Source organism: Aurantimonas manganoxydans SI85-9A1 (assembly GCF_000153465.1).
Taxonomy (GTDB): Bacteria; Pseudomonadota; Alphaproteobacteria; order Rhizobiales; family Rhizobiaceae; genus Aurantimonas; species Aurantimonas manganoxydans.
Window position 1 is genome coordinate 3645427 of the sequence record NZ_CH672387.1, and the last position, 226714, is coordinate 3872140.

The 226714-nt window shown below is 67.7% G+C and carries 216 protein-coding genes, 2 pseudogenes and 1 riboswitch (2 of these 219 running past the window's edge); of the genes and pseudogenes, 93 read left to right on the plus strand and 125 right to left on the minus strand.

What is annotated here, in order from left to right; genetic code table 11:
• Positions 1–125, minus strand: the beginning of a protein-coding gene (pcaQ, locus tag SI859A1_RS17145; protein ID WP_009210948.1) for a pca operon transcription factor PcaQ. 799 nt of this gene lie to the left of the window's left edge; the window shows 125 of its 924 coding nt (coding positions 1–125); its start codon is at positions 123–125; the stop codon falls past the left edge of the window.
• Between the two features lie 98 nt (positions 126–223).
• On the opposite strand from pcaQ, the gene pcaC reads away from it, so the two are divergent.
• The 6 genes from pcaC to pobA are packed head-to-tail and all read left to right on the plus strand — an operon-like array spanning position 224 to position 4805.
• Positions 224–631 (plus strand): 4-carboxymuconolactone decarboxylase, encoded by a 408-nt coding sequence (gene pcaC, locus SI859A1_RS17150; protein WP_009210949.1) that lies wholly within the window; start codon positions 224–226, stop codon positions 629–631.
• On the plus strand, positions 628–1350 hold the full coding sequence (gene pcaH, locus SI859A1_RS17155) for a protocatechuate 3,4-dioxygenase subunit beta (protein WP_009210950.1): 723 nt from the start codon (positions 628–630) through the stop codon (positions 1348–1350). The genes pcaC and pcaH overlap by 4 nt, the downstream gene beginning before the upstream one ends.
• Positions 1350–1976, plus strand: coding sequence for a protocatechuate 3,4-dioxygenase subunit alpha (pcaG, locus tag SI859A1_RS17160; protein ID WP_040325959.1), 627 nt, complete (start codon positions 1350–1352; stop codon positions 1974–1976). The genes pcaH and pcaG overlap by 1 nt, the downstream gene beginning before the upstream one ends.
• 17 nt (positions 1977–1993) lie before the next feature.
• A complete protein-coding gene (locus tag SI859A1_RS17165) occupies positions 1994–2851 on the plus strand; it encodes a CoA transferase subunit A (RefSeq protein WP_009210952.1) in 858 nt (285 codons plus the stop codon).
• Positions 2851–3627 carry a CoA-transferase subunit beta gene (locus SI859A1_RS17170; protein WP_009210953.1) on the plus strand — a complete coding sequence of 259 codons (777 nt, stop codon included), beginning with the start codon at positions 2851–2853 and terminating at the stop codon, positions 3625–3627. Before SI859A1_RS17165 ends, SI859A1_RS17170 begins: the two co-directional genes overlap by 1 nt.
• Entirely contained in the window at positions 3624–4805 is a 1182-nt protein-coding gene (gene pobA / locus SI859A1_RS17175; RefSeq protein WP_009210954.1) for a 4-hydroxybenzoate 3-monooxygenase, read from the plus strand. Before SI859A1_RS17170 ends, pobA begins: the two co-directional genes overlap by 4 nt.
• Before the next feature lie 15 nt (positions 4806–4820).
• Here the strand turns inward: pobA and trhO are convergent, their stop codons facing one another.
• On the minus strand, positions 4821–5708 hold the full coding sequence (gene trhO, locus SI859A1_RS17180) for an oxygen-dependent tRNA uridine(34) hydroxylase TrhO (RefSeq protein ID WP_009210955.1): 888 nt from the start codon (positions 5706–5708) through the stop codon (positions 4821–4823).
• 176 nt (positions 5709–5884) lie between these two features.
• Here trhO and SI859A1_RS17185 point away from each other — a divergent pair, with 176 nt between their 5' ends.
• From SI859A1_RS17185 to SI859A1_RS20485, 4 genes are all read left to right on the plus strand, one after another.
• Complete coding sequence (locus tag SI859A1_RS17185) at positions 5885–7267, plus strand: hypothetical protein (RefSeq protein ID WP_040325960.1); 1383 nt, start codon at positions 5885–5887, stop codon at positions 7265–7267.
• A 193-nt stretch (positions 7268–7460) separates the two neighbouring features.
• A complete protein-coding gene (locus SI859A1_RS17190; RefSeq protein ID WP_040325961.1) occupies positions 7461–8993 on the plus strand; it encodes a YifB family Mg chelatase-like AAA ATPase in 1533 nt (510 codons plus the stop codon).
• Between the two features lie 7 nt (positions 8994–9000).
• Positions 9001–9294, plus strand: a complete 294-nt coding sequence (locus SI859A1_RS20480; protein ID WP_050767573.1) for a class I SAM-dependent methyltransferase — start codon at positions 9001–9003, stop codon at positions 9292–9294.
• 9 nt (positions 9295–9303) lie between these two features.
• Entirely contained in the window at positions 9304–9603 is a 300-nt protein-coding gene (locus SI859A1_RS20485; protein WP_050767574.1) for a methyltransferase domain-containing protein, read from the plus strand.
• A gap of 327 nt (positions 9604–9930) precedes the next feature.
• Here the strand turns inward: SI859A1_RS20485 and pheT are convergent, their stop codons facing one another.
• The 5 genes from pheT to rpmI all read right to left on the minus strand — a co-directional run bounded on the left by pheT (position 9931) and on the right by rpmI (position 14864).
• A complete protein-coding gene (pheT, locus tag SI859A1_RS17200; protein WP_009210959.1) occupies positions 9931–12345 on the minus strand; it encodes a phenylalanine--tRNA ligase subunit beta in 2415 nt (804 codons plus the stop codon).
• Between the two features lie 120 nt (positions 12346–12465).
• Complete coding sequence (locus SI859A1_RS17205) at positions 12466–12879, minus strand: hypothetical protein (protein ID WP_040325962.1); 414 nt, start codon at positions 12877–12879, stop codon at positions 12466–12468.
• An 83-nt stretch (positions 12880–12962) separates the two neighbouring features.
• On the minus strand, positions 12963–14048 hold the full coding sequence (gene pheS, locus SI859A1_RS17210; protein WP_040325963.1) for a phenylalanine--tRNA ligase subunit alpha: 1086 nt from the start codon (positions 14046–14048) through the stop codon (positions 12963–12965).
• 157 nt (positions 14049–14205) lie between these two features.
• Complete coding sequence (rplT, locus tag SI859A1_RS17215; protein WP_009210961.1) at positions 14206–14625, minus strand: 50S ribosomal protein L20; 420 nt, start codon at positions 14623–14625, stop codon at positions 14206–14208.
• A gap of 38 nt (positions 14626–14663) precedes the next feature.
• Positions 14664–14864 carry a 50S ribosomal protein L35 gene (rpmI, locus tag SI859A1_RS17220; protein WP_009210962.1) on the minus strand — a complete coding sequence of 67 codons (201 nt, stop codon included), beginning with the start codon at positions 14862–14864 and terminating at the stop codon, positions 14664–14666.
• A gap of 263 nt (positions 14865–15127) precedes the next feature.
• Between rpmI and SI859A1_RS17225 the strand changes: the two genes are divergently transcribed.
• Positions 15128–16114 (plus strand): hypothetical protein, encoded by a 987-nt coding sequence (locus SI859A1_RS17225; protein ID WP_148233884.1) that lies wholly within the window; start codon positions 15128–15130, stop codon positions 16112–16114.
• A 111-nt stretch (positions 16115–16225) separates the two neighbouring features.
• On the opposite strand, the gene infC is transcribed toward SI859A1_RS17225, so the two are convergent.
• A complete protein-coding gene (gene infC, locus SI859A1_RS17230; protein ID WP_024349584.1) occupies positions 16226–16765 on the minus strand; it encodes a translation initiation factor IF-3 in 540 nt (179 codons plus the stop codon).
• Between the two features lie 238 nt (positions 16766–17003).
• Between infC and SI859A1_RS17235 the strand changes: the two genes are divergently transcribed.
• A complete protein-coding gene (locus SI859A1_RS17235; RefSeq protein ID WP_009210965.1) occupies positions 17004–17804 on the plus strand; it encodes an alpha/beta fold hydrolase in 801 nt (266 codons plus the stop codon).
• A gap of 349 nt (positions 17805–18153) precedes the next feature.
• Positions 18154–18720, plus strand: a complete 567-nt coding sequence (locus SI859A1_RS17240) for a transglutaminase-like cysteine peptidase (protein WP_244401055.1) — start codon at positions 18154–18156, stop codon at positions 18718–18720.
• A gap of 57 nt (positions 18721–18777) precedes the next feature.
• Here SI859A1_RS17240 and yacG read toward each other — a convergent pair whose 3' ends face one another.
• From yacG to SI859A1_RS21895, 9 genes are all read right to left on the minus strand, one after another.
• The gene (gene yacG / locus SI859A1_RS17245; RefSeq protein WP_040325965.1) at positions 18778–18981 is read right to left on the minus strand and encodes a DNA gyrase inhibitor YacG; all 204 of its coding nucleotides are present in this window, start codon (positions 18979–18981) and stop codon (positions 18778–18780) included.
• Entirely contained in the window at positions 18978–19628 is a 651-nt protein-coding gene (locus SI859A1_RS17250) for a Maf-like protein (protein ID WP_009210967.1), read from the minus strand. The genes yacG and SI859A1_RS17250 overlap by 4 nt, the downstream gene beginning before the upstream one ends.
• Positions 19629–19640: 12 nt before the next feature.
• Positions 19641–19859, minus strand: a complete 219-nt coding sequence (infA, locus tag SI859A1_RS17255; RefSeq protein WP_024349579.1) for a translation initiation factor IF-1 — start codon at positions 19857–19859, stop codon at positions 19641–19643.
• Between the two features lie 203 nt (positions 19860–20062).
• Entirely contained in the window at positions 20063–21355 is a 1293-nt protein-coding gene (murA, locus tag SI859A1_RS17260) for a UDP-N-acetylglucosamine 1-carboxyvinyltransferase (protein WP_009210968.1), read from the minus strand.
• Positions 21356–21456: 101 nt separating this feature from the next.
• Positions 21457–22854 (minus strand): dihydrolipoyl dehydrogenase, encoded by a 1398-nt coding sequence (lpdA, locus tag SI859A1_RS17265; protein WP_009210969.1) that lies wholly within the window; start codon positions 22852–22854, stop codon positions 21457–21459.
• On the minus strand, positions 22851–24242 hold the full coding sequence (locus SI859A1_RS17270) for a dihydrolipoamide acetyltransferase family protein (protein ID WP_009210970.1): 1392 nt from the start codon (positions 24240–24242) through the stop codon (positions 22851–22853). The genes lpdA and SI859A1_RS17270 overlap by 4 nt, the downstream gene beginning before the upstream one ends.
• A 2-nt stretch (positions 24243–24244) precedes the next feature.
• Positions 24245–25258, minus strand: coding sequence for an alpha-ketoacid dehydrogenase subunit beta (locus SI859A1_RS17275; RefSeq protein ID WP_009210971.1), 1014 nt, complete (start codon positions 25256–25258; stop codon positions 24245–24247).
• A 64-nt stretch (positions 25259–25322) separates the two neighbouring features.
• The gene (locus tag SI859A1_RS17280) at positions 25323–26555 is read right to left on the minus strand and encodes a 3-methyl-2-oxobutanoate dehydrogenase (2-methylpropanoyl-transferring) subunit alpha (RefSeq protein ID WP_009210972.1); all 1233 of its coding nucleotides are present in this window, start codon (positions 26553–26555) and stop codon (positions 25323–25325) included.
• A gap of 117 nt (positions 26556–26672) precedes the next feature.
• On the minus strand, positions 26673–26831 hold the full coding sequence (locus SI859A1_RS21895; RefSeq protein WP_192847173.1) for a hypothetical protein: 159 nt from the start codon (positions 26829–26831) through the stop codon (positions 26673–26675).
• Between the two features lie 215 nt (positions 26832–27046).
• On the opposite strand from SI859A1_RS21895, the gene SI859A1_RS17285 reads away from it, so the two are divergent.
• Positions 27047–28966: a methyl-accepting chemotaxis protein gene (locus SI859A1_RS17285; protein WP_009210974.1), complete on the plus strand. Its 1920-nt coding sequence runs from the start codon at positions 27047–27049 to the stop codon at positions 28964–28966.
• A 150-nt stretch (positions 28967–29116) separates the two neighbouring features.
• Here the strand turns inward: SI859A1_RS17285 and SI859A1_RS17290 are convergent, their stop codons facing one another.
• The 3 genes from SI859A1_RS17290 to betB form a co-directional block, all read right to left on the minus strand.
• Positions 29117–29845, minus strand: a complete 729-nt coding sequence (locus tag SI859A1_RS17290) for an anti-sigma factor (protein WP_040325966.1) — start codon at positions 29843–29845, stop codon at positions 29117–29119.
• Positions 29842–30369 (minus strand): sigma-70 family RNA polymerase sigma factor, encoded by a 528-nt coding sequence (locus SI859A1_RS17295; RefSeq protein ID WP_244401058.1) that lies wholly within the window; start codon positions 30367–30369, stop codon positions 29842–29844. The genes SI859A1_RS17290 and SI859A1_RS17295 overlap by 4 nt, the downstream gene beginning before the upstream one ends.
• Before the next feature lie 141 nt (positions 30370–30510).
• Positions 30511–31974 (minus strand): betaine-aldehyde dehydrogenase, encoded by a 1464-nt coding sequence (betB, locus tag SI859A1_RS17300; RefSeq protein WP_009210976.1) that lies wholly within the window; start codon positions 31972–31974, stop codon positions 30511–30513.
• A 284-nt stretch (positions 31975–32258) separates the two neighbouring features.
• On the opposite strand from betB, the gene SI859A1_RS17305 reads away from it, so the two are divergent.
• Complete coding sequence (locus SI859A1_RS17305) at positions 32259–32699, plus strand: glyoxalase superfamily protein (protein WP_420804756.1); 441 nt, start codon at positions 32259–32261, stop codon at positions 32697–32699.
• Positions 32700–32830: 131 nt separating this feature from the next.
• Positions 32831–33196: a DUF427 domain-containing protein gene (locus SI859A1_RS17310; RefSeq protein WP_009210978.1), complete on the plus strand. Its 366-nt coding sequence runs from the start codon at positions 32831–32833 to the stop codon at positions 33194–33196.
• Positions 33197–33244: 48 nt separating this feature from the next.
• Here SI859A1_RS17310 and SI859A1_RS17315 read toward each other — a convergent pair whose 3' ends face one another.
• On the minus strand, positions 33245–33532 hold the full coding sequence (locus SI859A1_RS17315; RefSeq protein ID WP_009210979.1) for an Rdx family protein: 288 nt from the start codon (positions 33530–33532) through the stop codon (positions 33245–33247).
• A gap of 100 nt (positions 33533–33632) precedes the next feature.
• Here SI859A1_RS17315 and SI859A1_RS17320 point away from each other — a divergent pair, with 100 nt between their 5' ends.
• From SI859A1_RS17320 to SI859A1_RS17345, 6 genes are all read left to right on the plus strand, one after another.
• Complete coding sequence (locus SI859A1_RS17320) at positions 33633–34451, plus strand: potassium channel family protein (RefSeq protein WP_009210980.1); 819 nt, start codon at positions 33633–33635, stop codon at positions 34449–34451.
• Between the two features lie 97 nt (positions 34452–34548).
• Positions 34549–34899 carry an ArsR/SmtB family transcription factor gene (locus SI859A1_RS17325; protein ID WP_009210981.1) on the plus strand — a complete coding sequence of 117 codons (351 nt, stop codon included), beginning with the start codon at positions 34549–34551 and terminating at the stop codon, positions 34897–34899.
• Positions 34896–35435, plus strand: a complete 540-nt coding sequence (locus SI859A1_RS17330; protein WP_009210982.1) for an arsenate reductase ArsC — start codon at positions 34896–34898, stop codon at positions 35433–35435. The genes SI859A1_RS17325 and SI859A1_RS17330 overlap by 4 nt, the downstream gene beginning before the upstream one ends.
• Positions 35432–35857: an arsenate reductase (glutaredoxin) gene (arsC, locus tag SI859A1_RS17335; protein WP_009210983.1), complete on the plus strand. Its 426-nt coding sequence runs from the start codon at positions 35432–35434 to the stop codon at positions 35855–35857. Before SI859A1_RS17330 ends, arsC begins: the two co-directional genes overlap by 4 nt.
• The gene (gene arsH, locus SI859A1_RS17340) at positions 35847–36578 is read left to right on the plus strand and encodes an arsenical resistance protein ArsH (RefSeq protein ID WP_009210984.1); all 732 of its coding nucleotides are present in this window, start codon (positions 35847–35849) and stop codon (positions 36576–36578) included. Before arsC ends, arsH begins: the two co-directional genes overlap by 11 nt.
• A 31-nt stretch (positions 36579–36609) precedes the next feature.
• On the plus strand, positions 36610–37917 hold the full coding sequence (locus tag SI859A1_RS17345) for an arsenic transporter (RefSeq protein WP_009210985.1): 1308 nt from the start codon (positions 36610–36612) through the stop codon (positions 37915–37917).
• Positions 37918–37923: 6 nt separating this feature from the next.
• On the opposite strand, the gene gndA is transcribed toward SI859A1_RS17345, so the two are convergent.
• The 6 genes from gndA to gyrB all read right to left on the minus strand — a co-directional run bounded on the left by gndA (position 37924) and on the right by gyrB (position 44771).
• Complete coding sequence (gene gndA, locus SI859A1_RS17350; protein ID WP_009210986.1) at positions 37924–39348, minus strand: NADP-dependent phosphogluconate dehydrogenase; 1425 nt, start codon at positions 39346–39348, stop codon at positions 37924–37926.
• Positions 39349–39436: 88 nt separating this feature from the next.
• On the minus strand, positions 39437–40198 hold the full coding sequence (locus SI859A1_RS17355; RefSeq protein ID WP_009210987.1) for an ABC transporter permease: 762 nt from the start codon (positions 40196–40198) through the stop codon (positions 39437–39439).
• Positions 40195–41121: an ABC transporter ATP-binding protein gene (locus tag SI859A1_RS17360; RefSeq protein ID WP_009210988.1), complete on the minus strand. Its 927-nt coding sequence runs from the start codon at positions 41119–41121 to the stop codon at positions 40195–40197. Before SI859A1_RS17360 ends, SI859A1_RS17355 begins: the two co-directional genes overlap by 4 nt.
• Before the next feature lie 262 nt (positions 41122–41383).
• Entirely contained in the window at positions 41384–41542 is a 159-nt protein-coding gene (locus SI859A1_RS21075) for a DUF3563 family protein (RefSeq protein WP_081451432.1), read from the minus strand.
• A 146-nt stretch (positions 41543–41688) separates the two neighbouring features.
• Complete coding sequence (locus SI859A1_RS17365; RefSeq protein WP_009210989.1) at positions 41689–42165, minus strand: GreA/GreB family elongation factor; 477 nt, start codon at positions 42163–42165, stop codon at positions 41689–41691.
• 170 nt (positions 42166–42335) lie between these two features.
• Positions 42336–44771, minus strand: coding sequence for a DNA topoisomerase (ATP-hydrolyzing) subunit B (gene gyrB, locus SI859A1_RS17370; protein WP_009210990.1), 2436 nt, complete (start codon positions 44769–44771; stop codon positions 42336–42338).
• A gap of 213 nt (positions 44772–44984) precedes the next feature.
• On the opposite strand from gyrB, the gene SI859A1_RS17375 reads away from it, so the two are divergent.
• The 5 genes from SI859A1_RS17375 to rpsU all read left to right on the plus strand — a co-directional run bounded on the left by SI859A1_RS17375 (position 44985) and on the right by rpsU (position 48357).
• The gene (locus tag SI859A1_RS17375; RefSeq protein ID WP_050767576.1) at positions 44985–45422 is read left to right on the plus strand and encodes an acyl-CoA thioesterase; all 438 of its coding nucleotides are present in this window, start codon (positions 44985–44987) and stop codon (positions 45420–45422) included.
• Between the two features lie 145 nt (positions 45423–45567).
• Entirely contained in the window at positions 45568–46989 is a 1422-nt protein-coding gene (locus SI859A1_RS17380) for a cytochrome P450 (protein WP_148233885.1), read from the plus strand.
• A gap of 375 nt (positions 46990–47364) precedes the next feature.
• The gene (locus SI859A1_RS17385; RefSeq protein ID WP_024349555.1) at positions 47365–47577 is read left to right on the plus strand and encodes a cold-shock protein; all 213 of its coding nucleotides are present in this window, start codon (positions 47365–47367) and stop codon (positions 47575–47577) included.
• Positions 47578–47675: 98 nt separating this feature from the next.
• A complete protein-coding gene (locus SI859A1_RS17390) occupies positions 47676–47924 on the plus strand; it encodes a hypothetical protein (RefSeq protein WP_024349554.1) in 249 nt (82 codons plus the stop codon).
• Positions 47925–48033: 109 nt separating this feature from the next.
• Positions 48034–48357, plus strand: a complete 324-nt coding sequence (gene rpsU, locus SI859A1_RS17395) for a 30S ribosomal protein S21 (protein ID WP_009210993.1) — start codon at positions 48034–48036, stop codon at positions 48355–48357.
• A gap of 76 nt (positions 48358–48433) precedes the next feature.
• On the opposite strand, the gene SI859A1_RS17400 is transcribed toward rpsU, so the two are convergent.
• Both SI859A1_RS17400 and cysK read right to left on the minus strand, forming a co-directional pair.
• Positions 48434–48988 (minus strand): DUF6653 family protein, encoded by a 555-nt coding sequence (locus tag SI859A1_RS17400; RefSeq protein ID WP_009210994.1) that lies wholly within the window; start codon positions 48986–48988, stop codon positions 48434–48436.
• Positions 48989–49027: 39 nt separating this feature from the next.
• Positions 49028–50029, minus strand: a complete 1002-nt coding sequence (cysK, locus tag SI859A1_RS17405) for a cysteine synthase A (protein ID WP_040325968.1) — start codon at positions 50027–50029, stop codon at positions 49028–49030.
• A 256-nt stretch (positions 50030–50285) separates the two neighbouring features.
• On the opposite strand from cysK, the gene SI859A1_RS20490 reads away from it, so the two are divergent.
• On the plus strand, positions 50286–51107 hold the full coding sequence (locus SI859A1_RS20490) for a GGDEF domain-containing protein (RefSeq protein WP_050767578.1): 822 nt from the start codon (positions 50286–50288) through the stop codon (positions 51105–51107).
• 16 nt (positions 51108–51123) lie between these two features.
• On the opposite strand, the gene dut is transcribed toward SI859A1_RS20490, so the two are convergent.
• From dut to ubiE, 4 genes are all read right to left on the minus strand, one after another.
• Positions 51124–51576: a dUTP diphosphatase gene (gene dut, locus SI859A1_RS17415; RefSeq protein ID WP_009210997.1), complete on the minus strand. Its 453-nt coding sequence runs from the start codon at positions 51574–51576 to the stop codon at positions 51124–51126.
• Positions 51573–52790 carry a bifunctional phosphopantothenoylcysteine decarboxylase/phosphopantothenate--cysteine ligase CoaBC gene (coaBC, locus tag SI859A1_RS17420; protein WP_040325969.1) on the minus strand — a complete coding sequence of 406 codons (1218 nt, stop codon included), beginning with the start codon at positions 52788–52790 and terminating at the stop codon, positions 51573–51575. Before coaBC ends, dut begins: the two co-directional genes overlap by 4 nt.
• Positions 52791–52932: 142 nt before the next feature.
• Positions 52933–54519 (minus strand): 2-polyprenylphenol 6-hydroxylase, encoded by a 1587-nt coding sequence (gene ubiB / locus SI859A1_RS17425; protein ID WP_009210999.1) that lies wholly within the window; start codon positions 54517–54519, stop codon positions 52933–52935.
• A 21-nt stretch (positions 54520–54540) separates the two neighbouring features.
• A complete protein-coding gene (ubiE, locus tag SI859A1_RS17430; protein WP_009211000.1) occupies positions 54541–55320 on the minus strand; it encodes a bifunctional demethylmenaquinone methyltransferase/2-methoxy-6-polyprenyl-1,4-benzoquinol methylase UbiE in 780 nt (259 codons plus the stop codon).
• Positions 55321–55464: 144 nt separating this feature from the next.
• Between ubiE and mutM the strand changes: the two genes are divergently transcribed.
• The 7 genes from mutM to moeB all read left to right on the plus strand — a co-directional run bounded on the left by mutM (position 55465) and on the right by moeB (position 62885).
• Positions 55465–56358: a bifunctional DNA-formamidopyrimidine glycosylase/DNA-(apurinic or apyrimidinic site) lyase gene (mutM, locus tag SI859A1_RS17435; RefSeq protein ID WP_009211001.1), complete on the plus strand. Its 894-nt coding sequence runs from the start codon at positions 55465–55467 to the stop codon at positions 56356–56358.
• 224 nt (positions 56359–56582) lie between these two features.
• Positions 56583–56852, plus strand: coding sequence for a 30S ribosomal protein S20 (gene rpsT / locus SI859A1_RS17440; protein ID WP_024349544.1), 270 nt, complete (start codon positions 56583–56585; stop codon positions 56850–56852).
• A gap of 712 nt (positions 56853–57564) precedes the next feature.
• Positions 57565–57999, plus strand: coding sequence for a rhodanese-like domain-containing protein (locus SI859A1_RS17445; RefSeq protein ID WP_009211003.1), 435 nt, complete (start codon positions 57565–57567; stop codon positions 57997–57999).
• A complete protein-coding gene (gene dnaA / locus SI859A1_RS17450) occupies positions 57999–59585 on the plus strand; it encodes a chromosomal replication initiator protein DnaA (protein WP_148234007.1) in 1587 nt (528 codons plus the stop codon). Before SI859A1_RS17445 ends, dnaA begins: the two co-directional genes overlap by 1 nt.
• Positions 59586–59761: 176 nt before the next feature.
• Positions 59762–60886 (plus strand): DNA polymerase III subunit beta, encoded by a 1125-nt coding sequence (gene dnaN, locus SI859A1_RS17455; RefSeq protein WP_009211005.1) that lies wholly within the window; start codon positions 59762–59764, stop codon positions 60884–60886.
• A gap of 14 nt (positions 60887–60900) precedes the next feature.
• The gene (gene recF, locus SI859A1_RS17460) at positions 60901–62124 is read left to right on the plus strand and encodes a DNA replication/repair protein RecF (protein WP_009211006.1); all 1224 of its coding nucleotides are present in this window, start codon (positions 60901–60903) and stop codon (positions 62122–62124) included.
• Positions 62121–62885, plus strand: a complete 765-nt coding sequence (gene moeB / locus SI859A1_RS17465) for a molybdopterin-synthase adenylyltransferase MoeB (RefSeq protein WP_009211007.1) — start codon at positions 62121–62123, stop codon at positions 62883–62885. The genes recF and moeB overlap by 4 nt, the downstream gene beginning before the upstream one ends.
• 21 nt (positions 62886–62906) lie before the next feature.
• Here moeB and SI859A1_RS17470 read toward each other — a convergent pair whose 3' ends face one another.
• From SI859A1_RS17470 to SI859A1_RS17485, 4 genes are all read right to left on the minus strand, one after another.
• Positions 62907–64301 carry a uracil-xanthine permease family protein gene (locus SI859A1_RS17470; RefSeq protein WP_009211008.1) on the minus strand — a complete coding sequence of 465 codons (1395 nt, stop codon included), beginning with the start codon at positions 64299–64301 and terminating at the stop codon, positions 62907–62909.
• A gap of 185 nt (positions 64302–64486) precedes the next feature.
• Entirely contained in the window at positions 64487–64657 is a 171-nt protein-coding gene (locus tag SI859A1_RS21080; protein ID WP_040325970.1) for a DUF1328 domain-containing protein, read from the minus strand.
• Between the two features lie 132 nt (positions 64658–64789).
• A complete protein-coding gene (locus SI859A1_RS17480) occupies positions 64790–66616 on the minus strand; it encodes an NAD(P)/FAD-dependent oxidoreductase (RefSeq protein ID WP_009211009.1) in 1827 nt (608 codons plus the stop codon).
• A gap of 197 nt (positions 66617–66813) precedes the next feature.
• Entirely contained in the window at positions 66814–67815 is a 1002-nt protein-coding gene (locus SI859A1_RS17485; RefSeq protein WP_009211010.1) for a 2-hydroxyacid dehydrogenase, read from the minus strand.
• A gap of 191 nt (positions 67816–68006) precedes the next feature.
• On the opposite strand from SI859A1_RS17485, the gene SI859A1_RS17490 reads away from it, so the two are divergent.
• Complete coding sequence (locus tag SI859A1_RS17490) at positions 68007–68552, plus strand: SH3 domain-containing protein (protein WP_009211011.1); 546 nt, start codon at positions 68007–68009, stop codon at positions 68550–68552.
• Positions 68553–68664: 112 nt separating this feature from the next.
• Here the strand turns inward: SI859A1_RS17490 and irrA are convergent, their stop codons facing one another.
• Together irrA and SI859A1_RS17500 are read right to left on the minus strand one after the other, a co-directional pair.
• Entirely contained in the window at positions 68665–69111 is a 447-nt protein-coding gene (gene irrA, locus SI859A1_RS17495; protein ID WP_009211012.1) for an iron response transcriptional regulator IrrA, read from the minus strand.
• A gap of 152 nt (positions 69112–69263) precedes the next feature.
• Positions 69264–69731, minus strand: coding sequence for a hypothetical protein (locus SI859A1_RS17500; protein WP_040325971.1), 468 nt, complete (start codon positions 69729–69731; stop codon positions 69264–69266).
• 252 nt (positions 69732–69983) lie between these two features.
• On the opposite strand from SI859A1_RS17500, the gene fabA reads away from it, so the two are divergent.
• Genes fabA through fabI form a run of 3 tightly spaced genes read left to right on the plus strand, consistent with a single transcriptional unit; the run spans position 69984 to position 72629 of the window.
• Positions 69984–70514, plus strand: a complete 531-nt coding sequence (fabA, locus tag SI859A1_RS17505; RefSeq protein WP_009211014.1) for a 3-hydroxyacyl-[acyl-carrier-protein] dehydratase FabA — start codon at positions 69984–69986, stop codon at positions 70512–70514.
• 37 nt (positions 70515–70551) lie between these two features.
• Complete coding sequence (gene fabB, locus SI859A1_RS17510; protein WP_009211015.1) at positions 70552–71769, plus strand: beta-ketoacyl-ACP synthase I; 1218 nt, start codon at positions 70552–70554, stop codon at positions 71767–71769.
• 14 nt (positions 71770–71783) lie between these two features.
• Positions 71784–72629 carry an enoyl-ACP reductase FabI gene (gene fabI / locus SI859A1_RS17515; protein ID WP_009211016.1) on the plus strand — a complete coding sequence of 282 codons (846 nt, stop codon included), beginning with the start codon at positions 71784–71786 and terminating at the stop codon, positions 72627–72629.
• A 29-nt stretch (positions 72630–72658) separates the two neighbouring features.
• On the opposite strand, the gene SI859A1_RS17520 is transcribed toward fabI, so the two are convergent.
• The 6 genes from SI859A1_RS17520 to SI859A1_RS17545 all read right to left on the minus strand — a co-directional run bounded on the left by SI859A1_RS17520 (position 72659) and on the right by SI859A1_RS17545 (position 77193).
• Positions 72659–73267: a thiamine phosphate synthase gene (locus SI859A1_RS17520; protein ID WP_040326712.1), complete on the minus strand. Its 609-nt coding sequence runs from the start codon at positions 73265–73267 to the stop codon at positions 72659–72661.
• A gap of 44 nt (positions 73268–73311) precedes the next feature.
• Positions 73312–74109: a thiazole synthase gene (locus tag SI859A1_RS17525; protein WP_040326713.1), complete on the minus strand. Its 798-nt coding sequence runs from the start codon at positions 74107–74109 to the stop codon at positions 73312–73314.
• Positions 74110–74153: 44 nt separating this feature from the next.
• Positions 74154–74351 (minus strand): sulfur carrier protein ThiS, encoded by a 198-nt coding sequence (thiS, locus tag SI859A1_RS17530; RefSeq protein ID WP_040325972.1) that lies wholly within the window; start codon positions 74349–74351, stop codon positions 74154–74156.
• Positions 74348–75325, minus strand: coding sequence for a glycine oxidase ThiO (thiO, locus tag SI859A1_RS17535; RefSeq protein WP_040326714.1), 978 nt, complete (start codon positions 75323–75325; stop codon positions 74348–74350). The genes thiS and thiO overlap by 4 nt, the downstream gene beginning before the upstream one ends.
• A gap of 150 nt (positions 75326–75475) precedes the next feature.
• Positions 75476–75601, minus strand: a riboswitch (TPP riboswitch).
• A 60-nt stretch (positions 75602–75661) separates the two neighbouring features.
• Positions 75662–76174 (minus strand): DUF2937 family protein, encoded by a 513-nt coding sequence (locus tag SI859A1_RS17540; protein WP_050767579.1) that lies wholly within the window; start codon positions 76172–76174, stop codon positions 75662–75664.
• Between the two features lie 125 nt (positions 76175–76299).
• On the minus strand, positions 76300–77193 hold the full coding sequence (locus SI859A1_RS17545) for a LysR substrate-binding domain-containing protein (protein WP_009211020.1): 894 nt from the start codon (positions 77191–77193) through the stop codon (positions 76300–76302).
• 106 nt (positions 77194–77299) lie between these two features.
• On the opposite strand from SI859A1_RS17545, the gene SI859A1_RS17550 reads away from it, so the two are divergent.
• Positions 77300–77590 carry a hypothetical protein gene (locus SI859A1_RS17550; protein ID WP_060567650.1) on the plus strand — a complete coding sequence of 97 codons (291 nt, stop codon included), beginning with the start codon at positions 77300–77302 and terminating at the stop codon, positions 77588–77590.
• 104 nt (positions 77591–77694) lie between these two features.
• Here SI859A1_RS17550 and pnp read toward each other — a convergent pair whose 3' ends face one another.
• Together pnp and rpsO are read right to left on the minus strand one after the other, a co-directional pair.
• Complete coding sequence (gene pnp / locus SI859A1_RS17555) at positions 77695–79827, minus strand: polyribonucleotide nucleotidyltransferase (protein WP_009211021.1); 2133 nt, start codon at positions 79825–79827, stop codon at positions 77695–77697.
• A 301-nt stretch (positions 79828–80128) separates the two neighbouring features.
• Positions 80129–80482 (minus strand): 30S ribosomal protein S15, encoded by a 354-nt coding sequence (gene rpsO, locus SI859A1_RS17560; RefSeq protein ID WP_276324913.1) that lies wholly within the window; start codon positions 80480–80482, stop codon positions 80129–80131.
• A gap of 212 nt (positions 80483–80694) precedes the next feature.
• Here rpsO and SI859A1_RS17565 point away from each other — a divergent pair, with 212 nt between their 5' ends.
• From SI859A1_RS17565 to SI859A1_RS17580, 5 genes are all read left to right on the plus strand, one after another.
• Entirely contained in the window at positions 80695–81813 is a 1119-nt protein-coding gene (locus tag SI859A1_RS17565; protein WP_009211023.1) for a GNAT family N-acetyltransferase, read from the plus strand.
• Positions 81814–82704 carry a hypothetical protein gene (locus SI859A1_RS17570; protein WP_009211024.1) on the plus strand — a complete coding sequence of 297 codons (891 nt, stop codon included), beginning with the start codon at positions 81814–81816 and terminating at the stop codon, positions 82702–82704.
• Between the two features lie 405 nt (positions 82705–83109).
• Positions 83110–83481 carry a hypothetical protein gene (locus SI859A1_RS17575; RefSeq protein WP_009211025.1) on the plus strand — a complete coding sequence of 124 codons (372 nt, stop codon included), beginning with the start codon at positions 83110–83112 and terminating at the stop codon, positions 83479–83481.
• 58 nt (positions 83482–83539) lie between these two features.
• On the plus strand, positions 83540–83869 hold the full coding sequence (locus SI859A1_RS21530) for a hypothetical protein (RefSeq protein ID WP_060567651.1): 330 nt from the start codon (positions 83540–83542) through the stop codon (positions 83867–83869).
• Between the two features lie 116 nt (positions 83870–83985).
• The gene (locus SI859A1_RS17580; protein WP_244401060.1) at positions 83986–84978 is read left to right on the plus strand and encodes an ImmA/IrrE family metallo-endopeptidase; all 993 of its coding nucleotides are present in this window, start codon (positions 83986–83988) and stop codon (positions 84976–84978) included.
• Here SI859A1_RS17580 and SI859A1_RS17585 read toward each other — a convergent pair.
• The 29 genes and pseudogenes from SI859A1_RS17585 to mutS form a co-directional block, all read right to left on the minus strand.
• On the minus strand, positions 84966–85847 hold the full coding sequence (locus SI859A1_RS17585) for an alpha-glutamyl/putrescinyl thymine pyrophosphorylase clade 3 protein (protein ID WP_244401062.1): 882 nt from the start codon (positions 85845–85847) through the stop codon (positions 84966–84968). The two genes, SI859A1_RS17580 and SI859A1_RS17585, sit on opposite strands and share 13 nt — an antisense overlap.
• 46 nt (positions 85848–85893) lie before the next feature.
• Positions 85894–86910, minus strand: coding sequence for a thymidylate synthase (locus tag SI859A1_RS17590; protein WP_009211028.1), 1017 nt, complete (start codon positions 86908–86910; stop codon positions 85894–85896).
• Between the two features lie 781 nt (positions 86911–87691).
• A complete protein-coding gene (locus SI859A1_RS17595) occupies positions 87692–88621 on the minus strand; it encodes an alpha/beta hydrolase (RefSeq protein ID WP_009211029.1) in 930 nt (309 codons plus the stop codon).
• Positions 88622–88623: 2 nt separating this feature from the next.
• The gene (corA, locus tag SI859A1_RS17600; protein ID WP_009211030.1) at positions 88624–89721 is read right to left on the minus strand and encodes a magnesium/cobalt transporter CorA; all 1098 of its coding nucleotides are present in this window, start codon (positions 89719–89721) and stop codon (positions 88624–88626) included.
• 108 nt (positions 89722–89829) lie between these two features.
• On the minus strand, positions 89830–90816 hold the full coding sequence (truB, locus tag SI859A1_RS17605) for a tRNA pseudouridine(55) synthase TruB (protein WP_009211031.1): 987 nt from the start codon (positions 90814–90816) through the stop codon (positions 89830–89832).
• Positions 90816–91229, minus strand: a complete 414-nt coding sequence (gene rbfA / locus SI859A1_RS17610; RefSeq protein WP_009211032.1) for a 30S ribosome-binding factor RbfA — start codon at positions 91227–91229, stop codon at positions 90816–90818. Before rbfA ends, truB begins: the two co-directional genes overlap by 1 nt.
• 132 nt (positions 91230–91361) lie before the next feature.
• Positions 91362–94454, minus strand: a complete 3093-nt coding sequence (gene infB / locus SI859A1_RS17615; RefSeq protein ID WP_040325974.1) for a translation initiation factor IF-2 — start codon at positions 94452–94454, stop codon at positions 91362–91364.
• Between the two features lie 129 nt (positions 94455–94583).
• Positions 94584–95216 (minus strand): annotated as a pseudogene (locus tag SI859A1_RS17620) (RNA-binding protein); the annotation flags it as partial.
• Between the two features lie 25 nt (positions 95217–95241).
• Positions 95242–96855 (minus strand): transcription termination factor NusA, encoded by a 1614-nt coding sequence (gene nusA / locus SI859A1_RS17625; RefSeq protein ID WP_009211035.1) that lies wholly within the window; start codon positions 96853–96855, stop codon positions 95242–95244.
• A 188-nt stretch (positions 96856–97043) separates the two neighbouring features.
• Complete coding sequence (gene rimP / locus SI859A1_RS17630) at positions 97044–97652, minus strand: ribosome maturation factor RimP (RefSeq protein ID WP_040325975.1); 609 nt, start codon at positions 97650–97652, stop codon at positions 97044–97046.
• A gap of 245 nt (positions 97653–97897) precedes the next feature.
• A complete protein-coding gene (trmB, locus tag SI859A1_RS17635) occupies positions 97898–98599 on the minus strand; it encodes a tRNA (guanine(46)-N(7))-methyltransferase TrmB (RefSeq protein WP_009211037.1) in 702 nt (233 codons plus the stop codon).
• A gap of 3 nt (positions 98600–98602) precedes the next feature.
• Positions 98603–99859 (minus strand): methionine adenosyltransferase, encoded by a 1257-nt coding sequence (gene metK / locus SI859A1_RS17640; RefSeq protein WP_009211038.1) that lies wholly within the window; start codon positions 99857–99859, stop codon positions 98603–98605.
• A gap of 184 nt (positions 99860–100043) precedes the next feature.
• A complete protein-coding gene (locus SI859A1_RS17645) occupies positions 100044–100463 on the minus strand; it encodes a helix-turn-helix domain-containing protein (protein WP_009211039.1) in 420 nt (139 codons plus the stop codon).
• Positions 100464–100612: 149 nt separating this feature from the next.
• A complete protein-coding gene (gene lnt / locus SI859A1_RS17650; protein WP_420804772.1) occupies positions 100613–102208 on the minus strand; it encodes an apolipoprotein N-acyltransferase in 1596 nt (531 codons plus the stop codon).
• A gap of 209 nt (positions 102209–102417) precedes the next feature.
• Positions 102418–103482: a hemolysin family protein gene (locus SI859A1_RS17655; RefSeq protein ID WP_081451435.1), complete on the minus strand. Its 1065-nt coding sequence runs from the start codon at positions 103480–103482 to the stop codon at positions 102418–102420.
• The gene (gene ybeY / locus SI859A1_RS17660) at positions 103454–104065 is read right to left on the minus strand and encodes an rRNA maturation RNase YbeY (protein WP_009211042.1); all 612 of its coding nucleotides are present in this window, start codon (positions 104063–104065) and stop codon (positions 103454–103456) included. The genes SI859A1_RS17655 and ybeY overlap by 29 nt, the downstream gene beginning before the upstream one ends.
• Complete coding sequence (locus tag SI859A1_RS17665; RefSeq protein ID WP_040325976.1) at positions 104065–105063, minus strand: PhoH family protein; 999 nt, start codon at positions 105061–105063, stop codon at positions 104065–104067. The genes ybeY and SI859A1_RS17665 overlap by 1 nt, the downstream gene beginning before the upstream one ends.
• Before the next feature lie 44 nt (positions 105064–105107).
• Positions 105108–106559 carry a tRNA (N6-isopentenyl adenosine(37)-C2)-methylthiotransferase MiaB gene (miaB, locus tag SI859A1_RS17670; RefSeq protein ID WP_009211044.1) on the minus strand — a complete coding sequence of 484 codons (1452 nt, stop codon included), beginning with the start codon at positions 106557–106559 and terminating at the stop codon, positions 105108–105110.
• 57 nt (positions 106560–106616) lie between these two features.
• Positions 106617–107489, minus strand: a complete 873-nt coding sequence (olsA, locus tag SI859A1_RS17675) for a lyso-ornithine lipid O-acyltransferase (RefSeq protein ID WP_040325977.1) — start codon at positions 107487–107489, stop codon at positions 106617–106619.
• Positions 107490–107546: 57 nt separating this feature from the next.
• Positions 107547–108071: a GNAT family N-acetyltransferase gene (locus SI859A1_RS17680; protein ID WP_009211046.1), complete on the minus strand. Its 525-nt coding sequence runs from the start codon at positions 108069–108071 to the stop codon at positions 107547–107549.
• A gap of 93 nt (positions 108072–108164) precedes the next feature.
• Positions 108165–108875, minus strand: coding sequence for a tRNA (adenosine(37)-N6)-threonylcarbamoyltransferase complex dimerization subunit type 1 TsaB (gene tsaB / locus SI859A1_RS17685; RefSeq protein ID WP_009211047.1), 711 nt, complete (start codon positions 108873–108875; stop codon positions 108165–108167).
• 30 nt (positions 108876–108905) lie between these two features.
• Positions 108906–109481: a NifU family protein gene (locus SI859A1_RS17690; RefSeq protein WP_009211048.1), complete on the minus strand. Its 576-nt coding sequence runs from the start codon at positions 109479–109481 to the stop codon at positions 108906–108908.
• A gap of 137 nt (positions 109482–109618) precedes the next feature.
• Positions 109619–110110: a universal stress protein gene (locus SI859A1_RS17695; RefSeq protein ID WP_024349499.1), complete on the minus strand. Its 492-nt coding sequence runs from the start codon at positions 110108–110110 to the stop codon at positions 109619–109621.
• An 84-nt stretch (positions 110111–110194) separates the two neighbouring features.
• Positions 110195–111262 carry a tryptophan--tRNA ligase gene (gene trpS / locus SI859A1_RS17700; protein WP_009211050.1) on the minus strand — a complete coding sequence of 356 codons (1068 nt, stop codon included), beginning with the start codon at positions 111260–111262 and terminating at the stop codon, positions 110195–110197.
• A gap of 89 nt (positions 111263–111351) precedes the next feature.
• Positions 111352–112977, minus strand: a complete 1626-nt coding sequence (murJ, locus tag SI859A1_RS17705; RefSeq protein WP_009211051.1) for a murein biosynthesis integral membrane protein MurJ — start codon at positions 112975–112977, stop codon at positions 111352–111354.
• Positions 112974–115832, minus strand: a complete 2859-nt coding sequence (locus tag SI859A1_RS17710; protein WP_050767582.1) for a [protein-PII] uridylyltransferase — start codon at positions 115830–115832, stop codon at positions 112974–112976. Before SI859A1_RS17710 ends, murJ begins: the two co-directional genes overlap by 4 nt.
• A gap of 187 nt (positions 115833–116019) precedes the next feature.
• The gene (locus tag SI859A1_RS17715) at positions 116020–116367 is read right to left on the minus strand and encodes a hypothetical protein (RefSeq protein ID WP_148233886.1); all 348 of its coding nucleotides are present in this window, start codon (positions 116365–116367) and stop codon (positions 116020–116022) included.
• Between the two features lie 229 nt (positions 116368–116596).
• Positions 116597–117016 (minus strand): hypothetical protein, encoded by a 420-nt coding sequence (locus SI859A1_RS17720; RefSeq protein ID WP_040325979.1) that lies wholly within the window; start codon positions 117014–117016, stop codon positions 116597–116599.
• Positions 117017–117310: 294 nt separating this feature from the next.
• Positions 117311–120010: a DNA mismatch repair protein MutS gene (mutS, locus tag SI859A1_RS17725; protein WP_040325980.1), complete on the minus strand. Its 2700-nt coding sequence runs from the start codon at positions 120008–120010 to the stop codon at positions 117311–117313.
• 166 nt (positions 120011–120176) lie between these two features.
• Here mutS and SI859A1_RS17730 point away from each other — a divergent pair, with 166 nt between their 5' ends.
• The gene (locus SI859A1_RS17730; RefSeq protein ID WP_009211055.1) at positions 120177–122456 is read left to right on the plus strand and encodes an NADP-dependent malic enzyme; all 2280 of its coding nucleotides are present in this window, start codon (positions 120177–120179) and stop codon (positions 122454–122456) included.
• A 283-nt stretch (positions 122457–122739) separates the two neighbouring features.
• On the plus strand, positions 122740–123021 hold the full coding sequence (locus SI859A1_RS17735) for a hypothetical protein (protein WP_040325981.1): 282 nt from the start codon (positions 122740–122742) through the stop codon (positions 123019–123021).
• A gap of 54 nt (positions 123022–123075) precedes the next feature.
• Here the strand turns inward: SI859A1_RS17735 and olsB are convergent, their stop codons facing one another.
• From olsB to SI859A1_RS17760, 5 genes are all read right to left on the minus strand, one after another.
• Positions 123076–124002 (minus strand): l-ornithine N(alpha)-acyltransferase, encoded by a 927-nt coding sequence (gene olsB, locus SI859A1_RS17740; protein WP_009211056.1) that lies wholly within the window; start codon positions 124000–124002, stop codon positions 123076–123078.
• Between the two features lie 217 nt (positions 124003–124219).
• A complete protein-coding gene (acuI, locus tag SI859A1_RS17745) occupies positions 124220–125212 on the minus strand; it encodes an acrylyl-CoA reductase (NADPH) (protein WP_040325982.1) in 993 nt (330 codons plus the stop codon).
• Positions 125213–125281: 69 nt separating this feature from the next.
• Entirely contained in the window at positions 125282–125788 is a 507-nt protein-coding gene (gene lspA / locus SI859A1_RS17750; protein WP_009211058.1) for a signal peptidase II, read from the minus strand.
• On the minus strand, positions 125785–126660 hold the full coding sequence (locus SI859A1_RS17755) for a TrmH family RNA methyltransferase (RefSeq protein ID WP_009211059.1): 876 nt from the start codon (positions 126658–126660) through the stop codon (positions 125785–125787). Before SI859A1_RS17755 ends, lspA begins: the two co-directional genes overlap by 4 nt.
• Positions 126653–127738 carry an RsmD family RNA methyltransferase gene (locus tag SI859A1_RS17760; protein WP_009211060.1) on the minus strand — a complete coding sequence of 362 codons (1086 nt, stop codon included), beginning with the start codon at positions 127736–127738 and terminating at the stop codon, positions 126653–126655. The genes SI859A1_RS17755 and SI859A1_RS17760 overlap by 8 nt, the downstream gene beginning before the upstream one ends.
• Before the next feature lie 162 nt (positions 127739–127900).
• Here SI859A1_RS17760 and SI859A1_RS17765 point away from each other — a divergent pair, with 162 nt between their 5' ends.
• Complete coding sequence (locus SI859A1_RS17765) at positions 127901–128377, plus strand: SRPBCC family protein (protein WP_009211061.1); 477 nt, start codon at positions 127901–127903, stop codon at positions 128375–128377.
• Positions 128378–128459: 82 nt separating this feature from the next.
• On the opposite strand, the gene SI859A1_RS17770 is transcribed toward SI859A1_RS17765, so the two are convergent.
• The 3 genes from SI859A1_RS17770 to sppA form a co-directional block, all read right to left on the minus strand.
• Positions 128460–128828: a lipopolysaccharide assembly protein LapA domain-containing protein gene (locus SI859A1_RS17770; RefSeq protein WP_050767583.1), complete on the minus strand. Its 369-nt coding sequence runs from the start codon at positions 128826–128828 to the stop codon at positions 128460–128462.
• A 262-nt stretch (positions 128829–129090) separates the two neighbouring features.
• Entirely contained in the window at positions 129091–129372 is a 282-nt protein-coding gene (locus SI859A1_RS17775; protein WP_009211062.1) for an integration host factor subunit beta, read from the minus strand.
• 97 nt (positions 129373–129469) lie between these two features.
• Positions 129470–130447: a signal peptide peptidase SppA gene (gene sppA, locus SI859A1_RS17780; RefSeq protein WP_009211063.1), complete on the minus strand. Its 978-nt coding sequence runs from the start codon at positions 130445–130447 to the stop codon at positions 129470–129472.
• Between the two features lie 238 nt (positions 130448–130685).
• On the opposite strand from sppA, the gene lptC reads away from it, so the two are divergent.
• The 6 genes from lptC to ptsN all read left to right on the plus strand — a co-directional run bounded on the left by lptC (position 130686) and on the right by ptsN (position 136059).
• On the plus strand, positions 130686–131468 hold the full coding sequence (gene lptC / locus SI859A1_RS17785) for an LPS export ABC transporter periplasmic protein LptC (RefSeq protein WP_009211064.1): 783 nt from the start codon (positions 130686–130688) through the stop codon (positions 131466–131468).
• A gap of 3 nt (positions 131469–131471) precedes the next feature.
• Complete coding sequence (locus SI859A1_RS17790) at positions 131472–132089, plus strand: LptA/OstA family protein (protein ID WP_009211065.1); 618 nt, start codon at positions 131472–131474, stop codon at positions 132087–132089.
• 29 nt (positions 132090–132118) lie between these two features.
• The gene (gene lptB, locus SI859A1_RS17795) at positions 132119–132937 is read left to right on the plus strand and encodes an LPS export ABC transporter ATP-binding protein (protein ID WP_009211066.1); all 819 of its coding nucleotides are present in this window, start codon (positions 132119–132121) and stop codon (positions 132935–132937) included.
• A gap of 260 nt (positions 132938–133197) precedes the next feature.
• Positions 133198–134709, plus strand: a complete 1512-nt coding sequence (gene rpoN / locus SI859A1_RS17800) for an RNA polymerase factor sigma-54 (protein ID WP_009211067.1) — start codon at positions 133198–133200, stop codon at positions 134707–134709.
• A gap of 250 nt (positions 134710–134959) precedes the next feature.
• Positions 134960–135535: a ribosome hibernation-promoting factor, HPF/YfiA family gene (hpf, locus tag SI859A1_RS17805; protein ID WP_009211068.1), complete on the plus strand. Its 576-nt coding sequence runs from the start codon at positions 134960–134962 to the stop codon at positions 135533–135535.
• A gap of 59 nt (positions 135536–135594) precedes the next feature.
• The gene (ptsN, locus tag SI859A1_RS17810) at positions 135595–136059 is read left to right on the plus strand and encodes a PTS IIA-like nitrogen regulatory protein PtsN (protein WP_009211069.1); all 465 of its coding nucleotides are present in this window, start codon (positions 135595–135597) and stop codon (positions 136057–136059) included.
• Between the two features lie 91 nt (positions 136060–136150).
• On the opposite strand, the gene SI859A1_RS17815 is transcribed toward ptsN, so the two are convergent.
• The 6 genes from SI859A1_RS17815 to SI859A1_RS17840 all read right to left on the minus strand — a co-directional run bounded on the left by SI859A1_RS17815 (position 136151) and on the right by SI859A1_RS17840 (position 140784).
• The gene (locus tag SI859A1_RS17815; protein WP_024349478.1) at positions 136151–136405 is read right to left on the minus strand and encodes a BQ00720 family protein; all 255 of its coding nucleotides are present in this window, start codon (positions 136403–136405) and stop codon (positions 136151–136153) included.
• 38 nt (positions 136406–136443) lie between these two features.
• Positions 136444–136878 carry an Hsp20 family protein gene (locus SI859A1_RS17820; protein ID WP_009211070.1) on the minus strand — a complete coding sequence of 145 codons (435 nt, stop codon included), beginning with the start codon at positions 136876–136878 and terminating at the stop codon, positions 136444–136446.
• A gap of 224 nt (positions 136879–137102) precedes the next feature.
• Positions 137103–137609 carry a peptide-methionine (R)-S-oxide reductase MsrB gene (msrB, locus tag SI859A1_RS17825; RefSeq protein WP_009211071.1) on the minus strand — a complete coding sequence of 169 codons (507 nt, stop codon included), beginning with the start codon at positions 137607–137609 and terminating at the stop codon, positions 137103–137105.
• Positions 137610–137835: 226 nt separating this feature from the next.
• On the minus strand, positions 137836–138408 hold the full coding sequence (locus SI859A1_RS17830; protein WP_009211072.1) for a fasciclin domain-containing protein: 573 nt from the start codon (positions 138406–138408) through the stop codon (positions 137836–137838).
• Between the two features lie 171 nt (positions 138409–138579).
• A complete protein-coding gene (gene arfB, locus SI859A1_RS17835) occupies positions 138580–139014 on the minus strand; it encodes an alternative ribosome rescue aminoacyl-tRNA hydrolase ArfB (RefSeq protein ID WP_009211073.1) in 435 nt (144 codons plus the stop codon).
• A 159-nt stretch (positions 139015–139173) separates the two neighbouring features.
• Positions 139174–140784, minus strand: a complete 1611-nt coding sequence (locus SI859A1_RS17840; RefSeq protein ID WP_009211074.1) for a phosphoenolpyruvate carboxykinase — start codon at positions 140782–140784, stop codon at positions 139174–139176.
• A 363-nt stretch (positions 140785–141147) separates the two neighbouring features.
• Here SI859A1_RS17840 and SI859A1_RS17845 point away from each other — a divergent pair, with 363 nt between their 5' ends.
• The 6 genes from SI859A1_RS17845 (at position 141148) to SI859A1_RS17870 (ending at position 145868) form a co-directional block, all read left to right on the plus strand.
• Positions 141148–141627 carry a pyridoxamine 5'-phosphate oxidase family protein gene (locus tag SI859A1_RS17845; RefSeq protein WP_040326724.1) on the plus strand — a complete coding sequence of 160 codons (480 nt, stop codon included), beginning with the start codon at positions 141148–141150 and terminating at the stop codon, positions 141625–141627.
• Between the two features lie 296 nt (positions 141628–141923).
• Positions 141924–142625 (plus strand): response regulator transcription factor, encoded by a 702-nt coding sequence (locus SI859A1_RS17850; protein WP_009211076.1) that lies wholly within the window; start codon positions 141924–141926, stop codon positions 142623–142625.
• Between the two features lie 19 nt (positions 142626–142644).
• Positions 142645–144468: a sensor histidine kinase gene (locus SI859A1_RS17855; RefSeq protein WP_009211077.1), complete on the plus strand. Its 1824-nt coding sequence runs from the start codon at positions 142645–142647 to the stop codon at positions 144466–144468.
• Positions 144465–144923, plus strand: coding sequence for an HPr kinase/phosphorylase (locus SI859A1_RS17860; protein WP_009211078.1), 459 nt, complete (start codon positions 144465–144467; stop codon positions 144921–144923). Before SI859A1_RS17855 ends, SI859A1_RS17860 begins: the two co-directional genes overlap by 4 nt.
• 187 nt (positions 144924–145110) lie before the next feature.
• The gene (locus tag SI859A1_RS17865; protein WP_009211079.1) at positions 145111–145512 is read left to right on the plus strand and encodes a PTS sugar transporter subunit IIA; all 402 of its coding nucleotides are present in this window, start codon (positions 145111–145113) and stop codon (positions 145510–145512) included.
• 68 nt (positions 145513–145580) lie between these two features.
• Positions 145581–145868 (plus strand): HPr family phosphocarrier protein, encoded by a 288-nt coding sequence (locus SI859A1_RS17870; protein WP_009211080.1) that lies wholly within the window; start codon positions 145581–145583, stop codon positions 145866–145868.
• A 15-nt stretch (positions 145869–145883) separates the two neighbouring features.
• On the opposite strand, the gene SI859A1_RS17875 is transcribed toward SI859A1_RS17870, so the two are convergent.
• On the minus strand, positions 145884–147707 hold the full coding sequence (locus SI859A1_RS17875) for an aq_1923 C-terminal domain (RefSeq protein ID WP_148233888.1): 1824 nt from the start codon (positions 147705–147707) through the stop codon (positions 145884–145886).
• 201 nt (positions 147708–147908) lie between these two features.
• On the opposite strand from SI859A1_RS17875, the gene ahcY reads away from it, so the two are divergent.
• The 8 genes from ahcY (at position 147909) to trxA (ending at position 163900) form a co-directional block, all read left to right on the plus strand.
• Positions 147909–149309 carry an adenosylhomocysteinase gene (gene ahcY / locus SI859A1_RS17880; protein WP_009211082.1) on the plus strand — a complete coding sequence of 467 codons (1401 nt, stop codon included), beginning with the start codon at positions 147909–147911 and terminating at the stop codon, positions 149307–149309.
• Between the two features lie 393 nt (positions 149310–149702).
• Positions 149703–152297 carry a PAS domain-containing sensor histidine kinase gene (locus SI859A1_RS17885; protein ID WP_244401071.1) on the plus strand — a complete coding sequence of 865 codons (2595 nt, stop codon included), beginning with the start codon at positions 149703–149705 and terminating at the stop codon, positions 152295–152297.
• Complete coding sequence (locus SI859A1_RS17890; protein ID WP_009211084.1) at positions 152294–153862, plus strand: bifunctional tRNA (adenosine(37)-N6)-threonylcarbamoyltransferase complex ATPase subunit type 1 TsaE/phosphotransferase; 1569 nt, start codon at positions 152294–152296, stop codon at positions 153860–153862. Before SI859A1_RS17885 ends, SI859A1_RS17890 begins: the two co-directional genes overlap by 4 nt.
• A gap of 17 nt (positions 153863–153879) precedes the next feature.
• A complete protein-coding gene (locus SI859A1_RS17895; protein WP_009211085.1) occupies positions 153880–154623 on the plus strand; it encodes a nucleotidyltransferase family protein in 744 nt (247 codons plus the stop codon).
• A gap of 152 nt (positions 154624–154775) precedes the next feature.
• A complete protein-coding gene (locus SI859A1_RS17900) occupies positions 154776–156641 on the plus strand; it encodes a putative bifunctional diguanylate cyclase/phosphodiesterase (protein ID WP_040325984.1) in 1866 nt (621 codons plus the stop codon).
• 126 nt (positions 156642–156767) lie between these two features.
• Positions 156768–159899, plus strand: a complete 3132-nt coding sequence (addB, locus tag SI859A1_RS17905; RefSeq protein WP_009211087.1) for a double-strand break repair protein AddB — start codon at positions 156768–156770, stop codon at positions 159897–159899.
• Complete coding sequence (gene addA, locus SI859A1_RS17910; protein ID WP_009211088.1) at positions 159896–163525, plus strand: double-strand break repair helicase AddA; 3630 nt, start codon at positions 159896–159898, stop codon at positions 163523–163525. Before addB ends, addA begins: the two co-directional genes overlap by 4 nt.
• 54 nt (positions 163526–163579) lie before the next feature.
• Positions 163580–163900 (plus strand): thioredoxin, encoded by a 321-nt coding sequence (gene trxA, locus SI859A1_RS17915; protein WP_009211089.1) that lies wholly within the window; start codon positions 163580–163582, stop codon positions 163898–163900.
• Positions 163901–163996: 96 nt separating this feature from the next.
• Here the strand turns inward: trxA and SI859A1_RS17920 are convergent, their stop codons facing one another.
• From SI859A1_RS17920 to SI859A1_RS17955, 8 genes are all read right to left on the minus strand, one after another.
• Positions 163997–165331, minus strand: coding sequence for a bifunctional folylpolyglutamate synthase/dihydrofolate synthase (locus SI859A1_RS17920; protein ID WP_009211090.1), 1335 nt, complete (start codon positions 165329–165331; stop codon positions 163997–163999).
• A 44-nt stretch (positions 165332–165375) separates the two neighbouring features.
• Positions 165376–166320: an acetyl-CoA carboxylase, carboxyltransferase subunit beta gene (gene accD, locus SI859A1_RS17925; protein ID WP_009211091.1), complete on the minus strand. Its 945-nt coding sequence runs from the start codon at positions 166318–166320 to the stop codon at positions 165376–165378.
• Between the two features lie 135 nt (positions 166321–166455).
• On the minus strand, positions 166456–167289 hold the full coding sequence (gene trpA, locus SI859A1_RS17930) for a tryptophan synthase subunit alpha (RefSeq protein WP_009211092.1): 834 nt from the start codon (positions 167287–167289) through the stop codon (positions 166456–166458).
• A gap of 1 nt (position 167290) precedes the next feature.
• The gene (cutA, locus tag SI859A1_RS17935; protein WP_040325985.1) at positions 167291–167611 is read right to left on the minus strand and encodes a divalent-cation tolerance protein CutA; all 321 of its coding nucleotides are present in this window, start codon (positions 167609–167611) and stop codon (positions 167291–167293) included.
• A 98-nt stretch (positions 167612–167709) separates the two neighbouring features.
• Positions 167710–168930 carry a tryptophan synthase subunit beta gene (trpB, locus tag SI859A1_RS17940; protein WP_009211093.1) on the minus strand — a complete coding sequence of 407 codons (1221 nt, stop codon included), beginning with the start codon at positions 168928–168930 and terminating at the stop codon, positions 167710–167712.
• Positions 168927–169613, minus strand: a complete 687-nt coding sequence (locus SI859A1_RS17945; protein ID WP_009211094.1) for a phosphoribosylanthranilate isomerase — start codon at positions 169611–169613, stop codon at positions 168927–168929. The genes trpB and SI859A1_RS17945 overlap by 4 nt, the downstream gene beginning before the upstream one ends.
• A gap of 89 nt (positions 169614–169702) precedes the next feature.
• The gene (locus SI859A1_RS17950) at positions 169703–170455 is read right to left on the minus strand and encodes a M48 family metallopeptidase (RefSeq protein WP_040326727.1); all 753 of its coding nucleotides are present in this window, start codon (positions 170453–170455) and stop codon (positions 169703–169705) included.
• A 141-nt stretch (positions 170456–170596) separates the two neighbouring features.
• Positions 170597–171028: a DUF2852 domain-containing protein gene (locus tag SI859A1_RS17955; protein ID WP_009211096.1), complete on the minus strand. Its 432-nt coding sequence runs from the start codon at positions 171026–171028 to the stop codon at positions 170597–170599.
• A 168-nt stretch (positions 171029–171196) separates the two neighbouring features.
• Here SI859A1_RS17955 and SI859A1_RS17960 point away from each other — a divergent pair, with 168 nt between their 5' ends.
• From SI859A1_RS17960 to SI859A1_RS17970, 3 genes are all read left to right on the plus strand, one after another.
• Positions 171197–171640 (plus strand): YqaA family protein, encoded by a 444-nt coding sequence (locus SI859A1_RS17960; protein WP_040326728.1) that lies wholly within the window; start codon positions 171197–171199, stop codon positions 171638–171640.
• A gap of 112 nt (positions 171641–171752) precedes the next feature.
• Positions 171753–172163: a VOC family protein gene (locus SI859A1_RS17965; RefSeq protein ID WP_009211098.1), complete on the plus strand. Its 411-nt coding sequence runs from the start codon at positions 171753–171755 to the stop codon at positions 172161–172163.
• 22 nt (positions 172164–172185) lie between these two features.
• A complete protein-coding gene (locus SI859A1_RS17970) occupies positions 172186–172860 on the plus strand; it encodes a ceramidase domain-containing protein (protein WP_009211099.1) in 675 nt (224 codons plus the stop codon).
• Between the two features lie 139 nt (positions 172861–172999).
• Here the strand turns inward: SI859A1_RS17970 and SI859A1_RS17975 are convergent, their stop codons facing one another.
• Entirely contained in the window at positions 173000–173725 is a 726-nt protein-coding gene (locus SI859A1_RS17975; RefSeq protein ID WP_420804757.1) for a L,D-transpeptidase, read from the minus strand.
• 246 nt (positions 173726–173971) lie between these two features.
• On the opposite strand from SI859A1_RS17975, the gene cueR reads away from it, so the two are divergent.
• Positions 173972–174370, plus strand: a complete 399-nt coding sequence (gene cueR, locus SI859A1_RS17980) for a Cu(I)-responsive transcriptional regulator (RefSeq protein WP_009211101.1) — start codon at positions 173972–173974, stop codon at positions 174368–174370.
• Between the two features lie 122 nt (positions 174371–174492).
• Positions 174493–175002: an MmcB family DNA repair protein gene (locus tag SI859A1_RS17985; protein WP_009211102.1), complete on the plus strand. Its 510-nt coding sequence runs from the start codon at positions 174493–174495 to the stop codon at positions 175000–175002.
• A gap of 21 nt (positions 175003–175023) precedes the next feature.
• On the opposite strand, the gene SI859A1_RS17990 is transcribed toward SI859A1_RS17985, so the two are convergent.
• Together SI859A1_RS17990 and SI859A1_RS17995 are read right to left on the minus strand one after the other, a co-directional pair.
• On the minus strand, positions 175024–175599 hold the full coding sequence (locus tag SI859A1_RS17990; protein WP_009211103.1) for an ActR/PrrA/RegA family redox response regulator transcription factor: 576 nt from the start codon (positions 175597–175599) through the stop codon (positions 175024–175026).
• Positions 175600–175733: 134 nt separating this feature from the next.
• Positions 175734–177089, minus strand: coding sequence for an ActS/PrrB/RegB family redox-sensitive histidine kinase (locus SI859A1_RS17995; protein ID WP_081451489.1), 1356 nt, complete (start codon positions 177087–177089; stop codon positions 175734–175736).
• 210 nt (positions 177090–177299) lie between these two features.
• On the opposite strand from SI859A1_RS17995, the gene SI859A1_RS18000 reads away from it, so the two are divergent.
• Positions 177300–177794: a YciE/YciF ferroxidase family protein gene (locus SI859A1_RS18000; protein ID WP_009211105.1), complete on the plus strand. Its 495-nt coding sequence runs from the start codon at positions 177300–177302 to the stop codon at positions 177792–177794.
• 74 nt (positions 177795–177868) lie between these two features.
• Here SI859A1_RS18000 and SI859A1_RS18005 read toward each other — a convergent pair whose 3' ends face one another.
• The 3 genes from SI859A1_RS18005 to SI859A1_RS18015 all read right to left on the minus strand — a co-directional run bounded on the left by SI859A1_RS18005 (position 177869) and on the right by SI859A1_RS18015 (position 180566).
• Complete coding sequence (locus tag SI859A1_RS18005) at positions 177869–178870, minus strand: 4-hydroxyproline epimerase (RefSeq protein WP_009211106.1); 1002 nt, start codon at positions 178868–178870, stop codon at positions 177869–177871.
• A 19-nt stretch (positions 178871–178889) separates the two neighbouring features.
• Positions 178890–180158, minus strand: a complete 1269-nt coding sequence (locus tag SI859A1_RS18010; RefSeq protein ID WP_040325986.1) for an NAD(P)/FAD-dependent oxidoreductase — start codon at positions 180156–180158, stop codon at positions 178890–178892.
• Between the two features lie 114 nt (positions 180159–180272).
• A complete protein-coding gene (locus tag SI859A1_RS18015; RefSeq protein WP_040325987.1) occupies positions 180273–180566 on the minus strand; it encodes a hypothetical protein in 294 nt (97 codons plus the stop codon).
• 162 nt (positions 180567–180728) lie between these two features.
• On the opposite strand from SI859A1_RS18015, the gene pabB reads away from it, so the two are divergent.
• From pabB to SI859A1_RS18030, 3 genes are read left to right on the plus strand one after another with little or no spacing between them, the layout of a single operon-like run.
• Positions 180729–182132, plus strand: a complete 1404-nt coding sequence (gene pabB / locus SI859A1_RS18020) for an aminodeoxychorismate synthase component I (RefSeq protein WP_040325988.1) — start codon at positions 180729–180731, stop codon at positions 182130–182132.
• Positions 182129–182725: an anthranilate synthase component II gene (locus SI859A1_RS18025; protein WP_009211109.1), complete on the plus strand. Its 597-nt coding sequence runs from the start codon at positions 182129–182131 to the stop codon at positions 182723–182725. The genes pabB and SI859A1_RS18025 overlap by 4 nt, the downstream gene beginning before the upstream one ends.
• Positions 182706–183566: an aminotransferase class IV gene (locus tag SI859A1_RS18030; protein WP_244401073.1), complete on the plus strand. Its 861-nt coding sequence runs from the start codon at positions 182706–182708 to the stop codon at positions 183564–183566. Before SI859A1_RS18025 ends, SI859A1_RS18030 begins: the two co-directional genes overlap by 20 nt.
• Positions 183567–183581: 15 nt before the next feature.
• Here the strand turns inward: SI859A1_RS18030 and SI859A1_RS18035 are convergent, their stop codons facing one another.
• A complete protein-coding gene (locus tag SI859A1_RS18035) occupies positions 183582–183992 on the minus strand; it encodes a dihydrofolate reductase (protein ID WP_009211111.1) in 411 nt (136 codons plus the stop codon).
• Positions 183993–184323: 331 nt separating this feature from the next.
• Between SI859A1_RS18035 and SI859A1_RS18040 the strand changes: the two genes are divergently transcribed.
• From SI859A1_RS18040 to SI859A1_RS18065, 6 genes are all read left to right on the plus strand, one after another.
• Positions 184324–184761: a MarR family winged helix-turn-helix transcriptional regulator gene (locus SI859A1_RS18040; protein WP_024349437.1), complete on the plus strand. Its 438-nt coding sequence runs from the start codon at positions 184324–184326 to the stop codon at positions 184759–184761.
• Positions 184762–184855: 94 nt separating this feature from the next.
• The gene (locus tag SI859A1_RS18045) at positions 184856–185818 is read left to right on the plus strand and encodes an aldose epimerase family protein (protein WP_050767584.1); all 963 of its coding nucleotides are present in this window, start codon (positions 184856–184858) and stop codon (positions 185816–185818) included.
• Between the two features lie 130 nt (positions 185819–185948).
• On the plus strand, positions 185949–187559 hold the full coding sequence (locus SI859A1_RS18050) for an OpgD/OpgG family glucan biosynthesis protein (RefSeq protein WP_148233889.1): 1611 nt from the start codon (positions 185949–185951) through the stop codon (positions 187557–187559).
• 29 nt (positions 187560–187588) lie between these two features.
• Entirely contained in the window at positions 187589–187873 is a 285-nt protein-coding gene (locus SI859A1_RS18055) for a hypothetical protein (RefSeq protein WP_161600142.1), read from the plus strand.
• 64 nt (positions 187874–187937) lie between these two features.
• Positions 187938–189731, plus strand: a complete 1794-nt coding sequence (gene mdoH / locus SI859A1_RS18060; RefSeq protein ID WP_009211115.1) for a glucans biosynthesis glucosyltransferase MdoH — start codon at positions 187938–187940, stop codon at positions 189729–189731.
• Between the two features lie 40 nt (positions 189732–189771).
• Positions 189772–190959 (plus strand): OpgC family protein, encoded by a 1188-nt coding sequence (locus SI859A1_RS18065; RefSeq protein WP_161600143.1) that lies wholly within the window; start codon positions 189772–189774, stop codon positions 190957–190959.
• 70 nt (positions 190960–191029) lie between these two features.
• Here SI859A1_RS18065 and SI859A1_RS18070 read toward each other — a convergent pair whose 3' ends face one another.
• A complete protein-coding gene (locus SI859A1_RS18070) occupies positions 191030–192529 on the minus strand; it encodes a CoA-acylating methylmalonate-semialdehyde dehydrogenase (protein ID WP_009211117.1) in 1500 nt (499 codons plus the stop codon).
• Between the two features lie 127 nt (positions 192530–192656).
• On the opposite strand from SI859A1_RS18070, the gene SI859A1_RS18075 reads away from it, so the two are divergent.
• From SI859A1_RS18075 to SI859A1_RS18085, 3 genes are all read left to right on the plus strand, one after another.
• Positions 192657–193544 carry a LysR family transcriptional regulator gene (locus tag SI859A1_RS18075; RefSeq protein ID WP_009211118.1) on the plus strand — a complete coding sequence of 296 codons (888 nt, stop codon included), beginning with the start codon at positions 192657–192659 and terminating at the stop codon, positions 193542–193544.
• Between the two features lie 177 nt (positions 193545–193721).
• Positions 193722–194135, plus strand: a complete 414-nt coding sequence (locus tag SI859A1_RS18080) for a universal stress protein (RefSeq protein WP_009211119.1) — start codon at positions 193722–193724, stop codon at positions 194133–194135.
• Between the two features lie 278 nt (positions 194136–194413).
• A complete protein-coding gene (locus SI859A1_RS18085; RefSeq protein WP_009211120.1) occupies positions 194414–196840 on the plus strand; it encodes an EAL domain-containing protein in 2427 nt (808 codons plus the stop codon).
• On the opposite strand, the gene cobT is transcribed toward SI859A1_RS18085, so the two are convergent.
• Complete coding sequence (gene cobT, locus SI859A1_RS18090) at positions 196837–197853, minus strand: nicotinate-nucleotide--dimethylbenzimidazole phosphoribosyltransferase (protein WP_009211121.1); 1017 nt, start codon at positions 197851–197853, stop codon at positions 196837–196839. The genes SI859A1_RS18085 and cobT overlap by 4 nt on opposite strands.
• A 108-nt stretch (positions 197854–197961) precedes the next feature.
• Here cobT and SI859A1_RS18095 point away from each other — a divergent pair, with 108 nt between their 5' ends.
• Complete coding sequence (locus SI859A1_RS18095) at positions 197962–198738, plus strand: adenosylcobinamide-GDP ribazoletransferase (RefSeq protein ID WP_040325990.1); 777 nt, start codon at positions 197962–197964, stop codon at positions 198736–198738.
• Positions 198739–198743: 5 nt separating this feature from the next.
• Here the strand turns inward: SI859A1_RS18095 and cbiB are convergent, their stop codons facing one another.
• The 3 genes from cbiB to SI859A1_RS18110 are packed head-to-tail and all read right to left on the minus strand — an operon-like array spanning position 198744 to position 202059.
• Positions 198744–199733, minus strand: a complete 990-nt coding sequence (gene cbiB, locus SI859A1_RS18100; protein ID WP_009211123.1) for an adenosylcobinamide-phosphate synthase CbiB — start codon at positions 199731–199733, stop codon at positions 198744–198746.
• Entirely contained in the window at positions 199730–200764 is a 1035-nt protein-coding gene (gene cobD, locus SI859A1_RS18105) for a threonine-phosphate decarboxylase CobD (protein ID WP_040325991.1), read from the minus strand. The genes cbiB and cobD overlap by 4 nt, the downstream gene beginning before the upstream one ends.
• Positions 200764–202059, minus strand: a complete 1296-nt coding sequence (locus tag SI859A1_RS18110; RefSeq protein WP_009211125.1) for a cobyrinic acid a,c-diamide synthase CobB — start codon at positions 202057–202059, stop codon at positions 200764–200766. Before SI859A1_RS18110 ends, cobD begins: the two co-directional genes overlap by 1 nt.
• 71 nt (positions 202060–202130) lie before the next feature.
• On the opposite strand from SI859A1_RS18110, the gene SI859A1_RS18115 reads away from it, so the two are divergent.
• Complete coding sequence (locus SI859A1_RS18115; protein WP_009211126.1) at positions 202131–203258, plus strand: cobalt-precorrin-5B (C(1))-methyltransferase; 1128 nt, start codon at positions 202131–202133, stop codon at positions 203256–203258.
• Positions 203242–203994: a cobalt-precorrin-6A reductase gene (locus SI859A1_RS18120; RefSeq protein WP_009211127.1), complete on the plus strand. Its 753-nt coding sequence runs from the start codon at positions 203242–203244 to the stop codon at positions 203992–203994. The genes SI859A1_RS18115 and SI859A1_RS18120 overlap by 17 nt, the downstream gene beginning before the upstream one ends.
• Here SI859A1_RS18120 and cobM read toward each other — a convergent pair.
• From cobM to SI859A1_RS18150, 6 genes are read right to left on the minus strand one after another with little or no spacing between them, the layout of a single operon-like run.
• Positions 203991–204770 carry a precorrin-4 C(11)-methyltransferase gene (gene cobM / locus SI859A1_RS18125; protein ID WP_009211128.1) on the minus strand — a complete coding sequence of 260 codons (780 nt, stop codon included), beginning with the start codon at positions 204768–204770 and terminating at the stop codon, positions 203991–203993. The genes SI859A1_RS18120 and cobM overlap by 4 nt on opposite strands.
• The gene (gene cobJ, locus SI859A1_RS18130) at positions 204767–206611 is read right to left on the minus strand and encodes a precorrin-3B C(17)-methyltransferase (RefSeq protein WP_009211129.1); all 1845 of its coding nucleotides are present in this window, start codon (positions 206609–206611) and stop codon (positions 204767–204769) included. Before cobJ ends, cobM begins: the two co-directional genes overlap by 4 nt.
• Positions 206608–207351 carry a precorrin-2 C(20)-methyltransferase gene (gene cobI / locus SI859A1_RS22180; protein ID WP_009211130.1) on the minus strand — a complete coding sequence of 248 codons (744 nt, stop codon included), beginning with the start codon at positions 207349–207351 and terminating at the stop codon, positions 206608–206610. The genes cobJ and cobI overlap by 4 nt, the downstream gene beginning before the upstream one ends.
• A complete protein-coding gene (locus SI859A1_RS22185) occupies positions 207348–208571 on the minus strand; it encodes a bifunctional cobalt-precorrin-7 (C(5))-methyltransferase/cobalt-precorrin-6B (C(15))-methyltransferase (protein ID WP_009211131.1) in 1224 nt (407 codons plus the stop codon). Before SI859A1_RS22185 ends, cobI begins: the two co-directional genes overlap by 4 nt.
• 3 nt (positions 208572–208574) lie before the next feature.
• Entirely contained in the window at positions 208575–210137 is a 1563-nt protein-coding gene (locus SI859A1_RS22390; protein WP_081451438.1) for a precorrin-8X methylmutase, read from the minus strand.
• A gap of 33 nt (positions 210138–210170) precedes the next feature.
• A complete protein-coding gene (locus SI859A1_RS18150; protein ID WP_148233892.1) occupies positions 210171–211355 on the minus strand; it encodes a sirohydrochlorin chelatase in 1185 nt (394 codons plus the stop codon).
• Positions 211356–211669: 314 nt separating this feature from the next.
• Here SI859A1_RS18150 and SI859A1_RS18155 point away from each other — a divergent pair, with 314 nt between their 5' ends.
• Positions 211670–213154, plus strand: a complete 1485-nt coding sequence (locus SI859A1_RS18155) for a cobyric acid synthase (protein ID WP_009211134.1) — start codon at positions 211670–211672, stop codon at positions 213152–213154.
• A 10-nt stretch (positions 213155–213164) separates the two neighbouring features.
• Here SI859A1_RS18155 and SI859A1_RS18160 read toward each other — a convergent pair whose 3' ends face one another.
• The 7 genes and pseudogenes from SI859A1_RS18160 to SI859A1_RS22195 all read right to left on the minus strand — a co-directional run.
• On the minus strand, positions 213165–214010 hold the full coding sequence (locus SI859A1_RS18160) for an SDR family NAD(P)-dependent oxidoreductase (protein ID WP_040325993.1): 846 nt from the start codon (positions 214008–214010) through the stop codon (positions 213165–213167).
• Between the two features lie 139 nt (positions 214011–214149).
• Positions 214150–215436 (minus strand): NAD(P)/FAD-dependent oxidoreductase, encoded by a 1287-nt coding sequence (locus SI859A1_RS18165; protein ID WP_009211136.1) that lies wholly within the window; start codon positions 215434–215436, stop codon positions 214150–214152.
• A 1-nt stretch (position 215437) separates the two neighbouring features.
• The gene (locus tag SI859A1_RS21090; RefSeq protein WP_081451439.1) at positions 215438–215593 is read right to left on the minus strand and encodes a DUF3096 domain-containing protein; all 156 of its coding nucleotides are present in this window, start codon (positions 215591–215593) and stop codon (positions 215438–215440) included.
• A gap of 56 nt (positions 215594–215649) precedes the next feature.
• A complete protein-coding gene (locus SI859A1_RS18170; protein ID WP_009211137.1) occupies positions 215650–216429 on the minus strand; it encodes a 3-hydroxybutyrate dehydrogenase in 780 nt (259 codons plus the stop codon).
• Positions 216430–216793: 364 nt separating this feature from the next.
• Entirely contained in the window at positions 216794–218665 is a 1872-nt protein-coding gene (locus tag SI859A1_RS18175) for a methyl-accepting chemotaxis protein (RefSeq protein WP_050767588.1), read from the minus strand.
• Between the two features lie 466 nt (positions 218666–219131).
• Positions 219132–220487, minus strand: coding sequence for a methyl-accepting chemotaxis protein (locus tag SI859A1_RS18180; RefSeq protein WP_244401185.1), 1356 nt, complete (start codon positions 220485–220487; stop codon positions 219132–219134).
• 132 nt (positions 220488–220619) lie between these two features.
• Positions 220620–220880: pseudogene (locus SI859A1_RS22195) on the minus strand (CHASE3 domain-containing protein); the annotation flags it as partial.
• On the opposite strand from SI859A1_RS22195, the gene SI859A1_RS22200 reads away from it, so the two are divergent.
• The gene (locus SI859A1_RS22200; RefSeq protein ID WP_244401191.1) at positions 220770–221099 is read left to right on the plus strand and encodes a hypothetical protein; all 330 of its coding nucleotides are present in this window, start codon (positions 220770–220772) and stop codon (positions 221097–221099) included. The pseudogene SI859A1_RS22195 and the gene SI859A1_RS22200 overlap by 111 nt on opposite strands.
• 253 nt (positions 221100–221352) lie before the next feature.
• Here the strand turns inward: SI859A1_RS22200 and SI859A1_RS18185 are convergent, their stop codons facing one another.
• Positions 221353–225012: a hydantoinase B/oxoprolinase family protein gene (locus SI859A1_RS18185; protein ID WP_040325995.1), complete on the minus strand. Its 3660-nt coding sequence runs from the start codon at positions 225010–225012 to the stop codon at positions 221353–221355.
• A gap of 120 nt (positions 225013–225132) precedes the next feature.
• Between SI859A1_RS18185 and SI859A1_RS18190 the strand changes: the two genes are divergently transcribed.
• Positions 225133–226101 (plus strand): TRAP transporter substrate-binding protein, encoded by a 969-nt coding sequence (locus SI859A1_RS18190; protein ID WP_040326736.1) that lies wholly within the window; start codon positions 225133–225135, stop codon positions 226099–226101.
• A gap of 82 nt (positions 226102–226183) precedes the next feature.
• On the plus strand, positions 226184–226714 hold the 5' portion of the coding sequence (locus SI859A1_RS18195; RefSeq protein ID WP_040325996.1) for a TRAP transporter small permease. It continues 6 nt past the right edge of the window; only the first 531 of its 537 coding nucleotides appear in the window; it begins with the start codon at positions 226184–226186; its stop codon lies beyond the right edge, outside the window.

A 226714-nucleotide genomic window follows, 5' to 3' on the forward strand; every position in this document is an offset into this window, starting at 1 on the left:
AGCGTCTTGGAGACGGCGGGCTGCGACACGTTCAGCCGCACGGCCGCCTTGCCGAGACTGGCGGAGCGGGCTACCTCGATAAAGGTCTTCAGATGTCTCAGACGAACCCGTGGGTCGATTTCCATAATCTCACGGTTATGCGAACTGCGCTGGAATTCATTTTACATGAGTTTTCAGGCGGCTGATAGTGAACGGGTTGAGCTGACGGAGACCGGGAGGAACCATGCAGCAGGACCCCAGCGAGCGCTATCAGGCGGGCATGAGAGTACGCCGTGCCGTGCTCGGCGACGCCCATGTCGATCGCGCCCAGCGCCAGAGCGACGGGTTCGACGCCCCCTTCCAGAGCTTCATCACCGAGGGCGCCTGGGGCACGGTCTGGTCGCGGCCGCATTTCACCCATCGCGAACGCTCCATCGTCACCATCGCGCTCCTGGCCGCGCTCGGCCAGGACGACGAGGTCGCCATGCATGTGCGGGCCACGGCCAATACCGGCGCGACCCGCGAGGACGTTCTGGAAGCGCTGCTGCACGTCGCCGTCTATGCCGGCGTGCCGGCCGCCAACCACGCCATCAAGATCGCCAAGTCGGTCTATGCCGAGATCGACAAGGCCGCTGAGGCAGGCCCCGCATGAGCGGCGGATCCTTCTTCCAGCGCGACCGCAACTGGCATCCGGCCGCCTATACGCCCGGCTACAAGACGAGCGTGACGCGCTCGCCGCAGAAGGCGCCGATCTCGCTCGACAACACCGTCTCGGAGATGACCGGCCCGGTCTTCGGCCATGATCTGATCGGCGAGACCGACAACGACCTCCTGCGCAATTTCGCCCATGGCGGCGAGCCGATCGGCCAGCGCATCATCGTCCATGGCCGGGTGCTCGACGAGACCGGCAGGGGCGTTCCCGGCGCACTTCTGGAATTCTGGCAGGCCAATGCCGGCGGGCGCTACCGCCACAAGAAGGAAACCTATCTGGCGCCGCTGGATCCGAATTTCGGCGGCTGCGGACGCACCCTCACAGATGCAGACGGCAGCTACCGCCTGCGCACCATCAAGCCCGGCGCCTATCCCTGGCCCAACGGCGTCAATGACTGGCGGCCGGCCCATATCCATTTCTCGGTCTTCGGCCATGGCTTCGCCCAGCGGCTGATCACCCAGATGTATTTCGAGGGCGACCCGCTGATCTGGCGCTGCCCGATCGTTGCGACGATCCCCGACCGCGCCGCGGTCGAACGGCTGATCGCGCCGCTCGACATGAACAATGCCGTGCCGATGGACAGCCGCGCCTATCGCTTCGACATCGTCCTGCGCGGGCGCCGGTCGACCCTGTTCGAGAACCGGACGGAGGGCAATTGATGGCCCAGCCCCTCGCCTATCTGAAGGAATCGCCGTCGCAGACCGCCGGCCCCTACGTCCATATCGGCTGTACGCCGAACTACAGCGGCATCGAGGGCGTCTATGCCGAGGATCTCGGCGCCCGCATGGTGGATGCCGAGACGCAGGGCGAGCGCATCCGCATCGTCGGCCGCGTCTTCGACGGCGTCGGCACCGCGCTGAAGGACGCCCTGGTCGAGATCTGGCAGGCCGATGCGCAAGGGCTCTATCCCGGCCCGTCCGAGACCCGCGGCACCGCCGATCCGCATTTTTCCGGCTTCGGCCGCTCGCCCGGCGACATGACCACCGGCGAGTTCGTCTTCGAGACGATCAAGCCCGGCAAGGTCCCGTTCAAGGACGGCCGCCCTCAGGCGCCGCATGTGACGGTCTGGATCGTCGCGCGCGGCATCAATCTCGGCTTGCACACCCGCATGTATTTCGGCGACGAGGAGGCGGCCAACGCAGCCGATCCGGTGCTGGCGCGCATCGAGCACCGCGCGCGGGTCCAGACACTGATCGCGCCCCGCACGCAGGAGGGTGACGTGCCGACCTACCGGTTCGACATCCACCTGCAGGGCGAGAACGAGACGATCTTCTTCGACATCTGACGGCTGCAAAGAGGTCCATGGCACAGTTCAAGACACTGAAAGACGCCGTCGCCGACAATCTGCGGCCCGGCGACATCGCGGCCTTCGAGGGCTTCACCCATCTCATTCCCCATGCGGCCGCCCATGAGGTGATCCGCCAGGGGATCGGCGAGCTGACCCTCGTGCGCCTGACACCCGACCTCGTCTACGACCAGCTCGTCGGCTGCGGGCTGGTGAAGAAGATGATCTTCTCCTATCTCGGCAATCCCGGCGTCGGCCTGCTGCGGCGCGTGCGCGACGCGGTGGAGAACGGCGTGCCGCAGGCGCTGGAACTGGAGGAACACTCCCACGCCGCCCTCGCCAATGCCTATGAGGCGGGCGCCGCCGGCCTGCCGATGGCGGTGTTCCGCGGCTACAAGGGCGCCGGGCTGAAGGCGGTCAATGCGAACATCCGCTCGGTCACCTGCCCCTTCACCGGCGAGGAACTGGCCGCCGTGCCCGCGATCCGGCCGGACGTCACCTTCATCCACGCCCAGAAGGCCGACCGGAAGGGCAATGTCCTGATCGAGGGCATTCTCGGCGTCCAGAAGGAGGCGGTGCTGGCGGCCAGGCGCGCCGTCATCACCGTGGAGGAGATCGTCGACGATTTCGACGACGCCCATCCGAACCTCACCATCCTGCCGCACTGGACGATCAGCGCAATTGCCCATGTGCCCGGCGGCGCCCATCCGTCCTATGCCCGCGGCTATTACGGCCGCGACAACGCGGCCTATGTCGAATGGGACGAGATCGCCGCAGACATGGACCGGTTCAGGGCCTGGATCGACACTCATGTCATGCAGGCCGGGCCGGAGGATTTCGCCGGCCGCGTCGAGACGCTGAAAGGGAAGATGTGATGGCCGACTTCACGCCCGACGAGATGATGACCATCGCCGCCGCGCGGGCCCTGTCAAACGACGACGTCTGCTTCGTCGGCATCGGCGCGCCCTCTGCCGCTTGCAACGTCGCCCGGCTCACCCATGCGCCGGACATCACCCTGATCTACGAGAGCGGCACCATCGCCACGGCGCCGAGCGTCCTGCCGCTGTCGATCGGCGACGGCGAACTCTGCGAGACGGCGCTGACCACCGTCTCGGTACCGGAGATGTTTCGCTACTGGCTGCAGGGCGGCCGCATCTCCATCGGCTTCCTGGGCGCCGCGCAGCTCGATCCCTTCGGCAACATCAACACCACGGTGATCGGCGACTACGCCCACCCGAAGACCCGCCTGCCGGGCGGTGGCGGCGCGCCGGAGATCGCCTCGTCCTGCGGCGAGGTGTTCATCACCATGAAGCAGACGAAGCGCGGCATGGTGAAGGCAATCGACTTCTTCACCTCCTTCGGCCACGGCAAGGGCGGCTCGGACCGCCAGGATCTCGGCATCACCACCAAGGGGCCGACGCTTCTGGTGACCGACATGGCAGTCTGGCGGCCGAACCCGCAGACCAAGGAATTCGAGGTCAATTCCATCCATCCGGGCGCCTCGCGCGAGGCAATCGCGGCGAGCTGCGACTGGGATGTCGTCTATGCGGCCGATGTCGGCGAAACACCGCCGCCGACCGAACTGGAGCTCTCCACCCTGCGCGCGATCAAGGCCCGCACCGCGGCGGCACATCGCCGGAACGCCGCGTGACGACCACCCGCACCCGCGTCGCCATCATCGGCGGTGGCCCCGCCGGCCTGCTGCTCGCGCTGATCCTGCACCGCGCCGGCATCGAAAGCGTTGTCCTGGAGCGCAAGAGCCGCGACTACGTCCTGTCGCGCATCCGCGCCGGCGTCCTCGAACAAGGCACCACGGATCTCCTGCGCACCGTCGGCCTCGGCGCGCGGATGGACCGCGAGGGCCTCGTCCATGACGGCTTCGACATCGCCTGGCGCGGCGAGATGCTGCATGTCGACCTGCGCGAACTGACCGGCGGCAAGACCGTGACGGTCTACGGCCAGACCGAGGTGACCCACGATCTCTACGACGCCCTCGACGAGGCCTGCGTGCCGGTCATCCACGAGGTCGAGGACGTCACGCCGCAGGACATCACCGGCAGCGCGCCCTTCGTCACCTACCGCACGCGCGACGGCGAACAGCGGCTGGAATGCGACTTCATCGCCGGCTGCGACGGCTTCCACGGCGTCTGCCGACAGGCGATCCCCGCCGCCAGCATCGAGACCTTCGAGCGGGTCTATCCCTTCGCCTGGCTCGGCGTCCTGACCCGCACGCCGCCGATCCAGGACGAGCTGATCTACGCCAATCACAGCCGCGGCTTCGCGCTGTGCTCGCTGCGCAATCCGCAGCTCTCGCGCTACTACATCCAGTGCGACGCCGACGACGATGTCGCCAACTGGCCGGACGAGCGCTTCTTCGACGAATTGCAGGCGCGGCTGCCCTCCGCGGTCGCCGGCAATCTGGTGCGTGGGCCGTCGATCGAGAAGTCGCTGGCGCCGCTGCGCTCCTTCGTCGCCGAGCCGATGCGCTACGGCCGGATGTTCCTCGCCGGCGATGCCGCCCATATCGTGCCGCCGACCGGCGCCAAGGGACTGAACCTGGCGGTCTCCGACATCCACTATTTGTCGCGCGCGCTGATCGCCCATTACCTCGACAAGGATGACGGGCTGCTCGACGCCTATTCCGAGACCGCGCTGGCGCGCGTGTGGAAGGCCGAGCGCTTCTCCTGGTGGTTCACCTCGATGATCCACCGTTTCGAGGAGCACGGCGCCTTTTCGCAGCGGATCCAGGAGGCGGAATTCGACTATCTGGCCGATTCCGAGGCGGCGCAGACATCGCTTGCCGAGAACTATGTGGGGCTGCCCTTCTGACGGACGGCGGGCCGCTCAGCCGCGCCCCGTCTCCCGCATGATCTGGCGCTGGCGCTCGCGCAGCGACGCCGCCTTCTCCTCGCTCAGCCGGTCGATGCAATGGGCGCAGGAGACCCCCTCCTCGAAGGCCGGGTCGGCGCGCTCCTCCGGCGACAGCGGCTGGCCGCAGCCATAGCAGGCGGTCCAGTCCGTCCGTGCCAGCCCATGGCCGACGGCGACGCGGCCGTCGAAGACGTAGCAGTCGCCCTCCCAGCGACTGTCTTCCCGCGGCACGTCCTCGAGATATTGCAGGATGCCGCCCTTCAGGTGGAAGACGCTCTCGAACCCCTTGGAGAGCATGTAGGCCGAGGCCTTCTCGCAGCGGATGCCGCCGGTGCAGAACATCGCCACCTTGCGGTGCTCGGCCGGGTCGAGCGCGGTCTCCACATAGGCCTTGAAGTCCGTGAAGCTGTCGATCGCCGGATCCACCGCCCCGGCAAAGCCGCCGACCTTGGTCTCGTAGCGATTGCGGGTGTCGAGGACGAGCACCTCCGGATCATTGATCAGGGCGTTCCAGTCGGAAGGGGCGACATAGGTGCCGACGCGCCGGGAGGGATCGGCCTCGGGTGCCCGCATGGTGATGATCTCGGGCCGGATGCGCACCTTGGTGCGGGCAAAGGGCCAGTCCTCGGCCGCCGAGAATTTCAGCTCGCCGCGGCCGATGCCGCAGCGCCGGTCGAGATGCGCGACCATCGTCGCCACGCCGTCCTGCGGTCCCGCCAGCGTGCCGTTGATCCCCTCCGGGGCAATGAGGATCGTGCCGCGTGTGCCGGTGTCGGCGCACAAGGCGGCGAGCTCGGCCTTCAGCGCGGGAAGGTCGTCGAGCGTGACAAAACGATAGAAGGTGGCGACGGTCAGGGACATGGCGCGTCATACCGCCGGTCTGCCCGCGTGACAAACCCCCGCCGCCCCGCGCCGCTCACCGATCCTTCGGCGACGATCCGGTGCAAATCTCGCCGGCGAGACGTGACGCGCCGCCCGGGAATGCTAAGACAGAGAGAGTTTCCCGCCGCCTCGTCCCTCCGCGGAGTTCGCAAGCGTTGATCGACCGTCTCATCGGTGTCGTTCTGATCGTCACGGGCGTCGCCATCCTTCTGCGCGAATGGGTGGGCAGCGCGGGCGCCGGGCTGGTCGCGGCCGCCGGCATCCTCGTCTTCCTGGTTCTCGCCACGCCGCGGGCGCCCTGGTCGCGCCAGGCATTCGTGGCGCTCGGCCTCGGCCTCGTCGCCATCGCCCTCTTCACCCGCGCCGACTGGCTCGCCATCACGCTGAAGGGGCTCGAACAGGGCGGCTTCATCGCGGCCTTCTTCATCGCGCTCGCCTCGCTGCGCGGCCCCGCCGCCGCCTCGCCGGCCATCGAGCGATGCGGGCAGTATCTCGCCAGCCAGCCGCCCGGCAAACGCTATCTGGCGCTGACCACCGGCGGCCATCTCTTCGCGCTGATCCTCAGCTACGGCGCGATCTCGCTCCTGGGCGGGTTGACCGAAAGCATCGCCAGCCGCGAGCCCAACGCCGAGATCCGCGAGATCCGCAACCGGCGCATGCTGCTGGCGATCCAGCGCGGCTTCGTCGCCTCGCTGACCTGGTCGCCGCTGGCCTTCGCCATGGCGATCTCCACCTCGGTCATTCCCGGCTCGTCATGGAGCGGGGCGGCCGTCTTCGCGATCTTCAACGCGGCTCTCGTCACCTTCATCGGCTGGGCGCTGGACACCTATTTCAAGCCGAAGCTGACCCAGCCGGCGCCGGCACGGCGCGATCCGATCGGCGGCTGGCGCGACCTGAAGCCGCTGCTGGCGCTGCTCGTCCTGCTCTTCTCGGGCGTCGCGGTGCTGGAGCTTCTCACCGGGCTGCGGGTGATCGCCGTGGTGATGCTGCTGGTGCCGACCATCGCCATCGGCTGGATTGTCATCCAGTCCCGCGGCGAGACTGGAACGGCGGCGCGGACCGCGACGCGGCTGAAGCGGCTCGCCCTCACCGACATCCCCTCCTTCCAGTCCGAGCTGATCCTCCTGGTCATGGCCGGCTTCATCGGCGCCACCGGCGGCGAGTTGCTGCAGCCGCTGATCGCCGATCAGGCCCTGGCGCTGGACGCCATCCCGGCTTCAGTGATCCTCGTCGCCATCGTCTGGATCATCCCGCTGCTCGGCCAGCTCGGCATGAACCCGATCCTGTCGGTGTCGCTGCTGGCGCCCTTGCTGCCGTCGGCCGCCGCCATGGGCGTGTCGCCGAATGTCGTCGTCGTCGCGCTGACCGCCGGCTGGGCGCTCACCGGCGCATCCTCGCCCTTCACGGCGACGACGCTGCTGATCGGACGGCTTGGCCATACCAGCGCCTTCCGGGTCGGGGTGGTCTGGAACGGCGGCTTCATGGTGGCCGGCCTGCTGGCCCTGTCGGCCACCGTCTTCCTGATCGCGCAGCTCTGAGCCGCCTGCTTCGCGCGGCATCCGGTTCGACGCGTTAACGCTTGTTTAACCATCGAACCGTCGTACAGGCGCGACTCACTTTGGCGCCGATTTGTTTCTGTCCTGTTCTTGTTTCATTCCAATTTCCATGCTTACCTAACGTCGCTTTCCGGCAAATTGGGTGGGCCGGAGTTCATCACGAGGGGTGGTGGCAATGGTATCTCGGGTCAAGACGGTGGCGTTTCAGGGCATCGAAGCGATTCCCGTCGACGTGCAGGTGATGGTGGCGCCGGGCAAGGTCGGCATCCAGATCGTCGGCCTGCCGGACAAGGCGGTGGCCGAGAGCCGCGAGCGCGTCCAGGCGGCCCTGCATGCCTCCGGGCTGTCGATGCCGCCCAAGAAGGTGACCGTCAATCTCGCCCCCGCCGACCTTCCCAAGGAGGGCAGCCATTACGACCTGCCGATCGCTCTCGGCCTGATGGCGGCGCTCGGCGCGATCCCGTCCGACGCGCTGGCCGGCTTTGTCGTCCTCGGCGAGCTCTCCCTCGACGGCATGACCACGGCGGTCGCCGGGGCCCTGCCGGCGGCAATGGGCGCCAACGCCATCGGCCTCGGCCTGATCTGCCCGGCTGAAAGCGGCGCGGAGGCGGCCTGGGCGAGCCAGGACATGGACATCGTCGCCGCCCGCAGCCTGATCCAGATCGCCAATCATTTCCGCGGCACGCAGATCATCGCCCGGCCGGAGCCGGCCATCCGGGCCGCGCCTTCCGACCTGCCGGACCTTGCCGAGATCAAGGGCCAGATCGTCGCCAAGCGGGCGCTGGAGATCAGTGCGGCGGGCGGCCACAATCTCCTGATGGTCGGCCCGCCCGGTTCGGGCAAGTCGATGCTGGCGCAGCGCCTGCCGTCGATCCTGCCAGCGCTGACACCGCGCGAATTGCTCGAAGTGTCGATGATCGCCTCGATCGCCGGGGAATTGTCCGGCGGCAAGCTGTCGGATCGCCGGCCGTTCCGGGCGCCGCATCATTCGGCCTCGATGGCGGCGATGGTCGGCGGCGGCCTGAGGGCGCGGCCGGGCGAGGTCTCGCTCGCCCATCGCGGCATCCTGTTTCTCGACGAATTCCCCGAATTCTCGCCGGTCGTGCTGGATTCCCTGCGCCAGCCGCTGGAGGCCGGCGAAAGCGTCATCGCCCGGGCCAATCACCGCGTCACCTACCCGGCCAAGATGCAACTCGTGGCGGCAATGAATCCCTGCCGATGCGGCATGGCGGGCGAGCCCGGCCGAAGTTGCGCCCGCGGCCCACGCTGTGCCGCCGACTACCAGGCCCGCATCTCCGGCCCGCTGATGGACCGGATCGACATTCGCGTCGACGTGCCGGCGGTGACGGCCGCCGACCTGATCAAGCCGCAGCCGGCGGAATCCTCGGCCGAGGTGAAGGCGCGCGTCGCCGCCGCCCACGCCCTGCAGACGGAGCGCTACGAGACGCTCGGCCTGCCCGGCTCGACCCGCAATTCCCGTTGCCCTGCCGCCCTGATCGAAAGCGTCGCCGAGCCGGACCGGGAGGGCCGGACCCTGCTGCAGGAGGCGGCCGAGCAGATGCGGTTCTCCGCCCGCGCCTATCACCGCATTCTCAAGGTCGCGCGGACCCTGGCCGATCTCGACGGCGACGACATGGTCCGGCGCATCCATCTGGCCGAGGCGATCTCCTACCGCATGGCCGGCGAGCGCCTGGCCGCCGCGGCATGACGGCGGCATGAGCGCGGAGCCGCACCCCGCCATTGCGGGCTACGACATCATCGCCGACCGCTTCGAGGCCGCGCGCCGGCTAAAGCCGTGGGAGCCGCCCTTCTACGCGCAACTGGCGGCATCGCTTCCAACCGGGGCGCGGCTCCTGGATTGCGGCTGCGGCACCGGTCACGCGGGGCTGGCGCATTGTCTGGAGGCCGGCGTCTCGATCACGGCGCTCGACGGGTCGGCCGCCATGCTGGCGCATTTCCATCGGGCCTATCCGCAGGTTCCGACCATCCTGTGCGACATGCGAGCCTAGCTCCCGGCCGTGTCCTTCGATGCAATCATCGCTTGGGACAGCTTCTTCCATCTGGACCACGGCGACCAGACGGCGATGCTGGGCCGCTTCGCGGCGTGGCTGCGCCCCGGCGGCTGGCTGATGTTCACCAGCGGGCCGTCGCATTCGGCGATCCGCGACAAGATGTTCGACGTGCCCATCGCCTATGCCAGCTATTCGGATGCCGGCTACCGGGTGCTTCTGGCGGAGGCCGGCTTCACCGTGCGCATGGCCGTCTTCGACGAGCCGCAGGGCGCCATCCACAAAGTCTGGATGGCGCAGAAGAGCTGATGCAGTCCGAGGTTTGTTCGCGCAGGGATACCACCGCGCGGCCATCGACCCGGGCGAGGCGGCCGCAACACCGCAGCCGCAACGACAAGGCCCCTCAGGCAGCCCCGCCAAAGCGGGCCGCTGCCCAGCGGCGGACGGCCTACGCCTGTGCTCCGGGACGTTGTGCCCCCCCTCGACAGGCTGCGCACTCCATCAACGCGCGTCATCCTCGGGTTCAACCCGACGCCCCATGCCACAGCGCCGATGCGGCCCGCTGCGCAGCACAACCGCACGCCACCATCCCAACAGCAACGCGCGCCGAGTACGCCCGCCGGACGCTGCGAACCGTTACGCCCGCAACGTGCCGCCGGTGGCCTTTTCGACTTGGGCGACGATCTTGGCGGACACCGCCTCCAGATCCTCCTCGGTCAGGGTCCGCTCGACCGGATTGAGGGTGACTTCCAGCGCCACCGACTTGCGGTTCTCGCCGAGCGCCGCGCCGGTGAAGACGTCGAAGACGCGCACCTCGCCGACCAGCTTGCGGTCGGCACCCTCGGCCGCGCGCACCAGCTTCAGCGCCTCGACATCGGCATCGACGACGAAGGCGAAGTCGCGGCGCACCGGCTGGAAGGCCGACAGGGCCAGCACCGGCTTGGTGCGGGTCGCCTTGCGCTTGGGCGTCGGGATCGCGTCGAGAAACACCTCGAAGCCGCAATGCGGCCCTGAGGCATCCAGCGTCTTCAGCGTCTTCGGATGGAATTCGCCGAACTCCGCCAGCACCACCTTGGGCCCCAGCTTGATCCGGCCGGAGCGGCCCGGATGGTACCAGTCGCTCGCCGGCGCCTCGATCATCAGCCGGTCGACCGGCGCGCCGGCGGCCTCCAGCGCCGCGATGGCGTCGGCCTTGGCGTCGTACACCGAGACGGCGGAGGCATTGCCGTTCCACGACCGGCCGCCGCCGGACATGATGGCGGTGCCGCGGCGCAGGCCGCCGGCGACGCGCAGCTGGCCGTCCGGCTCGTCCGAGCGGTAGATCGCCGCCACCTCGAACAGCGCCGTGTCGCCATGGCCGCGGGCGGCGTTGCGCGCCGCCGCCGTGATCAGGCCCGGCAGCAGCGACGGCCGCATGTCCGACATGTCGGCCGAGATCGGGTTCTCCAGCTTCAGCGCGGTCGCGCCGCCGCCGAAGGCCGCGGCGTGGCTCTCGCCGATGAAGCTGTAGCTCACCGTCTCCACCATGCCGCGGGCGGCCAGCGCCCGGCGCGCGGCGCGGTCGCGGATCTGCGGCACGGTGAGGATGCGCCCGCCGACGGCACCGGCCGAAGGCAGCGGCTGCGGCGCGATCGTGTCGACGCCGACGAGGCGCATGACTTCCTCGACGAGATCGGCCTTGCCGTCGATGTCCGGGCGCCAGCTCGGGCTGACGACGCTGGCGGTTTTGCCTTCCGGCGACACTTTGAAGCCGAGGCTTTCCAAGATGGCGACCTGCCGGTCGCGCTCCACCTGGATGCCGGTCAGTCGCTCGGTCTCGGTGAAGGGCAGGACGATGGGCGCCGGCGCCGGCGTCGTGCTCTCGACGACGATGCGCCGCGACGGCGTGCCGCCGCACAGATCAAGGACGAGGCGCGTCGCCAGATCGAGGCCCGGCTCCATGAAGTCGGGATCGACGCCGCGCTCGAAGCGGTAGCGCGCATCGGTGATGATGCCGAGGCTGCGGCCGGTGCGGGCGATGGCGCGCGGGTCCCACAGCGCCGATTCGATCAGGACGTCGGTCGTCGCCGCATCGCAGCCCGAATGCTCGCCGCCCATGATGCCGGCAATGGATTCGACGCCCTTGTCGTCGGCGATGACGCACATGCCGGCCGACAGGGTGTAGGTCCGCTCGTCGAGGGCCAGTACCTCCTCGCCGTCACGGGCGTCGCGCACGACGAGGCCGCCGGCCACCTTGGCGGCGTCGAAGACGTGCAGCGGGCGGCCGCGGTCGAAGGTGACGTAATTGGTGATGTCGACGAGCGCGTTGATCGGGCGCAGGCCGATCGCCTTCAGCCGCTTCTGCATCCATTCCGGCGAGGTGCCGTTGGCGACGCCCGAGACCTTGCACAGGGCAAAGCCGGTGCAGGTCGCGCTTTCCACCGACAAGGCGACGGGGCAGTCGCCCTCGCCCTCGATGCGCTCGGGCGCGGCGGTCTTCAGCGTGCCCATGCCGGAGGCGGCAAGATCGCGGGCGATGCCGGCGACACCGGTGGCGTCGGGTCGGTTCGGCGTCAGATTGATCTCGATGACCGGATCGGCGAGGTCGGCATAATCGGCAAAGCGCGTGCCCACCGGCGCGTCCGCGGCGAGATCGATGATGCCGTCATGGCTGTCGGAGAGTTCGAGCTCGCGCTCCGAGCACATCATGCCGTGGGATTCGACGCCGCGGATGCGGCCGATCGACAGGGTGGTGTCGATGCCCGGCACATAGGTGCCCGGCGTCGCCAGAACGCCGACCATCCCGGCCCGCGCATTGGGCGCGCCGCAGACCACCTGCAGCGGCTTGCCGTCATTGACCTCGGGCCCGGCGTCGACGCTCAGCACCTGCAGCTTGTCGGCGTCTGGGTGGCGCTCGGCGCTCAGCACCCGCGCGATGCGGAAGGGCGCGAAGACGGCGCGGTCGTCGACGGTCTCGACCTCGAGGCCGATCATGGTCAGGCGTTCGCAGATCTCGGCCAGCGAGGCGTCGGTGTCGAGATGGTCCTTGAGCCAGGAAAGCGTGAATTTCATCGGTTCGGTTCAGTCTCGTTGCGGACGGGCCGATCGGCCGTGGGAAATGCGCCGGATGGCTGGGGGGCCGCGGCGCGCGTGTCTTCGCCGGGGCGCCTGCGGGCGCTCCGGCCACGGGGCTCAGAAATCGTCGCGCCGCTTCGGCCCGGCGATGTCGTCGGCGACGCCCTGCGCCAGCGCCGTGGCATGGACGAAGCGATAGGTCAGCAGGGCGACGATGGCAAAGACCACGTAGAGGACGAGCAGCGTGCCCCAGGGCAGCAGCGTATCGAAGCCGAAGCGGTCGAGGATCGCCGGCAGGCCGACGCCGGTGAAGAACGAGGCCAGCGCCGCCGGGGTCTGCGACATGGAGCGGTAGTAGAAGGCAAAGAGGCCGACCGTCACCAGCGCCAGGACGATGCGACCGGGCGAGGCCAGAAGCGCAAAGAAGCTCGTGTCGGCAAACAGCCAGCTGGCGAAGTCGAGCGCCAGAAGGCCGATCACGGCGCCGGCCACGACGGCGATCACTTCGAGGACGGTCATGCGTGCCGACATGGCGAAGGCTCCTGCTTGCAGTGGACAGTCAACTCAGAATGGCCCGCCGCAGATCCCGAGAGACTGCGCGGCGGTCATCAATGTCACGTCGACAGGCCGCCGAACAGGGTCGGCATGTCGAGCGGGCGGAAGCCGTAATGCTCCAGCCAGCGCACGTCGGAATCGAAGAAGGCGCGCAGGTCCGGCATGCCGTATTTCAGCATGGCGATGCGGTCGATGCCCATGCCCCAGGCGAAGCCCTGATACTCGTCCGGGTCGAGCCCGCCATGGCGCAGCACGTTCGGATGCACCATGCCGCAGCCCAGGATCTCCATCCAGTCCGAGCCCTCCCCGAAGCGCACTTCGCCCGGGTTCGACCGGTCGCACTGGATGTCGACCTCGAGGCTCGGCTCGGTGAAGGGGAAGTAGGACGGCCGGAACCGCATGTTCAGCGACGGCACCTCGAAGAACGCCTTGCAGAACTCCTCCAGCACCCATTTCATGTTCGCCACATTGGCGGTCTTGTCGATGACAAGACCCTCGACCTGGTGGAACATCGGCGAATGGGTCGCGTCGGAATCCTGCCGGTAGGTGCGGCCGGGAATGACGATGCGCAGCGGCGGCTTCGTCGTCTCCATGGTGCGGATCTGCACCGGCGAGGTGTGGGTGCGCAGCACCTTGCGCTCTCCCTTTGCGTCCGGCTTCAGGAAGAAGGTGTCGTGCATCTCGCGGGCCGGATGGCCCTCGGGAAAGTTCAGCGCCGTGAAATTGTAGTGGTCGGTCTCGATGTCCGGCCCTTCGGCAATCGCAAAGCCCATGTCGGCGAAGATCGCGGTGATCTCGTCGATGACCTGGCTGATCGGATGGATACGGCCGCGGGCGGCCGGGCTGGGGCGCACCGGCAGGGTCACGTCGACGCGCTCGGCGGCCAGGCGCACGGCAATCGCGGCGTCGGCGAGTTCCTCGCGGCGGGCGTTGATCAGCGTCTGGGCGCGATCACGCAGGCCGTTCAGCTTCGGGCCTTCGACGCGGCGCTCGTCGGGGCTCATCTTGCCGAGACCCTTCAGGAGCTCGGAGATGCGGCCCTTCTTGCCGAGTTCGGCAACGCGGATCGCCTCCAGCTGCGCCTCGTCGGCGGCGGCCGCGACCTGTTCGGAGAGATGGGCTTCCAGTGCCTGAAGATCGCTCATCCGTTGCTCCCATACTGCTTGCGAAGGCCGGACGACCATGCGCCGACGGTCCCCGCGCAAGACGCGCCCGGACCGCGGCCCGATCGGACCCGCCGACATGAAAAGGCCCGCGCGGCAGTGCGGCGCGGGCCCGTAAGCGTCAAGAGTTGCGCTGGCCTCAGGCCGCGCGCGTCTCGCCAACGGCGCGCTCGTAGGCACCGTCAAATTCGCTTTCCTTGAGGTAGGCAAGCGCCGACTTGGCCTGCTCGCACAGCGCACCGAACGCCTCGGGCTCGTGGATCGCGATGTCGGACAGGACCTTGCGGTCGACCTCGATGCCGGCCTTGTTCAGGCCGTCGATGAAGCGGCCATAGGTCATGCCATGCTCGCGGACGGCGGCATTGATGCGCTGGATCCACAGGGCGCGGAAATTCCGCTTCTTCACCCGGCGATCGCGGGTCGCATACTGCTTCGACCGGTCGACGGCGGCCTTGGCGGCGCGGATGGTGTTCTTGCGACGACCGTAGAAACCGGCGGCCTGCTTCAGAATCTTCTTGTGCTTGGCGTGGGACGTTACGCCCCGTTTCACTCGTGCCATGATCTAAACTCCTGAATTCTCTAAAAAGCCCGGGCCGCTTAGCGGTTGTAGGGCATGTAGATCTTGACGATCCGCTCGTCGGGCTTGGACAGGATCATCGTGCCGCGCGCATCGCGCAGGAAGTCGTTGGAGCGTTTGATCATGCCGTGGCGCTTGCCGGCGGCGCCTGCCTTGACGCGGCCATTGGCCGTCATCCGGAAGCGCTTCTTGGCGCTGGCCTTGGTCTTCATCTTGGGCATTTTGCTCTCCTTGGTGAGGATCGCGACAATCCGCGGGCAATCGGAACTCCCGATTGCCGGGTCGCCTCTGTGACGATGTCGCGACAGCATTGAGAACCGCCACGGCATGCCCTGCCGGCCGGTTCGCATCTGAACGTCGCGTTTATAGGCAAAGACGGGTCGCCGCGCAAGACGCCACGCCGGGGTTCCTCACAGCCCCGGATCCGCCTCGCAGCCGGCCGGGACAGCCGGGGAGGCGCCATCCCTATCCCTATGGAATCTTCTTGACTCCGGCTATTTCCTCACTGAGTTATTTGCGGGATCCCGGACACGAGGGAATCATCCGGTGGGCATGGAAATGGACGGCAATGACGCTCATTCGGTTTCCGCACGGTGTGGACACGCTGCGCGAACAACTCCCATGCGCCGCTTTCAGCCGGGAAAACTGGGTCGGGGTCACACAGGCCATCGACGCGATGTTCGCCGGCGCGCGGACGACGCTCCTTCGGGTGGCGACGCAATGCACCGAGCGCCTCGAACTCGCCCTGCCGTTCGGCGGGCAGCAGGCCGTCTTCCGCTTCGGTGAAACCGGCCCGCCCCCGGGCACGCCGAACCTCGTTGCGGGGGCGGTGTTCGACAGCCGCCAGATCGATCCTTTCGGAATGCCCCCATCACCGACCGCATGGGCGACCGGACTGGTCCTCCACCGCGGCGCGCCATGGACCTGGCTCCTCCTCGTCGAAAGCCCCGATACCCCGACAGGACGCAATGCAACGGCCATCCACACGCTGCTGCGCCGCAATGCCGACGATCTGCGGCGCACCTTCCTGGTGTCCCACTGCCTCGGCACCCCGGACGAGCCGGACCGGGAGACGATCGAGGCAAGCTGGGACCCGCTGCCCTTCGGGATCGCGCTTCTGTCCGACCGCCGCACCATCCTTGCCGCCAACACGGCCGCGGAGGACATGATCTCGACACGCCGCTTCTTCGTGCCGCCGGGTGACACCGCCACCCTGCGCCCCGCGACAATGCGGGATCGGCGCCAACTCTACCGCGCGGTCGAACGCATCGTCGGCGGCGACAGCGACAGCGAGGCCCTCGGCCTACACGGCCTGCGCCACGGCGCCCCCTTGCCGATTACACTTCTACCCTGCGGCCATGGCAACGGGCTCGAACGGTGCGGAGAACCGCCGCCAAGGCGTCTCGACCGGCTGATCGCCGTCATAGGCAAGAGCCAGCAGGAGCTGCAGGCCTGCTGCTACCGCGCCTGAGCCGCCCGGAACGCTCCCTGTGGCTGGCGACATGGCCGGGCCCCACAAGGAAAAAGCCGGCGCCCCCGAGGGATGCCGGCTTTCTGCATGTCTACCGATCGACGATCGATCTCAGCCGCGCGGGGCGAGAACCATCATCATCTGCCGGCCCTCGAGCTTGGGCTCGGCCTCGACCTTGGCGATCTCGCCGGTCTCTTCGCGAACCCGGTTGAGCAGACGCATGCCCAGTTCCTGGTGCGCCATCTCGCGACCCCGGAAGCGCAGGGTGACCTTCACCTTGTCGCCCTCGTCGAAGAAGCGGCGGACCGACTTCATCTTGGTCTCGTAATCGTGCTCGTCGATGTTCGGCCGCATCTTGATCTCTTTGACCTCGATGGTCTTCTGGCGCCTGCGCGCCTCGGCCGACTTCTTCTGGGTCTCGTATTTCAGCTTGCCCAGGTCGAGAATCTTGCAGACAGGCGGGTTGGCCGTCGGCACGATCTCGACGAGATCGAGTCCGGCTTCCTCAGCCATGGCAAGCGCTTCAGAGGTCGCGGTCGGGCCGCGGTTTTCACCGTCGGCGTCGATCAACTGGACCTGAGGAACGCGAATATCCTTGTTGGAACGCGGTCCCGTGTTCTGGGTCGGTGGTGCACGGAATGGTCTGCGAATGGTCGTTGACTCCTGTTGTTGACGACGCAAGACGGCTCTGGGACAACACGCGGCGTCGGATCGGGTTCCTCGAACGAACGGCGGAACCGATCAACGATCACCCACGATGCGGGTCCTTCAGTGGGGCGTATATAGCATCGGCTGGGCCGATTGGCACGCCCCGGCCGTCGAGAAAATGCGCCGGGGGCCCCAGACGGGCGCGTCGGGCGCCGTAGAGTCACCAGAACGGATCATCCTCATGCGCGCCGAACCCTCTGCCGATACGCCCCGGACCCTGACCGTCGGCACCGACGCACGGCGCATCGCCTACCGCACCCAGGCCGGCGCGGGCCCCACCCTCGTCTGGCTCGGCGGCTACCGTTCCGACATGCGCGGCACGAAGGCAGAGTATCTGGCCGAACTGGCGCAGCGCGAGGGTCTCGGCTTCTGCCGGCTCGACTATTCCGGTCATGGCGAATCCGGCGGTCGCTTCGAGGACGGCACGATCAGCCGCTGGGTCGAGGACGCCAAGGCGGTCATCGATGCCGCCGTCGACGGGCCGGCCATTCTCGTCGGCTCGTCCATGGGGGCATGGGTCGCCCTGCGGCTGACGCAGATGGCGCGGGACGCCGGCGACCGCAAACGGATCGCCGGGCTGCTGCTGCTGGCCCCGGCCCCCGACTTCACCGAGAAGCTGATGATGCCGAAACTCGACGCCGCGCAGCGCGAGGCGCTGGCGCGTGACGGCGTGCTGACCAAGCCGTCCGACTATTCGCCCGAGCCCGACCTCTACACCCGGGCGCTGTTCGAGGACGGCCGCGACAATCTCGTCATGACCGATCTGATCGAGACGGGCTGTCCGGTGACGATCATCCAGGGCATGGCCGACAAGGACGTCCCGTTCTCCCATGCGATGGAGCTGGTCACCCACCTGCCCTTCTGCGGAACGATCATGACGCTGGTCAAGGACGGCGATCATCGCCTGTCCCGGCCGCAGGATCTGGCCCTGATCGGCCGCGCGGCGACCGATCTCGTCACCGCGTTCCGCGACGGCGCGTAAGGTTCCACCGATTCTGCATCGCGAAAGCGATCGCCTCCAGCCTGTTGTGAATTTGTCACAAAGCCATCGGCCGGACCGAGAAAGCCCCATGATTTCCGTTTATTAGCCTGCTACGGATCGCGCCCAAATGCCTGTTCACGCTGTCGTTTCCATGCGGAAACCGGCTGCAGCTTGTGCGTGGCTGGAGAATGATGCGCCGCAGCAACGCCGGTTGCGTTGACAGTTTTCCGCATCCCCAACACCATCGAGACCAGAGAGGGTTGTTCGTCCGAGCGGGGTACGGATGGGGTCTTTACGCGCAATCGGCGCCACGATATTGCTTTGCCTGACAGCACAGACCGGATCGGTCATGGCGGAAGCACGCGGGCCGTTCATGGTGGTCGGAGTCACCACCTCGCCGCCGGTCGGACACCGGCTGTTCTGCCATACCCATCCCGATGAATGCCGCCCCGCCAGCGACCGCGTGGCCGGCCAGAGCATCGAACCGGTCAAGCTCACGCCCGAACTGATCAGCGCGGTGGCCGAAACCAATGCCGAGATCAACCGCCGCATCACCGCCAGATCGGATCACGAGCTCTACGGGGTCGAGGAGCGCTGGACCTATCCCCCGGAGAGCAACGAGGGCGACTGCGAGGACTACGCTCTCCTGAAGCGCAAGATCCTGCACGAGCGCGCAGGCATCGATCTGGGCAATCTTCTCCTCACCGTCGTGCGCAAGCGCGATGGCGAAGGCCACGCCATCCTGACGCTCAGGACACAGCGCGGCGAATTCATTCTCGACAATCTCGATCGCCGGGTCGTGGCCTGGGGCGATACGCCCTACCGCTTCCTGAAGCGCCAGAGCGTCGCCGATCCCGGCCGCTGGAACCGCGTCGAGGACGGCAATGCCGTACTGGTGGGGTCGGTCAAGGACTAGGTCTCGCCGGCCCGTTCCGTCCGGCTTCGGCGATCGCCCCAGCGATGCGCGCCGCCGTCAGTTCTCTTCGCCGGTGTCCGGCGCCGACGGCTCTTCCTCGGTCCCGGGAATCACGTAGCTGCCGCTCAGCCAGCGATTGAGGTCGATCGCCTTGCAGCGCGGCGAGCAGAACGGATAGCTCGCCCGGTCCGACGCATTGCCGCATTCGGGGCATTGCCGCTTGGAACGAAGCGGCGTCACCTTCGCACCGATCGCATTCATGCCGTTTCCGTCTGGCCCGCTGCGGCCTTCCACCGGTTGTGGATGTCGTAGCCTTCGCCGGCGAGCAGCGCGAGCGTCTCGTAGAGCGGCAGACCGACGACGCTGGTGTAGGAGCCGATCAGGCGCACGACGAAGCTGCCGGCCAGACCCTGGATGGCATAGCCACCGGCCTTGCCGCGCCATTCGTCCGAGGCGATGTAGCAATCGATATCCTCGCGCGACAGCCGCTTGAAGCGGACGCGCGTCTCGATCAGGCGCTGGCGCAGCGAGCCGCTCGGGCCGACCAGAGCGACGCCGGTATAGACGCGGTGCGTGCGTCCCGACAACGTGCGCAGATTGGCGATCGCGTCGTCGGCCAGTTCGGCCTTGGGCATGATCTGCCGGCCCACCGAGACCACCGTGTCGGCCGCCAGCACGAAGCGCGGACCTGGAACGTCGAGCTCGCGCAAGGCGCGCACGGCCAGTTCGGCCTTCGCCTTGGCCAGCCGCTTGGCCAGCGAACGCGGATGCTCGTTGCGCAGCGGCGACTCGTCCATGTCGGCCGGCAGCAGGCGGTCCGGCTCGATACCGGCCTGCGCAAGCAACTCCAGCCGCCGGGGCGAACCCGAGGCGAGAACGAGCACGGGGTGCGCCGCTTTGGTACTCATGCCCTTGCCGACTTACTTGAAGCGGTAGGTGATGCGACCCTTGGTCAGGTCGTAGGGTGTCATCTCGACGAGCACCTTGTCGCCGGTCAGGACGCGGATGCGGTTCTTGCGCATGCGGCCCGCCGTATGGGCGATGATCTCGTGCTCGTTCTCGAGTTTGATCCGGAACGTCGCGTTGGGTAACAGCTCTGTCACCGTGCCCGGAAACTCGAGAACTTCTTCTTTTGCCATATGATGTAGTGCCTTGATCGTGTGTGAGGGCGCGAAGCGTCAGGCTTCGCGACGAGACGAACCGCCGCACTGACGCGGCGACGGAATGGGGATCGGTGCCTTAGATCGGGGCAAACGCGAAAAAAAGCAATATGCGCCGGTCGATCACGGCCGCCAAGAGGCGCGCCGACAGCATCGGAACGACATCGAACCCGCCCCGATCCTCAACCGGCCGAGACGCGTTCGATGTCGGCGCCGCAGGCGCCCAGCTTTTCTTCCAGCCGCTCGAAGCCGCGATCCAGATGATAGACGCGGTTGATCGTCGTCTCGCCCTCGGCGACGAGGCCGGCGATCACCAGCGACACGGAGGCGCGCAGATCGGTCGCCATGACCGGCGCGCCGACGAGGCGATTGACGCCCTCGATCGTCGCGACCTGGCCGGACAGGGTGATCCGGGCGCCGAGGCGGACCAGTTCCTGCACATGCATGAAGCGGTTCTCGAAGATCGTCTCGGTGATGTGCGAGGTGCCCTCGGCCCGCGTCATCAGCGCCATCATCTGCGCCTGCAGATCGGTCGGGAAGCCCGGATAGGGGTCGGTGACCACGTCGACCGGCGCGATGCCGCCGCCATTGCGATAGACGCGAATGCCGTCCTCGACCGGATCGACGGTGACGCCGGCGCCCTTCAGGCTGCCGAGCGCGGTCTGCAGGAGCTGGGCATTGGTGCCGGTCAGCGTCACGTCGCCGCCGGTCATCGCCACGGCCATGGCGTAGGTGCCGGTCTCGATGCGGTCGGGCAGCACCCGGTGGCGGGCGCCCGACAGGGCCGGCACGCCCTCGATGGTGATGGTGCCGGTGCCGGCGCCCTCGATCCTGGCGCCCATGGCCGAGAGGCAGGTGGCGAGGTCGACGACCTCCGGCTCGCGCGCCGCGTTCTCCAGAACCGTCTGGCCCTTGGCGAGCGTCGCGGCCATCATCAGCACGTGGGTCGCGCCGACCGAGACCTTCGGGAAGACGTAGCGCGCGCCGACGAGGCCGCCCTTGGCCTCGGCCACGGCATAGCCGGCATCGATGTCGATGGTGGCGCCGAGCGCCCGCAGGCCGTCGATGAACAGGTCGACCGGCCGGGTGCCGATGGCGCAGCCGCCCGGCAGCGAGACCTTGGCCTTGTGCATGCGCGCCAGAAGCGGACCGATGACCCAGAAGCTCGCCCGCATCTTGGAGACGAGCTCGTAGGGCGCGGTGGTGTCGACGATGTTGCGCGCATCGAAATGAATGGTGCGGCCGAGACCCGGCTGCTGCCGGAAGCGCTTGCCGATCACCGAATAGTCGACGCCGTGGTTGCCGAGAATACGGATCAGCTGCTCGACATCGGCGAGATGCGGCACGTTTTCCAGCGTCAGCGTGTCGTCGGTGAGCAGCGACGCGATCATCAGCGGCAACGCCGCGTTCTTGGCGCCCGAGATGGGTATCGTCCCGTTGAGCTCGTTGCCGCCGCGAATGCGAATGCGATCCATGATGTCCGGCCTTGCCTGCTATCGTCCCGAAGGCGGGTCTCTACACCAGCCGGCACCGGGTATCAAACGGCGGCACGCAGAGCCGGCCCGCCTGAGCCCGCTCAGATGTGGATGGCGTGGCCCAGCGCCTTGAAGGCGGCCTCCTGGAATCCTTCCCCTTGAGTCGGATGGGCGTGGATGGTCCCGGCGATGTCTTCGAGGCAGGCGCCCATCTCCAGCGCCAGCCCAAAGGCGGCCGACAATTCGGAAATGCCGGCGCCGACGGCCTGGATGCCGAGCACCAGGTGATTGTCGGCCCGCGCCACCACCCGCACGAAGCCGTCGTCGCGGGCAAGGGTCATCGCCCGACCATTGGCCTGGAAGGGGAAGAGCCCGATCTTCGTCTCATGGCCCTGCCGCTTCGCCTCCTCCGGCGACAGGCCGACGGTGACGATCTCCGGATCGGTGAAACAGATCGCCGGGATGGCGCGCTTGTCCCAGGCGAGCCGCGCACCGGCGACGATCTCGGCGACCATCTCGCCCTCGGCCATCGCCTTGTGGGCCAGCATCGGCTCGCCGCAGACATCGCCGATGGCATAGACGCCGCGCATGGCGGTGCGGCGCTGTTCGTCGACCCGCAGGAACGGCCCGTCCATCTCCAGCACCAGCTCCTCGCGGCCCCAGCCGTCGGTCAGCGGCCTTCGCCCGACCGTGACGAGAACCCGGTCCGCGGCAAGCCGGCGCTCGCCGCCATCGGCGCCTTCCACGACGAGGTCGCCCCCCTCGCCGGCCAGCCCCATGGCTTTCGCCTCGGTCAGGATCTCGACGCCGAGCGCCTCGAGCCGCGCGCGCACCGGCCGGACGAGTTCGGCATCGTAGAGCGGCAGGATCTGCGCCGTCGCCTCGACGATGGTGACGGTCGAGCCGGCCTTGGCGAAGGCGGTGCCGAGCTCGACGCCGATATAGCCGCCGCCGACCACCACCAGACGCTCCGGCGGCGCGTCGAGACTCAGCGCCTCGGCCGACGAGATCACCTTGCCGCCGAAGGGCAGCGACGGCAGTTCGACCGGCACCGAGCCGGTGGCGATGACGACATTCTCGGCGGCAATGCGCTGGGTGCCCGTCTCGCCCGTCACCTCGACGGTCTTGCCGTCGAGAAATCGCGCCCGGCCGGAGACGAGCTTCACCTTGGCCCGTTTCAGAAGACCGGTGACGCCGTTGTTCAGGCGGTTGACGATGCCGTCCTTCCAGTCGACCACCTCGCCCCAGTCGAGGCCAGGCTCGGCGGCCGTGATGCCCGGGATCGCCGCGCCGCGGGCGGCTTCGCGCAACAGGAAATATTCGTCGGCGGCGTGGATCAGTGCCTTGGACGGGATGCAGCCGATATTCAGGCAGGTGCCGCCCGGCTTGCGGTCGTCGACGATCACCGTGTCGAGGCCCAGCTGACCGGCGCGGATCGCTGCGACATAGCCGCCGGGGCCGGCGCCGATCACCAGGAGCTGGCAGGAAATGTCGGTCATGGCCGCTCCTCGACGAAGATCATCGCGGGGGTTTCCAGAAGTGCCTTGATGCGCTGGACGAAGCGGGCGGCGTCCCAGCCGTCGATCACCCGGTGGTCGAAGCTGGAGGACAGGTTCATGCGCCGGCGCGGCACGAAGCCGGTGCCGTCCCAGACCGGGCGGATCTCGATCTTGTTGACGCCGACGATGGCGACTTCCGGATGGTTGATCACCGGCGTCGTGACGATGCCTCCCATGGCGCCGAGCGAGGTGATGGTGATGGTCGAGCCGGACAGCTCCTCGCGCTTGGCGGTGCCGGACTTCGCCGCCTCGCCGAGCCGGGCCAGTTCGCCGGCGCAGTTCCACAGGTCGCGCGCCTCGGCATGGCGAACCACCGGGACGACCAGCCCGGCGCCGGTCTGGGCCGCGATGCCGATATGGACGCCGCCATGCTGGTGCAGGACATTGGCCTCGTCGTCATAGAGCGCGTTCAGCGCCGGCTGCTCGCGAATGGCGATGACCATCGCCCGCATCAGGAACGGCAGAAGGGTCAGTTTCGGCCGGTCCTCGCGGCGGTCGCGGTTCATCGCGGCGCGCAGCTCCTCCAGCGCCTCGACGTCGATCTCCTCGACATAGGTGATGTGGGCGATGCGGCTCTTGGCCAGCGCCATCTTCTCGGCGATGCGCCGCCTGAGGCCGACCACCTTGATCTCGGTGACGGAACTGTCGGCCTGCAGGCCTCCGCCGGCGGAAGGCTCGGTGCCGCCGCCGTCCAGATAGGCGTCGAGATCGTCCCGGCCGATCCGGCCCGCCGGACCGCTGCCGGCGACCCGGCGCAGATCGATTCCGGCCTCCATGGCCCGGCGCCGCACAGCCGGCGAGGCCAGCGGACGCTCACCCGGCTTGCGCGCCGGCGAAGCGGACGCAGGCCGCTGCGCCTTCGGCCGGGCCGGGGTCGCCGGGGACGCGCCAGAGGAACCGCCACCCGACGGCTTTGCCGGCTTATCTGATGTCGCCTCGTCCGCCTCCGCCGCATCGTTGCCACCGGTCGTGGCCTTGCGGTCGGCCGGTCCCGGCGCCCGTTCGGCCGAGGGCGAACGCGGTGCGTCCTCGCTTGTCGCGACCACATCGTCGGGGTTCTCGTCCGGCTCGTTGGTGCCGCCCTCCCCATCGACGGTGAGCTTGACCAGCGGCGATCCGACGGCCAGCGTCTCGCCGATCTCGCCGCCCATCCAGGCGACGGTGCCGTCCACCGGCGAGGGAATGTCGACCGTCGCCTTGTCGGTCATCACGGCGGCGAGGACCGCGTCCTCGCGCACAACGTCGCCGATCTTCACATGCCATTCGACGAGTTCGGCTTCGGCGACGCCCTCGCCCACATCCGGCAGCTTGATCGTGTAGGTGCCCATGATCAGCCCTCCATGACCTGTCTGAGGGCCGCCCCGACCCGCGCCGGACCGGGAAAATAGTCCCATTCCTGGGCGTGCGGATAGGGCGTGTCCCAGCCGGCAACCCGCAGGATCGGCGCCTCGAGGTGATAGAAGCAAGTCTCCTCGACGAGGGCGCAGAGCTCGGCGCCGAAGCCCGAGGTCAGCGTCGCCTCGTGGACGACGACGCAGCGGCCGGTCTTCTCCACCGACTGCCGGATCAGGTCGAGATCGAGGGGCACGAGGGTGCGCAGGTCGAGGATTTCGGCATCGATTCCGACCATCTCGGCCGCCGCGATGGCGACATGCACCATGGTGCCATAGGCCAGAACGGTGACCCCGGCGCCCTCGCGGCGCACCACGCCCTTGCCGAGCGGCACGGTGTAGCGGCCCTCCGGAACCTCGCCCAGCGGATGCTTCGACCAGGGCGTCACCGGCCGGTCGTGATGGCCGTCGAAGGGGCCGTTGTAGAGCCGCTTGGGCTCCAGGAAGATCACCGGGTCGTTGTCCTCGATGGCGGCGATCAGCAGGCCCTTGGCGTCGTAGGGATTGGACGGCACCACCGTCTTCAGGCCGGCGACATGGGTAAACAGCGCCTCGGGCGACTGGGAATGGGTCTGGCCGCCGAAGATGCCGCCGCCGGTCGGCATGCGCACCACCATCGGCGCGGTGAAGTCGCTGGCCGAGCGATAGCGCAGCCGCGCCGCCTCCGAGACGATCTGGTCGTAGGCCGGATAGACATAATCGGCGAACTGCATTTCCACGACCGGCCGCAAGCCATAGGCCGCCATGCCGATGGCGGTGCCGACGATGCCGCTCTCGTTGATCGGCGCGTCGAAGCAGCGGTTCTTGCCGAAGCGCTCCTGGAGCCCGGCCGTGCAGCGGAAGACGCCGCCGAAATAGCCGACGTCCTCGCCGAAGACGACGACGTTGTCGTCCTCCGCCATCTTCACCGCATGAGCGTCGCGGATCGCCTCGATCATGGTCATGCGCGCCATGGCGTCAGCAACCTTTCCTGCATTCGCCGCCGGGGCCTGCTCGGCCGTCCCGTCGCGCTCATCGTCAGTACCCCGCCTGCTGGCGCTGGCGGCGCAGATGCGGCGGCATCTCCTCGTAGACGCCCTCGAACATGTCGCGCACCGAGGGCCGCGGACCGGTGTGGAGCGTGCCGTGGGTCTCGGCCTCGCGCTGGGCGGCGAGGATCTCCGCGTCGATCTCGGCCTCGGCCTGGACGTGGCGCTCCTCGCTCCAGACCTCCTTGAGGATCAGATGGTTCTTCAGCCGCTTCACCGGATCGCCGAGCGGCCAGGCGTCGGTCTCCTCCTTGGGGCGGTAGGCGGACGGATCGTCCGAAGTGGAATGGGCGGCGGCGCGGTAGGTGACCCATTCGATCAGCGTCGGGCCGAGATTGCGGCGGGCCCGCTCGACGGCCCATTTGGACGCCGCGTGGACGGCCAGATAGTCGTTGCCGTCGACCCGCAGCGAGGGAATGCCGAAGCCGAGACCGCGCGCGGCGAAGGTGCCGGAGCCGCCGCGGGCAATGCCCTGATAGGTCGAGATGGCCCATTGGTTGTTGACGATGTTGAGCACCACCGGCGCCTTGTAGGTCGAGGCGAAGACCATGGCCGAGTGGAAGTCGCTCTCGGCCGTCGAGCCGTCGCCGATCCAGGCTGCGGCGATGCGGTGATCGCCCTTGATCGCCGAGGCCATCGCCCAGCCGACGCCCTGCACGAACTGGGTCGCCAGATTGCCCGAGATCGAGAAGAAGCCGTGCTCCTTGGACGAATACATGATCGGCAGCTGCCGGCCCTTCAGCGGGTCGCGGCGGTTGGAATAGATCTGGCACATCATGTCGACGAGCGGATAGTCGTCGGCGATCAGCAGCCCCTGCTGGCGATAGGTCGGAAAGTTCATGTCGCCGGGGCCAAGGGCCTTGCGAAAGGCGCAGGCGATCGCCTCCTCGCCGAGGCACTGCATGTAGAACGAGGTCTTGCCCTGACGCTGGGCCATCAGCATGCGGCGGTCGAAGGCGCGCACCCGCATCATCGTCTTCAGCCCGGCCAGGACCTCCTCGTCGCTCAGCGTGCCGGCCCATTCGCCCACCGCCTCGCCGGAGCGGTTGAGGACGCGGATGATCGAATAGGCGAGATCGCGGATCTCGGCCGGATCGACGTCGACCGGCGGGCGGCGCACCGTGCCGGCCCGGGCGATCTTGACGCCGCTGAAATCGGGGGTGCCGCCGGGCCGGACCTCGGGCTCGGGCACATGCAGGCTGAGCGGCTGATCGTCCGGCAAGGTCCACCCCCTTCGTCGCGATACATGCGCGACGTTGCGACCGCGCCAAGGCATCCGTCAAGGTGGCGTGTGGAGGGTGACCGCGTTTGTCTGACGGGGTCTGCGGGCGCGGCGTGACTATTGCGGCCGGATCAGCACCGTCGCCATGAAGGCGAAGATGCCCAGAAGCGCCAGCTTCCAGAAATCGCCGCGCTTGCGCAGGCCCGGCACGCCGAAGGGCCGGATCAGATGCGCGATCATCAAAAGCAGTAAGATGACGGAAAAGAGCTTGCTCATCGGGGCAGCGTTACCCGATCGACCGACCCCGCGCCATGGGCGAAGGCCGGCGCGCGCGTCGGTTTTGCCGCTGCTGTCACGCCAGGTGCAGATGGTCGCTGCGGAAAGTGACGGCGCGCAGGAGACAACGGTCCGTAAACCGAATGTTCTTAATTCCCCCGCCATAAAATCCGCGAAGCTTACGAACAGGCCGTAAGGGCCGCAGCGGGAACGTCATGAATTTCTCCATCAGCCGAAAACTGTCCGCCCTCATCGCTGTTGCAGCCTTCGCCAGCATCGCCGCGATGACCCTGCAACTGTACTCGCTGCATCAAACGATCTGGAACGATCGCAAGAATCTGATCATCTCGCAGGTCGACAGCGCCATCTCGATGCTCGGCGGCTTTCAGGCAAGGGTCGAGTCGGGCGAACTGACGCTTCAGGAGGCGCAGGACCGTGCCCGTGAAGCCGCCCTGCCGATCCGCTTCGGACAAAACGACTACCTCTTCATGATGAGCGCCGACGGCACGCGCGTGATGCACCCCGATCCGAAGCTTCAGGGCACGGATTCGTTCAAATCCAAGGATGTGAAGGGCGTCTTCTACAACCGCGAGATGGTGGAGAACGCCCACAAGGGCGGCGGCTTCACGACCTATTACCGGGCGCGGCTGAAGGGGTCGGACGAGATCTCGCCCAAACTCTCCTACGCACAGCTGTTTGCCCCCTGGGACTGGACGGTTGCCACCGGGCTCTATGTCGACGATCTCAACACCCAGTTCATGGGCGAAGTCTACAAGGCGCTTCTCTGGTTCGCGTTGCTGTTCGCCCTCTTGATCGCCTGTGCCATTCCGCTGGCCCGTTCGATCTCGCGCCCCATCGCCCAGATGACCGCTGCCATGCGTTCGCTCGCCGCCGGCGACAAGACCGTCATCATCCCCGGCGCCGGCCGCCGGGACGAGATCGGCGAGATGGCCGGCGCGGTCGAGGCCTTCAAGCAGGCCGCCATCGAGCGCGACGAGCTGGCCGAGGAAGCCGAGGCCGCCCGCATCAGCCAGGAAGAGGCCAAGAAGCGTCAGGCGGCGCTCGACAACGCCAAGGCGGAAGACCTGCGCGCCTTCGTCGGGGTGGTCGAAGTGGGCTTCGAGCGCCTGTCGGCCGGCGACCTGACGGTGCGCATGCAGGACAAGGTGGCCGAGGAATTCGAGCCGATCCGCGCCAAGTTCAACGCCAGCGTCGCCTCGCTGGAAGAGGCCATCGGCCATGTCGTGACCTCGATCGCCTCGATCCGCACGGGTCTCGGCGAGATCAACACCGCCTCCAACGATCTCGCCCACCGCACCGAGCAGCAGGCGGCGAGCCTGGAGGAAACCGTCGCGGCTTTGGGCGAAGTGACCCAGGCCGTCAACGAGACCGCCGAAGGTGCCGGCAAGGCCCAGCAGGTGGCCTCGGGTGCCCGTGAAAAGGCCCAGAAGGGCGGCGAGGTCGTCGGCAAGGCGGTCGCGGCCATGGGCCAGATCGAGCAGTCCTCGGAGAAGATCAACTCGATCATCTCGGTGATCGACGAGATCGCCTTCCAGACCAATCTCCTGGCGCTGAACGCCGGCGTCGAGGCGGCCCGGGCCGGCGAGGCGGGCAAGGGCTTTGCGGTCGTCGCCCAGGAAGTGCGCGGGCTCGCCCAGCGCTCGGCGGAAGCGGCCAAGGAGATCAAGACGCTGATCGCCACCTCCCGCGAACAGGTCGGCACCGGCGTCGAGCTCGTCACCGCCTCCGGCAAGTCGCTGGAAGAGATCGTCACCGAAGTCAGCGCCATGGCGGAGGTCATCTCGACCATTGCCTCCTCGGCCCGGGAACAGGCGACGAGCCTGCGCGAAGTCTCGGGTGCGGCCGATCAGATGGACAAGGTGACCCAGCAGAACGCCGCCATGGTCGAGGAAGCGACGGCGGCGAGCCAGACGCTGGCCAACGAGACAGACGAGCTGGCCCATGCCATGGCCAAGTTCAGCACCAGTGCCGGCGATGCCGGCGCCCGCCGCGGTTCGCCGGCGCCGCAGCCGTCGCACCGCCATGGGGCCCCGTCGCGCGGCGTCAGGCAGCTGCGGACCATCGACGGCGGTGCGGCACCGAAGCCGGTCGCCGACAGCTGGGACGAGTTCTGAGCCCCAGCCGCCGGGCGCGTTCGCGCGGGCCCGGCCATCGGGCCGACTGACCGAGCCGGGAAACCGGCGGTCCGAGACACTCCCGATCACATGCAGACAGGCCGATCGATCTCTCGCGAGGTCGGCCGGCCTGTTTGTTTCGTCAGGCGATCAGATCGAATGCAGCGGACCGGAGGCGACCACGGGGCCCGTCGGCACGCCGGTGGGCGAACCGCCCTCGGGCTCCATCGACACTGCGAGCGCGGCATCGGTGGCACCATATTCGGGATCACTGAGAACCAGCCGCAGCGGATGGGTCATGTCGATCAAGCCGAGCGAGCGCGGCGCGCCGCCGGCCGGCGGTACCAGCCAGAGCTCGGGCACCCGGCCCGCCTCCTGCGCGGCGACCACGGGGATCAGCGTCGCCTCGGCGGTGCCGGTGTCGATCACCACCGTCAGGAGCGGCGTGCCGTCGTCGGCGCTGAGCGTCGCGGTCAGCGTCCCGCCCGGCGCAGGGGGCGGCGCGGCGAGGTCGCGGCCGGCGACCAGGATGAGCATCGCCAGGCTGGTGACGGCGAGCCCCATTCCGCCGAGCCCCAGCCATTGCCAGATCGGCGAAACCCTGCGGCCGCGCGGCACAGCCGGGGTCGCGGCACGGCGCGTCATCCAGTCGATCTCGCCGGCGATGCGGGCCCAGACGCTGGCGGGCGGCACCACTGCCGGCACCGTCTGCGCCAGCGGCCCGAGGCGCTCGGCCCAGGCATCGATCTCCTGCGCGAAGGCGGCATCCGTCGCCGCCCGGCGCTCGACCGCACGACGCTCTGCGCCATCCAGAACGCCGAGCACATACTCGGCGGCCAGATCCGCATCGTCCCGTTCGTGGTCTTGCGCCGCGGTCATTGCGACAGGCATCCCTTCAGTTTCTGCAGCCCGCGCCGGATCAGGCTCTTCATGGTGCCGAGCGGCACCCCGGCATGGCCGGCCAGCGTTTCATAGGTGGCGCCGCCGAAAAAGGCCGCGGTGATCGCGCTGCGGGCGCGCTCTTCCAGCGTGTCCAGGCATGCGGCGAGCTGCTGCCCCTCCTGCGCGCGATGCAGCAGCTCGAAGGCGTCGGGCGTGCCGTCGGCAAGATCCAGCGCGGCGTCCACCGGCCGGTCGGCGCGGCGAGGCCCGACCTGGCGCAGGCGGTCGATCGACCGGTTGCGGGCGATCGTCGCCAGCCAGGTGATCGGGCTCGCCCGCCCCGCATCGAAGCTCTCGGCCTTGCGCCATATGATCAGATACACATCCTGCAACACGTCCTCGGCTTCCTCGCGGTCCCCCAAGATACGCAGGCAGATGCCGAATAGCTTCGCCGATGTCAGATCGTAGACGGCCTGCAGCGCCGCGCGGTCGCCCGTAGCGACGGCGCGCAGGCGTTCCACGAGCACTGCCCGGCCTTCCTCCGCACTTGTCGACATCAGGGCCGGGTTCTCGCTGCTTCGCCGCACATGCAGACAGCCGAACAATGGCGGCGGGCGAAAGTCAACGCCTGCGCCCTGACGGTCCCGTGACCGGCCTTTCCGTCAGTAGGGCGCCTCGCTCGTGCCCATCTCGACATAGACCGACTTGACCTGGCTGTAATGCTCCAGCGCCGCGCGGCCGTTCTCGCGGCCGATGCCGGAGCGCTTGAAGCCACCGAAGGGCATTTCCACCGGGGTCAGATTGTAGGCGTTGATCCAGCAGGTGCCGGCCTGCAGCTTCGCCACGACGCGGTGGCCGCGCTGGATGTCGCGGGTGTAGACGCCCGCCGCCAGGCCGAATTCGCTGGCATTGGCGCGGGCGATCGCCTCCTCCTCGTCGTCGAAATCGAGGACGCACATGACCGGGCCGAAGATCTCCTCGCCGGCGATGCGCATGTCGTCGGTGACGTCGGTGAAGACCGTCGGCTCGACGAAGACCCCGTCGGGAAAGCCGTCGACCTTTGCGCCGCCGCCGCCGCAGGCGACCGTGGCGCCTTCCTGCCGGCCGATCTCCAGATAGGAGAGCACCTTCTCGTACTGGGCGCGCGAGACCAGCGGGCCGAGATCGGTGGTCACCCGCAGCGGATCGCCGAGGGTGATCGCCCTGGTGCGCGCCACCAGCTTCTCGACGAAGGCGGCCCGCACCGAGCGCTCGACGAAGACGCGGGTGCCGTTCGAGCAGATCTGGCCGGTGGAGTAGAAATTGCCGAGGATCGCGCCGGAAACCGCCGCATCGAGATCGGCATCGGCGAAGACGACGATCGGCGACTTGCCGCCGAGTTCCAGGGTCACGTGCTTGGTGGTCTCAGACGCCGCCTGCATCACCCGCGCGCCGGTCGGCACCGAGCCGGTGACCGAGACCTTGGCGATCCGCGGATGGCCGGCGAGTGCCGCGCCCACCGGGCCCATGCCCTGCACGACGTTGAAGACGCCGGCCGGCAGGCCCGCCTCGGACAGGATCTCGGCGAGTTTCAGCGCCGTCAGCGGCGTCACTTCAGAGGGCTTGAAGATCATCGCGTTGCCGCAGGCCAGCGCCGGGGCGGCCTTCCAGGAGGCGATCTGGATCGGGTAGTTCCAGGCGCCGATGCCGGCGCAGACGCCCAGCGGCTCGCGGCGCGTATAGGCGAAGGAGCCGCCGAGATCGATGTAGTCGCCGGTGATGTCGGCGGCGAGCGCGCCGAAATATTCCAGCGCGTCGGCGCCCGAGGCGGCGTCCGCCACCAGCGTCTCGGACAGCGCCTTGCCGGTGTCGAGCGTCTCCAGCTCCGACAGCGCCTCGTTGCGGTCGCGCATGATCGCCGCGGCCCGGCGCAGGATGCGGCCGCGCTCGGCGCCGGTCATCGCCGCCCAGACGGCCTGCCCCTTCTGCGCCGCGGCGATGGCGCGCTCGATCAGGGCCGGGGTGGCGGCGTGCAGTTCGGCGATGGTCTCGCCGGTGGCCGGATAAATGCTGGCGAAGGCCTCGCCGCTCTCGTCCTCGACATAGCCGCCGTCGATGTAATGGGATCCGTTGGGCTGGGCGCGCATGGCTTCGTCCTCTTCCTTCGTTGCCGCTTCTGTAACGCCGCCGGCCGCCGCGCGCCACCTTGGCCCGCCCCGCTGATGCCGCCGAGATCGCCGCGCTTGACGTTGCGGCCGCGACCCTCCATCTGTGCTGCGGGCCGAGGGAGCCTGCCGCTCGCGGGCGAAAGCCGTGGTGAATCCCCTTTCCGATCATCCGTGACGCCATTTCACGTTGGCATGCGGCCTGACGGCAATCGCGAGCCCCGACTTCAAGACGCCGCATGCGACGACCTCGAAAGGTTCAGCAGATGACCGGCATGCCCCACACCCCGACCGCCACCGACTACAAGGCCCAGGCCAGGCGCCTGCGGGCCGGACTGGCCGACACGGGCCACGACCTCACCCACAGCGCCGCCCTGGAGCTGGTGGCGCGCCAGCACGGCGTGCGCGACTGGAACACGCTGAGTGCGCTGGCCGCACGCGGCCGCTCCGTCGCCGATCTGACCATCGGCTCGACGGTGGCCGGCCGCTATCTCGGCCACGACTTCACCGGCGAACTCGTCGCGCTGCACGCTCTGTCGAAGAGCGGGCGCTACCGGGCCTCGATCCAGTTCGACACGCCGGTGGACGTCGTCGCCTTCGACAGTTTCTCGGCGTTCCGGCGCCGGGTGACCGTCACCGTGGATGCGACCGGCGCGACGACCGAGAAGACCTCGGACGGCCGGCCGCATCTGCAACTCGCGCTCTAGGGCGCGGCCGAGAAATCCGTGCCGGGCGCCCGTCCCGGCACGGATGCCGATCCGGACGCTTCGCCGCAGCCGCGGAACGGCCCTGCCGCGGGCCCCTTTTCCTTGGCGATCCCTGCAATTGGAGAAGCCCGATGACCACAGACCTCGAACAGCGTACCTGCGAGCGAATCCGGATCGAGCCGGCCGCCGGCTCCGTGGTGGTGAATTTCCTCGGCGCCATCCTTGCCTCCACCGACAAGGCGCTGGTGCTGCACGAGACCGGCTACGATCCGGTCTATTATATCCCGAAGGACCGGGTGGAGATGGCCTATCTGCGCGAAAGCGACCGGCGCACGACCTGCCCGTTCAAGGGCGAGGCCCGCTACTGGTCGATCACCGCCGAGGCGCAGTCCGCCGACGACGCGGTCTGGGCCTATGATACGCCCCATGCCGGCGTCGGCGAGATCGCCGGCCATGTCGCCTTCGATCCGAAGAAGGTGACCGTCCCAGTCAGCTGACCGGCCGGACCCTCCGTCCTGCGCGGGGCCGGCAGCGGCCCCGCCGCGTCAGCGGTCGCTGTGGCCGAGGTCGCGGGCCGGGTCGAGCCGGTCGCGCACCCGCTGCTTCAGGATCTTGGCCTCCGGAAAGCCGCCATCGGCCTTGCGCTCCCAGATCGTCTCGCCCTCATAACGGATCTCGAAGACCCCGCCGGTGCCCGGCACCAGCGCCACCTCGCCCAGATCCGGGCCGAAGGTCGACAGCAGCTCCTGCGCCATCCAGGCCGCCCGCAGCAGCCACTGGCACTGGGTGCAATAGGTGATCGCGATCCTCGGGGCCGTCCCGTCCTTGCTCATTGCCTGTACTCCTGAAGCCTGCCGCGCTACCTCGGGCGGTGGAGCGGCATTCCGGCCGGTCCGCGCGACGCGCCCTTCCGGACCCAACCTATCGGCTGCAATGCTGCAATCCGCCCGTCCTGCACATGGCAGGCACCGCCGCCGGCTCAAGACCCGGATCACCCGCGCAAGGGTCCGCCTGCGCCGACTCTATCACGGTCACACCCGAAACGCCCTGCGCTTCCAGATGGCGGTGCTGCTGGTGGACATGGCGATCATCGCCTTCTTCGTCTTCAGCCCGATCCTGCGCGACGACCCGTCCTTCCTCTTCGTCGATTATTCGGTCGCCGCGATTCTCGCCGCCGACGTCTCGGCACGGTGCTTTGCCGCCCGCAACCCGCTCAAATGGCTGCGCCAGCCCTTCGTGCTCCTGGATCTGGTGATCCTGGCGACGCTGCTGTTTCCCTACACGCTGATCAATTTCGGCTTCCTGCGGATCGTCCGGCTGTGGTCGATCTCCCAGAGCGGCGTCCTGTGGCGGCCGTTGCGGCGCTGGGGCCACCGGGACTGGGAGCAGCTCGCCCGCGCGGTGGTCAATCTGATCACCTTTCTCTTCCTGGCGACGGGCTTCGTCTACACGACCTTCTTTCGGAAGGGGTCGGGCCTCGAGGGCTATCTCGACGCGCTCTATTTCACCGTCGCCTCGGTGACGACGACGGGCTACGGCGACATCACCCTGCCGGGCAGCTGGGGCAAGCTGACCTCGGTTGTCATCATGATCATCGGCATCTCGCTGTTCGTGCGCCTGGCGCAGGCGATCTTCCGGCCGCGCAAGGTCGACTATCCCTGCCCCAATTGCGGCCTGCAGCGCCACGACCCCGACGCCGTCCACTGCAAGGCCTGCGGCCAGCTCCTGAAGATTCCCGACCCCGGCGACTGACCGGACTGCCGCCGCGACGACGCCGCGACGGGCACCTCGCGCCGGGCGGCTGCATCGCCGCGCTTGCATACTACAAATATCCTTGTAGTATTGCAGCATGGATGAAGACAGAGCCGTCGCGGCGCTCGCCGCCCTCGCCCATGCCGACCGCCTCGCCGCGTTCCGTGCCCTCGTGCAGGCCGGACCCGAGGGACTGCCGTCCGGCGTGATCGCGGAGCGTCTCGGCGCGGCCCCCACCCGGATGAGCTTCCATCTCGCCGCCCTCGAGCGCGGAGGACTGATCGGTTCGCGGCGGGACGGACGGCGCATCCTCTATGCCGTCCGCTACGACGAGATGCGTGGCCTGCTGGGCTTCCTCACCGAGGATTGCTGCGGCGGCCGGCCGGAGCTTTGCGGCGATCTTGCCGCGCTGGTGCCCGCCTGCGGGACAGAGGAGGCCTGCCGATGACCCGGTCCGATCCGTTCAACGTGCTGTTCCTGTGTACGGGCAATTCCGCCCGCTCGATCCTCGCCGAAGCCATCCTGCGCAAGGAGGGCGGCGGGCGCTTCAACGCCTTTTCGGCGGGCAGCTTCCCCAGGCCCGACGTCCACCCGATGAGCCTCGAGCTTCTGGCCGAGCACGGCTATCCGACCGACGGCCTGCGCTACAAGAGCTGGGACGAGTTCGCCGAGCCGGGCGCGCCGATGATGGATTTCGTCTTCACCGTCTGCGACGACGCGGCCGGCGAATCCTGCCCGGTCTGGCCGGGCCAGCCGATGACCGGGCACTGGGGCATCGAGGACCCGGCAGCCGAAACGCGCGGCGGAATGTGGCAGCGCGCTGCCTTTCTGCGTGCGCTGCATTACATGCGCAATCGCATCGCCGTCTTCACGGCGTTGCCGATTGAAACGCTCGAGCGCAGCAGCCTGACCGCCGAGATCCGTGCCATTGGCCGGTTGGAGGGGACGACGGCGACCGCTCCCCACCCAGCAGAGGCCTCATGACCGTCACGATCTATCACAATCCCGACTGCGGCACCTCGCGCAACACCCTCGCCATGATCCGCCAGTCGGGCGAGGACCCGCAGGTCATCGAATATCTGAAGAACCCGCCCAGCCGCGAAACGCTGATCGAGCTGCTCGACATGATGCAGATGAAGCCGCGCGACCTGCTGCGCGAAAAGGGCACACCCTATGCCGAGCTCGGGCTCGACGACCCGAAGCTGTCGGACGAGGAAATCCTCGCCGCGATGATGCAACACCCGATCCTGATCAACCGCCCGATCGTGGTGACGGACAAGGGCGCCCGGCTGTGCCGCCCGTCCGAGACCGTGCTGGAGATCCTGCCGGATCCCGAGATCGGCCTGTTCACCAAGGAGGACGGCGAAGTGGTGATCGAAGGAAGCGAACACTACCATGACGGATGAGCCTGCAACGCCGTTCGACCTGCCGAACATCGCCGCCGACCAGCTCGAACGGCCCGATGTCGCGGCGCTGGCCGGGCCGGACGGTCCGGCCCACGCGCCGCGGATCCTCGTCCTCTACGGCTCGATCCGCGCGCGCTCCTATTCGCGCTTTGTCGCCGAGGAAGCTGGCCGGCTGCTGCGCTGGTTCGGCTGCGAGGTGAAGACCTTCGATCCGCACGACCTGCCGCTGCCCGACGGCGCCGAGCCCTCCCATCCCAAGGTGAAGGAGCTGCGCGACCTCGCCATGTGGGCCGAGGGCATGGTCTGGGTCAGCCCGGAGCGCCACGGCGCGATGACGGCGATCATGAAGGCGCAGATCGACTGGCTGCCGCTGTCGCTCGGCGGCGTGCGGCCGACCCAGGGGAAGACGCTGGCCGTCATGCAGGTATCGGGCGGTTCGCAATCCTTCAACGCGGTCAACCAGATGCGCATTCTCGGCCGCTGGATGCGCATGGTCACCATCCCCAACCAGTCGTCGGTGGCCAAGGCCTTCAACGAGTTCGACGAGGCGGGGCGGATGAAGCCGTCCGCCTATTACAACCGCATCGTCGATGTCTGCGAGGAACTGGTGAAGTTCACCCATCTCGTGCGCGGCCGGTCGGACTATCTGACCGATCGCTATTCCGAACGCGTGGAGAGCGCGGAAGCCGTCTCCCTCAGGGTCAACCAGCGCTCGATCTGAGCTTTTCGCCCACCCCGTCCCGGACATTGCCATGCTCGCCTTCGCGATCTTCCTCGCCACCCTGATCCTCGTCATCTGGCAGCCGAAGGGCCTCGGCATCGGCTGGAGCGCGCTGGGCGGCGCGGCGATGGCACTGGCCGTCGGGGTGGTCGATTTCACCGATCTCGGCGTCGTCTGGGACATCGTCTGGGATGCGACCTTCACCTTTGTCGGGCTGATCGTCATCTCGCTGATCCTCGACGAGGCGGGCTTCTTCCACTGGGCGGCGCTGCATGTGGCGCGCTGGGGCGGCGGCAACGGGCGGCGGCTGTTTCCGCTCGTCGTGCTGCTCGGTGCGGTGATCGCCGCCTTCTTCGCCAATGACGGCGCGGCGCTGCTTCTGACGCCGATCGTGCTGGCGATCCTCCTGCGGCTCGACTTCCGACCCGAGGCGGCACTGGCCTTCATCGTCGCCACCGGCTTCGTCGCCGACACGACCAGCCTGCCGCTGGTCATCTCCAATCTCGTGAACATCGTCTCGGCGAATTATTTCGACATCAGCTTCAACCGCTACGCGCTGGTCATGGTGCCGGTCGACCTCGTCGCCCTGGCGGCGACGCTGGCGGTGCTGTGGGTTTATTACGGACGGGCGATCCCGGCGGCCTATCCGGTGGAGGAGCTGGAAGAGCCGCGCTCGGCGATCCGCGACCCGCTGGTGTTCCGCGCCGCCTTCCCGCTGCTCGGCCTGCTGCTGATCGCCTATTTCGTCACCGGCCCGTTCGACGTGCCGATCGCGTTCGTCACCGGCGCCGCGGCCTTGCTGCTGCTGGCCATCGCCGGCCGCTGGATCGGCAAGGGCGCGGCGGTGGTGCCGATCGGTCGGGTTCTGCGCAATGCGCCCTGGCAGATCGTCCTGTTCTCGGTGGGCATGTACCTGGTGGTCTACGGCCTCGGCAATGCCGGCCTGACGGATCTGGCCGCCGGCCTCCTGGTCTGGCTCGGCCAGCAGGGCAATGTCGTGGCGACCGTCGGCAGCGGCTTTGCCGCCGCCATCCTCGCCTCGGTGATGAACAACATGCCGGCGACGCTGGTCGGGGCGCTGGCCATCGACCGGGCGGACGTCACGCCGCTGAGCCAGGAACTGATGATCTACGCCAATGTCATCGGCAACGATCTCGGGCCGAAATTCACCCCGATCGGCAGCCTCGCCACGCTGCTCTGGCTGCATGTCCTGGCCACCAAGGGATATCGCATCACCTGGGGCCAGTATATGAAGGTCGGGCTGGTCATCACGCCGCCAGTGCTGCTGGCGACGCTTCTGGCGCTGGTCGTCTGGCTGCCGCTGCTAAACGGCAGCTAGGCCGGATCAGACGGCCGGCCAGCGATGGTGGAAAACACCGTCGCGGTCGAGCCGGTGGAAGGTGTGGGCCCCGAACAGGTCGCGCTGCGCCTGGGTCAGATTGGTGGTGCCGCGCGCCCGGCGATAATCGTCGAAATAGGCGAGCGCCGCCGACAGCGCCGGCACCGGGATGCCGGCCATCGACGCCTTGGCGACAACCTTGCGCAGCGCCGTCTGCCCCGCCTCGACCCGGCCGATGAAGGCAGGCGACTGCAACAGGTTGACCACGCCGCCGGTCTCGTAGGCGCCGGCGATGTCGTCGAGGAACTGCGAGCGGATGATGCAGCCGGCGCGCCAGATCTCGGCGATAGTGCCGAGCGGCAGGTTCCAGCCGAACTCCTCCGAGGCCGAGGCCATGGTGGCGTAGCCCTGGGCGTAGGCGATGATCTTGGCCGTCTCCAGCGCCTGCTCCAGTTCGGCGATGCCGGCGGCCTCGGCGGAGAAATCCGCCGCCTCGGTGGCGATGCCGGCATAGAAGCGGCTCGCCTCGGCCCGCTCGGAGCGGCGCGAGGAGACGCCTCGCGCCGAGACCGCGGCCTCGATGGTGGTGGCGCCGACGCCCAGCTTCTGCGCCTCGATGACCGCCCAGCGGCCGGTCCCCTTCTGGCCAGCCTCGTCGACGATCAAATCGACCAGCGGCTTGCCGGTCTCGGGGTCCTTCTCGGCGAGATTCACCGCGGTGATCTCGATCAGGTAGGAGGACAGGCCGCCCTTGTTCCACTCGCCGAAGATCGCCGCCATGGCGTCCGCCTGCATCCCCATGCCGTCGCGCATGATGCCGTAGATCTCGGCGATCATCTGCATGTCGGCATATTCGATGCCGTTGTGGATGGTCTTGACGAAATGGCCGGCGCCGTCCGGGCCGAGCCATGCGACGCAGGGCGCGCCTTCGTATTTCGCAGCGATCTTCGTCAGGATCGGCTCGAGCTGCGGATAGGTGTCCTTCGCCCCGCCGACCATGATCGAAGGGCCGTGGCGCGCACCGAGCTCGCCGCCCGACACGCCCATGCCGACGAAGTTGAGGCCGGTGCCCTCGACGTCCCGCGAGCGGCGGACCGTGTCGTTGAAATCGGCATTGCCGGCGTCGATCATCACGTCGCCCGGCGACAGCAGCGGCGCCACCTCGGCGATCTCGGCATCGACGATCTTGCCGGCCGGGACCATGAACAGCACCAGCCGCGGGCTCTTCAGCGAGGCGACGAATTCCTTCAGCGTCGAGGCCGGCACGACATTGTCGCCGATACCCGGATTGTCGTCGCGCAGGGCAAAGCCCTTCTCGACGGTGCGGTTGAAGACCGCCACCCTGAAGCCTTTCTCGGCGATGTTGAGCGCGAGATTGGCGCCCATCGTCCCGAGACCATAGACCCCGATATCGGCCGGCCGATCACCCATCTGACTTCTCCTGTCTTCCCCCGCCCCGGGGCGATGCGCCACGCCGGACGGTCCGTCGAATTGCGTTCCGCGGCGGTCGCCGCGCGTGTCAGCTCTTCAGCCGCCAACCGGTGCGGAAGATCCAGCCGATGACCAGCAGGCTGGCCCCCAGGAAGACCAGCGTCATGGCCAGGCTGACCCCGATCGACACGTCCGACGTGCCGTAGAAGGCCCAGCGAAAGCCGCTGATCAGATAGACGACCGGATTGACCAGGCTGACGTCCTGCCAGAACTCCGGCAGCATCTTGATGGAATAGAAGCTGCCTCCCAGAAAGGCCAGTGGGGTGATGATCAGCAGCGGCACGAGCTGCAATTTCTCGAAGCCGTCGGCCCAGATGCCGATGATGAAGCCGAACAGCGAGAAGGTGATCGCCGTCAGAACGAGGAAGGAGAGCATCCAGATCGGATGCTCGATCCGCAGATCGACGAAGAACCAGGCGGTGGCGAGGATGATCAGTCCGAGCATGGCCGATTTGGTGGCCGCCGCGCCGACATAGCCGAGCACGATCTCGAAGGCCGAGATCGGCGCCGACAGGATTTCGTAGATCGTGCCGACGAATTTGGGGAAATAGATGCCGAAGGCGGCATTGGTCAGGCTCTGCTGCAACAGCGACAGCATGATCAGGCCGGGCACGATGAAGGCGCCGTAGGAGACGCCGTCGATCTCCTCGATACGCGAGCCGATGGCCGCGCCGAAGACGACGAAATAGAGCGAGGTGGAGATGACCGGCGAGATCACGCTCTGCATGATGGTCCGCCAGGTGCGGGCCATCTCGAACTTGTAGATTGCGCGGACCGCAGCGAAATTCATGCCTCGTCCCTCACCAGGTTCACGAAGATTTCCTCCAGCGTGGACTGTTTGGTCGACAGGTCGCGGAAGCGGATGCCGGCGTCCGACAGGCGGCTCATCAGCGTGGCGATGCCGGTGCGCTCGGCCGTGGTGTCGTAGCTGTATGTCAGGCTCTCGCCGTCCGGCGCCAGCGTGATGTCGTAATCGTCGAGCCCGTCCGGCAGGCGCTGGATCGGCTCCTGCAGATGCAGGGTCAGTTCCTTGTGGCCGAGCTTGCGCATCAGCTCGGCCTTGTCCTCGACCAGGATCAGCTCGCCGCGCGAGATGACGCCGATACGGTCGGCCATCATCTCGGCTTCCTCGATATAGTGGGTGGTGAGGATGATGGTGACGCCGGATTCGCGCAGCTTGCGCACGACCTCCCACATCTCGCGGCGCAGGCCGACATCGACGCCGGCCGTCGGCTCGTCGAGGAACAGCACCTCCGGTTCGTGCGACAGCGCCTTGGCGATCAGCACGCGGCGCTTCATGCCGCCCGACAGGGTCATGATCTTGCTGTCACGCTTGTCCCACAGCGACAGGTCGCGCAGCACCTTCTCGATATGGGCTGGATTGCGCTTCTTGCCGAACAGCCCGCGCGAGAAGGAGACGGTGGCCCAGACGCTCTCGAAGGCGTCGGTGGTCAGCTCCTGCGGAACGAGGCCGATCATCGAGCGGGCGGCGCGGAAGTCGCGGTCGATGTCGTGGCCGCCGACCGAGATCGAACCCTCGGTCAGGCCGGCAATGCCGCAGATGATCGAGATCAGCGTCGTCTTGCCGGCGCCGTTGGGGCCGAGCAGCGCGAAGATCTCGCCCTTGTCGATGGACAGGTCGATGTTCTTCAGCGCCTGGAAGCCGCCCGCATAGGTCTTCGAGACGTTCTGGACGGAGAGGATCGGTGCCATGGAGAGATGTTACCGCTGCAGGAGACGGCCGGAGCGCGCGAATGTCGCCGGGCATTTCCACCCGACATAGCCGTTCGGCCAGCTTTGGCCAGAGGCAGTCGGACGGACGGATCGTCAACCGGCATACCCGCAGACGAGAACGCCCGCAAACGGCGGGGCAGCGGGAAGCTGGCACGTCGTTTGCGGGCGGTGAATCCGGCCCTTCGCGCGCAGGCCATGCCGCGCCGGGCAGATCGAGGCGGGAGAAGCCCCCCGCGCCCTGTCAGAAGGGGTAGCTGCGTGCCGAGAAACGACCCTGGTCGACCTCGCGGAGACGGCGCTCCAGATCGGACATGGACACGGACTGGTCCAGATAGGCCCGAACCAGCTCCTGCTCGCGGTTGCGGCTGAAGGCGCCGCGGATCTTGTCGGTGATGTTCATGACTGGTCTCCTTTCCGCCCCTAGATGGAAGCTTTGCCGCAATGCAGCAATGCCGCGCGATGCAAGGCAGCCATGCCGTGGCGGCACGGCGGCGGAAAGGATTCGTTAACTATCCCCGGCCTGGAACCTCAGCCGGCCGGGGACGGTCAGGCGGCTTCCTCGGAAATCGCGATGATCTCGGCGTCGGCGGTGCCGGCGCGCACAATGTCGCCGACAGTCCGTCCGATCAGGCTGCGGGCCAGCGGCGACAGATAGGAGATCAGCCCGGCGGACGGATCGGCCTCGTCGATCCCGACAATGGTGAATTGCTGGGTGCGGCCGTCCTCGCGCTCGATCGATACGACGCTCCCGAACTGGGCCGTGCCGCCGGTGTCGCGCGGCCGGATCAGCTCGGCGGTGGCGCGGCGCGCATTCCAGTAGCGCAGGTCGCGGTTGATGTTGGCGATGGCGATCTTGTCGTCGGCCTGCCGCGCCGCCTCCTTGCGCTCGTTCAGCGCGGCGATCTCGGCATCGATCAGCGACAGCCCGCGCGGCGTGACCAGATTGGGCTCGGTGCCCAGATCGCGATCCGGCAGCACCTCGACCTGGTCGTCATTGGGTTCCTTGACGAAAGCGACACTCATCGGACGACATCCTGTTGTTGTACAAAGGATGTAGGGTCGCCGACGACGCGCTCAACCGGCCCGGGCGAGACGGCACATCCGACGAACGGACGCCCGCCCCGCAGAGCGTCTGCCGCCACGCGAATCATCAGACGCGAAACGCGACCGGTGCAAAACCGGTCGCGGACGCTTCAGATATCCAGATTGGCGACCTGCAGGGCGTGTTCCTGGATGAACTCGCGGCGCGGCTCGACCTCGTCGCCCATCAGCCGCGAGAACAGCTGGTCGGCGTCGGTGGCATCGTTGATCTTGACCATCACCAGGGTGCGGGCTTCCGGGTCCAGCGTCGTCTCCCAGAGCTGCTCCGGGTTCATCTCGCCCAGACCCTTGTAGCGCTGCAGGGTCAGGCCCTTGCGGCCGACCTCGAAGACTGCGGTCAGAAGCTCCAGCGGTCCGGTGAGCTCGCGCTCGGTATCGCGCCGGCGCAGCACCGGCAGGCCCTGGTAGATCTCGGCAAGCCGCCCCGCGAGGCGGTTCAGCTGCAGGCCGTCGCCGGAATTGATCAACGCCGCATCGATCGTCTGCACCTCGGAGACGCCGCGCACGGTGCGCATCAGGCGATAGCCGCCGTCGACCGCCTCGCCGGACCAGCCGCGCTCGGTTTCCTCGGCCACGTCGTCCAGCCGCTCGGCGATCCGCTGGGCCATCTGCGGACCCTTGGCCGCGTCGTCGGCCATCTCCGGCGACAGGGCGCCGACGATGGCGGCCTGCTCGATGACGCTGCGGTCGTAGCGCGAATGCAGGCTGCTCATCACCTGGCGCACCTGCAGCGCGTCCTCAACGACGCCGCGCAGATCGCGGCCGGTGCGGACCTCGCCATGGGCAAGCGTCAGCCCGGCATCGTCGAGACCACCTTCGATCAGGTAGTTCTCGAGCGCCTTCTCGTCCTTCAGATACTGGCTCTGCTTGCCCCGCGTCACCTTATAGAGCGGCGGCTGGGCGATGTAGATGTAGCCGCGCTCGATCAGCTCCGGCATCTGCCGGAAGAAGAAGGTCAGCAGAAGGGTGCGGATATGGGCGCCGTCGACGTCGGCGTCCGTCATGATGATGATCTTGTGGTAGCGCAGCTTCTCGATGTTGAACTCGTCCTTGCCGATGGACGTGCCCAGTGCCGTGATCAGCGTGCCGATCTGGTCGGAGCCCAGCATGCGGTCGAAGCGGGCGCGCTCGACATTCAGGATCTTGCCGCGCAGGGGCAGGATCGCCTGGTTCTTGCGCGAGCGCGCACCCTTGGCCGAGCCGCCGGCCGAGTCGCCCTCGACGATGAAGATCTCGGACTTCGCCGGATCGCGCTCCTGGCAGTCGGCCAGCTTGCCGGGCAGCGAGGTGATGTCCAGCGCGCCCTTGCGCCGGGTCAGGTCGCGGGCCTTGCGGGCGGCCTCGCGGGCCGAGGCGGCTTCCACCACCTTGGCGATGACCACCTTGCCCTCCTGCGGGTGCTCCTCGAACCAGGTCGACAGGGTCTCGTTGACCAGGCTCTCGACGACGGGGCGCACTTCCGAGGAGACCAGCTTGTCCTTGGTCTGGGACGAGAATTTCGGGTCCGGCACCTTCACCGACAACACGCAGGACAGGCCTTCGCGGCAATCGTCGCCGGTCAGCGTCACCTTCTCGCGCTTCAGCGCGCCGGAGGTTTCCGCATAGCCGGTCACCTGCCGGGTCAGCCCACCGCGGAAGCCCGCCATGTGCGTGCCGCCGTCGCGCTGCGGAATGTTGTTGGTGAAGCAGAGGACGGATTCATTGTAGCTGTCGTTCCACCACAGCGCCGCCTCGACGACGATGCCGTCCTTTTCGCCGTAGAGCACGATCGGCTCGGGGATCAGCGGCTTGCGGGCGCGGTCGAGATAGCGGACGAAGGCTTCCAGGCCGCCCTCGTAGAACAGCTCGGTGACCTTCTCGTCGGCATGGCGCTTGTCGGTGAGGATGATCCGCACGCCCGAATTCAGGAAGGCCAGCTCGCGCAGCCGGTGCTCCAGCGTGCCGTAGTCGAACTCGGTGACGCCCTGAAAGGTGTCGGTCGAGGGCAGGAAGGTGATCGCCGTGCCGGTCTCGTCGCCGGCGTCCCCGGTCACCTCCAGCGAGCCGTCCGGCACGCCGTGGGTGAACGACATCTCGTGGATCTTGCCCTTGCGCCGGATCTTCATCGACAGCTTGACCGACAGCGCGTTGACCACCGACACGCCGACGCCGTGCAGGCCGCCGGACACCTTGTAGGAGTTCTGGTCGAACTTACCGCCGGCATGCAGCTGGGTCATGATGACCTCGGCCGCCGAAACGCCCTCGCCGGTGTGGATGTCGGTCGGGATGCCGCGGCCATTGTCGGTCACGGTGCACGACCCTTCGGGGTTCAGCGTGACCGTGACATGGGTCGCATGGCCGGCCAGCGCCTCGTCGATGGCGTTGTCCACCACCTCGTAGACCATGTGGTGCAGGCCCGAGCCGTCGTCGGTGTCGCCGATATACATGCCCGGCCGCTTGCGCACGGCGTCCAGCCCCTTCAGGACCTTGATCGAATCGGCACCATATTCGGGATTGGCAAGCGGATCGGTCTCGGGGATAGCTGACATGATGGTCCTTGGTCTCGAGCCGCGCGCCCGGGGAGGGCGAATCGGCCAAAATTCACTCTTTTATATAGGGTCTCTCCTTCATTGACGAAAGCGCCTGCCGGCCCTACCCCCAGCGGCGGGCCGGAATGCGGCGCGAACGCAACGCCTGGCCGGCCGCGCGACCCGTGCCGCGCCTCCGCTTCCGCTGCAATCTTCGCCGTGAGGGACCGATCCATGCCTTCCAACGACCCGATGCGGGACAGCTTCACCTTCTGGACCCGCGACAAGCTGCGCTACGGCGACACCGACCGCCAGGGCCATGTGAACAACGCCGTCTACGCGACCTTCTTCGAGACGGGCCGGGTGGAAGTGCTGCATGCCGGCGAGGCGCCGCCGCCGGCCGGAACCGCCTTCGTCCTGGCGCAGATCGCCATCGACTTCCGGCGCGAGATGAACTGGCCGGGCGAGGTCGAGATCGGCACGGCGGTCGAGGGCCTGGGCAACAGCTCGATCCGCCTGCGCCAGGGCGTCTTCCAGAATGGCGTCCTGTGCGCCAGCGCCGCCGCGGTGATCGTTTTGATGGACGAGGCCACCCGCCGCTCGACGCCGCTGCCCGACGACATGCGCGGCCGGCTCGCGGCCCATGTCCGCACAAGCCCCGCCGACGCCTGACCGGACGCCCTGCCCTGCCGGCAGCCGTCGGCGGCAAAAGCGACCGTGATCGGCGCCACCCGCGACGATTGCGCCGCTCGACGCGGCAATCGCCGCCACCCATATGCAATCGCGACCCTTCTCTCCTGCGGCGAGTCGCCATTTCATGTCCGATACCCTGACCGCTCCAGCCCAGGCCATGTCCGCCGCGCCGGTGCGGCCGTTCCGCGCCCCGGCCCCGGTGCCCAACGCGATACCGCTCGGCTTCTTCGGCTTCCTGACGACGGCCTCGCGCAATCCCATCGAGATCTGGGGCACGCGGGCGTTCAAGGAGCCCTATATCGTCGGCAAGTGGCTGGGCGTGCCGAACATCGTCATCAACGACCCGGCCGGCGTCCGCCACTGCCTGGTGGAGAACGCGAAAAACTACGTCATGCAGCCGCTGCGCCAGCGCATCCTGCGGCCGCTCCTGCGCGACGGGCTCCTGACCGCCGAGGGCGCCCTGTGGCGCCGCACCCGCAAGGCCATCGCGCCGGTGTTCACGCCGCGCCACACGGCCGGCTTCTCCGAAACCATGCAGGACCGGTCCGAGCGCTTCGCCGACGGCCTCGCCGCGCGCGCCGGCGGCATGGTGGACGGCAGCCACGAGATGACGCTGCTGACCTTCGACATCCTGCAGGCGACCCTGTTCACCGACGACATCGCCGATGACGGCGAGACATTCGCCCGCTCGACCCGCGACTTTCTCGGCTCCATGGGACGGGTCGACCCGCTCGACCTCCTCGGCGCGCCGGCCTTCCTGCCGCGCCTGCGCCGGATGCGCGGCCGCAAGTCGATGGACTATTTCCGCGGCCTCATCGCCCGCACCATCACCCGCCGCCGCGAGCAGATCGCCCGCGATCCCGACGGCGCGCCCAACGATCTCCTGACGCTGCTGGTCAAGACCGACGGCCTGTCGGCCAGCGAGATCGAGGACAACATCATCACCTTCATCGGCGCCGGCCACGAGACCACCGCGCGGTCGCTGGCCTGGACGCTGTATCTCCTCAGCCAGGCGCCCGCCGAGCGCGCCGCCGTCGAGGCCGAGCTCGACACAATCCTGCCGACCCTGTCGCATCCGAGCGAATGGCTGGAGCGGCTGCCCTATACGCGGGCCGTCTTCGAGGAATCGCTGCGGCTCTATCCCCCGGCGCCCTCGCTGAACCGCACCGCGCTGGCGCCGGACCGGGTCGGCGACGTGGCGATTCCCGCCGGCGCGACGGTGCTGGTCATGCCTTGGCTGATCCATCGCCATGAAATGCTCTGGGACCGGCCCGACCATTTCATCCCCAGCCGGTTCCTGCCCGGCAATCGCGAGGCGCTCGACCGCTACCAGTATCTGCCCTTCGGGGTCGGCCCGCGGGTCTGCATCGGCGCCAGCTTCGCCCTGATGGAAGGCGTCATCGCCCTCGCCTGCCTCCTGCGGGGCCTGCGTTTCGACTATGAGGAGGCCGCGCCGCCGGAGGTGGTGCAGCGCATCACCGTGCAGCCGAATGGCGGACTGCCGCTCAGGGTCAGCCGCCGGACGCCGGCGCCCCTGGCAGGCTGACGGGACCAGTTGCGGCCGGGACGATTCCGGCCGCCGAGGCCTGCCTGGCAGGGGCTTGCGGGCTGCCGACGGGGCGGTGACGGCCCATTCGGGCGACAGTGCGCTTGCGTTCGGGCGCGTGAAAGCCCATACTATCAGTTCGGGTATTTGCAGACCCGGAGTCTGGCAGACGTTCCGCCACCGTAAAACGGCGGTTCGCTTGGTAGCGCATTGGCGCGACCAGCGCGACGAGAACCAAACCTTTCGCCGTAACCCTTGTGAAGTTCCGAATCTCCGGCCGCGGCGGCATGCCGTGTCCACACCACTCAAGAAGTCAATCGCGTCGCGAGAACACTTCAGACGATCGCCCACAGGGCAGCGACGAAAGGTAATACCATGAGCCAGACCGGCACCGTAAAGTTCTTCAACGAAGCCAAGGGTTTCGGATTTGTCACCCCGGAAGGCGGCGCGAAGGATGTCTTCCTTCACGTCTCCGCTCTCGAGCGCGCGGGCATCTCCTCCCTGAACGAAGGCGACAAGATCAGCTTCGACACCGAGCCGGACACCCGCGGCAAGGGCCCGAAGGCTGTCAACGTTCAGCGCGCCTGATTGCATGATGTGACCGGCGGGCTTCTGGCCTGCCGGTCTCTACTGTTTCGCATGGGTTCGCGGCGTTTGGTGGCGAACAACGGCGGAAGAAGGTGACGATGGAAAATTCCAGGAAGGCGCGTGAACGCGCCGAAGCGGCACTGTCCGGACCGCCGGAACGACCGGCCAAGGGCTCCGCGATTGGAATCATCGCTGCCGAAAGCCTGGCCGTCCAGGAAAAGACGGCACGATTGAAGAAGCTCCGCATGGAGCGGGATGCGGCCGAAGCGCCTGAGCCGACCAAGGCAGAGGCGAAGGCGTCGAAGGCGAAGGCCAAGACGACAAAGCCGACGGCGCGCGCTAAATAGCCGGTTGGCAGACCGACTCGGTCGCCGATCAATTCCGAGGCCCGGCCACCACCTGCCCCGCGAGGCAGGGAAATGGCCCGTGGCCCATCAACTGATGGAAGGAGTCGTTTTGAAAGTCGACGTCAGAGACAACAATGTCGATCAGGCCCTGCGGGCGCTGAAGAAGAAATTGCAGCGCGAAGGCGTCTTCCGTGAGATGAAGGCGCGTCGCGCCTACGAGAAGCCGTCCGAGCGACGCGCTCGGCAGAAGCAGGAGGCGATCCGCCGCTCCCGCAAGCTTGCTCGCAAGCAGGCGCAGCGCGAAGGCCTCGTGCCCGGTCCGAAGCGCAAGATCCGTCCCGGCGCACCTCGCCCGGGCGCACCGAGCGCAGGCGCCGGTGCCAACGGCGCAGCCGGTGCACCGCGTCCGGCTTCCGCGACCTCGCAGTACTGATACGACCCATTCGCTCCTCGAGAGCAGAAAAGCCCGGCGGATCCGATCCGCCGGGCTTTTTTGTGTCTGGGCTCCTCTAGCAGCCTGACGCATCCTGCGATTGCGGCCGCCGCGCGTCCGACTTCGGCTCCAGCCAGCGGCGGTATTCGTCCGAGACTTCGCACATGTCGGCATAGAGCCAGACCATGCGGTCGACGAACCAGAGCTTGCCGCCCTCCGCGATGATCAGCCCCGCGATCGTGGCGGTCGCCTCGCCCCGGATCAGGCCATAGGCCAGGATGGGGACCCCGACGGCAGTGATCGATGTGAGGATCGTCGCGGCCCGGCGATGGTGGTCCGGGACCGGCACCGCCTTCCGGTTCAGATAGACCCGCTCGCCGAAGGTCGCCCGCGACGCCCAGTTGTCGGGATCGCGGGGCGGCGGAAACAGCCGCGGATTGACCATGGCGAAGACCGCCAGGGCCGCGACCGGCGCGAGCGCCCACCAGCCGATCCAGACGCGGCTCCAGATCGCCAGGACCAGCACGGGCAGGATCGCCGCCCGGGTCCAGACGCTCCAAGGATTGGCATGGCGGGCCCAGCTCTCCTCGTCCATGCGCATCGCCCGCTCGGCCAGCGCGAAGACATCCATGGCGCCCTCCCGTCGGCCGAACGGCGGAGGGGTCCGGCGCTATTTCGCGCCGTCCTCCTCGCCCAGACCGTCGAACAGCGCCGTCGACAGATAGCGCTCGGCGAAGGACGGGATGATCACGACGATGTTCTTGCCCGCCATCTCCGGGCGCTGGCCGACCGCGATCGCCGCCGAGAGCGCCGCACCGGAGGAAATGCCCACCGGCACGCCCTCGATGCGGGCGACGAGACGGGCGATCTCGAAGGCGTCGTCATTGGTCACCTGCACGACCTCGTCATAGACCTCGCGGTCGAGGATCGCCGGCGCGAAGCCCGCGCCGATGCCCTGGATCTTGTGCGGGCCGGGATCGCCGCCCGACAGGACATGCGAGGCTTCCGGCTCGACCGCGACGATGCGGACGCCGGGCTTGCGCTGCTTCAGCACCTGGCCGGCGCCGGTGATCGTGCCGCCGGTGCCGATGCCGGACACCAGCACGTCGATTTCGCCCTTGGTGTCGTTCCAGATTTCCTCGGCGGTGGTGACGCGGTGGATTTCCGGGTTGGCCGGGTTTTCGAACTGCTGCGGCATCACCGCATCGGGAATTTCGGCCACCAGCTCGCCGGCCTTGGCGATGGCGCCCTTCATGCCCTTGGCGCCCTCGGTGAGCACCAGATCGGCGCCCAGCAGGCGCAGCATCTTGCGGCGCTCGATCGACATGGTCTCCGGCATGGTCAGGATCAGGCGGTAACCCTTGGCCGCGGCCGCAAAGGCGAGCCCGATGCCGGTATTGCCCGATGTCGGCTCGATCAGCGTCGTCTTGCCCGGCGTGATCCGGCCGTCGGCCTCGAGCTTCTCGATCATGGCGACGCCGATGCGGTCCTTGACGCTGGCGATCGGGTTAAAGAATTCGAGCTTGGCGAGAAGGTTGGCCTTCACGCCCTTTTCCTTCGCCAGCTTGTCCAGCCGGACGATCGGCGTGTCACCGATGGTGTCGGCGATGGAATCGTAGATGCGTCCGCGCCCGTGGGTCCGGGCGGCGCCCTCTTTCACTACCTTGTCCATGATGGTCTCCTTCCCTGTCGCGGCCCGGCGTTCATTCACTTCGCGCCCGGTCATCGTGCCTAACCTATGCCGGATCGCGCGCGGTTTTGAGGTCTGACAATCCAAAGCCGGCGGTCTGGCCGGAATAGCTTGCTAGGCCGGAGCCGGCCGATCCATGCAATTTGCAACCAATTCTTTACCCTCTCTTAGGCCGCCCCAACCAGTATGGCGGATCACGGCGGGTCCCTCGCGCCCTTTGCACGAAACGAGATTGCGCATGGCACGCACCTTTCAGCACATTCGCACGATTTTCGGCGAGTTCGTCCTGTTGCTCCTGGCCATGACGCTGCTGTCGGTGGTTGCCGCCTTCCACATCTTCGACGGCGTCGGCCAGGCCGCGCTGAACCGTGCGCTCGGCTTTGCCGTCGTGGTGCCCATTCTGAGCGCCGTGCCCTATGCGATCTATTTCGTCGTCCGCCTCACCGGGCTGATGCAGCACAATGACGGCCTGCAGCGGGCCGCAACGACCGACCGCCTCACCGGCGTGCTGAACCGTCCGGGCTTCGACACGATCATCCGCCGGCACATGGCGGCGCTCGGCGACCACCAATATGCCGGGCTGATGCTGCTCATCATCGATGCCGACCATTTCAAGCGGATCAACGACCGCCTCGGCCATCCGACCGGCGACAAGGCGCTGAAGGCCATCGCCGGCGCGCTGAAGCGGTCGATGCGGGGCTCCGATGCGGTCGGGCGCCTGGGCGGCGAGGAATTCGCCATCTCCTTCCCCTGCACCAGCCTCGAACAGGGCAAGGCCGTCGCCGAGCGCCTGCGGCTGAGCATCGGCAAGCTGAGTGTCAGCGACGGCAAGCAGAGCGCCCGCCTGTCGGTCAGCATCGGCGGCGCCTTCTATACGACGCCGCAGCTCTTCGACCGGGTCTATGGCGCGGCCGACGTCAATCTCTACCATTCCAAGCGCACCGGCCGGAACCGCACGACCATCACCTCGGTCGCCGCCCACGGCCGCCGCTATCTGCAGGCCGACCGGCAGCAGGAAAACCAGCAGGCCGCCCGACTGACCGCCCTGCCCGCCCGCTGACGCTGGCGCCGTCCGCCTAGCTGCGGCCCGTGGAGCCGAAGCCGCCGGCGCCGCGGGCGCTGTCCGACAGGCTCGCCCGCTCTGTGAAAGTCGCCTGCACCACCGGCGCGACGACCACCTGGGCGATCCGCTCGCCCCGCGCGATCGCGAAGGGCTCGCTCCCCAGATTGACCAGCACCACCTGCACCTCGCCGCGATAATCGCTGTCGATCGTGCCCGGCGTGTTCAGCACGGTCACCCCGTGCTTCACGGCAAGGCCGGAGCGCGGCCGGATCTGCACCTCGAAGCCTTCAGGAATCTCGAAGGCGAGGCCGGTCGGCACCAGCCGGCGTTCGCCCGGCGCCAGCACCATCTCCCCCGTCACCGCCGCGCGCAGGTCGGCGCCCGCCGCTCCGGCGCTCTCATAGGCCGGCAACGGCAGGTCGGAATTGTGGGGCAGCCGCAGGATCGCGATGGTCGGCACGCTCATGCGGCCGCTCCCGTCAGGCGGTCGGCCACCCAGGCGGCCAGCCTTCTGGCCACCTCCGTCTTGTCCATCTTCGGCCATGCCTCGACACCGGCCGCCGTCACGATGTGGACCGTATTGGCGCTCCCGCCCATGACGCCGGTCCCGGCGGACACGTCGTTGGCGACGATCGCGTCGGCGCCCTTGCGGGCGAGCTTGCCGTGGGCATTGGCGAGAAGATCGTCAGTCTCGGCGGCAAAGCCGACGACCAGTTTCGGCCGGTTTGGCGCATGGCCGATGGTCGCCAGGATGTCGGGATTCTCGGTCAGGGCAAGCGCCGGCGGTCCGCCTCCGGTCTTCTTGATCTTGCGCGCCGTCTCGGCCTCGGCCCGCCAGTCGGCGACGGCGGCCACGAAGATCGCCGCATCGGCGGGCAGCGCGGCCTCGACCGCCCCCAGCATTTCGCGGGCGGTCTCGACATGGGCGACGGCGACGCCGGCCGGATCGGGGAGCGTCACCGGGCCGCTGACCAGCGTCACCTCGGCGCCCAGTTCGGCCAGTGCCGCGGCGATGGCGTGGCCCTGGCGTCCCGACGATCTGTTGGCGATGTAGCGGACGGGGTCGATCGGTTCGTGGGTAGGCCCGGAGGTGACGACGACCCGCCGGCCGGCCAGCGGCTTCGGCCCGACGTCCAGCATCGCTTCCAGCGCGTCGGCGATCTCGGTCGGCTCGGCCATGCGACCGGTGCCGGCCTCGCCCGCTTCCGCCATCTCGCCGGCATTCGGCCCAACGAAGCGCACGCCGTCGGCGATCAGCGTCGCGTGATTGCGACGGGTCGCGGCGTGGTTCCACATGGCGGGGTTCATCGCCGGCGCCATCAGGATCGGCGCGCGGGCGGCCAGCAGGATCGCCGTCGCCAGATCGTCGGCCAGGCCGTTGGCGGCGCGGGCCATCAGATTGGCCGTGGCCGGCGCGACGAGGATCGCATCGGCCTCCCGGGCGAGCCGGATATGGCCGACATCGTGCTCGTCCTCGCGGTCGAAGAGATCGGAGAAGACCTTGGCGGCCGACAGGGCACCGACGGCAAGCGGCGTGACGAATTCGGCGGCAGACCCGGTCATCACCGGCGTCACCGCGGCGCCGCGCTCGCGCAGGCGGCGGATCAGGTCGAGCGACTTGTAGGCCGCGATGCCGCCGCCGATGATCAGCAGCACCCGTTTGCCCGAAAGGCCGCTCATGCCGGCTCCGCCTGAATGATCCCGATCGTCGCGGTCGCCATGCCTGCCTCGCGAAAGACGCTGTTCCACGGCCCCGTGTCTAGCGGCCGCCGCTCACCGGAGCAACAAAGGCGCCGCCGGCCGACATGCCGGCGGGCCGGTCTCAGCCGAAGGTGTAGCCCAGCGCGATGGTCATCAGCGACAGGGCGATGATCCATTGGGCGATCAGGCGCAGGATCACGCTGGAGCGCTTGTCCGTCGCCAGATTGTTCAGCGTCTCGTCGTCGAGGCGGATGCCCTTCTCGATGAGGTCCGGCATCTGCCGGGCGAGGATTTCCAGCCCGCCGGCAAATTCCGGCGTGCGCCGCAGGAGATGGAACAGCGAATCGACACCCCGGCGCGCCTCGCGCAGCTTGGCCGCGGGGCCGAGCTCGGTGAGGATGTATTCCGAGACCACCGGCTCGGCCGCCACCCACATGTTGAACTTCGGATCAAAGGAGCGCGCGACGCCCTCGACCACCACCATGGTCTTCTGCAGAAGCACGAGCTCGGGGCGCGCCCGCATGTCGAAGAGCTCGGTCACCTCGAACAGCAGCGACAGCAGGTGGCCCATGGAGATGGTCTCGGCCGGCTGGCCGTAGATCGGCTCGCCGATCGCCCGCAGCGCCTGGGCGAAACTCGCCACGTCCTGGCCGCGCGGCACGTAGCCCGCCTCGAAATGCAGCTCGGCAACGCGGCGATAGTCGCGCCGGATGAAGCCGTAGAGGATCTCGGCCAGAAAGCGCTTGGACTCGTCCGACAGGCGCCCGACAATGCCCATGTCGACGGCGACGACGGCGCCGTCCGGCGCCACGAACAGGTTTCCCTGGTGCATGTCGGCATGGAAGAAGCCGTCGCGCATGGCATGGCGCAGGAAGGACTGCACGATCATCACGCCGAGCTGCTTGGTGTCGTGGCCGGCCTCGACGATGCCGGCGACATCGCTCATCTTGATGCCGTCGATCCACTCCATCGTCAGGACGTCGCGGCCGGTGCGCTCCCAGTCGATGCGCGGCACGCGGAAGCCGGGATCGTCGGCGGTGTTCTCGGCCATTTCGGACGAGGCCGCCGCCTCCAGCCGCAGGTCCATCTCGATGCGGGTCGACTGGGCCAGCGTCTCGACCACGGCGACCGGCCGGAGCCGGCGCGACGAGCGCACGTAACGCTCCAGGAACTGGGCGATGAAGGCGAAGGTCTCGAGCTGGCGCAGGAAACGGATGCGCACGCCCGGCCGCACCACCTTGACCGCGGCGAAGCGCTCGCTGCCGTCCTCGTTGCGGATGCGGGCCTTGTAGACCTGCGCGATCGAGGCGGCGCCCACCACTTCGCCGAGATCGATGAACAGGTCGTCGATCCGACGGCCGAGGGTCGTCTCGATCTCGGCCACGGCCTGTTCGCGCGGGAACGGCGGCACCTTGTCCTGCAGCTGGCCGAGTTCCTGCGCCGTCGCCGCCCCGACGAGGTCGGGCCGCGTCGCCAGGAACTGGCCGAGCTTGACGTAGGAGGGGCCGAGCCGGTTCAGCGCCCGCGACAGGTTGTCGGAGCGCGGCCGGTCTTCGGCCGAGCCGCGTTCGATCAGCCGCGCAAGGCGGTGCAGCAGCGCCGGGCCGGGTGGCAGGCCCTCGCCCGGGAACGAGCCGACGACGCCTTCGCGGGCAAGAACATAGGCGGCCCGGATAAGCGCAAGGGTGCCGGTGACGGGATTGGCCAAGAGAGGCTCCGTTCGTTCAGATCAGAGCTTCCAGCCGGAATGGATGGCCGCGATGCCGCCCGACAGGTTGCGATAGGAGACACGCTCGAAGCCGGCCGCGCGGATCGCGGAGGCGAAATTGGCCTGGTTCGGGAAGCGGCGGATCGACTCGACCAGATATTCGTAGGATTCGCGGTCGCGCGCGACGGTCTCGCCGATGCGCGGGATGACCTTGAACGACCATTGCTCGTAGATCTTGTCGAGGATCGGCATGTCGACTTCCGAGAATTCCAAGCACATGAAGCGCCCGCCGGGCTTGAGCACCCGGTAGGCCTCCGCCAGCGCCGCGTCGATGCGCGGCACGTTGCGGATGCCGAAGGCGATCGTATAGGCGTCGAAGCCGGCGTCGGGCAGCTTGAGCTCCTCGGCATTGCCCTCCACGAAGACGAGATTCTCGTCGAGGCCGCGCTTGACCGCGCGCTCCGCGCCGACGCCCAGCATCGAGGCGTTGATGTCGAGCACCGTGCCGCTGGCCCGCCGGCGCGAGGCCTCGGTGATGCGGAAGGCGACGTCGCCGGTGCCGCCGGCCACGTCGATGAAGTTCCAGCCGGCCCGGTGCGGCGGCGACAGCCAGGCCACCATCGCGTTCTTCCAGACGCGGTGGAGGCCGCCCGACATCAGGTCGTTCATCAGGTCGTAGCGCTCGGCGACCCGATGGAAGACGTCATTGACCCGGGCCTGCTTCTCTTCCCGGCCGGTGACCGTGGAAAAGCCGTAGGCCGTCTCCATCGCTTCGGCTCCGGTCACACGCGTTCGCGACATGGGGCGGCACCTTCATTGCATCGCATCGCTTCGATGCGGATATAGGGACGGACGATCCCGGCATGCGACGCGTCATCGGCGAAGCACGCTGGGTTCGGCGGGCGCACCGCACGGATGGCCCAACGGTTCGGGACTTAATCGAATATGCCGGAATTGCCAGAGGTAGAGACGGTCCGCCGCGGCCTGCAGCCCGTCCTGGAGGGTGCGCGCATCACCCATCTGCATCTGGCGCGGCCGGATTTGCGGTTTGCGCTGCCCGAACGCTTCGCCGAACGGGTCACCGGCCGGCGCATCACGGCGCTTGGCCGGCGGGCGAAATATCTCGTCGCCGAGATGGAGGGCGACCTCGTCCTTGCCATGCATCTGGGCATGTCCGGCTCGTTCCGCATCGAGGGTCCGGAGGGCGAGAGCCTGCCGGGCGTCTTCCACCACCCGCGCTCCACCGCCCGTCTCCACGACCATGTGCGCTTCGACGTGACGACCGGGGACGGCCAGCCGGCCGCGGTGATCTACAACGACCCGCGGCGCTTCGGCTACATGACGCTGATCGCGCGGGCCGAGATGGAGACCCATCCGCATTTTGCCGGCCTCGGCATCGAGCCGACGGGCAACGGCCTGTCCGGCGCGGCGCTGGCCCCGGCCTTCGCCGGACGGGCGGCGCCGCTCAAGGCGGTGCTCCTCGACCAGCGCATCATCGCCGGCCTCGGCAATATCTATGTCTGCGAGGCGCTGTGGCGCTCGCGCCTGTCGCCGCGGCGCGCGGCGGGAACGCTGGTGAAGAAGGGCGGCCGCCCGAGCCAGCGCCTCGACCTCCTGGCGCTGAACATCCGCGAGACCATCGCCGACGCCATCGCCGCTGGCGGCTCGTCGCTGCGCGATTACCGGCAGGCCGACGGCTCGCTCGGCTATTTCCAGCACAGCTTCGCCGCCTATGACCGCGAGCATGAGCCGTGCCGGCACGCGGGCTGCCGCGGAGTCATCCGGCGGATCGTCCAGTCGGGACGCTCGACCTTCTTCTGCCTGGTCTGCCAACGCTAGGGTCGCGTCCGTAACGGTGCGGCGACGCGAAGAGCAATGCCCGCCGGGTTCCGACTTTGTCTTGACGCGCCGAACGCTCTTGCCTATAGAGGCTCTGAATTCGGCGGCACCCATGGTGCGGCCCGTTTCTTCGTGCTGCAGCGTGCACCCTTTGCCGCCCGGCACGATCAAACCGCAGTTTACCGACACAAGCGCATCGTCGCGACAGACAGAGAGAGACGAACATGGCCAACACCCCTTCGGCCAAGAAAGCGGCGCGGAAGATCGCGCGACGCACTGCCGTCAACACCGCTCGCCGCAGCCGGGTCCGCACCTACCTGCGCCGCGTCGAGGAAGCCATTGCATCGGGCGACAAGACCGCCGCGATGACCGCCTTCCTCGCCGCCGAGCCGGTGATGATGAGCGCGACCTCGAAGGGGATCTTCCACAAGAATACGGCATCGCGGAAGATCTCCCGCCTGTCGCATCGCGTGAAGGCCCTCGGCGAAGCCTGAGGCTCGTCGCATACACTGACAGGGGCGCATCCCGCCCTTTCAGACCCTTTCCGAAAGGCCTGGCTTAACCGCCGGGCCTTTTTGATTCCGGACCCGGCCATGGCGATCTGGAGTGATTCCCGGCGCCTTTGCAGGGTCCGCGGCTCACCCGTCATCGATTCGTCACGCGCAAACCTGCCGATTGCCCGCCGCGATTCCATCGCGTGGTTTTGGCGAACGATTCCAGTGCCTTGCAGAAGGTCAGTGAGCATCATAAAACAGCCGGCTAAGGCGAGTTTCGGCGGCCCTTGAGTCAAGCGGACTGCCTTACTTTTTTCATTTTTATCTTTTGCCCGATGCGCTCAAAAGCTGCTTGGGAGCCAAGTCACCAGAACCACTGGTGTTTACCCTGATGGGCAATGATTCACGCGGGACGAGTCTGCCACACTGGGGGTGCTCGCATTGCGATTCACGGTTTGCGAGCCTTGCCCGAAGCTGTCGCGTTTCGTATTTTCCTCCTCGAAACAAGTGCGGGGAAAGACGAAGTGCGGGGACAACCGAACTTATCCAGAACATTCGGTCACGGTTCGAGTTGCCAGCGGCGCGGCCCCATCTCGCCTAGAGTCTAAATCCGTCCTTCCACAATTTATTCGTAGTCGATCCCGGCGCTCCCACGCCGCGGGTGCGGCTGACTTCTGCCCAACGATGGGCCGGAGCGCAGGAGAGCTTTTGCATGAACGGTGAATACAAGGGCGATGTCACGCCGAAGGAATGCTGGGCGACGCTCGCCGACACGCCGGACGCGGTTCTGGTCGACGTGCGCACCGTGGCCGAATGGAGCTATGTCGGCGTCCCGCAGCTCGCCCCCCTCGGCAAGGCGGCGATCCTGCAGGAATGGCAGAGCTTCCCCTCCATGGCCGTCGATCCGGATTTCGCCGCCAAGCTTGCCCGGCGCATCGAGAGCGAAGGTGGGACGCGTGACACGCCGGTCTTCTTCCTCTGCCGTTCGGGCGTCCGCTCCATCGCCAGCGCCGTGGCGCTGACCGGGGCGGGCTACACCCACTGCTTCAACGTCCTGGACGGCTTCGAGGGCCCGCCGGACGAGGAAGCCCATCGCGGACGCAAGGCTGGCTGGAAAGCGGAGGGTCTCCCGTGGGTGCAGAAGTGATGCAGCAGGGCGCAGGACGATCGGCGGACACGCTGCCGATCTGGTCCGGACGGCATGACGCCGCCCGGGTGACGAAAGACAACACGAACGATTGCGGGGCGGGCATGGCGAGCGGCGGCACAGGAACTGCGGACATCATGGAGCGGGTGAATGCCCGTCTGAAGGCGCAGCTTGGGCAGGACATCTTCGCCAGCTGGTTCCAGCGCATGAAGCTCGAGGCGCCGGGCAAGGGCGTCTGCCGCATCACCGTGCCGACCGCCTTCCTGCGCAGCTGGATCCAGTCGCACTATCATGAGCTCCTGACCGAGATCTTCCGCGAGGAAGTGCCGGGCACCCTGCGCGTCGACATCGCCGTGCGCAGCGCCGTGCGCGGTGGCGGCGTGACCATCCGCCAGCCCCGTGTCGCCGAGCAGCCGGAGACCACCCGGACCAGGGCAGCGGCCCCGCGTCCCGCCGCGCAGATCGGCGAAAGCCGCGCCGCGCGCAGCGCCGCCCCGGCCGAAGCCCGGCAGATGTTCGATGCGGCGCCCGCCCCGACGCCGACCTTCGGCTCGCCGCTCGACCCGCGCTACGTCTTCGACACTCTCGTCGAGGGCAGTTCCAACCGCGTCGCCCTCGCCGCCGGCCGTGCCATCGCCGAGAACGGTCCCCAGTCGGTGCGCTTCAACCCGCTGTTCATCCACGCCGCCGTGGGGCTGGGCAAGACGCATCTGCTGCAGGCGATCGCCAACGCCGCGATTCGCCGCGAGGACAAGCCGCGCGTCGTCTATCTGACGGCGGAATATTTCATGTGGCGCTTCGCCACCGCGATCCGCGACAACCGCGCGCTCGACCTCAAGGAGACCCTGCGCGGCATCGACATCCTGATCATCGACGACACCCAGTTCCTGCAGGGCAAGTCGATCCAGCAGGAGTTCTGCCATCTCCTCAACGCGCTGATCGATTCCGCCAAGCAGGTGATCTGCGCCGCAGATCGCCCGGCCATGGAGCTGGAATCACTGGATCCGCGGGTCCGCTCGCGCTTGTCCAACGGCATCACGCTGGAACTGGCGGCGCCGGACTACGAGATGCGTCGCTCGATCATCCGCACCCGCGCCGCGGCCATGCGGGCCGAGGATCCCTCCTTCGACATGCCCGACGGCGTCATCGACACGATTGCCCAGCGCGTCGCCGGCTCCGGCCGCGACCTGGAAGGCGCCTTCAACCAGATCGCCTTTCGCCATTCGCTCGGCCAGCCGCTGTCGGCCGAGCATCTGGACGATCTCCTCAGCCAGCTCACCCGCGCCAACAGCGAGCGTCGGGTGCGTATCGAGGACATCCTCAAATTCGTCTCGCGCCACTACAATGTGACGCGCACGGATATCCTGTCGGCCCGGCGTACGCGGACCATCGTGCGGCCCCGCCAGATCGCCATGTATCTCGCCAAGACCATGACGCCCCGCTCGCTGCCGGAAATCGGCCGGCGCTTCGGCGGCCGCGACCACACGACGGTGCTCCATGCCGTTCGCAAGATTGAGGGCGAGCGGGCCAAGGACGACAAGCTGTCCGAGGAGCTCGACATCATCCGGCGTATGATCGAGGAGTAGGCCGCCCCGGCGCGGCGCCGTCAAGCGGCGCCGCCGGTCCGCGGGCCTCCCCGGCTCTGGCTCGCCCAGCCTCGCGCGGTCCGGCCTTTCCAAGCGGCCTCCAAATCTCTAAGACCATCGGACCCCGGAACGGGTGCCGTCTCCTGCGGCGCCTGCCCGAACCAAACGGCTTCGTCATGCGCATCATCATCGAACGTTCGAACCTCCTCAAGTCCCTGGCGCACGTTCATCGTGTCGTGGAACGCCGCAACACCATCCCGATCCTCTCCAACGTCCTGTTGAAGACGGAAGGCGAAGGCCTGCGGCTGAAGGCGACCGATCTCGACCTGGAGATCACCGAGAGCGCACCGGCGACGGGCGAGCAGGAGGGCGCGACGACGGTGCCGGCGCATCTGCTCTACGACATCGTCCGCAAGCTGCCGGACGGGGCCGAGGTGAGCCTGGCCACCAATGCCGAGGGCACCCAGATGACGGTCTCGTCGGGCCGCTCGAACTTCCGGCTGCAGTGCCTGCCGGAATCGGACTTCCCCGACATCACCGCCGGCACCCTCAGCCATGCCTTCAAGCTCAAGGCCGCCGAACTCGGCCGGCTGATCGAGCGCACCCAGTTCGCCATCTCCACCGAGGAGACGCGCTATTATCTGAACGGCATCTACCTGCACACGATCGAGGCCGACGGCGACCTGCAGCTGCGCGCCGTCGCCACCGACGGCCACCGCCTGGCGCGGGCCGACCAGAAGGCTCCGGCCGGCTCGGAAGGCATGCCGGGCATCATCATTCCGCGCAAGACCGTGGGCGAGTTGCAGAAGCTCCTCGGCGACAGCAATGACGAGGCCGAAATCTCGGTCGAGCTGTCGGACGCCAAGATCCGCTTCACCATCGGCGCGGTGGTGATGACCTCCAAGCTGATCGACGGCACCTTCCCGGACTATCAGCGGGTCATTCCGCAGAACAACGACAAGGCGCTGACGCTGGACCGGCAGACCTTCTCGGCGGCCGTCGACCGCGTCTCCACCATCTCGTCGGAACGCGGCCGGGCGGTGAAGCTCGCCGTCGCCGATTCGCAGCTGGTGCTGACCGTCAACTCGCCGGATTCGGGCACGGCCACCGAGGAACTGGCCGTCGGCTACGATTCGGACGAGATCGAGATCGGCTTCAACGCCAAGTATCTCCTCGACATCACCAACCAGCTGTCGGGCGACGAGACCGTCTTCATGCTCGCCGATCCCGGTTCCCCGACCCTCATCAAGGACGGCGGCGACGACGCGACGCTCTACGTCCTGATGCCGATGCGGGTCTGACCGCCGCAACGCGCTTGGACCAGAGCCCGGACGCCGCCGTTTTCCCCTCCACCGACAGCCGGACGCCGCCCGCGGTGCGGCTCGACGAACTGCGTCTGGCCGATTTCCGCAATTACGAGACGCTGTCGCTGCGCTTCACCCGCGGCTTCGTCGTCTTCGTCGGCGACAATGGCGCCGGCAAGACCAATCTTCTCGAAGCCATCTCGCTCCTGACGCCTGGCCGGGGCCTTCGCCGCGCGCCCTATCAGGACGTCGCGCGCAAGGGCGGCAGCGGCGGCTTTTCGGTGCGTGCCAACGCCGCCTCCCTCGGGGTCGAGACCATCATCGCCACCAAGATGATGCCCGACCCGGCAGGCGCGGCGGCGCGCAGCGTGCGGATCGACGAGACGGCGGCGAAATCGGCCGACGAACTGCTCGATCTCCTGCGCATCCTGTGGCTGACGCCGGCCATGGACGGGCTCTTCACCGGACCGGCCGGCGACCGGCGCCGCTTCCTCGACCGCATGGTGCTGGCCGTCGATCCGACCCATGGCCGCCGGGCCGCCGATTACGAGCGCGCCGTGCGCTCGCGCAACCGCCTCCTCGCCGACAACCGGCTGGACGATTCCTGGCTGTCGGGCATCGAGGCGCAGATGGCCGAGCTCGGCATCGCCATGGCGCTCGCCCGCTCCGAACTCGTCGGCATGCTGGCCGGCATGATCGCCCGGACCGGCGCCGGTTCGCCCTTTCCCAGCGCCGGGCTCGAGCTGACATCGGGCTATGACGGCCTCGACCTCGCCCGTCCCTCCGCGGATGTCGAGGACGAGGCGCGCATGCGGCTGCGGTCGGCGCGCTATGGCGACCGGGCCGCCGGCCGCACGCTGGAGGGCGCCCACCGGGCGGAGCTCTCCGTCACCCATCTCGCCAAGGCGATGCCGGCGGCGCTGTCCTCCACCGGCGAGCAGAAGGCGCTGCTGATCGGCCTCGTCCTCGCCCATGCCCGGCTGGTCGCCGCCATGTCGTCGCTGCCGCCGCTGCTGCTCCTCGACGAGATCGCCGCGCATCTCGATCCGGGCCGGCGCGCCGCCCTGTTCGACCTGATCGCCGAGCTCGGCGTGCAGGCCTTCATGACCGGCACCGACGCCAGCCTGTTTGCAGCCCTGGGCGATCGGGCCCAGATCATGGAGGTGTCGGGCGGCACGGTCCGCCCGGCCGATCCCGCACGCATCGAAGGCGCATCACCGGAGACGTCGCCATGAGCCAGGCTCCCCTCGCCCCCGACGAGCTGGAACGCTACGCCCGCCACATCGTCCTGCCGGAAGTCGGCGGCGCCGGGCAGCAAGCGCTGAAGCGCGCCAGGGTGCTGGTGATCGGCGCCGGCGGGCTCGGCTCGCCGATCATCCTCTATCTCGCGGCCGCGGGTGTCGGCACCATCGGCATTGCCGACGACGACATCGTCTCCCTCTCCAACCTGCAGCGGCAGGTCCTGCACGGCACCGCCGATGTCGGCCGCTCCAAACTCGACAGCGCGGCGGACGCCGTGGCAGGCATCAATCCGCATGTCACGGTGGTGCCCCACGCGCTGCGCCTCGACATGGCGACCGGCACGGCGATCGTCGCCGGCTACGACCTCGTCATCGACGGGTCGGACAATTTCGCCACGCGCTACGCCATGGCCGATCTCTGCGAAGCCGCCGAAACCCCGCTCGTCACGGCGGCGGTGAACCGCTTCTCCGGGTCGCTGACCGTGCTGAAGCCGTATGCGACCGGCGCCGACGGCCGCCGCAATCCCGGCTATCGCGATCTCTTCCCCGAGGCCCCGCCGGCCGGCATGGTGCCGTCGTGTGCGGAGGCTGGCATTCTGGGCGCCACCACCGGCGTCCTCGGCACCCTCGCCGCCTCGGAAGCGATCAAGCTGATCTGCGGCATGGGCGAGCCGCTCGTCGGTCGCTTCCTGATGGTCGATCTCCTGACCATGCGGATCGAGGAAATCCGCTACCGCCGGCCGAAGACCGGCTGAGCCTGGCGGTCCCCGGCGGCCTCAGGCCGGTTGCACCGGGCGCTCGGCCGTTGCCGGCTCGGCCACCGCATCGTCTCCTTCCGGGATCACCAGCGACAGGATGATCGCCGACAGACCGCTCAGCGTGATCGGCGTCGCGAAGACCTGGCGGATGAAGTCCGGCAGGTGCTGCGTGGCGTCCGGCACCAGCGTCACGCCGAGGCCGAGGCCGAAGGACACGGCCATGATGTAGGCCTTGCGCCGGTCGATCGGCTCGGAGGCGAGGATGCGGATGCCGGCCACTGCGATGGTGCCGAACAGGACCAGCGTCGCGCCGCCCAGCACCGGTTTCGGCACCAGCAGGAAAGCGTTGCCGATCACCGGAAAGAACCCCAGGACAATCAGGATCACGGCGATGATCATGCCGACATGTCGGCTGGCGACGCCGGTCATCTGGATGACGCCGTTGTTCTGGGAGAAGGTCGTGTTGGGAAAGGTGTTGAACACCGCCGCAAGGCCGGAATTGACGCCGTCGGCCAGAATGCCGCCCTTGATCCGCGCCATGTAGAGATCGCCGCGCACCGGCTCGCCGGCGATGATCGAATTGGCGGTCAGATCGCCCGTCGTCTCGATGGCGGTGATCAGATAGATGAAGGCGATCGGCAGGAACAGCGCCAGATCGAAGTCGATGCCGTAGCGAAACGGGATCGGCAGGGCGATCAGCGGCCCGCTGCCGGCGCTGGAGAAATCCACCTTGCCCAGCAGCGCTGCGACCACGAAGCCGATGACGAGCCCGGCCATGATCGCCGAGATCCGCACCGTCTGATTGCGCTGGAAGGTCAGGGCGAGGATCGCCGCGACGACGATGAAGCCGAGCAGCAGATTGACCGGCTCGCCCAGCGCGTCGCCGGCCGTCGCACCGCCGGCAAAGTCGGTGAAGCCGACCTTGACCAGGCTGAGGCCGATGATGGTGATGACGATGCCGGTCACCGTCGGGGTGATGATGCGCCGCAGCCGGCCGACGAACCGGCTGAGGCCGATCTCCACGAGGCAGCCGACGAGGCACAGGCCGAAGATCATCGCCAGAATGTCTTCCGGCGTGCCGCCCCGCCCCTTCACCGCGAAGCCGGCCGCCAGGATCGCGCCGACGAAGGCGAAGCTGGTGCCCTGCACCGACAGCAGTCCCGAGCCGACCGGTCCGAAGCGGCGGCACTGGATGAAGGTGGCGACGCCCGACACGAACAGCGACATGGCGACGAGATAGGGAATGTGCTCGCCCAGCCCCAGCACGCCGCCGATGATCAGCGCCGGCGTGACGATGCCGACGATGGAGGCGAGGATATGCTGGATGGCGGCGAGAATGGCCGGGCCTGGCGGCGGGCGGTCCTCCAGCCGGTAGATCATGCCTGAAAGAGGGGCTGCCGTTTTCTGCGTCATCGCGCTGCTCCGGTCATCATTCCCCTGTCTCCCGCCTGCGTCCCGAGGGGCATGGGGAAACCGAAGCAGGAAGCATGCCACGGGCACGGCGCAAGGCCCATGGCCATCACGCAGAAAGGGCGGCGCCCGTCACGGACACCGCCCTTTCAGATGGATGGATGCCGGCGCCTTGTGGCGCAGCAGGTCTAGATCGAGCGCCGACGGAAGCCGCCGAAGATCAGCGACAGGACGAAGAGCACGATTGCGACGAAGAAGATGATCTTCGCGATGCCCATCGCGGTGCCGGCGATGCCGCCGAAGCCCAGAACGGCGGCGATCAGCGCGATGATGAGAAACGTAACGGCCCAACCCAGCATGGCTGGCACTCCTTTGATGTTTGCCTGGCTTACAAACGCGCATCTGCCGAAAAGGTTCGATGCGTCGCCGCCGCCACCAAGGGAGGGTTAAGCGTTCCTTCTGTTGGTCACGTCCCGCGCGTCGGGCTGCGGTCAGCGACCGAGATGGTGCACCTCCTGCAGCCCGTAGACCGGCGTCGGGATGCCTTCCTTCCGGGCCTTGATCTGCAGCGCCAGATACAGCGAATAGTGCCGCGACTGGTGCAGATTGCCGCCGTGGAACCAGAGGTTGTCCACCCGGGTCGGCTTCCACATGTTGCGCTGCTCGCCCTCCCAGGGCCCCGGGTCCTTGGGCGTGTCTGAGCCCAGGCCCCAGACCTTGCCGACCTTGTCGGCCACCTCCTGGCTGATCAGGTCGGCGGCCCAGCCGTTCATCGAGCCGTAGCCGGTGGCATAGACGATGAGGTCGGCCGGCAGCTCGGTGCCGTCGTCGAGCTTCACGCCGGTCTCGGTGATCTCCTCCACCTGCCCGGCCTTCAGCTTGATCTTGCCGTCGATGATCAGCTGCGAGGCGCCGACATCGATGTAATAGCCCGAACCGCGGCGCAGATATTTCATGAACAGGCCGGATTCGTCGGCGCCGAAATCGAGCTGGAACCCGGCCTTCTCCAGGTCGCGGTAGAAGTCGGCATCGACCTCGCGGATCTTGTCGTAGATGGGGATCTGGAATTCGTGCAGGATCCGGTAGGGCAGCGAGGCGAAGATCATGTCCGCCTTGTGGGTGGTGATGCCGCTGGCCACCGCCTGTTCGGAATAGAGCGCCCCCAGGCCATGCTCCATCAGCGGGTCGGAGCGCACGATATGGGTGGTCGAGCGCTGCACCATGGTGACGTCGGCGCCGGCCTCCCACAGGGCGGCACAGATGTCGTGGGCCGAATTGTTGGAGCCGATGACGACGACCTTGCGGTCCTTGTAGGCGTCCGGGCCCGGATGCTGCGAGGAATGCTGCTGCTCGCCGCGAAACCGCTCCATGCCCTTGAACTTCGGCATGTTCGCCTTGCCCGACATGCCGGTCGCCATGATCAGCTGCCTGGGCCGCAGCGTCACTTCCTCGCCGTCGCGGTCGACGACCACTTCCCACTCCCCCTTCGCCGCATCGTAGCGAGCGCTCTTGGCCGTGGTCTTCGCCCAGTAATTGAGCTCCATGACCTTGGTGTACATTTCCAGCCAGTCGCCGATCTTGTCCTTGGGCGCGAAGACCGGCCAGTTCTTCGGAAAGTCGATGTAGGGCAGGTGGTCGTACCAGACTGGATCGTGGAGGCAGAGCGACTTGTAGCGCTTGCGCCAGCTGTCGCCGGGCCGGTCGTTCTTCTCGATGATGATGGTCGGCACGCCGAGCTGGCGCAGCCGCGCGCCCAGCGCGATGCCGCCCTGGCCGCCGCCGACGATCAGCGCATAGGGCTGGGTCTCGTAGCCCAGCGTGCGTGCTTCCTCCTCGCGCTTTTCCAGCCAGCTCTTGCGGTTCTTCGCCGCCCCGTGCTCGGCGCCGGCCGGGCGGCGCTCGTGGGACGGTTCCTCGAAGCCCTTCAGCTCGGTCATCGCGGTCAGCAGCGTCCAGGCCTTGCCGTCCTTCAGCCGCAAGACGCCCTCGCCGCGAGCGAACTCGGTCTCGAAGACGAACCAGGCGGTGGTGACGCCACCGTCCTCGGCCGGTTCCTCCGACAGGGTGAAGCCGCGCGGACCGGTGGCACCCAGCTGCGCGGCCAGCATGTCGCGCACGCCCGCCGGCCCCTCCACCGTCTTGATGTTCCAGGTGAAGGTGACGAGGTCGCGCCAGAAGCTGGTTTCGGCGAACAGCTCGGCGGCGGCGTCGATGGCGCCGGCCGACAGGGCCGTCTCGAAAGCCGACAGCCAGCCGTCGGCGGCGGCACGAGCAGCGCTCGGCTCGGCCGCCACCTGCCGTTCGATGGTCTCGCTCATGGTTCCTCCCCTTGCGCGGTGCTCGAGGAGAGGATTGCCGCGCGACCGCAGCTTGTCCATCATGCGGCTGCGAAACGCAGGCGCAGCAAAAGCAGCCGATCCCCATCCGCTTTCGCGCTCCCCATATCACCGGGACATGGAAGCGATCGCGGCTCTGTCTTACGAAGGACGACCGTGCGCGATGCGGCCGGTTGCCGTCAGATCTGGCCGGGCAGGATGCGGTCCGGCGGGCGGTGGCCGTCCATCAGCGTGCGGATGTTGATGATCACCTTCTCGCCCATCTCGATGCGCGCCTCGATGGTGGCCGATCCCATATGGGGCAGCAGCACGACCTTGTTGTCGCGGGCCAGCTTCATCAGTTTGCGATCGACGGCCGGCTCTTCCTCGAAGACGTCGAGCCCGGCGCCGGCGATGCGCTCCTGCTCGATCAGCTTCACCAGCGCCTTTTCGTCGATGATCTCGCCGCGGGCGGTGTTGACGATGAAGGCATGCGGCTGGATCAGCGCCAGCCGCCGCGCCGACAGGAGGTGATAGGTCGCCGGCGTGTAGGGGCAGTTGACCGAGATGATGTCCATGCGGGCCAGCATCTGGTCGAGGCTCTCCCAGTAGGTGGCGCCGAACTCGGCCTCGGTCCTGGGGCTGACCCGACCGCGATTGTGGTAGTGGATCTCCAGCCCGAAGGCCTTGGCCCGCCGGGCGACGGCAGTGCCGATCCGGCCCATGCCGAGGATGCCGAGCTTCTTGCCCCAGATGCGGCTTCCCAGCATCCATGTCGGCGACCAGCCCGGCCATTTCTCGTCGCCCAGGAGCCGCGTGCCGCCTTCCACCAGCCGCCGCGGCACCGCCAGGATCAGCGCCATGGTCATGTCGGCGGTGTCCTCGTTGAGGACGTTGGGCGTGTTGGTGACGAGGAGATTGCGGTTCAGCGCCGCCTGGATGTCGATATTGTCGACGCCGTTGCCGTAATTGGCGATCATCTTCAGCCGCGGGCCGGCCTGCTCGATCACCGCCCGGTCGATGCGGTCGGTGACCGTCGGCACCAGGACGTCGGCCTCGCGCACGGCGGCGACGAGGGCCGGCTGCTCCATCGGACGGTCGGTCTCGTTGAACCGCACGTCGAACAGCTCGGCCATGCGCCTTTCGATCGGCGCCGGCAATTTGCGGGTGACGATCACAAGCGGCTTTTCGCGTGACGCCATCGGCCGCGCTCCTCCCCAAATCAAGACGATATTAACCGAAACGAACGATCATTCGACCCCGGAGCCGAGGGCCCTCCCTAGCAAGGCGGCAGCTGAAAACAAAGCGCTGCGCCTGCCGGGGTCCCGGCCGCTGGAAGACCCCGGCGCCGCCTGACCGCGCGCCCCGTGCATCTTGTCGTCTGGAGTTTGCGATGCCGTTCTTCGCCCGTTTTCGCCGTCCGCTGCTGGCGCTCGCCGGCGCCGCCGTGCTCTTCACCGGCGCAGCCCCCCTGCCCGCCGCCCATGCCGTCGAGGTTGGGCCGGTCTCCAAGCTGCCGCTGCCGCGCTATGTCAGCCTGAAGGCCAGCCGCGTGAACCTGCGGATCGGACCGGGGCGCGACTATCCGGTGACCTGGCTGTATCTCAAGGAAGGCCTGCCGGTGGAGGTCATCCAGGAATACGAGCTGTGGCGCCGCATCCGCGATTCCGAGGGCACCGAGGGCTGGGTCTATCACTCGCTCCTGTCCGGCGACCGCACCTCGATCGCCGCCCCGTGGCTGCGCGGCAAGGCGACGATGATCGACATCCACAACAGCCCCGCGACCGATGCGCCGCTGGTGGCGCGGATCGAGCCGGGCGTCGTCGCGGGCGTGAAGACCTGCACGGCCGGCTGGTGCGAACTCAAGGTCGCCGACCGCGACGGCTATGTTCGCCAGCAGGAGATCTGGGGCGTCTATCCGGACGAGCGCTTCGAGTAGCCGCGTCCGCTCTCACCGGCGCCGGTCAAAGCCTGCGCCGGACATGCGAAAGCCCGGATCGCCGCCACGATCCGGGCTTTTGTCTTGAGACATGCTGGAAGGTGGTCGGCGCCTATTCGGCGGCCTGGTCCAGCGCCTTCTTGCGGCGCAGGCGCACCACCACGTCGACATTGACGATCTCCATGCCCTCCGGCGCCTCCGGCAGCCGGTCGAGCCGCAGCCCGCCATCGGGAATATCGATCATCGAATTGTCGTCCTCGACGAAGAAGTGATGATGATCGGAGGTGTTGGTGTCGAAATAGGTGCGCTGGCCCTCCGCCGAGAGCGGCCGCACGAGACCCGCATCGGTGAACTGGTGCAGCGTGTTGTACACGGTCGCCAGCGAGACGGGATCACCGGCCTTGTGGGCTTCCTCGTGCAGTTCCTCGGCCGAGAGATGGCGGTCGCCGGCGCCGAACATCAGGTTGCACAGGGCCACCCGCTGCCGCGTCGGGCGCAGACCCACCGAGCGAAGGCGCTCGAATACACAGAAGCTCTGGGCGCGCGTCCGGTTTTCCATTGCTGAATGCCACCAGTCTCTTGTTTGTGCGAAGAATATGCGAATGTCCTCGCAGGCTTACCGAAGGGCCTGCACGACCGCAATATACGTCATCGGCATTGCGGTCACAAATGCCGCCCCGCAGAACCCAGCATCACGGTTGATGGAAGGGCCTAGCCGCAGCCCTGCGTAAAGGCGGCCAGCGCGTCGCCCGACCCTGTCAGCGGCAGGCTGTAGCGCCCGACCGGCCCCGCCACCTCGACGCTGCGGCCCTTGCGCAGGGCCTCGATGAAACCGGCGCGGGCCGCCAGCGTGCCCTCGGCCATCAGAATCGAGCCGCTGCCGGCGTCGCGGGCGATTGCCTCCAGCACGAAGGCCGTGTCGTCGACCGTCGCCACCACCGTATGGGCCTGGCCCGCCTGCAGCCGTCCCGGGAAGCCGGAAAAACTCACCGTCACGCGGCCGGCACTCGCGCAGCGGAATGTCAGCCCGGTGAAGCACGACCCCGCCGTGAAGCCTGCGACAGCGCCGTCGCTGCGCCAGGACTGGCCAAGGGCCGGCGCTGTCGCGGCGAGCAGCAGCGCGGCGCCGGCCCACAGGGCAAGAGCGCTGCGGCGCGAAGGGATGAAAAGGTCGGTCACGGCAGTGTTGCATCCTGTCGAGGGCGGCGGTCATGCCGCGCGCTGACGCGGCTTCCTTCGCCCGGTGCTATCGAAATCGGGCGCCATGTACCACAGATAGGCTGGCGAGGACGGCGTTGGCCGGCCGCCATCCTGGCGCGCCGGATACGCCGGGCCCAGCCAAACGGTTTCACCTGTGCGGGTGGCGTGGTATGGGCGCAGCCGACAAGGGCCCATGGCAGGGTCGGGAGAACAGGGCGGACACAAGCGATCATGGCGACGAAGAAGACCTCCTACGATTACGACGACCTCATCGCCTGCGGTCATGGCCAGTTGTTCGGCGCCGGCAATGCGCAATTGCCGCTGCCGCCGATGCTGATGTTCAACCGCATCACCGAGGTCAACGAGACGGGCGGCGAGAACGGCAAGGGCATCATCCGGGCCGAGTTCGACGTGAACCCGGACCTGTGGTTCTTCGACTGCCATTTCGAAGGCGATCCGGTGATGCCGGGCTGCCTCGGGCTCGATGCGCTGTGGCAGCTCACCGGCTTCTATCTCGGCTGGCTGGGCGAACCCGGCCGTGGTCGGGCGCTCGGCGTCGGCGAGGTCAAGTTCAGCGGCCAGGTGACGCCGAAGGTCAAGCTGGTCGAATACGGCGTGGAGTTCCGCCGCGTGATGCGCTCGCGCCTGAAGCTGGGCATCGCCAATGGCTGGATGAAGGCCGATGGCGAGGTCATCTACAAGGCCAGCGATCTGCGCGTCGGCCTGTTCAGCGACGAGGAAGCGGCTCAGGCCGCCGTCTGATGACGGCGCGGATCCTGGAATCTGGAAGGAGCGGACGATGAAGCGGGTCGTCGTGACGGGTATGGGGATCGTGTCCTCGATCGGCAACAATGTCGACGAGGTGACCGCCTCTCTCAGGGATGCGCGTTCGGGCATCAGCTTTGCCGAGGAATACAAGGAACTGGGGTTCCGCAGCCACGTCCACGGCAAGCCGACGCTGGACCCCACCACCGTTCTCGACCGGCGTGCCATGCGCTTCCATGGCGGCGGCACCGCCTGGAACCACATCGCCATGGACCAGGCGATCGCCGATGCGGGCCTCGAGGCCGCCGACATCTCCAACGAGCGCACCGGCATCATCATGGGCTCGGGCGGCGCCTCGACCCAGACCATCGTCCAGGCGGCCGAGACCGCCCGCGAAAAGGGCCCGAAGCGCATCGGACCGACGGCCGTGCCGAAGGCGATGTCCTCGACCGCCTCGGCGACGCTGGCCACCTGGTTCAAGATCAAGGGCGTCAACTACTCGATCTCGTCGGCCTGCTCGACCTCGAGCCATTGCATCGGCAATGCCTACGAGACCATCCAGATGGGCAAGCAGGATGTGATGTTCGCCGGCGGCTGCGAGGATCTGCACTGGACCCTGTCGGTGCTGTTCGACGCGATGGGCGCCCTGTCCTCGGACTTCAACGACCGCCCGGAGATCGCCTCGCGCGCCTATGACAACGCCCGCGACGGCTTCGTCATCGCCGGCGGCGCCGGTGTCCTGGTGCTGGAGGAATACGAGCGGGCCAAGGCACGCGGCGCCAACATCGTCGCCGAGCTGGTCGGCTATGGCGCCACCTCCGACGGCGCCGACATGGTCGCCCCGTCCGGCGAAGGCGCGGTGCGCTGCATGCGCCAGGCGATCGACCATCTCGACGGCCCGATCGACTACATCAACCCCCATGCCACCTCGACCCCGGTCGGCGACCGCATGGAGGTCCAGGCGATCCGCGAGGTCTTCGGCGACAACATCCCGCCGATCTCCGGCACCAAGTCGCTGACCGGCCACAGCCAGGGCGCCACCGGCGTCCACGAGGCGATCTACTCGCTTTTGATGATGAAGCACGGCTTCCTCGCCAAGAGCGCCCATATCGACGAACTCGATCCCGAGTTCGAGGGCATGCCGATCCTGCGCGAGCGGGTCGACAATGCGAAGATCGACAGGGTCCTGTCGAATTCCTTCGGCTTCGGCGGCACCAATGCCTGCCTCGCCTTCCAACGCGTGACGGACTGAGGTTTGGAGGGCACATGACCGATCTGATGAAAGGCAAACGCGGGCTCATCATGGGCGTCGCGAACCACAATTCCATCGCATGGGGCGCCGCCAAGGCGCTGGCGGCGCAGGGCGCGGAGATCGCGCTGACCTATCAGGGCGAGGCCTTCGGACGGCGCGTGCGCCCGCTCGCCGAGGAGATCGGCAGCAAGCTCGTCATCCCCTGCGACGTCGAGGACACCGAATCGCTCGACCAGGTCTTCGCGACGCTGAAGGAGGAATGGGGCACGATCGACTTCGTCCTCCACGCCATCGCGTTCTCCGACAAGAGCGAACTCCAGGGCCTCTACGCCGACACGACGCGGGAGAACTTCACCCGCACCATGCTGATCTCCTGCTTCTCCTTCACGGAGGTGGCGAAGCGCGCCGCGGAGATCATGACCAATGGCGGCTCGATGGTGACCATGAGCTACGGCGGCGCTGTGCGGGTCATGCCGAACTACAACGTCATGGGCGTCGCCAAGGCCGCGCTCGAAGCCTCGGTGCGCTATCTCGCCGCCGATTTCGGGCCGCGCAACATCCGGGTGAACAGCGTCTCGGCCGGACCGGTGCGCACGCTGGCGGGCGCCGGCGTCTCCGATGCCCGGCTGATGTTCAACTTCCAGCGCCGCAACGCGCCGATGCGCCGCAACACCTCGATCGAGGAAGTCGGCGGCGCGGTGCTCTACCTGATGTCGGAGCTGTCCAACGGCGTCACCGGCGAGATCCACTATGTGGATTCGGGCTACAACATCATGTCGATGCCCTCGCTCGAGGAACTGAAGGCCCAGGAACACCGCAAGGCGGTCGTCGAGGGCGAGGACGAGAGCGGCGGCAAGTAGCCGCCCTCCCCCTCACAGCCTTAAAACCACTATCGCCGGTAGGGCGCGGTCGCCGCGAGCCATTCCCGCGCCCGCGCTTCCGGGTCCGCGGCCCGGGTCACGTCGGTGACCACCGCGGCGCTGTCGGCCCCTTGCGCGAAGACCTGCGGCAGCCGCTCCACGGTAATGCCGCCGATCGCCACCAGCGGCAGATCGCCGATGCGCTGGCGCCAGACGCCGAGACGCTCGGGCGTCTGCGGCGCCCATTTCATCACCTTCAGCTTGGTCTGCCAGACCGGCCCCAGCGCCACGTAATCCGGGTCGGCGGCCAGCGCCACGGCGAGCTCGGCACTGTCATGGGTGCTGACGCCGAGCTTCAGGCCGGCGGCCCGGATCGCAGCGCAGTCCGCCTCGGCCAGGTCCTCCTGTCCCAGATGGACGACATCGCAGCCCTCCTCGATCGCCAGCCGCCAGAAATCGTTGATCACCAGCAGGCAGCCATGGGCGGCGCAGACATCGCGCGTGCGGCGGATCTCCCGGCGCAGCCTCGCCGCATCCATGTCCTTGGCGCGCAATTGCAGGAGCTTCACCCCGACCGGCACCAGCCGCTCGGCCATCTCGGCATCGTCGACGATCAGATAGAACGGATCGAGCCGCAGCTCCTTCCCCGGCCGCTCCGCGACCCCGCGCTCCCCAGCCTGGCTCATCGCAATTCTCCCGGTCCGCCGACATCGCCAAGCATCGCCTGCCCCAGCATCGGGGTCGAAGGCGCGGCCATGTCGCGCGGCGCCATCGGGTCCGCCTCGAAGGCCAGCCGCCCGGCCTCGACCGCCAGCGCAAAGCCCCGCGCCATCGCCACCGGGTCGCCGGCCTTCGCGACCGCCGTGTTCAGGAGCACGCCGTCATAGCCGAGCTCCATGGCGGCGGCCGCCTGCGACGGCAGGCCGAGCCCGGCATCGACGACCAGCGTCACCTCGGGAAAATGCGCCCTGAGCTGGCGCAGGCCGTAGCGATTGTTCAGCCCGAGCCCCGAGCCGATCGGCGCGCCCCAGGGCATCAGCACCCGGCAGCCGGCCTCGACCAGCCGGTCGGCGACCGACAGATCCTCCACCGTATAGGGCAGCACCTTGAAGCCCTCGCCGGTCAGGGTGCGCGCCGCCTCCACCAGCCCGAACACGTCGGGCTGCAGCGTCTCGGCGTCGCGCACCACCTCCAGCTTGACCCAGTCGGTGCCGAAGATCTCGCGGGCCATCTGCGCCGTCGTCACCGCCTCGCGGGCCGAGTGACAGCCCGCCGTGTTGGGCAGGATGTCGAGGCCGAGACCCCGGATCAGCTCCCAGAAGGCTTGCCCCGCCCGCGCCTCGCCGGATTCGCGCCGCAGCGAAACGGTGACGATACCGGCCCCGGACGCATTGATCGCGTCGGTCATCATTTGCGGCGAGGGATAGAGCGAGGTGCCGAGCATCAGCCGCGAGGCGATGCGGCGGCCATAGATGTCCATGCCGGTCACGGCGCGCGCCGTGTCGGTGTCGATCGTGTCCATGCTCAGCCTCCCTTCATCGGGGCGATGATCTCGATGGCGTCGCCCTCGGCAAGGCGCACCGTCCCGCGTTCGGTCTTCGGCACGAAGTCGCGGTTCAGCGCCGTGGCGACCACGGCGCCGTCATAGCCCAGTTCGACGAGCGCCCGGTCGAGGGTGGCGGCCTCGACGCTGCGCTCCTCGCCATTGACGGAAATTCTCATGATGCGTCCTTCAGCGTCTCTGCGAAGATTTCGGCGGCGGCCTCCGCCGCCATGGCCGGCGACAGCAGGAAGCCGTGGCGGTACAGCCCGTTCAGGCTGACGACCCGGCCGTTGCGCGTCACCCGTGGCAGATTGTCGGCATAGGAGGGCCGCAGGCCGGCGCCGGTCTCCACCAGCTCGGCCTCGGCGAATGCGGGATGCAGCGCATAGGCGGCGTTCAGCAGCTCGACGGTGCCGCGCAGTGTGATGCCGCGATCGTCGTCGCTTTCCAGCATGGTCGCGCCCACCATGAACAGGCCGTCGGCGCGCGGCACGACATAGATCGGCGAGCGCGGATGCAGGAGCCGCACCGGCCGCGACAGCGAGACCTCGCGCGTGCGCAGCAGCACCATCTCGCCGCGCACCGCCCGCAGCCGCGGCAGCTCCGGTCGCGCCGCGATGCCGCGCGCATCGACGATGCGATCATGGTCGAGATCGGCGGGCGCGACGCGGCTGCCGAAATGCAGCGCGACGCCGCGTTCGCGCAGCCGTTCCGCCAGCGCCTCCAGCGTGCGGCGCGGATCGAGATGGGCTTCCTCGGCAAAGAACAGGCCCTCGGCGAAGCGGCCGGCGAGATCGGGCTCCAGCGTGGCGATCCGGTCCGCATCGAGCCGCTCGTGCCCGCGCGTGCGGCGGGCGAAGCGGGCAAGGTCCGCGCGGTCACGCCAGGGTGCCAGCACCAGCGTGCCGTGGCGCGCGACGTCCGGCACGTGGCCCGACCACCAGTCGATTCCCGCCAGCCCCGGCACGACGATGGCCGGATCGGCACTCTCGGCCTCGCAGCGCGGCGCCAGCATGCCGCCGGCCAGCCACGACGCGGCGGCAAGACCCAGCTCGGGTGCGGCCTCGTACAGCGCGACATCGGCGCCTCGTGCGGCGAGTTCCAGCGCAGTGACGAGCCCGGCAACGCCGGCCCCGATGACGGCCACCCGCATGGTCAGGCCCCGCTTGTGCGGCAAGCGTCGTGCAAACAGGCGACCCGGTCGGCCATTGTCTCGATCCTCCTCGACGCGTCTCGGAGATCCGGCTGGTGGGCAGGGGAAAGATCGGCGGCGCGGCGCTCGCCTGCGGCAAACCGCCGGCCAGGGGCCACCGCATTCCATCCCTCCGCCGGTCTCAACCGGATCAGGTTCGAAGGGTCGCCACGCGCTCACGCCTTTCGGCGGCCGATGGCCTCTCAGTTCCCTGCCGGAACTCCCCTTGGATGGACGGAATCTGTGCCTCCCGGGCGGCGCTGTCAACGCCGCCGCGCCAAGATCGCGGTCGCCGGCTCAGCTTGACGCCAGCCGACCCTCGCGGCGACGCCGGCGCATGCGCGCAGCGCCATGGCCGCCGGCTCCGATCGCCCAGCCGAGGGCGAAACCCGCGACTGCCAGGAGCAGCCCCTCGACGGTGATCGGCAGGGCCGGGCGATAGTCGGCGGCGGCGCGCTCGGCGATCTCCCAGTCCGGATCGCCCACCGCGACGAAGGGCCGGAACAGGGGCGCCGATTCGGCGACGCTGCGATAGCGCCGCTCGACCGCGTCATAGCGGGCGATGGTCTGCTCGGCATCCGCGCCCTGGCGCGCGACGAAAGCGTCGCGGTTCTCGCGCAACCGCGCCACCGCCTCGCTGCGCGACAGGTCGGAGGACGCCGCGCTGGCGTCGAAACGCTCCACGACCTTGCGCAATTCGTCGACGGCGCCGCCGAGGCGCTGGAGATATTGCTGGGTGAATTCCAGCGACTGGCTGGAGACAAGCCCGAGAAACAGCGCCGCCATGACGCGGATGATCAGCCCCGGCATTCCCTCATCCTCCCTCAAGGCCCCCCGGCGCGCCGGTTGCGCAGAACGACCGCCGGCCCCGCGTCAGACGACGCGCCCCCGGCCACGATACGCCTGCGGCCTGATCATAACAGTCCCCGCGCCCGTCAGGCGAACAACCGGGTGCCGCGTTCGGCGATGGCGCAGAAGCTGGCGGTCACATGGGCGGCCAGTGCATCGGCGACCGGACCGGCGCCGTCGCGGCGGGCCAGCGTCATGCGGTAATTGCCCAGCGGTGGCAGGCCACGCTCGGCGCCCAGCTGCACGATGTCATCCGACACGACGCTGATCGGCAGCGGCGCGATGGCCAGATCGGCGGCGACGGCCGCAAGCTGGCCGGTGCAGAACTCGCTGGTATAGGCGACGCGATAGTCGATATCGCGGACGTCCAGCGCCGCCAGCGCCATGCCGCGCCAGGCGCAGCCGGCATCGGCGAGGGCGAGCGGCAGCGGCGTTTCGGCGACGGCGAGGCCGCCACGCGCCCCCACCCAGACCAGCGGCTCGGAATGGATGTAATCCGGCCCGTCGAGGCGTTCGTCGTGACTGTAGATGGCGAGATCGAGCTCCCCGGACCAGCAGCGCCGCCGCAATTCCTCGGTGCGATCCAGCCGCACCTCCACCTCGACCTTGGGATGGGTCCGGGCGAAGCGCCGGAGGATTTCCGGCATGGCGACCACGCCGTTGTCATTGGGCACGCCCAGCCGCACGCTGCCCTCGCAGCAGGGCGACAGGAAGCGCGAGAAGGCTTCGTCGTTCAGCTTCAAGAGGCGTCGGGCATAGCCGAGGAAAATCTCGCCATCGGCGGTCAGCGCCACGCTGCGGGCGTCGCGGCGGAACAGGTCGCGGCCGACCATGTCTTCCAGCTTCTTCACCTGAAGGCTGATCGCCGACGCGCTGCGATGCACCCGCTCGGCGGCGCGCGAGAAATTGCCGGTGTCGGCAATCGCCACCATCGTGCGGGCGAGGTCCATGTCGAGATTGGGCAGAGTGGGCGTCAGCACAGGCGGAGCCTCCTGTTAGCGAAACTTGCCGCTAGGCTTACTCCTTCTCGTTTGTCTCATCAATGAGAAACCCTCACATTTCGCCTATCGGCAATTGGAGGTTCTCATGCTGCATCATTCGGCCCTGCCCCAGACCATCCAGCACAACGACGCACATCAACCCGGCCTCGTCGGCTGGCTGCATTCCTGGACGGTGAAGAAGCGCCGGCAGCGGCTTTGCCGCGACGCCTTCAACACCCTGCTGCGCGTCGACGACCATATTCTGGAAGATGTCACCGGCCTGACCCGCCCTCAGGTCGAGGAGGTTGCGCGGCTGCCGCTCGCCGTCGACGCGCTTCAGGCAATCGCCCGGCTGCAGGAGCGTTCGTCGCGGCAGCGGAACCGGCGGTCCGCCTGACGCGTAGGCACCGATCGGGTCCGAAGGTCGCGACCCTTACCCCAACGAAAAAGGCGCGCCCCGAGGGACGCGCCTTTCATTCTGTCAGCGAAGAGACGGCCTGATCAGGCGGCGTCTTCCTCGCCCTTCTTGATCTCCTGGCCGGTCTCCTGGTCGACGACCTTCATCGACAGGCGAACCTTGCCGCGCTCGTCGAAGCCCATCAGCTTGACCCAGACCTTGTCGCCTTCCTTGACGATGTCGGTCGTCTTGGCGACGCGATCGGCGGCGAGCTGCGAGATGTGGACGAGACCGTCACGCGAACCGAAGAAGTTCACGAAGGCGCCGAACTCGACGGTCTTGACGACCGTACCCTCGTAGACTTCACCGACTTCCGGCTCGGCCACGATCGAGTGGATCCACTTCTTGGCCGCCTCGATCTCCTTGCCGGAGGACGATGCGATCTTCACCGTGCCGTCATCCTCGATGTTGATCTTGGCGCCGGTCTTCTCGACGATCTCGCGGATGATCTTGCCGCCGGCGCCGATGACGTCGCGGATCTTGTCGGTCGGGATCTGCATGACCTCGATGCGCGGGGCGAACTCGCCCAGCTCGGCGCGGCTTTCCGACAGCGCCTGGCCCATCTCCTGCAGGATGTGCAGACGGCCGCCCTTGGCCTGGTCGAGGGCGATCTGCATGATCTCCTCGGTGATGCCCTGGATCTTGATGTCCATCTGCAGCGAGGTGATGCCCTCGGAGGTACCGGCGACCTTGAAGTCCATGTCGCCGAGATGGTCCTCGTCACCAAGGATGTCCGACAGCACGGCGAAGCGCTCGTCTTCCTTGATCAGGCCCATGGCGATACCCGCCACCGAACGCTTCAGCGGAACGCCCGCATCCATCAGCGCCAGCGAGGTGCCGCAGACGGTCGCCATCGAGGACGAGCCGTTCGACTCGGTGACCTCGGAGACGGCGCGGATCGTGTAGGGGAACTGCTCCGGTGCCGGCAGCATCGGACGCAGGGCGCGCCATGCCAGCTTGCCGTGGCCGATCTCGCGGCGGCCGGGCGAGCCCATGCGGCCGGTCTCGCCGACCGAGTACGGAGGGAAGTTGTAATGGAGCAGGAAGCGCTCCTTGTAGGTGCCGGTCAGGGCGTCGACGAACTGCTCGTCCTCGCCGGTGCCGAGCGTGGCGACGACCAGCGCCTGGGTCTCGCCGCGGGTGAACAGCGCCGAACCGTGGGCGCGCGGCAGGATGCCGGCCTCCGAGACGATCTTGCGGACCGTCTTCAGGTCACGGCCGTCGATGCGGCCGCCGGTGTCGAGGATGTTCCAGCGGACGATCTTGGCCTGCAGCGACTTGAAGACGGTGCCGACCTGCTCCTTGGAGTACTTCGTGTCCTCGACGCCTTCCGGCAGGAAGTGGCCGGTGACCTTAGCCTTGACCGCGTCGACGGCGGTGTAGCGCTGGGTCTTGTCGGTGATCTTGTAGGCGTCGCGCAGCTCGCCTTCGACCAGCTGCAGCATTTCGGCCTCGAGCGCCGAATAGTCGGCGACGACGTGCTCGCGCGGCTCCTTGGCGGCGTGCTCGGCCAGCTTGATGATCGCGTCGATCACCGGCTGGAAGCCGCGGTGGCCGAACATGACGGCGCCCAGCATGATGTCCTCGGCCAGCTCGTGAGCTTCCGATTCCACCATCAGGACGGCGCCTTCGGTGCCGGCGACGACCAGGTCGAGCTGCGACTCGCTCATCTCGTCGACATGCGGGTTCAGCTTGTACTCGCCGTTGATGTAGCCGACGCGTGCGCCGCCGATCGGGCCCATGAAGGGCACGCCCGACAGGGTCAGCGCGGCCGAGGCTGCGACCATCGCCAGCACGTCCGGATCGTTCTCCAGATCATGCTGCAGGACGGTGACGACGACCTGGGTCTCGTTCTTGTAGCCCTGGGCGAAGAGCGGGCGGATCGGACGGTCGATCAGGCGGGAGACCAGCGTCTCCTTCTCGCTCGGACGGCCTTCGCGCTTGAAGAAGCCACCCGGGATCTTGCCGGCGGCGAAGGTCTTTTCCTGGTAGTTCACGGTCAGCGGGAAGAAGTCGAGGCCCGGCTTGGGCTGCTTGGCCGACACGACGGTCGCCAGAACGACGGTCTCGCCGTAGGTCGCCAGCACGGCGCCGTCGGCCTGACGGGCGATCTTGCCGGTCTCGAGGGTGAGCGGACGTCCCGCCCAGTCGATTTCCACCTTATGGGTATCGAACATGTTCTTGCCTTTTCATCCTGCGCGCCGAAACCGCCTTTTCGGGGTCATGGGCGGCGCGCGTTGCGGTGCCGAAACGCATCACGGGCAAGACGACGGGAGGCTTCGCTTGTGGCGCGCGGCGGGGGCGACCCCGCATTCGCGCCGGAAGCATCCGGCAATCCTGCCCCGTGACCGTTCGAAGGGTCGGACCTGCGAGCCTTGCGGGCGCGCCGGGTACCGGGGCATGACCGCCTCCGACTAGAGGGAAGCGGCATAAGTGGCGGGCCGGAAGCGTATCGCCCCCGGCCCGCCGGAAAACTGACTAGCGGCGCAGTCCGAGACGGCCGATCAGGGTGGTGTAGCGCTGCTCTTCCTTGGACTTCAGATAGTCCAGGAGGCGGCGGCGCTGGGAGACCATCTTCAGAAGGCCACGACGCGAGTGGTTGTCCTTCTTGTGGTCCTTGAAATGCTCGGTAAGGTTGGTGATCCGCTCGGTCAGGATCGCAACCTGGACTTCCGGCGAACCGGTGTCGCCGTCCTTGGTGGCGTATTCCTTCATGAGCTCGGCCTTGCGCTCAAGCGTAATCGACATCGGATTCCCTTTCTTGGAAAATGTGAGGGTTGGTCGCCCTGGCCGGGATGTCGTCCAGCGAGGGCCATGAACAGCGCGGGGCAGGCAAACCGCCCGGCGCTGCGGCGCATATACGCGATCTCGGCCCACAATGCTAGCCGCGACCGGCCAACGCCCGTTTCGCGCCGCCGCCGGCGCCGGTCCGCCCGCATATACATTGCCGGCTAAGCAAGCATTCCGCCATCACGATCGCGTCAACCGAAAATAAACAGGGTGACCGGTAACAATGCTGCACAGAAACGGGCGACCCTGATCCCATGCCAGCAGCATCAGACGATCACGACCTGCGTATCGCCTGCGAGAAAAGCTTCGACTTTTCTGGCCCGGACTATGCCCGTCTCTTCGAAGCCGCGGCCACCGGGGCCTTCGCCCATCCGCTCTGGCTCGACACATTCTACGCGATGCTGGCGCCGGCGCGGGGCGCGGCGCCCGTCATCGTCACCGGCCGCCAGCCAAACGGCCGCCTCGCCTTCGTCCTGCCGCTGATCCTGCGCCGCGTCCAGGGCATCCGGCTCCTCGAAGCCACCGATCTCGGCGTCAGCGACTACGCCGCGCCGGTGATCGACCCGGCCATCCGCCCGGCCCTCGCCGCCGACACGACGCTCGCCGCCCGCATCCGCGCCGTCCTGCCGGCCCACGACATGCTGCGCCTGCGCCCGGTCCGGCCCGAAGCCGTCGCCGACTGGCGGATCTTCCTGGCCGCCGAACCGCAGCCCGCCGATTTCAGCGCCCATGCCGCCACCCTGACGGCGCCCTATGCCGACTGGCGCCGCACGGCCTTCTCGCGCAGCTTCCAGAAATATCTCGACCGCCGCAAGAAACGCCTCCTGAAGAACCCGGCGGTGCGCCTTGACCGCCTGGAGGGACCCGCGGCCGCCGACGCCGTCCACCGGCTGCGCGATTTGCGCAGCGGCCGCTTCGCCGGCGACCCGATCCAGACGCCGGACGTCGCCCGGTTCTACGCCGCCATCGCCGAGCGCGGCAGCGGCGCCGGCTTCTGCGCCCTCTACCGCCTGTCGGAGGGCGACACGCCCATCGCCTATGTCTTCGCCCTCACGACGGGCGAGCGGCTGCTCTACCTCCTGATCGGCGCCGACTACGACAATTTCGGCCGCCATTCCCCCGGCCTCGTCCTCTACGACCTGATGATGGAGGACTGGCTGGCGCGCGGCGGCCGCATCTTCGACTTCACCATAGGCGACGAAGACTTCAAGGCCGATTTCGGCACCGCGCCGACACCCATGTTCATCCTCACCGGCACCCCCACTGTACTGGGACGGGCCGCCCGGATAGTCTTCGCGATACGTGAAAAGCTTCGCCACATGCGCGGCGACATGCTGCACCGCACAGTATCGACGAAGACCAGCGAGACATAGATGCCTGCCAGGCCCGACTTCCTGACCAATTCCATGATCATCGGCGCGCATCCCGACGACGAGATGCTGTGGTTCAACGCCATCGTCGGCAAGGTCGACAAGGTCGTCATCGTGTTTCGCGACTTCTGGGCCGCGCCCCGGCTCGGCCCGGCGCGGGCGGCGGCCATGGCGGCGCTGCCCCTGCGCGACGTCACCTGCCTCAACGTCGCCGAGCCCGGCACCTATGGCTGCGCCGACTGGCAGAACCCGGTGCTGACCGATTACGGCATGCGGCTCGGGCCCGAGGAGACCCGCCGCGAGGTCACGCGCCTGGCCAAGCGGGCCCTCGGCAAGGTCTCGCCGCTGTCGCCGGTCACCTCGCCCGAGCGGGTCGCCCAGACCTACCGGGACAATTTCACCCGCATCTGCGACGCGCTGGCGCCGATGCTGACCCCCGACATGAACGTCTTCACCCACAATCCCTGGGGCGAATACGGCCATGAGGACCATGTCCAAATCTTCCGCGCCCTCGACCATCTGCGCCGCAGGATCGGCTTCACCCTGTGGATGTCGAACTACTGCACCGAGCGCTCGCTGCCGCTGGCCATGCGCTATCTGCGCTCAGACCCCGCGCCCTATGTGCGGCTGCCGACCGACAAGGCGCTGGCCGAGGCGATCGCCGACGTCTACCGCGCGCATGATTGCTGGACCTGGACCGACGACTGGGCCTGGTTCGACGACGAATGCTACATCGAGGCGCCCCGCGGCGAGGCCGGCGGCAACCAGAACCGCCTGATGCCGCTCAACTTCTTCAGCGGCGAAACCGCGCCCCGCAAGCCCCTGCCCCTCAAGACCTCCTCCGCCCTCATCCTCTCCGCCCTCGCCGGCGCGGCCCTGGCGGAGCTGTGGTAGGGGGAGTCTGTCTCCTTGCATATGGAGAGGGTCCGATGCCCCGCCGCGACGCGGTCCAGCGAGGTGAACGGCAGGGGCATGCACCGCCCTCCAAAGGAGGTTGAAGCTGGATGCGGACGGAAGTTGCGGGCCACTTTGCGCGCATCTCAGCCGTACAGTTCGTTCGAACACGACCCTGAAAGCCGACGTTCCTTCACGCAGCGTTGGTCAACACGACTGGGTGGAAAGCGGCTAGACGGCTTTCGGGGAGGAAGGGCACCCCACGGCATCGAGCTATGATGTTCAAAAGGGAGATTTCTTCCACCTGATCGGCCTAATCAAACCACCCGTCTTTGACATAGTCGAGGCCCGCAGTAACAATAAGATGAGAGACCAGTCGTCGGTCTCGCAAGAGGGATCGCGGGAATGTCGTCGGAGTTGAGTTCCTATCAGCAGCGAGTAGAGCGGTGGCTTGACCAATGCTTTCCGCCGTCGGTCCGTTCCGATCGGCCGGAGAGAACCCATCGCTTCCTGGAAGAGGCGCTTGAACTCGCGCAGGCCAATGAATGCTCGCGGGACGACGCGCTGGCGCTGGTCGAATACGTTTTCGGCAGACCTGTCGGGCGGCCCGATCAGGAAGTCGGCGGCGTAATGGTAACATTGGCGGGGTTGTGCAGCGCGTCGGGGATCAACATGGATGATGCCGGCGAGCGGGAGCTTGAGCGCAACTGGGATCGCATCGAGATGATCCGCGCTAAACAGCGGGCCAAGCCACACGGGTCGCCGTTGCCGCAGTGAGAAGCGCCAGCACAGCCATGCCCATCGGCGGCGCAAGGGCGAACGGAGCGTGCGCTGCTTGATCACGGTTTCGTTTCACGATCCACTGCTTCACGACATCTGCACCGACCTTGATCGAGCGGAGCGTCAATACGGTCGCGTGGAGGCACAGGCGCTCGTTACGCTCATCTCCGAAGCGCACGCGCTAGAGAACGCGGAGCAGCTAATCGACCTGCATGATGGCGAGATTTTTGTGCTAGAGGACGATTCCCTTCGCGTCGACCTCAGTGCAGACTATCGCGCAGCCTTTGTCGTGGTCGGAACACGCTTCAAGAGGTCAGACGATGGCCGGATTCGGTGGGACAGCGTGACGAGGTTGAAGTTGGTGGAAGTGTCGAGGGTGCCTTGAGGGAAGCGCACGAGTTCACGCCTGACTGGTTTTCGAAGCCCGGCGATTCGATGCGAGCCCTCATGCAGCGTCGCGGGGTCGGTCCAGAAGACGTCGCCGTTCGGCTTCCGGGTGGAATGGCCGCGCTCCGCGGGCTGCTCGACGGATCGCATCCGATTCAGGCTGACGATGCCAGCGTGCTCGCCGAATCGCTGGGCGGCACTGCGGCGTTCTGGCTCAAGCGGCAGGAGAATTACGACGGCGCGCTAGAGCGAGCGGTCGACCGCGCGTTCGCGACTGAGGCCGACGACTGGCTTCTGATCCCCGTGCCCGGAACGAAGCCGCGGGGGCGGATGTCGGAGGACACCCGCAGATCCGAGGTGCGCCGCCGCCTGGCGTTCTTCAACGTCGGCACTATCGCGGCGTGGGAGACGCGCTACGGCCGCATCCGATCGGAAACCCTGTTTCGTACGTCTCAGGCATTCAGCTCGGACGACCACGCGGTGCTGATGTGGCTGCGCGAGGGGGAACTGGGCGCGGACATGGTTCCGACCCGTCCACTCCACGTTGACAATCTGCTGGACCGGATGGACGCGATCAGGAAGCTGTCGCTCGTCCGTCGACCTGAGCTCTTCCTGCCGAAGCTCAAGTCGCTCTGCGCTGAGGTCGGCGTCGCCGTCGTGCTGCAGCGTGCGCCACAGGGCTGCCGCGCGTCAGGCGCGAGTCGGATGGTCGCCTCAGACAAGGCGATGATCCTGCTGAGCTTCCGCGGTCTGTCGGACGACCGCTTCTGGTTCACAGTGTTCCACGAACTTGGCCACGTCGTCCTCCATCGCGCGCAGACGTTCGTCGACAGCGACGTCGACGCCGAAGCGCAGGACGACACCGAACGCGAAGCCAACGACTTTGCGTCGCGCTGCATCATACCCGAACGTCGCGAGGACGAGTTCGAAAAGTTATACGCGGCGAAGGATGCGGTCGTTCGGTTCAGCGTGTCGACGGGCGTCGCTCCTGGGCTAACCGTCGGGCAGATGCAGCACCGGCGGATGATCCGGCCCAATCAGATGAATTTTCTCAAGCGCCACTGGCGCTGGGACGACCTCGCGGCGCTTTTCGATCAGCCGAGATAGTGAACGAAATTGTCCGGGCTCTTCTGCCAGTTGCACAGCGCGTCCTCCATTATCACCATGCCGACCTTGAGACGCAGGTCGAGGGCGTCGAGCTTGCCCTGAATCGAACTGAGCGGCGTCGCGGACTTGCGGGATCCGTCCACTAGCAGCCTCGCCCCGGCCTCTGGTCCCGTGGCACCCTTCAGGTAGGCGGACCCCGCTTCGATCGGCGCCACGCCGTAGCGCCCAATGAGCGACAGATAGTCGAACTTGCCGAGCCGCGCGAAGGTACCGATCCTCATCTGGTTATATAGATGGTCGAATATGACGTGCGGGTCGTTGCCGGCGGCGCGAACGACATTCGCGAAGAACGCGGTGTGTCCGGCCGGACCGATCCACGCTAGATAGTCGGCAACCGTTTTGCGCATTGGGATCGGGGCGTTCGGTCGCAGGCTCGTGTATTTGCGATGGTTGCCGAACTTGCCCCGTATCTGTTGCCAGTTGGCGTCCAGCCAATTGTAGAACGCCGCGGGGTTGGCGGTGACTGTGGCCCAGTCCCATCTGCCGTTTCCCAGTCTGCCGTAGACATCCTGAAGGCGCAGCCAGTTGGATCCGACCGGGCGCGCGAAGTGGGTCATTAGGAATATCAGCCAGCCAGCTTCGTCGATGTCACCTTGCTGCATGTGATGGGCTACGGCGCGTTCCGCGTCGAATGCCGGGCTGTTCGGAGCGGCTCGTGCGGCCGAAACCGGCTTTGCTTGGACGTGCTTGTAGTAATCTTCCCGACGCTGGCTGGCAACGAATTGCAGCGCGAGGGTTTCGATCGTCGCTTGATTCGCGAGACCTGCCAGCGCAAGTAAGGGCTTCGCGGCCGTCAGCTCCGTTTCCAAACGGTTGCGCTCCGAATCTCTACTTGGCCACATCGCCCGCAGTTCCTTAAACTGGATCGCCGTCGGCCTTCTTGGCTGCGGCGCGGATCGTAAGATCCTTTCTCGCATCCACATACGGCTTGTAAGATGCCGACGCCAGTTCGCCGCGAATCTCGTCGAGCCGACGTACGTGCTCTTCCCTGCTTCTGGATTGGCGCCGCGACCAGAAGACCTGCAGCAGGCGGACGACGTCGGACCAATAGGGGTCGGACATCTCGCTGGCGGGTTCTATCCGTTGCCCGTCGCGCAGCCGCCCCTCGACTTCCAGCAGCTTAGGAATCAAGTCGAAGGGGTTGCCGGTAGGCATCGGGGGCATGGCGTAAACCTGCTGGAAGCCCTCGTCCAGATAGGCGCGCATGTCTGGAAGATACTTGTCATAGACGTGCATGCTGCCAACGTATTGATAGTATTCGCCGAGTTCGGCTTCGAGCCGCCGCGCCATCATCTCCTGGATCATGGTGAAGCAGAACACGTCATGAGGCAGCCCCCAGTACGCGTCATTCGATCTCAGTGTTACGGACAGGTGCAGTCGGCCCTCGCGCAGGTGGAACTGCAGCGTCGTCGTGCATGGGATCTCCTTGTGATCGGTCGCGATGTCCTCGGCATTGAAGAGTTGGACGACCGCGCGTCTCGATCCGGGCTTCCGGCGCAGAAGCCGCTCGATGCTGTCGAACTGGTCGATTTCGCCCCGCATCGCGAGGAATCGGGGGCCGTAAGCCCCCTCGAGCACGCCATCGACCGCATCGTTCTCGTATTCGGAAACGTAGGGCTTAATGAAGGTCAGCTTGTTGGAGCCCGATAGATACCACAGCAGTTCCCCCAATGCGCTGAACGGCTTCCCTCGGTTTTCGGATCGGCTGATTCTCGCTCGTGGATTTGTGATCCGCAGCGCGACGCCGAGCAGCTCGACCGTGCCGCCGAGCTTGTTCCCACGGGTTCCGCCACCGTGCTGCCGCCCGTGCTTGTCGATGTCCTGATAGAGCTGATGCAACACCGCATCGAGACTCTCGCGCTCAATCTCCAATAGCCAGCACCGCTTCCGCGGCCTCCCCGCTCTACCGACCATGAAGAGAGATCGACGGAATTGGCAGCTGCGTCAATGACGCATGCCGAGGTTCGGAATACTTTCTTGTGGAAGGCGACAATTCTATTAACTCTCTCGAGCGCGGGCGTAGCTGCCGGCTTCAGCGGTAATGAACGGCCGTTTTGTTTCGGAAACTTGGCAGGCCACCATAATGTCTGGATCCGCGTCATCACGGTATTGTCGGCTGGACGAACGTCTGCTTCCCACGTCGAGCACCTTGGAAGCAGTTATTTTCTCAACGGCCCACACCAGCTCGCCACAAAAACCTTATCCCCACCCCGCGCCAGCGCCTGCACACTGCCCTCACCGCGTCCCCGACGGGACGGACGATCGCCGGGATCGTTCGGGGAGGCGGGCGGCGTCCGCGACGCCTGGCCCTTCCGGAGGGTCGGGCGGCCCGGACGGATGCGTGGCCCCGCCGGACCCTGCCCACTAGGAGGCGGCGCGGAACGGTCCGCATGCGGGGCAACCCGCACCGAGCCGGCAGCCACCCACCCCGATGCCAGCACCGCGCCAATGCGGCGCCGGCAAACGGGAGGGTGAAACGCATTCGCCAAGACGCCGTGCGGAGCGCCGGAGGCGAGCCGATACACAAACAGTCGGAAGGTTCGCCTCCGGCGCTCCGCTGCCCGTCGGCAGCCGGACGAGATCCGCCGGGAGAAGCCCGGCGCGGGACTGGCCACAGCCGGGGCGCATCGCGCCGCCGGGCGCGGCCGCGCGCCTAGCCGAGGAAATCCGCGATGCGGGCGCGCAGATCGGCGGCGCGGGCGATCCAGCCATCCATCTGCAGGACTGCGTGGATCATGCCCGCCTCGCGATGGGCGGTGACCTGAACGCCGGCTTCGCCGAGGCGCGCGGCAAAGCCCTCGCCCTCGTCGCGCAGCGGGTCGTGCTCGCAGGTGATCATCAGCGCCAGCGGCAGGCCGGTGAGGTCCGGCGCCAGAAAGGGCGAGGCGCGCGGCGTGTGGCGCTCGGCGACATCCGGCACGAAGAGGTCGTTCTCATAGGCAAGCGACTCCTGCGTCATCACATGGCCGCTCTCGGTGCCAAGCGACGGCCAGGGGCGGTCCGGCCGCAGATCGGTGTTGGGATAGACCAGCACCATCGCCTCGGGTAGCCGCTCGCCCGCCTCGCGCAGCGCCAGCGCCACGTCGGCGGCAAACAGCCCGCCGATGGAATCGCCGCCGATGGCGAGGCGCGCCGGATCGCAGCCGAGCGTTTCGGCGGCATCGCGCAGGGCGCGCGTGGCGGCGAGGCAATCGTCCTGGGGTGCGGGATGGGGATGTTCGGGGGCCAGCCGGTAGTCGACCGAGGCGATCGCCCAGCCGGTCGCTTCGGTCAGCTGGCGCAGCGGGACGTCGTGGCCCTCCAGCGAGCCGGCCATGGCGCCGCCGCCGTGATACCAGACCAGGAGCGGCGGCAATGCTGCGCCGTCTGGCCGGGTCAGGCGCACGCGGATCGGCCCGGCCGGGCCCGCCACCTCGATGTCGCGGGCGCTGACGCCGTCGGGCGCCTGCCCGGAATAATCGGCCATGGCGCCGGTCATGGCGCGGGCCTGGGCGAGTTTCTGGGCGGCATCGCGCGGCGCCACCTGCACGGCGGCCTTGCGGGCCAGATCGTCGAGGACGGCCTTGGCTTGCGGGTCGAGCATGATCAGATCCAGCGCCGTTTGCGGAAATAGACCAGCAGGCCCAGCGCCAGCGCCACCATGAAGGCCAGCGCGATCGGATAGCCATAGGGGTGCTGGGTCAGCGGCATGTTCCACTCGGAGATCTCCGGGTTGAAATTCATGCCCCAGAGACCGGCGAGAAAGCCGAGCGGAATGAAGATGGTCGAGATGATGGTCAGCAAATTGATCACCTCGCTGGTCTTGGCCGCCGACAGGGTCATGTGCAGGTCGATCAGCCCCGAGGCGGTGTCGCGATAGGTCTCGTTGGTGTCGATCAGCTGGTCGGCATGGTCCTGCACGTCGGTGAAATAGACCCGCGTCTCGGCCCTCAGCCACGGCCGGTCGAGCCGCAGGATGACGCCCAGCGCGTCGCGGGTCGGCCGCAGCCAGCGTTTCAGGCCCAGGAGCTCGCGGCGCAGGCCGTGCAGATCGTGCACCTGGTCGCCGTCGACACCGGCCAGGATGTCGTCCTCCAGCTGCTCGATCCGCGCGATCTGTGCGTCCACCACCGGGAAATAGGCGTCGATCACCGCGTCGATCAGGGCATAGGCAAGATAGTCGGCATGGCCGGCCAGGAGCCGCGGCGCGCCTTTGGCGATGCGCTGGCGCACCGGCTCGAAACTGTCGCCGCGGCGCTCCTGGAAGGTCAGGACGAAGCCCTCGCCGAAGAACAGCGACAGCTGTTCGCTGCCGCCCTCGCGGTCGAGCATCCGCATGACGACGAAGGCGTGATCCGCCTGCACCTCGCATTTCGGCCGCTGGGCGGTGTCGAGGACGTCTTCGAGGGCCAGCGGATGCAGGCCGAAGGCCGCGCCGATGGCGCGGATCGCCTCGATGTCGGCAAGGCCCGAACAGTCGATCCAGACGAGCGGCCACGCCTCGCGCAGCGCCAGGGCGGCCGCGACGGTCACACCGGTCTGGCGCAGGCTCTCGCCGCCGCCGACGGCGACGACGCTGATGACGGTGGGGGCAGCCTGCGGGTCGGCCTCCAGGGTTCCGGGCGGCGCCCCGACGGCCAGACGCCGCGCCTTCTCCTTGCGCCGTGCCCGCCGCTTCTTTCCGGGTATGCTCGCCAGTCTCATCGCGTCCCTGCTGCCCTGCTGCCGACAGGACGTTTATCCGGACGGCTCATGGCAGCGAGATAAGGCGCGCCGCCGGGATCGACAGGCGGGCAGACGCTCAGCGGTGGTTCAGCCCTTGCCGCCGAACACGCGCTTGGGGCGGAAGGAGCCCTCTTCGACCGAGCCCAGCGCGATCAGCCGGCCATGGCCGGTGGCATAGGCCTCGTCGCAGAAGGCCGGTGCGTCGCGCCCGCGCAGCAGCACCGGATTGCCGGAGAGGACGCGGCTCGCCTGCTCGTCGCTGAGCATCACCTCGTAGAGATCCGACAGGGCCGATTCCGGGCTGACGAGATATTCGTCCAGCGGCTCGAAATCGACGACACGCGGCCGAGCGCCCGATTCGATCGCCTCGGCGTCGAGCTCTTCCATGCCCTCTTCGGCCGCTGCTTCCAGCTCGCTCAGCGGCACCAGATCGTCTTCGCCGAAGGCGCCGACGGAGACCCGGCGGAGCTCCGCCACATGGCCGTAGCAGCCGAGATCGCGGCCGAGGTCGCGGGCGATGGCGCGCACATAGGTGCCCTTGCCGCATTCGGCCTCGAAGACGGTCGTCTCGGCGTCGGGCATCTCGACGATGTCGAGGCGATGAACGGAGACCGTGCGCGCCGCGATCTCCACGGTCTCGCCCTCGCGCGCCAGGTCATAGGCCCGCTCGCCGGCGATCTTGATGGCGGAGAAGTTCGGCGGCACCTGGCTGATCTCGCCGGTATAGTCGGCCAGCAGGTCCTCGATGTCGGCCCGCGACGGGCGTGCATCGGAGGAATTGACCACCGGCCCCTCGGTGTCGTCGGTCGTCGTCTCGGCGCCCCAGCGGACGCTGAAGCGGTAGACCTTGCGGCCATCCATGACGAAGGGAACAGTCTTGGTCGCGTCGCCCAGCGCGATCGGCAGCATGCCGGAGGCGAGCGGATCCAGCGTGCCGGCATGGCCGGCCTTCTGGGCGAAGAACATCCATTTCATCTTCGACACGGCCTCGGTCGAGCCCATGCCCTTGGGCTTGTCGAAGATGATCCAGCCATTGATCGGCCGGCCCTTGGGCTTCTTGCCACGGCGTGCCATCAGCCGTTGTCCTTGTCGTCGTCCTCGTCATCGAGGTCGCGGGCGACCTCCGGCGATTTGAGGAGCGCGTCGATACGCGCGAAATTGTCGAAGGAGGTGTCGGTGCGAAACCGCACCTCCGGCATGTATTTCATCTGCCGCAACGCTGGTGTCAGCCGACCGCGGATGAAGCGGGCATTGCGGTTGAGCGCATCGACGAACGGCTTGGTCTCGGTCTGGCCGAGGATCGTCACATAGGCCGTCGCGAGCTTCAGATCCGACGACATGCGTACCTCGGTCACCAAGACGAGCGCCTTCTCCAGCATCGGATCGTTGATCTCGCCGCGCTGCATCACCTCGGTGAGGGCGTGCCTGACCTTCTCGCCGACGCTCAACTGGCGCTGCGAGGGTCCGGAGGATGAGGTTCGGGCCATATCCGAATCGTCCCGTCATATCGGTGGATGGGCTAAGGGTGCTCGCCGTTTCCGGCCAGCGTGACGCGCAAGGCTCGGCGGGCGAGGATCGCTCCCCGCCCGCCGATTGAGCCCTGTTGTTTCCGCGTCGCTCTAGAGCGTGCGGGCCACGTGCTCGACGCGGAAGCACTCGATGACGTCGCCCTGGCGAATGTCCTCGTAGCGCTCGAAGGCCATGCCGCACTCCTGGCCGCTGATGACCTTCGGCACTTCGTCCTTGAAGCGCTTGAGCGTCTTGAGCGTGCCTTCGTGGATGACGACGTTGTCGCGGATAAGGCGCACGCCGGCACCGCGCTCGACTTCGCCCTCGGTGACGAGACAACCCGCGACCTTGCCGATCTTGGTGATGTTGAACACCTCCCGGATCTCGGCATTGCCAAGGAAGGTCTCGCGGCGCTCCGGCGACAGCAGGCCGGACATCGCATCCTTCACGTCATCCACAAGGTCGTAGATGATGTTGTAGTAGCGGATCTCGATCCCGTCGCGGGCCGAGGCGTCGCGGGCCTGCTTGTTGGCGCGGACATTGAAGCCGATGATCGCGGCATTGGAGGCGGCGGCGAGCGCCACGTCCGACTCGGTGATCGCACCGGCGCCCGAATGGACGATCCGGGCACGAACCTCGTCGGTGCCCAGTGCGTCGAGCGCACCGACAATGGCTTCGATCGAGCCCTGCACGTCGCCCTTGATCAGCAGCGGGAACTCCTTGAGCCCCGTATCCTGCAGCTGCGACATCATCTGCTCGAGCGAACCGCGCTGGCCGGCATTCTTGGCGACCTGCTTCTCGCGGGCCACGCGCTGGCGGTAGTCGGCGATCTCGCGGGCCTTGCCCTCGTTCTCGACGACGGCCATGCGGTCGCCGGCAAGCGGCGTCCCTTGCATGCCCAGCACCTCGACAGGTGTCGACGGCGCGGCTTCCTTGATCTGCTCGCCCTTGTCGTTGATCAGGGCGCGCACGCGGCCCCATTCGTCGCCGGCGACGACAATGTCGCCGATTTTGAGCGTGCCGGTCTGGACGAGAACGGTCGCCACCGGACCGCGGCCCTTGTCGAGCTGCGCCTCGATGACGGAGCCCTCGGCGGTGCGCTCCGGGTCGGCCTTCAGGTCGAGCAGTTCGGCCTGCAGGAGGATCGCCTCGAGCAGCTTGTCGAGGTTGAGGCCCTTGGTGGCCGAGACCTCGACGTCGAGGACCTCACCGCCCATGGATTCCACGAAGACCTCGTGCTGCAGGAGGCCCGTGCGGACCTTCGACGCATCGGCGCCCGGCTTGTCGATCTTGTTGATCGCCACGATGATCGGGACACCCGCCGACTTGGCGTGATTGATGGATTCGATCGTCTGCGGCATGACGCTGTCGTCGGCCGCCACCACCAGAACGGCAATGTCGGTCGCTTCGGCGCCACGGGCGCGCATCGCGGTAAAGGCGGCGTGGCCCGGCGTGTCGATGAAGGTGATCTTCTGACCATCCTGCTCGACCTGGTAGGCGCCGATATGCTGGGTGATGCCGCCGGACTCGCCGGACACCACGGAGGTCTTGCGGATCGCGTCGAGCAGCGAGGTCTTGCCGTGGTCGACATGGCCCATGATGGTCACGACCGGAGGGCGCGACTGCAGCTTCTCGACATTGTCCTCGACGTTGAAGATGCCTTCCTCCACGTCGGATTCCGCCACACGGCGAACCGTGTGTCCGAATTCCGACGCGATGAGCTCGGCCAGATCCGCTTCGATGATGTCGCCCGGCTTCATCATCTGTCCCTGCTGCATGAGGAACTTGATGACGTCGACGGAACGCTCCGACATGCGGTTGGCGAGTTCCTGGATGCTGATCGTCTCTGGAATGGTCACTTCGCGTGCAATTTTCTCCCGCGGCGTATTCTGCTGCGAGCGTTTGAACTTCTCCTGGCGGCGCCGGATCGACGACAGGGACCGGCCCCGTGCGCCATCATCGGCGGTCAGCGCCTTGTCGAGCGTCAACTTGCCGCGACGGCGGCCTGCATCACGATCCGGACGGGCCGGCTTCGGCGCCTCGGCACCCTTGACCGGACGACGGACACCCGGGCGGGCCCGCGCATCGTCTTCCTCGCCGGGGCGGCGACGGGCATCGCCGCGACCGCGTGCAGCGGCAGCTTCCGCCGCCTCTGCGTCAGCCGGGCTCGGTGCCGGCGCGTTGGCGTCGACCTTGCCCTGCGGAGCGCGACGTTCGGCATCGGCCTCGGCCTTGCGGCGTGCCTCGGCCTCCAGCTCGAGCCGGACATTCTCCTCGGCCTGACGGCGCTCGGATTCCTCACGCTCGCGCTGACGGCGCTCGTCTTCGGCAATGCGGCGGGCTTCCTGCTCCTGGAACAGGCGACGGTCTTCGGCCTCGCGCTGCTTGGCGAGTTCGAGCGCACGGCGACGGGCATCCATCTCACGCGACGACAGATCGCTGAGAACGGCGCCGCGGGGCTGGCGACCCGTGGCCGGTGCCGCGGGACGACGCTCGTCGCGACCGCCCGGGCGTCCGCCACCCTGCGCCGGACGACCACCAGCACCAGCCTGGCCGGGACGGCCCTGCGGTGCGGCGCCCGTACGGCCAGCAGCCGGACGTGCCGTTGCCGTCGGTGCGGCAGGCGCGCTGGCGACCGGCGCGGCCGGCTTGGCGGCAGCCGGCTTCTCGGCAGCGGGTGCCGCAGCCTCGGCTTTCGGCGTATCCGGCTTGGCCGCAGTGGCCTCCGGTGCCGGTGCTTCCGCGGCCGGCGTCGCGGGCGCAGCCGGAGCGGCCGCTTCGGCCTTCGCCGCGACCGGAGCTTCCGGCTCGCTCGGTGCTGGTGCCTTGGCAGCCGGCTCCTCGCCGGGCTTGGGACCGAGCTGAATCTGCTGCGGGCGACCGCCAGCCTGGGGCGGGGTCGGCGGCGGCGTTGTTGGTGCGACGCGCGGCGACGTCGCGGCCGCCGGCGTTTCGGCCGGCTTGGCGGGTGCAGCCGGCTGCGGCGCACGCGGCTTCAGGCCGGCGGCGACCGCAGGCGATGCCTCGCGCTCCTCCGGCTTGGCGATGCGCCGCTTCTTGGTCTCGACAACGACGTTGTTGGTGCGCCCATGCGAGAAACTCTGGCGCACCGTCGACTGCTCGACGCCGCTCCGCTTCAGGGTCAGGGTCTTCTTCGTGCTGACGCTCAGCGTCTTGTCGTCGCCGGACTTGGTATCGCTCATCTACGCTTCCGCTTCCTGCGCGGGATCGAGCCCGCGCCCTTCATCTTGCCCGGAGCGTCGCTGTAAAGGCGCTCCCATGTCGTTCCCAGTATCGGTCACGTGGCCGGCGGACCCTGCGGGCGCGCCTGAAACCGATCCGGAGCCTTCGCCCCGATATGTCGCGAGTGCTCGAAGGCACGTCGCCGCAGCCGAGCCCGCGCCACCGGCAAGGATCGCTGCATGTATCACATTCCCCTGGCCAAAGGCCAAACCCAATTCGTCCGCATCGAGCAGACGCAGGGATGAAATCTCAGTTCCGCCGGTCGCCGCGACCGCGCGTCGGGCGGCGTCCAGCTTGCGTATTCCGTCCGGTGCCGCATCGCGGGCATGGATCACCATGAGCGCGCGTCCCGACCGGATGGCCGTGTCCACCTTGGTCGCGCCGGTTACCAGCTGTCCAGCCTTGCGAGCCAGCCCGAGGGCGCCGAGTGCGGATTTGGCCAGGAGCCCATCCACCTGATCGCCGAGATCGGCCGGTCCGGTGACCTGCGCCCGGAACGCCCGGGCGAAGAGCTTGCGGCGAACCGCCTCGTCAACCAGCGTCCGGTCGAGAGAGACATGGGCTCCCCGACCAGGAAGTCGACGCCGCAGATCCGGCACGACGGCCCCGTCGGGGCCACGCACGAAGCGGATGAGATCGGCAGGTTCGCACGTCCGACGTGAAACGATGCACGTACGATCGTTCAATTCAACCTCCGCTTCGTCGCCCGCGTCCTCCGTCATGCCGATTCCCGGCCCGTCCTTCGACTCAGACCGCCTGGCCTTCCTCGGCCTCCTCGGTCATCTCCTCTTCTTCTTCCGGTCCGGCAAGATCGGCTTCGGTGATCCAGCCGGCGATCAGACGCGCCTGCAACACCATCTGGTCGGCGTCGGCCCGCGACACATCGAAGGCGGACAGTGCCCCCGGGAAACGCGTCGTCTCGCCGTCCTTGCGCTCGGTCCAGCCGATCAGATCGTCGGCGGCGCAGCCGGCGAAGTCTTCCATCGTCTTCACGCCGTCTTCGCCCAGCGCCACCAGCATCGGCGTGGTCACGCCGTTGATCTGGCGCAGATCGTCGCTGACACCCAACTCGACGCGCTTGGCATCGAACTCCGCCTCGCGGCGCTCCAGGAACTCACGCGCGCGCTCCTGGATCTCGGAAGCCGTCTCGTCATCGAAGCCTTCGATCGCGGCGACCTCGTCCTGGTCGACATAGGCGATTTCCTCGACGGTCGCGAAGCCTTCCGACGCCAGCACCTGACCGACCATCTCGTCGACGTTCAGGGCGTTCATGAAGGTCTCCGAACGCTCGGCGAATTCCTTCTGGCGCCGCTCGGATTCTTCCTGCTCGGTCAGGATGTCGATGTCCCAGCCGGTGAGCTGCGAAGCCAGCCGGACATTCTGTCCACGACGACCGATCGCCAACGACAATTGGTCATCGGGCACCACGACTTCAATACGCTCGGCGTCCTCGTCGAGCACCACCTTGGCGACTTCCGCCGGCTGCAGCGCGTTGACGAGGAAGGATGCGGCGTCCGGCGACCAGGGGATGATGTCGATCTTTTCGCCCTGCAACTCGCCGACCACGGCCTGCACGCGCGAGCCGCGCATGCCGACGCAGGCGCCGACCGGATCGACGGAGGAATCGCTCGAGGTCACCGCGATCTTGGCACGCGAACCCGGATCACGGGCGACGGCCTTGATGGTGATGATGCCGTCGTAGATCTCCGGCACTTCCATGGTGAAGAGCTTCGCCATGAACTGCGGATGGGTGCGCGACAGGAAGATCTGCGGACCACGCTGCTCGCGGCGCACGTCGTAGACGAAGGCGCGGACGCGGTCGCCATAGCGGAACAGCTCCCGCGGAATCTGCTCGTCGCGGCGGATGATGCCCTCGCCGCGGCCGAGATCGACGATGACGTTGCCGTATTCAACCCGCTTGACGGTGCCGTTGACGATCTCGCCGACGCGGTCCTTGTATTCGTCATACTGGCGGTCGCGCTCGGCGTCGCGCACCTTCTGGACGATGACCTGCTTGGCGGACTGGGCGGCGATGCGACCGAAATCCATCGGCGGCAGCTGCTCGGCGATGAAGTCGCCCGGCTCGGCGTCGGGGTTCTTGTCCCGGGCGAGATCGAGATAGATCTGGGTGTTCGGATCCTCGACTTCGTCGACGACCTCGAGCAGCCGCTGCAGCTTCATCTCACCGGTCTTCTGGTTGATGTCGACGCGGATGTTGGTTTCCTGGCCGTAGCGCGAACGTGCCGCCTTCTGGATGGCGTCGGCCATCGCCCCGATGACGATCTCACGATCGATCGACTTTTCCCGCGCGACAGCGTCCGCAATCTGCAGAAGCTCCAGCCGGTTCGCACTGACTGCCATTGTCTCTTCTCCTGACTTCGAACCGTCCGCCGCTCAGCCGCAGCCGGTCCCATCATCGCTTCCGGCCGTCCACCCTTGAGGTGGCTTGTGGCGCCTGGCGTCCGGTCGGGCTACCGACCGGGTCACGCCGCAGCGCCCGGCTTATCGTTCGTCATAAAGCGGCGGGCGTTGGCGCCCGATGCGCCATTCTAGTGCTCGAAGGCTCCCGCCTCGTCGTCGTCGCCGGCATCCGGATCGACGTCGCCGCGCGCCTTGCGGGCGGCCTTGTCGGCCTTCAGGGCCGCGGCGATCAGATCGTCGGTCAGGATCAGCCGTGCCTCGCCGATGGCATCGAAGGGAATCTCGACCGCGCCCGGCTCGCCTTCGGCGGGCTGGTCGCGTTCGACGGTGATCGCCTCGTCGCCGACGGCCACGATCTTGCCGCGATAACGCTTGCGCTCGTTGATCAGCCGGTTGGTCTCGAGCTTCATCAGGAAACCGGCCCAGGTCTCGAAGTCGCCCTTGCGCACGAGGGGACGGTCGATGCCCGGCGAGGACACTTCCAGATGATACGCCTTGTCGATCGGATCGTCGACATCGAGAACCGGAGAGACCGCGCGCGACACCGCTTCGCAATCCTCGACGGTCATCGTGCCGTCCGGCCGCTCCGCCATGATCTGCAGCGTCATGCCGTTGAGGCCCGAGGTGCGCACGCGCACCAGACGATAGCCGATCTGCTCGATCGCCGGCTCGACGATCTCAGCGACGCGGCCTTCCAGGCCCTGTTCCTTCACGATGCGGTCTGTAGCGGTCGTCACGGTACTCCGAGAGAAGTGTTGCGGGCCGGCGTCCGACCCGGCCCAATTGATCGATCCGCGATGTGGATCGGCGCCTTGACGCGTGATCACTGGAGATACCGTACCCCCGGTAACAAAAAAGAGCGGGACCGGCAGGACCCACTCTCTCGACCACATCGCAGAGAATTTGAGAGGGGTATACGCCGTTTTGCCCGATCCTTCAAGCATCTTCACGCCGGCCCCGGCCGCACCCCACCAAAGCCGCCTCAGCGGCGACGAAAGGTCAGGTAGGCGGGCGGGCGTCCCTCGCGGATCGCCTTCGCCTCGTAGCGGGTGCCGGGCCAAGCCTCGTAAGGGGTGTGCCAGTCGGCCGCGCGCTCGGCCGTCCACTCGAATTCGGCATGGTCGCGGCAGTGGCGCAAGGTCCAGTCGACATAGGTGTCGATGTCGGATGCGAAGCGAAAATTCGATCCCGGCGCCAGCACCCGGGCGATCCGATCCAGATTGCGCGCGTTGACAAACCGCCGCTTGAAATGGCGGCGCTTGGGCCAGGGATCGGGATAGAACAGGTCGACGCCGGCGAGGCTTGCCGAGGGCAGCCAGTCGAGGAGGCGCGTGGCGTCGTCGTCGTAGAGCCGAAGGTTGGGCCGTGGCGCATCCTGGATAGCACTGAGCAGCTTCGCCATGCCGTTGACGAAGGGCTCGACGCCGATGAAACCGGTGCGTGGAAAGCGCCCGCTCTCGTGCAGGAGATGCTCGCCGCCGCCGAAGCCGATCTCCAAGCGCACCGCCTCGACGGGCACGGGAAACAGATCCGTCAGCGCTTCGGGTGCAGGCTTGGTGAGGTCCGGCCGCAACTGCGGCAGAACCTCTTCGATCAATGCGGTCTGGCCAGGCCGGAGCTTCGGCCCCTTGAGCCGGCCGAAGAACGCCTCGCGCGAGCGCTCGGGATGTCCTTCGGCCGTCATCGATCAGCTGGCCAGAGCGGCCTTCAGCTTCGGCGCGAGATCGGTCTTCTCCCAGGAGAAGGAACCGTCACGGCCGGGCTTGCGGCCGAAATGGCCGTAGGCTGCGGTCTTGGCATAGATCGGCTTGTTGAGGTCGAGATGCCGGCGGATGCCCGTCGGCGACAGATCCATCACCGCGCGGATCGCCTTCTCGATGGCTACTTCGTCGACATTCTTGCCGGTCTCGTGGAGGTCGACATAGACCGCCAGCGGCTGGGCAATGCCGATCGCGTAGGCGAGCTGGATCGTGCAGCGGTCGGCCAGCTTGGCGGCGACGACATTCTTGGCCAGGTAGCGGGCGGCATAGGCGGCGGAACGGTCGACCTTGGTCGTGTCCTTGCCGGAGAACGCGCCACCGCCATGGGGTGCCGCGCCGCCATAGGTGTCGACGATGATCTTGCGGCCGGTGAGACCGGCGTCGCCGTCCGGGCCGCCGATGACGAACTTGCCGGTCGGATTGATGTACCAGGCGCAATCGTCGGCGATCGCGATGTCGCTCAGGGCTTCGCGGATATAAGGCTCGACGACCTTGCGCACCTTGGCCGAATCCCAGCTGTCATCGGTGTGCTGGGTGGACAGGACGATCGAACTGACCTCGTAGGGCATACCGTCCTTGTAACGCACGGTCACCTGGCTCTTGGCGTCCGGGCCAAGATGCGCCGCATCGCCCTCGCCCTTCTTGCGGGCGGCCGCCAGGATCTCGAGGATCTTATGCGCGTAGAAGATCGGCGCCGGCATCAGGTCCGGGGTCTCGCGGCAGGCATAGCCGAACATGATGCCCTGATCGCCCGCGCCTTCGGCCTGGTTGGCGCCGTCCTCGGCGTCAGACGCCTTGTCGACGCCCTGGGCGATGTCGGCCGACTGCGAATGCAGCAGGATGTCGACCTTGGCGTTCTTCCAGTGAAAGCCGTCCTGCTCGTAACCGATATCGCGGATCGCGCGGCGCGCGGCAGACCTGAAACGACCGGCATTGATGACTTCGTTGCCGTTCTTGTCGGTCTTCATCAGGCTGGCGGGCAGGCGAACCTCGCCGGCGATGACGACGCGATTCGTGGTCGCCAGAGTCTCGCAGGCAATGCGAACCGACCAAGGGTCAACGCCGGTCTTCTTGGCCTCTCGATAGATCAGATCGACGATCTCATCGGAGATCCGGTCGCAGACTTTGTCGGGATGGCCCTCCGACACGCTTTCGCTGGTGAAGACATAGTCAGAACGCGCCATCGATTCCTCTTTCCGTTTCTGGAGAATCCCGCTCGGGGCAGTCGGACGCGAGAGCTTGTCGTGCCGTTGAGCACCACAACAGGAACTTACGCCCGGCTTGAATCATGCGGAATGCGGTTTGGGGCAATGGCAGCGCGGCGTCAAGTGCGCCCGGGGCTCACGTTTGACGCGAGTCGCTCAGCACCTAGCTGTCGGTCTCGCCCGAGTCCGCCAGGGTGCGGACCAGGTCGATGACTCGGCGGCGGACCTTCGGATCGGAGATGCGCACGAAGGCGCGGTTCAGTTGCAGGCCTTCTGAAGACGAGAGGAAGTCGACGACATAGTCGGGGCTCGACGGCTCCTGCAGACTTTCGCTGCCGGTCATGCCCGTAGGCGCGTCCTCGAAGAAGAAGGACACCGGCACGGTCATCACTTCGGAAATCCGCTGCAAACGACTGGCACCAATGCGGTTGGTGCCCTTCTCGTATTTTTGAATCTGCTGAAAGGTGATCCCGAGGCTTTCGCCCAGCTTTTCCTGGCTCATGCCAAGCATGGTCCGACGAAGACGAACCCGCGACCCGACGTGGATATCCACCGGATTGGGCTTCTTCTTGTTGTCGACCATGGCGGGTGCCTCTTCTCTCAGCATCATCGACATCGCAACTTCCATCCGATGCGGTGGGCCGTCATCCCCAGCGGCGGTGCGCCTCTGGGCTTCAGAAAATTGTCGCAATCAATTTCGGCCTTCGGGTTAGGCAGCGCGTGTCGCGAATGTCAATCAATCAGAGCGCGCATCTTTAACCGCATTGCTATCGGGATCATCCATATTATGAAAAATGCAATCCAGAATGGCGTGTTGCCCCAGCTTGCGTAGATCGTGGCGGGGGCGGCCCGGGGCAGCGGCGTTTCGATGCTTCCCGTCGCGCCGAGCGCCAGCCCGTCGAGCTGTCGTCCATAGGCGTCCGTGACGACCGAGATGCCGGTGTTGGCGCTTCGCACGAGCGGCAGTCCGAAGGCGACCGATGTCAGTTCGGCCAGCCGAAGATGCTGGTAGGGGCCGGGCGTATCGCCATACCATGCGTCATTGGTATCGTTCACGAAAAAGCCCGGACGATCGTCGGGCGCACCGGCCTCGATCTCGGAAGGAAAGATGATCTCGTAGCAGATCAGCGGCAGGAAGGACGGCGCGCCTTCAAGCGGAACCGGACTGCGAACGGTGCCCGCCGAGAAGCCGCCGGGCATTTCGGCGAGTTGCGACAGACCGAACCCTTCGAGGAAATCCTGGAACGGCAGATATTCGCCGAAGGGGACCAGATGCGTCTTGTCCCGCGCATCCACGATCTGGCCCGCGTCGTCGATGACGTAGACCGAGTTATACACACGAGAAGAGGTGATATCGGCGCCTTCGAGCCGTGCCGCGCCGGCGATCAGCGTTTCGCCCGGTTGCAGCGCCTCGGCGATTCGCGCAATGGCGTCGGGGCGCTCGGTCAACAGGAACGGAAAGGCGGATTCAGGCCAAACGACAAGGGTGCGCGTCGCAGGGTCGGCGGGCCCATCCACAGCAGCGCCTCCGGCCGCAGCGGGATCGACACTTGCCACGACTGCGTCGGCCCCGGTCAGCGACAGGTGGCGCTCGAAAATCCGCTCCGCTTCGTTCTCGTCCCATTTCAGCGACTGCAGGATATTGGGCTGTACCACCCGGACCCGGACATTCTCGACCAGTTCGGTCGGATGGGCCTGCAGCCGCCAGGCCCCGTATCCCACATGCAGGACGAGCAGGGTCGCCGCGGTCGCCAGCATCGCGGCCCGCCCCCGCCGGTCGACAAGGACAGCGGGGCTGGCAAAGACGACGACGGCCAGGAGCGTCAGCCCGTGCACGCCGACGAGGCTGCTCGTCTGCATCAACAGCGGCAGCGGCGCGGCCATGACGCCGATCTCGTTCCAGGGAAAGCCCGTGAACAGAATTTCGCGCAGATATTCGAACAGCGCCAACGAGCCGGCCAGCGCCAGGATTCGATAGGCGCTGTCGGTCCACACGCAACGCGCCAGCACGGCCGCCAGCCCGAAATAGATGGCGAGGATCGCCGGCAGACCGAGCACCGCGAGCGGGATGAAGATCGCAAAGCTCGCCGCGTCGACCATCATGGCGGCGCCCAGCCACCACAGGCCGGCGACGAAATAGCCGAAGCCGAACAGCCAGCCTGTGACAAAGGCCGGCGCCATGCGACGCAGGGCCGAGTGGCCCGGCTCGGCGGCCGCCCCATCGAGCAGCCAGACGAGGAGCGGGAAACCGATGAAGCCGACCGCGGGAAAATTGTAGGGCGGCAGGGCGAAGGTACAGATCGCCCCCGCCGACAGCGCCAGCACCATGCGGCGCCAGCCTTCGGCGAGCGACACCCAACCGGCGATCCGGTCGAGGAGTTTGTCGTCGCGGACGCGGTCGTCGCCGCGGGAAATAACGCTCACAGGGCCCCCTGCAGGATTCGGTCGGGCCGGCATCCTACGCCGGGCGCCGACGATGTGCAGAACATTCCCGCGACTGCGGCTGCCGAGGGCGGCCGGCGGTCACCGACGCCCCCTCAGGCGTCGGCCAGTCCTTCCACGAAGCGGCGGCGCTTCTCGCCCTGGCGAAAGCGGACGATCCGGACACGGCGAACCCGGCGCGGGTCGGCATCCAGTACCTGGAATTCGAAGCCTGGAACAGCCTGCACCACTTCGCCGCGTGCCGGCACGCGGCCGAGCTCGGAGAACAGGAGACCGCCGATCGTGTCGGCCTCGTCCTCGTATTCGCTGATGTCGAAATCCTCGCCGACCAGCTTTCGGACCTCGTCGAGATCGGCACGGGCGTCGGCGTAATAGATGCCATCGCCGCTTTCGGTGATCATCGGGGCGTCGTCGTCGTGCTCGTCCTCGATGTTGCCGACGACCATCTCGATGATGTCCTCCAGCGACACCAGCCCGTCGGTGCCGCCGTACTCGTCGATCACCAGCGCCATCTGGGTGCGGGTGGCCTGCATGCGCGCCATCAGGTCGGTCGCGAGCATCGAAGGCGGCACGAAGAGAACCTTGCGGATGATCCCCAGGTCGGACACCTTCCGGGCCAGATTGATCTGGCGCAGGTCGAGGCCGGCACGGGTCCGCGCGGCCGGCTCCTTGGCGCCCTGCCCGTTGGCCGGTCGCGCGACGCGGGTGATGTGGCCGACGACGTCGCGGATGTGGATCATGCCGCGCGGGTCGTCGAGGCTCTCGCCATAGACCGGCATGCGCGAATGGCCGCTCGATTCGAACTGCTTCATCAGTTCGCCGAGGGTGGTGGTGATGTCGACGGCCTGGATGTCGGCGCGCGGCACCATGACATCCTCGACGCGCAGTTCGCGCAGTCGCAGGATGTTGTTGAGCATCGCGCGTTCCTCGGGCGAGAAGGCCCCCTCGCCGGGATCGTGATGCAGGAGGGCCTGGGTCAGGTCCTCGCGCATCAGGCGGGGCATGCGCGGACGCACCCGCTGGATCAGGCCGCCAAAGAAGCCGTCACCGCGGTTTGCGCCGCGCCGACTTCGGTCGTCGCCGGCTGCGTGGTCGTCGCCATTCTCGGCGCCGGCCGGTCCGCGGTTGCCGTCAGCCGCCGCGTCTGTGTCGAAGGTCATCGTCTCGCTCTTGGTTCGCCGGAACATCCTGTTCGGCTTCGTTCAAGGGACCGGGTTCGTCGCCATAGGGATCGGCGATGCCAAACTCGGCAAGAATGGCGATCTCCGCCGCCTCCATGTCGTCGGCCTCGGTATCAACCATGTGATCGAGGCCCATCAGATGCAGGAAGCCGTGCACGAGAAGATGGCGGAAATGGTCCGCGAAGGCCTTGGCCTCCTCATCCGCTTCGCGCGCGACCGTTTCGAAGGCGACCAGGAGATCGCCCAGAAGCGGGCCCGGCCGCTCGCCCGGCGCCAGATCGGCCATGGGGAAGGACAGAATGTTGGTCGGCTTGTCCTTGTTCCGCCATTCGGCGTTGACGGCGCGCACCGTTTCGTCGTCAGCCAGCGTCAGGGATATCTCGCTGACGAGATCGCCCGGCAGGCCCAGACGCGCCGCCGCGACCGAAAAGGTTTCCGCCGCCATCGCCGGAATGTCGCCGAGCCCGGCATCGTCCCAGCGCGGATCCTCGACGGTCAGGGCGACGGTCAGGCCATCATAGGTCGGCATGCCGAAGGCGGCACGCGATTGCGATCCGGGCATTACCGTGCCGCGGGGATGCCCGGCGCACGGGCGCGCGTCGCATCCTCCTCATAGGCTTCGACGATCGCCTGGACCAACGGATGGCGGACGACGTCCTTGGCGGCAAAGCGAACCGTCACCGCCTGCGGCACCGTCTCCAGAATGCGCATCGCCTCGGCGAGACCCGACTTCTGTCCGGGCGGCAGATCAACCTGGGACGGGTCCCCGGTCACCACCATCCGGGCATTCTCGCCCAGGCGGGTGAGGAACATCTTCATCTGCATGGTGGTGGTGTTCTGCGCCTCGTCGAGGATCACCGCGGCATTCGCCAGCGTCCGGCCCCGCATGAAGGCCAGCGGCGCGATCTCGATGGCGCCGGCGGCCAGCGCGCGCTCCACCTTCTCGGCCGGGATCATGTCGTAGAGCGCGTCGTAGAGCGGCCGCAGATAGGGGTCGACCTTTTCCTTCATGTCGCCGGGCAGGAAGCCGAGCCGCTCGCCGGCCTCGACGGCCGGACGCGACAGGATGATCCGCTCGACCTGCCCGCGCTCCAGCAGCATCGCGGCATGGGCGACGGCGAGATAGGTCTTGCCGGTGCCGGCCGGCCCGACGCCGAAGACGAGCTCGGAGCGCTCGAGCGCCCGCATGTAGGCGTCCTGCGTCGGCGTGCGCGCGTGGATGGTCCGGCGCCGCGTCGAGATCTGCGCGAGCGACATGCGACCCTTCTTTTCCAGAGTCGGCAGATAGAGCTGGTCATCGGCCGCGATCGCCATGCGGATGGCGCCCTCGACATCCTTGATGCCGATCTCGGTGCCGGCCTGCAGCCGCTCATACAGATAGTCCAGCGCCCGCCGGGCCTGCTCGCAGCTCGCCGAATCGCCGCGGATCTCGACCTTGTTGCCGCGCGCCCGCGCATCGACTTTCAGTTTCTGTTCGAGCAGCGCGAGGTGCTCGTCGAACTGGCCGAAGAGCGAGCCGGCCAGGCGGTTATCCTCGAAGGTCAGGACGATGTGAGCCATGTCGGATGCACCCGACGCAGGGGCTGCGGTACTGCGCTCCGTCCTCAAGCGATCTTCCTTATCGGTTCGGCAGGCACTGCGTTGCGATGCCGCGCCTCGGCAGCCGGAACGGCACCGCCGGTCGCCAGCAGCGAATTCGGCAGGGTCGATTCGATCCGCACGGTCACGATGTCGCCGATCTCGCCGGCGGCCGCGTCCAATACAACGGGCTGCAGGAACGGCGAGCGTCCGACCCTCTGGTGGGGATAGCGCCCCGGCTTTTCGACCAGAACGTCGATGTCACGGCCGACGAGGCTTTCGGCAAAATCGACCTGATGCTCGCGCAAGAGGGTCTGCAGCCGCTGCAGGCGCTCGGACTTCACCGCTTCGTCCACATGATCGTCCATCGTCGCGCCCGGCGTGCCCGGACGGGCCGAGTACTTGAAGCTGAAGGCCGAGGCGTAACGCACCTCGGAGACCAGCTCCATCGTGTCCTCGAAATCGGCATCAGTCTCGCCGGGGAAACCGACGATGAAGTCGCCGGACAGGGCGATATCGGGACGTGCCTGACGAATGCGGTCGAGAAGCCGCAGGTAGTCGGCGCCCGTATGGCGACGGTTCATCGCCTTGAGAATCCGATCGGAGCCCGACTGCACCGGAAGATGCAGATAGGGCATCAGCGCCGGCAGATCGCGATGGGCGGCGATCAGGTCGTCGTCCATGTCGCGGGGATGAGAGGTCGTGTAGCGCAGACGCGCGAAGCCGGGGATCTCCGCCAGCGCCCGCAACAATCCGCCAAGGCCGATGTCGCGCCCCGCCTCGTCCTGCCCCGACCAGCCATTGACGTTCTGGCCGAGCAGCGTGACCTCTCGCACGCCGGCTGCCGCCAGCGTACGGGCCTCGCCCATGATCTGGGTCAGCGGGCGCGAAACCTCGGACCCGCGCGTATAGGGCACCACGCAGAAGGTGCAGAACTTGTCGCAGCCTTCCTGCACGGTGAGGAAGGCCGTCACGCCGCGCGTCCGGATCTGCGGCGCCGTCACTTTCGGCAGATGCCGGAACTTGTCCTCGACGGCGTAGTCGGTCTCCACGACCTTGTCGCCGCGCGCGACCCGGGCCAGCGCCTCGGGCAGCCGGTGATAGGTCTGCGGTCCGATGACGAGATCGACCACCGGCGCGCGGTCGATGATCTCCTGGCCCTCGGCCTGGGCGACGCAGCCAGCCACGGCGACGCGCATCTCCACGCCCTGCTCGGCCTTTTCGGCCTTCAGCAGCTTGATGCGGCCCAGTTCGGAATAGATTTTCTCGGCGGCCCGCTCGCGGATATGGCAGGTGTTGAGCAGAACGAGATCGGCGTCCTCGATCACTTCGGTCGGCTGGTAGCCATCGCGCGCCAAGGCATCGCCCATACGCTGCGAATCGTAGACGTTCATCTGGCAGCCATAGGTCTTGATGAAGACCTTGCGGGTATTGATGCCGGTCTCGTCCGGTCGTGTTGCTGCAGTCGTGTCGGTCATGCGCCCTTCTGATCGGCCCTCGTGTGCTGCCGGCGCGCGCCGCCGGAAACGAGTGACCTATCCCCCTATATCGACAGCATCGTGACGCGGTGCAAGCGTCGGCTCGCGTCGCGATACCACAGCCGCCTGCTTTGCAGGCAGATTGTGGCCGCAAAGGCTCGCCGCCAGCATCGTCCGAACGCTCTCCTCGGCGGCCCGCGCGACATGCTTGCGGTTGGAATCGGCAGCGAAGACGATCGGCTCGCCAAACGAGATCTCGACGTCGATGGCCCCTTCCTTGAGAACGCCGAGCAGATGCGGCCCCAGCGCCACGTCCCCCGGCCAGGCCACCAGCGGGCGGAACCTGCGGCCCAGCGGCACGCCATTGGCATGGGTATAGGCGATCGCCACCGGCTGAACCCGAACCTGCGCAGTATGCGAGGAGACCAGCGCCGCCTGGGCCGCGCCGAACAGCGCCGTCTTGAATGGCAGGACTTCGTTGCCGTCCGAGGTCGTACCTTCGGCGAACAGCACCATGGCGTCGCCTTCGCCCAACCGCCGGGCGATGGCGCCGGCCTGATGGCCGGTGCGGTGGCGCGCGCCGCGTTCGACGAAGACGGTGCGCTGCAGCTTTGCCAGAAGCCCGAAGGCAGGCCAGCCCTCGACCTCCGACTTGGCGATGAAGGACAAGGGCATGACCCGGCCGAGTACCATGATGTCCGACCAGGACTGGTGGTTGGCGGCGATCAGCAGGGGATGGTCGGAGCATGGCTGGCCGACGATGCGGACCCGCAACCCCGCAACCCGGCAGGCGATACGGTGCCACAGCACAGGCAAGATCCTGGCCAGTGACCATCCACGGGCGATGGCGATAACCTGGACCGGCCACAGGATCAGGGTCAGTGCGACGAGAATGATGCTGACGGCCGCGACGCGCAGCGTTCCGATCATGGCTGCGCCACGTGCGCCGGGCACGCCTGAATATGCTTGCTCTGCATGATCATGCGCCTAGCGGAGCACCCGCTTCAGCGTCAAAGCGCTTGTCCGGTGGCCTTCGGGATGGCGGTAATAGGCCGGCCGCCGGCCGACTTCCTCGAACCGCAGGCGCCCGTAGAGCTTGCGCGCCGCCGTGTTCTCCTCGTCGACTTCGAGGAAAAGCGACTCGGCCCGGGCCGCGTGGAGGAGTTGCAGGATCTCGTCCATCAGAAGACGGCCGACGCCGGCGCCGCGGGCGCGCTTGGCCACCGCAATGGTGAGGATCTCCGCTTCGCCTTCGGTGTTGCGCGCCAGCACGAAGCCCAGCGGCGGATCATCGGGCGAGCCGATCCGGCGGGCGACCACGCCGAAGGTGCCATCCTGCGCCAGGATCGCGGCCAGTTCGTCGCCCGTCCATGCCTGATCGAAGGCCTGGCTGTGAATCTCCGCGGCGGCGTCGATGTCCCCCTCGGACAGCGGCGCAGCGACGACTTCCTGGCCGCCGAAGAGGCCTTCGAGAAATGAAACGGTCCAGACCCAGGGCAGAAACCAGTACATGAGCCCTCACTCGCTCCAGCGTGCCGACGATCCGTGTATCTAGGCCCTGCGGGAAAACCAGAGCCGACCATCCTCGATCCTAACCCTATTCCGCTAGCCTTGCGGAGCGCTTTCGCCGGGAATGGCAAATAGTCCGGTCGCGGCTGCCGGTTTGGCGTCGGCGCCGCGCAGATAGAGCGGGCGCGGAGCCTCGCCAGTCGCGCGGCCGGCAGCCAGACGACACAGCGTCGCAATGTCGGGTGCGGCCGCCTCGGGCAGGATGGCGACATCGCGGCCGGCCAGCGCCTGACGCGCGATCAGGGCACCGGTTCCAACGACAGCAAGCGACGCCCCTTCCGGCGCGTGCGCGACGACGCCGACGAGGTCTTCGGGCGACAGGGCCACCGGTTCCTTCAGCGCGGCGCCGTCGCCGTCGTAGAGGGCGGCGTAGACCTCACTGCGCTTGGCGTCGAGAACGCTGAGAACGGCCCGGTCGGCGGCAAGATGCGGGGCTGCGAGCACCTCCAGCGTCGTGACGCCGATGGCGGGTACCCCGAGCGTCAGTGCCAGACCGCGCACTGCCGACACACCGACCCGGAGACCGGTGAACGAGCCCGGCCCGACCGTGACGGCGATCCTGCGCAGCGACGCGTAATCGGCACCCGCTGCGCTCAGGACGTCGTCGATGATGCCGAACAGCTGCTCGGCATGTCCCTTGCCGATCTCCGTCTCGTCCCGTGCCAGCATGACGCCGGCATCCATGTCGAAGAGCCCCACCGAGCACCGCGCAAAGGCGGTGTCGACGGCCAGAAGCAGTGCGGCCATCGGCTCAGACGGGCCCGGCGCTGAGCGGCATCAGGCGGCCTCGACCGCTTCCACCGCCTCGACCTCGGGCACGAAGTGGCGCAGCAGGTTCTGGATTCCGTGCTTCAGCGTCGCCGTGGACGACGGGCAACCGGCGCAGGCGCCGCGCATGTTCAGATAGACGGTGCCGTCGCGATAGCCGCGGAAGGTGATGTCGCCACCGTCCTGGGCCACGGCCGGGCGGACGCGGGTCTCGAGCAGCTCCTTGATGGTCGCGACAGTGCCCTCGTCACCGGGCTCGAAGAACTCTTCGCCGTCGGGCATCGCGGCGTTGGAGCCCTGCGCCGTCATCACCGGCTCGTTGCCCATGAAGTGCTCCATCAGGCCGGCAAGGATCGCCGGCTTGAGGTGCTGCCAGTCCGGGCCGTCCTTGCTGACGGTGACGAAATCATAGCCGAAGAACACACCGGTCACGCCCGGCACGTCCATCAGACGTGCCGCCAGCGGCGAACGATTGGCCGCGTCTTCCTTCGAAAGGAACTCTTCGGTGCCACTCTCCAGCACGACACGGCCGGGCAGAAACTTCAGCGTGGCGGGGTTCGGGGTGACTTCGGTCTGGATGAACATCTCGCATCCTCTCTTGCGACCTCGTGGTCGCGCATAATCTGGAATCGTTCTAAACTTATCTCAGAACGACGATCGGGGCAACATAAGGGGTCTGCCGCCGGGGCGACAGGGCCTGCCATGACGGTCGGCCCCGCCCGTCAGCAGAGGCTTTGGATATCCTCGTCGGTGAGGGTCGCGGGGACGATGGTCACCGGGATCGGAAAGGCCGCTCCCTTGCCCGCCACGGCGGAAACCAGCGGACCCGGACCTTCATTGGCCTCGCCGGCCGCCAGCACCAGGATCGCGATCTCGCGGTCCGCCTCGATCAGGGCGTGGATCTGCTCGATGACAGTGCCCTCGCGCACGACGCCCTCGGGCTCGATTCCCACGGCCTCGCGCAGTTCGTCGGCCACCTTGCCGAGCCGCGCTTCGGCTTCCTCGTTGGCCTCGGCGCGCATGATCTTCTCGACGCCGAGCCAGTGCTGGAAGTCGCCGGGCTCGATGACATACAAGAGCACGGCGCCGCCGCCGCTCGCCTTGGCGCGCTGCGCCGCATAGGCCGCAGCGCGCATGCACTCCGGCGTGTCGTCGATAATGGCGAGGAACTTGCGTTTGCCGCCGGCGTCCCGACCGATGCGTTTCGATACCATGGCGGCAAGATGGCAGCGGCGGTGCCCCGCGACAAGGTGACGGGACGCACTGTCACCGCCTCCACGCCGCAAACCGCTGCAGAATCAGTCCCGCAGCAGACCGATGATGTCCTTGACGTCGTTCATCGTCGCCGCGGCAATGGCGCCGGCGCGCTCGCCGCCATCCTTCAGAACCGCATCGATGTGATCGGGTGCCGCCAGCAGGCGCCGCATCTCGCCGCTGACCGGGGCGAGCTTTTCCACCGCCAGCTCGGCCATGGCCGGCTTGAACTCGGAGAATTGCCGGCCACCGAACTCGGCGAGGATCTCGGCCTTGGACCGTTCGGCGAGCGCGGCATAGATGCCGATCAGGTTGTCTGCCTCCGGCCGACCGGTCAGCCCGTCGACCTCGGACGGCAAGGCGTCCGGGTCGGTGCGCGCCTTGCGGATCTTGCGCGAGATCGCGTCGGCGTCGTCGGTCAGATTGATGCGCGACAGGTCCGATGGATCGGATTTCGACATCTTCTTCGAGCCGTCCTTCAGGCTCATCACCCGGGTCGCCGGCCCCTCGATCAGCGGCTCGGTGATCGGGAAGTAGCCGTTCACCGTCTCGTCGCCCATCTGGATCGGCTGCCCCACCCCTGCGGCGGCGATCTTGTCCGAGAAGTCGTTGTTGAACTTGGCGGCGATGTCGCGAGTCAGCTCCAGATGCTGCTTCTGGTCGTCGCCGACGGGGACGTGGGTCGCCCGGTAGAGAAGGATGTCGGCGGCCATGAGGCTCGGATAGGCGAGCAGGCCCAGCGAGGCGTTCTCGCGGTCCTTGCCGGCCTTTTCCTTGAACTGCGTCATGCGGTTCATCCAGCCGATGCGCGCGACGCAGTTGAACACCCAGGCCAGTTCGGCATGGCCGGGAACGCGGCTCTGGTTGAAGACGATGTGCTGCTTCGGGTCGATGCCGGCAGCGAGGAAGGCGGCGGTGATCGACCGGGTCTGGCCGCGCAGGTCGTCATGGACGAGCTGGACCGTGATCGAATGCAGGTCGACGACGCAGTAGATGCAGTCGTGGCTCTCCTGCAGGGCGACGAACTTGCGGATCGCGCCGAGATAATTGCCCAGATGCAGATTGCCCGTGGGCTGCACGCCGGAAAAGACGCGGGGGGTGATGTCGCTCATGGTCGGCGGCTCCGGAATTGGCAGCGCGGGCGGGAATTGCCGCGCGTTATGGCCGAGGGCACGGGCACGATCAAGCGCCCTGCCCCGGCTCAGGATGCAGCGGGTGGCGGCGGCGGTCGCTTGCGCTTCAGGACGGCGAGGAACAGCCTGCGGTCGGCCGCGCCGGTGGCCAGCGCCAGAGCGAAATAGATTGCCATGGCGGAGGCAACGAGAATGCCGATCGCCAGGATCTGCGTCGTCAGCGCGCTAGACGGCTGCAGCCAGTCGCGAAACTCGATCATCTCGACGATCAGGACCCCGCCCATCAGGAGCGAGCAGACGAGCACCAGCGCGGTCCGCTTCAACAATTCGCGGTCGATCTGCCACTGGCCCTTGCGGTAGAGGCCGGCAAACAGCAGCCCGGCATTCAGCCAGCCGGCCAGTGTCGTCGCCAGGGCGATGCCCCGCTCGGCGATCAGCCAGAACAGGATCAGCGACAGGACGATGTTCGCTCCGGCGGAGGCGAGCGTCGCCTTCATCGGCGTCTTGGTGTCCTCGCGGGCGAAATAGCCGGGCGAAAACACCTTGATCATCACGAAGGCCGGCAGCCCCAGAGCGTAGAGGCCGAGGACCGAGGCGACGACGGGCGTCACCGACGGATCGAAGGCGCCGCGCTCGTAGATCACCCGGATGATCGGCTCTGGAATGATGAACAGGGCGACCGCGGCGGGCAGCGTCAGGAACAGGGCGAATTCCAGGCTGCGGTTCTGGGTGTGCTGCGCCTCGCGCAGATGGCCCGCCTTCAGGGCGCGGGCGAGTTCGGGCAGGAGCACGACGCCGATCGCCACGCCGATCATGCCGAGCGGCAGCTGATAGGGCCGGTCGGCATATTGCAGGATCGACACTGCCCCCGGCTTGAAGGAGGCGATGGCCTGGCCGACGAAAAGGTTGATCTGGGTGATGCCGCCGATCAGGGCGGCAGGCCCCGCAAGTACCAGCAACCGCTTCAGGCCCTTGGTCCAGCGCGGGCGTTTGAGCGCGACGCCGAAGCCGGCCATGCGCATGGCGACCACCACCATGGCAAGCTGCGCCAGCCCGGCGATCATCACGCCCCAGCTCATCAGGAAGCCGATGGTCGGCTTGTCGGCCTCGGTCCACAGGCACCAGGACAGGACGCCGATCAGGATGAAGTTCAGCAGCGTGGGCGCCGCGGCCGCGACGAAGAAGCGGCGGAAAGCGTTGAGGATGCCGCAAACCATCGCCATCAGCGACATGCAGGCAAGATACGGGAACATGATGCGCGAGAAGGTGACGGTGATGTCGTAGCGCGCGGCGCAGGAGATCACGTCACCGCCCGCCGACGGGTCGTCGACGCATACGGCAAGGCCGGGCGCGATGATCGTCTTAACCAGCACCGGCATGAACACCAGCGCCAGCACCGTCAGGACGACGAGCGCGGTGAACAGCGTCGAGAAGATCTCGTTGGCGAAACGCCGGGCGCCCTCCTCACCCTCCTCTTCCAGCGAGCGGGAGAACAGCGGAATAAAGGCGGCGTTGAACGCGCCTTCGGCAAAGAGCCGCCGGAACAGGTTCGGAAAGCGGAACGCCAGGTTGAAGGCATCGGCCACCGGTCCGACGCCCAGCGCCGAGGCCATCATCATTTCGCGGCCGAAGCCGAAGATGCGGGAGACCAGCGTCGCCCCCCCGACGGTAGCGAACTTGGACAGAAGGCTCATCGATGGGGAATGCCGAATGCGCGCTGCGAGGACATGACGACCGGTGAGGACATCTCGCCCTCCGGGCTTTCGAAGACGCGCTTCAGCCGGACCTCGATCCGCTCGATGCGGGTCTCGCTGGTGATCTTCGTGCCGATCAGGTCGGTGACGTAGAAGACGTCGACGACCTTCTCGCCATAGGTAGAGATGTGGGCCGAGCGGATGTCGAGATTGAGGTCCGAGATCGCGCCGGTGACGTCCGACAAGAGACCGGGCCGGTCGAGCCCCTCCACCTCGATGACGGTCAGCTGGTTCGACAGGGTGTTGTCGACGCTGACCCGCGGCTTGACGGCAAACAGCTCGGTACTGCGGGGCGGCCGGCGATTGGCCAGGAGGCTGGCCGGCATCTCGCGGCCCTGCAGCAGCTTGCCGATATTGGCGCAGATGCGCTCGGCGCGGCGAATCTCGTCCTCGTCGGATTCGAACTCGCGGTTGAGCAGCATCACGTCCAGCGCCCTGCCGTCCGACATGGTGAAGATCTGCGCGTCGGCGATGTTGGCGCCGGTACCGGCGCAGGCTCCGGCGATCAGCGACAGAAGCCGCGGATGGTCGGGCGCCAGCACCATGATCTCCGTCACTTCGCGGAAGCGGTCGGTGCGCGTCTGCGTCGCCAGGGCGCCGGCATCGCGCGATTCGCGGATGAACTCGGCATGGCGAAGCTGGTCATCCAGCGGCGCGGTTAGGAAATAGTTCGGATAATGGAGGTCGAGATAGCCGGTGCGCTCGGCTTCCGGCCATGCCCCCAGCCGCTCGGCGAGACGCTCGCGCGCCTGCCCGATCCGCTCGCTGCGCGAGCTCTGGGTGAAGCCGCCGGTCAGGGTCGGCTCGGTCTCCATGTAGAGGGTCCGGATGAGCTGGCCCTTCCAGCCGTTCCAGACGCCGGGACCGACCGCGCGGATGTCGCAGACGGTGAGGATCGTCAGGAGCTTCAGGCGATCGAGCGTGCGCACGCGTTCGGCGAAGTCGAGAATGGTCTTGCGGTCAGTCAGATCGCGCTGCTGCGCCGTCATCGACATGACGAGATGGTCCTCGACCAGCCATGCGACGAGATCGGTCTCGCGCTCGTCGAGGCCGAAGCGCGGGCACAGTTCGCGGGCGATCTCGGCCCCGGCGATGGAATGATCCACCGGCCGCCCCTTGGCGATGTCGTGCAGGAGCAGCGCCAGGTAAAGCGGCACCCGGTCCTTCTGGAGCGGCATGAAGCCGCTCGACAGCGGCACCTCCTCGACCAGTTCGCCGTGCTCGATGCGCGACAGGGTCGAGATCGACCGCAGCAGGTGCTCGTCCACCGTGTAGTGGTGGTACATGTTGAACTGCATCATCGCGACGATCCGGCCGAAATCGGGGATGAAGCGACCAAGAACGCCGGCCTCGTTCATCCGCCGCAGATGCAGCTCGGGATCCTTGCGATCGGTCAGAACGTCGATGAAGAGGCTGTTGGCCTCCGGATTGTCCCGCAATTCGGCATCGACCAGGCGCAGGGACCGGCGGATCAGCTTCAGCGCGTCGGGGTGGTATTCCAGCTCGTGCAGTGCAGCGAGGCGGAAGATGCGGATCAGATTGACCGGATCGTCGCGGAAGACGGTCGCACGGCTGACATTGATGCGGTTGTTGTCGATGTGGAAATCGAGCGTGCCGGGGATCTTCTTGGCCCGGGCGCGCAGGGTGCGCACGAAGCCGCGGATGCCGGGGGCGTCCTTGGCATGCTGCTCTTCCAGCGCCGCGCAGAAGATGCGCGTGAGATCGCCGACGTCCTTGGCGATCAGGAAGTAGTGCTTCATGAAGCGCTCGACGTCCTTCAAGCCCGGATGGGCATTGTAGCCGAGCCGCTTGGCGATCTCCGGCTGCAGGTCGAAGGATAAGCGCTCCTCGGCCTTGCCGGTGGCGAAATGCATGTGGCAGCGCACGGCCCACAGGAAATCCTCGGCCTTGGCGAAGAGCTTGGCTTCGCGCCTGGAGAACACGCCGGCCTCGACCAGCGCCTCGGTCGTGTTCACGCGGTAATGGTACTTGGCGATCCAGAACAGGGTGTTGAGGTCGCGCAGGCCGCCCTTGCCTTCCTTGATATTGGGCTCGACGAGATAGCGCGTGTTGCCGGTCTTGGCGTGGCGCGCGGACCGCTCCTCGAGCTTGGCGGCGATGAAGGCCTCGCTCGTCCCGGCCACCACCTCGGCCTCAAAGCGTGTGTCGAGTTCGGCCAGAAGCTCTTCGTCGCCGGCGATGAGCCAGCGTTCGAGAATCGCGGTGCGGATGGTGAAGTCGGCGCGCGCCAGCTTGATGCATTCGTCGACGGTGCGGGATGCGTGACCGACCTTGAAGCCCAGATCCCACAGGAGATACAGGAGATATTCCACCACCTGCTCGCCGAGCGCCGACTGCTTGTAGGGGAGGAGAAACAGGAGATCGATGTCGGATCCCGGCGCCAGCGTGCCACGGCCATAGCCGCCGACGGCCAGGACCGTCATCCGCTCGCCGGCCGACAGGTTGGCGGCATTGAAGACGAAGCGCAGGGCGTAGTCGTGGATCGCGTGGATCACCGCGTCCTGCAGCCGGGCGAGACGGCGCGCACACAGGCTGCCACTGCCATCTTCGAACAGCATTTCCTCGATGGTGGCGCGGCCGTCGCGGATCACGTCCCGCACCAGCGCCAGGACCTCGCTGCGCGCCGTGTTCGACGCCCCGCCGGCGCTGTCTGCCTCGGCGATCGCGGCCAGCCTGCTGCGCAGGCCATCCACGTCGATGATGCCGACAAGGCTTTCCCCATTGGGCAGGGAAGCGGGGCTCGACAAGGCGGCGGAGGCCTCCAGCATCGTCATCGGCAATCCTGATCGATCGAATTCGCGTTCGGCGGCAGGCTATATCCCATTCGCCAGCGCGAAGCGAGAAAGCCGGCAGATCATCCCGTCCGGGAAGTGCCCGCCGGGCCAGACGCACAAAAATGGGCCGCCCCGCGGGACGACCCTTGATCGGCGGAAGGTGAATTCCGCCCCGTGCAATGCCGGATTAGCGCTGCGTGGCGCCACGCTCGGCTTCGTTTGCCTCGGTGCGATAGAAGTCGCTGCCCGGAACAACCGAGGTCTCGTTGGTCGCGGCGGTCGTGTTGCCCTGGGCATAGCCATAGGCACGCGCGTCGGTCTGCGTGGTGGCAGCGGCGACGCCGCCGTCAGCGGTGACCTGGCGCTGGGCTTCCTCGTTGCGGGTCTCGTAGAATTCCGAACCCGGGATGATCGACTGTGCGACAGCCGGAGCGGCGATCGAAAGACCGATGACTGCTGCCGAAATGGCGATGACATTCTTCATTGTATTACCGTTCACTTGGATGGTTTCAATTCTCTGCGTCGCCGGATACATGAAATATTCCGTGGCGCCGATTGATCCCGATGTAAGCACTGTATCGCTCGACGAAAGTGCCGGATTGTGAACAGTCCGTGGTCGAAAATCATGCCCGCGGAAATGGAACCCGATCGTTTTCACGCTGGTGTGAACGACCGTCTTGGCGGGCACGCAGAACGCAGAAAAGGGCCGCCCCTTTCGGGACGACCCTTCCGATGTGCTGCCCGCAAGATGCGGGCGAAGCAGATTACTTGACGACGTTAGTGTTCGAGCCGTCCTGCAGGGCTTCGCCCTTCTGGGTTTCGGCAGCCTTCTCCGGCGAGAAGGTCGCGCCCGAACCCGGCACGATCACGTCATCGCCATTCTCCGGCGTCGTGGACGAGGTCGTCATGCCGTTGTCCTCGGCCACATCGTTGCGCTCCTGCGCTTCGACCGTCTCGGCCTGCGTCTCGCTCCCCGGGACGATGGTCGCCTGGGTGTCGCTGGCTGCCGGCGCCATGCCTGTCGTGCCGTCGCTCTCGGCGACGTCGTTGCGCTCGGCGGCGTTGTTCTGCTCGATCACGGTTTCCGAACCAGGGATCTTCGGCGTGGCGTCCTGCGCCAGCGCACCAAAGCTGAACACCGAGGTACCAAGAAGGGCGGCGGTAAAGATAGCAGTCGTCTTCATAAGAAATGCCTTTCGAATGAGTATCGGTGTGAACACATCCGACGATGGCGTCGGTAAATTCACGATCGGCACAACAACGGCGCGCATCCCTGCCGGTTCCATATAAATCGACCGACCCGCCCGGGCCCGGATCACGAAGATGAGATCAGGCTGTCATGAGCGACGGGTGGGTACAGCGGGCCGAACGCCCGCTGGGTCAGGGCGCACGGGGCCTCACGCAGCTTTCCGCCCGGAGGCACCGAAGCCGTCTGAGCCACCCCACCCATGCGTCAATCTGTCATGCAACGGGCGAACTCAGCCTTGCGGCTTCGCCAATCCCTTCAGCCGGTAGAGCTCTTCCAGCGCCTCGCGGGGCGACAGGCTGTCCGGGTCGACCTCGGCCAAGGCGTCACGCAGGGCCGTATCAGCCGGCCGCTCCGGTGCCTCGCTCCGGCGCACGACCGCCGAGAACAGCGGCAAGTCGTCCACGAAGGCACTGCGCTTCTCGCCCTGCTCACCGCGCTCCAACTGGATCAGTACCTGCCGTGCCCGCTCCACCGCCTGCGTTGGCAGACCGGCAAGCTTGGCTACCTGGATGCCGTAGGAGCGGTCTGCCACGCCGGGCTTCACCTCGTGCAGGAAGATGACCTCCCCTTCCCACTCCTTCACCCGCATGGTGGCATTCTTCATCCTGCCAAGCCGGGCCGCCAGGGCCGTCATCTCGTGGAAATGGGTGGCGAAGAGGGCCCGGCAGCGATTGACCTCATGCAGGTGCTCGACGGCGGCGAAGGCAATGGACAGGCCGTCATAGGTCGCCGTCCCCCGGCCGATCTCGTCGAGGATGACCAGTGCCCGTTCGCCGGATTGGTTGAGGATCGCCGCGGTCTCGACCATTTCGACCATGAAGGTCGAGCGCCCTTCGGCGAGGTCGTCGGAGGCCCCCACCCGGCTGAACAGCCGGTCGACGATCCCGATATGGGCCCGGGTTGCCGGCACGTAGGAACCGATCTGGGCAAGAACGGCAACGAGGGCGTTCTGGCGCAGGAAGGTCGACTTGCCGCCCATGTTCGGCCCGGTCAGCAGCCAGATCGCGCCGGCGTCGGCATCGTCGGGCGGCGACAGATCGCAGTCATTGGCGACGAACGGGTCGCCGCTTCCCGCCTTCAGCGCAGCCTCGACCACCGGATGCCGGCCGCATTCAACGTGAAACGCCAGGCTGTCGTCCACGAGCGGCGCGGTCCAGTCTTCGGCGACCGCAAGCTCAGCCAGAGCCGCGGAGACGTCGAGCACGGCCAGCGCCTCGGCGCCGCGCTGGATCGCATCGGCGCAGCCGACGACAGTGTCGGCGAGGCGGTCGAAGGTCGCCAGTTCGATACGCAGCGCCTCGGAGGCTGCGCCCGCGATCCGGCTTTCGAGTTCCGACAACTCGGTCGTGGTGAAGCGCATGGCGGAGGCCATGGTCTGACGGTGGATGAAGCGGGCGACGCCCTCGCCTTCGGTGAGGGCCTTCGCCTGTCCGTCACTGACTTCGACGAAATAGCCGAGCACGTTGTTGTGCTTGATCCGCAGATTGCGAACCCCGGTCTCGGCGGCGTAGCGCCCCTGCAGTTCGGCGATCACCCGGCGGGAATTCTCGCGCAGGGCGCGGGCCTCGTCGAGTTCTGCGATGGCGCCCTCGCGCACGAAACCGCCGTCGCGCTTGGAGAGCGGCATGTCGTCGGCCAGCGTCGCGGCCAGCGGTTCCAGGCAGTGGCGCGGCAGCGCCGCCAGCGCGGCGGCGGCGCGGGCAAGCTCGGCCGGCAAATCGCCGTCGAGGCTGGCGGCGATCGCCAGTCCGGCCTGCAGCCCGTCGCGGATCGCCGCGAGGTCGCGCGGACCGCCGCGGCCCAGCGACAGCCGCGACAGCGCCCGCTCCGTGTCCGGCAGTCCCCCCAATGTCGCGCGCAGGCGCTGGCGGGCGGTCATGTCGGCGATGAAATGCGCCACCGAGGCCTGGCGCTCGCGGATCGCCGCCGGATCGGTCAGCGGCCCGGCCAGGCGCCCGGCGAGAAGCCGCCCGCCGGCGCCGGTGACGGTCCGGTCGATGGTGGCGAGAAGACTGCCCTGCCGCTTGCCGGAAATGGTGCGGGTGAGTTCCAGCGAGGCGCGGGTCGCCGGATCGATCTGCATGAGCGAGCCCGGCGCGATGCGTTCGGGCCGCTGCAGGGCGGGACGTGCCGCCAGCTGGGTCTTGCCGAGATAGGCGATCAGCGCCGCGCCGGCGGCCAGCTCGACCCGCGTGAATCCGCCGAAGCCTTCCAGCGTCGCCACGCCGAAGAACCGGCACAGCCGCTCCTCGGCCGTGGCGCCGTCGAACAGCGCCTGGGGCTCGGGGCGGGCCGTGCGGCCGAAGCGGCGCAGCAGCGGCTGCACGGCCTCGTCGTGGAACACGGGATCGGCGACGACCAGTTCGCTCGGCTCGATGGCGGCGATGTCCGTGGACAGCCGCGCCATGTCGGTCTCGGCCAGGCGAAAACTGCCGGTGGAGAGATCCGTCCAGGCCAGAGCGAAGGTCGCGCCGGGTCCGGAGCCACCGAGCCGCGCCAGCGCCATCAGGTAATTGGGCCGGCCGGGCTCGAGCAGAGTTTCCTCGGTGATCGTGCCGGGGGTGACCAGCCGCACCACGTCGCGCCGGACGACGGACTTTGCGCCGCGCTTGCGGGCCTCGGCCGGGTCCTCGACCTGTTCGCAGACGGCGACACGGTGGCCGAGGGCGATCAGCTTGTGGAGGTAGTCGTCGGCCGAGACCACCGGGACGCCGGCCATCGGGATGTCGTCGCCCAGATGCTTGCCGCGCTTGGTCAGCGTGATGCCGAGGGCGCGCGACGCCTCGACGGCGTCGTCGAAGAACAGCTCGTAGAAATCGCCCATCCGGTAGAACAGGAGACAGTCGGGATTGGCCGACTTGATCTCGATGTACTGCGCCATCATCGGCGTCGGAGGCGGGGTCGCCGCGGCGTCCGTTTGCGCTGTCATCGCTTCGATCGTTCTCTTGCGTCCTTGTCGTCCGGTCGGTGGCAGAGCGGCCGTCTGGGGCGTGGGAACACGTCCCGCGCCGGCCGCCAAGCTTCCCTTGGCATAGCTTTGCGGGTATCGCGATGGAAGAGGAGACACCAACAATCCCAAAGGGAGGGGCACCAGCATGCTTGATAAACCGGGCCAGCGTCCGCCATCCGTGACCGATCAGGAAGCCCTGGACTTCCACTCGCAAGGCCGACCCGGCAAGCTCGAGATCAACCCGACCAAGCCGATGGCGACCCAGCGCGACCTGTCGCTGGCCTATTCGCCGGGCGTGGCGGTTCCGGTCCGCAAGATCGCCGAGGACCCGGAAACGGCTTTCGACTACACGGCCCGCGGCAACATGGTCGCCGTCATCTCCAACGGCACGGCGATTCTCGGTCTCGGCAATCTCGGCGCGCTGGCTTCCAAGCCGGTGATGGAAGGCAAGGCCGTGCTGTTCAAGCGCTTCGCCGACGTCGATTCCATCGATCTGGAGGTCGACACGGAGAATGTCGAGGAGTTCATCAATTGCGTGCGGCTTTTGGGGCCGTCCTTCGGCGGCATCAATCTGGAGGATATCCGGGCGCCCGACTGCTTCGTCATCGAGGAGCGGCTGCGCGAGCTCATGGACATCCCGGTGTTCCATGACGACCAGCACGGTACAGCGATTATCGCCGCCGCCGGCCTGATCAACGCGCTGCACCTGACCGGCCGCGACCTGACCTCGACTCGGCTGGTGGTCAACGGCGCCGGCTCGGCGGCGATCGCCTGCGTCGACCTCTTGAAGGCGATGGGCTTTGCCGCCCGCAACATCATCGTCTGCGACACCAAGGGCGTCATCCATCGCGGCCGCGAAAGCGGCATGAACCAGTGGAAATCGGCCCATGCGGTGGACACCGACCTGCGCACCCTCGCCGAGGCGATGGACGGCGCCGACGTGGTGTTCGGCCTGTCGGCCAAGGGCGCGCTGACGCCGGCGATGGTCGCCTCGATGGCCAAGAACCCGGTGATCTTCGCCATGGCCAACCCCGATCCGGAGATCACCCCGGAGGAGGTCGCAGAGATCCGCTCCGACGCGATCATGGCGACCGGCCGGTCGGACTATCCCAACCAGGTCAACAACGTCCTCGGCTTCCCCTACATCTTCCGCGGCGCGCTGGACGTGCGGGCCACGACGATCAACGAGGAGATGAAGGTCGCGGCGGCCGAAGCGCTGGCGGCGCTTGCCCGCGAGGACGTGCCCGACGACGTGGTGGCGGCCTATCGCGGCCAGCGCCCGCAATTCGGGCCGCGCTACATCATCCCGGTGCCGTTCGATCCGCGGCTGATCTCGGCGATCCCGCAGGCCGTGGCGAAGGCCGCCATGGACACCGGCGTCGCCCGCCGCGCGATCGGCGATTTCGAGGCCTATGACAAGGAACTGCGCTCACGACGCGACCCGATCGTCTCGACCCTGCAGCGCATCTATGACGGCGTGCGCCGGGACCCCAAGCGGGTCGTCTTCGCCGAGGGCGAGGAGCCGCAGGTGATGCGGGCCGCCCTCGCCTATGTGAACCAGAATCTGGGCACCGCCATCCTGCTCGGCCGCGAGGCCGAGATGCGCGAGACCGCCCGCGAGGCCGGTATCGACCTGGAGCGGCCGGGGCTGGAGATCATCAATGCGCGGCTATCCACCCGGGTGGAGGCCTATACCGACCTTCTCTACAGCCGGCTGCAGCGCAAGGGCTATCTGCACCGCGACTGCGTGCGGATGATGCGCAACGACCGCAACCATTTCGCCAGCGCCATGGTCGCCACCGGCGATGCCGACGCGATGGTCTCGGGCGTAACGCGCAACTACCAGACGGTGCTTGCGGACGTGACCCGCGTTCTCGACGTCGAACCCGGCCATTGCATGATCGGCGTTTCCATCGCCCTGTGCCGCGGGCGCACCGTGTTGGTCGCCGACACGGCGGTGCACGACATGCCGAATGCCGAGGAACTCGCCGACATCGCGGTGGAAGCCGCGGCCATGGCCCGCAAGATGGGCTACGAGCCGCGGGTGGCGATGCTGGCCTATTCGACCTTCGGCAATCCGCCGGGAGACCGGGCGCAGAAGGTGCAGGATGCGGTGCGCATCCTCGACAGCCGGAATGTCGATTTCGAGTATGACGGCGAAATGAACGCCGACGTGGCGCTGAATGCCGAGCTCATGGAGCAGTACCCGTTCTGCCGCCTGTCCGGCCCGGCCAACGTCCTGGTCATGCCGGCCTTCCACTCGGCCTCGATCGCCACGAAGATGCTGCAGGAGCTCGGCGGCTCCAAGGTGATTGGGCCGTTGCTGGTCGGGCTCGAGCGGCCGGTGCAGATCGTCTCCCTCGGTGCCCGCGATTCCGACATCGTCAACATGGCGGCCATCGCCGCCTATGATGCGATCGGCTGATCGACACAACGGGCCGGGGGCGGACCGGAGGCGCCCCCGGCACCAATGCGTTCACCCGTTGGTGCGTTGTAGCGCCGGCCGGTTCGCGCCATTTGCGGATTGTCAGCCTGCGTTCATCGAAGGCATGCTAGTTCGGGCATCTTGCAGGCGGAGACCACTCGGCCGAAGATGTCACCGTCGGCTGACGGGGAACGGATCGGCGCCTGTGGGCGCTGCCGCTCCGTGACAATGCCGTTCACCTGCCGATCGTACCCGGCAGGCCATCGCCTGAGGAAGTCGAGTCATGCCGAAAACCATGCAGATCGCAGTCGCAGCTCTCCTGGCGATGACGCTGGGCGCCGCCGCGCAGGGCAGCGACGAAAAGGTCAATGTGCTGCAATACGCGTTGTCGCATCCGTCGGACAACGCCCAGATGCAGCGGCCCCCGGCGCTCGGCGATTCGGTGCCGGCAAGCGTCAACCTGCAGCAGGCCAACGGCAATACGAGCTTTGCCTATTTCTACTATGCCGGCCAGCCGGTCATCGTCGACCTGAAGACGCGCAGCATCGTGCGGATCGGCGAGTAGCAGTGCCCCGCCACCAGCCCGCGGCGGTTAGACCCGAGGGGCCGGGGTCGCGGTTCAGGTGGCAAAGCGGCCCGCATCGGCGCCGTAATGGCCGATATAGCGCGGATTGATCCGTTCGCGTGGCAAAACGACGAGAACGTCGGTGGTGCCGAACTGGCGGTCGACCACCGCCCCTTCCCCGATATAGCCGCCGAGGCGGAGATAGCCCTTCAGGAGCGGCGGCATCTGCGCCAGCGCCGATCGCATGTCGGCGATCTCGCCCATGTCCGGGAAGAACGTGCCGCGATGGGCATGGGCGCGCACGGCCCATTCGGCCGGGGCCGGGGCGTTCTGCTTCAGGAACGCCAGCGGCAGCGCCAAGGCCTCGGTATCGGTGCCGGCCAGCGAGGCGCAGCCGAACAACACGTCGATGTCGTGGGCCAGGACATAACTCCAGATCCCCTGCCAGAGCAGTTCGACCGTGCGCTTGCCGCGATAGTCCTTGAGAACGCAGGAGCGTCCGAGTTCGAGAAAGCGCTTGCCGGAATGGCGGGCGATCATCGGCGCGATGTCGAATTCCTGCGCCGTGTAGAAACCACCGGCCAGTTCCGCCATCTCCGCCCGCATCAGGCGGTAGGTGCCGACGATCCGGTTGGTCGTGGAGCCGCCGCGCTTGTGATCAATCACCAGGAGATGGTCGCAATAGCGATCGAAACCGTCGCTGTCGCGCCGCGTCATCTTCTGGAATTTCGACGGCTGGGCGCTCATTTCCTCGTAAAAGACGCGATAGCGCAACTGCTGCGCCGCCTTGACCTCGGCCGAGCTGCGCGCGAGCCGAACCTCGAGCTCGCCGATGCGGCCGAGGATCGGGGTCGCAGGGTCGAAGCTGATCGGCACCCGGCGCATCTTGGCGGGTACGAACCGCAAGGCGACATGGCCGAAGTCGAACGCCGCAGGACGCGGGGTCACGGCGGATACATGTCGGGTCCCGTCCACGGTCATCGCAACTCTCCCTCGATCCCCATGCCATCCACGCGGTACAAAGCTTCGGCGACGTTTTGATGACCGGCGCCCTCGCCCGTCACCTCTTCGCGCCTTGAAGAGACACCCGAAGGCATCCTCCCGGGACCAACCATCCGGTTCCGGCCCCCGTCGCCTCTGCCGACGGACTGTTCGGCCGCGCGGCAATCCACCAAAATGGCGTCGCCGCGGCCCCTTATCAACTCATGTCGACGACGACACGCCCGCGGATCTGGCCGTCGATGATCTTCCCGGCGGCATCAACGATACCATCAAAGTCGATGTCGGTCGCGATCGCTCGCAGTTTGGCAGGATCGAGATCCTCGGCCAGCCGCTTCCAGGCCCGCAATCGCCGCGGCTTCGGAGCCATGACGGAATCGATGCCGAGCAGCGAGACCCCGCGCAGGATGAAGGGCGCTACCGAAGCCGGCAGATCCATGCCTTGGGCAAGGCCGCAACAGGTGACGACGCCGCCGTATTTCGTGGCTGCCAGGACATTGGCGAGCGTGTGGCTGCCGACCGCATCGACGCCGCCGGCCCAGCGCTCCTTGGCAAGCGGTCTGCCCGGCTCCGCCAGTTCGGCGCGGTCGATGATCTCGGTCGCTCCCAGATCACGCAACCAGCCGGCTTCCGCCGGGCGACCGGTCGAGGCAATGACAGTCCAGCCGAGCTTCGACAGAAGCGCGACCGCGACCGAGCCGACTCCACCGGAGGCACCGGTGACGACCACCGGTCCGGCATCCGGACTCAAGCCCGCATCTTCCAGCGCCATCACCGACAGCATGGCGGTGTAGCCGGCGGTGCCGATCGCCATCGCGTCCTTGGCAGAGAAATTCTCGGGCAGCGGCACCAGCCAGTCGCCGTTCAGCCGTGCGCGCCCGGCAAAGGCGCCGTGATGGGTTTCGCCGACACCCCAGCCGTTGAGGACGACCTTGTCGCCCCCCTGCCAGCCGGCATGGGTCGAGCGCAGCACGGTCCCGGCGAGATCGATCCCGGGGATCAGGGGCCAGCGGCGGACCACCGGGCCCCGGCCGGTGATCGCCAGACCGTCCTTGTAATTGACGGTGGTGGCCTCGACCGCGACGTCCACATCGCCGTCCATCAGGTCGTCCGTCGACATCTCGACGATATCGACCGACTGCGTCTTCGCCTCGTCCCGCGATACGCGGATCGCCCGGAATGTCTCGCTCATCCTGCGCTCTTTCCGTTCCCTGTCATCGCTCGCCATGCCTTACCTGACAGAGGGCGCGCGCCATGCTTGTCAATCGACGGTTCTGTCCGCCCGCGCCCTCACCCGCTCGCGGCGTGGCTGCAGGATGAACTCGTCGAAGAGGATCACGCCGGCGCCGACGGTGATGCAGGCATCGGCCAGGTTGAAGATCGCGAAGGCCCAGACCGGGGTGTGAAAATAGACGTAGTCGACCACATAGCCGAGCAGGACGCGGTCGATGAGATTGCCGATCGCGCCGCCGACGATGATGGCGAGGCCGAAATGGGTCAGCCGCCGATCCGCCGGGGTCTTGATCCAGAGAATCATCACCACGACCAGAACCACGCCGGCCAGGGCGGCGAGACCGACTTCCCCCATCCCGGAGAACATCGAGAAGGCGATGCCGTTGTTGCGGGCGTGGTAGATCGCCAGGAACGGCAGCAGCTCGATCGCCTCGCCAAGCGCCATCTTGGCGACCACGAGTGCCTTGATCATCTGGTCCGCCATCACGGCCAGCACGACGACGAGAACGTTGAACAGAACGAGGTTGCGGTTCACAGCGTCAGCGCTCCACGCCGCGCCTCGAACAGCATCACGCCCGTGGCGACCGCCAGATTGAGGCTGTCGGCGCGGCCGGACTGGGGAATGCGCACCAGCACGTCGCAGATCCGCGCGAGCGAGGGTGTCAAACCGGCCTGCTCGTTGCCCATCAGCAGGATCGTCGGCTGGGCGCCGTATCTGGGCTCGCGATAATCGACGGCGCCCTCCATGTGGGTGCCGGCGACAAGGCCGGAAAAGCCCTTGCGCCATTCGAGGAACTCCGCCTCGCTCGCCTTGGCCAGCGGCACGGCAAAGATCGACCCCATGGTCGCCCGCACGGTCTCCAGCGAGAACGGATCGACCGTCTCGCCGATCAGGACGACGCCCGTCGCCCCCGCGGCATCGGCGGTTCTGAGGACCGTGCCGAGATTGCCCGGATCGCGGACCCGGTCGAGCGCGACAATGACGTTGCGGCCCGAGACGTCGAGCTTGGCCAGCGGCGTCAGCCGGCGACGGAACACGCCGACGGCATTCTGCGGATTGTCGCGGCGGGTGATCGCCTCCAGCACCTTGGCGTTGGCTTCGAGGACGTCGCCGCCCAGCGATACAGTCCGCGCGGCGGTCTTCTCCAGGAATTCGTGTCCGGCGGCGGCGCGAGCGATGACCAGCGTCTGGATCTCCCAGCCCGCGTCGAGCGCGTCGCCGACGAGCTTCAGCCCTTCAGCGAGGAACAGGCCGGTTTCGTCGCGATGGCGCTTCTGGGCCAGCGCCCGGATGTCCTTGACGATGGGGTTGGAGACGCTGGACACCTCCTTGACCCGGCCGGGGGCGCGGGTCGGGGCAAAGTGCCGGCCGTCACCGGTCTCGGGCGGGCGCGAGCGGTCAGTCATCGGGGGCACTCCAGCGGGAAAACAGGGATGTGGACAGGACCCGCGGCTCGGCGCCCTCCTCGCGGATGACAAGTTCGCCGGATGCGAGGTCGCCGCCGAGACCGCGCATGGTCTCCCCCATCAACGCCGACAGGGAATAGAACGAGGCGCGGATCGAATAGGCGGTGAGGATCGCGAAAAGCGGCTTGTCGGACAAAAGCGCCCGGGTCAGCGACAGGAGGTACGGCAGATCCTCGAAGAGCTGCCAGACCTCGCCCTTGGGACCGCGGCCGAACTTCGGCGGATCGAGCAGGATCGCGTCGTACTGGCTGCCGCGCTTGATCTCGCGCTCGGCATAGCGGACGGCGTCCTCGCAGATCCAGCGAACCGGCTTGTCGCCGAGCCCGGCCATCTCCTGGTTCTCGCGCGCCCAGCCGATCGCCTTCTTGGAGGCGTCGACATGGGTCACATCGGCTCCGGCCCGGGCCGCCACCAGCGAGGCGACGCCGGTATAACCGAACATGTTGAGCAGCCGGACGGGGGTCTGGCGCGCGCGGTTGGCCTTGCGGATCGCGTCCTCGGCAAACGACCAGTGGGCCGCCTGTTCGGGAAACACGCCGACATGGCGGAACGAGGTGAAGCGGCCCTGATAGGACAGCCCGTCATAGGTCAGCGGCCATGTCTCGCCGAGCGGAACCTTGGGGAAGCGCCAGCGGCCGGTGCCTTCCTCGTCCGTGTCGCCGGTGAACTCGGCGTCGGCATCCTGCCACCTTGCTGGGTCGCGCGGCTCCCAGATCGCCTGGTTCTCCGGACGGCGCACCAGCAGCGGCCCGTAGCGCTCGAGCTTCTCGCCGCGCCCCGAATCCAGCAGCGCATAGTCCGGCGTCGCCGCCACGGTCAGGATCAGCGGGCCGGATTCCGCCGGCCGTTCGCCGGTCGGCGCCGGCAGGTCCAGCCGGGTCACCGCAGGCGGCTCGACGCGCGGGGTCTTCGTTTCGGCGGCCTGACCGGCGGGCGATGGCGCGCGGATGCGCTGCCGTCCGGCGCCAGTGTCCTTGACCTGCGCGGAGCCCGATTTTGCCGCGGCCTTGCGGCCCATCCGCCGTGCTCGCGCCAAGACGAGCCTCCCTGCCTGTTTGTGTAAACGCGCTCCTTAGCGGTTCCGCCCCATCTTGGCAAAGCGATGCAAAACGTGGTCGTTAAGGACGGCATCAAGCTGACGGGGCCTTCACACGCCCCACCCACCAGGGAGGAACTGTCGATGGATCTCAAGGGCGAATACCGGCTCCCGGCCCGGCGCGAAGCGGTGTGGGCGGCGCTGAACGACACCGACGTTCTGCGCGACTGCATCCCCGGCTGCCAGAGCCTGGAAATGACCGGCGAGAACGAGATGGCCGCGACGGTGGTGACCAAGATCGGCCCCGTGAAGGCGAAGTTCGAGGGTCAGGTCCGACTGGAGAACATCGAGGCTCCGCAGAGCTATTCGATCGTCGGCGAAGGCAAGGGCGGGATCGCCGGCTTCGCCAAGGGCGGCGCCGACGTGCATCTCGCCGAAGACGGCGACGAGACGATCCTGACCTACGACGTCAAGGCGCAGGTGGGCGGCAAGATCGCCCAGCTCGGCGGCCGGCTGATCGATTCCACCGCCAAGAAGCTGGCCGGGCAGTTCTTCGACTGCTTCGCCGAGAAGGTATCAGGTGGCGCCAGTTCCGCGGAGGGCACGACCGAGGCCGTCTGAGGGCGGACCGGGCCCGTCTTCGCACGGAATGATGCGGGGCTGATCTCGATCGGCCTCGCATGCGCCGGCAGTCGCCGCCCGATCAGGCGGCGCGGGAGGTGACCAGCGAGGTCGACGTGCCGGAGGCCTTGGCGCGCTCTTCCTGAAGATGCCGCAGCTTGGCCTCGTTCTCGCTCGCCTCGCGGCGCAGCCGCTCGACCTCGTATTTCCGCTTCCAGGATTTGCGCCGGTAATGGGACTGGGTCAGCCAGGTGCCGATGCCGCCGAGCACCACGCCGAGGATCACCGCGCCCAGAAGCAGGATGAAGAGCGGCGCCGAGAAGGCGAGCTGCGGCAGCGTGCCGATGGGGTCGAGCGAGACCGGCACCGCCTGTCGGTTGGCCACGCAGAAGACGATCAGCACGATCGCGATCGGCACGAGAATGATGAAGGACAGGATTTTCGAGATCATCAGACGTCGCCCCAGATGCTGTTTTGTCGTGCGCCCGGATCGAACGGAATCGGTGTCCCGGTCGATGTAGGCCATTGCCAGAGACTGAAGATGGGCCATTGCCCGGTCGCGTCAATCACTCTCGCACCCTCGGCCCGTGCCTACATAGGCCTTGCCCGGCCAGTCGCGGTCGCGAGGCACGGATCCTTCCGGTCCGACCTGCACGGTTTCGGCCCGGCGGATCGACCTCGCCCCCACAAGGTTCCACCGGCCGAACGCCACATCAGTCGGCGTTGAGGCGCTCGCGCAGTTCCTTGCCGGCCTTGAAGAACGGCACCCATTTCTCTTCGACGGCGACCGCCTCGCCGGTGCGCGGATTGCGGCCCGAACGCGGCGGGCGATGCTTGACCGAGAAGGCGCCGAAGCCGCGCAGCTCGACCCGGTTGGATTCGCACAGCGCGCCGGTGATCTCGTCGAAGATCGCGTTGACGATCGTTTCCACGTCGCGCTGGTAGAGATGTGGATTACGCGTGGCGATGGCCTGCACGAGTTCCGACTTGATCAAGCGACTGCTCCCCCTGAGCACGGTTTGAGATGCCCGTCTCCGCTCGACCCCAATCGGAACGGTGGGCAGTGCGCGACAATCCAGTTGTTTCCGCCACTTAACGCAGCGAGGACGCACCGCTCAAAGGCTGCCAGAGCGACACGAGACCGTCAAGGTGACCGGCCTTGCGAAGCACGGCGGCGGTCAGCGAGCCCGACCGGGGATCGAGGCCGAAGACGCCGTAGATCGCCGCCCGGGCACCGGCGAACATCGAGAAGTCGAAACCGTCATCCTTGGGCTCACGGTCGACGATGACCAGATCCCTGGCAATGCCGCGATCCTCTTCGAACCAGCGGCGCACCTCGTTCTCGCCGCCCAGGGCGTCGACCAGCCGGTTCTTCAGGCCCTGCTGGCCGCTGAAGATCGAACCGTCGGCGAGAGCCTTTGCCTCCGCCATGCTCATGTCGCGGCGCTCGGCGACCAGCGCGACGAACCACTCGTAGGTGTCCATCACCAGCCGGTTGATCATCTCCTTGGCTGCCTCCGGGGCGGGTGCGAAGGGCGAGGGTTCCGCCTTCAGCGGTGCCGACTTGATGGCGTTGATCTGGACCCCGACCGTATCGAGCAGTTGCGAGGCATCGACATACTGGAAGATGACGCCGATCGAGCCGACGATGGAGGTGCGCCGGGCCACGATGTGATCGGCGCCGGAGGCGATCATGTAGCCCGCCGAGGCCGCCAGCGTGCCGACCTCGGCCGCCACGGGCTTCACTTCGGCGATGGCCCGCACCGCCTCGTAGATGGATTCGCCGCCGACCGTCGTGCCGCCCGGGGAATCGATGCGCAGGACCACCGCCTTCACGGCGTCCTCGTCCTTCAGCCGATCGAGAAGGTCGAGCAGCTTCTGGTCCTTGAGGATCATGCCCTCGATCGAGACGCGGGCAATCTGATCCTTGGACGTTGCCATGCGGTCGGCCGACAGGGCGTAGGCGCCCGCAGCAATAGCAACGGCGACGATCAGGATGGCGGCGACGCGCCAGAAACTGAGCTTGCGGCGCAACCGGCGACGGTCGATCAGATCCTCGATCGCGGACATGGTGCTCTCCGTGCGAGCGGACGCCCAGTCGCCCGCGCCGCGAGGGTTACAGCATCACTTGGAAAGATGGAATCGGTTTTCCGGGCGCAACGCCGCCGTCCGGCGGCCCGGTATGCCTCGACGGCCCGCCTGACCGTCCCCATATGGCGGCGACCGGCGTCCCGGCATACGAACAATTCACATTTTACGGATATCGCTGGACGCGTATCTCGGCCGGACGCAAAAACCCCGTATTGCTGTGCAGGATGCGCGAACCGCCTTCGCGGCGCCGCAACGGCAGGCAGGGAGCGATGGCACGCAGAGGACGAAATCGATGGTAGACAGCGACCATCCCCAGTTGCGTGCGGCCCAGATCGGGGATCGCGCCCTCACACCCCCCGCGTCACGGGCGTCGCACGAATTTGCGCGGGCCCGGCGACATTCGCGGCTCGTGCGCATTCTGAAGATCGGATTGCCGGCCCTTGCCGCGATCATCGTCGTGGGCGGCATCGCCGTGACCTGGGTGGCGCGCAGCCTGCCGGAGGATTTCTCCGTCAATGGCACGTCGATCGAGGACGGTCGCATCGTCATGCAGGATCCGCGCATGTCGGGAATCGACGGCAAGAACCGCCCCTATGAGCTGGTCGCCGAACGGGCGATCCAGGCACTGGGTGGCGGCGGCGTCGATCTGGAGACGATCGCAGCCAAGATCGCCATCGACGACGAGATTTCGGCGGATATCAAGGCCGCCTCTGGCAAATACGACCCGACCGCGGAGACCCTTGTGCTTGCCGGCGGCGTGCGGGTCGCCACGACCAACGGGATTACCATCAGCCTGTCGGCGGCCGACATCGACATTGCCAGCGGCGCCTTGAAAGGCGAGGGTCCTGTCCGGATCGAAACCCCGGAACAGACCATCGAAGCGAGCTCCCTGAACCTGACAAATGGCGGCGACGTCATTACCTTCGGCGGACGGGTGAAGATGTTGCTGCGCCCGGACAAGTCGTCGCAAGCCCTGCAACAAGCGTCAACCAGCGAGTAGTTCATGCCCAGCATCATTCCCCGCAGCGCGAACATCGCCGGCGCCGTCTTCCTCGTCGGGCTTGCGCTCGGTGCGCTGGCGCCCGCGCAGGCGCAACAGACAGAGCCCGGCCTCGGCAAGAGTTTCGGTGGCCTGCAGGTCGACGGCGACCAGCCGATCTCCATCGAATCCAACCAGCTCGTCGTCGACGACGCGAAGGCGGTCGCGACCTTCACCGGCAACGTCCAGGTCGAACAGGGCGAGACGGAACTGCGCACCGGCCGCCTCGTCGTCACCTACAAGAAGGACGAGACCGGCGGCAGCCAGCCGGCCGGTGGCGGCGGCCTGCCGGGCGGCTCGAACCAGATCGAGCGGCTGGAAGCCAGCGAGAAGGTCTATGTGAAGTCGGCCGATCAGGTCGCCACGGCCGACCAGGCCGATTTCGACATGGGGACTCAGGTCGTGGTAATGCGCGGCAATGTCGTTCTCACCCAAGGCCAGAACGTCGCCGAGGGTTGCCGGCTCACCATCCAGATGGACACCGGGCTGGCCCGGCTGGAAAGCGCCTGCGACGGCGGTGCCGAGACCGGCGGCCGCGTGCGGCTGATGCTGACGCCCGGCGCCGGGCAGGCAACGAATTGAGGCAGGCGTTGAAACGGCAGCCCGCGGCCATGGCCAATGCCGAGCCGGGCCCGCACCCGGCCGCGCCGACTTACGGCCTGCCGCACGGGATAGGCGACCTCGAAGGTCTCCACCCGGATGCGGCCGAGGGCACGCTGGCGGCGGCCGGCCTGACCAAGAGCTATCGCGGCCGACGGGTCGTCGACGACGTCGGCCTCTTGGTCCGGCGCGGCGAGGCGGTCGGCCTGCTCGGCCCGAACGGCGCCGGCAAGACCACCTGCTTCTACATGATCACCGGGCTCGTGCCCGTCGATCAGGGCCGCATCATGCTCGACGGCCACGACATCACGACCGTGCCGATGTATCGGCGCTCGCGTCTCGGCATCGGCTATCTGCCCCAGGAAGCATCGATCTTTCGCGGCCTGTCGGTCGAGGGCAACATCCGCGCCGTGCTCGAAGTGGTGGAGCCCGACCGCGACGTGCGCGAAGAGGAACTGACGGCGCTGCTCAGCGAGTTCCACATCGACCATCTGCGCAAGCAGGCCTCGACCTCGCTCTCGGGCGGCGAGCGGCGGCGCTGCGAGATCGCCCGGGCCCTGGCCTCCAAACCCACTTTCATGCTGCTGGACGAGCCTTTCGCCGGCGTCGATCCGATCGCCGTCTCCGACATCCAGCAACTGGTCCGGCATCTCACCAAACGCGGCATCGGCGTGCTCGTCACCGACCACAATGTGCGCGAGACGCTGGGTCTGATCGACCGGGCCTACATCATGCATGCCGGCGCGGTGCTGACCCACGGCAAGCCGCAGGAGATCGTCGACAATCCGGATGTGCGCCGGTTCTATCTCGGCGACGAATTCAGCTTCTAGCCGGTCCCTGCACAATCTCTGCGCAACCGCCGACCGGCGCTTGCGCCGGTCGGCGAGCCGTCGATTCCGGAACCACCGGGACGCGCGCAATCGCACGCAGCAACCGCGCCGCGCGACGCCATGGCGCGATCGAACTCACATTGACAACGAATGCGGCAAGCCGCTTTGATGACCGGTGACGGCCGCGTGATCGATGCGGTCTCGACCGGGGATGCCCATCGTCCCCACCAGCAGTCGCACTGGGGAGTGTCTCGGCGTCCATGGCTCTTTCCGCCAAACTGCAGATGCGGCAATCGCAATCGCTGGTGATGACGCCCCAGCTGCTGCAATCGATTCGGCTGCTGCAGTACTCCAATGTCGAGCTGGCGGCCTATGTCGACGGCGAGATGGAGCGCAACCCGTTGCTCGCCGCGGGCACCGCGGAGGCCTCCGGGCGCCCGGCGGCGGAGATGGACACACCGGCCGATTCGCCCGTACCGCTTCAGCCCCGCGAGGAAGCAGCCGCGGGCACGCAGATCACCGGATCGGAAAATGACAACGCGGCCTTCGAGAGCGGCTTTGCCGGGCGCGAGGACGCCGGCGACCGGCCGGAGCGGGCGGCCCCGATCGCCCGCGGCGAAGGCCGCATCGCGGCCTCCGATCATGATTTCAGCGTCGAGGATCTGGCAGAGCGGCGGCCGTCGCTCAACGCCCATGCCCTTTCGGAAGTGCGCGACGCGGTGTCTGACGGCCCCGCCCGGAAGATCGGCGAAGCGATGGTCGAGCATCTCGACGAGAGCGGCTATCTGCGCCTGTCCTGCGACCAGCTTGCCATCGATCTCGGCGTGACGGTCGCCGAGGTCGAGGCGGTGCTGACGGCCATCCAGAGCGAGGCGACGCCGGCGGGCCTCTTCGCCCGCGGCCTTGCCGAATGCCTCGCCATCCAGCTGCGCCGCCGCAACCGCTTCGACCCGGTCATCGCCGCTGTGATCGACAATCTCGACCTTCTCGCGCGGCGGGACTTCGCCGCGCTCAGGCGGCTGACCGGCGAGGACGAATCCGGCCTGATGGACATCCTGGCCGAGATCCGGGGCCTCGACCCCAAGCCCGGCCACGCCTTCGACCACGAGGGCTTCGAGTCGATCGTGCCCGACGTCCTCGTCACCGAAGCGCCGAACGGCGGCTGGCAGGTGGAACTCAATCCCGACGCCCTGCCCCGGGTGCTCGTCGACAACAATTATCTGCGCACGGTGCGCAGCGGTGGCCTGTCCGACGACGACCGCGCCTTCATCGGCGAATGCCAGCAATCGGCCAACTGGCTGGTGCGGGCGCTCGACCAGCGGGCCAAGACCATCGTCAAGGTCGCCAGCGAGATCGTGCGGCGGCAGGACGGTTTCCTGACCCACGGCATCGGCGGATTGAAGCCGATGACGCTGATGGCCGTGGCCGAGGCGATCGGCATGCACGAATCGACCGTCAGCCGGGTGACGGCGACCAAGTTCATCGCCACGCCCCGCGGCACCTTCGAGATGCGCTTCTTCTTCACGGTCGCGATCGCCTCGGCCAACGGCGGCGACGCCCACTCGGCCGAAAGCGTGAAACACCGCATCAAGCTGCTGATCGATGCCGAGAGCCAGGGCAAGGTGATGTCCGACGACGACATCGCCGCCATCCTGAAGAAGGAAGGCATCGATCTGGCACGCCGCACCGTGGCCAAGTATCGTGAGGCGCTGGGCATTCCCTCATCGATCCAGCGTCGACGCGAGATGAACGCACGGCGGCTGGCCTCCTGATGGCGGTTCGCTCCCCGGACTCACCGGCCCGACGAGCCCCCTGCGCAGGTGCCTGCGACGGGGCCATCGAGGCTGCGTTGACACTCCAGGCGATCCTCCCTAGAAGGCGCCACTTCTCGAGCCCGGAGGGCAAGATGCCCGCTCATCCCGCAATTGCGACGACCGGACGGCATCCAACTCCGGCCCGGCGCGTTTCTGTCGACCGGTTCACGAAACCGGGTCAACTGTCATTGCAAGGGAGTTTCCAGCCATGACACTGCGTATTTCGGGAAAGCACATGGACATCGGCGACGCGTTCCGCACGCGGATCGGTGATCGTCTGAACGAAGCGGTCGACAAGTATTTCGACGGCAATTTTTCCGGCACGGTCGTCGTGTCGAAGAACGGTTCGCGTTTCTCGACCGACTGCGTGGTGCATCTCGATACCGGTGTCGTCTTCCAGGCCGCGGGACAGGCCCACGAGCCGGATGTGAGCTTCGCCGAGGCCGCCGAGCGGATTGAGAAGCGGCTGCGCCGCTACAAGCGGCGTCTGAAGGATCACAAGGCATCCTCGAGCGAGCATCGCGACATGGCCTATTCGGTCATGGCGGCGATCCCGGAAGAGGAAGAGGAACTTCCCGAGGATTTCGCCCCGGCGATCATCGCCGAAACCACGCTGAAGGTCGGCACCCTGTCGGTCGCCGGCGCGGTGATGGAACTCGACCGCCAGGACAGCCCGGTGGTGGTGTTCCGCAATGCCAAGTCCGGTGACCTGAACCTCGTGTTCAGGCGTGCGGACGGCAATTACGGCTGGGTTGATCCGTCGACCTACGCAGAGCGGGCGTGAGCGCCACACAACGTTCGGCGCTCACATTCACGCGCTACGCAGGATAAGGCATCGCAGCGATGGATTTCGAAACGCTCATCGAACCGGCGGCGATTCTGCCCGGCTTGCGAGCCAATTCCAAGAAGCAGGTGCTTCAGGAATTGGCCGAGAAGGCCGCGGAGATCACCGGACTCACCGAGCGCGAGATCTTCGAGACGATCCTGCAGCGCGAAAAGCTGGGCTCGACGGGCGTCGGCAACGGCATCGCCATCCCGCATGGCAAGCTGCCGACGCTCGACCGGATCGTGGGCGTGTTCGCGCGCCTCAGCCGTCCGGTTGAGTTCGACGCCCTCGACGATCAGCCGGTGGATCTCGTCTTCCTGCTCCTGGCGCCCGAAGGTTCGGGCGCCGACCATCTGAAGGCCCTGTCCAAGGTGGCGCGGTTGCTGCGCAATCCCGACACCGTGGCCAATATCCGCGGCTCGCGGGACGCCGGATCGATCTATTCGCTGATGACGGCGGCGGCCACCCAGAACGCCGCCTGAACCAGGCAGGCTTGGCGTCCATCCAGACAATGAAAAGGCGGGCCTGCAGATGCAGACCCGCCTTTGTCGTTCAGGGCATGACGCGCTGCCGTCAGTGGGTGCTGACGGTCTGCAGCTCGTTCTCGTCGGCGCTCGCAAGGATGCTGCCGCGATCATCGGAGACTGCCAGCGGCGTGCCGTCGGCAGAAAACAGCGCCCAAAGGTTCAGCCCCGGCTCGATCGACTTGGCAGCCGGGAAACGCGCGCGCATGTCGTCGGAGGACATGCGGCGCAGATAGGCGAGGTGGCCCTCGCCAACCGCCGCGAGATCGGTCTCGCTCATGGTCGAAGCGATGTCATGGGTCATGGGACGTCTCCTTTCTAGGCAAACGTAGGCAATTCGAGTCAGTCGGCGACCGCAATCTGGATCTTCTTGACGATTCGCTCGGGTTCGGGCTTGGCCAGATCCACGAGCAACAGGCCGTTCTTCAGTGTGGCACCGATGATCCGCATGCCGTCCGCGAGCAGGAAGCATTTCTGGAACTGCCGCGCCGCGATGCCGCGATGCAGATATTCGCGCTCTGCGTCGTCGGTCTGGCGACCACGGATCATCAACTGGTTCTCTTCCGTCGTGACCTCCAGGTCCTCGGGACTGAACCCCGCTACCGCCAAGGTGATGCGGATCAGGTCCTCGCTCTTGGCGTCGGTCGGCTTCGGACGGATGCGTTCGATGTTGTAGGGCGGGTATCCGTCACCGCCCTTGGCGATTCTCTCCAGCGTCTTTTCGACACTGTCGAAGCCAAGCAGCAACGGGCTGGAAAACGGCGTCATTCGGCTCATCGGTCGTGAAGTCCTTCGGAAAGCGACTTTCGGTGGCAGCGGCCCTGACAGGCACCGCTCCGGCCAATGATCTCCATATGGCGTCGCCCCACGCTCCATTCAATCGGTCGCCGTCCCGCATCCGGCCCATTGGTTGATCCGCATCGTCGCACCGCTTCCTTGCCAAACGAAAAACGGCGGCCCGCTTTCGCGAACCGCCGTCCCGTCGTTCCGCCACGAACCGGTCAGGAAGCCGTGGTCGGACCGGGTCGGAAGTTCAGCGCCACGCCGTTCAGGCAATGGCGCTTGCCGGTCGGCGCGGGGCCGTCATCGAAGATATGGCCGAAATGGCCGCCGCAGGTGGCGCAATGGACTTCGGTCCGCGTGTAGATGAGCCGGAAATCCTCGCGGGTGCCGATTGCATCGTCGGACAGCGGCGCCCAGAAACTCGGCCAGCCCGTGCCGGAATCGAACTTGGTCTCAGACGAATAGGCCGGCGTGTCGCAGCCGGCGCAGGCGTAGACACCGGCTTTCTTGTTGTCGTTCAGCTGGCTGGAGAAAGGCCGCTCGGTCGCCTCTTCGCGCAGCACGGCGAACTGGTCCGGGGTCAGCAGCTTGCGCCACTCGTCCTCGGTCTTGGAAACGGGGAAGGTTTCGTCGTTGGCGTGGGCGCCGGCGCGGAAGAACAGGCTTCCGCCGATCGCCGTCACTGCCAAAGCGGCCGCGCTTGCCAGGAAGTTTCGTCTACGCATGGGACATCTCCTTCTGTAGGGCCGGCTGATCTGATCCGCGCGGCGAGCGCGTCGCAGCGATACTTGCCGATCGCCGCCGTCTACCGGATATGGCTTGCTTCGCAGCCGCATGCCAGCTTGTTACGCAGAAGTGACAAACGACGTATCCCGCGCCGGTGACGGCGCGGGAGATCGGTTGACATGACCGCCGCTATCGTCATGAAAGTCGGCGGCCCGCCGGAGCCGATTACATGGACGGCATCAGGACCGTGTCGATGACGTGCACGACACCGTTCGACTGCATGACGTCGGCCTGGATCACCGTTGCGGTGTTGCCGGCGGCGTCCATGACGACGATGTTGTCGCCGTCCATGCCAAGCGTGATGTTCTCGCCGGCGACGGTCGGTGCCGGGTGCTTGCCGCCATCATCCTCGATCATCTTCATCGCGGCTTCCGACGATGCCTTGGCCGGGACCACGTGATAGGTCAGGATCTTGGCCAGCTTTTCCTTGTTCTCCGGCTTCAGGAGATCGTCGACCGTGCCGTCGGGCAGCTTCTCGAAGGCCTCGTTGGTCGGTGCGAAGACGGTGAACGGGCCTTCGCCGGAGAGCGTCTCGGCCAGACCGGCAGCCTTCACGGCGGCGACCAGCGTCGTCAGGTTGGAGGCGGCGGAAGCGTTCTCGACGATGGTCTTTTCCGGGCTCATCTCGGCGCCGCCGACCATCGGCATGTCCTGCGCGAAGCTGCCGGCGCTGAAGCCGACGGTGCCTGCTGCAACGAGCGAGGCGATGGCGGCCGAACGGATAAGGGTCTTGATCATATCAATAGTCTCCCAGTGAAACTTGGATTTCCGTGGAAATCTCGGTTCCTCCCGGTCAGGAGGATACGGGAGATACGAAGGGTCGGGCCGCGTGGCTTCGAAAGATGCGATCACGGCTGCGTCAGTCGAACTTGACCGGCGGACAGCCGACCCGGCGCGGGTACCGGCGGTTCAGTCGTCGACCCGTCCGCGCAGATTCTTGATCTGGGAGCGGCCCTTCTTGGCCTTCAGGCGCCGCTCGACCGAGCCCTTGGTCGGCCGCGTCTTGCGCCGCGGCGGCAGGGGCGGCTTCAGCGCTTCGCGGATGAGGGCCGCCAGACGCTCGCGCGCATCCTCGCGGTTGCGCTCCTGGCTGCGGAAGCGTGACGCCTCGATCAGGACGTCGCCGTCCTTGGTCGCCCGTTGTCCGGCAAGCCGCAGCAGGCGGCGCAACGTATCGGGGTAGAGCGCGGCCGACTGGGCGGCGGCAAAGCGCAGTTGGACCGCGGTGGAGACCTTGTTGACGTTCTGTCCGCCCGGTCCGCCGGCGCGGATGAACTGCTCCTGCAGATCCCCGCCGGAAATCGTCACGCGCTCGTTGATGATCAGATCGTGATCGCCGGCCATGCCCTGCCCCGTCTGCGACCGTCAGCCGCGTCCCGATGGGCATCGATAGCGCTGCCGGCTCCGGGCGGCAATGCGGCGGCGCGCGAATGGGTTCCGGAAGGTCGCTGGAGGACCGCCGGCACCGCGAAGTCTGGCGGCACCGGCGGGGGAACGACATTGCTATTCGGCGGCGAGCGCCTGGGCCGGGGCCGCCTGCATCACCTCGACATCGACGTGATCCTCGAACTTGGCAAAGTTCGACCGGAACATCGAGACCAGCCGTGCTGCCTGCGCGTCGTAGGCGGCCTTGTCCGTCCAGGTGGTGCGCGGGTCGAGAATGGTCGTGTCGACCCCCTCCACCGCAACCGGCACCTGGAAGCCGAAATTCGGATCGGCGCGGAACTCGGCATCCTTCAGGCTGCCGTCGAGCGCCGCCGAGAGCAGCGCGCGGGTCACCTTGATCGGCATGCGATGGCCGGTGCCGTAGGCCCCGCCGGTCCAGCCGGTGTTGACCAGCCAGCAATCGACCTGATGCTGGGCGATGAGGTCGCGAAGCAGATTGCCGTATTCGGCGGGATGACGCGGCATGAACGGCGCACCGAAGCAGGTCGAGAAGGTGGCCTCCGGCTCGGTCACGCCCTTTTCCGTGCCCGCCACCTTGGCGGTGTAGCCCGACAGGAAGTGGTACATGGCCTCGGCTGGGGTCAGCCGGGCGATCGGCGGCAGCACGCCGAAGGCGTCGGCCGTCAGCATGATGATGTTGCGCGGATGACCGTCGACGCCGGTGTCGCTGGCATTGGGGATGAAGTGCAGCGGATAGGCGGCGCGGGTGTTCTCGGTCAGCGATCCGTCGTCGAAGTCGGGCACGCGGTTCTCGTCGAGAACGACGTTCTCCAGGACGGTGCCGAAGCGACGGGTGGTCGCGAAGATTTCCGGCTCGGCCTCGGGCGACAGGCGGATGGTCTTGGCGTAGCAGCCACCTTCGAAGTTGAAGACGCCGTTCTCGCCCCAGCCATGCTCGTCGTCGCCGATCAGCGTGCGACGCGGGTCGGCGGAGAGCGTGGTCTTGCCCGTGCCCGACAGGCCGAAGAACACGGCGCCGTCGCCGTCCGGCCCGACATTGGCCGAGCAGTGCATCGGCATCACGCCCTTCTCGGGCAGGATGAAATTCAGTGCGGTGAACACCGACTTCTTCATCTCGCCGGCATAGGAGGTGCCACCGATCAGCACGATCTTGCGGGACAGATCGACGCCGATGACGGTCTCGGTGCGGCAGCCGTGGCGTTCGGGATCGGCGCGGAAGGACGGCAGGTCGATGATCGTCATCTCCGGCACGAAGTCGCGCAACTCGTCCTGCGACGGCCGGATCAGGAGATTGCGGATGAACAGCGAGTGCCAGGCATATTCCGTGACCACGCGCACGCGGATGGCGTTTTCGGGGTCCGCACCGCCGATCAGATCCTGCACGAAGAGATCACGGCCGGCGGCCGCGGCCTGAAAATCCTCGCGCAGCCGTTCGAAGGCGTCGGGCTCCATGGCGGCGTTGTTGTCCCACCAGACGGCCGGGTCGGTCATCTCGTCGCGGACGATGAACTTGTCCTTGGCCGAGCGGCCGGTGTGCTTGCCGGTGGTCGCCACGAAGGCGCCATGCGCCGTAAGCCGCCCTTCGCCACGGCGGATGGCGGTTTCGATCAGTTCCGCTTCGCCGAGGTTCCAGCGCACGGAGGACAGGCCATCGAGGCCGGTCGTCTCGATTCCGCAATCAGGATTTCTCGTGCCGATCTCGTCCACTGTCGTCTCCTTGCCGGAAGCCCGCGTCTGCCAGGCCAGCGCCCACCATGTTTGCCGCGCGTCCACTAACTACCCAGCGACTTCCAACAAGCAAGCCCTCCGGGCGGAAAATCGACAATCAGAACAGTCACTTAATCGATTAAATCCGAACGCCTCCCGATATGATCGATTTAAATCGCGGCGGGAGAGCGACGACATGGCGCGGTCGCCGCGGCATGGCGGACCTGCCCGCCCGGACGCCCCTTCGAGGCTCTCATGACCAACGCGGCGACCGCGATCGCGCTGGCACCTTTCCCGGTCCGCTGCATTGTTCCATTCGAGAGCACCGGCTTCGGTGCAAGAAGAATGCGACAGGAGAACGCCATGACCACCAGCGACATCGACAAATTCTGGGAGACGATCGGCAATTTCGACACCTGCATGGTGGTGACGCGCGACGGCGGCCGGATGCGGGCGCGCCCCATGGCGCTCCGCCTGCGCGGCGACGACCGGAAGCTCTATTTCCTGACCGAGCGCATGACCCACAAGGTCGAGGAGATCGCCCGCGACGACGACGTCGCCTGCACCTTCTCCAAGCACGGACAGTACATGTCGCTGTCGGGACGCGCGGAAGTGGTGGGTGACCGGTCGCTCGTCGCCGATCTGTGGGATGCCTCCGCCGAAGCATGGCTGCCGGAGGGCAAGAACGATCCCGACGTGGTCGTTCTCGTGGTCGATCCGGACTCGGCGGAAATCTGGGACGTGAAAGCCAGCAAGATCACCCAGGCCTGGGAGTTCGCTCGCGCCTATGTCGGCGGCAAGGAGCGGCCGCAGATCGGCGAGCAGCGCAAGGTCGATCTCTAGACCGGCCGAGCCACCACCCTGCGACCGGCGGGTCCGCGGGGCGGTGCCGGACACAGGACGAAGCCGCCGCGCGGGATGCCAGCCGGCCGAAAACTTCCGCTGCGTCTTTGTAATTTTCCAATCCCGCCACATTTATCGCTGATTGGCGCTGCCGATGGCGCGTTCCCTGTTGCGGAACGCATCAGCAGAAGGGACATCTGCCTCGACGGCCGCGACCAGTGATCCTGCCGGGCGCGGCCGAGCCCCTCTCGCGACATGCACGTCGCTGCGAGGGACGGAAACTGGAGAAGATCGCAATGCCAACCATCGCCCTTGTCGACGACGACAGGAACATTCTCGCGTCGGTCTCGATCGCGCTGGAGAATGAGGGCTACCGGGTCGAGACCTACACCGACGGCGCGTCCGCGCTGGAGGGCCTGCAGTCCCGACCGCCGAATCTCGCCATCTTCGACATCAAGATGCCGCGCATGGACGGGATGGAGCTGCTGCGGCGCCTGCGCCAGAAATCCGATATCCCGGTCATCTTCCTCACCTCCAAGGACGAGGAGATCGACGAATTGTTCGGCCTGAAGATGGGCGCCGACGATTATATCCGCAAACCGTTCTCGCAGCGCCTGCTGGTCGAGCGGGTGCGGGCGATCCTGCGGCGCGGCGCGCCGCGCGAGGCGGCCAAGCCCGGCGGCCCGGTGCCCGAATCCTCGCTGGAGCGGGGCCAGCTCGTGATGGATCAGGAACGCCACACCTGCACCTGGACGGGCCATCCGGTGACGCTGACCGTCACCGAATTCCTCATCCTGCACTCCCTCGCCCAGCGGCCCGGCGTGGTGAAGAGCCGCGACGCCCTGATGGACGCGGCCTATGACGAGCAGGTCTACGTCGACGACCGCACCATCGACAGCCACATCAAGCGGCTGCGCAAGAAGTTCAAGGCGATCGACGACGACTTCGACATGATCGAGACCCTCTACGGGGTCGGCTACCGCTTCCGGGAAGCGTGAGCGGGCCCTAGAAAGGTCGATGGTGTCCATCAGCGAAACAGAAGCCGGCGATGGCGGTTCGGAGCGGCGCAACCGACGGCGGCGCGAGGCGATCGTGCGCGGCCGCCTGCGCCGGCTGCCGTTCATCCGCAGGGTGCTCTACCGCACGCGCTGGCTGCTCGGGCACACGATCTTTTCGTCGCTGACACGGCGCATCGTCTTCCTCAATCTCGTCGCGCTGATCGTCCTCGTTTCGGGCATCCTGTACCTCAACCAGTTCCGCGCCGGGCTGATCGACGCCCGGGTCGAAAGCCTCCTGACCCAGGGCGAGATCATCGCCAGCGCCATCGCCTCGTCGGCGACGGTGGAGACCAACTCGATCACCCTCGACCCCGAGCGTCTCCTGGAGCTCCAGGCCGGCGACACGCTGGCGCCGAGTGCCGATTCCACCGACAGCCTCGACTTTCCGATCAACCCGGAGCGGGTCGCGCCGCTGCTGCGACGGCTGATCTCGCCGACCCGCACCCGGGCGCGTCTCTACGACCGCGACGCCAATCTCATCCTCGATTCCCGGCATCTGTATTCGCGCGGGCAGATCCTGCGCTACGACCTGCCGCCGGTCGCGGTGGACGAGGAGCCGGGGTTCGGCGAGATGCTGGCCGACTGGTTCCAGCAATTGTTCCAGCGCCGCGACCTGCCGGTCTATCGCGAGACCCCGGGCGGCTCTGGCGCCGCCTATCCGGAGGTGATGAACGCGCTGACCGGCGGCCCGGCCACGGTGGTGCGGGCAACCGAGAGCGGCGAGCTCATCGTCTCCGTCGCCGTGCCGATCCAGCGTTTCCGGGCGGTGCTCGGCGTTCTGATGCTGTCCACCCAGGGTGGCGACATCGACAAGATCGTGCAGGCCGAGCGGACCGCCATCGTGCGAACCTTCGCCGTCGCCTCTCTGGTGACCATCGTCCTGTCGATCCTTCTCGCCTCGACCATTGCGACACCATTGCGGCGCCTGTCGGCGGCCGCGATCCGGGTGCGGCGCGGCGTCAACGAACGCACCGCGATCCCCGATTTCGGCGACCGTGCCGACGAGGTCGGCAATCTGGCCACCGCGCTGCGCGACATGACCAATTCGCTCTATGCCCGCATGGACGCGATCGAGACCTTCGCCGCCGATGTCAGCCACGAGCTGAAGAATCCGCTGACTTCGTTGCGCAGCGCCGTGGAGACGCTGCCGCTGGCCCGCACCGACGCCTCGCGTGAGCGCCTGCTCGACATCATCCAGCACGATGTGCGCCGGCTCGACCGGCTGATCACCGACATTTCGGACGCTTCGCGCCTCGATGCGGAACTGGCTCGCCAGATCGCCAGCAAGGTCGATCTCGCCCAGCTCCTGCGCGCCGTGGTGGAGGGTGCCCGCAGCCAGTCCAAGGCCGGCCGGCAGGTCTCGATCACCTTCGACAAGCAGGCGCTGCCGGGCTCGATCAAGGACGGCTACGTGGTGACCGGCCACGATCTGCGGCTGAGCCAGGTCTTCACCAACCTGATCGAGAATGCCCGCTCCTTCGTGCCCGAAACCAACGGCCGTATCGACGTCCTCCTGCGCCGCCGCAACAGCCGCGTCGTCATCGTGGTCGAGGACAACGGCCCTGGCATCCAGGCCGAGATCATCGACCGGATCTTCGAGCGCTTCTACACGGACCGGCCCTCGGCCGAGGCCTTCGGTCAGAATTCCGGCCTCGGCCTGTCGATCAGTAGGCAGATTGTCGAAGCCCATGGCGGCACGATCCGGGCGGAGAACATCGCCGACAGCGACGCGCCCAACGGCGTTGCGGGTGCGCGGTTCATCGTGTCCTTTCCGGCCGAATGAGCGAGCCGGCCAATCTTCACGGCTGCGCGATCCGGATCGGCGATCTCGGCATTCTGATCCGCGGCCCGGCGCGCAGCGGCAAATCCTCCCTGGCGCTGTCGACGTTGCGCCGTTGCACGGCGCTGAACCTCAAAGCACTGCTGGTGGCCGACGATCGCGTGGTGGTCGCCCAAGATGGCGGCAACGCCGTCTCGATGTTGGCGCCGGCGGCGCTGGCCGGGCTGATCGAAGTCTCCGGCATCGGCATCCTGCGGGAGCCTTTCGCGACCTCCGCCCGCCTCGGCCTGGTCGTCGATCTGGTCGACCCGGCCGGCATCGAGCGGTTGCCGGAGCCCCGAACGGCGGAGATTCTCGGGCAGGCGATCCGGCGGGTGGAACTGCCGGCACGCGAGGCCGGCTTCGGCGCCGACATCCTCGCCTCGCTGGTGCTTTCACCGCCCGTCAACGACGTCTGAGACAATGGTGACCGGCAAGTGCGCAGGGCATGATCATTTAACTTGCGTATCCGCCGAAGGATGGCGAGGATGCGCGCCCGTGGAGGTCGGCTTTGCCGCATCTCCCGCAGCAGACATGCGGCCGAACGGCCCAGCAGTTCAGGGAGGCCGCCGCGATGCCGGGCCAGACTAGCGTGAGGGACGGCGTATGATCGGTCTGGTACTCGTGACCCATGGCCGGCTCGCCGATGAATTCCGTCACGCGGTCGAGCACGTCGTCGGCCCGCAGGACGCCTTCGAGACGATCTCGATCGGCCCGGAGGACGACATGGAGCAGCGACGCGTCGATATCGTCGAGGCCGTCGCCCGGGCGGAACGTGGCGCCGGCGTGATCATTCTCACCGACATGTTCGGCGGAACGCCCTCCAACCTCGCCATCTCCGTCATGGACGGCAACCGCGTCGACGTCCTGGCCGGCGTCAACCTGCCGATGCTGATCAAGCTGGCCAGCGTGCGCGAAGAAAAACCGCTGGCGGTCGCCCTCGTCGAGGCGCAGGAAGCCGGCCGCAAATACATCAACGTCGCCAGCCGGGTCCTGAGCGGCAAGTGAGCACCAATGCCGGCACTCCGAGCGATACCAATTGCCCCGCCCCGGCCGATGCCGGCAGGCCCCATTCGATGACCCGGCCCGACACCCCGCCGCCCCGCACCCTCACCATCGTCAACAAGCGCGGCCTGCACGCCCGCGCCTCGGCGCGCTTCGTGCAGACGGCCGAGGTGTTCGATGCCGAGCTGACAATCTCGCGCGACGGCATGACCGTCGGCGGCCAGTCGATCATGGGGCTGATGATGCTGGCCGCCAGCAAGGGCACGACCATCGAGGTCGCCGCCACCGGCAATGACGCGGACGCCGCGCTCGATGCGATCGAGACCCTCGTCGCCAACCGTTTCGGGGAGGACAGCTAGCCGCGCTGCGCCCGGTCAGTCGGCCGGCGGCACCGCATCGCCCGGCTTGCTTGCGGCTGCGTCTTCCTCACGGGTGTCCGGCTCGGGTACGGTCTTCGTGCCCTCTTCGCCCGTGCTGCCTTCTCCAGCGTCTTCGCTTCCGGCCTGACCGGCCTCCGGGCGGGCAGCGGGCATCTCCGCGCCGTCCGTTCCGGTGGCCTCGCCGCTGTTCGGCGCCGGTTCGGCGTCGGCGGCATCCGGTGCCTCGGCAATCAGCAGCTTCCACAGATCGGCGGTGGCGGCCTTGGCCCGCTCCATCGGCAGGATGAAGCGGCCGGTATTCACCGCAGCCACCAGATCGTCGCGCAGGCCCGCGGCAATTCGGTCGCCACCGGCCGCCGCAATCGTCGCCCAGCCATAGGCCCGCATGCCGTTGCGCGGCGTCTCGATGCCCTCGTAATAGCCGAAGGCCAGCCGCCGGATCGCCGCCCAGTCGCGCTGGCCGAAGGCCGCGACTTCCGCCGCGTGACGGGCTTCACCGGCGGGCGTCCGGCGCCAGCGCAGCTGTGCATCGTCCTCGGCGGCGGCCACCTCTTCCGGGCTGAGACGCCCCTGGACCGACGCGAGACTGTCGTCGGCGATGGCGATCCCGTCGGCCCGCGCCAGCAGCAGCGCCACATAGGCGCCGCGCAGGCCGTCCTGCGGGATCGCGACGCGCGGGTTCAGCGCCAGCGCACGGGCCAGGAGCCCGATGGCCGCCCGGTTGTCCTTTTCCACCGCCGGCAGGAGGATCGTCACCGCCTGCACGATGTCCTGCGGCACGCCGCGGCCGGCGATCAGGGCGTCAGCCGTCGTCAGCACCGCGGCAAGGTCGGCGTCCGGGCCAGACACGAGGGCATCGGGATCGAGCAGCGCGATGGCCGGCGCCGGCCCGGCGGCAACCGATGGTGCAAGCGCCACGATCTCGGCGGCGCCCACCGGTGCATCACCAGTCAGCCGGGCGAGATCGAAGGGTGCGGCGGGCTGCAGCCGCAGGCTCAGCCGGTCCGGCTTTGCCAGGAACGCCTGGACGCTCGCCGACCACTCGCGAGCCATGGCCTGCAGTCGCGGGTCGGGCGCGCCCGGCATGTCGGCAAACACCGCCGCGACGCCGATGCCGGCCATCATGCCGGCGGTGCCGCGGGCCTGATCGGCGGTCATTCCCTGCATCGCGCCGACGACGTGGTAGAGCGCCTCCACCAGCCCGGCGTCGGTAAAGCTCGCTTCCGCCGACTGCAGCCGGCCGGCCAGCATCGGATCGTCGCTTCCCGCGCCGCCCTCGAACTCGTCCAGCGGCAGGAGGATGTGGAAGCCGCGGAGATCGGCGGACAGGTCGAGGGTTCCCACCCCATCGATCGCAACCGACGCCTGCAGATCGTAGTCGGCAGCCGCGACGTCGGTGCGGCCGGCCACGACGATGTCGCCGGTCAAGACTTCCCGGTCGAGCCGCTGCAGGACCGCCCGCACGGGCGGATCGAGTGGCAAGGCACGAGTGTCCACGGCGACGGACTCATAGACCGCCTGTTCGGCGGACAGGCGCATCTGGCCGATCTCCGCGGTGAAATCGTCGCGTCGGATCTTCAGACCCGTCACGATCAGCGCCTGTGTCACATCGTCGTAACGGCGCGCGTCGTAGGTGATCTCGGCGACGCCCCGGCCCGCATAGAGGGCGAGGTCGAACAGATAGGGCGAATAGGGCAGCGCGAACTCGAACAGGCTGTCCGCAAGCGCCCCCTCCCTGCCACCGGCCGCCTCGACGGGGCCGTTCGCGACAAGGAGCCCGCACAGGCCCGCAGCCAGCATGCCAGACCTCAGGCCCATCACCGTCTCCTCCTCCCGCGCATTGCCGCGGCACGCTATCCCCAAAACCGGCGCAGGCAAAGCGCGACGCATCCAATCAAGACATAAGCAAATGTTTATGTCCCCTTGTCCGAAAGGCTCAAGACTGGTAGATCGCTGCCAATGCGACCGGGGGAGACCCCGGCCGACCACCCGATTTCCCACCGTACGAATGGATTGCACATGGCCAACGCACAGGATTACGTCGTCAAGGATATCTCCCTCGCCGCCTACGGCCGCAAGGAACTCGATATCGCCGAGACCGAGATGCCGGGCCTGATGGCCTGCCGCGAGGAGTTCGGCACCGACAAGCCGCTCAAGGGCGCGCGCATCACCGGCTCGCTCCACATGACGATCCAGACCGCCGTTCTCATCGAGACGCTGCGCGATCTCGGCGCCGACCTGCGCTGGGCCTCCTGCAACATCTTCTCGACCCAGGACCATGCCGCCGCGGCGATTGCCGAGGCGGGCATCCCGGTCTTCGCAATCAAGGGCGAGAGCCTCGAGGAATACTGGACCTACACCGACGCCATCTTCCAGTGGCCGGATGGTGAGCCGTCCAACATGATCCTCGACGATGGCGGCGACGCCACGATGTACATCCTGCTCGGCGCCCGCGCCGAAGCCGGCGAGGACGTGCTGTCCAACCCGGGCAACGAGGAAGAGCAGATCCTCTTCGCACAGATCAAGAAGCGCATGGCCGCCACCCCGGGCTTCTTCACCAAGCAGCGCGACGCCATCAAGGGCGTGACCGAAGAGACCACCACGGGCGTCAACCGCCTGTACCAGCTGCAGAAGAAGGGCCTGCTGCCCTTCCCGGCGATCAACGTCAACGACTCGGTCACCAAGTCGAAGTTCGACAACAAGTATGGCTGCAAGGAATCGCTGGTCGACGGCATCCGTCGCGCCACCGACGTGATGATGGCCGGCAAGGTCGCCGTCGTCTGCGGTTACGGTGACGTCGGCAAGGGCTCGGCGGCCTCGCTGCAGGGCGCCGGCGCCCGCGTGAAGGTCACGGAAGTCGACCCGATCTGCGCGCTGCAGGCCGCCATGGACGGCTTCGAGGTCGTTCAGCTCGAGGACGTCGTCTCCAGCGCCGACATCTTCATCACGACGACCGGCAACAAGGACGTCATCCGCATCGAGCACATGCGCGAGATGAAGGACATGGCGATCGTGGGCAACATCGGCCACTTCGACAACGAGATTCAGATCGACGCGCTGAAGAATCTCAAGTGGACGAACATCAAGCCGCAGGTCGACATGATCGAGTTCGCCAAGGGCAACCGCATGCTGCTGCTGTCGGAAGGCCGTCTGCTGAACCTCGGCAACGCCACCGGCCACCCGTCCTTCGTGATGTCGGCGTCCTTCACCAACCAGGTGCTGGCGCAGATCGAGCTGTTCACCAAGGGCGAGAAGTACGGCAACGAGGTCTATGTCCTGCCGAAGCATCTCGACGAGCGTGTTGCCCGTCTGCATCTCGCCAAGCTTGGCGCAAGGCTGAGCGAGCTGTCCGCCGAGCAGGCCTCCTATATCGGCGTGGAACAGCAGGGCCCATACAAGCCCGAGCATTACCGCTACTGATCCCGTCCGGACACCGGACCCGAATCAGACGAACCGCCGGGGCGCAAGCCGTCCCGGCGGTTTTTTCTTTTCCGCCAGCCGCGTTGTTGTGGATTGCGCAGGATTCCGCAGTGGCTACTATGTCCGAATCGCAGCTGCCGGTGGGTGGACCGGTCGCTGCGTCAGCGTTTCTTTGCGTTTCGTCAGGGCACTTCCGGTGTTCTGGCTTCGGCTCCGGATGAATGCGAATCCCACATTCGCATCACCATTCCGGGCCACCGGCAGCGGCGGTGCGTGCGGTATGGCGCCTGCGGCCGGGACAAGGACGCCGGGATACGCTGGCTGACACGAACGGGGACTGACGGAATGAACGAGGGGTGTGGATCCGGGCGCGGCGGCGCTTTCCGGACACGAATGGATTCTTGCGACGGGCGCCGTACCGCAACGGCAGACCGACACGCGCACACACCCGCATCGCCGTCCCGGCGGCGGGCCATCGGCTCCGGCCTCGCCATCCTGGCACTGGCTCCCTCGCCGGCCTCGGCCCAGCTTCTGTCGCTGGCGGGCGGCGTCGACACCATGCTGGGACCGGCCGACATTCTCTATCTGGCCCTCGTTGCCATGCTGATCGGGGCCTCGATGCTGAGCGCGGTCTTCCTGATCCGCCAGCGCGCCGCGACCGCCACCGAGAACGACATGCTGCGCGCCAGCCTGGCCGAAAGCCGGGCCGAAGCCGAAGCGCGCACCATGCTTCTGACCGCCGGCGAAGAGCGGCTTCTGGTCTATTCCGGCCCCGGCGCGCCGGAAATCCTCGGCGCTCTGCCCGGCCCCGCCGGCGCCCCGGTCGAGGAAAAGCGCTTCCTGTCCTTCGGCGACTGGATGGCTGCCGACGTCGCGCTGCGGCTGCAGACCGCGATCACCGCGCTGCGCCACGACGCCGAGCCCTTCAGTATCGAGATCGACCTGCCCCATGGCCGCCTGATCGAAGCCTCCGGCAAGACCATCGGCGGCCTTGCCGTCGTCCGCTTCGTCGCCCTGGAAGGCCTGCGCGAGCGCGCCCGCGAGGCCGAGATCGCCAGCGCCGATGCGCTCGCGATGATCGAGACGATGCAGAACCTGTTCAACGCCGCGCCGATCCCGGTCTGGCTGCGCGACCGCAACGGCCGCCTCGGCTGGGTGAACAACGCCTATGCGGCCTCGGTCGACGCAAAGGAGGCGGCCGACACGCTGGAGCGGCAGGTGGAGTTCCTGTCGGAGCAGGATCGCCTGACGATCGCCGCGCGGCTGTCCGAACAGGCCGTCTTCTCCGACAAGCTCTCGACCGTGGTCGCGGCCGACCGCCGCAATTTCGCGGTGGTGGAAGCCACCGGCCCGCTCGGCTCGGCCGGCCTTGCCATTGACGTGTCGGAGACCGAGCAGGTCCGCATGGAGCTGCGCCAGACCATCAACAGCCAGTCCGAGACCCTCGACCAGCTCACCACGGCGGTCGCCCGCTTCGACGACAAGACGCGTCTTACTTACCATAACGCCGCCTTCCAGCGCCTGTTCGACCTGACCAATTCCTATCTGGAATCGGAGCCGGACCATCTCGCCCTCCTCGACCATCTGCGCACCCGTGGCATCCTGCCGGTGGAGAAGCTGTTCCGCAGCGAGATCCAGGACCAGGACCTCGCCGCCTACCGGGCGACCGAGCCGACCGAGACGATGTGGCATCTGGCCGACGCCCGCACGTTGCGCGTCATCGCCACGCCGCAGCCCCAGGGCGGCGCCACCTGGATCTTCGAGGACATCACCGAGAAGCTCGATCTGGAAAGCCAGGTGAAGGCCACGGTCCAGCTGCAGCGCGAGACCATCGACTATCTGTCGGAGGCCGTCGCGGTGTTCGGCAGCGACGGCCGCCTGCGGCTGTCGAACCCGTCCTTCGCCGAGCTGTTCGGGCTCAAGCCGGACTACCTCCTGTCACGGCCGCGCATCCACACCCTGTCCGATCTCGCCAGCGTCGCGATCCGCCGCACGATCTCCTCCGCCGACACCGATGGCACGGCGTCCGCCGTCGGCGGCTGGCCGCTGTTCTGCCAGTCGGTCACCGCCTTCGACGAAACCCGCCGCGACACCGAGACCGGCGAGATGATCCTGTCCTCCGGCCGCACCATCGCCTTCGCCATCGTGCCGTTGCCCAACGGCCAGACCATGCTGACCTTCTCCGACATCTCCGACGCGCGTCAGGCCGAACGGATGCTGCGCGAGAAGAACGAGGCCCTGGAGCAGGCCAACCAGATCAAGAACGACTTCGTCCAGCACGTGAACTACGAGCTGCGTTCGCCGCTGACCAACATCATCGGCTTCTCGGCGCTGCTGCGGTCCACCGAGACCGGGCCGCTCAACGAACGCCAGAGCGAGTATCTTGACTACATCGCCGTCTCCACCAGCTCGCTCCTGACCATCGTCAACGACATCCTGGACCTTGCCACGGTCGATGCCGGCATCATGGAGCTCGACCTGTCCGAAGTGGACATCGTCAGCACCGTCGAGCACGCGGCCGACGGCATCAGGGAGCGGCTGGAGGAAGCCGAGGTCACGCTGCGGATCGATCTCGCCAAGGCCGGCGAGACCTTCATGGCCGACAGCCACCGTCTCACCCAGATCCTCTTCAACCTCCTGTCGAACGCGGCGAATTTCGCACCGGCCGGCACTGCCGTCGACGTCGTCGCCACACGCGGCCCGCGCGCCATCTCCTTTGCCGTCACCGATCGCGGCCCGGGCATTCCGGCGGACCAGATCGACCGGGTCTTCGAGCGCTTCGAATCCAATCCGGCCGGCGGGCGCCATTCCGGCGCGGGGCTGGGCCTGTCCATCGTCAAGAGCTTCGTCGAACTGCATCGCGGCACGATCTGCATCCAGTCCGCGCCGGACGAGGGAACGACGGTGATCTGCGACTTCCCGCTCGACCCGGCTGCCCCGCTGCGCCACGATGGCGACGATCAGGCTTTCGAGGACGCCGCCGAATGAATGCCTCACGCCCGGCAACGATCGCGAGCGACGCGCCGGACGCGCTCGTCGAGATCGTCCGCATTCCGCTGGCTGACGAAGCCGCCACGCTGCGGCTCGGCGGCGATCTGGCGCTGGCCCTGACGGCGGGCGACGTCGTCGCGCTGATCGGTGATCTGGGCGCCGGCAAGTCGACGCTCGCACGCGCCGCGATCCGCACCCTGGCCGACAACCCGGAGCTCGAGGTGCCGTCGCCGACCTACACGCTGGTGCAGCCCTACGAGACGGTTCCGCCGGCGGCGCATCTCGATCTCTACCGCCTGTCGGGCGACGACGAACTGGACGAACTCGGCTTCGAGGAAATGGCGCGGGACGGCATCGTCTTCGTCGAATGGCCTCAGAACGCCCCGTCGGCGCTGGCCGCGGCCACGGTGACGGTCACGCTGGACAATACCCCCGGCGGCGGCCGGACCGCCCATGTGAGCGCCGACGCCGAGGCGACGCCCCGCATCCTGCGTTCGCTGGCGATCCGCCGCTTCCTCGCGGAAGCCGGCTGCGCGGAACAACCCCGCTGCCGCTTCAGAGGCGATGCCTCCAGCCGCCGCTACGAGACGGTGGACAGGGACGGCCTGACGCTGGTGGTCATGGACGCTCCGCGCCAGCCCGATGGCCCGCCCATCCGCGACGGCCTGCCCTACAGCCGCGTCGCCCATCTCGCCGAGGACGTCGCGCCCTTCGTGGCCGTTGCCAATGCGCTGTCCGCTGAGGGCTTCGCGGCACCGCGGATCCACCGTGCCGATCTGGACGCCGGCCTCCTGCTGATCGAGCATCTGGGCAGCCAGACCCTGCTCGACGCCGATGGCCGCCCGGTCCCCGAACGCTACGAGGCTGCGGCAGAGGCGCTCGCCGCCCTGCACGGGACCCGCTGGGACTCGGCCATGCCGGTTGCGGATGGCGTTTGCCACACGGTGCCGCCCTATGATCGCCGCGCCATGCGCATGGAAGTCGACCTCCTGCCCGACTGGTATCTTCCCCATGCCCGGCGTCGATCGGCCAGTCCCGACGAGACGGCGCGTTTCGCGCAGATCTGGAACGGCCTCTTCGATGCGCTGGACGATGCGGAGACCAGCCTGGTGCTGCGCGACTTCCATTCGCCCAACATCATCTGGCGCCCGGCTGAAGAGGGCCTCGCCCGGATCGGCCTCATCGACTTCCAGGATGCGCTGATCGGCCCGGCCGCCTACGATCTCGCCTCGCTGGCACAGGATGCCCGCGTCGACGTGTCGGCCGAACTCGAGGCGCGGCTGACCGCGCACTACGTCTCGCTGCGCGCCAGGGATGCGGGTTTCGACGCCTCCGGTTTCGAGCGCGCCTACGCCATCATGGCGGCCCAGCGGGGATCCAAGATCCTCGGAATATTCGTGCGATTGCTGGAACGCGACGGCAAGCCGCAATATCTCCGTCACATCCCACGGATTAAAGCCTATCTGGCGCGCACGCTCGACCACCCGTCCCTGACGGCCCTGCGCGATCTGTACCAAGACTGGGGCGTCCTCGACGAGGCACCGACGCAGCGCCCCCTTTGAGCCCGGACAAGAGCCGCATGACCCTGACGACCACCCCGCCCTTCAAGCCCAAGACCGCCATGGTTCTGGCCGCCGGCCTCGGCAAGCGCATGCGGCCGATCACCTCGACCATTCCCAAGCCCCTCGTCGAGATCCGGGGCAAGGCGCTGATCGATTACGGGCTCGATGCGCTGGCCCGCAACGGCGTCGAGCGCGTCGTCGTCAACGTGCATTACATGGCCGATCTGATGCGGGCGCATCTGCGCAAGCGCAAGGACATGGAGATCATCGTCTCCGACGAGCAGGACGAGTTGCTGGATTCGGGTGGCGGCATCGTCAAGGCGCTGCCGGAGCTCGGATCCGAGCCCTTCTACGTGATCAATTCCGACACGTTCTGGATCGACGGCTACCGCGACAATCTCGATCTGATGGCGCATCTGTGGAACCCGGCGCGCATGGATATGTCGCTGCTGATCGCCGACATGCAGCAGGCCACCGGCTACGACGGCAAGGGCGATTTCGTCATGGATGTCGAGGGCCGGCTGACCCGCGTCGAGGAGCGCGACATGTCGCCCTTCATCTATGCCGGCGTCGCGATCATGAAGCCCGAGATCTTCGCCGGCATGAAGCCGGAGAAATTCTCGCTGAACCGCGTCTTCGACGATCTGATCGACGCCGACCGCCTCTATGGCGTGCGGCTCGGCGGCCTGTGGATCACGGTCGGAACGCCCGGCGCCATCCCTCTCGCGGAGGCCGCCTTCATCGCCAGCGCCGCCGCCTGAGCCGCTGCGCGTCGCCGACGGTTTACCACTGCAAAACAAACAGATCACCTCGCTGAACACTTATTTGTGTTTGCATTCCGAGGGCTGCCGTTGAGCCTTTTCTAACGCACCGGCCCGCAGAGTGCTGCCTGAGCACAAGACGGGTGGATTTGATGCGGACAGACGGCCATTTCGCGCTGCAACAGCTGCAGACCGAAATCCTCGAGGCGATTGCCCTGGGTTCGCAGTTCCACGTCATTGCCAACCTCCTGTGCGCGCGCGTCGAAAGCCTGGCGCCCGGCGTGATCTGCTCGATCCTTCTGATCGACGAGAACCGCCAGCTGCGCTCTCTGGCGGCTCCGTCGCTGCCCGCGCATTACTGCGAAGCGCTGAATGGGCTAGACATCGGGCCAAGTGCCGGCTCGTGCGGCACTGCGGCATTCCGTGGCGAGCCGGTCGTGGTGACCGATATCGCCACCGACCCGCTCTGGTTCGGCTACGCGCAGCTCGCGCTACCGTTGGGGCTGAGGGCCTGCTGGTCGAGCCCGATCTGCGATTCCTCGGGACGCGTCGCCGCAACCTTCGCCTTCTATTATCCGGTCCAGCGCGGCCCGAGCGCGTTCGAGCGACAGATCGTTGATGCCTGCGTGCATCTGTGCACGATCTCCATCGCCCACACGCAGATGCAGCAGCACAACCATCACCTCGCCTATTTCGACCAGTTGACGAACCTGCCCAACCGTCGGTGTTTCGACGAGGCGATCACCGCGTTGGCGCTCGAGACGTCGCCGAGCTTCGCGCTGATCCTCGTCGACATCGACCATCTGAAGGCGATCAACGATTCCATGGGCCACATGGTCGGCGACCGGCTGATCCGCGAGGTCGCCCAACGCCTGCGCGACAGCGACGCCGCCGCCGTCAGTGCCGCCTACCGGCTGAGCGGCGACGAGTTCGCTGTAGTCTGCGATCCCTGCCGCAATCATGCCGAGCTCGCGCGGATCGCCCACGCGATCCGTCGCCGGATGAGCCCGCCCTTCGAGTGCAACGGCAACATGATGGTGCCGCAGGTCACGCTCGGCGGCGTCGTCTACGGTCCGGACGGAAGCGACGCCGAAACGCTGCGGCAGAACGCCGATTTCGCGCTCTACCATGCCAAGGAAACCGACCGCGGCAGCTACGTCGCCTTCGATGCCGAGCTGCGGACCACCATCATGCAACGGGTCGAGACCATCCGCGAGGTCGACCAGGCGTTGTCGGAAGACCGGATCCTGACCTACTACCAGCCCGTCGTCCGGCTCGACACGGCCGAAATCGTCGGGCTCGAAGCCTTGGCGCGCATGGTCACGCCCGATGGGCGGATCGTCGCCGCGGGGGCCTTCTCGGCGGCCTTTTCCGACAACAAGGTCGCCTCGCGTATCAGCGAGCGCATGTTCGCGCAGATCGCCCGCGATCTCGCGGCCTGGATCGCTCGCGGCCTGCCGATCCAGCATGTGGGTATCAACCTCGCCCCCGCAGATTTCGAATCCGGCGATCTGGAGGCGCGGTTCCTCGCGCCCTTCGAGGCGGCCGGGGTGCCGTATCATCAGCTCGTCGTCGAGGTGACCGAGAACGTCTTCCTCGACGGGCTCGGCGAGGATGTCGCCGAGAGCCTGACGCGGCTTCGCAACCTCGGCGTCCTGGTTTCGCTGGATGATTTCGGCACCGGCTTCGCCTCCCTCACCCACCTGCTCAAGCTGCCGGTGGACATCATCAAGATCGACCGCTCCTTCGTCGACCAGATGCTCACCGACGCGCCGAGCAGCGCGATCATCGAGGGGCTGATGGGCATCGCCGACAAGCTGGGCATGCGGGTCGTGGCCGAGGGGATCGAGAATGCAGGACAGGCCGAACGGCTGAACGAGCTCGGCTATGTTCTCGGCCAGGGCTACCATTTCGCCCGCCCCGCCGATTTCAACAGCACCACCGACCTCTTGCAGCTCTTCGCCCAACGCAAGGCGCAGCCGCCGGTCGTCGCAAAGGGCTGGGCCGAGGCGTCCTGAGACCAATACCGCGCGCCGCAAGGAACCGGCGCGAACGCCGCTCGCCCCGCCGGGACCCCCCGTGCAATCGGGCCGCGCCGGCAACTGGCCCGTGCGAATCGTCCGGGCTTGGCCTAGACTCGGTGCATGACCGCCAACCTTTTTTCGATCCCGCCGGGACGGCCTTTCCTTGCCACGCTTGCCGAAGGCCTGCTCGACGGTCGCATCGTGCCGTCCTTCCGCTATACGGGCGATCCGCTGGCCCTGGCCGGCGCGACGATCTACGTGCCGACCCGCCGCGCCGCGCGCGCGCTGGCCGGGGAATTCGCCCGGCTTCTGGGCACCGGCAGCGCCATCCTCCCCGCCATCCGGCCGATCGGCGAGAGCGACGAGGCCAGCCAGTTCGCGCCCGAGGGCGAGCGGCCGTCGCTGGAACCGTCCATGGGCGAACTGGAACGGCGTCTGCAGCTCGCGCGCCTCGCTCGGCAATGGCGCTCGGTCACGCGCGGCCGTGAATTCGAGGCGCTGATCGGCGAAGAGGCCGTGCTGCCGGCCTCCGCCGCCGACGCCCTGTGGCTGGCGGCCGATCTTGGCGCGCTGCTCGACGAGGTCGAGACCGAGGGCACCAGCCTCGGTAAGCTCGCGGGCCTTGCTCCCGACGCCCTGTCCGACTGGTGGCAGCTCACCGTCACGTTCCTGTCGATCGTCACGGAAACCTGGCCACAGGCGCTGGCCGAGGCCGGCCGGGTCAGCGAGGCCACGGCCAAGAATGTCTGGCTGCGGGCCGAGGCCCAGCGGCTGCGGCGCGATCCCGGCATCGGTCCGGTGATCCTCGCCGGCTCCACCGCCACCGCCCCCGCGACGATCGAACTGATGCACGCCATCGCCCATCTCGAGCATGGCGCCCTGGTGCTGCCCGGTCTCGACCGGCATCTCGATCCGGAGGCCTTCGCCGCGATCTCCCGCGAGGGCGCGATCTCGGCGCCCGGCCATCCACAATACGGCCTGAAGACCATCCTCGCCCGCTTCGCCCTGCCACCGGAGGCGGTGACGCATCTGGCTCCGAACGAGGAGCCTGCCCTCACCGCCCGCGAGGCTTTCGTCGCCGATGCGCTGCGCCCCGCCGAAACCACCCATCGCTGGCGCGAGACGGCGCGCGATCACGGCGCAGAGGCCCTGGACGGTCTCGCTCTCGTCGAGGCGAATGACGAACGCGAGGAGGCCCTCGCGATCGCCTGCGCAATGCGCGCGGCGCTGGCCGATCCGGATGCGACGACGGCGCTGATTACCCCGGACCGCAATCTCGCCCGCCGGGTCGTCTCGGAACTCGCCCGCTTCGGCATCGCCGCCAATGATTCCGGCGGCCGGCCGCTGGCGGCCACGCCGCCCGGCACGCTGCTGACCACCCTCGCCGCCGTTGCGTTGCAGCCGGGCGACCCGATCGCCCTGATCGCGCTTCTGAAGCATCCGCTGACCCGGCTCGGCATGCCTGCTGCCGAGGCCCGCCGCGCCGCCCGCGCCATCGAGATGCTGGCCCTGCGCGGTTCGGTCGGCATTCCTGACGGCGCCCGCCTCGGCGCCATCGTCGCCGCGCGGCGCAGGATGCTGGAGACGGCGACCCACATGCCGCGGCCGGTCCGCATCCTGCCCGAGGCCGAGCGCGAACTGGCCCAGATCATGGCCGACCGCCTGGAGGCGGCGCTGGAACCGCTGTCCGCCCTGCGCGACGGGACCGAACGCGAGATCGCGGCCTATGCGACCGCGCTGACACGCTGTCTCGAGGCCGTGGCGGCGGATGCCGACGAGGACGCCTCCGAAGTCTATGCCGAGGAGGCCGGCCGGGCGATGGTCGAGTTCCTGAGCGACATCGTGCGGGCGCCCGACACCGGCTTCGGCTTCGCGTCGCGCGAACTCGGCGACGTCATCGATGCGCTGATCGCCGGCGTCACGGTCAAGCCGCGCGGCGGCCTCTCCGCCCGCGCCTTCGTCTGGGGCACGCTGGAGGCGCGGCTGCAGAGCGTCGACATGGCGATCCTCGGCGGCCTCAACGAAGGTACCTGGCCCGGCGGCACCAAGAGCGGCGCCTTCCTGTCGCGGCTGATGCGCCGCGAGATCGCGCTCGACCCGCCGGAGCGGCGCATCGGCCTGGCCGCCCACGATTTCTGGATGGCGATGGGCGCCCGAAAGGTCGTCATCACACGTTCGCGGCGTGCCGGCGGCGCTCCGGCGATCGCCTCGCGCTGGCTGCAGCGGCTGACGACTCTGGCCGGCGAGGACGGCACCGCGCGTCTGCGGGCCGCCGGACAGACCTATCTCGATCATGCCCGCCGGCTCGACGACGCGCCGGCCGATGCCGGACAGGACATCCGCGCGGCCCGCCCCGAGCCGCGCCCGCCGCTGGACCGCCGGCCGACCTCCTATTCGATCACCGATGTCGAGACGTTGATCCGCGATCCCTACGCGATCCATGCCCGCAAGATCATGAATCTCGAGCCGCTGCCCGAACTGATGCGCGATCCGCACGCCGCCGAACGCGGCAATCTCTTCCACGACATTCTCGGCCGCTTCGTCCAGCGCGGCCACGATCCCGACGCGGGCGATGCCGAAGCGGAGATCCTCGCCATCGCCCGCGAGCGCTTTGATGAGGAGATGCTGCCGCCGGACATCGAGGCCGTGTGGTGGCCGCGCGCAGAATCGCTGTGCGCCAACTTCATCGCCTGGGAGCGCGAGCGCGGGCCCCGTGTGGCGACGCGCCATGCCGAGATCGGCGGCGCTTACGATTTCACCGACCTGGCGACGACGCTGCGCGGGCGGGCCGACCGCGTCGATGTCATGGCCGACGGCTCGACCGAGATCCTCGACTTCAAGACCGGCACGACACCGTCGGTCTCGCAGGCCCGCGCGCTGCTGGCCCCGCAACTGCCGCTGGAAGGCGCCATGGCCAAGCTCGGCGCCTTTGCCGACGCCGGCACCGCCTCGGCGATTTCCGACCTCGTCTATGTCCGCCTGCGCGAACGCACGCTCTACGAGGACCATCTCGCCAGTGACGGCGGTCGCAAGGGCGAGCCGGTCGATCCCGACGCGCTCAGCGATGAGGCCCTGGCCAAGTTCCGCGGCCTGGTGGCGAATTTCCGCAACGCGGCGACCCCCTTCCGCTCGCGCACACGGCCCTTCATCGCGGGCGATTTCTCCGGTGCCTACGATCATCTGGCCCGGGCGCAGGAATGGTCGATCGGTGCCGACGAGGGCGGCGACGGCGGCGAAGGGAGCGCGGCATGAGCGGCTTCACCGGCATTGCCGAAACGACGCGGCTGCAGGCCATCGCTGCCGATCCGGAGCGCTCGGTCTTCGTGTCGGCCAATGCCGGCTCCGGCAAGACCCATGTCCTGACCGAACGCGTCGTGCGGCTGCTCCTGTCGAAGGTCGAGCCGTCGAAGATCCTCTGCCTGACCTATACCAAGGCGGCGGCGGCCGAGATGTCGGGCCGCGTCTTCGCAAGGCTGGCGAAATGGGCGACCGCCGAGGATGCCGATCTCGCGGCGGAGATCGCCCGGCTCGACGGCAGGCCGCCGACGCCGGAGAGGATGATCGTCGCGCGCCGTCTCTTCGCGGAAGCGCTGGAGACGCCGGGCGGGCTGAAGATCCAGACCATCCACGCCTTCTGCGAGGCGATCCTCCACCAGTTTCCGCTCGAAGCGAACGTTCCAGGGCATTTCGAGGTGCTGGACGACGCCGAGAGCATGGCCCTGCTGGCCGAAGCGCGCCGCCTGCTGATTACCGGCGCGGCGCGGAAGGCACCGGACGAGGCCGCCTCGGCGCTGGCGGACGCCTTTGCCTCGGCCCTCACGCTGGCCGGCGAATGGGGCCTCGACCAGCTCATCGGCGAAATCGTCAACCGGCGCGACGCCATCCGGCGGCATCTCGACGAGGCCGGCGGGATCGACGCGGCGGTCGCGCTTCTGCGCCACGCCCTCGGGCTGCAGCCCGGCGAGGACGAGGCCGCGATCGTCGCGGCGGCAGACGATGCGCCCAGCTTCGACGCGGCCTTCTGCGACAGCGCTATGAGCCTTGCCGCCGCCAGTTCCAAGCCGACCGACGTCAAGTTCCGCGACCGCCTGCAGGCGCTCCGGGACGCCGGCACGCCGGATGCGCGGCTCGCCGCGCTGAAGGCGCTGTGCCTGACGGCCAAGGGCACGCCCTACAAGCCGTCGAGCGTCGCCACAAAGGCGGTGGCCGACGCCCTGCCCGACTTTCCCGAGCGGTTGCAGCAGCTGGCCGACCACGTCCAGGCGATCGACGAGCGCCTCGCCAGCCTGCGGCTGTTTCGCGCCAGCGCCGCCGCCCTGGTGATCGCCGACGCCTTCGAGCGCGACTACGCCATTCTCAAGCGCCGGCGGGGGCGGCTCGATTTCGAGGATCTGATCGTGCGGACCGCCGAGCTCCTGACCCGCTCGGCCGCCTCGGCCTGGGTCCATTACAAGCTCGACCAGGGCATCGATCACGTCCTGATCGACGAGGCGCAGGACACCAGTCCGCGGCAATGGCAGGTGATGCGTCAGCTGGTGGAGGAGTTCTTCGCCGGCGCCGGGGCCCGAGAGGTCACCCGCACGGTCTTCGCCGTCGGCGACGAGAAGCAGTCGATCTACTCCTTCCAGGGCGCCTCGCCGCGCATGTTCGCCGACGAGCAGCGGGCCATGCGAAAGCGTGCCGAGGCCGCCGAGGCGCGTTTCGAGGAAGTGCGGCTGACCCAGTCCTTCCGCACCGCCGCCGACGTCCTGCGGGCGGTGGACACCGTCTTTGCCGACGCCGAGAACCGCAAGGGCCTGTCGTCGGGCGACGAGCCGCCGGCGCACCAGACGGCGCGGGGCGAGGCGCCGGGCCTGGTGGAGATCTGGCCCGTCTATCAGGCCGAGGAGCAGCCGCAGTCGCGCGACTGGCTGCAGGCGATCGACTACGAGCCGGCCAATTCCCCGGCCAACCGGCTGGCGCGGCGGATCGCCGCCCAGATCGGCGACTGGATCGGCGACCCCATCGCGCACAAGGGCGCGGTGCGCCCGCTGGCGGCGGGTGACGTCATCGTCCTGGTGCGCAAGCGCTCCGGCTTCGTCGCGGCCATGGCCAAGGCGCTGCGCGATGCCGGCATTCCCGTCGCCGGCGCCGACCGGCTGGTCATCACCGACCATATCGCGGTGAAGGACCTGATGGCGCTCGGCCGGACAGTGGCCAATTTCGAGGACGATCTGTCCTTCGCCGCCGTCCTGAAGTCGCCCTTCTTCGATTTCACCGATGACGACCTGATGGGGCTGGCCCTGTCGCGCGAGCGCCACGAGCCGCTGTCGCTCGGCCTGCGGCGGATCTGCGGACCGGAGGGACTTGCCCGCGTGCCGGAGTTCGTGCCGGACGAAACGACCGAGGCGTTTCTGGCCAAATGCCGTTACGCGCTGACGCGGCTCGACGAGTTACGGGCCCGTTCGGGCTTCGAGACCATCTTCGCCTTCTATGCCCGCATTCTCGGTCCCGAGGGGGGCCGCGCCCGGCTGACGCGCCGGCTCGGCTCGGATTCGGGCGAGGTGATCGATGCCTTCCTCGATCTGGCGCTGGCCGACGAGGACGCGGGCGAACCCGGCCTCGACGCCTTCCTCGCGCGGCTGGCCGCCGCCCCGCCCTCGATCAAGCGCGAAATGGAGCAGGGCCGCGGCGAGGTGCGGATCATGACCACCCACGCCTCCAAGGGGCTGGAGGCGCCGGTCGTCTTCCTCGTCGATCCCGGTTCCGCCCCGTTCAGCCACGCCCATGGCTCCCGGCTGATGGAATGGCCCGACATGCCCGGTCTTGTGCCCGGAATGTCCCCGGGCTTCCTGTGGCGTGCCGCCAAGGATCTGGAGAACGACGCCATCGCTGCCCTCAAGGAAGCGGAGAAGGCGCGGGCCGAGGAGGAATATCGCCGGCTGCTCTATGTCGGCATGACCCGCGCCGCCGACCGGCTGGTCGTCTGCGGCGTCTCGGGCGTGCGCGGCCCGAACGAGAATTCCTGGCTGCAGCGGGCCCAGCTCGCCCTGTCGGCGGAGTGCGAGCCGGTGATCGACGCCGACGGCGCGACCATCGCCTGGCGTTTCGGCGCGGCCGGGACAGGCGACAAGCTGGCTGCCGCGATCCCCTCGCAGCCCGACGCGCCCGCGCCGCTCGACCTGTCGCCGCTGCCGCCGGAAATCCTGCCGCCGCGACCGCTGTCGCCGTCCTCCGCCGGCGAGGGGACCGAGATCGCCGAAGACGACGCAATCCCGCCCGAAGCCGCGCAGGCCTTCGTGTCCCCGGTGCTCAGCCAGACGGGCGATCCGTCCTTTGCCATCCGCCGCGGCCTTGCGGTCCACAAGCTGCTGCAGGTCTTGCCGGAGATGGCCGCGGACGCACGAGAGGCGGCCGCACGGCGCTATCTGGCGACGGCGGCGCCGGAGATGCGTGCGGGCGACCACGACGCGCTGGTCGCCTCCGCGCTGGCCGTCATGGACGATCCGGGCTTCGCCGCGATCTTCGCAGCCGGCAGCCGGGCCGAGGTGCCGGTTGCCGGCGAGATCACGCTTGCCGGCCGCAGCTACCGGGTCAACGGCACGATCGACCGCCTCGCGGTCACCACAACGCGCGTGCTGATCGTCGACTACAAGACCAACCGGCCACCGCCCGCTTCCCTAGCGGAGGTGTCGCCGGCCTACATCATGCAGCTGGCGCTCTACCGGGAGATGCTGAAGCCGCTCTATCCGGACCGGCCGATCGAGGCGGCGCTGCTGTTCACCGAAGCGCCGCGGCTGATCGCCCTCTCGGAAGCGGTGATGGAGCAGGCGGTCGCGCGCCGCCGGGCGTCCACGCAATCGGCAACGGAGCGTCAAGAGAACGGCGCCGTCGCTTGATTTGGCGCTGGGCGACTTCTACGTAACGAGACGAACAGGATTTAGGAGCCGACCATGGCCACGACAAAGATCGACACCAGCAATTTCCAGACCGACGTCCTCGGCAGCGACAAGCCCGTCGTCGTCGATTTCTGGGCCGAATGGTGCGGGCCCTGCAAGATGATCGCGCCGAGCCTCGAGGAAATCTCCAACGAGATGGACAATGTCCGGATCGCCAAGGTGAACATCGACGAGAACCCGGACATCGCCGCCCAGTTCGGCGTGCGTTCGATTCCGACGCTGATGATCTTCAAGAATGGCGAGCATGCCGACACGATGGTCGGCGCGCAGTCCAAGTCGAAGCTCGTCGACTGGATCAACAAGGGCGCTGCCTGAGCGGCTCAGCGTCCAGCGCCATCGCGATGAACTGAAAAAGACCTGGGTCGATCGCCCGGGCCTTTTTCGTGTGGTGGGCTCAGAGCCCGCAGGAGTTCAGCGCGGGGCGAGACCGCTGCTGGAGAGGACATCGCCAACCAGATAGAGCGAGCCGCAGATCAGGAAGCGCGGCGCGCGGCTGTCGTCCCAACTGCTGGAGACCAGCCGGATCGCCTCCTCGACACTGTCGCAGGGCTCGGCGTCGAGACCGGCGTCGATCGCCGCCTCGGCGAGATCGTCGGGGTCGATGCCCGCGTCCGACGAGCCGACGGGCACGGTGAAGACATGCCGCGCAATGCCGGCAAAGGACGCGAAGAAGCCGGTCGGGTCCTTGGTGTTGATCATCCCGACGATCAGGAACAGCGGCCGCGAGACGCGCTCCTCCAGATCAGCCAGCGTCTCGGCGATGGCCGCGCCCGCGCCGGGATTGTGGCCGCCGTCGAGCCACAGCTCCGAGCCCGGAAACGCCGCCCGGTAGAGCGGACCCGAGGCGATCTGCTGCATCCGTCCCGGCCATTCGACATGGGAAAGCCCCGCCTCGATCGCCTTGTCGGCCGGCGCGAAGCCGCCATGGCGCAATGCGGCGATGGCGGTTGCGGCATTGGTCAGCTGATGGCGTCCCGGCAGCCGCGGCATCGGCAGGTCGAGCAGGCCGGATTCGTCCTGATAGACCAGCCGTCCATGTTCCTCATAAGCGAAGAAGTCCTGGCCGTAGACGAGCAGCGGCGCCCCGGCGCGGTCGGCCATGGAGGTCAGCACCTCGAGCGCGATCGCCTCGTTCTGCTGGCCCAGCACCACAGGCACGCCGCGCTTGATGATGCCGCCCTTCTCTGCGGCGATCAGTTCGACGCGGTCGCCGAGATAGGACTGGTGATCGAGCGAGATCGACGTGATGACCGTGACGGCCGGCTTCTCGATGACGTTGGTGGCGTCGAAGCGGCCGCCGAGCCCGACTTCCAGAAGCACCGCGTCGGCCGGGTTTTCCGAAAACAGCAGGAACGTCACCGCGGTGAGGATCTCGAACACGGTGATCGGCGCACCGGCATTGGCTTTTGCGGCGCGGGCCACGGCCTCGGCCAGCATCGCGTCGTCGACCAGGGCTCCGGGCTCGCCCTTGCGGCCGATGCGGTAGCGCTCGTGCCAGTTGACGAGATGCGGCGAGGTATGGGCGTGCACCGCCTGCCCGTCGGCCTCCAGAATGGCCCGGCAGAACGCCGTGACGGAGCCCTTGCCGTTGGTGCCGGCAATGTGGATCTGCGGCGGCAGCTTGCGCTGCGGCTCACCAAGATCGGTCAGAAGCCGGCGAATGCGGTCGAGGGACAGGTCGAAGCCCTTCGGATGCTTCAGCATCAGGGCATCGATTTCGGCGGCGGCCAGCGAGGTCGTTGTCATCGGAAAGAATTACGCCAGTGCGGGGAGCGATGCAAAAAGGCCGCTCAGCCCGCGGCCTGCGATTCCGGCGCCTCGGCTGGCTCGGCGCCCATCGCCTCAACGGGCTCGGCCGCGATCGCTTCCTCTTCGAGGGCCTCGGCCGGCTGCCTGGTCAGCAGCTTCAGGAGATTGGCGATGGTCGAGCGCAATTCGTGGCGATGCACGACCATGTCGACCATGCCGTGGGCCATCAGATACTCTGCGCGCTGGAAGCCCTCGGGCAGTTTCTCGCGGATCGTCTGTTCGATGACGCGGGCGCCCGCAAAGCCGATCACCGCACCCGGCTCGGCAATGTGGACGTCGCCCAGCATCGCATAGGAGGCCGACACGCCGCCGGCCGTCGGATTCGTCAGGACGACCATGTAGGGCAGCCCTGCCTCCTTCAGCATTTCTACCGCCACCGTCGTGCGCGGCAGCTGCATCAGCGACAGGATGCCCTCCTGCATACGCGCGCCGCCGGAGGCGGCGAACAGCACCACCGGGCGCCGCTCGGCGATGGCGGTCTCGAAGCCCTTGATGATCGCCTCGCCGGCGGCCATGCCGAGCGAGCCGCCCATGAAGGCGAAGTCCTGGACGATGGCCATCACCGGAACGCCCTCGAGGCTGCCGCGCGCCGCCAGCACGGCGTCGTCCATCTCGGCCTTCGCCTTGTATTCCTTCAGCCGTTCGACATAGCGCTTGGAGTCGCGGAACTTCAGCGGATCGACCGCGACCTTGGGCAGTTCGATGGTCTCGAAGGCGCCGTCGTCGAAGAACGCCTTCAGCCGGTCGCGGGCTCGGATGCGCATGTGGAAGCCGGAGGACGGCACCACCCACTGATTGGCTTCCAGATCCTTGTGGAAGACCATCTCGCCGGTCTCGGGACATTTGATCCAGAGGTTTTCGGGCACTTCGCGCGTGGCGAGGAGGCTCGAGATCTTCGGGCGAACGTAGTTGGTGATCCAGTTCAAGGCACTTGTCCCGTGGCAAAATCGGTCCGGCAGCCGCTGCCGGCAAGGGGCGGCAGCGCAATCGCTGCCGCAGGAATTAGGCGGTCATGCGTCCCTGTCGACGGGGCGCGTCACGCCCCGGACATGGTCGCCCGCTCAGGACTTGGCAAGATGGGCGGCACGCACGCCGCCGGCGATCTCGCCGACGAGGTCGCGCACGTCGCTGACCGTGCGGGCGGTGGCGCGGCCGTTCTCCAGCGACTGCTCGATCGCCTTGACGATCGCCGAGCCGACGACGACGCCGTCGGCGCCCTTGCCGATCTCGCGCGCCTGATCGGCGGAGGTGACGCCGAAGCCGACGCAGACCGGCAGGTCGGTGTGCTTCTTGATGCGCCCGACGGCGGCGGCGACCTTGTCCGCATCGGGGGCGGCCGAGCCGGTGATGCCGGTGATCGAGACGTAGTAAACGAAGCCGGAGGTGTTCTTCAGCACCGCCGGCAGGCGCTTGTCGTCAGTCGTCGGGGTGGCGAGACGGATGAAGTTGAGCCCGCTCTGCAGGGCCGGCAGGCAGAGCTCGTCGTCCATCTCCGGCGGCAGGTCGACCACGATCAGCCCGTCGACGCCGGCGGCCAGCGCGTCGGGAACGAAGCGCTCGACGCCGTAGATGTAGATCGGGTTGAAGTAGCCCATCAGGATGATCGGCGTGGTCTGGTCGCCCTCGCGGAAGGCGCGCACCAGCGACAGGGTCTTCTTCAGGCTTTCGCCGGCCTGCAGGGCCCGCAGACCGGCCTTCTGGATCGCCGGGCCGTCGGCCATGGGATCGGAGAAGGGCATGCCGAGCTCGATGATGTCGGCGCCGGCCGCCGGGAGTGCCCGGGCGATCTCCAGCGCCGTCTCGTGGTCGGGGTCGCCGGCCATGACGAAGGTCACGAAGGCGGGGCGACCCTCTTCCTTCAGCGCGCGGAACCGGTCTTCGATGCGTGTCGTCATGTCAGGCTTTCGTCACCTCGGCGACCCATTGGGCGGTCGCCGCGTCCACGTGGTCGACCTTGAAGCCGAAGATCGCGGGCGTGTCATAGGGATGGTGTTCGCGGATCGCCGCCGCGCAGGCGTCGAACCGGTCCGCCGTGGTCTTGATCGTCAGCGGCCACTCGTCGTGGCGCTCCTTGCTGCCCTGCCAGACATAGCGGCTGTCGACTTCCTTGCCGATATTGACGCAGGCCGCGAAGCGGCCGTCGATCAGGACATGCGACAGTTCCCGCGCTTCCTCAAGCGAGGGGCAGGTGACGTGGATTTCGACGATGTCGGTCATGCAGGCTCGCTTCGCTCGCTGGCTCGTCCAGCGTTGTCAGCTTGGTTTGAGGACATTCCGCTTACCGGGCCACCGATCGCGGCGGCCCGTCCGGCAGTCTAGAGCTCCACGCCCAAATGCTTGGCGGCGGTGAAGACGTCCTTGTCGCCGCGCCCGCAGAGATTCATCACGATGATCTGGTCCTTGCCCATGGTCGGCGCCCGCTTGACCACTTCGGCCAGCGCATGGGCCGGCTCCAGCGCCGGGATGATGCCCTCGGTGCGGGTCAGGAGCTGGAAGGCCTCGAGCGCTTCGGTGTCCATGATCGGCACATATTCCACCCGGCCGGAATCCTTCAGCCAGGAATGCTCCGGCCCGATGCCCGGATAGTCGAGGCCGGCCGAGATCGAATGGCCTTCCTTGATCTGGCCGTCGTCATCCTGCAGCAGATAGGTGCGGTTGCCGTGGAGAACGCCGGGGGAGCCTGCGGTCAGCGAGGCGCAGTGCTCCTCGCCGTCCAGACCCTTGCCGCCCGCCTCGACGCCAACGATGGCGACGTCCTTGTCGTCGAGGAAGGGATGGAACAGGCCGATGGCGTTGGAGCCGCCGCCGACGGCCGCCACCAGCATGTCCGGCAGGCGCCCTTCGGCGGCCATCATCTGCTCGCGGGTCTCCTTGCCGATCACCGACTGGAACTCGCGCACCAGCTCCGGATACGGATGCGGGCCGGCGGCGGTGCCGATCAGGTAATAGGTGGAATCGACATTCGTCACCCAGTCGCGGAGCGCCTCGTTCATGGCGTCCTTCAGCGTGCCGTGGCCGGCGGTGACCGGCACGATCTCGGCGCCCAGGAGCTTCATGCGGAAGACGTTGGGCGACTGCCGCTCGACGTCGGTCGCGCCCATGTAGATGACGCACGGCAGGCCGAAGCGGGCGCAGACCGTGGCGGTCGCCACGCCATGCTGGCCGGCGCCGGTTTCGGCGATGATCCGGGTCTTGCCCATCTTGCGGGCAAGCAGGATCTGGCCGAGGCAGTTGTTGATCTTGTGCGAGCCGGTGTGGTTCAGCTCGTCGCGCTTGAAATAGATCTTGGCGCCGCCGAGCTTCTCTGTCAGCCGCTCGGCGAAATAGAGCGGCGACGGCCGGCCGGTGTAATGGGTATTCAGCCCGTCGAGCTCGGCCTTGAACGCCGGATCGACGCGCGCCGTCTCCCAGGCTTCCTGCAGATCGAGGATCAGCGGCATCAGCGTTTCGGCGACGAAGCGGCCGCCGAAGATGCCGAAACGGCCTTCCTCGTCGGGGCCGGCGCGGAAGGAATTCGGGGTCAGCGGCTGGTTCACGAGACTCGTGCCTTTCTCGCCGGCTCGCCAAGGCGATCCAGCGCATCGAAGAAGCTGTGCATGCGGCCGGCATCCTTGACGCCGGGGGCGCTTTCGACGCCCGACGACACGTCGATGCCGGACGGATCGGCGATCCTGACGGCCTCGGCGACGTTGTCGGCGTCGATCCCTCCGGAGAGCATATAGGCCATTTGCGGGTCAAGGCCCGACCCGGCGGAGGTAAGCAGCGTCCAGTCGAAGGAGACGCCGTTGCCGCCCGGCAGATCGGAGCCCTTTGGCCGCTTGGAATCGAGCAGGATGCGGTCGGCGACGCCGGCATAGGGCGCAACCGCGGCGAGATCCCCTGCGGCGGCCACCGGCAGCGCCTTCATCACCTTCAGCCCGGTGCGCGCCTTGATCTCGCGCACCCGCTCGGGCGTCTCGCGGCCATGCAGCTGAAGCCAGTCCGGCTTCACGTCACGGGCGAAGCGGTCGAGCAAGGCATCGTCGGGATCGACGGTGACGATCACGGTCTCGGCACGGCCGTCGACCTTTGCGACAAGTTCGGCCATCGGCCCCACGTCCATATGCCGCGGGCTCCTGGCGAAATGCACGAAGCCGACATGGCTTGCGCCACGCTCCAGCGCCACCGCGAGGGTCTCGGGCGTGGACAGTCCGCAGATCTTGACGTCGAAGGCTCGCAAAAGCCGTACTCCCGAAGGTCGGATCGCACTCTTGGCGCCCTTATCGCGCCTCTCGCCCCGGCCTGTAAAGGATGCGGCAAAACCGCGGGTCAGGCGCCGGAACAATCGATGGCGTGGAGCCCGGCCCCGTGGCGCTTCAGCCAGTCGCGGCCGTGGTCCATGCCCGGGCAGAGCTCGCGGCAGAGCGCCCAGAACGACGCGCCGTGGTTCATCTCGCGAAAATGCGCCACCTCATGGGCGGCGAGATAGTCGAGCACCTCCGGCGGCGCCATGACGATGCGCCAGGAAAAGGCCAGTCGCCGGTCGATGGTGCAGGAGCCCCAGCGGCTGCGGGTGTCCTTCAGCGCCATCGAACGCGGACGCAGGCCGACGGTCGCCGCATGGCGATCCACCGCCGCCTGCAGGTCCTGCCGCGCCTCGCGCTTCAGCGTATCGACGACGCGGCGCACGAAATGCTCCGGCGCGCCGCCGACCATGAGGCACGCCTCGCCGTCGACCGTCTCGAAACGCGACGCCCGGCGCTCCGGCGCCGACACGAGGCGCAGCGTGCCGCCGCGAAACGGGATCGTCGCACCGTCGGCAACGACCACATGCCCCGGCGCCCGCGCGACGCGCTCCTCGACCCAGCCGCGGTGCCGCTCCAGGAATTCGGCGATCGCCCGGCCCGAGACCTGGCGCGGCGCGGTCACGACAACACCGGAAGCGCCGGGGGCAAGCCGCAGGATCATGCGCTTGGCGCGGGGATTGCGCCGCACGGTCACCGCGACCGGGCCGCCGGCGAGATCGAGCCGTTCGGGGATCGCGGAGACGCGTGGCTTGGCACGGGGAAAGAGGAAGGACATCGGCAGCCGGACAGGGATAGGCGGCAGCACGCCGCCGTTCGAATCGCAGTCTACACCGTCACGATACGAAAACGGCGGCGCCCAGGGGACGCCGCCGTCTTTTTCATGAGCGCGCAGCCAGGCCGGGCGCCATCGTCAGGGTCAGGCCGGCTGGCCGTCGACCACTGGGCCCTCGTCGCGGCGCTTGCCGCGCTCGGCCATGAAGCGGTCGAACTCCTGCTGGTCCTTGGCCCGGCGCAGTTCGCGCGCATAGGCGGCGAATTCGGCCTCGGCCTCGTGCAGCCGGCGGCGCTCCTCGTCGAGGCGGCTGAGTTCCTTCTCCCGCCAGTCGTCGAAGGCGACATTGCCGGTCCGCGGGGCGCCGAAGGGGCTGCCCCCGCCGGCGCGCTTCAGGCCGCCGAACAGGCGATCCGTCGTCTCATTGACGTCCCGCTTGAAGCCGTCCAAACGGTCACCCCAGAGGATGTAGGCCAGCATCGCCAGGCCGAGAGGCCAGAAGATCATGAACCCGCCAACCATCAGGGCAATCGTGGCCGGCGTCCATGCCGGACGAATCAAAGCTCGCGAAGTCATCGCAGTCACGTTCCTTTCGAAAATGGCCGCGACGCTGAGGCATCGCGGGGGCTTCGACATGTCTTGCTGCAGTATCCTCAACATGGTGACTGGCGAAACGGCGTTCAATCTCCCGTCCGCGAAAAACCGCCGGTGCGCGCGTTTTTCGGTTCGCCCGGCGGTTCTGCGATGACGCTGTTCGCCGCCTGCGCGGGCCTGTTCTGGAGTGCTTTCCTCGCCGCGACGCTGCTGCCCGGCGCCTCGGAGATCGTGCTGGTCGCGCTGCTTGCCGAAGGCGTCGGCGACCCCTGGCTTCTGGTCGTCGTCGCCGGGGTCGGCAACACGCTCGGCTCGGTGGTCAACTGGGTCTGCGGCCGCTTCCTTCTGCACTATGCCGACCGCCGATGGTTTCCGGTGCCACCGCGCCATCTCGACAGGGCCACGGGGTTCTTCAATCGCTACGGCGTCTGGACCCTGCTGCTTGCGTGGTGGCCGCTGGGCGGCGACGCGCTGACGGTGATCGCCGGCGTGCTGCGGGTGCCGCTGCTGCGGTTCACGATCCTTGTCGCGATCGGCAAGTTCGCCCGCTACGCGGTGGTCGCCGGCGCGACGCTCGCCTGGCCGGGGCTCTGACGCCGACGTCCGTTCGCGGCCCGCGCGATCGCGTCGACGGGTATGAAATTTTGATGACCCGGACGCCGGAACGCGGCTACGATGCTATCCTCGTCGCAAGGGAGGAGCCGCGATGCCATCGACCGTCATTCCCACCATTCGTTACGAGAATTGCCGCAAGATGATCACCTGGCTTTGCGACACACTCGGCTTCAGCCGCCACGCCGTCCACGAGGATACCAACGGCAGCATCCTGCACGCCGAACTCGTCCACGGCGACGGCATGGTGATGGTCGGCGATGCCCGGGACGACGATTTCGGTGCGTTGCAGGTGCCCGCCCGTTCCGACGCGGCGGTCACCCAGAGCCCCTATCTCGTCGTCAGGGACATCGACCATCTCTACGAGGCGGTCCAGGCGGCCGGCGCGACCATCGTCGCGGATCTGCAGGAGAAGAGCTACGGCTCGAAGGAATTCGCCTGCCGCGATCCCGAGGGCCAACTCTGGAACTTCGGCACTTACGATCCCTGGCGCACCGGACAATAGGGCCTGACGCGACGGCGCGGCCATGGACTGGACGCAACCGATCGACGCCTATTGCGAGCGGTTGGAAGCCGGCTTCTGGGCCGAGCCGCTGAACGCGGTCTCCAACCTGGCCTTCCTCGTCGCAGCCGCCGCCGGCTTTGCACTGTGGCGCCGGGCTGGCGGATCGGACCGGCCCGTGCTTCTGCTGGCCGGCCTCGTCGCCATCATCGGCATCGGCTCGTTCCTGTTCCACACCTTCGCCAACCGCTGGTCGAGCCTTGCCGACGTCCTGCCGATCGCGCTGTTCATCTACGCCTATTTCTTCCTGGCGCTGCACCGCCTCGTCGGGCTCGGCCGCTGGGCCGCCGGCCTCGGCACCGCTGGCTTCCTGGGCGCCTCGATCATCTTGGAGCCCCTCTTCGCAGGAATGGTCGGATCCTCGGCGGGCTACGTGCCGGCGCTTCTCGCCATGCTTGGGATCGGCAGCTATCTGGCCGCGACCCGCCACTGCGCGGGGCCGGCCGTCCTTGCGGCGGGAACGGTCTTTTCCGTCTCGCTCGGCCTGCGCATGGCCGACACGCCGCTCTGTACGGATTGGCCCCTCGGCACGCACTTCCTCTGGCACGTCTCCAACGCGGTGACCCTCGGCCTGTTGCTCGCCGCCGCGTTGGCGGGCCGCCGATCCGCCAGCGATGCGGCCAGAGGGACCCCACGCTGAGGCGCGGCAGATCGATCATCCAGCTCGATAGCGCAGGACAAAAAAAGGCCGGACGCCTCCCCCGAAGCATCCGGCCCTGGCGGTCCCCCGCCCTGTAAACTGGTGTCCGGTGACGGATCGCCGGAGACAGCGCCTCTGCTCAGCGAGCGGCGAGGCGCTCCTTGCCCTGCTTGACCACGACGCGCGCATCCATCGGAACGCGCTCGTACAGGTCGATGATGTCCTGGTTCATCAGACGGATGCAGCCCGACGAGGCAGCGGTGCCGATCGTCCACCATTCCGGCGTGCCATGCAGGCGGAACAGCGTGTCCTTGCCATTCTGGTAGAGATACAGCGCGCGGGCGCCCAGCGGGTTGGTCAGGCCGGGATCCATGCCGTCGCGATAGGGCTCGAGATCCGGCTTGCGGTCGATCATCTCGGCGGGCGGAAACCACTTCGGCCAGGAACGCTTGGCGCGGATGTTGGCGTCGCCAGCCCAGGAGAAGCCGGCGCGGCCGACACCGATGCCGTAGCGCATGGCCATGCCGTCGGCCTCGACCACGTAGAGGAAGCGGTTCGGCGTATCGACCACGACCGTGCCCAGCTCGTATTCGCGGCCTTCCGGGAAGGACACGCGCTGGCGCAGATATTCCGGATCGATCTTGTCGGTCGGGATCGCCGGCAGTGCGTAGCCATCATCGACGACGGCCGAATAGCCCAGCGCCGAGGTGGCGCCGAGGCTGCCTTCGTTCGGCAGGCTGGTCGGCGCGGTGTAGGCGGAGACCCCGGACGGCGCCAACGATGCGCGCTGGTTGCTCGCGCAACCGGCAGCCACGGCCAGCGAAAGGACCGCGGCACCAAGGAGAAGGGAACGTTTGCTCGTCATCGAAAATGCCATGTTCGGGGTGGGATGGGATCAGTTCGCCGAACGAACCGCGCACCGGAGGAGCGCCGACCATCTGTAGCCGTCTCCTCGTTAGTCCGCGTCCATCCGTCAGGCAATACGCGATGGAAGCACGACGTTGGTTAACGAAGGCTTTGTTGCCGCTTGGTGACAGTTGACGGCAGCGGCCGCTGCGACATCTCAGGCGCACTCTGGGACGTTCGCAACCTTAGCTACGAGGGCTTTTTGATGAACATCGGAGAGGCGGCCCGGCTGTCCGGCCTCCCCCCCAAGACGATCCGCTATTACGAGGAAGTCGGGCTGGTGAAACCGTCCCGGGCCATCAACGGCTATCGCAATTACGGCGATCGCGATGTGCATCTCCTGCGGTTCCTCCAGCGCTCGCGCTCCCTCGGCTTCACCATCGAGGAAGCGCGACGGTTGATCTCGCTCTACGAGGACGAGGGACGGCGTAGCGAGGACGTCAAGTCGATGGCCAGTTCCCGCATGGCCGAGATCGACCGCAAGATCGCCGAGCTGCAATCGCTGAAACGCGCTCTTGCAGACCTCAGCGAACGCTGCCACGGCGACGACGGGCCCGACTGCCCGATCCTCGAGGAGATCTCCGGGGACCGCACCGGCCGCTGAGCCACGCCTTCGCATCGTCGGCGTATCGGTACCGCGGGACGTGGATGCGACGTCGCGCCGCGTTTCTGGTTTGTTCGCATTTTTGCTTGCCGAGAGCGTCGCGGCTCGGCTAGGTCTCGATCATGCCGATCGTATCCCCCTTCCGCGTCGACCCGCTGGTCGACGGCCGCCAGTCCGAGCGTGCCATGATGGTGCGCCGGGGCGTGCAGCGCCTGATGCTGGCACGCAAGGTGTCGTTGCTGCCGGAGATGGCGCTGGCGTCCGGCCGCCGCGCCGACCTCGTCTGCCTGTCGGAAAAGGGCGAGATCACCATCGTCGAGATCAAGACCTCGATCGAGGATTTCCGGGTGGACCGGAAATGGCCGGATTATCTGCAGCATTGCGACCGGCTGTTCTTCGCCACCCATCCGGGCGTGCCGGCGGACATCTTTCCCGAAAGCTGCGGGCTGATCGTGTCGGATGGCTACGGCGCCGAAATCCTGCGCGAGGCGCCGGAAGACCGGATCGCGCCGGCGACGCGCAAGGCGATGACGCTGCGTTTCGCGCGGCTGGCCGCCGACCGCCTGGTGCAGGCGGAATGGGCGGCCAATCCGTTCATGACCGGGATGGCGGGCGAGACGGAGGCGGACTGACCGCCTCCGCAGGAGGCGGGTTCAGCGCGGCGCGCGCTTGGCGAGGATCCGCTGCAGGGTCCGGCGGTGCATCGACAGCCGGCGGGCGGTCTCGGAGACGTTGCGGTCGCACAATTCGTAGACGCGCTGGATATGCTCCCAGCGGACCCGGTCGGCCGACATCGGGTTCTCCGGCGGCGCGGCGCGGTCGCCGGCCTTGCGGCTGAGCGCAGCGATCACTTCGTCGGCATCGGCGGGCTTGGCCAGATAGTCGATGGCGCCGAGCTTCACGGCGGTCACGGCGGTGGCGATGTTGCCGTAGCCGGTCAGCACCACGACCCGCGCGTCCTCGCGGGCCCGCTGCAGCGCCTCGATCACGTCGAGCCCGTTGCCGTCGGCCAGCCGCATGTCGACGACGGCGCAGGCCGGCGCCGAGCGCTTCAGGGCGGCGAGCCCTTCTTCAACGCTTTCGGCGGTCACCACTTCGAAGCCGCGCTGCTCGAGCGCCCGGCTCATGCGCTGCAGGAACGGGCGGTCGTCATCGACCAGAAGCAGGGATCGGTCACCCTGCGGCAGAAACGACCGCTCCGGAGCAGTCCCTACAGTTTCGGTCAACATCGGCGTTCCTTTCCTTTGTCCGGGAAATGGAGCGCCGGGCACACGCCTTCAACGGCTTGCACCCGCCAGAACCGGCAATCGGCATGCGACCGAAGTACGCATCCGGCGGTTGCCGCGCCGGCTCTGCCGCTGCGTCAGTCGCGATTGGCCGGCCGGTTCGACAGGAAGACGTCCCGCGGCCAGGAGATCACCACGACGGCGCCGTTGGCGACGCGGCCGCGGCTCGCCCGGTTGGCGAAGGTGATCGAGGCGCCGGAGCGTTCGAGCAGCGTCTTGGCGATGAACAGGCCGAGGCCGAGACCGCCGCCGGTGTTGCGCTCCGTCGAATCGCGGTCCGACATGTAGGGGTCGCCGATCCGGTCGAGGATCTCCGGGGCAAAGCCCGGCCCGTCGTCCAGCACCTCGATATAGACGTGGCTCTCGCTCCAGCCGGCGCGGATGATCACTTCGCCATCGGCAAAGTCCACGGCGTTCTCGACGATGTTGCCGAGGCCGTAGACGATGCCGGCATTGCGGCGGGCGACCGGCTCGGCGCCGTCGCGCTCGACCGTCTCGACCTTCAGCGCGACCCCGAAATTGCGGTGCGGCTCGGCCACCTCGTCGATCAGCGACATCACTGACAGACGCGCCAGATGGGTCTCGCTGGACGAGGACAGTGAGCTGAGCTGGCGCAGGATCGTGCGGCAGCGCTCCGACTGCTCGACCAGCAGATCCACGTCCTCGCGCTGCGGATCGTCGGCCGGCACCGAGCGGCCCATTTCCTTGGCGACGAGGGCGATGGTGGCGAGCGGGGTCCCGAGCTCATGGGCGGCGGCGGCGGCCAGCCCGTCCAGCGCCGACAGGTGCTGCTCGCGCTGCAGGACGAGTTCGGTGGCGCTCAGCGCATCTGCGAGCGCCCGCGATTCCGCCGCCACGCGGTAGATGTAGATCGAGGAGAAGACGAGGGTCGTGACGATCGCGAACCACAGGCCGCCGACATAGGAGATCGGCAGTTCCAGCGACATGCCGTGGGGCCAGGGCACCGGCATGTGGAAGAAGGCCAGCGCCGTCGTGCAGACAACGGCCAGAAGCCCTACCCCCACCGTCGTCAGCGGCGGCTGCGTCGCCGAAGCGATAATCGAGGGCACCACGAGGAACACCGTGAACGGATTCTCGATGCCGCCGGTGAGGAACAGGAGACCCGTCGGCTGCAAAATGTCGAAGGTCAGCACGCCGGCCGCAGCCGTCGAGGACAGCCGCCGGCTCGCCGGGAAGCTGATCGACAGATAGATGTTCAGCGCCACCGAGGCGGCGATCAACGCGAGGCAGGTGCCGATCGGAAACGGCCACCACAGCCCCCAGGCCACGAACACGCAGGCCGCGGTCTGGCCGGCGACGGAGAGCCAGCGCAGCCGCACCAGCGTCGCCAGGCGCAGCCGCTGGCTCTCGCGCATCATGGTCACGAAGGCCGGCAGGCGGAGGTCGAAACTGGAACGGGTCGCCTGGTCCATGATCGGCTTCAACTATTCTTGGAAGGAAATCGGAGACTTACCGTCTAGCCCGTCATCCGCATTGCCGAAAGTGGTCAAAGCCGCGCGGGGCACCCGAGCATCCGGGACCAAGTGCCGCGCCGGTTCCCATCATGGAACACCCGGCCGTCCTTTGCCCTTTACCGTCCCGAAGCGCCACGGCGCACAGGATCAAGACGGAAGGGACGCATCATGGCTCTCGCCAATCTCAAGGACATCTATATCGACCAGCTGCAGGACATTCACAGCGCCTGCAACCAGTCCGCAAAGGTCACCCGCGAACTGGCCGGCGTCGCCACCGACGGCGACCTGAAAAGCGCGCTGGACGCCGGCGTCGCCGGCATTGAGGACGGCATCGCCACGCTGAAGGAGATCATCAACGCCCATGGCGCGGATCCCTCGGGCGAATTCTGCAAGGGCATGGAAGGCCTCGTCAAGGAAGCCCGCTCGCACGGCATCGAGGAGGAGATCACCGATCCCGACGCCCGCGACGCGATGATCATCACCCAGTATCAGCGCATGGCCCATTACGCGATCGCCGGCTATGGCTGCCTCGAAGCCTTCGCCAAGCGTCTCGACCTGAAGGACGACGCGCAGAAGCTGCAGAAGTGCCTGGACGCGACCTATCACGGCGACAAGACGATGACGCAGATCGCCACCGGCGGCATCAACAAGGCCGCCGCGTAAGCACCCCGCGTCAGAGCCACGATCAAGGCCGTCGGCGCATTCGCGCCGGCGGCCTTGATCGTCTAGTCGACCGATTACAGCACCTGGAAGCCGTGCCGGAACGGGTCGCGGTCGTCGATGAAGATCGTGTTGATGCCGGTCAGCCGTGCCCAGCCGGCGATGGACGGCACGATCGCCGGCTTGCCGCCGATCTCGGCCGCGGCCTCGACCCGGCCGTGAAACAGCGAGCCGATGATGCTTTCGTGGACGAAGTCGTCGCCGGGCGCGAGGCGCCCCTTCGCCGCCCATTGCGCCATGCGCGCCGAGGTGCCGGTGCCGCAGGGGCTGCGGTCGATCGCCTTGTCGCCGTAGAACACCGCGTTGCGGGCCGTGGCGCTCTCCATCGTCGGCTCGCCGGCCCACAAGACATGGCGCAGGCCGCGGATCGCCGGGGTCTGCGGGTGCACGAACTCATGGGCCTCGTTCAGCGCCGCGCGCAACGGGCCGGACAGGGCGACAAGCTGGGAAGCGGTGAAGTCGGCCATGTCGCGGAAATTCGACTGCGGATCGACGATGGCGTAGAAATTGCCGCCATAGGCGATGTCGACCGTCAGCGGGCCAAGGCCGGGGCAGTCCACCGCGATGCCTTCGGCGTGCAGGAAGGCCGGCACATTGGTCAGCCGGACCTCCTCAACGAACCCGTTCTCCTCGCGGTAGCGGCAGGTGACCACGCCGGCCGGCGTGTCGAGCCGGAGGACCCCGGGCTCCTTCGGCCGCACGAGCCCGTGCTCCAGCGCCATTGTCACGGTGCCGATGGTGCCGTGGCCGCACATGGGCAGGCAGCCGGAGGTCTCGATGTAGAGCACGGCCACGTCGCAATCGTCGCGGGTCGGCGGGTAGAGGATCGCGCCGGACATCATGTCGTGGCCGCGCGGCTCGAACATCAGCCCGGTGCGGATCCAGTCATATTCGGCCATGAAATGCGCCCGCTTCTCGATCATCGTCGCTCCGTCGAGGAACGGGCCGCCGCCAGCCACGAGACGAACGGGATTCCCGCAGGTGTGACCGTCGAGGCAGAAGAAGCTGTGGCGTGCCATGTGGATCTCCGGTGGCAGGTCAGGCGAAACGGCGCGGCGAGAAGGCCACGAGGTTGATCGGCGTCGGCGTGCCGGTGACGAGATCGGCGAGAATACGCGCCGTCGCCGCCGACTGGGTCAGGCCGAGATGGCCGTGGCCGAAGGCATAGACCACGCGGTCGGTCGCGGATGCACGCCCGATGACCGGGAGCGAGTCCGGCATGGAGGGCCGAAACCCCATCCACTGTCGGCCCCCGGTGGTGTCGAGTGCGGGCAGGAAGCGCTTCGCCTTCTCCAGCGTGGTCGCCGACCGGCGATAGTCCGGCGGGCGCTTCAGGCCGCCCAGTTCCACGGCGCCGCCCACCCGGATGCCGGATGTCAGCCGGCTTACCACGAAGCCATGGCCGGGAAAGGTCAGCTGTTGCTTCAGGTCGAAGGCGCCCGGCGGCAACGTGGTGTTGTAGCCGCGCTCGGTCTCCAGCGGCAGCCGGTCGCCGAGGGCGGCCGCCAGCGGCTTCGACCATGCGCCGCCCGCAACGATTGCGTGTCGTGCCAGGAGCTCCGACCCGTCCGCCAGCTTCAGGCACACCGCGTCGCCGGCGGGCGTGAGGCCGCGCACCTCGGCGCGGACGATCCGTCCGCCCCGTTCGACGAGGCGGCCGGCCAGCGCTTTTGCATAATCATAGGGGTCGGCGATCGACTGCCAGCCGGGCACGAAGGTCCCGTGGGTGAAGCGCGGCGACAGGCCCGGCTGCAATTGCGCGATGCCGGCGCCGTCCAGATGGCGACAGGCGATGCCGGCGGTTTTGCGCGCCTGCCAGGCCCCCAGCGACGCCTCGAACTCGGCGCGGCTTTCGTAGAGTTCCAGCGCCCCGTCGGAGCGCAGCATCGCGTCGAGCCCGGCCGCCGCGATCAGCCGACGGGTCTCGGTGCTCGCCAGTTCCATCATCGCCACCTGCGCTGCGAAGCTGGTCGCGAAGGCGGCGGGCCGGCTGGCACGCCAGAACCGGAACAGCCACGGGGCGATGGTCGGCAGATAGGCCGGCGGCACGCTCAACGGGCCCAGCGGATCGAGCAGCCAGCGCGGTGCCTTGCGCAGGATGCCAGGCGAGGCCAGCGGCATGACATCGCTGAACGCGAAGGCCCCGGCATTGCCGAAGCTGGCGCCGTGGGCAACCTCGCCGCGCTCGATCAGGACGACGCTCTGCCCGCGCTCCTGCAGGGCGAAGGCGGCGGTGATGCCGATAATGCCCGCGCCGACGATCGCGACATCCGCGTCGATTGTCCTGCCGTCACTGGTGGACGCCATCGCCTGTCCCCGCCACTGGTTCCTCGCAGCGATGCCGCAAGAACGACCGGTGCACAAGGGGCGCGGCGGACGACCTTCACGCGCCGGTCAGGCTGGACGCCGGCGTGGGCGGCGTCAGTCCGTGCGGCCGGCCCGGCAGCGGCGATAGGCGGCCTCGCCCTGATCGAGCGCGCTCTGACGCGTCAGTGCGCGCACGCCGAACCCGTCCTCTTCGCGATCGATGCGGTTCTCGTAGCTGTTGCCCGCGGTCTGGCGGGCATACTGGCGGCAGAAGGCATCGGAGCCACGAGGGTTCTCATTGGCCGATACCCGCGCGCCGACGATGGGCGAGCCGTTGGGATAGGGGGCGGTGCTGTTGCAGCCGGCGACGCCGGCAAGGGCGGCAACCAGAAGAAGGGCGGATCGCATCCTGGATCTCCGAATCAGAGGCAAGCTGGCTGGATAGATGGCGCTGGTGGGCCCCGCCGCCAGTGGCCCGCCCCACGGCTCTGGCGGACTGCGACACGGCGGCCAGGCCGAGGCCGTGAAACCGGTTTGACGGGGCCCCGGAGATCAGGGCATCTGCCGGGGATGGTGTATGACGAGATCGCTCCCCTTGCGCCGCAGATCGCGGCGGCCCGGCTGAGGCCCCTCGGCGGCCTGGCGTTTCTCGACAGCGCCATGCGGCACGCGACGCTGGGGCGCTACTCCTACGTCGCCGCCGCACCCTTCGCCGCGTTCACGGTGGATGCCGACGGTGCCATGCTCGATGGAAACCGCCTCGACGGCCCGCCGCTGGCAGCGCTCGACGCCGTCCTTGCCGAGCATCGCCAGGAAGCGCATCCCGAACTGCCGCCCTTCCAGGGCGGGGCCATCGGCTTCATCGGCTACGAATTCGCCCGGCATCTGGAAACGCTCGCCGCGCCGGCCGATCTCGACCCGACAAAGCCCAGCCTGCGCTTCGATCTCTACGACACGGTTCTCGCCTTCGACCACGAAGCAGACCGCGCCTTCGTGATCGGCGCGCGCCGGGCCGGCGAAAGCGACGACGCCCCGGCCCAGGCGCGTGTCGCCCGCTTCCGGGCCGCGCTGGAGACGGAGGCGCCGGCGCTCGGCACCGGCGCCCGGCCAGGCGGCCTCGACTGGCGCTCCAATTTCTTTGCCGACGACTACCGGGCGGCGATCCAGAAGGTGCGCGACTACATATTGGCCGGCGACATCTACCAGGCCAATGTTGCCCAGACCTTCACCGCCAGGCTTCCCGACGCCTTCGATCCCTTCGCGCTCTATCTGCGGCTGCGTCGGACCAATGCGGCACCCTTCGGCGCCTATCTGGAGCATGAGGGCCTCGCCATCGCGTCCTCCTCGCCGGAGCGCTTCCTGAAACGCGACGGCGACACGGTGGAGACCCGGCCGATCAAGGGTACGGCCAAGCGCTCCGCCGACACGGAGGAAGACCGCGCCCTCGCCGAGGCCTTGCTGGCCTCGGAGAAGGACCGGGCCGAGAACGTCATGATCGTCGATCTCCTGCGCAACGACATCTCCCGGATCTGCACGGCCGAATCCGTGGAGGTGCCGGTGCTGTGTGGCCTGGAGAGCTACGCCTCGGTCCATCACCTGGTCTCGGTGGTGACCGGAACACTTCGGCCCGGCCGGACCGCCGGCGACCTCATCGCCGCGACCTTTCCGGGCGGCTCGATCACCGGCGCGCCGAAGATCCGGGCCATGGACATCATCACCGAGATCGAGAACACCGCCCGCGGCCCCTATTGCGGCGCCATCGGCTATCTCGGCTTCGACGGGGCGATGGACCTCAACATCGCCATCCGCACCGTCAGCTTCGAGGCCGGCACGGCGCGGCTGTCGGCCGGCGGCGGCATCACCGTCCTGTCGGACCCGGCGGCCGAATACGAGGAGACCTTCACCAAGGCGACCCGCGTCTTCGCGGCCTTCGACGCGGACGATGGGAACGGTGCGAAGGAGGGTCCGCGATGATCCTCGTCATCGACAATTACGACAGCTTCGTCTTCAACGTCGCCCGCTATCTCGAACGGCTGGGCGGCACGATCGAGGTGGTGCGCAACGATGCCGTCACATTGCAGGAGATCGACGCGCTTGCACCATCGGCCGTGATCATTTCGCCGGGCCCATGCTCGCCGCGTGAGGCCGGCATCTCGCTCGATCTGGTGCGGCAATTGTCCGGCCGCGTGCCGATCCTCGGCGTCTGCCTCGGCCATCAGGTCATCGGCGAGGCCTTTGGCGGCACCGTCACCCGTGCCATCAAGCCCATGCATGGCCGCGCCTCGCGGATCGCCCATGACGCGGCGAACCTCTTCGACGGATTGCCGCAACCGACCATGGTCGGGCGCTATCATTCGCTGATCGTCGAGGAGACGCCGGCGATGCGCGAACACCTCGCCATCGACGCCTGTTCGGACGAGGGCGAGATCATGGCCCTGTCGCACCACACGCACCCGACCTGGGGCATCCAGTTCCATCCCGAATCCGTTTTGACCGATCGCGGCGAGCGGATCTTCGAGAATTTCCTGTCCCTTGCGGAGCGTTGGCGTGGACGAGATCTGGATTGACGGCGGCTTTGTGTCGCCCCCCGGCGCCGTCGCCGCGAACGACCGCGGCCTGACCCTTGCCGACGGCGTCTTCGACACGTCGCTGGTGCTCGGCGGCAGGGTGTTTCGCCAGGAGGCCCATCTCGACCGGCTGATGGCCGCGGCGGCCAGCCTCGCCATCCCCGCGGATCGCGCGGCGCTGGAACTGGCGATGACGGCGCTGGCCGAGCGACGCGGCGACGGGGCGATCCGCCTGACGCTGACCCGCGGCCCCGGCGCACGCGGCCTCGCCTTTCCCGCCGATCCGCAGCCAACGCTGATCGGCACCACGGCGCCGCTCGCTCCCGCGATGATTTTCGCGCCGCTGCGGCTTCAGGTCTCGGAGATCCGCCGCAACGAGACCTCGCCGACCGCGCGGGTCAAATCGCTGGCCTATCTCGACAGCGTCCTTGCCAACCATGCCGCAAGGCAGGCCGGCGCCGACGAGGCGCTGTTCCTCAACGGGGCGGACCGCGTCGCCTGTTCGGCGCTGGCGAATGTCTTCGCCCTGGCGGGGACCGAGATCGTCACCCCGCCACGCGACGACGGCGTCCTCGACGGCATCGTGCGGGGCTGGATCCTCGCCAATGCCGGCGCGTTCGGTCTGTCGGCGGTCGAAAGGCCCCTGACGCTCCCGGATCTCGCGGCGGGTCAGATCGTCCTGACCAACAGCCTGCGCCTCCTCGCACCTGCCAGCCTCGATGGGCCGGCGCCGGTCATGCCGGCCCCGCCCTTGCGCGCGCTGATGGAAGGGCTCTGCGCCGCCATCGCGGAGGAATGCGGAGTCGATCCGCGCGAACGCGGGGCGGTGCTGCCCGGCTGAACCGAGCCGCGCGCCTCAGCGCTGCGTCGTGCCGCCTGCCAGAAGCCAGGCCGGATCGAACCAGGTATCGGCCGCACCGTCATAGGGCAGCGTGTTGATGTCCCAGTGGCGCACATAGCGCGCATAGACGTCCCAGACCGCCGGGCCGCCGCCGATATAGACCACCCGCTCGCCGAAGCTCTCGAGCACCGTCTGGGGATCGTCGGCCGAGCGGATTTCCACGATGGTGCGGTCCTTGCGGGCGAAATACGGGAAGGACGCGACGGTCTTTGGCCCGGCGATCAGCACATGACCGCGGGTGATCTCGAAAAAGCGCTCGACATCCTCGGTGTAGACGCGCTCGGGACACCCCTCCCACGGCATGCCGCCATCGAGGCCGAGTTGTCCGCTCCGGCCGATCGCGCAGATGACCCTGACGTCGGGCATGCGTCCCGCTCCTCTTTGCCGCACGTCGACCGACGACGCGCTCGGGTTGTGGTGTGATGCCAGATTCGGCGCGGCGAGACCATTGTTCGTCGGGAACCGATCGCGGAATTTCTCGTTCGACAAACACCGCGGACCCCGCGTCAGCAACGTTCGGGCCGTGTCGGTCGCCCGTCGCACGCCACGAACTGCCAGCCTTGCGGATACTATGTATGGCTGTCTTTTTCGTGCGGAGAATATACCAGTTTAAGGACCGGCCCTCGGCTAACGGTTAACCGGGATCATGGATACGAACTCACAGACAACAGCATCGGTCCACACCGATCCTTCGACAATGATGACGCCGGTGATCGTGCCGTCGCTCCTGTCGATCGCCAAGTCCACCCGGGCCTTTCTCGCCCTGCTTCTTGCCGATATCGGACTGCATCCCGGCCAGGATCAGCTCCTCGACCGCCTCGATCCCCTCGCCCCGGTCAGCGTGTCGGCGCTGGCCGAGCAGCTTTCGGTGCGGCCTTCCACGGTGTCCAAGATGCTGGACCGGCTGATCGAGAAGGGCCTGGTCGCCCGCTCGGCCAACAGTGCCGATGCGCGCCGCACGATGGTGCAGCTGACCCCGGATGGCGAGCGGGTGCAGGCGACCGTACGAAACGTCTGGCAGCGGCTCGAGATCGACCTCGCCCAGTCCCTGACGCAGGACGAACTGCAGGTGCTGCAGAGTTCCCTGACGCGCACCGGCGATATCCTGACCCAGAAGCTGCGACGCCTGCGATAGACGCGCGGCTGCCACGCGGGCGCTCGATTGACGCGCGCCCCGGCACTGCCTATTCCGCGATCGCCGGCTTGCGGCAGCGGAGGGGAGAATGCCGATGAGCGAGTTCGTGACGATTGCCGGCGGCGGCCTCAGCGCCGAGATCGCGACAGCCGGCGCAGCGGTCCGGGCCGTTCACCTCGACGGATTTGCCCATTCGCTGGTCGTCGGCGCCGCCGACCCCGAGCATTACACGGCCGGCAACCGCGAATATCTCGGCGCCACCATCGGCCGCTTCGCCAACCGGATCGGCGAGGGTCGCTTCACCATCGACGGCCGGGGCTCCCAGCTCGCCCGTAACGACCCGCCCAATCATCTGCATGGCGGGCCCGGTGGTTTTTCGACGCGCATCTGGACCATCGTCGAGCGCGCGCCGGACGCGCTGACCCTGAGCCTCGTGTCGGCCGATGGCGACGAGGGCTATCCCGGGACCGTCGACATCACCGCCCGCTTCGCGATCCTGCCGGAGCAGACGCTGTCGGTGAGCTACGAGGCGACCAGCGATCGCCCGACCCCGGTGAACCTGACGACGCATTTCTACTTCAATCTCGACGGCAGCGACGACATTCGCGGCCACCGACTGACGCTGGCGGCGGATCGCTATCTGCCGATCGACGCGGCGGCGCTTCCGACCGGGGCGATTGCACCGGTGGCGGGCACGCCGTTCGACTTCGGCGCGGGCCGGCTGGTGGGCGAGGCTCCCGATCCGCTCGACCACAATTTCTGCCTGGCCGACACGACGGCACCGGAGCCACGCCTTGCCGCCCGGCTCCAGGGCGAGACAAGCGGCATCACCCTGACCCTTTCCACCATCGAACCCGGCCTGCAGGTCTATGACGGCGCCAAGCTGGACGGCTCGATTATGGGCCATGGCGGGGTGCCGATCGGCAGCCGCTCGGCCCTGGCGCTGGAGCCCCAGGGCTGGCCGGATTCGCCCAATCGGCCGGAGTTTCCCCAGGCGATCCTGCGGCCGGGCGAGACCTATAGCCATCACAGCCTCTACCGCTTTTCCGGCGGCTGACACACGCCCTGTCCTCGTCAGGAAGCGTTCATCATCCGGGCCTACAAGCCTGTGCGCGGCGGCTATGTAATCGCCGCAATTGTGCCTATGCTCACGCCTTCGTGTCTGTTCTCAAACTCACAAGCAGCCCGTGAATCACAAGAGTTTTGCGTCCCGCCGTACCGCGCTGAAGACTGGTGTAGCGCTCACCCTCGCAGCGCTTCTGCCCCGTCCGGGCTTTGCCCAGGAGACGGAGGCTCCCACGCCGCCGGTCGGACAGCCGGCGACTGTCGGCGCGCCCGACGCGCCGTTCACCTTCGATGAGCTGGCCGCGCGCATGCAGCAGCGCGCCGGCGAATCCTACAGCGCGCCGGCCAACGACCTGCCGCCGGAAATCCTCGACCTCAATTACGACGAGCACCGGGCGATCCGCTTCCGGCCGGACCACGCCCTGTGGCGCGCCGAGCCGGTGGAGTTCCACCTGCAGGCCTTCTATCCCGGTTGGGTGTTCAAGGAGACCACCAAGGTCTTCGTCGGGCAGAACGGCATCTACAATCGCCACGATTTCGCGCCCTCGGATTTCGAATACCGCCCGCCGCTGGATCCGTCGAAATTCCAGGACCTGCCGCTGGACGGCGTTGCCGGTTTCCGGATCCACGCGCCGATCGAACGGCCGGACTATTTCGACGAGCTGGTGACCTTCCTGGGCGCGAGCTATTTCCGCGCGTTGGGCACCGGCACCCGCTACGGGCTGTCGGCCCGCGGTCTCGCCATCAACACGGCGACCAGCGAGACCGAAGAATTTCCGCGTTTCAGCGCCTTCTACATCGATGCGCCGAAGCCGGGCGATTCCCGCATCCGGCTGATGGCGGAGCTCGACAGCCCGAGCCTCACCGGCGCCTATTCCTTCCTGATCACGCCGGGCCCGCAGACCACGATCGACGTGACCACCCGGCTGTTCTTCCGCACCGACGTCAACCGCGTCGGTATCGCGCCGCTGACCTCCATGTACACCTTTGGCGAGAACGACCGCTTCGGCCGCGACGACTTCCGCCCCGAGGTTCATGACAGCGACGGCCTGTGCATTCGCCGGGCCGATGGCGAAAAGCTGTGGCGGCCGCTGAAGAACCCCGAAAACCTGGCGATGTCCTATTTCCAGGAGACCAGCCCCCGCGGCTTCGGCCTCCTGCAGCGTGACCGCGACTTCTCCCATTACGAAGACATCGAGGCCCGCTACGAACTGCGGCCCTCGCTGATGATCGAGCCGCTGGGCGACTGGGGCAAGGGGACCGTCGAGCTCGTCGAGATCCCGACGGATTCGGAAGCCAACGACAATATCGTCGCCTTCTGGGTGCCCGAGGCGAGGGCCGAAGCCGGCGGCGCGATGGAGTTCAGCTACCGGATGCACTGGGGCCTCGACGTCGAGCTCGAGGACAACCAGGCCAAGGTCACCGGCACCTTCATCGGCGTCGGCGGCAACGCGGCGGATGCCGACCTGTCGACCCACCGCATCGCCATCAATTTCGAGGGCGGCAGCATTGCCAAGCTGCCCGCCGATGCCCAGATCGAGCCCCTGATCGACGTGCCGGACAACACCCGGCTGATCCATTCGGGAATCGCGCGGCTGCCCAGTGGCGGCTGGCGCATCGCCCTGGAACTCGAGAAAACCGATTCACAGCCTGCTGAACTTCGCGTGAAACTTTCAATGCTGCAGCGCATTGTCAGTGAGACGTGGCTCTATCAATGGACGAACAGGACATGACCGTTTTTGCAACGGAAGACCGCCGCTCCATGCAGGAGACCAATGCCGGCCGGCTGATCGGCCGGGCCGATCTGGACGACGACGTCGTACTGGACGCCGTCCGCGCGCGCCTTGCTTCGAGCGGGCGTTCCGATGACGCCGAACACTTGCTGGCCGCGGCCATGCAGGGCGACGCAGCGGCGCTGGCCTTCGTGCGCACGGTTGCCGTGCCGCCGCCTGTGGCCCGGCTCACCATGCCGATCCAGCCGCTAACCGGCCGGCCGCTGCGCTTCCCGACGATCTCGCTCGGCCGCCTTTCCGCCGACCGCAATTGATCACCATGCCTGAACGGCCCGGGGTGATCCGGGCCGCGGCACCATCTCACCGACGGACACCGCGTTGATCACGGCTCAGCGTCTTCTCTTCGCCCTGGCCTCCGTCGTGCTGGCGGCGATCGCAGCTTCGCTGTTCTTCATCGTCGTGACGGTGAACGGGGTGACCTATCTGCACATCGTGCAGATCAGCCTGCTCGTGCTGTGCTGCCTCTGGCTCGCCTGGGGCTTCAACATGGCGTTGGCCGGCATCATGTCGTCCGGCGCGCCGCCGCGCCGCCGGGCGCTGCCCGGACATGTCAGCCGCACCGCCATCCTCGTCCCCGTCTACAACGAGGACGCCGAAGCGGTGCTGGCGCGCGTCGGTGCCATGTATGAGGGCCTGCGCAGCATCGGCGGGCTCGACGCCTTCGACTTCTACATCCTCAGCGATTCCACCCGGGCCGAGAACGTCGCCGCCGAACGGCGCGGCGTCGACATGCTCCTGTCCGAACTCGGGGCGGCCGGCCGGCTCTACTACCGCAACCGCGAGAAGAATGTCGGCCGCAAGGCGGGCAATATCGCCGACTTCGTGACCACCAGCGGCGGTGCCTACGACTACATGCTGGTGCTCGACGCCGACAGCCTGATGCGGCCGGAGACCATGGTGGAGATGGTCGCCCGGATGGATGGCGACCCCGAACTCGGCCTGTTGCAGACCCAGCCGCTGATCATCGGCCGGCGCACCCTGTTCGGCCGTGCCCTGCAGTTTTCCGCAGCCTTGTTCTCGCCGGTCTTCTCGCGCGGCATCGCCGTGCTGCAGGGCCGCGAGGGGCCGTTCTGGGGCCACAACGCCATCCTGCGCGTGCGCGCCTTCGCGGCCTCCTGCGGCCTGCCCGACCTGCACGGCCGCCCGCCTTTCGGCGGCCATATCCTCAGCCACGATTCCGTCGAGGCGGCGCTGCTGGCGCGGGCCGGCTACAAGGTCCAGGTCGATCCGGACCTCGAAGGCTCCTACGAGGAAGCCCCGGCCAACATCATCGAATATGCCAAGCGCGACCGCCGCTGGTGCCAGGGCAATCTCCAGCACGGCAAGCTCCTCGCCGCGCCGGGGCTGAAGCTGTGGAGCCGCGTCTCGCTGGCCAGCGGAATCATGGCCTATGCCGCCTCGCCGATCTGGCTGATGTTCCTGATCGTCAGCCTGCTGGACCCGATCCTGGCGCCCGAGCCGAACTATTTCCCGGCCGATTCCCTGTTCCCGGTGTTTCCGCGCCCCGAGACCGGCAAGGCGCTGCTCCTGCTCTTCGGCATCTTCGTCCTCTTGCTGCTGCCCAAGACGCTGATCGCGGTCGGCAGCGCCTTCACCGCTCGGCGGCGGCGGTTCGGCGGGACGCTCGCGGTGCTGGCCGGCGCGACGGCAGAACTGGTGATGACCAGCATCCTCGCCCCGGTGATGATGATGTTCCAGTCGAAGGCCGTGGCCGAGATCCTGATCGGCGCCGATGCCGGGTGGCCGTCGACCGAGCGCGCCGACGGCAGCCTGCCGCTCGACGCCGCCTTCAAGGCGAGCTGGTGGATGGTGCTGGCCGGCGGCCTCGTGCTGTTCGCCACGATCAACTACGCCCCGAGCCTCGTCCTGTGGACCCTGCCGATCGCGCTGCCGCTCGTCGCGGCGCCGGTCCTGATCAGCGCCACCGGCAACCCGGCGCTGGGCGACTGGGTGCGTCGCCAGCGCCTGTTCGAGACCCCCTTCGAGTCCGATCCGGAGCCGGTGATCCGCAGCTATGCCCTCTGGCAGGAGCGGCTGGCCCGTCTTTCGGCCGGTGCCGACCTTGAGAAAGCCACAGTGTCGGTGGCACCGGTGCTGCCCGATCCCGCATGAGGCTGCCCCCGAGACGATGACCGCTGTCACCCGTACTGCCTTGAAGTCACCCCGCGATTACCGGGTGGACTTCTGGCGCGGCATCGCGCTCGCGATGATCTTCGTCAACCATATTCCCGGCAACGTCTGGGAGAACTTCACCTCCCGCAATTTCGGCTTCTCCGACGCGGCCGAACTGTTCGTCTTCCTGGCGGGCTTTGCCTCGGCCTATGCCTATGCCCCGCTGTTCCTGGCGGGCGAGCGGGTCGCGGCGACGCTGAAGGCGTGGCGCCGCGCGGGCGTTCTCTACCTCGTCCACATCACCCTGACCGTGGCGGCGATCGGCATCTTCTCCTGGGCGGCGCTGGCGCTCGGCTATGGCGACATGATGCGCACGATCGGGCTGCGCTCCTTCATCACCATGCCGATGGAGACGATGATCGGTGTCGCCGGCCTCGGCCACCAACTCGGCTATGTGAACATCCTGCCGATGTATTGCGTGCTCTTGCTGATGCTGCCGCTGCATCTGGCACTGGCGCAGATCAGCCGCGGCGCGATGCTCGCCGGGGCCGTCCTGATGTGGATCGTCGCCTATGTCTGGGCGATCGACGTGCCGGCCTTTCCGCTGCCAGGCGGCTGGTTCTTCAATCCTTTCTCCTGGCAGCTGATCTTCGCCGTCGGCCTCTATTGCGGCCTGAACCGGCGCGAGACCGGCGTTGCGGTGTCCTATCGGCCTTGGCTCTACGCGCTGGCCCTCGCCTATGCGCTGCTGGCCTTCCTGACCATCCGCTTCGGCCTGTGGTGGATCTGGGGCCAGAGCCCGCTGCCGGTGCTGATCACCGGCTTCGACAAGACCTATGTCAGCCTGACCCGGCTGCTGCATGTGATGGCGATCTGCTACCTCTTCGCCAATGCCGCGGCGAGCTCGCCCTTCGCCAACATCTCGCGCGACAACATCTTCACCATGCTGGGACGCCATTCGCTGCCGGTCTTCGCCGTCGGCACAGTGCTGTCGCTGTGCGGCCAGGTGCTGAAGCACGGTTCGGAACCGTCGATCTGGTTCGACACGCCGATGGTGCTGGCCGGCCTCGCGATCCTCTTCGGCCTCGCGCGCTATCTCGACTGGTGGCGCACCGCCCAGAAGGTCACGGTGCGCAGCAGTGACGCGGCCGCCGAGAGAGCGCGCGGCGCGATGGCGACGCCGGACGAGCCGCTGACGCCGATCCTCAAGACACGCCGCCCGGTCTGACGGTCGCGTCCGGATATGCGAAAACGGGCGCCGATGGCGCCCGTTCTGCATTCTGTCCTGTGGGTCCGCTCTACCGCATGACCGGCATGGCGAACTCGGCACCGTCCTTGATCCCCGACGGCCAGCGGCTCGTGACCGTCTTGGTACGGGTGTAGAAGCGGAAGGCGTCCGGGCCGTGCTGGTTGAGATCGCCGAAGCCCGAGGCCTTCCAGCCGCCGAAGGTGTAGTAGGCCAGCGGCACCGGAATCGGCACGTTGACGCCGACCATGCCGATGTTGATGCGGCTGGCGAAGTCGCGGGCGGCGTCGCCGTCACGGGTGTAGATCGAGACGCCGTTGCCGTATTCGTGGCTCATCGGCAGGTCGATCGCTTCCTCGTAATCCTTGGCGCGCACCACCGACAGGACCGGACCGAAGATCTCGGTCTTGTAGATGTCCATGTCCTTGGTGACGTCGTCGAACAGGCAGGCGCCGACGAAGAAGCCGTTCTCGTAGCCCTGCATCTTGAAGCCGCGGCCGTCGACGGCAAGCTTGGCGCCCTCTTCGACACCCCGGTCGATGAGGCCCAACACGCGCTGCTGCGCCTCGCGGGTGACCAGCGGTCCCATGTCGACGTCGTCGCCGGCCGTATAGGGCGCGATCTTCAACGCTTCGACCCGCGGGATCAGCTTCTCCATCAGGCGATCGGCGGTCTCCTTGCCGACCGGGACGGCCACGGACACGGCCATGCAGCGCTCGCCGGCCGCGCCGTAGCCGGCGCCGATCAGGGCGTCCGCCGCCTTGTCGATGTCGGCGTCCGGCATGATGATCATGTGGTTCTTGGCGCCGCCGAAGCACTGGACGCGCTTGCCGTTCGCGCAACCGCGCGAATAGATGTACTGGGCGATCGGCGTCGAGCCGACGAAGCCGATGGCCTGGATGTCGGGATCGTCGAGGATCGCATCCACCGCGCCCTTGTCGCCGTTGACGACGTTGAGAATGCCTTCCGGCAGGCCGGCCTCGATCATCAGCTCGGCCAGCATGAGCGGGACCGACGGGTCACGCTCGGACGGCTTCAGGATGAAGGCGTTGCCGGCGGCGATCGCCGGGGCGAACTTCCACATCGGGATCATCGCCGGGAAGTTGAACGGCGTGATGCCGGCCACGACGCCCAGCGCCTGGCGGATCGAATAGAGGTCGATGCCGGGGCCGGCGCCCTCGGAGAACTCGCCCTTCAGGAGATGCGGCGCGCCGATGCAGAACTCGGCGACCTCGAGGCCGCGCTGCACGTCGCCCTTGGCGTCGGGAATGGTCTTGCCATGCTCGCGCGACAGCACCTCGGCCAGCTTGTCCATGTCGCGGTTCAGAAGTTCGACGAACTTCATCATCACGCGGGCGCGGCGCTGCGGGTTGGTCGCGGCCCAGGCCGGCTGCGCCGCCTTGGCATTCGCGACCGCCGCGGTCAGCTCGTCGGCGCTGGCCAGCGCGACCTGAGCCTGGACCTCGCCGGTGGCCGGATTGAAGACGTCGGCTGTGCGGCCGCTCGTGCCGGCGACGCGCTTGCCGCCGATGAAATGTCCGATCTGTTCCATCCGGTTTCCTCCTGTTGCGGGTGTTGCCCTCAGTCTTCGCGCAGGCAGCGGCGAAAGCCAATCCTTCGCATTGCGCATCCGTTGTGCGTAGATTGACGTCCCTGGCGCGGATTGGAGAGGAACGGACGTGAACTGGGACGATGTCAGGCTGTTTCTTGCGGTGGCACGAGCCGGCCAGATCCTGGCGGCAGCGCGGCGGCTGGAACTCAACCACGCAACCGTCGGCCGGCGGCTGACGGCGCTCGAAACGGCACTCGGCGCCCGGCTTCTCGACCGGCGCCCGAATGGCTGCGAGCTGACGCCCACCGGCCGCGACTTCCTCGAACAGGCCGAGCGCATGGAAGCGGCCATGCTGGCCGCGCGTGCCGATATCGGCGCGACAGAACTGGCGCTCTCGGGCACCGTGCGAGTGGGAACGCCCGACGGTTTCGGCACCGCGTTTCTCGCCCCCCGCCTCTGGCGGCTGACCGAACGCCATCCCGACCTCACCGTCCAGCTCGTGCCCGTGCCGCGCGCCTTCTCGATTTCGCGCCGCGAGGCCGACATCGCGATCACGGTCGCCCGCCCAGAAGCCGGGCGGCTCGTCGCCGGCAAGCTCACCGACTATGCGCTCGGCCTTTATGCCTCACGCGGCTACATCGCCGCCCATGGCGCCCCGGCCTCGCTGGCCGAGCTCGGCCGGCACCGTCTCGTCGGCGCGGTGGAGGACCTCCTCTACAGCCCGCGGCTCGCCTACCATACCGACATCGTCGCCCGCTGGCCGGCGCACTACGAGGTGTCGAGCGCGATCGGCCAGACCGAGGCGGTGGCTGCCGGCGCCGGGATCGGCATCCTGCACGGCTTCATGGCCGCCGACCGCCCCCAGCTCACGCGCATCCTGCCGGAGGAAACGATCCACCGCAGCTACTGGCTCGTCTATCACGAGAGCGTCCGCGACATCCGGCGGATCGCCGCCGTCGCCGACTTCATCCGCGACTGCGTGAGCGCCGAGCGTGCGGTCTTCGCCGCCAACTGACCGGGGCCAACGTCGCTGCGAGTTCGACGCGAAGGCCGAGGGTCTTATGTGACCTCAGACCAGCGGACGCACGTCCGGGTCATCGCGAGCATCCGGACGGACACTTGATCGCCGTCAATCCTTCGGCCGCCGCGCCATGCGCATATCAGTCGGAGCCCGAACGCGAAGGAGACCGCCATGTATGCCAGGATCATGATCCCCGTGGACCTCACCCATGCCGACAAGCTCGACAAGGCGCTGAAGACGGCCGCGGGTCTCGCCAGCCTCTACAATATCCCCGTGCACTATGTCGGCGTAACCTCCAACGCGCCGTCCGGCGTCGCCCATACGCCGGAGGAATATGCCGGCAAGCTGGAGGCCTTCGCGGCGGGCCAGGCCCGCGACCACGGCGTCGAGCAGACGTCGAAGGCCTATGTCCGCCACGATCCGAGCGTCGAGCTGGGCCGCACTCTTCTGGACGCGATCGACGAATGCGGCGCGGACCTCGTGGTCATGGCGTCGCGTGTGCCGGGGCTGCCGGACCATCTCTTCACATCCCATGCGGGCCATCTGGCCACGCACACCTCCGCATCCGTCTTCGTGGTGCGCTGACCCGGGCGGCCCAGGCGCCGCATCCGCAGCAAGCCGCCGCCGCAAGGGCGTCCGGTGGCGGCGGTCTGTGCCCGCCGGCGCCGCTATGCCGATGGCGCTACGTTCAGGACGCAGTCCCGCTCGCCGGGCCCCGCGCCTCCCTTCGCGCCCGACTGCCGCTCATTACTTTCAATTTTACGCTTCCTTCACGGAAGGAGGGCAAAGTCCCGCAGACTTAGTTTCAGCGTCGCGATCGGCTTGCCGATCCAAACGGCCGGATATCGGCGACAGGTGTTTCCTTGGCCGCATTCGCGCAGAACGTTCTCGTCGACCATTCCCTTGGTTTCGTCGCGACGGCACTCGTCGTCTGCGCCATCATGGCCGCGATCGTCCTGACCGTTCTCGACCGTGCCAGCTCGGTCGAAGGAGGCCGGCGCTACACATGGATGGCGGTCAGCGCCGCGGTCGCCGGCCTCGGCGTCTGGACGACCCATTTCGTGGCGATGCTCGGTTTCCGCCCCGATGTCGTTCTTGGCTACGATCCCATGGTCACGATCGTGTCGGTGTTCGTCGGCATCCTGTTCGTCGGCCTGCCCTTGGCGGCGACCGTCCTGGTGCATTCGCGGGCCGCCCGGATGGCGCTGGGCGCGATCGCCGGCCTCGGTGTCGGTGCCATGCACTTCACCGGCATGAGCGCGTTGCAGGGTTGCCTGGCCGCCTACGATCCACTGGTCACGCTGATCTCACTCTTCGCCGGCGCCGGGTTCTTTGCCGCGGCGATGTCGATGCCGCCCCGTGGCAAGCAGCGCCTCGCCGTCGCCACGCTGATGGTGCTGGGCGTCTGCTTCCTGCATTTCATCGCGATTGCGGGCCTGACCCTGAGCGCCGCCCCGGCCGCCGAGGTCTGGATCGTCGAACCGGTGACGCTGTCGGCCTTCGTCGCCCTCGCCGCGCTGATGATTTTCATCACCGCCTTCATCCTGGCCGTGAACGGCGAGAAGCTGGACGCCTCCTCGCGGGCGGCGGCCGCTGACGCGGCGGAGCATCTGCGCGTCCTGTCGGCGGCGCTCCAGAACATGTCGAACGGCCTCGTCATGGTCGGCCCGGACGGGATCATCACCCTGCACAACGAGCGCGCCTACGAGCTGCTCGGCATCGGCCCGAACGAATTGCGCTCAGGGCTGGCGCTGTCGTCCTTCCTCGACAATTTCGGCCACAAGGCGGGCTGGGACGCCGCGCGGATCGACCGGGTGATCGACAATCACACCGTCTGGATGCGCCGCTCCACCATCACCCGGGTCGAACACCACCTCGCCGACGGCCGGGTCATCGGGGTGGCCTGCTGCCCGATGGCCGACGGCGGCGCGATCCTGACCTATGACGACATGACCGAGGCGCGGCAGGTCCAGGCCACGATCACGCACATGGCCTATCACGACGCGCTGACCGGACTGCCGAACCGCCGCAGCTTCCAGGACGAGCTGAAGGCGCGCTTCGATTCGGCCAAGCCGACCACCATCGTGATGATCGACCTCGATCGCTTCAAGGCGGTGAACGACACGCTCGGCCATCCGGTCGGCGACGCGCTGCTCATCCAGGTCGCGGACCGGCTGCGGGCCTGCTGCAATCCGAACGATCTGATCTTCCGCCTCGGCGGCGACGAGCTGGCGATCCTGCCAGGCGACGACGAACACAGCGATACGCTGGCGCGCCGCGTGGTCGAAGGCTTCGAACGCCCCTTCACGGCCGACAAGCACCGCATCAGCATCGGTTGCAGCGTCGGCCTCGCCACGGCCGACGACGTGGACGACCCGGATCTGGTCGTCCGTCAGGCGGACCTTGCCCTCTACAAGGCGAAGAAGAACGGCCGCAACCGCATCGAGCGCTACGAAAGCGGCATGATGGAGGATGCGGTCAAGCGCCGGGACCTGGAAATGGACATGGTCCGGGCGCTGAAGGAGGGCCAGTTCTCGCTGAATTATCAGCCGCTGTTCAACCTGCCGACCCGCGAACTCGTCGGCTTCGAAGCGCTGATCCGCTGGAACCATCCGACCCTCGGCCTGGTCCCGCCCGTCGAATTCATCCCGTTGGCCGAGGAGACCGGGCTGATCACCGAGATCGGCGAATGGGTGCTGAACGAAGCCTGCCGCGAGGCCAGCCACTGGCCCGGCGAACTCTACGTGTCCGTCAACGTCTCCCCGGTCCAGTTGCACAAGACCGACATGCTGCGGCAGGTGACGAGGGCGCTGGCCGAGCACGGCCTGACGGCGCAACGCCTGGAACTGGAGCTGACCGAAACGGCCATGGTCGACGACGGCCGCCGGATCAACGCGACGCTGACCGCGCTGCGCAGTCTCGGCGTGCGCATCGCGATGGACGATTTCGGCACCGGCTATTCGTCGCTGGCGCATCTGCGCGAATTCGATCTCGACCGGATCAAGATCGACCGCAGCTTCATCGATTCCGCGCCCGACGATGTCAGTTCGCTGGCGGTGCTGCGGGCCGTCACGATGATGGCCAAGGACCTGTCGATCGCCACCACCGGCGAAGGCGTGGAAAGCGAGGAGCAGCTGGCCCGCCTGCTCGACCTCGGCTGCGGAACGGCCCAGGGCTATCTCCTCGGCCGTCCCATGACGGCCGAGGCTGCCCGGGCTCTCATGCAAACCAGCGACGCCATGCAGCAGGCCGTCGCCGGGATCGGCCCCGGCCAGCTGGCGCGCGCCTAGACCCGGTTCGAGACCGCCGCCTGTTCGAAGGTCGCCATGCCGGAATGGCATTCGGCCGCCGCCTTGACGATGCCGGCGGCCAGCGCCGCCCCGGTGCCCTCGCCCAGCCGCATGCCCAAGGCGAGCAGCGGCACCTTGTTCATCGTCTCCAGCGCCCGGATATGGCCCGGCTCGGCCGAGACATGGCCGAACAGGCAATGATCGAGGGCCTGCGGGTCCATGGCGTGAAGCACCGCCGCCGCCGCGGTGGACACGAAACCATCGACGATCACCGGCACCTTCTGCATGCGCGCGGCAAGGATCGCACCGGCCATCGCCGCGATCTCGCGTCCGCCGAGGCGGCGCAGCACCTCCAGCGGATCCGACAGATGCCCCGCGTGGCAGGCGAGGGCCCGGGCCACGACATCGGCCTTCTTCGCGACCCCGGCGGAATCCTGCCCCGCGCCGGGGCCGACCCAGTCGCGCGGTTCGCCGCCGAACAGCGCCGTGAAGATCGCCGCCGCGACGGTCGTGTTGCCGATACCCATCTCGCCGATGCACAGAAGGTCGGGCTCGCCGGCCAGCACCTCCATGCCGAAGGCCATGGTGGCGGCGCAGGTGCGCTCGTCCATCGCCGCCTCTTCGGTGATGTCCTTCGTCGGCACTTCCAGCGCCAGGTCGAAGACCTTCAGGCCGAGATCGTAGGCCGCGCAGATCTGGTTGATCGCCGCGCCGCCGGCCGCGAAGTTCGACACCATCTGGGCCGTCACCTCGGGCGGAAAGGGTGACACGCCCTGCCGGGTGACGCCGTGATTGCCGGCAAAGACCGCGACCAGCGGGCGCCTTACGGCCGGCTGGCGCCCCTGCCAGGCGGCGAGCCATTCCGACAGTTCCTCCATGCGGCCGAGCGCGCCGGCCGGCTTGGTCAGTTGCGCCTCGCGCTCGCGCTTGGCGTTCACCGCGGCCACGTCGGGGCCGGGCATGCGGCGCACCAGATCGCGAATGTCGTCGAAGGGCAGTCCGGTGGTGGACATGGAGCGAATCCTCTAGGTTCCGGAACGTTGACGGCGCGCGGCGCCGCTCGGGGATGGAAAGCGTTGCCGCCGCAATGGCGCAGCTGCGCGCGGGGAGCAAGGGCCGCCATGGAACGATATGTCGCCGCGACGCTGCGCAGCCTCGCCTTCCTCACCCGCATGCCGCCGGTCCCATGGGCCTTCCCCGCCCATCATCCCCTCGGCGACGATACCCACGTCTTTCCGGTGGCGGGCGTCATCGCCGCGCTGCCGGCGGCTCTGGTTCTGATGCTTGCGGCCGCGCTCGGCCTGTCGCCGCTGGTCGCCGCAACGCTCGCCGTCGCCGCGCTGGTGTTCACCACAGGCGCCCTGCACGAGGACGGGCTGGGCGACGTCGCCGACGGGCTCGGCGGCCATCACGAGCGCGAACGCGCGCTGGCGATCATGAAGGACAGCCGGGTCGGCAGCTATGGCGCGCTGGCGCTCGTCCTGTCGGTAATCCTGCGCATCGCCCTCGTCGCCGAACTCGCAGGCAGCCTTGGAGCCCCCAGCGCGGCGCTGGCGCTCGTCGCCGTCGCGGCGGTCAGTCGCGGCGCCATGGCCTGGCTGTGGTCGTCGCTCGTCTCGGCCGATCCCGGCGGCCTCGCCGACCGCGTCGGCCGGCCCGACAGCCGCACCGGCCGGCTGTCGCTCATGATCGGCACGATGCTCTATCTCGCCGGCGGCCTTATCGCCTGCGGCATCGGCACGACACTGGCCGGCTACGCCTTCGGGGCGCTGACCCTTTTCGGCTTCCGTCGTTTCATCATGCGCCGGCTCGGCGGCCAGACCGGCGATTGCCTCGGCGCCGCGCAGCAGCTCGTCGAACTGGCGGCGCTGACGGGCCTTGCCATCTCCATCGGCTGAGACGCTCACAGGCCGAGGGTCCAGGCCGCCAGAGCGAGGATCGCCGCAATCGACAGGAGAAGATTGGCCATCCCGCCGAACAGGCCGATCGCTGCCCCGATGTCCGCAACATTCGCGGCGCGCCGTCCCACCGGATTGAGCATCGGCGCCTCCACCACGAGTTCGCCGTAGCTTCGCGGGCCGCCGAGCGACAGATCGAGGGAAGCCGCGACCGCCGCTTCGGGCCAGCCGGCATTGGGCGAGCGGTGCCGCGGCGCATCGCGCCGGACAATGGCCATCAACGCGCCGACCAGGAATGAGCGGCGGGCGCAAAACGCGGCGGCAAGGGCGAAGAGCAGCGCGGTGAGCCGCGCCGCCGGCCAGTTCATGGCGTCGTCGAGCTTTGCCGAGGCAAAGCCGAAGGCGCGGTAGCGGGCATTCATATGGCCGATCATCGAATCGGCGGTGTTGACCGCCTTGTAGGCCAACAGCCCCGGCAGGCCGAAGACCAGATACCAGAGGAACGGTGCCACCACCCCGTCCGAGGCGTTTTCGGCAAGGCTCTCGATCGCCGCCCGGCAGACGCCGGCCTCGTCCAGCGCGTCGGGATCGCGGCCGACGATCATCGCAACCGCAAGCCGACCACCCGCAAGCCCCTCGCCCACCAGGGCATCGGCAACGGCGCGCACATGATCGACGAGGCTCTTCTGGGCGAGAAACACCGCCAGAACGAGGATCTCCAGCACCCATCCGAGCGGACCCGCCATGGCGAAGACATGCGACAGGACGAGGCCGATCGCGGCCGCTCCGCCGACGAGGATCGCAGCAGCGACAAAGCCGTTCCGTCGCCGGCGGGCCTGGGAATAGCCCTCGCGGTTGAGCCTCGCATCCAGCGCATCGACGGCTTTGCCGAACAGAACCACCGGATGCGGCAGGCGGCGCCAGAGCCAGTCCGGGTCGCCGACCAGCCGGTCCAGAGCCGTGCCGGCAAGAAGCAGGGCGAAATGCAGGCTCATGGCGCGCCGTCGATTTCGGCGAGCGCCGCGCGCAAAGCCGTTTCGAGACGCGCCGCCACTGCCCCATCCGCCGGATTGCCGAAGCGTAGCCAGTCGCCGGGCGTCTGGAACGGACGGGTGAGAATGCGGCGCCGACAGAGTGCAGCAAAGAGATCGTGGGCGCCCGGATGCGCGACGGTGGCGAACAGGCTGGTGCCGCCCACCAGGGGCAGGCCGACGGCGCGGAGCGTGGCCCTCAGGAGTCCGTGCTGCCGCAGGATGCCGGCCCGCGTCTCGGCTACGAGAGCGTCATCGCCCAGCAGCGCTGCGCCGATGGCGAGCGCCGGTCCGGAGACCGCCCAGGTGCCAAGCCTCTCGCCGAGCTGCGCGGCCAGGGCCGGCGTCGTCAGTGCGAAACCGAGGCGCAGCCCCGCCAGACCGAAGAACTTGCCGAAGGAGCGATAGACCAGCAGCCCGTCGCGCCCCGTGCAGGGCGCGAGCGAGCGGGTCCCATCGACATCGGCAAAGGCTTCGTCGACGACCAGCAGGCCATCCCGCGCGGCCAGCCGATCGGCGAGGGCAAGCAGCTCCGCCGGCTCGAAGACATGGCCATCGGGATTGTTCGGGTTGACCACCACCACGATCCGCGCTGTGCCCGCCACCTCTTCCAGCCGCGCGAAGCGGCTGATCCGGTGACCAGCGGCGGCGAAGGTCAGGGCGTGCTCGGAATAGGTCGGCGTGAGGATCGCGACATTCGTCGGTGCGAAGAGATGCGGAAGCGCCGCAATCAGCGCCTGCGTTCCGGGGGCGGCGACGATGCCAGCCGTGTCGGGCGCGCCGTAGCAGCGTCGCGCCGCCGCCAGTGCCTCGCGCTCCAGCCCTGCCTCGGGCAGCCGCTGCCAGAGCGCAGCATCGAGATCCGGAAGGCGGGGCGGTGTCGGATTGATGCCGGTCGACAGGTCGAGCCAGTCGGCCCGCGCGCCGCCATGGCGTGCGATCGCCGCATCCAGTGCCCCGCCATGCTGGAGCGCCTTCGGATCAGGCGACGCCATCACGCCTCCCCGTCGATGAGATGGAGGAAGGAGCCGCAGACGCTTCCCCGTCGCAGGCCGTAATCGCCCAGTGCCTCGCCGCGTGCATCCTCGGCCGTGAACAGCGGCGCGCCCGGCCCTTCCGAGACGATGGCCGTGTAGTGGAACTCATGTGCCCGCAGCGGTCCGGCCCAGGGACCGGGGCCGCACGGCGTCAGGCGGCGGTAGCCGAGATGCAGCCGGCGCTCGCGAAAGCTCGTGCGCATCGGCAAGAGGCCGAGCATGGAATGGGTGTCACCCTCCGCATCGGTCAGCGCCTCGCCCAGCACCATGTAGCCGCCGCACTCGCCATAGATCGCAACGCCCGTCGCCGCCGCCCCCAGCATGCCTGCACGGAATCGTCCGGCCTTGGCGATCTGCCCCGCATGGAGCTCCGGATAGCCGCCCGGCAGATAGATCGCGTCGGCCCGGTCGTCGGGCGCCTCGTCGGCCAGCGGCGAGAAGAAGGACAGTTCGGCCCCGGCCCGGCGCCAGCCATCCATGAGATGCGGATAGGCAAAGGCGAAGGCCGCGTCGCGGGCGATCGCGATATGGCGACCGAGCGGGGCAAGTGGTGTCGCCGAAGGATGGTTGCGCTCCGCATCGTCGCCACCGGCCAGAGCGGCAAGGGCCGGCACGTCGCAGCCGGCGTCGAGCCAGTCGGCGGCCCGGTCGAGGAACGCGTCGAGATCGGCGTGCTCGCCGGCCTGCACCAGCCCCAGATGGCGCTCGGGCAGGGCAAGATCGCCCTGTCTCGGCAGCACGCCGAGAACCGGAATGCCGAGGGGTGCCAGCGCCCCGGTCAGCAGCGCGGCATGTCGCGGCGAGCCGACACGGTTGAGGATCAGGCCCGCGATCCGGATGTCCTCGCGATGGCTGGCGAAGCCCCGCACCAGCGCCGCCACCGAATGGGACTGGCGGGCGCAGTCGACGACCAGCACGATCTTCAGGCCGAGCCGGGCCGCGAGATCGGCGGCCGAACCGCTGCCATCGGCCGCGCCGTCGAACAGGCCCATCATTGCCTCGACGACAAGGCCCCCCGTCGCGCGGGCCTCTGCCGCCAACCCTTCAAGCAGCGCCGGCCGCATCGCCCAGGGATCGAGATTGACGCAGGGCGCGCCGCTGGCGGCGGCATGGAAGGCGGGGTCGATATAGTCCGGCCCGGCCTTGGCCGACCCGACCGCGATGCCCCGTCGACGCAGCGTCCGCAGGAGCCCGAGGGTCACGCTGGTCTTGCCGGCGCCCGAATGGGGCGCGGCGATCATCAGTCCGCTCATCGCCCGGCCCCCGGCGCCGCATCGGCAACCGGACGCTTTCCGCCGGCCACCGCCCCGCCTATAAGGCGCCGATGGGCTTCAATCTCGGCGACGACAGCACGGACGGGTCCCGCGACAAGGGCGAAAGCCTGCGCCGCGGCTGGACCACTGGCGCCTGCGCCACTGCAGCCACCAAGGCGGCCCTCACCGCGCTTCTGACCGGCGACTTCCCCGATCCGGTGACGATCACCCTGCCCAAGGGCGAGACGCCGGCTTTCGCGCTCAACCGCGCGGAACGGACCGGCGACCGCGCCATGGCTGCGATCATCAAGGATGCCGGCGACGATCCCGACGTCACCCATCTTGCCGAGATCGTCGCGACGATCTGCTTCGGCGCGCCCGGCTCCGGCATCGTCTTTCGCGCCGGACCCGGCGTCGGCACGGTGACCCGCGAGGGCCTGCCCATCGGGGTCGGAGAACCGGCGATCAATCCGGTACCGCGGCAGATGATGCGCGACGTCGTTACGGCGCTCTGCGGCGAATACGGCCGCTCGGCGGATGTCCAGATCACCCTGTCCGTCACCGATGGCGAGGCGCTGGCGACCGAAACCTGGAACCCGCGCCTCGGCATTCTCGGCGGCCTGTCGATCCTCGGCACGACCGGGATCGTCCACCCCTTCTCCTGCTCGGCCTGGATCCACTCCATCCACCGCGGCATCGACGTGGCGCGGGCGGCCGGGCTCGACCATGTCGTCGGCGCCACGGGCTCGGCCAGCGAGAACGCCGCGCGGGCGCTGCATCCGGAGCTGCCGGAGATCGCCTATCTCGACATGGGCGATTTCGCCGGCGGGCTGCTCAAATATCTGCGCGCCCATCCGGTGCCCCACGTCACCATCGCCGGCGGCTTCGCCAAGCTGACCAAGCTGGCCCAGGGTGCGATGGATTTGCATTCGGGCCGCAGCCAGGTGGATTTCGCCTTCCTCGCCGGCCTGGCCGAGACGATCGCACCCGAACGCGGCGCCGCGCTGCGCGAGACGATCCTCGGTGCCAACACGGCCAAGGCCGTGCTCGACCTGTGCGCAGCCGAGAACATCGATCTCGCGGACGCCATTGCCGTGCGGGCGCAGGGCAGCGCCGCCGCCATCCTGCGCGGCGCCCCCGTTGTGCCGCACATCATCGTGGTCGACCGGGCCGGAGGCGTGGTTGCCCGCACCGGCTGAGATGATCCTGATCCTCGGCGGCACCGCGGAGGCGAACGCGCTGGTAAGCCGGCTCTGCGAAAGCGTGCCTGCGGCGCGAATCGTGTTGTCGCTCGCCGGGCGCACGGCCAAGCCAGTCAAGCCTGCGGGCTGCGATATCCGCATCGGCGGCTTCGGCGGCGCCGAGGGGCTGGCGGCCTTCCTGCGGGAGGCGGGCGTCAGCTGGCTGGTGGATGCGACCCATCCCTTCGCCGCCGGCATCTCGCGCAACGCCGCCAGGGCCGCAGCGCTTGCCGGCGTCAGACGGATCGCGTTCGTCCGCCCGGCGTGGGACAAGCAGGCGGACGACAACTGGATCGACGTCGATTGCCTCGGTACGGCCCGCGACGCCCTCCCCGTCGGCGCAAGGCCGTTCCTCGCGTTGGGGCGCCAGCATCTCGCGCCCTTCGCCCATCGCCCGGATCTGACACCCGTCGTGCGGATGATCGATCCGCCGGAGCCGCCATTGGCGTTTGCGGCCGAGATCGTCCTCGGCCGGCCATCCTCGGACGCTGAGACCGAAGCCGCGCTGCTGCGCTGGCTCGGCGTCACGCATCTCGTCTGCCGCAATTCCGGTGGCGCGACGTCATACGCCAAGGTCGCCGCGGCGCGCCGGCTGGGCCTGCCGGTGGTGATGATCGCGCGGCCCCCGGCCCCGCCGCCGCCGCTGGCCGGCTCGCTCGACGCGGTTCTCGCGCTCCTCGGCATCGCCGCCTAGACCGCAGCCTGCTTGCGCCTGGGCCGCATCACATGGACGTGCCCCGCGTCGTAGAGCTTGGAATCGATGAAGTCCTCGGCACCCAACGCCCGCCCGACGAAGATCAGCGCGGTGCGGGTCAGCTTGGCCTCGCGCGCCTTGCGGTGAATGTCGCCCAGCGTGCCGTGGATGAACGCCTCGTCGGGCCAGCCGACGCGATAGGCGATCACCGCCGGGCAATCCTCGCCATAGGCCGGCAGCGGCAGAAGCTCGCGCTGGATATGCGGAATGTTGCGCACCGACAGATGGATCGCCAGCGTCGCGCCGCTCCGGCCCAGCGTCGACAGTTCCTCGCCCTCCGGCATCTTCGACGACTTCATCGCCGTGCGCGTCAGGATCACCGTCTGGCAGATTTCGGGAACCGTGAGCTCCGTCTGCATCATCGCCGCCGCAGCGGCGAAGGCCGGCACGCCGGGGGTGATGTCGAAGGGAATATCGAGCGCCTTCAGGCGGCGGATCTGCTCGGCGATGGCGCCGTAGAGCGACGGGTCGCCGGAATGCACCCGTGCCACATCCTGGCCGCGTTCATGCGCCGCCGCCATCTCGTCGACGATCTCGTCCAGCGTCATCGGCGCCGTGTCGAGGACCTTCGCATCCTCGGGCGCAGCCTTGACCACGGCCTCGGGCACCAGCGAGCCGGCATAGAGGCAGACCGGGCAGGATTCGATCAGGCGCAGGCCGCGCACGGTGATCAGGTCGGGCGCGCCGGGACCGGCGCCGATGAAATGGACGGTCATGCCGCGTTGTCCTTTCGAGGGCTCTCCGCCATGCCGGTGCCGGCCTTCCCGGCATAGCCGCGGGGCGTGTAGACCCATTCCCGCCCGTCGCCGGTGGTGACGCTACGCGTGTCGGACGAGCCGACGATCACCACGGTCAGCATGTCGACATCGTCGACGTCGAGGGCGCTCAGCGGCACGACACGCAGGCGTTCGCCGGTGCGGCCGAGATTGGTGGCGAGGATCACCGGCGTGTCGGCGGGGCGATGCTTCAGCAGTTCGTCCCGGGCGAAGGCGAGCTGGGTGCGCCGCTTGCGCGACACGGGATTGTAGAAGGCGATGACGAAGTCGCCCTCGCCGGCTGCGCGCACCCGGCGCTGGATGTCGTCCCACGGCGTCAGCAGGTCGGAGAGGGAGATGGTGCAAAAATCGTGGCCGAGCGGCGCCCCGGCACGCGCCGCGGCGCCCTGCAGCGCCGAGATGCCCGGCGAGCATGCGATGGCGATGCGCCTGGCACTCGCGGACACGCCGTCCTTGTCGAGGAGTTCGAAGACCAGAGTCGCCATGGCGTAGATGCCAGCGTCGCCCGAGCAGACCAGCGCCACGTCGCGGCCCTCGCCGGCCAGTTCCATGGCGTGGCGCACCCGCGCCTCTTCCATACCAAGGTCGAAATCGTGGCGCGTCTTGCCGTCGGCTAGCGGACCGAGCAGGTCGAGATAGAGCGAATAGCCGACGAGATCGCTGGCGGCTGCGACCATGTCGCTGACCTCCGGCGAACGCCATTCGGCGCCGCCCGGCCCGATGCCGACGACGGACAACCTGCCCCGTGTCCGGCCAATGCGGCCTGCGTCCAGCGGCCGAGGTGCCTCGGCGAGCGCGGCGGTGACGCGGCGGCTCTTGCGCTTGGCGAGCCGCAGGCGCCCGTCGGCCCCGACGGATGCCAGCGCCGCACCCTCGGCGACGCCGTGGCAGCCGGTCTCGGCAAAGACGACATCCGAGGGCGTGGCGAGGCGCGGCGCCTCGGCCTCCAGCTCGGCGGCGGTGAAGAACCGCGCCGGCACGCCGAAATGCGCAGCCACCGCATGGACCGCCGGCTCGTCCGCCTTCAGGTCGATGGAAGCGATGGCGGCGAGCGCCAGGGGGCTGACGCCGGCTTCGGCGAGGGTCACCTCGGCCAGTGCGATCGCTTCCTCGGCCGGCGCATGGCGCTCGCTGCCGATGCCGAGAACAAGCCTCTGCGGCCGGTAGAGCAATTCGCCGGCGTTCGGTCCCCCTGCTTCCATGCTGGCGCGCAGGCGCACCGCGCCGTCCGCGGCGAAGGGAATCCGCGAGGCGGTCAGCCAGTCGGCGGCGGACGCTGCCTCGCCGTCCAGCCTGGCATGGGCACCGGCGACGAGCGCCGCCATCGCGGGCTTGGCATCCTGCGGGTTGTCCAGCCGCCAGCCCGCCGGCGGCGCATCGAGCGCGACGCCGAAACGCAGGTCGCCGGCGGTGGTGACGGCCGCGACGCCGCCGAGTTCGGCCGCGATGGCCCGGGCCAGATCATTGGCGCCGTGATGACCGCCGAGCAGCGGCACGACGGCCGAGCCGTCTTCGGCGACGGCGACGACAGGCGGCTCGGCGGATTTGTCCGACAGCAGTGGCGCGAGGATGCGGATCAGCGCGCCCGCCGCCATCAGGGCGACGGTCGGCCGGCCCTCCCGGAACAGCGCCTGCAGGTGCGGACCGGCGGCCTCGAAGCGAACCGGCGCATCAAGGCAGCGGCCGGCGGCGCCGTGGATCTCGCCGCCGAGACATGCCGCAAGACGATCCGCGAGCGGCCGCGCGGCATCGGACAGGATGATGATGGCCGGGTTTGTCATTGCGCGGTCTCCCGGCGCTGGATGACCGCGTCCCGAATGCCGGGCTCGGCACCGCGATAGCCGAGGATCATCGAAAAATAGGGGGCGTCGCCGGTTACGTCGGCCAGCGGCATGATGCGCTCCTCGGGCAGGGTCACGCGCTCGCAATAGGCGCAGGCGTCGGTCAGGTTCATTGCACCGAGCAGCGCCTTCACGCGGCCGAAATGCCGCCCGAGCTTCATGATGGCAAAGGCGTCGGATGCTTCGATCCGCTGGCGCAGGGCGTCGTCGTCGAGGGGCCCGGGGATCACCGTCAGGATGTCGTTGCGGGCGGCCAGCGGGCGGTGCGAGGCGGCGGTGGCGGCCATCACCGAGGAGACGCCGGGCACGATCTCGACCGGAAAGCGGCCCGACAGGCGCTCGAAGAGATACATGAAGGAGCCGTAGAAGAACGGATCGCCCTCGCAGAATACCGCCACGTCCTGGCCGGCGGCCAGCCGGTCGCCGATCCTTGCCGCGGCCTCGTCGTAGATGGCGGCCGCGGGAAAGCGCTCGGTGCGCATCGGCACGACGATGGCGATCTCCTCCTGCGCGCCGGTCAGATAGCCTTCGACGATGGCGCGGGCAAAGCTCGTGCCGTGGTCCGGCGCGGGATAGGCGATCACCGGCGCGGCCTTCAGGATGCGCAGCGCCTTCAGCGTCAGGAGTTCGGGATCGCCCGGCCCGACGCCCAACCCGTAGAGGGTGCCGGGCGCGCTCACGGGCGGTCGCTCTTGGTCACATGCCAGTGGATGACCGGCATGGCCGGCCGGAAGCCCCGATACGGCCCGACCTCCTCGGCCCGGTCGACCTGAATGCGCATGAGTTCGCCGCCGAGCCGCGCATGCAGGTCGAGAAGGATCGCCTCGGATTCCAGCGTGACCGCATGGGCGACCATTCGCCCGCCGGGCTTCAGCGCTTCCCAGGCCGCGTCGAACACGCCGTCGGTCAGGCCGCCGCCGATGAAGATCGCGTCCGGGGCCGGCAGATCGGCGTAGGCGTCCGGAGCGGCCCCCTCGACGATGCGAAGCTCGGGCACGCCGAGGGCCTCCGCGTTCTCGCGGACCATCGCAAGACGGTCCTCGACCGGCTCGATGGCGATCGCCGCCATGCCGGGCGCCGTGCGCAGCCATTCCACCGAAATCGAGCCCGAGCCGGCGCCGACATCCCACAGGAGATGGCCCGGCAGCGGCTGCAATGCCGAAATGGCGAGGCCGCGCAGGACCCGCTTGGTCATCTTGCCGTCGTTGACGAAGGCGTCGTCGGCAAGCCCCGGCACCAGCGGCCGCGGTTCGGCGGCTCGGCCCGCGACGCATTCCACCGCAACGGTGTTGAGGTCGGCGATGCCCGTCAGGTCGAAATCGGCCGCGACCGTGGCGCGAATGCGCTCGCGGGTGCCGCCCAGATGCTCGCAGACGACGATCCGGCTCGGCCCGTAGCCGCGCCCGGTGAGCAGCCGCGCGAGAGCCTGCGGGGAGCTGCCGTCCGCCGAATAGATCAGCAGCCGGGCGCCCGGCACCAGATGCCGCGAGACCCCCTCGAGCGGGCGTCCGTGCACCGTCAGGCACTGGCAATCGGCCAGCGGCCAGCAAAGGGCAGCGGCGGTCAGCTGGAAGGCCGAGGGCGACGGCAGCACCCGCATTTCGGCCGGATCGACATGGCGCGTCAGCGTCGCCCCGACGCCGAACCACATCGGATCACCGGTCGCCAGCACCACGGTGGGCGAGCCGGCACAGGCCTGCAGCGCGATCATGGAATCGTCGAAGGGCTTCTCCCAGGCGATCTGCTGGGCGCTGAAATCGTCGAGCATCGCCAAATGGCGCTCGCCGCCGAAGATCGTCCGGGCGGCGCGCAGCGCGTCCAGCGCTTCCGAGGACAGCGAGTCGAGCCCGCCATCGCCGATCCCCACCACCGTCAGCCAGGGCTGGGCCGCGTCGGTCATGGCCTATTCGAGCCCCTGTGCCAGCGCGTTGACCGCCGCGGCCGCCATGGCGCTGCCGCCGCGCCGGCCGGTCAGGGTCACGAAGGGAATGCCGCGCGGATCGCGCACCAGCTCGGCCTTGGATTCGGCCGCGCCGACAAAGCCGACCGGCAGGCCGACGATCAGCGCCGGCCGTGCCGCGCCCTCGTCGATGCGCTCCAGGAGGCGGAACAGTGCCGTCGGGGCGTTGCCGATGGCGACGATGGCGCCGTCCATGACGTCGTTCCACAGATCGACCTGCGCCGCCGACCGGGTCGTGCTCTCGCGCTCGGCGATGCGGCGGGTCCGCGGATCGTTCAGCCGGCAAACGATCTTGTTCTGCTGGGGCAGCCGCGACGAGATGATGCCGTGCGAGACCATCTCGGCGTCGCAGAGGATCGGCGCACCCCGGTCGAGCGCGGCGCGTCCGGCCCCGATCGCATCCTCGGACAGGACGAGGTCGGAGACGATGTCGGGCATGCCGCAAGCATGGATCAGCCGGATGGCCAGATCGTGGGCGTTTTCCGGCAGGTTCGACAGGTCGGTCTCGGCACGAATCTGCCGGAAGCTCTCGGCATAGATCGCGGCGGGATCGCGCAGATAGTTGAGCCGCGAGCCCGGCGCGACATAGGCGTCCGGCTCCTCGGCCGCCGTTTCGGCCAGCCGGTGGCCAAGCCCGGCGATCCAGCCTTCCTCGGTCAGGACGTTGCTGCGCTCGGCTTCGGACAGATCGGTCGGCGCGGCCAGAAGCTCGCCGAAGCGGCCCTCGGCGTCGAAGCGGGCGAAGATGTCCGCCAGCCCTTCCACCTGCGCCTCGTCGAGACAGGATTTCTCGCCCTTCTCGATCGCGGCGAGACTCGGATAGATCTCGGCCAGGACGATCGGCGCGCCGAGATCGTCGGCAAAGCGCGTCTCGAAAGGCCAGACCGACACGTGCTCGGCGAACTCCGGATCGCGGCGCAGATGCTCGAGCCGGGCAATGCCGGTGATCGCCTGGCTGCCGACGCTGCCGGCGAAGGCGAGCTTCCAGACCGGCTGGGCCTTGGCGGTGCGCTGCTCGGCCAGGCGCTTTTCGGGCAGCGCCGTCGGATAGGGCTCCGGCCGCGCGACCGGCAGGCCCGGCACTTCCTGGTGCATCGGACGACCCCAGTACATCGGCGCGAAGGCCAGCGCCTCTCGGTTCAGCCGGCCGGTGACCTCGAAGCGGTTGGAGAAATTGTCGTCCCGGTCCTGCATCGCCTCGGCAAGGAAATGCCACAGAGCGCGCCAGTCTGGTGTGCCAGCAATCGCCGCGGCCGCCCCAGCGGGATAGCCGAAGGGGAAGTCGAAGCCGGCGAAGACGCGCTTGTTCTCGGCCAGCGAGTCCCGGAAGAACTGCCGCAGCATCGCCATCGCCGCCGAGCGGGTCGACGGGTTGGTGGTTTCCAGAAGTCGCGTCTCGGCACCTTCGCGCTCGGCAAAGGCAATCCAGATGGAATCCTTGCCGGTGGTCGGCGTGTTCGATGCGGACCAGTCGACGATCGCGTAGCGGTCGAACAGCGGCGTCATCCGATCCTCGTGAAGCTGGAGTGCGGCACCCCGTCAGTCCTTGCGCATGGAGCGAGGGCCGAGCGGGTGGTCGGCATGGGGATAGGGGTGGTGATGGTGGTCGGCACCGCCATGACCATGCGAATGGCCGTGACCGTGCCCGTGAGCACGATCGTGCGCCGCGTGGTGATGGTGGCCGTGGGAATCGGCGTGAGAATGGTCATGCCCATGGCCGTGCCCGTGATCGGCGGCTGTTTTATGGTCATGCGCGTGGTCGTGGCCGTGGGCATGCCCCGCCCCCGAAGCAGCCGCGGCGGCCGTCCGGCAGGCGCCGGTGCAGACCGTGTCGCAGAGCGTGCAATCGGCCGACGAGCCGACGCCCTCGACGTGATGGTGATGGCTCTCCTGCGCCAGGCCCACTTCCGCCTCGAAGCCCAGCACCTGCTCGCGGTACTTGCACATCTGGCAGTTCATGTTGTTGGTGCCCTCGAGGATCTCGCCGAGGCGGTCGACGAAGGTCTCCACCACCAGATCATGGGCGCCGAGATAGGGTGCCTTGAGGAAGCGGATCTCGGGATGGGCGGCGGCGACGATGTCGGTCTGGTCGTAGATCCGTCGCACCAGGACGCCGGTGAACAGGAAATACGGGAAGACGACGATGCGGCTGTAGCCGAGGCGGCTGGCATGTTCGAGGCCCGGCTCGACCAGCGGAAAGGTGACGCCCGAATAGACCGTCTCGCCCCAGCCGAAGCCGAGGCCCTCCCACAGCATCCGCATGACCTTGGCGACGTTGGAATTGGCGTCGGGATCCGAAGCGCCGCGACCGACCACCACCAGCATGGTGTCGTGCAGCGGCTCGCCGTCCTGCCAGCCATCGGCGCGCAGGCATTCCTTGATGCGCTCGCCGGCGGCGCGGATCATCTTCAGGTCGACGCCGAGCTCGCGGCCATATTCGATGCGCAGGCCATTGGCTGCGGCATAGGTGTTGAGGACGGAGGGGATGTCGTTCTTGGCGTGGCCGGCGGCAAACAGCATGCCCGGCAGCGCCAGCACCGTCTCGGCGCCGGATGCCTTCAGCTTGTCGAGGCCGTCGCGGATGACCGGCTTGGCAAATTCCAGATAGCCATGCTCGACCGACCAGTCGGGCAGCCGGGTGCGGAGCTTCTCGGCGAGGCCGCCGAACTCGATCATGGCGCCCTGGTCGCGGCTGCCATGGCCGCACAGCATCAAAGCCTTCATCGCCCCCGTTCCTCTCATCTCGAAGCCGGAGGAGCCGCGGCGGCCGGAGCCGGTTTGCGGTTCGGTCCGACAGTTCCGTCTTGGCCCCCTGCTTGGGTCGGCCGCACCGGAATGATTTCAGCCCGTCACGCGGGCACCGTCAGTTCAAGCCATGGCCTAGACCGCTAGCCGCCCCGCCGTCAAACGAAGTGTTCGCGAGCCGGGTCGACGCGCCCGGCAACGGTGCTTGGGTCGGCGGTCGCAGCAATGCTATTGCGGGGCGGATACGCCGCTTCCGCTCCTGCCGCCTGCCCGCCCCGCCAAGGATCTGCCGCATGCCCCGGACTCCCGCCATCATGCTCCAGGGCACCGGATCGGATGTCGGCAAGACCGTGCTGGTCGCTGGGCTTTGCCGGCTGTTTGCCCGGCGCGGCCTGAAAGTGCGGCCGTTCAAGCCGCAGAACATGTCGAACAACGCCGCCGTAGCGCTGATTCCGGAGACCGGCGGCTTCGGCGAAATCGGCCGCGGGCAACGGCTGCAGGCGCTGGCCTGCGGCACGGCGCCGACGGTCGACATGAATCCGGTGCTCCTGAAACCGCAGTCGGAGACCGGCAGCCAGATCGTCCTGCGGGGCCGGGTGGCCGGCGAGGCGAAGGGCCGCGACTATCAGCGGCTGAAGGCCGGTTTTCTCGACACGGTGCTCGACAGCTTCGCACGGCTCTCCGCCGGTGCGGATCTCGTCATCGTGGAAGGCGCCGGGTCGCCGGCCGAGATCAATCTGCGCGCCAACGACATCGCGAATATGGGCTTTGCCACCGCCGCCGACGTGCCGGTGATCCTCGTCGGCGATATCGATCGCGGCGGCGTCATCGCCTCGCTGGTCGGCACCCACGCCATCCTGCCCGAGGCCGACCGGCGGCAGATCGCCGGCTATCTGATCAACAAGTTTCGCGGCGACGTCTCGCTGTTCGACGACGGGCTCGCCGCCATCACCGACTTCACCGGCTGGCCGAGCCTCGGCGTGGTGCCGCATCTCGCCGCTGCGGCGAAGCTGCCGGCCGAGGATTCGGTGGCGCTGGAACGGTTGTCGGCGCCAGGCGCCGAACGAAAGCTGACCGTCGCCGTGCCGCTGCTCGGCCGGATCGCCAATTTCGACGATCTCGACCCGCTGAAAGCCGAGCCGGATGTCGACATCGTCTTCGTGCGGCCCGGTGACCGGCTGCCGGAGCACGCCGCGCTGGTTCTGATTCCGGGCTCGAAATCGACCATCGGCGATCTGGCCGCCTTCCGGGCGAATGGCTGGGACCGGGATCTCGCCGCCCATCACGCGCGCGGCGGCCATGTCGTGGGCCTGTGCGGCGGCTACCAGATGCTCGGCCGCGCGGTGCGCGATCCACATGGCATCGAGGGGCCGGTGCGCCAGGCGGAGGGGCTCGGGCTGCTCGATGTCGAGACGGTGATGGAGCCGGAAAAGACCGTGCGCGAGGCGCGGGTCACCGCACCCGACGGCGCGCCGCTCGACGGCTACGAAATCCATCTCGGCCGCACCGCCGGTCCCGACTGCGCCCGGCCGGTCTGCCTCATCGACGGGACGCCGGATGGCGCGTCATCGCCCGACGGCCGGGTCTTCGGCACCTATCTGCACGGGCTGTTCGGCGCCGATGGCTGGCGCCGCAGCTTCCTCGCCCGCTTCGGTCTCGACGCCGCCGACACCGGCTACCGGGCGGGTGTCGAAGCCGCGCTGGATGCGATCGCGGACGAGCTGGAGCGGGTGATCGCCGTCGACCGCCTACTCGCCCTCGCCCGCAACCGCGATTGAACCCGGCGCCTTAGCGGCCGGCGGCCCAGGCCTTGAACTTCTCGGCCCAGTCGCTGTGCCAGCGCGACAGCGGCGGCCGGTTCTCGACGATGTCGCCCGCCGCCCAGGCGATGCGCTTCTCGTCCATCTCGCGGGTCACCTCGCCATCCGGGCAGAGGATGTAGAATTCATCGGTGCCGAGCTTCTCCAGCATGAAATCGGCGGTCTGTTCCGGCGTCCAGGCGCCGTCGGGCTTCTCGACCCGTTCGCCCCGCGTCAGCGGGGTGAAGACGAAGCCCGGGATCATCAGCCGCGCCTCGACCCGTCCGCCTTGGCGGTTGCGCAGATCATGCTGCAACGCCTCGGTAAAGGCCTTCAGCCCGGCCTTGGAGACGTTGTAGGCCGGGTCTCCCGGCGGCGTGGTAATGCCCTGCTTGGAACCGCTGACGACGATCAGCCCGGGCTCGCCGCCGGCGACCATGCGCTCGCCGAAGATCTGGGCAACCTGGATGGCGCCGTGCAGATTGACCCGCAGCACCGCGTCCCAGTTGGCCTGCGGCCCGAAGATGCTGCTGCCCGGCTGGATGCCGGCATTGTCGAACAGAAGGTGGATCGTGCCGAAGCGGCCGAAGAGGTTCTTGGCCAGGGCCTCGACCGCGGCACGGTCGCCGACATCGGTGTTCGACGTCAGAACCGTGCCGGACGGGCTTTCGGCAGCGACGGCCTCCTTGGCGGCGGCGAGCCGCTCCTCGATCCGGTCGACCAAACAGACGGTCATGCCGGCGGCGGCAAAGCGCTTGGCGGCGGCAAGGCCGATGCCGGACGCGCCACCGGTGACGACGGCGACATTGCCGTCCGCAATGACGGGATGGGTCATTGTTGGTTCCTTCTCACGGGGCATGGCTTGTGGAAATGATCCGACGCCGGGGGCGTGCGACGGACTAACATCGGCATTTCGCGTCGATCCGCAAGGGGCGGCGCACCGCCCGCCGCCAGGGCAGCGACGGGCGACAGCTTCAGCCGTGCAGCTTCAGGGCGGGCCCGCGTGCCGGGCTGATGACGTCGGCGACGATCGCCACCGTGCCCCGCAGCGGCCCCAGCACTGCCCATTGATGCTGGCGCTGGAGAGCGTGATAGGCGGCGGTGGCGAACTGGCCGGCGACGTAGAAATCATCCTTGCGGGCAAAGCCGATCAGGCCCACCGAACCGGCGCGGCCCAGCGACACCAGCTTGCCCTTGTCGCGGAAGACGAAGGGGCCGGGCGTTTCGCCGGCCAGTGCCTTGGGGATCGCCGAGGCGAGATAGTCGGCCTGCTGGCTGGCGCATTGCGCGGTCGGCGGCAGCGGCATCTGGGCGCCGGCCGGCGTATGGCTGGCCGCGTCGCCCAGGACGTAGATCGCCGGATCGACGGTGGTGCGCAGCCGGTCGTCGACGACAATGCGGCCCTTGCGGTCCATCTCGAAGTCGGCGAGCCCCTTCAGGCAGGGATGGCCGACGAGCCCGGCCGCCCAGACGGCGATGTCGGCGGGCCAGCTCTTGCCGTCGGCGGAGCGGACCTCGCTGGCCGTGACCGCCGCGACCCTGGCGCCGGTCTCGACCGAGACGTCGAGCGCCTTCAGCCGGTCGGCGACACCGGTCCGCAGCTCGCCATTCGCCCCCGGCATCAGCTCGGGCGCCGCTTCCAGGATGGTCAAGTCGAGCAGCTTGCGGCGCGCGCGCTCGTCCTCGGGTTCGAAGAAGGCCTGTTCGGACAGGCGCAGATGGGCGGCAAGCTCGGTGCCGGTCGCGCCGGAGCCGATGATGACGATCCGCGCCGGGTCGGCGCCCGCCCGCGCCGCGATCATCGCCGCGATGAACAATTCGCGGAACTCGTCGGCATCGGTCTTGGTGTCGAGCCGGATGGCGTGTTCGGCGACGCCCTCGGTGCCGAAATCGGTGGTGACGCCGCCCAGCGCGACGACGCAGACATCGTAGGAGAGGTTGCGCGCCGGGGTCAGGAGCCGGCCGTCCTGGTCGTGCATGTCGCCGAGCCGCACGGTCTTCGCCGCCCGGTCGATCGCCTCGACCCGGCCCTGCTCGAAGCGGAAGCCGCGCATCTTGGCCAGCATGTAGAAACTGATCTCGGCAAGCGTCGAGTTCACCGTGCCGGCGGCGAATTCATGCAGCCGCGGCTTCCACAGATGGGTGCTGACCACATCGACCAGCGTCACGGCGCAAGTCTTCTCGGCGGCCAGTTCCGCCGCCAGTTCCAGCCCGCCGGCGCCGCCGCCGAGGATCAGGACGCGTTTGCGTTGCGCCTGCATGTCAGCCGGCCAGCCGGGCGAGCGCGTCCGGGAACAGCCCGGTCAGACCGATGAAGATCAGATACAGCGCCACGATGATGTTCAGAAGCCGCGGGATGACGAGGATGAGAACCCCCGCGATCAGTGCGACGATCGGCTGAATGCTGATGATTTCCATGATGCTGTCCCTTCCATGGCGGATGCCCCGCGACGGGAGATAGGACCGGTATCGTGTCAGGCCATGTACCAGCCGTGACTGGGGACGATCGACTGGCCGGTCAGCGCATTGGAGCGGAAACCGGCGAGGAACACCGCGATCTCGGCGACGTCCTCCATGGTGGTGAATTCCTGGTCGACGGTGCCGCCCAGCATGACCCGGTCGACCACCTCCTTCTCGGAAATGTTCAGGCTGGCCGCCTGTTCGGGGATCTGCTTCTCGACGAGCGGCGTCTTCACGAAGCCGGGGCAGATCGTGTTGGCGCGCACGCCGTGCTTCGCTCCCTCCTTGGCCATCACCCGGGACAGGCCGAGAATGCCGTGCTTGGCCGCGACATAGGCGGATTTCAGCGCTGACGCCTCGTGGCTGTGCACCGAGCCCATATAGATCAGCGAGCCGGATTTCTGCGGATACATGTGCTTCACGCATGCCTTGGTCAGCAGGAACGAGCCGTCGAGATGGATGGCCAGCAGCCTGCGGAAATCGGCATAGGGAAAATCCTCGATCGGATGGACGATCTGGATGCCGGCATTGGAGACCATGGTGTCGATCCGGCCGAAGCGACGCGCCACCGCGTCGACGCCGCTGTTCACCGCCTCCTCGCTGGTGACGTCCATCTCCACCGCCATCGCCTCGGCGCCGGCCTCTTCCAGTTCGCCGACGACACGACCGGCAGCCGCCATGTCGATGTCGCAGATCGCCAGACGCGCGCCCTCGCGGGCGAAACTCAGCGCGATCTGCCTGCCGATCCCCGATCCGGCGCCCGTGACGACCGCGACATTGCCCTGCATCTGCATGTGATCTCTCCACCGTTGTCGTGGCAGTTAAGATGGGCGGTGCGTGCAGTGCAACAAGACCGGAGGAGCTGTACATACGCGCGATTTCAGGCGCGTATGTCCGAGGCTGAACGGCGGAATGGAGGTCATCGGGCATGGCGAGTTTTGCGGTCTCGCTCGCCGGCGTCTAGCTGGCCGCCGTTGCCTCTTCCACCATAGCGTCGTTCGGTTGGGTCACCTTGTCCATCTGGTCGGCCGCGCCGCCGCGTTAGCGCCAGGAGGTTGGTTTGGGAGGCGATCTCGTCGATGACGAAAATGATCCTCCCACAAACAGACATGCCGGCTCGAAGGCCGGCATGATGCATTCTGGTGATGGAAGCCGGGATCAGAACTCTTCCCAGCTCTCCTCCTGGGCGCGCGGGGCGCGGGCCGCACCGCCCGCACCGGTCGGGCGAAGCTGGGTCACTGCGGCACTGCGACGCGGCGCCTGCGCAGGGCGGGCCGGGCTGCGATTCAGGTCGCCGGCACTGGTGCGGAACTGCGCCATGGCATGGGCGAGTTCGTCGGTCTCGTTGGCCAGCGTCTGGCTCGCCGCGGTCGCCTCTTCCACCATCGCGGCGTTCTGCTGGGTGATCTTGTCCATCTGGTCGGCGGCGCCAGAGACTTCGCGCAGGCTCGTCGCCTGTTCGCGAGCGCTCGAAGCAATGGTCGAAATGACCTCGGCCATCGCGCTGACCTCGGTGACGATCTCCTCCAGCGACTTGCCCGAGGCCGTGACCAGCTCGACGCCGGTGCCGACCTGTTCGCGGGAGGTTGCGATCAGCGTCTTGATCTCCTTGGCGGCTTCCGCAGAGCGCTGGGCGAGGCCGCGCACTTCCTGGGCAACGACCGCAAAGCCCTTGCCTGCTTCGCCGGCCCGTGCCGCCTCGACACCGGCATTCAGCGCCAGGAGATTGGTCTGGAAGGCGATCTCGTCGATGACCGAGATGATCGAGTTGATCTTCTCCGAGGACTGCTCGATCTGGCCCATGGCCGCGACCGCCTTGCCGACAACCTCGCCGCCCTTCTGGGCCTTTTCACGCGCACCTGACGCCACCTGCTGGGCCTTGCCGGCGCCCTCGGCGGTCTCGTTGACGGCCTGGGTCACTTCGCCCAAAGCCGCGACGGTCTCTTCCAGGCTCGCCGCCTGCTGTTCGGTGCGGTGGGCGAGATCGTTGGAGGCGGTGTTGATCTCGCCGAGACCCGTGCGGATCGAGGCGATCGACGTCACGACGCCGGAGAAGGCCGTTTCGAGCTTGGCGATGGCATCGTTGAAGAGGCCGCGCACGCCCTCGTAATCCTTCGTGAATTCCCGATCGAGGCGGGCGGTCAGGTCGCCGCTGGCCAGCCGCTCGAAGCCTTCGGTCATTTCGGCCATGAAGAACTCATGCGCCTTGACGTAGCCTTCGCCCAGTTCGGCCTGGCGGATGCGCTCGGCTTCCTCATCGGCGGCTGCGATCGCAGCCTGCTCCTTCAGTTGGCGCTGTTCGATCACGGTATGGCGCAGATGCTCCACCGAATTGGCCATCCGGCCGATCTCGTCGGAGCGATCGAGCCCCACGACCTCGACGTCGGTCTTGCCGTCGGCGACGTCCGCGACGGTTTCGGTCAGCTTCTGCAGCGGCGCGAACATGCGCTTGGAGATCCACAGGACTGCCAGGCCGATCAGCACCGCGCCGATGACGGAGATGGCACCGAGCCGGATTTCGAGCGCCTGGACGGCGGTCAGGAACTCGGCCTCGGGCACGCCGACATAGAGGACGCCGATGGTCTTGCCCGACGCATCCTTGATCGGATCGTAGGCGGTGAAGAAGGAGGTGCCCAGAATATCTGCCTGACCGCGGAACGGCCGGCCCTCGATGAACAGCGCATCATGCACCGGGCCACGGGCGAGAACCGTGCCGACGGCGCGGCCACCGTCGGGCTTCATGACATTGGTGGAGACGCGGGTGTCACCCATGAAGATCGTCGCGGTGCCGCCGACCAGCGCCTTGACCTTGTCCACCGGCGCAAAGAAGTCGTTCAGCGGCTGGTTGCCCGCGTAGAGCGTATCGCCTTCGAGACGGAAGTCGTCGCCATAGTTGCGCAGAACCTCCCACGCGACCCGCATGTTGCTTTCCTGACGCTCTACGGCGCGCTGGCTGCCCTCTTCCTGTAGCAGGACCACGCCGGCGACTCCGAACATGGCGGTCAGGATCGCCAGGCAGGCGACCACCATGAGAGAGACTTTTGCTGGAAGAGACATTCGCGACAACATCGGCATCGAACCTCGGCTGGGATGCGCCGCCGCGGCCGGGCGGACGCCAGTATCCGCGCGATCGGCGGGGTTTCGTGACGGACAGGGGCCTTCACTGCGCAACCGTTTCCGGAAGGGCCAATTGTGCCGTCAGGAAATTTCTATCCACGGCTGCTGAAATTTCCGTTACCGCGAAGTCCCCTCGCGCCCGGATAGTCCACGCGAAAGCTTGCGCGGCGCCGGATCAGCACTTCTGCATGGCAGGCTTATTACTTCTCATGCATGTACAGCGGTATTCCGGCCAGTATCGCCATCCGCATGGAACGCGGCGCGATGCCTCGCGATGTCGTCCGGACCGACGCGGAACGGCCCGGGGCATTATCCCACCCCGGGCCGTTCCGATCATGCTGCTTCGCCGATTGCCCCAAAGGGCGCCCGGCGAGGCCGGTCAGAATTCCTCCCAGCTATCTTCCTGGATCTGCGTGGCGCGGGCGGCGCCGCCCGAACCGGTCGTGCGCATCTGTGTCACGCCGCGGGACGGCGCATGGCGCTGCGGCTGCGCCCGGCCTTCGCTGCGGCGGGCGCCGGCATTGCCGGCACTGGTGCTGAACTTGGCCATGGCATGGGCCAGTTCGTCGGTCTCGTTGGCGAGCGTCTGGCTCGCCGCGGTCGCCTCTTCCACCATGGCGGCGTTCTGCTGGGTGACCTTGTCCATCTGGTCGGCCGCACCCGAGACTTCCCGCAGGCTCGTCGCCTGTTCCCGGGCCGAGGAGGCAATGGTCGAGATGACCTCCGCCATGGCGCTGACTTCCGTGACGATCTCTTCCAGCGACTTGCCGGAGGCGGTGACCAGCTCGACGCCGGTGCCGACCTGCTCGCGGGACGTGGCGATCAGCGTCTTGATCTCCTTGGCGGCTTCCGCCGAGCGCTGGGCGAGGCCGCGCACTTCCTGGGCGACGACCGCAAAGCCCTTGCCCGCTTCGCCGGCCCGCGCCGCCTCGACACCGGCATTCAGCGCCAGGAGATTGGTCTGGAAGGCGATCTCGTCGATGACCGAGATGATCGAGTTGATCTTCTCCGAGGACTGCTCGATCTGGCCCATGGCCGCGACCGCCTTGCCGACGACCTCGCCGCCCTTCTGGGCCTTCTCACGGGCACCCGACGCCACCTGCTGGGCCTTGCCGGCGCCCTCGGCGGTCTCGTTGACGGCCTGGGTCACTTCGCCCAAAGCCGCGACGGTCTCTTCCAGGCTCGCCGCCTGCTGTTCGGTGCGGTGGGCGAGATCGTTCGAGGCCGTGTTGATCTCGCCGAGACCCGTGCGGATCGAGGCGATGGAGGTCACCACATGGCCGATGGCTTCTTCCAGCGACGCGACGCTGGCGTTGAACTTGGCCCGGATCGGCTCGAATTCCTCGGCCACCCTGTCCTGCATGCGCACGGTCAGGTCACCGGCCGACAGGCGCTCGAAGCCCACTTCGACGACGCCGACAAAGGCGCGCAGGTCCTCGGCCTTGGCGTTGTCGAGGGCCGCCTGACGCTTCTTGGCCTCGTCCTGGCTGATACGAGCGGCCTCGGCTTCCTCGGCCAGCTCGTCGCGTTCGATGGCGGCCCGCTTGAAGGCCTCGACCGCGCCGGCCATCTCGCCCACTTCATCGTGGCGGTTTGCGCCGGGGATGATGACGGTCTTGTCGCCGCCCGCCAGCTTTCGCATCACGCCGGCCATCTGGGAGATCGGCATCGCAATGGAGCGGGACAGGAAGAACCCCATAATCAGCGCGATCGCAGTGGCCACGACTGCACCCAAGGTAAGGGTCCAGTTCGCCGCACTTGCTACTGCATCACGTTCAACGATACGGCCGGCGATAATAGTATTCTGGCCATCGCGAACCTCGTCGATGATTGTGCGGCCCTCAGCCAGCGTGAGCTTCCCGGTGAGCGCAAACGCCTGATCACGCGTCAACGGGTTGCGAGCGAGTTCCAACTGGCGCTCAGCAGACTTCGTCTGCCAGTTGGCCACGACGGCCTGCAAGTTCTCTACGCGGGTCTTCTGATCGATCGAAACCGTATCCGCTTTGAAGGACTCGGCATGCGACGTGAAATCGGCTTTCGCTTTCTCGTATGTGGAGAGAAAGCCCTCGTTGTTGCTCAGCAGGTATCCACGCACAGCGTTCTGCTGTTCGACCATGTCCCTGAGCATATGCTCAGCGCTCACGCTCAAGCCGAAACTGACCTGGTTCTGATCGGCATTGGTTCCGATCGCATCCAACGAGCGATAGACGAGGAAGTCTGCCGCGATGGTGGCGAAGATGACGGCAAAAAAGGCGAGAGCGAGCTTCCTCGCCATGCGCAGATCGTTGATTCTCAATGTGGTTCCAGTCGGATTAGCTCAGAGACGTCCCGCGACGCCCATGAATAGAATCGACGCATCTGGTTAATTCCATCCTTACGGAACGGCGACGCACCTTTCATTCCGTCGTTCAGGCAGTGACAATTGGCCTAAACTACACGGCTGAATGGAAAGAACACCGACGGAACCGTCGCAGCGATAGCCACCACCTTCCGCCATGTCATCTCCCGCCTGCCCGGCACGTCGACATTGTCCCGCCGCCGGCCGGCGATCGCAAGGACCGGGCCGACGGCAATGGCGATTGCTGCGAAACTACCGCGGCTTAGGGCCGGCCGTAGCCGCCCGGCGTCGGCGTCGTGACGATCACCGCCTCGCCGGCCTGCAGCACGGTCTGGTCGCAACCTTCGAGCCGTTCGACGCTGCCATCCGCGCGGCGGATCTCGGTCTTTCCCATCTGGCCGTCCTCGCCGCCGGCGATGCCCCGCGGCGGCAAAGTCCGGTGCGACGACAGGATGGCGCAGTCCATCTCCTGCAGAAAGCGGATGGTGCGCTCGGTGCCGTCACCGCCGGCCTTCTCGCCGCCGCCGCCGGAACCAGCCCGGATATGAAAATCCTCCAGCACGACCGGATAGCGCATCTCCAGGATCTCCGGATCGGTGAGGCGCGAATTGGTCATGTGCACATGCACGCCCGACGTGCCGGCGAAGCTGGTGCCGTCGTTCATGCGACCGGCCGGCGAGCCCGAGCAGATGGTCTCGTAATACTGGTAGCGTGCGTCGCCGAAGGTCAGGTTGTTCATCGTACCCTCCGAGTTCGACAGCGCGCCGAAGGCGCCGAACAGCGCATTGGTGACATGCTGCGAGGTCTCGACATTGCCGGCGACGACGGCGGCCGGATAGACCGGCTTGAGCATCGAACCGTCCGGCACGACGATGCGGATCGGGCGCAGGCACCCGGCATTCATCGGGATCGGCTTTTCCACCATCACGCGGAAGACGTAGAGGACCGCGGCCCGCGTCACCGGCTCGGGCGCGTTGAAGTTGTTGGCCATGGACGGCGAGGTGCCGGTGAAGTCGACCGTCGCCTCGCGGGCCTCCCGGTCGATGGTGATCGCGACCTTGATGATCTGGCCGGAATCGGTCGGATATTCGTAGGCACAATCCTCCAGCCCGTCGATGAGCTGGCGCACTGCCTCGGCAGCGTTGTCCTGGACGAAGCCCATATAGGCGCGGGCCGTGTCGAGGCCGAAGGTCTCGACCATCTTGCGCAATTCGGCGACGCCCTTCTCGTTGGCCGCGATCTGCGCCTTCAGGTCGGCGACGTTCTGGTCGGGATTGCGGGCCGGATAGGGATGGTTGGTCAGGGCCCGGCGCAGTTCCTCCTCCTGGAAGATGCCGCCATCGACGAGGCGCAGATTGTCGATGAGGACGCCCTCCTCGTCGACCCTGGTGGCGCGCGGGGTCATCGAGCCCGGCGCGATGCCGCCGACATCGGCATGGTGGCCGCGCGAGGCGACGTAGAACAGGATCGTCCGCTTCGCGTCGTCGAAGACCGGGGTGACGACGGTGATGTCCGGCAGATGGGTGCCGCCATTATAGGGCGCGTTGAGGGCGAAGACGTCGCCCGGCCGGATCGCCTCCCGGTTCTGGGCGATGATCGTTTCGACCGAGCGGTCCATGGAGCCCAGATGCACCGGCATGTGCGGGGCGTTGGCGACAAGCGCGCCGGTGGCGTCGAAGACGGCGCAGGAGAAATCGAGCCGCTCCTTGATGTTCACCGAGGAGGCGGTGTTCTGCAGCGTCACGCCCATCTGCTCGGCGATCGACATGAACAGGTTGTTGAACACCTCCAGCAGCACCGGATCGGCACCCGCCTCGCCGGAGCCGGCCCTGGCCGTGCCGAGCGCGGCATGGCGGGCCTTCTTCTCTGTGCGGGTCAGGAGGACGTCGTTGTGGACGGTGATCCCCGCCGACCAGCCCGGCTCGACGACGATGGTCTGGTTGGGCTCGACGATCAGCGCCGGTCCGGCGATGCGGGCGCCCAGTTCCAGCGCCTCGCGGCGGAAGATACCGGCCTCGCGCTCGGCCCCACCGGTGTAGATGCGGCCGGTCTCGGAGGCTTCCGCCTCATAGGCCGCGACATTGCCCTCGCTCGCGTCGACGACCGTGTCGCGGCGCTCGGCGCCTTCCACCGACACGTTCTCGACGACGATCGGGCGATCCTCGTAGACGAAGCCGAACTGCGCCCGGTGGGCGTCCTCGAAGGCCGCGCGGGCGGCCGCGAAATCGCCGGTATGGACGACCGGCAGCATCGTGTCGGTGCCGTCATAGCGCAGTTGCAGCAGCAGTGTCGTGTCGACGCTCTCGTCGGCGACGCCCTGGGCGGCGAGTTCGCCGGCCACGGCCTTTCCGAGCTCCGCCGCCAGCGCGTCGATGGCGTCGCGGGACGCCTCTTCCAGCGGCGCGACCAGCGCCTGGCTGCGCGAGGAGAATAGCGAGGACAGGCCGATGCCGTAGGCCGACAGGAGGCCGGACATGGGGTGGATCAGCACCCGCTCCATCGACAGGGCGTCGGCGACAAGGCAGGCATGCTGGCCACCGGCGCCGCCGAAGGAATTGAGCAGGTAGCGCGAGACGTCGTAGCCGCGCTGCACCGAGATCTTCTTGATGGCGTTGGCCATGTTCTCGACGGCGATGGTCAGGAAGCCCTCGGCCATCTGCCGCGGATCGCGATCCTCGCCGAGCGTCGCCGCCATCGCCTTGAACTTTTCGGCGACGATGCCGGCGTCCAGCGGCTGGTCGCGGCCCGGCCCGAACACTGCCGGGAACAGCTCCGGCTTCAGCTTGCCGAGCATGACGTTGGCGTCGGTCACCGTCAGCGGCCCGCCCTTGCCGTAGGCCGCAGGCCCCGGATGCGCGCCGGCCGAATCCGGGCCGACCTGGAAGCGGCCCTGGTCGAGATGCAGGATCGAGCCGCCGCCGGCAGCCACCGTGTGGATGCGCATCATCGGCGCGCGGATACGCACGCCCGCAACCTCCGAATCCAGCGCCCGCTCATAGGAGCCGGCATAGTGGGTGACGTCGGTCGAGGTGCCGCCCATGTCGAAGCCGATGACCTTTTCCTCGCCGGCCAGGCGCGCGGTTTCGGCCATGCCGACGACGCCGCCGGCGGGGCCCGACAGGATCGCGTCCTTGCCCTGGAAGAGGTCGGCGGCGGTCAGTCCGCCCGACGACATCATGAACTGCAGCGACGGCGCGGCGGCATCTTCTGTGCTGGCGCCGAGCGCGCCGGCGACGCGGCTGACATAGCGCGACAGGATCGGCGTCAGATAGGCGTCGACGACCGTGGTGTCGCCGCGCCCGACGATCTTGACCAGCGGGGAGACCTCGTGGCTGACCGAGATCTGCGAGAAGCCCGCTTCTTCCGCCAGGGTGCGGGCGCGCTGCTCGTGGGCCGGATAGCGCCAGGAATGCATGAAGACGATGGCGACGGCGTCGATGCCGTCGGCCTTGGCGGCCGCCAGCGCGTCGCGCGTGCCCGCCTCGTCCAGTTCGCGCTCCAGCGTGCCGTCGGCCAGCACCCGCTCGCCGACTTCCGCCACCCGCTCGTAGAGCTGCTCGGGCAGGATGATCTCCTTGGCGAAGATGTCGGGCCGGGCCTGATAGGCGATCTTGAGCGCATCACGGAAACCGCGGGTGATGAGCAGCAGCGTGCGGTCGCCCTTGCGCTCGAGCAGTGCGTTGGTGGCGACTGTCGTGCCCATGCGCACGGTGCCGACGCGGTCCGAGACGATCGGCGCGTCGCTGGCGAGGCCGAGGAGGTCGCGGATGCCTTCGAGGGCGGCGTCCTCGTAGACGCCGGGATTTTCGGAGAGCAGCTTGCGCGGATGCAGGCCCCCGTCGGGATCGCGGCCGATGATGTCGGTGAAGGTGCCGCCCCGGTCGATCCAGAAGTCCCACTTGCCGCTGTTGACTGCACTCATCTTCGGCACTCCGCTCAAGATTTCATCTTTATCGGCGATTTATCGACAGATTATCAGCGTGTTTGACGAAGGGCAATTTTCGTGGAAGTCTTTCTTCCGGAAACAGCCATGGAGACTGCGATGAAGCATCTGTCGACGATTACGCTAGCCGCCACTCTGGTCCTGCCGGGCGCGGCCCTTGCCCAGACCGCCTGGGACATGCCGACCCCCTATGCGGAAGGCAATTTCCACGAGAAGAACATCGCCACCTTCATCGAGGAGGTGAACGGCGCCGCCGGCGACGCGGTCCAGATCACCCAGCACCCGAACCAGTCGCTGATCAAGCATCCCGACATCAAGAACTCGGTCCGCGACGGCATCGTGCCGATCGGCGAGTTGCTGGTCTCGCGGCTCGAGAACGAGAACCCGATCTACGGCGCCGATTCCGTGCCGTTCCTGGCCACCAGCTACGACGAGGCGAAGAAACTCTACGACGCCCAGAAGCCGATGATGGAAGAGGTGCTGGCCAAGGACGGCCTGAAGCTTCTGTTCTCGGTGCCGTGGCCGCCGCAGGGCCTCTACACCAAGCAGGCGGTGGATTCCGTCGCAGAACTCGGCGGCAAGTCGTTCCGCGCCTACAACACCTCGACCGAGGCGATCGCCAACGAAGCCGGCATGGTACCGACCCAGATCGAGGCCTCGGACGTGCCGACTGCCTTCTCGACCGGCCGCGTCGAGGCGATGATGACCTCGCCCTCCACCGGCGTCGACACCAAGGCCTGGGACTTCCTGTCGAACTACTACGTTCTCAACGCCTGGCTGCCGCGCAACATGGTGATCGTCAACCAGGCTGCCTTCGACGCCCTGTCGCCGGAGGCCCAGACCGCCATCACCGAAGCGGCGGCCGCCGCCGAAACCCGCGGCTGGGAGGCGTCCGTCGCCGAGACCGAAGCGGCCACCAAGACGCTGTCGGAGAACGGCATCGCGGTCGAGGAGCCGTCCGAGCAGATGAAGGCGGACTTCCAGAAGATCGGCGAGACGCTGACCGAGTCCTGGAAGCAGTCGGCGGGTGAGCCGGGTGCCGCCCTGATCGAGGCCTATCGCAACTGATCATTGCTCCCGTGAGACGGGCGGCGTCCATCGTCGCCCGTCTCTTGCCCCGAGCCTGCCCGTCAACCCGCCCGGAGCACCGATGCGTCGGATTCTCGATACGATCTACAGCGTGGCCGGCGGCATCGCCGCCTTCTGCCTTGTCGCCATCCTCGTCCTTGTCGCGCTGCAGGTGGGCGCCCGGCTCCTCGATTTCGCGCTGATCAGCCTCGGCGCGACGCCGACCCGCTTCGCTGTGCCTTCGCTCGCCGAGATCGCCGGCTTCCTCTTGGCGGGCGCCACCTTCCTGGCCCTGGCCGACACGCTGGCCCGGAACGTCCACATCCGCGTCGACCTCGTCACCCAGCGCCTGCCCGAGCGGGCGCGCCAGAATGTCGACGGCATCGTTGCGCTGCTCGGCGCCGGAATCGCCCTGTTCGGCGCCTATGCCACCGGCGGACTCGCGCTGAAGAGCTTCAGCTACGGCGACGTCTCCTACGGGATGATCGCCGTGCCCCTCGCCTTGCCCCAGGCGACACTGGCGCTGGGCCTGTTCATCCTCGCCATCGCCCTCGTCGACGAGGCCGTGCTGGCGTTTCGCGGCATGGATCGCATCGCCGGCAGCGGAGGCGGC

Coding starts and splice junctions, on each gene's coding strand:
- SI859A1_RS21895 (WP_192847173.1), bottom strand. CDS start 26,831: ATGAGCAAGCTCTTTTCCGTCATCTTACTGCTTTTGATGATCGCGCAT.
- SI859A1_RS17345 (WP_009210985.1), top strand. CDS start 36,610: ATGCTCGCCTTCGCGATCTTCCTCGCCACCCTGATCCTCGTCATCTGG.
- SI859A1_RS17710 (WP_050767582.1), bottom strand. CDS start 115,832: ATGACGATGCTGGAGGCCTCCGCCGCCTTGTCGAGCCCCGCTTCCCTG.
- yacG (WP_040325965.1), bottom strand. CDS start 18,981: ATGAATGCGATCGGTGCGAAGGTGACGCCGCTTCGTTCCAAGCGGCAA.
- hpf (WP_009211068.1), top strand. CDS start 134,960: ATGACACTGCGTATTTCGGGAAAGCACATGGACATCGGCGACGCGTTC.
- SI859A1_RS17900 (WP_040325984.1), top strand. CDS start 154,776: ATGCGGACAGACGGCCATTTCGCGCTGCAACAGCTGCAGACCGAAATC.
- cueR (WP_009211101.1), top strand. CDS start 173,972: ATGAACATCGGAGAGGCGGCCCGGCTGTCCGGCCTCCCCCCCAAGACG.
- SI859A1_RS17920 (WP_009211090.1), bottom strand. CDS start 165,331: ATGACAACGACCTCGCTGGCCGCCGCCGAAATCGATGCCCTGATGCTG.
- pnp (WP_009211021.1), bottom strand. CDS start 79,827: ATGTTCGATACCCATAAGGTGGAAATCGACTGGGCGGGACGTCCGCTC.
- SI859A1_RS17850 (WP_009211076.1), top strand. CDS start 141,924: ATGCCAACCATCGCCCTTGTCGACGACGACAGGAACATTCTCGCGTCG.
- mutS (WP_040325980.1), bottom strand. CDS start 120,010: ATGACAGCGCAAACGGACGCCGCGGCGACCCCGCCTCCGACGCCGATG.
- SI859A1_RS18025 (WP_009211109.1), top strand. CDS start 182,129: ATGATCCTCGTCATCGACAATTACGACAGCTTCGTCTTCAACGTCGCC.
- trmB (WP_009211037.1), bottom strand. CDS start 98,599: ATGACGGCCGAAGGACATCCCGAGCGCTCGCGCGAGGCGTTCTTCGGC.
- corA (WP_009211030.1), bottom strand. CDS start 89,721: ATGAGACTGGCGAGCATACCCGGAAAGAAGCGGCGGGCACGGCGCAAG.
- SI859A1_RS18170 (WP_009211137.1), bottom strand. CDS start 216,429: ATGCAGATGCAGGGCAATGTCGCGGTCGTCACGGGCGCCGGATCGGGG.
- SI859A1_RS18185 (WP_040325995.1), bottom strand. CDS start 225,012: ATGAGTGCAGTCAACAGCGGCAAGTGGGACTTCTGGATCGACCGGGGC.
- SI859A1_RS18005 (WP_009211106.1), bottom strand. CDS start 178,870: ATGGCACGCCACAGCTTCTTCTGCCTCGACGGTCACACCTGCGGGAAT.
- SI859A1_RS17960 (WP_040326728.1), top strand. CDS start 171,197: ATGACGCTGTTCGCCGCCTGCGCGGGCCTGTTCTGGAGTGCTTTCCTC.
- moeB (WP_009211007.1), top strand. CDS start 62,121: ATGAGCCAGGCTCCCCTCGCCCCCGACGAGCTGGAACGCTACGCCCGC.
- rplT (WP_009210961.1), bottom strand. CDS start 14,625: ATGGCACGAGTGAAACGGGGCGTAACGTCCCACGCCAAGCACAAGAAG.
- SI859A1_RS17250 (WP_009210967.1), bottom strand. CDS start 19,628: ATGAGTACCAAAGCGGCGCACCCCGTGCTCGTTCTCGCCTCGGGTTCG.
- dnaN (WP_009211005.1), top strand. CDS start 59,762: ATGCGCATCATCATCGAACGTTCGAACCTCCTCAAGTCCCTGGCGCAC.
- SI859A1_RS17365 (WP_009210989.1), bottom strand. CDS start 42,165: ATGAGTGTCGCTTTCGTCAAGGAACCCAATGACGACCAGGTCGAGGTG.
- SI859A1_RS18055 (WP_161600142.1), top strand. CDS start 187,589: ATGCAGGAGACCAATGCCGGCCGGCTGATCGGCCGGGCCGATCTGGAC.
- SI859A1_RS17865 (WP_009211079.1), top strand. CDS start 145,111: ATGATCGGTCTGGTACTCGTGACCCATGGCCGGCTCGCCGATGAATTC.
- SI859A1_RS17285 (WP_009210974.1), top strand. CDS start 27,047: ATGAATTTCTCCATCAGCCGAAAACTGTCCGCCCTCATCGCTGTTGCA.
- ptsN (WP_009211069.1), top strand. CDS start 135,595: ATGGATTTCGAAACGCTCATCGAACCGGCGGCGATTCTGCCCGGCTTG.
- SI859A1_RS17270 (WP_009210970.1), bottom strand. CDS start 24,242: ATGGGCACCTACACGATCAAGCTGCCGGATGTGGGCGAGGGCGTCGCC.
- SI859A1_RS17240 (WP_244401055.1), top strand. CDS start 18,154: ATGGCGGAAGCACGCGGGCCGTTCATGGTGGTCGGAGTCACCACCTCG.
- SI859A1_RS20480 (WP_050767573.1), top strand. CDS start 9,001: ATGAGCGCGGAGCCGCACCCCGCCATTGCGGGCTACGACATCATCGCC.
- sppA (WP_009211063.1), bottom strand. CDS start 130,447: ATGTCCGCGATCGAGGATCTGATCGACCGTCGCCGGTTGCGCCGCAAG.
- pcaG (WP_040325959.1), top strand. CDS start 1,350: ATGGCCCAGCCCCTCGCCTATCTGAAGGAATCGCCGTCGCAGACCGCC.
- SI859A1_RS17565 (WP_009211023.1), top strand. CDS start 80,695: ATGCCAGCAGCATCAGACGATCACGACCTGCGTATCGCCTGCGAGAAA.
- cobT (WP_009211121.1), bottom strand. CDS start 197,853: ATGTCCACCACCGGACTGCCCTTCGACGACATTCGCGATCTGGTGCGC.
- SI859A1_RS17580 (WP_244401060.1), top strand. CDS start 83,986: ATGGCCGCGCTCCGCGGGCTGCTCGACGGATCGCATCCGATTCAGGCT.
- lptB (WP_009211066.1), top strand. CDS start 132,119: ATGGCCAATGCCGAGCCGGGCCCGCACCCGGCCGCGCCGACTTACGGC.
- SI859A1_RS17730 (WP_009211055.1), top strand. CDS start 120,177: ATGCTTGATAAACCGGGCCAGCGTCCGCCATCCGTGACCGATCAGGAA.
- SI859A1_RS17680 (WP_009211046.1), bottom strand. CDS start 108,071: ATGTACTGGTTTCTGCCCTGGGTCTGGACCGTTTCATTTCTCGAAGGC.
- fabB (WP_009211015.1), top strand. CDS start 70,552: ATGAAGCGGGTCGTCGTGACGGGTATGGGGATCGTGTCCTCGATCGGC.
- trxA (WP_009211089.1), top strand. CDS start 163,580: ATGGCCACGACAAAGATCGACACCAGCAATTTCCAGACCGACGTCCTC.
- SI859A1_RS17985 (WP_009211102.1), top strand. CDS start 174,493: ATGCCGATCGTATCCCCCTTCCGCGTCGACCCGCTGGTCGACGGCCGC.
- SI859A1_RS18045 (WP_050767584.1), top strand. CDS start 184,856: ATGAGCGAGTTCGTGACGATTGCCGGCGGCGGCCTCAGCGCCGAGATC.
- SI859A1_RS17995 (WP_081451489.1), bottom strand. CDS start 177,089: ATGGACCAGGCGACCCGTTCCAGTTTCGACCTCCGCCTGCCGGCCTTC.
- SI859A1_RS17355 (WP_009210987.1), bottom strand. CDS start 40,198: ATGAATTTCGCTGCGGTCCGCGCAATCTACAAGTTCGAGATGGCCCGC.
- cobM (WP_009211128.1), bottom strand. CDS start 204,770: ATGACCGTCCATTTCATCGGCGCCGGTCCCGGCGCGCCCGACCTGATC.
- SI859A1_RS22390 (WP_081451438.1), bottom strand. CDS start 210,137: ATGACGCCGCTGTTCGACCGCTACGCGATCGTCGACTGGTCCGCATCG.
- SI859A1_RS18000 (WP_009211105.1), top strand. CDS start 177,300: ATGGCTCTCGCCAATCTCAAGGACATCTATATCGACCAGCTGCAGGAC.
- SI859A1_RS17330 (WP_009210982.1), top strand. CDS start 34,896: ATGACCCGGTCCGATCCGTTCAACGTGCTGTTCCTGTGTACGGGCAAT.
- pcaC (WP_009210949.1), top strand. CDS start 224: ATGCAGCAGGACCCCAGCGAGCGCTATCAGGCGGGCATGAGAGTACGC.
- SI859A1_RS17765 (WP_009211061.1), top strand. CDS start 127,901: ATGGATCTCAAGGGCGAATACCGGCTCCCGGCCCGGCGCGAAGCGGTG.
- SI859A1_RS17770 (WP_050767583.1), bottom strand. CDS start 128,828: ATGATCTCGAAAATCCTGTCCTTCATCATTCTCGTGCCGATCGCGATC.
- ahcY (WP_009211082.1), top strand. CDS start 147,909: ATGGCCAACGCACAGGATTACGTCGTCAAGGATATCTCCCTCGCCGCC.
- trpS (WP_009211050.1), bottom strand. CDS start 111,262: ATGAGCGACATCACCCCCCGCGTCTTTTCCGGCGTGCAGCCCACGGGC.
- SI859A1_RS17965 (WP_009211098.1), top strand. CDS start 171,753: ATGCCATCGACCGTCATTCCCACCATTCGTTACGAGAATTGCCGCAAG.
- ubiE (WP_009211000.1), bottom strand. CDS start 55,320: ATGTCGCGAACGCGTGTGACCGGAGCCGAAGCGATGGAGACGGCCTAC.
- SI859A1_RS17470 (WP_009211008.1), bottom strand. CDS start 64,301: ATGACGCAGAAAACGGCAGCCCCTCTTTCAGGCATGATCTACCGGCTG.
- cbiB (WP_009211123.1), bottom strand. CDS start 199,733: ATGAGCCTGCATTTCGCCCTGCTTCTTGCCGGCACGGCTCTGGACCGG.
- SI859A1_RS17755 (WP_009211059.1), bottom strand. CDS start 126,660: ATGACTGACCGCTCGCGCCCGCCCGAGACCGGTGACGGCCGGCACTTT.
- pheS (WP_040325963.1), bottom strand. CDS start 14,048: ATGAGCGATCTTCAGGCACTGGAAGCCCATCTCTCCGAACAGGTCGCG.
- SI859A1_RS17760 (WP_009211060.1), bottom strand. CDS start 127,738: ATGGGCCGCAAGGCCGCGGCAAAATCGGGCTCCGCGCAGGTCAAGGAC.
- SI859A1_RS17695 (WP_024349499.1), bottom strand. CDS start 110,110: ATGGTATCGAAACGCATCGGTCGGGACGCCGGCGGCAAACGCAAGTTC.
- trpA (WP_009211092.1), bottom strand. CDS start 167,289: ATGACGACACGCATCGAAGACCGGTTCCGCGCGCTGAAGGAAGAGGGT.
- SI859A1_RS17310 (WP_009210978.1), top strand. CDS start 32,831: ATGACCACAGACCTCGAACAGCGTACCTGCGAGCGAATCCGGATCGAG.
- SI859A1_RS17400 (WP_009210994.1), bottom strand. CDS start 48,988: ATGGATGTCTTCGCGCTGGCCGAGCGGGCGATGCGCATGGACGAGGAG.
- SI859A1_RS17690 (WP_009211048.1), bottom strand. CDS start 109,481: ATGTTCATCCAGACCGAAGTCACCCCGAACCCCGCCACGCTGAAGTTT.
- dut (WP_009210997.1), bottom strand. CDS start 51,576: ATGAGCGTGCCGACCATCGCGATCCTGCGGCTGCCCCACAATTCCGAC.
- SI859A1_RS18070 (WP_009211117.1), bottom strand. CDS start 192,529: ATGGAACAGATCGGACATTTCATCGGCGGCAAGCGCGTCGCCGGCACG.
- SI859A1_RS17570 (WP_009211024.1), top strand. CDS start 81,814: ATGCCTGCCAGGCCCGACTTCCTGACCAATTCCATGATCATCGGCGCG.
- SI859A1_RS17970 (WP_009211099.1), top strand. CDS start 172,186: ATGGACTGGACGCAACCGATCGACGCCTATTGCGAGCGGTTGGAAGCC.
- fabA (WP_009211014.1), top strand. CDS start 69,984: ATGGCGACGAAGAAGACCTCCTACGATTACGACGACCTCATCGCCTGC.
- SI859A1_RS17445 (WP_009211003.1), top strand. CDS start 57,565: ATGAACGGTGAATACAAGGGCGATGTCACGCCGAAGGAATGCTGGGCG.
- SI859A1_RS17715 (WP_148233886.1), bottom strand. CDS start 116,367: ATGTATCCGGCGACGCAGAGAATTGAAACCATCCAAGTGAACGGTAAT.
- gndA (WP_009210986.1), bottom strand. CDS start 39,348: ATGGGTGATCGGCCGGCCGATATCGGGGTCTATGGTCTCGGGACGATG.
- miaB (WP_009211044.1), bottom strand. CDS start 106,559: ATGACCGACACGACTGCAGCAACACGACCGGACGAGACCGGCATCAAT.
- SI859A1_RS17820 (WP_009211070.1), bottom strand. CDS start 136,878: ATGAGCCGAATGACGCCGTTTTCCAGCCCGTTGCTGCTTGGCTTCGAC.
- SI859A1_RS17845 (WP_040326724.1), top strand. CDS start 141,148: ATGACCACCAGCGACATCGACAAATTCTGGGAGACGATCGGCAATTTC.
- SI859A1_RS17275 (WP_009210971.1), bottom strand. CDS start 25,258: ATGGCGCGCATGACCATGATCGAGGCGATCCGCGACGCTCATGCGGTG.
- SI859A1_RS17375 (WP_050767576.1), top strand. CDS start 44,985: ATGCCTTCCAACGACCCGATGCGGGACAGCTTCACCTTCTGGACCCGC.
- olsB (WP_009211056.1), bottom strand. CDS start 124,002: ATGACCGTGGACGGGACCCGACATGTATCCGCCGTGACCCCGCGTCCT.
- acuI (WP_040325982.1), bottom strand. CDS start 125,212: ATGAGCGAGACATTCCGGGCGATCCGCGTATCGCGGGACGAGGCGAAG.
- rbfA (WP_009211032.1), bottom strand. CDS start 91,229: ATGGCCCGAACCTCATCCTCCGGACCCTCGCAGCGCCAGTTGAGCGTC.
- SI859A1_RS17855 (WP_009211077.1), top strand. CDS start 142,645: ATGGTGTCCATCAGCGAAACAGAAGCCGGCGATGGCGGTTCGGAGCGG.
- SI859A1_RS17720 (WP_040325979.1), bottom strand. CDS start 117,016: ATGAAGACGACTGCTATCTTTACCGCCGCCCTTCTTGGTACCTCGGTG.
- SI859A1_RS17385 (WP_024349555.1), top strand. CDS start 47,365: ATGAGCCAGACCGGCACCGTAAAGTTCTTCAACGAAGCCAAGGGTTTC.
- tsaB (WP_009211047.1), bottom strand. CDS start 108,875: ATGGCCGCACTGCTTCTGGCCGTCGACACCGCCTTTGCGCGGTGCTCG.
- dnaA (WP_148234007.1), top strand. CDS start 57,999: ATGCAGCAGGGCGCAGGACGATCGGCGGACACGCTGCCGATCTGGTCC.
- SI859A1_RS17325 (WP_009210981.1), top strand. CDS start 34,549: ATGGATGAAGACAGAGCCGTCGCGGCGCTCGCCGCCCTCGCCCATGCC.
- SI859A1_RS18160 (WP_040325993.1), bottom strand. CDS start 214,010: ATGACCCATCCCGTCATTGCGGACGGCAATGTCGCCGTCGTCACCGGT.
- SI859A1_RS17165 (WP_009210952.1), top strand. CDS start 1,994: ATGGCACAGTTCAAGACACTGAAAGACGCCGTCGCCGACAATCTGCGG.
- rpoN (WP_009211067.1), top strand. CDS start 133,198: ATGGCTCTTTCCGCCAAACTGCAGATGCGGCAATCGCAATCGCTGGTG.
- thiO (WP_040326714.1), bottom strand. CDS start 75,325: ATGCGGGTGGCCGTCATCGGGGCCGGCGTTGCCGGGCTCGTCACTGCG.
- SI859A1_RS17305 (WP_420804756.1), top strand. CDS start 32,259: ATGACCGGCATGCCCCACACCCCGACCGCCACCGACTACAAGGCCCAG.
- SI859A1_RS21090 (WP_081451439.1), bottom strand. CDS start 215,593: ATGGAAATCATCAGCATTCAGCCGATCGTCGCACTGATCGCGGGGGTT.
- SI859A1_RS21080 (WP_040325970.1), bottom strand. CDS start 64,657: ATGCTGGGTTGGGCCGTTACGTTTCTCATCATCGCGCTGATCGCCGCC.
- SI859A1_RS17550 (WP_060567650.1), top strand. CDS start 77,300: ATGCTGCATCATTCGGCCCTGCCCCAGACCATCCAGCACAACGACGCA.
- cutA (WP_040325985.1), bottom strand. CDS start 167,611: ATGACCGACATCGTCGAAATCCACGTCACCTGCCCCTCGCTTGAGGAA.
- metK (WP_009211038.1), bottom strand. CDS start 99,859: ATGGCGCGTTCTGACTATGTCTTCACCAGCGAAAGCGTGTCGGAGGGC.
- SI859A1_RS18080 (WP_009211119.1), top strand. CDS start 193,722: ATGTATGCCAGGATCATGATCCCCGTGGACCTCACCCATGCCGACAAG.
- SI859A1_RS18190 (WP_040326736.1), top strand. CDS start 225,133: ATGAAGCATCTGTCGACGATTACGCTAGCCGCCACTCTGGTCCTGCCG.
- lpdA (WP_009210969.1), bottom strand. CDS start 22,854: ATGACCGACATTTCCTGCCAGCTCCTGGTGATCGGCGCCGGCCCCGGC.
- SI859A1_RS17380 (WP_148233885.1), top strand. CDS start 45,568: ATGTCCGATACCCTGACCGCTCCAGCCCAGGCCATGTCCGCCGCGCCG.
- SI859A1_RS17990 (WP_009211103.1), bottom strand. CDS start 175,599: ATGTTGACCGAAACTGTAGGGACTGCTCCGGAGCGGTCGTTTCTGCCG.
- betB (WP_009210976.1), bottom strand. CDS start 31,974: ATGCGCGCCCAGCCCAACGGATCCCATTACATCGACGGCGGCTATGTC.
- SI859A1_RS18175 (WP_050767588.1), bottom strand. CDS start 218,665: ATGGTGGTCGCCTGCCTGGCGATCCTGACCGCCATGTTCGGAGTCGCC.
- SI859A1_RS17315 (WP_009210979.1), bottom strand. CDS start 33,532: ATGAGCAAGGACGGGACGGCCCCGAGGATCGCGATCACCTATTGCACC.
- murJ (WP_009211051.1), bottom strand. CDS start 112,977: ATGAGCCTTCTGTCCAAGTTCGCTACCGTCGGGGGGGCGACGCTGGTC.
- SI859A1_RS17955 (WP_009211096.1), bottom strand. CDS start 171,028: ATGACTTCGCGAGCTTTGATTCGTCCGGCATGGACGCCGGCCACGATT.
- SI859A1_RS18150 (WP_148233892.1), bottom strand. CDS start 211,355: ATGAAGGCTTTGATGCTGTGCGGCCATGGCAGCCGCGACCAGGGCGCC.
- thiS (WP_040325972.1), bottom strand. CDS start 74,351: ATGAGAATTTCCGTCAATGGCGAGGAGCGCAGCGTCGAGGCCGCCACC.
- arfB (WP_009211073.1), bottom strand. CDS start 139,014: ATGGCCGGCGATCACGATCTGATCATCAACGAGCGCGTGACGATTTCC.
- SI859A1_RS17190 (WP_040325961.1), top strand. CDS start 7,461: ATGGTATCTCGGGTCAAGACGGTGGCGTTTCAGGGCATCGAAGCGATT.
- SI859A1_RS21075 (WP_081451432.1), bottom strand. CDS start 41,542: ATGAACATCACCGACAAGATCCGCGGCGCCTTCAGCCGCAACCGCGAG.
- SI859A1_RS17485 (WP_009211010.1), bottom strand. CDS start 67,815: ATGGCGTCACGCGAAAAGCCGCTTGTGATCGTCACCCGCAAATTGCCG.
- coaBC (WP_040325969.1), bottom strand. CDS start 52,790: ATGAGCGGCCTTTCGGGCAAACGGGTGCTGCTGATCATCGGCGGCGGC.
- SI859A1_RS17490 (WP_009211011.1), top strand. CDS start 68,007: ATGCCGTTCTTCGCCCGTTTTCGCCGTCCGCTGCTGGCGCTCGCCGGC.
- SI859A1_RS18040 (WP_024349437.1), top strand. CDS start 184,324: ATGATGACGCCGGTGATCGTGCCGTCGCTCCTGTCGATCGCCAAGTCC.
- irrA (WP_009211012.1), bottom strand. CDS start 69,111: ATGGAAAACCGGACGCGCGCCCAGAGCTTCTGTGTATTCGAGCGCCTT.
- SI859A1_RS17665 (WP_040325976.1), bottom strand. CDS start 105,063: ATGGCTCACATCGTCCTGACCTTCGAGGATAACCGCCTGGCCGGCTCG.
- truB (WP_009211031.1), bottom strand. CDS start 90,816: ATGGCACGCCGTGGCAAGAAGCCCAAGGGCCGGCCGATCAATGGCTGG.
- SI859A1_RS17575 (WP_009211025.1), top strand. CDS start 83,110: ATGTCGTCGGAGTTGAGTTCCTATCAGCAGCGAGTAGAGCGGTGGCTT.
- SI859A1_RS18165 (WP_009211136.1), bottom strand. CDS start 215,436: ATGCAGGCGCAACGCAAACGCGTCCTGATCCTCGGCGGCGGCGCCGGC.
- SI859A1_RS17830 (WP_009211072.1), bottom strand. CDS start 138,408: ATGATCAAGACCCTTATCCGTTCGGCCGCCATCGCCTCGCTCGTTGCA.
- SI859A1_RS17975 (WP_420804757.1), bottom strand. CDS start 173,725: ATGACGAGCAAACGTTCCCTTCTCCTTGGTGCCGCGGTCCTTTCGCTG.
- gyrB (WP_009210990.1), bottom strand. CDS start 44,771: ATGTCAGCTATCCCCGAGACCGATCCGCTTGCCAATCCCGAATATGGT.
- msrB (WP_009211071.1), bottom strand. CDS start 137,609: ATGCGTAGACGAAACTTCCTGGCAAGCGCGGCCGCTTTGGCAGTGACG.
- cysK (WP_040325968.1), bottom strand. CDS start 50,029: ATGGACAAGGTAGTGAAAGAGGGCGCCGCCCGGACCCACGGGCGCGGA.
- rpmI (WP_009210962.1), bottom strand. CDS start 14,864: ATGCCCAAGATGAAGACCAAGGCCAGCGCCAAGAAGCGCTTCCGGATG.
- SI859A1_RS17360 (WP_009210988.1), bottom strand. CDS start 41,121: ATGGCACCGATCCTCTCCGTCCAGAACGTCTCGAAGACCTATGCGGGC.
- pabB (WP_040325988.1), top strand. CDS start 180,729: ATGGTGTATGACGAGATCGCTCCCCTTGCGCCGCAGATCGCGGCGGCC.
- SI859A1_RS22200 (WP_244401191.1), top strand. CDS start 220,770: ATGCGACGTGAAATCGGCTTTCGCTTTCTCGTATGTGGAGAGAAAGCC.
- SI859A1_RS17235 (WP_009210965.1), top strand. CDS start 17,004: ATGCGCGCCGAACCCTCTGCCGATACGCCCCGGACCCTGACCGTCGGC.
- SI859A1_RS17390 (WP_024349554.1), top strand. CDS start 47,676: ATGGAAAATTCCAGGAAGGCGCGTGAACGCGCCGAAGCGGCACTGTCC.
- SI859A1_RS17655 (WP_081451435.1), bottom strand. CDS start 103,482: ATGACCTTCGACACAGACGCGGCGGCTGACGGCAACCGCGGACCGGCC.
- rpsT (WP_024349544.1), top strand. CDS start 56,583: ATGGCCAACACCCCTTCGGCCAAGAAAGCGGCGCGGAAGATCGCGCGA.
- SI859A1_RS17645 (WP_009211039.1), bottom strand. CDS start 100,463: ATGGTCGACAACAAGAAGAAGCCCAATCCGGTGGATATCCACGTCGGG.
- SI859A1_RS18095 (WP_040325990.1), top strand. CDS start 197,962: ATGGAACGATATGTCGCCGCGACGCTGCGCAGCCTCGCCTTCCTCACC.
- pheT (WP_009210959.1), bottom strand. CDS start 12,345: ATGAAATTCACGCTTTCCTGGCTCAAGGACCATCTCGACACCGACGCC.
- nusA (WP_009211035.1), bottom strand. CDS start 96,855: ATGGCAGTCAGTGCGAACCGGCTGGAGCTTCTGCAGATTGCGGACGCT.
- SI859A1_RS17735 (WP_040325981.1), top strand. CDS start 122,740: ATGCCGAAAACCATGCAGATCGCAGTCGCAGCTCTCCTGGCGATGACG.
- SI859A1_RS17595 (WP_009211029.1), bottom strand. CDS start 88,621: ATGCTCGACCCGCAAGCCAAGGCCGTCCTCGACGATCTGGCCCGCAAG.
- olsA (WP_040325977.1), bottom strand. CDS start 107,489: ATGATCGGAACGCTGCGCGTCGCGGCCGTCAGCATCATTCTCGTCGCA.
- ybeY (WP_009211042.1), bottom strand. CDS start 104,065: ATGCCCGGATCGCAATCGCGTGCCGCCTTCGGCATGCCGACCTATGAT.
- cobJ (WP_009211129.1), bottom strand. CDS start 206,611: ATGACAAACCCGGCCATCATCATCCTGTCCGATGCCGCGCGGCCGCTC.
- lnt (WP_420804772.1), bottom strand. CDS start 102,208: ATGGTGCTGGCGCTGTCGGCGGGGGCGATCTGTACCTTCGCCCTGCCG.
- arsH (WP_009210984.1), top strand. CDS start 35,847: ATGACGGATGAGCCTGCAACGCCGTTCGACCTGCCGAACATCGCCGCC.
- SI859A1_RS17290 (WP_040325966.1), bottom strand. CDS start 29,845: ATGACCGCGGCGCAAGACCACGAACGGGACGATGCGGATCTGGCCGCC.
- mutM (WP_009211001.1), top strand. CDS start 55,465: ATGCCGGAATTGCCAGAGGTAGAGACGGTCCGCCGCGGCCTGCAGCCC.
- infA (WP_024349579.1), bottom strand. CDS start 19,859: ATGGCAAAAGAAGAAGTTCTCGAGTTTCCGGGCACGGTGACAGAGCTG.
- fabI (WP_009211016.1), top strand. CDS start 71,784: ATGACCGATCTGATGAAAGGCAAACGCGGGCTCATCATGGGCGTCGCG.
- cobD (WP_040325991.1), bottom strand. CDS start 200,764: ATGGCGTCGCCTGATCCGAAGGCGCTCCAGCATGGCGGGGCACTGGAT.
- SI859A1_RS17875 (WP_148233888.1), bottom strand. CDS start 147,707: ATGGGCCTGAGGTCTGGCATGCTGGCTGCGGGCCTGTGCGGGCTCCTT.
- SI859A1_RS17205 (WP_040325962.1), bottom strand. CDS start 12,879: ATGTCGGCACGCATGACCGTCCTCGAAGTGATCGCCGTCGTGGCCGGC.
- SI859A1_RS17895 (WP_009211085.1), top strand. CDS start 153,880: ATGACCCTGACGACCACCCCGCCCTTCAAGCCCAAGACCGCCATGGTT.
- murA (WP_009210968.1), bottom strand. CDS start 21,355: ATGGATCGCATTCGCATTCGCGGCGGCAACGAGCTCAACGGGACGATA.
- SI859A1_RS17480 (WP_009211009.1), bottom strand. CDS start 66,616: ATGAGCGAGACCATCGAACGGCAGGTGGCGGCCGAGCCGAGCGCTGCT.
- SI859A1_RS17790 (WP_009211065.1), top strand. CDS start 131,472: ATGCCCAGCATCATTCCCCGCAGCGCGAACATCGCCGGCGCCGTCTTC.
- SI859A1_RS17320 (WP_009210980.1), top strand. CDS start 33,633: ATGCTGCAATCCGCCCGTCCTGCACATGGCAGGCACCGCCGCCGGCTC.
- SI859A1_RS17170 (WP_009210953.1), top strand. CDS start 2,851: ATGGCCGACTTCACGCCCGACGAGATGATGACCATCGCCGCCGCGCGG.
- addA (WP_009211088.1), top strand. CDS start 159,896: ATGAGCGGCTTCACCGGCATTGCCGAAACGACGCGGCTGCAGGCCATC.
- SI859A1_RS17815 (WP_024349478.1), bottom strand. CDS start 136,405: ATGACCCATGACATCGCTTCGACCATGAGCGAGACCGATCTCGCGGCG.
- SI859A1_RS17860 (WP_009211078.1), top strand. CDS start 144,465: ATGAGCGAGCCGGCCAATCTTCACGGCTGCGCGATCCGGATCGGCGAT.
- pcaH (WP_009210950.1), top strand. CDS start 628: ATGAGCGGCGGATCCTTCTTCCAGCGCGACCGCAACTGGCATCCGGCC.
- SI859A1_RS18115 (WP_009211126.1), top strand. CDS start 202,131: ATGGGCTTCAATCTCGGCGACGACAGCACGGACGGGTCCCGCGACAAG.
- arsC (WP_009210983.1), top strand. CDS start 35,432: ATGACCGTCACGATCTATCACAATCCCGACTGCGGCACCTCGCGCAAC.
- SI859A1_RS20490 (WP_050767578.1), top strand. CDS start 50,286: ATGGCACGCACCTTTCAGCACATTCGCACGATTTTCGGCGAGTTCGTC.
- SI859A1_RS17885 (WP_244401071.1), top strand. CDS start 149,703: ATGGATTCTTGCGACGGGCGCCGTACCGCAACGGCAGACCGACACGCG.
- SI859A1_RS17525 (WP_040326713.1), bottom strand. CDS start 74,109: ATGGACATCTATGGCCGCCGCATCGCCTCGCGGCTGATGCTCGGCACC.
- SI859A1_RS18035 (WP_009211111.1), bottom strand. CDS start 183,992: ATGCCCGACGTCAGGGTCATCTGCGCGATCGGCCGGAGCGGACAACTC.
- SI859A1_RS22185 (WP_009211131.1), bottom strand. CDS start 208,571: ATGACCGACGCGGCCCAGCCCTGGCTGACGGTGGTGGGGATCGGCGAT.
- SI859A1_RS17950 (WP_040326727.1), bottom strand. CDS start 170,455: ATGTCCTTCCTCTTTCCCCGTGCCAAGCCACGCGTCTCCGCGATCCCC.
- SI859A1_RS18110 (WP_009211125.1), bottom strand. CDS start 202,059: ATGAGCGGACTGATGATCGCCGCGCCCCATTCGGGCGCCGGCAAGACC.
- SI859A1_RS17540 (WP_050767579.1), bottom strand. CDS start 76,174: ATGCCGGGGCTGATCATCCGCGTCATGGCGGCGCTGTTTCTCGGGCTT.
- infB (WP_040325974.1), bottom strand. CDS start 94,454: ATGAGCGATACCAAGTCCGGCGACGACAAGACGCTGAGCGTCAGCACG.
- SI859A1_RS17890 (WP_009211084.1), top strand. CDS start 152,294: ATGAATGCCTCACGCCCGGCAACGATCGCGAGCGACGCGCCGGACGCG.
- SI859A1_RS18015 (WP_040325987.1), bottom strand. CDS start 180,566: ATGCGATCCGCCCTTCTTCTGGTTGCCGCCCTTGCCGGCGTCGCCGGC.
- addB (WP_009211087.1), top strand. CDS start 156,768: ATGACCGCCAACCTTTTTTCGATCCCGCCGGGACGGCCTTTCCTTGCC.
- SI859A1_RS18155 (WP_009211134.1), top strand. CDS start 211,670: ATGCCCCGGACTCCCGCCATCATGCTCCAGGGCACCGGATCGGATGTC.
- trhO (WP_009210955.1), bottom strand. CDS start 5,708: ATGTCCCTGACCGTCGCCACCTTCTATCGTTTTGTCACGCTCGACGAC.
- SI859A1_RS18010 (WP_040325986.1), bottom strand. CDS start 180,158: ATGGCGTCCACCAGTGACGGCAGGACAATCGACGCGGATGTCGCGATC.
- SI859A1_RS17870 (WP_009211080.1), top strand. CDS start 145,581: ATGACCCGGCCCGACACCCCGCCGCCCCGCACCCTCACCATCGTCAAC.